Genomic DNA, 224404 nt, shown 5'->3' with positions numbered 1-224404 from the left:
ACAATTCCGACCGCAAACCCGCACAGCTGAACTTCTGGCGGGTTTTTTGCTACATGGCAGTCGGGCCCACAAGGCTGTACCGATTCCGGTGCCAAAGTGGTGGGTGCGTCACAAACGAAGGACTTCTCTTATGGACATTTTGCTGCAGCAGATCATCAACGGTCTGGTTCTCGGCAGCATGTACGCCTTGATAGCCTTGGGCTACACCATGGTGTACGGCATTATTCAGCTGATCAATTTTGCCCACGGCGAGGTGCTCATGATCGGCGCTCTCACCAGTTGGAGCTGCATAGGAATGATGCAGGCCGCCATGCCCGGCACTCCCGGCTGGATCATCCTGCTGCTGGCCACCGTCATTGCCTGCGTGGTGGCCGCCGCCCTCAACTTCACCATCGAGAAGGTCGCCTACCGGCCGCTGCGCAGCAGCCCGCGCCTGGCCCCCCTGATCACCGCCATCGGCATGTCCATCCTGCTGCAGACGCTGGCGATGATCATCTGGAAGCCCAACTACAAGCCCTATCCCACCCTGCTGCCCAGCTCGCCCTTCCAGGTGGGCGGCGCTTACATCACGCCCACGCAGATCCTGATCCTGGGCGTGACCGCGGTGGCCCTGGCCTCGCTGGTGTACCTGGTCAACCATACCAGCCTGGGCCGCGCCATGCGCGCCACGGCCGAAAATCCCCGCGTGGCCTCGCTCATGGGCGTGAAGCCGGACATGGTCATCTCGGCCACCTTCATCATCGGCGCCGTCCTGGCCGCCATCGCCGGCATCATGTACGCGTCCAACTACGGCACGGCGCAGCACACCATGGGCTTCCTGCCCGGTCTCAAGGCCTTTACGGCCGCGGTGTTCGGCGGCATCGGCAACCTGGCCGGAGCGGTGGTGGGGGGCATCCTGCTGGGCCTCATCGAAGCCATCGGCTCGGGCTACATCGGCACGCTCACGGGCGGCCTGCTGGGCAGCCACTACACCGACATCTTTGCATTCATCGTGCTGATCATCATCCTGACGCTGCGCCCCTCCGGCCTGCTGGGTGAGCGCGTGGCCGATCGCGCCTGAGGAAGCTCCACACCATGAAGAACACCAAAACCAACTGGATCATCGGCGCCGTGGCGCTGCTGGTGCTGCCGCTGATCCTGCAATCCTTTGGCAATGCCTGGGTACGCATCGCCGACCTGGCCCTGCTGTACGTGATGCTCGCCCTGGGCCTGAACATCGTGGTGGGCTACGCCGGGCTGCTGGACCTGGGCTACGTGGCGTTCTACGCCGTGGGCGCCTACCTGTTCGGCCTGATGGCGTCGCCCCACCTGGCGGACAACTTCGCTGCATTTGCCGCCATGTTCCCGAATGGGCTGCACACCTCGCTGTGGCTGGTGATTCCACTGGCGGCGCTGTTGGCCGCGTTGTGCGGGGCGCTCCTGGGGGCGCCCACGCTCAAGCTGCGGGGGGACTACCTGGCCATCGTGACGCTGGGCTTTGGCGAAATCATCCGCATCTTCCTGAACAACCTGGACCACCCCGTCAACCTGACCAACGGCCCCAAGGGCATCGGGCAGATCGACTCGGTCAAGATCTTCGGGTTGGACCTGGGCAAGCGCCTGGAGCTGTTCGGCTTCGACATCAACTCCGTCACGCTGTACTACTACCTGTTCCTCATCCTGGTGGTGCTGACCGTCATCATCTGCTACCGCCTGCAGGATTCCCGCATCGGCCGCGCCTGGATGGCCATCCGCGAGGATGAAATCGCCGCCAAGGCCATGGGCATCAATACCCGCAACCTGAAGCTGCTGGCCTTCGGCATGGGGGCGTCGTTTGGCGGCGTCTCCGGCGCCATGTTCGGGGCCTTCCAGGGCTTCGTGTCGCCCGAGTCGTTCAGCCTGATGGAGTCGGTCATGATCGTCGCCATGGTGGTGCTGGGCGGTATCGGCCACATTCCTGGCGTGATCCTGGGGGCCGTGCTGCTGTCGGCCCTGCCGGAGGTGCTGCGCTACGTGGCCGGCCCGCTGCAGGCCATGACGGATGGGCGCCTCGACTCCGCCATCCTGCGCCAGCTGCTCATCGCCCTGGCCATGATCATCATCATGCTGCTGCGTCCGCGCGGCCTGTGGCCATCGCCCGAACATGGCAAGAGCCTGACGCAGAAGACCTGACGAGAACACCACCGAAAGTTAGCAATGACAGAGAAATCCAACGAAGTGGTGCTGAAGGTTGCCGGTATTTCCAAGCGCTTCGGCGGCCTGCAGGCGTTGTCCGACGTGGGCATCACCATCCAGCGTGGTCAGGTCTATGGCCTGATCGGCCCCAACGGCGCCGGCAAGACCACGTTCTTCAACGTGATCACCGGCCTCTACACTCCCGACAGCGGCACCTTTGAGCTCGCCGGAAAGCCGTACGAGCCCACCGCCGTGCACGAAGTGGCCAAGGCCGGTATAGCGCGCACCTTCCAGAACATCCGCCTGTTTGCGGAAATGACGGCCCTGGAGAACGTGATGGTGGGGCGCCACATCCGCACCCACTCCGGCCTGCTGGGCGCCATCTTCCGCTCCAAGAGCTTCAAGGACGAAGAGGCCGCCATCGCCAAGCGCGCGCAGGAACTGCTGGACTACGTGGGCATCGGCAAGTTTGCCGACTACAAGGCCCGCACGCTCAGCTACGGCGACCAGCGCCGCCTGGAGATTGCCCGGGCCCTGGCCACCGACCCGCAGCTCATCGCCCTGGACGAACCCGCGGCCGGCATGAATGCCACCGAGAAGGTGCAGCTGCGCGAACTGATCGACCGCATCCGCAACGACAACCGCACCATCCTGCTCATTGAACACGATGTGAAGCTGGTGATGGGCCTGTGTGACCGCGTGACGGTGCTGGACTACGGCAAGCAGATTGCCGAGGGCCATCCGGCCGAAGTGCAGAAGAACGAAAAAGTGATTGAGGCCTATCTGGGCACCGGAGGACATTGAGAATGGCCGAAAAATCCAACAAGGTACTGCTGCAGGTCAAAGGCCTGAAGGTGGCCTACGGCGGCATTCAGGCCGTCAAGGGCGTGGACTTCGAAGTGCGCGAGGGCGAGCTTGTGTCCTTGATCGGCTCCAACGGTGCGGGCAAGACCACCACCATGAAGGCCATCACCGGCACGCTGGCGATGAACGATGGCGACATCGAGTACCTGGGCCGGAGCATCAAGGGCAAGGGGGCATGGGACCTGGTCAAGGAAGGTCTGGTCATGGTGCCCGAAGGCCGCGGCGTGTTTGCGCGCATGACCATCACCGAAAACCTGCAGATGGGCGCGTACATCCGCAAGGACAAGGCGGGCATCCTGGCCGACATCGAGAAGATGTTCACCATCTTCCCGCGCCTGCGCGAGCGCAAGGACCAGCTGGCCGGCACCATGTCCGGCGGCGAGCAGCAGATGCTTGCCATGGGCCGCGCGCTGATGAGCCAGCCCAAGGTGCTGCTGCTGGACGAACCCTCCATGGGCCTGTCGCCCATCATGGTGGACAAGATCTTTGAAGTGGTGCGCGACGTGTACGCGCTGGGCGTGACCATCGTGCTGGTGGAGCAGAACGCCAGCCGCGCACTGGCGCTGGCCGACCGCGGCTATGTGATGGAATCCGGCCTGATCACCATGACGGGCCCTGGCCAGCAACTGCTGAACGACCCGAAGGTGCGCGCCGCCTACCTGGGCGAATAGGCCCCCGCCGCTGCCGCGTGCACGCGCCCGGCAGCAGATCCCCGCCAGAAAAGGGTGCGACGTGGATGCGTCGCACCCTTTTTTCTTTGGACGGATGAAACGCCGTGCCCGCGGGCCGCTGCGCAGGTCGTACTGCGAGCGCCCGCCGCTGATGCCGAGATAGCCGTCCCGCGTATAGGGCAGCACCGACATGCGGTCGGAGCGGCCGGCGGCTGGGGTGCCTGCGCCGCCGCTGGACGAGGCGTATGGCGCGCGGGTGCCCGGCAGCTCCCGGGGACTGTGGGGCGTCTCGGCGGTGTGAATGCTACATATTTAATAGCAGCTCGCGCTGCAGTGGAAAGCGTGAGGCCGGTATTTTGTATAACATGCCGGTCCTTTTGTGCTTGCGAACCCAGCCATGAACGCCCTCCAGTCCCTGCCCGTCTCCCTGCAAACCGTGCTGCTGCTCATTGCCAGCAACGTCTTCATGACCTTCGCCTGGTACGGGCACCTGAAGAACCTGGCCTCGTCCCCCTGGTACACGGCGGCGCTGGTCAGCTGGGGCATTGCGCTGTTCGAGTACCTGCTGCAGGTGCCTGCCAACCGCATCGGCTTCACGCAGTTCAACGTGGGGCAGCTCAAGATCATGCAGGAGGTGATCACCTTGGGGGTGTTCGTCCCCTTTGCGGTGTTCTACATGGGGCAGCCGCTCAAATGGGACTACCTGTGGGCCGGCCTGTGCCTGGTGGGGGCGGTGTATTTCATCTTCCGCGGTGCCTGAGCCACGGCGGTTGGCGCCAAGGGCGGGGAGGGCGCCCGGTTAAACTCGCTGGTTGTCAGAAAGTCATGCAAGTGACATGGCAGTGTCATCTTTATAAAACCGGTCCCGATCCGTTCCAGGAGTCTCCCCCATGCTGTTTGCCAAGCTGTTGCCGCGCGAAGGCAATTTTTTCGACATGTTCAACCAGCACGCGGAGCGCATCGTGGAGGCGGCGCGCGCCTTTTCGCAGCTGGTGGCAAATTACGGCGACCCCCACCTGCGGGACAAGTACAACCAGGACGTGGACAACGCCGAGCGTGCGGCTGATCGCGTGACGCATGACGTGAACAAGGCGATCCACAAGACCTTCATCACCCCCATCGACCGCGAGCAGATCCATGCGCTGATCAACACCATGGACGACGTGGCCGACCTGATCCAGGACTCGGCCGAAACCATGGCGCTGTACGACGTGCACCACATGACGGAAGAGATCACGCGCCTCACCGACCTGAGCCTCAAGTGCTGCGAGCGCTTGCGCGACGCCGTCAAGCTGCTGGACAAGATTGCCGATCCGGCCGTGGCCGAAGCCGCCCTCAAGACCTGCGAGGAGATCGACAAGCTCGAATCCGACGCCGACCGCGTGATGCGCAGCGCCATGAGCAAGCTGTTCCGTGAAGAGCCCGATGTGCGCGAAGTCATCAAGCTCAAGGCCATCTACGAGCTGCTGGAAACCATCACCGACAAGTGCGAGGACGTGGCCAATTGCATCGAGGGCATCGTCCTCGAAAACTCCTGATTCCCGCGGGCTGAACCAGTATGGAAACCGTACAAACGGCCCTGTGGGTTGTGGTGCTCCTCGTGGCCCTGGCCATCCTGTTCGACTTCATGAACGGGTTCCATGACGCGGCCAATTCCATCGCCACGGTGGTGTCCACCGGCGTGCTCAAGCCCACGCAGGCGGTGCTGTTTGCCGCCTTCTTCAATTTCGTCGCCATCTTCATCTTCCACCTGAGCGTGGCCGCGACGGTGGGCAAGGGGATCGTGCAGCCCGGCGTGGTCGATACGCATGTGGTGTTCGGCGCCCTGGTGGGAGCCATCACCTGGAACGTCATCACCTGGTACTACGGCATTCCCAGCAGCTCCTCGCACGCGCTCATCGGGGGCATCGTGGGCGCGGTGATCGCCAAGGCCGGCGCCAGCGCGCTGATTTCGGCAGGCATCCTGAAGACGGTGGCGTTCATCTTCGTCTCCCCGCTGCTGGGGTTCGCGCTGGGTTCGCTGATGATGGTCGCCGTGGCCTGGGTCTTCCGGCGCACGCGCCCGAGCAAGGTGGACAAGTGGTTCCGGCGCCTGCAGCTGCTGTCCGCCGGGGCCTACAGCCTGGGCCATGGCGGCAACGACGCGCAGAAGACCATCGGCATCATCTGGCTGCTGTTGATCGCCACCGGCTACTCGTCAGCCTCGGACACCTCGCCGCCCGCCTGGAGCATCGTGAGCTGCTACATGGCCATCGGCCTGGGCACCATGTTTGGCGGCTGGCGCATCGTGAAGACCATGGGCCAAAAGATCACCAAGCTCAAGCCCGTGGGCGGCTTCTGTGCCGAGACGGGTGGCGCACTCACCCTGTTCCTGGCCACCGCGCTGGGCATTCCGGTGTCCACCACCCACACCATCACCGGCGCCATCGTCGGCGTCGGGTCCACCCAGCGCGCCAGCGCGGTGCGCTGGGGCGTGGCCGGCAACATTGTCTGGGCCTGGATTCTCACCATTCCCGCCAGCGCCTTCGTCGCTGCGGTGGCGTACTGGATCAGCCTGCAGATGTTCTGAAATACCCGCGGCGCGGCCTGCCAGGCAATGGGCGGGCCGCACAGCGCAAACGCCCCGCCGGCAGGCCGCCAGCGGGGCGTCTTTTCTGGCGGCGCCGCTTCACTGGGATATCTTGCGGGCTTCCTCGATCTGGTACTCGAAATACCGCTGGAAGCTGAACGCGATGCTGGCCATGAGGACCGCGGTGCCCACCATCAGCGCCACCACGATCGCGCCGACCGTGATCCACTGCGTTTGCCCCGGCGCTGCATCGGGCGCTGCGCCGGGGTTGTAGCGGGCATTCCAGGCCTCGGGGGTCTTCAGTGCGAACAGGATGGCCTGCAGGGCGCAGCCGGCAATCGTGAACCCCAGCAGCGGAATCAGGACCCAGCTGAAGTGGTCGTCCTGGCCCAGCTGCTGCACGCGCTCGATGCCATACACGCCCAGCGCCGTGGGGATCGGGAGCAGCCAGCCCAGCAGGTCGGACACTCCGTGCAGGTAAAAGCGGTGCAGGCCCAGCGGCCCGCCCAGAAAGGCCAGCCAGGCCGCGACGGTCTTGTTCTTCATGCTGCGGTGTCCGCTCATTCCGGCGACGTGGTATCGCCTTCGCCCAGGGTTTTTTCCATCAGCACGATGTCGCGCCAGGCGCCGAACTTCCAGCCGACGGATTTCATGACGCCTACGTCGGTAAAGCCCAGTGCGCGATGCACGCCAATCGAGCCTGCGTTGGCCGAATCCCCGATCACCGCCAGCAGCTTGCGCACGCCGGCGGCTTCGGCCTGCGCGGCCAGTGCGGCAAGGAGCTTGCGGCCCACGCCCATGCCGCGGGCGCTGTCGGCCACGTAGATCGAGTCCTCGGCCGAGAAACGGTAGGCGGGGCGCGGCTTGAACCAGTTGGCATAGGCGTAGCCCAGCACCTGGCCGTCCTTCTCGGCCACGAGCCAGGGCAGCCCCTTGCCCAGCACGTCGGCGCGGCGGGCAGCCATGTCGGCCTCGGTCGGGGGATCGATCTCGAACGTGCCGGTGCCGTGCAGCACGTGGTGCCGGTAGATGGCGGTGATCTGGGGGATGTCGCTGTCGGTGCTGGGGCGGATCATGGGGGCTGGAAAAGAAAGGGCTATAATTGCAGGCTTTGCAGCGTGTCGCTGGCCGGGTGGCCATGTCGCGTGTCTCAAACGTTGCGAAACTGTGCGAACACTGTGGCTTGCGCCGGAAAATCTGGCGAAGTTCACCACCCGAAGGATAAATCATGGTCGTCATTCGACTCTCCCGCGGCGGCTCCAAGGGCCGTCCTTTCTTCAACATCGTCGTTGCTGACAAGCGCGTGCGCCGCGATGGCCGTTTCATCGAGCGCATCGGCTTCTACAACCCCACCGCCAAGGAAACCGAAGAAGGCCTGCGCATTGCGCAAGACCGCCTGACGTACTGGAAGAGCGTGGGCGCCCAGTCCTCCCCCACGGTGGACCGCCTGATCAAGCAAGCTGCCAAGAAGGCTGCTTAAAGCTCCCCGAAAAGGGCGGGTTTCGTCGGTGCGCTGACGGGACCCGCCCTTTTCCCGTTTCTGGAATCACCCTTCGCCATGGCCACCACCTCTCCCCTGACGCTCGAGCCCACCGAGCTGCCCGCCGACGCTGTCGAGGTGGGCCGCATTGCCGACGCCTGGGGCATCAAGGGCTGGTTCAAGGTGCTGCCTCACAGCGGTAACCCCGAGGCGCTGTTTTCCTCCAAGCGCTGGTACCTGCAGCCCTCCGAGCGGGGGGGCAAGACCTTCTCCGGCACGGTGCTGCTGCCCATCCGCCAGGCCAAGGACCATTCCGACACGGTGGTGGCCTGGGCGCAGGGCGTGGACGACCGCAATGCCGCGGAGGCGCTGCGTGGCGCGCGCATATTTGTGCCGCGGTCGAGTTTTCCCTCCACGGCCGAGGACGAGTACTACTGGGTGGACCTGATCGGCCTGGAAGTCGCCAACCGCGAAGGCGTGGCGCTGGGCCAGGTGCGCGAGCTGATGTCCACCGGCCCGCAGACGGTGCTGGTGCTGGCGTACGAGCAGGACGGCAAGGCGCAGGAGCGCCTGATTCCCTTTGTCTCTGCTTTTGTCGACAAGGTGGACCTGCCGGGCAAGCGCATCACCGTCGACTGGCAGCCCGACTACTGAGCGGCCCCGCAGGCTGCGCCGCGCACCATGCGCTTTGACATCATCACGCTGTTTCCCGAGCTGTTCGGGCCGTTCCTCGCCAGCGGCGTGACCCGGCGCGCCTACGCCAGCGGACAGGTCTCGGTCCACCTGTGGAACCCGCGCGACCATGCGGATGGCAACTACCGCCGCGTGGACGACCGCCCCTTTGGCGGCGGCCCTGGCATGGTGATGATGGCCGAGCCGCTGGCGCGGTGCCTGGCCGCCATCCGCGCGGAGCGTGGCGAGCCGGCCTCCACCCAGGTGCCGCTGGTGCTGTTTTCCCCCATCGGCGAGCCGCTTCGCCATGCCGCCGTACAGCACTGGTCGGCCAGCGCCGGCGCCATTTTGCTGTGCGGCCGGTATGAGGGGATCGACCAGCGTTTCATCGACGCTCATGTCGACCTGCAGATCAGCCTGGGCGATTTTGTGCTCTCGGGCGGCGAGATCGCCGCCATGGCCCTGCTGGACGCTGTGGCCCGCCTGCAGCCCGGCGTGCTCAACGACGAGGGCAGCCACCAGCTGGACAGCTTCAACCCCGCGCTGGACGGCTTGCTGGACTGCCCGCACTACACCCGGCCCGAGGAATGGGCGGGCCAGGCAGTGCCTGCCGCGCTGCTGTCCGGCCACCATGCGCAGATCGAGCGCTGGCGGCGCGACCAGCGCCTGGAGCTGACCGCCCGCCACCGCCCCGACCTGATCGCTGCGGCGCGGCAGGCCGGCCGGCTGGCGCCCGCCGACGAGGCGGTACTGGCCAAGCTGGGCTGACTTGCTATAATCAAAGGCTTTTCGATCCTCTGGCCGGCCGTTTTGACAGGGAGTTCTCCCGCAAAACACTGAACCGTCAATCCCGACGCAGCCACTTTTGGCGCGGTCAAGATCGTTGGATGTGACCATGAACCTGATCCAGACCCTGGAAGCGGAAGAAATCGCCCGCCTCAACAAGACCATCCCCGAATTCGCCCCTGGCGACACGGTCATCGTGAACGTGAACGTGGTGGAAGGTAACCGCAAGCGCGTGCAGGCCTACGAAGGCGTGGTGATTGCCAAGCGCAATCGCGGCCTGAACAGCGGCTTCACCGTGCGCAAGATCTCCAGCGGCGAAGGCGTGGAACGTACGTTCCAGACCTACAGCCCGCTGATCGCCAGCATCGAAGTCAAGCGCCGCGGTGACGTGCGCCGTGCCAAGCTGTACTACCTGCGCGAGCGCAGCGGCAAGTCGGCACGTATCAAGGAAAAGCTGCCCTCGCGCGTCAAGGCTGCAGCCACTGCCGCATAAGGCAAGGGCCTTGGTCCTGGCAAGCCGCTACAGCATTCGCCTGTAGCGGCTTTTTGTTTTCTGCTTCCATCCCTGTCCTCCTGTTGCCTTGGTGAACCGCTCCGCCGTTCCTGCTGCTCCCGTGTCGAGCCTGCCCGACTTCGATCCCCGCCGGGTGCCGGTGGTGGGCGTGGACGTGCACCTGCCCGCCGTGCCTGCCGGGGCGCAGACGGCGCAGGCCCTGCGCGCGCGGTTTGCCTGCCCCCCGCAGTGGGAGCCCGAAGTGCTGCTGGAGAAGCGGTTCATGAACCGCGAGCCTGCGCATGCGTCGGTGCTGGTGCCGGTGGTGCAGCGCGAGCGGCCCACGGTGCTGCTGACCGAGCGCACGGCCCACCTGTCCACCCACTCCGGGCAGGTGGCGTTCCCGGGCGGCCGGGCCGACCCGGGGGATGCCAGCCCTGCCGACACGGCGCTGCGCGAAGCGCAGGAGGAGGTCGGGCTGGACCGGGGCTACGTGGAAGTGCTGGGCACGTTGCCGACCTACGTGACCGGATCTTCCTTCATCATCACGCCCGTGGTGGCACTGGTGCAGCCCGACTGCGTGCTGCAGCCGAACCCGTACGAGGTGGCCGATCTCTTCGAAGTGCCGCTCGACTTCCTGCTCGACCCGGCCCACCATCGCCGGCATGTGTTCGCCCAGGACGGCGTGCACCGCGAGTGGTTTTCCATGCCCTACCAGGACGGCGAGAAGACCCGCTTCATCTGGGGCGCGACCGCGGGCATGCTGCGCAACTTTTACCGTTTCATGATCGCGTGATCCGGACGTGACCGGAGCATGAGCCGGGCGTGACACCGAGAGGCCGCAGGCGCATGGGCCCCGGTATCATTCGCCCCCATGAGTTTCTTCGCCATCCTGTTCGCTCTGCTGATCGAGCAGGCCCGCCCGCTGGCTCGCAGCAACCCCATCCATGCCGGCCTGCGCGCCTGGGCCTTGTCGGTGAGCCGCAATTTCGACGCGGGCAAGCCCCACCATGGCTGGGTGGCCTGGAGCCTGGCGGTACTGGTGCCGTCGCTGGTGACGCTGGCCATCCACTGGCTTTTGCTCTGGGGGCTGGGGTGGCCGTTTGCCGTGCTCTGGAGCGTGGCGGTGCTGTACGTCACCCTGGGGTTCCGCCAGTTCAGCCACCACTTCACGGGCATCCGCGACGCGCTGGAAGAGGGCGATGAAGAGGCCGCGCGCCAGCGCCTGGCCCACTGGCAGCAGGTGGATGTGGGCGCGCTTCCGCGCAGCGAGATCGTGCGCCACGTGATCGAGTATTCCGTCCTGGCCGCGCACCGCCACGTGTTTGGCGTGCTGGCCTGGTTCTCGGTGCTCGCCGCGCTGGGGCTGGGCCCCACGGGCGCCGTCCTGTACCGGCTGGCGGAGTTCGTCTCCCGCTACTGGCACTACAAGCAGCGCGCCGGCGCCCAGCCCGCCAGCGCGGCCCTGCAGCGCGCGTCCGCACAGGCCTGGACGGTCATCGACTGGCTTCCCGCCCGGCTCACGGCGCTGAGCTTTGCGGTGGTGGGCAGCTTTGAGGAGGCCATCGAGGGCTGGCGGTTCCATGCCCAGCGTTTTCCCAACGACAACGACGGCGTGATCCTGGCGGCAACGGCCGGGGCGATCAACGTGCGCCTGGGCGGCGAGGCCCTGAAGGCCCGCAGCGACCTGCAAGCGCCGCAGGGCCTGGAGATTGATGCCGACCTGGGCGACAGCGACTCCACCCCCGGCCGCGAGCCCGAGGTGGGCCACCTGCGCAGCGTGGTGGGGCTGGTGTGGCGCTCGGTGGTGGTGTGGATGCTGCTGCTGGCCTTGCTCACGCTGGCGCGTCTGCTGGGCTAGTTCTTGGGCCCTCGCCCTTGGGGGGGCGCTGCCGGCGGTGGGCTTTGTCGGGCGGCCCCGCAGCGCTGCGGGGCCGGCCATCAATACCGCGTGTGGCTCAATTCTTCAAACAGATCGCTATAAATTTTATAGCGGCTTGCGCTTATTCCACCTGCCTCAGGGCCATTTTTTACCGCATCCAGCACGCCGCAACCCGGCTCGTGCAGGTGCGAGCAGTTGTAGAAGCGGCACTGCGTGGCGTGTTCCGCGATGTCCGGCATGCAGGCCGCCAGCTGCATGGGCGCGATGTGGTGGAGCCCGAATTCCTGGAAGCCGGGGGAGTCGATCAAGGCCGTGGTGCGTGCGGCATCCACCCAGTACCAGTGGGTGCTGGTGGTGGTGTGCTTGCCCGAGTTCAGCGCCTGGGAGATTTCCCCCGTCTGCACGGCCGCTCCCGGCACCAGCAGGTTGATCAGCGTGCTCTTGCCTGAGCCCGAGGGACCCAGCACCAGGGTGGTCTTGCCCAGCAGGTGCTGCATGAGCAGGGCGCGGTCCACGTCGCTGGACAGTGCCAGCGACAGCGGCAGCACGCCATAGTGCGTGCCTGCGCCCATGTGGCGGTAGGGCAGCAGCCGCTCCCACGCGTGGGCGAACGGCTCCACCAGGTCGCTCTTGTTCAGGCCGATCAAGGGGGTGATGCCGGCGGCCTCGGCGGCAATCAGGGCGCGGGCCAGCTGGCTTTCCGAGAACACGGGTTCGGCCGCGATCAGGATCAGCACCTGGTCCAGGTTGGCGGCGAACGACTTGGTGCGGATCTCGTCCTGGCGGTAGAACAGGTTGCGCCGCTCCTGCACCTTCTCGATGGTGCCTTCCTCGCCCTGGCCGGCCGGCGGGGCTTGCCACAGAACGCGGTCGCCCACCACCGCCTGGTTCTTCTTGCCGCGCGGGTGGCAGATGCGGCGGGCGCCATCGGGCGTTTCCACCACGCAGTGGCGGCCGTGGCTTGCCACCACCAGCCCTTCTTGCAGCCCGCTGCGCTCAGCCATGGCGGTCCATCGTGCTCAGCGGCGCCATGGCGTCATGCCACCAGCGCGTCGAACTGCGCCGCACACTCGAAGTCCGTGGAGGACAGGCCGTGCACATCGTGCGTGTTCAGCCGCACCACGCAGCGGTTGTAGTGCACGGAGAGGTCGGGGTGGTGGTCCTGCGCATTGGCGATGAAGGCCACCGCGTTCACGAACGAGATGGTCTCGTAGTAGTTGGCGAAGCGGTAGGTCTTCTCGATCGCCACGTCGGCGCCGTCGCCCGTCAGGCTCCAGCCGTCGAGCTGGGCCAGCTGGGAAACCACCTCGGTGGCGGTCAGTGCGCGCCGCGTGAGGGCGGACCAGTCTTTTTTCTTCAGCATGGAGGTCATGGCAGGGCAGGGGATTGCATCCGGGCCAGGCGTTCGGTGGCCGGCGGGTGCGAGTAGTAGAACTTCACGTACACGGGGTCGGGAGTGAGCGTGGAGGCATTGTCTTCGTACAGCTTGAGCAGCGCCGACGACAAGTCCGCGCCGCTGGCCTGGGCCATGGCATAAGCGTCGGCCTGGAACTCGTGGCGCCGCGACTGCTGCGAGAACAGCGGCGATACGAAGAACATGAACACCGGCACCACCAGCATGAACAGCAGCAGGGCCAGCGCATCGTTGGGCGCCGCGGCCAGGGACGGGTCAATCGACAGGCTGGGCCGCACGCCCAGGCCGGTGTAGAACCACACCTGGTTGGAGAGCCAGCCCAGCAGCGCGAAGCCCGCCAGGCTCAGTGCAAAGAGAACCACCATGCGCTGGACGATGTGGCGGTGCTTGAAATGCCCCAGCTCGTGGGCCAGCACCGCCTCCACCTCGCCCGGGGAAAGCTGGCGCAGCAGCGTGTCGTAGAACACCACGCGCTTGGCTGCGCCAAAGCCGGTGAAGTACGCGTTGGCATGGGCGCTGCGGCGGCTGCCGTCCATCACGAACAGCCCCTTGGCGGCAAACCCGCAACGCTGCATGAGTGCGGTCACGCGGGCCTTGAGGGACTCGTCCTCCAGCGGCTGGAACTTGTTGAACAGCGGCGCGATGAAGGTCGGGTAGACCACCATCAGCAGCAGGTTGAAGCCCATCCACAGGCCCCAGGCCCACAGCCACCACAGGGGCCCGGCGGCGCCCATGGTCCAGAGGATGAGCGCCGCGATGGGCAGGCCGATGAGCGCGCCGACCAGCAGGCCCTTCAGCGCATCCGCCAGCCACAGCCGCCAGGTCAGCTTGTTGAAGCCAAAGCGCTCTTCGACCACGAAGGTCTGGTACAGCGACAGCGGCAGGTCGATCAGTCCGCTGATCGCCGCAAAGGCTGCGAGCAGCGCCAGCTGCTGCACCAGCCCGCCGCCCAGCCAGCCCAGCAGTGCCTGGTTCAGCGCGTCCAGGCCACCCAGCAGCGTCCAGCCCAGCAGCACCGCCGCACCCAGCGCCGTGTCCAGCAGGCCCAGGCGCAGCTTGGCGATGGTGTAGTCGGCCGCCTTGCGGTGCGCCGCCAGGGTGATGCGTTCGGCGAACGGCGCGGGCACCGCGCCGCGGTGCCGCGCCACATGCCGGATCTGCCGCGAGGCCAGCCAGAATTTCAGGGCAAGCCCCAGGCAGAGGGCCGCGGCAAAGGCCAGTGTCAGCGCGGTGGCGAGGGAAGCGGGGGCGTCAGAAATGGGCATGAGCGGCGAGTTTAGGCCATCGGTGACAATGCGCGCCATGCCAGAAGCCAACAACCCCACCCCTCCAACGCTTGCCAAATCGGACCAGAACCTGGTCTGGCTCGACTGTGAAATGACAGGCCTGGAGCCCGATACCGACCGCCTGCTGGAGATCGCGGTGGTCGTGACCGGGCCGAGCCTGGAGCCCCGCATCGAAGGGCCCGTGTTTGCCATCCACCAACCCGACGAGCTGCTCGACCGCATGGACGCCTGGAACAAGAGCACCCACGGGCGCAGCGGCCTGATCGACAAGGTCAAGGCGTCCACCGTGACCGAGGCCGAGGCGGAGCAGCAGATCCTCGCCTTCCTGAGCCAGTACGTGCCCAAGGGCACGGCGCCCATGTGCGGCAACAGCATCGGCCAGGACCGGCGCTTCCTGGTGCGCTACATGCCCAAGCTGGAGAAATTCTTCCACTACCGCAACGTCGATGTCAGCACCCTCAAGGAACTGGCCAAGCGCTGGAAGCCCGAGGCCTACACCAGCTTCAAGAAGGCGCAAAGGCACACCGCCCTGGCGGACGTGCACGAATCCATTGACGAGCTGGCCCACTACCGCCAGCACCTGCTTTCCGTCTGACGGCTTCCCCGCCCTTTTACTGGGGGGTTGCGGGGAAACCCTAGTTCGTGCCATAATCGCAGGCTGCGCTGGAAAACCGCCGCGCAGTTTGTGCATCTCCCTTCACTCACCGGGCTTGCCCGCCTGGATGGTTCTCCCACCGTCCAGCGCTTGCGAATAACGCCCATCCCGTACCGGCCCGGTCGCTACCGACCCAGGCCAGCGCAGGTTTCGTTTGATGGTTGATGTTTTTTAACCATTTGACGAAGCCTATCGCGGGCCACGCCCGCGACGCTTTCGTGAGAGAAAATTCATGACCGACACCTCTTTGGTGCAGGGCGAATTCGCGCCTGCCGATACCTCTTTTGCCGCGGACATTTCCGCACAACCTTCCTCGCTGGACCTGTCTTCCGACGCAGCCGCCGATGCCGGCGTGACCGCCGAGCCCAACGGCTTCGTGGAACTGGGCCTGGCTTCCGAGCTGGTGCGCGCCGTGGCCGACCTGGGCTACACCCAGCCCACCGCCGTACAGTGCAAGGCCATTCCGCTGGCCATGGACAACGGCCAGGGCGCCCACGGTTTCATCGACCTCATGGTCTCCAGCCAGACCGGCAGCGGCAAGACCGCCGCCTTCCTGCTGCCCGTGCTGCACACGCTGATCCAGCAGCAGGCACAGGCCCAGGCCGAGGAGCGCGAAGCCTATGAGCGCGCCGTGGCCGAAGCGGCCGCCCGGGGCGAACCCGCGCCCAAGCGCACCAAGCGCAAGGACCCCACCAACCCCCGCAACTTCAAGGCTGCCACGCCTGGCGCCCTGATCCTGTGCCCCACGCGGGAACTGGCGCAGCAAGTCGCGCACGACGCCATCGACCTCGTCAAGCACTGCCGCGGCCTGCGCGTGGCCAACGTGGTGGGCGGCATGCCGTACCAGCTGCAGATTGCGCGCCTGCAGAACGCCGACCTGGTCGTGGCCACCCCGGGCCGCCTGCTGGACCTGCAACGCTCCATGCAGATCAAGCTCGACAAGGTGCAGTTCCTGGTGGTGGACGAGGCCGACCGCATGCTGGACCTGGGCTTCTCGGACGATCTGGCCGAGATCAACCAGCTCACCAGCCAGCGCAAGCAGACCATGATGTTCAGCGCCACCTTTGCGCCGCGCATCCAGCAGCTGGCGCTGCGCGTGATGCACGACGGCGGCGCCTCGGTGCAGAAGGTGACCATCGACACCCCGCAGGCCAAGCACGCCAACATCAAGCAGGTGCTGTTCTGGGCCGACAACGCCCAGCACAAGCGCAAGCTGCTGGACCACTGGCTGCGCGACACGACGATCAACCAGGCCATCGTGTTTGCCAGCACGCAGGTGGAGTGCGACGGCCTGGCCAACGACCTGCAGCAGGACGGCTTCTCGGCCGTGGCCCTGCACGGCGCCCTGAGCCAGGGCTTGCGCAACCGCCGATTGATGGCGCTGCGCAACGGCCAGGTGCAGATCCTGGTGGCCACCGATGTGGCGGCGCGTGGCATCGACGTGCCCACCATCACCCACGTGTTCAACTTCGGCCTGCCCATGAAGGCCGAGGACTACACCCACCGCATCGGCCGTACCGGCCGGGCGGGCCGCGATGGCCTGGCCATCACGTTTGCCGAGTTCCGTGACCGCCGCAAGATCTACGACATTGAGTCGTACAGCCGGCAGCAGTTCAAGGCCGAAGTGGTGCCGGGCATGGAGCCCACGCAGCGGGCGCCGCAAGCCCCGCGGGGCGGCGATTTTGGTGGCCGTGGCCGCTCTGGCGGTGGCTACGACCGCGACAGCCGTGACCGCCGGTTCGGCGGCCCTGCACGTGGTGGCAACGACCGTGGCGGCTTTGGCGGCGGCTTCGGCACCCGTGGTGACGACCGCGGTTTCGGCCCGCGCCGTGACAGCGAAGGCTATGGCCGCAAGTCGGGCTTTGGTGACGCCGGCCGCGCCGGCTTCGCACCCCGGGGCGACGCCGCGGGTGCGCCGCGCGGTGACTTCGCCCCGCGCAAGCCCGGCTTTGCCAAGCCCGCGGGCGGCGGCAAGCCCTTTGCGCCCCACGATGCGCGCAAGCGGCCTGCGCGGCCCGCGCGTTGATGCGGCTGCCCTGCCGGGGCAGTGACGGGAAGGCTGGTGCCGCAAGGCGCCGGCCTTTTTTTATGCCCGTTGGCACCCGGCGCACGGGGCGGGCTCGACAATAATGTCCCCCGGAGGTATCTCGAGTGTCGTCTTCGTTGTCGTCGGGTGCAGACTTTGAGCACATGTTCGAATTGGCGCCGGTGTCCCTCTGGCTGGAGGACTACAGCGCGCTGAAACAGCTCTTTGACAGCTGGCGCGCTGCTGGCGTGACCGATCTGCGCGCCCATCTCGCCCAGGACCCGGCGCGGCTGCGCCAGTGCAGCGCGGCCCTCAAGGTGCTGCGGGTCAACCGCCGCACGCTGGAACTGTTTGCCGCGCCGGACCAGCAGACGCTGGAGGCCAACCTGGACAAGGTGTTCCGCGACGACATGCACCATGCCGTCCACCACGAGCTGGAAGCCCTGTGGGCCGGGCGGCTGGAGTTTGCCAACCGCAGCGTCAACTACGCCCTGGACGGACGCCGGCTGGACGTGCAGATCCGTGCCCGCGTGCTGCCGGGGGCCGAGGCCGACTGGAGCCGGGTGCTGCTGTCGCTGGAAGACGTGACGGCCGAGGTGCGGGGCGCGCAGCAGCTGCGGCGCAGCGAGCAGTACGCGCGCGACCTGTTCGAGCACTCGCCCGTCTCGCTGTGGGTGGAGGACTTCAGCGCCGTCAAGAACCTGCTGGATGGCGTGCGCGCGCAGGGCATCGACGATTTCAAGACCTTCCTCACCGTCCATCCCGAGTTCGTCACACGGTGCATGCAGGAGATCCGCGTCATCGACGTGAACCAGCAGACCCTGCGGATGTTTGGTGCCGCCAGCAAGGACATGCTGCTCAACAACATCGGGCGCGTGTTCCGCGGCGAGATGCACGAGTCGTTCGCCGACCAGCTGCTGGACCTGTGGGAAGGCAAGACCTTCCAGCAGCGGGAGGTCGTGAACTACGCGCTCTCGGGCGATGCGGTGTACATCCACATGCAGTTCTCCGTGCTGGCCGACCACCTGGCCGACTGGGGGCTGGTGCTGCTGTCGCTGGTGGACATCACGGCCCGCAAGAAGGCGGAGGCTTACCTGGAGTACCTGGGCAAGCACGACGTGCTGACGCAGCTGCGCAACCGCGCCTTCTACGCCGAGGAACTCAACCGCATCACGCGCAAGGGGCCGTGGCCGCTGTCCGTGATCGCGATCGACCTCAACGGGCTCAAGGCCCTGAACGATGAACAGGGCCACGCCGCCGGCGATGCCCTGTTGCGCCGGGTGGGCGAGGTGCTGGCCAAGGCCGTGGACGCGCCCGCCTGCGCGGCCCGCATCGGCGGGGATGAGTTTTCCGTGCTGCTGCCCGGGGTGGACGAGCGCGGGGCCGCGGCGTTGCAGGAGCGCATCTTGTCCATGCTGGACTTGAACAACCAGTTCTACCCCGGCCAGCCGATCAGCCTGGCGATGGGCGTGGCCTGCTGCCGTTCCGGCGACGCGGTGGAGGCGGCGATCCACCGCGCGGACCAGGCGATGTACGCCGAGAAGATCCGCTACTACCAGGACAAGGGCATCGACCGCCGGCAGGCCGGCTGAGCCGGGTTTCTTTTCCTTGCTCGGTTCCCGTCCGCCCGGCCTAGGCCCGTGCTGCGTGGCGGCCCACGTCCGGCCAGCGGTGGTGCAGGTAGATCCAGGCCACCAGCCCGACGCTCATCATGGCCAGCGAGGCCAGGGCCAGCAGGACGGTGGAGTGCATGACCAGCGGGGCAATCACGCCCGCGACCAGCCCGTTGGCCGTGGAGCCCACGAAGGCCTGCAGCGATGACGCCATGCCGCGCCGTTCGGGGTGCAGGTCCAGTACCAGCAGCGTCACCACCGGCACCATCAAGGCCCAGCCGAACGCAAACAGGGCGATGGGCAGGAGCGCCCACGCGGGGCGGGCCTCAAAGAGCAGGTTGGCCCCCAGGTTCACGACCGCGACCGAGGCCATGATGACAAAGCCGTGCCGGATCTGGCGCTTGGGCGCGATGTTCCCCGCCAGCCTGCCGCTGAGCCAGGCCCCGCCCATGATGCCGGCAATGGTCAGCAGGAAGAACCAGAAGAACTGGGTGGGCGCGAGGGCCAGGTGCTCGCCCAGGAAGGCCGGCGCCGCCAGCACATACAGGAACATGCCATTGAACGGCACGCCGCTGGCCAGGGCCAGCAGCAGGAAGCGCGGGCTGGAGCCCAGCTGCCAGTAGCCCCGCAGCAGGTGGGGCACGTTGAACGGCTGGCGCAGCTCCGCATGCAGCGTCTCGGGCAGCAACCGGAAGTTCGCCACCCACAGCACCACGCCAATGGCGGTGAGAAACCAGAAGATGCTGTGCCAGCCGGCGTGCACGAACAGCCATCCGCCGATGATGGGCGCGATGGCCGGCGCCACGCCGAAGTAGATCGTCACCTGGCTCATCACCTGCTGGGCGCGGGCCGGCGGGAACATGTCGCGGATGACCGCGCGGGACACCACGATGCCGGCGCCGGTGGACAGGCCCTGCAGCGCCCGGAAGGCGATGAGCTGGCCGATGTTCTGCGCCAGCGCGCACCCGGCCGACGCCAGCGTGAACATGGCGATGCCGCACAGCACCACCGGGCGCCGCCCAAAGCTGTCTGCCAGCGCGCCGTGAAAAAGGTTCATGAAGGCGAAACCGAACAGATAGGCCGACAGGGTTTGCTGCATTTCCACCGGCGTGGCACCCAGGGCCTGGGCGATGCCCGTGAAGGCGGGAATGTAGGTGTCGATGGAAAAGGGCCCCAGCATGCCCAGCAGCGCCAGCAGGACGGCCAGCGCCCATTGGGGTGCGCGCCAGAGCGTGTGAGCATTGGGATTCATGGGCGTGGTGCGAGAAGAAGGTGGACGTTGCGGTGCGCCGAGGCTACCGCAGAGCCGCCTCGCGTGCCGGACGCGGCGCGGATGCACCGGCACGCTGCAGGGCTGGCCCAAAACAAAAAAGCCGGCGCTACGTGAGTAACACCGGCTTTCTGCGCCTTGCGGCTTGTGTTTGGTGGGTCCTGAGTGACTCGAACACTCGACCTACGGATTAAGAGTCCGCTGCTCTACCAACTGAGCTAAGAACCCAAACTTTTTTTTTTCTACATCGCTGCAGAGCCTCGAATTATGCACTAATTTTTGTGGGGGATGCAAGCAGTGCCAAAAAAATTATTGCATCGCGTTGCGGCTGGCCAGTTCCACGAACAGGCCGCTGTGGTCGAGCTCGCCCAGGCCGTGGTCCACCCCCTCGGCATAGAGCCTCTCGAAGAGGGCGGTAATGGGCGCGTCAAAGCCGATCTCGCCGGCGGTGGCCAGGGCGTTGCGCATGTCCTTGAGCTGCACGGCCATGCGGCCACGCGGTGCGAAGTCGCGTTCGACCATGCGCTGGCCGTGCAATTGCAGGATGCGGCTGTCGGCAAAGCCGCCCTGGATGGCCTCGCGCACCTTGGCCATGTCGGCGCCGCCCTTGGCGGCAAAGAGCAGGGCCTCGGCCACCGCGCCGATGGTGATGCCCACGATCATCTGGTTGGCCAGCTTGGTGAGTTGGCCGGCGCCGTGCGGGCCCACATGGGTGGCGCGCCCGCAGGCGGCAAACACCGGCTGTGCCCGCGCAAAGTCCTCGGGCCGTCCGCCCACCAGAATGGCCAGGGTTCCGTTTTCTGCGCCCACGGTCCCGCCGGACACCGGGGCGTCCAGGTGGGCCAGCCCCATCTCGTCCAGCCGCGCGGCGTGGTCGCGTGCCTCGCGGGGCTGGATGGATGCCATGTCGATGAACAGCGCGCCCTTGCGCATGGCCTGCGCGGTGCCTGCGTCCAGCAGCACCTGTCCGACCACGGGGCCGTTTTCGAGCAGGCTGACGACCACGTCCGCACCCCGCACCGCGGCGGTCGGGGTGTCGTGGACGGTGATGCCCGCGGCCTCCAGCGGCGCGGCCTTGGCGCGGGTGCGGTTCCAGGCATGCACCTCGTGGCCGGCGCCGCGGAGGCGGCGGGCGATGGGGGCGCCCATCATTCCGGTGCCCAGGACTGCAATGCGAAGGGGAAGAGAGGTCATGGCGTTCGTCCTGGCGTGAAGGTCTGGTTGCTCGTGCCGTGCCATCATGGGCATTTTTGGTGCACCACCCTGTCAGGGAGCTTGCAGCCCGGCGGGATTGGACTGATGATGCCGCAGATACGGGAAGGAAGGAGACTGTACCCATGAGCCTGCCGCTGCACGACCCCGCCTGGCTGGAGCGCATGTACAACAACCGCGCGCTGGTGCCGGACCACATGGAATACCTGCAGCGCTGGGCCCGCGAATCGGCCGCCGTGCGTGCCAGCCAGCCTTGCGTGCTGGATGAGGCCTACGGCGGCGGTACGGGGGAAACGCTGGACATCTTCCCGGCCGGGCGCACGGCCCCCACCGGGGTGCCGGTGCTGGTGTTCATCCACGGCGGCTACTGGCGGTCGCTGGACAAGGCAGACCATTCCTTCATCGCGCCGGCCTTCACCCAGGCCGGCTTTTGCGTGGTGGTGGTCAACTATGCGCTGTGCCCCGGCACGCCCGAGGCGCCGGTCACCGTGCCGCACATCCTGCGCCAGATGGAGCGGGCGCTGGGCTGGGTCTGGCAGCACATTGCCCAGCATGGCGGCGATCCGCGCCGCATCACCGTGGCGGGGCACTCGGCCGGCGGGCACCTGGCCGCGATGCTGCTGACCAGCGTCTGGCCCCTGCTCGGTGCCGGCTGGCCGGACGGGCTGGTGCGCAACGCGCTGTCGATTTCTGGCGTGCACGACCTGGAGCCGCTCAGGCACACCCCGTTCCTGCAGGAGGCTTTGCACCTGACCGAGCAGCAGGTGCTCCAGTGCAGCCCCGCGCGCCTGCTGGCGCCGGAGCGCGGCCTGCTGTATTGCGCGGTGGGGGGCGATGAAAGCGACGAATTCCACCGCCAGAACGGGCTGGTGCAGCAGGCCTGGGGGGCGCACTTCGTGCCGCGCTGCCAGGTGCTGCCGGGGCTGCACCACTTCAGCATCCTGGACGCGCTGGCCCAGCCCGGACAGGACCTGCACCACATGGCGCAGAACCTGCTGCGCATGTAGCGCGGGGGCCGGGGCGGCGGGCTTGCGGCGCGATGCGGTGCCGCGCGCCGGAGCGGCGCGCTTACATCAGCAGGTGCTCGCCCGCGTTGTCGCCGCCCAGGATCACGTAGTTCACCTTGCGCACGTCCATGAGCTTGGTGCCGCCGGCGTAGCTGATGGAGCTTTGCACGTCCTGCTCCATCTCGGTCAGCGTGTCGGCCAGCTTGCCCTTGATGGGCTCCAGGATGCGCTTGCCTTCGACGTGCTTGTACTCGCCCTTGTTGAAGTCGCTGGCCGAGCCGTAGTACTCCTTGAACAGTTCGCCGTCCACTTCCACGGTCTTGCCGGGCGATTCCTCGTGGCCTGCGAACAGCGAGCCGATCATCACCATGGTGGCGCCGAAACGGATGCTCTTGGCAATGTCGCCGTGGCTGCGGATGCCGCCGTCGGCGATGATGGGCTTGGTGGCCACCCGGGCGCACCACTTGAGCGCCGACAGCTGCCAGCCGCCCGTGCCGAAGCCGGTCTTGAGCTTGGTGATGCACACCTTGCCCGGGCCCACGCCCACCTTGGTGGCGTCGGCGCCCCAGTTCTCCAGGTCGATCACGGCCTCGGGCGTGGCCACGTTGCCGGCAATCACGAACGATGCGGGCAGGTGCTGCTTGAGGTAGGCGATCATGTTCTTCACGCTGTCGGCATGGCCGTGGGCGATGTCGATGGTGATGTACTCGGGCACCAGGCCCTCGGCCTTGAGGCGGTCCACCGTGGCGTAGTCGGGCTGCTTCACGCCCAGCGAGATGGACGCGTAGCAGCCCTTGGCGTGCATGTCGCGCACGAACTGCACGTTGTCCAGGTCAAACCGGTGCATCACGTAGAAGTAGCCGTTTTGCGCCATCCAAACGCAGATTTTTTCGTCCACCACAGTCTTCATGTTGGCGGGCACGACGGGGATGCGAAAGGCGCGCCCGCCCAGCTCCACGCTGGCGTCGCATTCCGATCGGCTCTCCACGCGGCACTTGCGCGGCAGCAGAAGAATGTTGTCGTAGTCGAAGATTTCCATGAGATTCCAAGCTCCTTGAAAAGGTCGCCACCGAAGGATTTCGCTGGCGTGGGCGCTTGGCTTGGGTCCGGCTTTGTGGGCACTGGCGCAGCGGCCAGCTCCGATCCCGCAGTTGCGCGGGCACAAAAAACCGGGCGTCAAGAAACTTGGGCCCGGTGATTGATTCTACCCGCCCCGGTGGCGGGGCCTATAACCGCACTGGTATGGGCGGTATCAGCGGCAGGCGGATTGCGCGGCGCCCAGCACGCGCCCCTGGGCGTCCTGCACCCAGCCCACGACCCGCAGCCGTTCGGGCCTCGCACCGTCCGGGATGCGCATGGGGCGTTGCTCCATCCAGGTTGATTGCTCCTTTTTTGATAGCTGCTCGCGCTTGTTCCATGTGCCCTGGAGCATGTTTCTGACCAAATTCCTCGCCACGGGCGTGCCGTCGGTGCCGGCGGGCACGGCCTCCACCAGCAACAGGACGAAGTCCACTGCGCCAGCCGGCCGGCGTGCTCCGCCCGCCGCTGCGCGCCACGTGATGCCCGTGCCCAGGTAGTCGTTGAACGCCATGCCTTGTGCCACCCGGATCCGCGCGGGCGCTGCGGCGGCCTGCACCGCCGCAATGTGAACGTCGGTCGCGGCGGGGGCGCTGCGGCCCAGCGATTCCAGGCGCGCCAGAGCGTCGCGGGTGGCGGCGGCGGACAGGGCGGCGTCCTCGCCCGCCGAGGTGGGGACGATCCAGTCCAGCACCAGCGCGGAGGAACCTGCCGGGGGCGCCGCCGTGGCGGCATCGGACCAGCAGGCCTCGCAGTCCGCGCTCAGGAAGCGCTCGAACAAGGCGGTGGGCGCGGCCGTCCCATCGCTGCTGCAGACGGACTGCGCCGCCAGCTGCGGTGCGTGCCATGCCGCGGCGGCGGCCAAGACCAGGGCAAAGGGTTTCATGCGGGCCAGGGGGTGGTGGGCTTTCTACAATGGCGCATGTTCCCACAAGACCCGTTTGCGGGTGCGCCGGAGACCCCGGTGCCCCCAGCCGCAGCATCGGCGGCCGCATCGCCCCTGCTGGCCAACCTCAACCCTGAACAGCTCGCGGCGGTCACGCTGCCGTCCGGCCATGCGCTGATCCTGGCCGGCGCGGGCTCGGGCAAGACCCGGGTGCTCACCACGCGCATTGCCTGGCTGCTGCAAAACGGCTATGCCACGCCCGGCGGCATCCTGGCCGTGACCTTTACCAACAAGGCCGCCAAGGAGATGGTGGCGCGCCTGACGGCCATGCTGCCGGTGAACGTGCGCGGCATGTGGATCGGCACCTTCCACGGCCTGTGCAACCGCCTCTTGCGCGCGCACCACAAGGCCGCGGGGCTGCCGCAGGCGTTCCAGATCCTGGACACGCAAGACCAGCTCTCGGCCATCAAGCGGCTGTGCAAGCAGTTCAATGTGGACGAGGAGCGCTTTCCGCCCAAGCAGCTGGCGTACTTCATTGCCGGCTGCAAGGAAGAGGGTATGCGCCCCGGCGACGTGCCCGGGCACGACGCCGACAGCCGCAAGAAGATCGAGATCTACCAGCTCTACGAAGAGCAATGCCAGCGCGAGGGCGTGGTTGATTTTGGCGAGCTGATGCTGCGCAGCTACGAGCTGCTGCGCGACAACGATCCCATCCGCGAGCACTACCAGCGGCGCTTCCGGCACATCCTGGTGGACGAGTTTCAGGACACCAACCGCCTGCAGTACCTGTGGCTCAAGCAGATGGCCGGCGACGAGGTAGCGGGCCACCTGCAGACGCACGGCTGCGTGATGGCGGTGGGCGACGACGACCAGAGCATCTACGCCTTTCGCGGCGCGCGCGTGGGCAACATGGCCGACTTCGTGCGCGAGTTCGACGTGCAGCACCAGATCAAGCTGGAGCAGAACTACCGCAGTTACAGCAACATCCTCGACTCCGCCAACCACCTCATCAGCCACAACAGCCGCCGCCTGGGCAAGAACCTGCGCACCACGCAGGGTGCAGGCGAGCCCGTGCGCGTGTACGAGGCCACCACCGACCTGGCCGAGGCGCAGTGGATGGTGGACGAGATCAAGCAGCTGGTGAGGAGCGACGGCTTTGAGCGCAAGGAGATCGCGGTGCTCTACCGCAGCAACGCGCAAAGCCGGGTGATTGAATCGGCACTGTTCAATGCCAGCGTGCCCTACCGGGTGTACGGCGGCCTGCGGTTTTTCGAGCGCGCCGAAATCAAGCACGCGCTGGCCTACCTGCGCCTGCTGGAGAACCCGAACGACGACACGAGCTTTTTGCGCGTGGTCAACTTCCCGCCGCGCGGCATCGGGGCGCGCAGCATTGAAGTGCTGCAGGACGCCGCCCGCGCCGCAGGCTGCTCGCTGCACGACGCCGTGAGCGCCGTTCCGGGCAAGGCCGGTACCAACTTCAAGGCCTTCGTGGCCATGATCGACGTGCTGCGCGAGCAGACCGAGGGCCTGACGCTGCGCGGCATCATCGAGCAGATGCTCGAATCCAGCGGCCTGGTGGAGCACTTCCGCACCGAGAAGGAAGGCGCGGACCGCATCGAGAACCTGGAAGAACTGGTCAACGCTGCCGAAAGCTTCGTCACGCAGGAAGGCTTTGGCCGCGACGCCGTGGCCCTGCCGCTGGACGAGCACGGCCAACCGCTGGGCCAGAGCGCCGTCAGCCAGGGGCTGGACCCGAATGCGCCGCTGCTGGACGAGCCGCTCAAGCCCGCGGGCGCGGCGGGCATCATCGACGCCGACACGGGCGAAACCCTCTCGCCGCTGGTGGCCTTCCTCACCCACGCGGCGCTGGAGGCCGGCGACAACCAGGCCCAGGCCGGGCAGGACGCCGTGCAGCTCATGACCGTGCACGCCAGCAAGGGGCTGGAGTTCGACGCCGTGTTCATCGGCGGCATGGAAGAGGGCCTGTTCCCGCACGACAATTCCTCCAGCGACCGCGACGGGCTGGAGGAAGAGCGCCGCCTGATGTACGTCGCCATCACCCGTGCCCGCAAGCGCCTGTACCTGAGCCATTCGCAAACGCGCATGCTCCACGGCCAGACGCGCTACAACATCAAGAGCCGCTTCTTTGACGAGCTGCCCGAGGGCGCGCTCAAGTGGATCACGCCCAAGCAGCAGGGGTTTGGCTCATTTGCTCCTCAATCAGGAGCTGCCAGCGCTTATGGGGCGAGCGCTAGAGGCCAATTTGGCTTCAAAACCGAAACCTTTGCCAGCCCGCCCGTGCCTGTACAAAAGGCTGCGCCATCGCACGGCTTGCGCGCCGGGATAGCGGTGTTCCACACCAAGTTCGGCGAAGGCAAGGTGCTGGCCATCGAGGGCACGGGCGACGATGCCCGTGCCCAGGTGAATTTTCCGCGCCACGGCACCAAGTGGCTGGCGCTGTCGGTGGCCAAGCTGACGGTGGTGGACTGACGCGGCGCGAGGCATTGCGCAGAAGCGCTGCGAGATAGTAAACACGCTCTTAGGCCGGCAGGCACTGCACCGTGGTGTCCGGCAACGCCAGCTTTTCGGCGAAGAGCCCGTTGCGCTCGGGCGAGATCAGTGCGCCCAGGCCCTGCATCACCGTGACCTCGGCCCCGGGCTGCCGGTCGCGGTAGCACTTGCCCAGCAGATCCAGGGTCTGGACCAGTGCCTGGGCCTGCGGAGGTGAAGTTTTCTCCAGCGACTGGGCGTGCTGGCGCAGCCAGCCTTCGTACGCCTCCAGGCTGGCCTGTGGCAGCTTGGCCCGCTCCGCCTCGGGGATCATGCCGGCGAACAGGCCTTGCAGGCTCTGTGTGCCCGGTTGCCCCATCACCAGCACCGCGTCGTAGCGCGCCTCGTAGGCCCCCTGACGGTAGATGACCTGGTGGACCTGGTAGCGCAGCCGGCCCTTGTCTCCGCCCAGCGTGCGCACCAGTTCGCGGGCCGCCGCACTGTGCGGGTCTGCGGCGAACTGCGCCTCCAGCGCCGCCGAGATCTGCGCATCCGAGGGGAAGGACGGCGCCGCCTGGGGATTGCAGGCCGCCAGGCCCGCGCCGGCCGCCAAATACAAAAAGCCACGCAAGATAATAAATTTCATATTGATGACAACGCTGGGGAAAATACAGCGGAATTATCAATGTCTGAATGTTCCTCCAGGTATCAGAGGGATTTGAAGTGTGAAAACTTGTGTTGATTTCGGCCGTCTTCCGGCGGGCGGCCGGCCGGCTGCGCGTGTGGGAATGTTTCCTGCCGCAGAGTCGTTGCTTGTCCTACAAGGCGCCCAACGCCGGCTTTGCCCAAGGGATGGTGCCGGGCGGCGGCTGTGGATAAGTCAGGCCAGCAGGCCCATTTGCGCAGTCTACATTTGTTAACGGTCGCGTTGCAGGCCCCCTCCAAGAATTCGCCCGCAGGCCGCACAAGGCTGCCCGTCGATTAATTTCAACCCTTGGAAGGATTATTGAAATGCGTACCTTTGCCATTACCGCCGCCGCTGCCCTGGCCCTGTCCTGCGGCGCTGCATTTGCCCAGAGCGGCAACGTCACCATCCCCGGCCTGCTGTCTGGCAAGGGCTCCGCGGGCTCGGAAGTCACCAACAGCAAGATCTCCGTGACCGGCAACAAGGCCACCAATGTCATCGCGGGCGGCGGCAAGGCCGGCATCAAGGTGGCCGAGGTGTCCATGGAAGGGGTGGCCAACGTCAACAGCATCAACATCACGGGTTCCAAGATCCGCAACTCGGAAATCACCGTCAGCGGCAACGAAGCCACCGACATCAAGGCCATTGGCGGCACCGCCAACGTCAACAGCGTCAACATCAACTGACACCGCGCCGCGCGGTGGGGGCCGGCGGGTGCCGGCCAGCCGCCGCCGGCCGTTGCCCTGGCGCAACGCCACGGCAACCAACACGACCACCACCACAACAACAAGGGGCTCTGAGTGTCCACACCGCGCAAGACGCACCGGCGAGAAGCTGCCGCCGCGCTAGGGTTGCTGGGATTTTCCCTGGCGCTGGCCTGCGGGCGTGCTGGCGCGCAGGAATCCATGCTGGCCGGCCTGGGGTGGCACAAGAACAGCGCCGGCACGCAGGTGGACGCCAACAGCCAGATCCAGGTGCTGGACAACCGGTCTACCGGGCCGGTGGTCTCCACCGGCGGCAAGGGCTCGGCCCTGGCCAACGCCGGGATGCGCGTGGACCTGGCCGGAACCGCGCAGGCCAACGGCGTGGGCCTGGCCGCCATGGACGTGCGGCAGTCCCAGGTGCAGGTGCTGGGCAACCGGGTGACGGGCTTCATCCATGCGCTGGGCGGCGCCGCCACGGCCAACATGGTGCTGGCCGCCAGCGCGGAAGGCACCAAGCAGCTCACCGCCAGCCGGCTGCTGGTGCAGGGCAACCGCGCCGCAGAGGTGGCCGCCTTCGGCGCCAAGACCGAGGTGCTGCTGGGCACTGGCTCCCTGCAGATGCCGGGGCGCGCCAGCGCCAACAGCGTGCTGCTGGACGCCACGGACGTGAGCAACTCCGAGCTGGCCGTGGTGGGCAATGACGCACGGCGCGTCACCTCCATCGGCGGCTCGGCGCTGGCCAATGCCCTCACGGCAGCCCGGTCCACGCTGGTGGACACACGAATCTTGCAGACCGCCAACCGCGCCGAGGATGTGCGCGCCGGCGGGGGCGGCGGCGGGGTGGGGCGCGGCACCATCGCGCAGGTCAACCTGACCGGCGTGGCCGCGGCCAACGCTGTCATGCTGGCCTCCAGCCAGTTGCGGGGGGCACAGCTGGTGCTGTCCCGCAACGAGGCCACCCAGGTCATCGCCACGGGCGGCAGCGCCCTGGCCAACAGCATCAGCCTGACCGACCACCAGCTGGGCGGCTCTGCCGGCTACCAGGCGGGCGTGACCGGCAACACCGCGCGCAACGTGCAGGCCTGGGGCGGCGAAGGTTCCATCCTGGGCGGTGCGCTGGCCGACGTGCGCCTGGCCGCCACCGCGCTGGCCAACACCATTTCGGTCACCCGCGGCGAACTGGCCGAGAGGCCGGTGCACCAGCTCGCGGCCAACGAGGCCCGCGATGTGGTGGCGACCGGCGGCGGCGCGGCGGGCAACAGCCTGTGGCTGGACAACGCCACCGTGCGCGGCGGCAGCGTGCTGCTGGTGGGCAACACTGCCGACAAGGTGCGCACGGCCGGGGGCAGCGGCAGCATCGGCGGTGGGGCCGTGGGCGCGCTGGAGCGCAACGGCCGTGCGCTCGCCAACACCGTGGTGGCCGACCACCAGTCCACGCTGGAGCGCGCCGCCATCACCGTCACAGGCAATCGGGGCGCGTCGGTGACCGGCGCGGGCGGGCTGGCGGCGGCCAACAGCGTGATGGTGACGGAGGGGCGCGTGCAGAACACGGCCGTCACGCTGGCGGGCAACCGCGCCGACAGCGTGCAGTCCACCGGCTACGCGGCGCAGGCGGGCGGCGGGCTGCTGTTCTCGGCCAGCCAGCAGTCGGCCGCGCTGGCCAACACGCTGTCGGTCAGGGGCTCGCAGCTGGATGCGGCCACGCTGACGGTGGCCGGCAACACGGCGTCGCGCCTGTCTGCACGGGGCGGCGCGCTGCAGGCCAACAGCATCGCGATCGAGAACGGCGCGGGCGCGCCCTCGCGGCTGTCGGCCGACGGTGCGTTGAGCGGCAACACCGCCAGCGACATGAGTACCACCGCCGATTCCGTGTCCGGCACCGGGGGGTTGGCCAGCCGCGAAAGCCGCGCACGCGCAGCCGCCAACGCGCTGGTGCTGCACGATGGCGCGCAGGTGGATGCGTCGTCGCCGTGGCTGGTGGCCGGCAATTCCGCACGTGGCGTGCACGCCACCGGCGGCACGGCGCTGGTCAATGCGCTGGCGGCCTACCGCAGCGCCGCCGTGCAGGGCACCCCGGTCGTCATCGCGGGCAACACCGGCCAGGACATCCGCGCCGCGGGCAGCGGTGCGCAGGCGCTGGGGGTGGGCAGCAAATCCAACGGCGTACTGGCGGCCAACGGCCTCTACATGGATGGATCGGGCGCAACGGCGCTGGCCCAAAGCAGCCTGCTGGTGGCGGGCAACACCGCCCGGCAACTGAACGCCGACGGCGGCCGCATCAATGCCAATGCGCTGTCGCTCAATGTTCAGGGCCGGGTGCAGGGCAGCAGCATCACCGTGGCCGCCAACACGGCCGCCGACGTGCGCAGCGAGGGCCGCGAAGGCACCGTGGCCGGCTTTGCAGCGTTCGGCAAGGGCATCGGCCAGGCCAATGCCAATGCCGTGCAGGTGCTGGGCGAGATGCGCGCCGCCAGCCTGCAGCTCATCGCCAACCAGGCGGGGCGCGTGGTGGCCACCGAGGGGCTGGCCGCCGCCAACAGCTTCTCGCAGGGCGCAGGTGGCCGGGTGGAAGGGGTCCAGGCCCTGGTGGCGGCCAACACGGCCGTGTCCACGCAGGCCGAGCAGGGCAGCACGGCCCTGGCCAACAGCGTGCAGGCCGACGGCACGCTGCAGGGCAGCACGGTGCAGGTGATGGCCAACCAGGGCAGCGCCCGCGCGGCCGCCCGCGACGGGCTGGCCAACAGCGTGCGGGCGCAAAGCCGTGGCCGCATCGCAGGCTCCAATGTCACGGTGACGGCCAACCAGGGCTCGGGCCAGGAGGGCGTGGCGAACAGCGTGGACGTGGCGGGCACGCTGCAGGGCGGCAGCATCACCATTCTGGGCAATCAGGGCTCGGCACGCGACGGCGGCGCCATCAACAGCGTGGCGGGCAGCGGCCGCATCACGGGCAGCCAGATCACCGTCATCGGCAACGCGGGGTCGGCCAGCGGCGGCCTAGCCAACAGCGTGCGCGCGGACGGCAGCATCACCGCGTCCAGCATCACCATCCTGGGCAACCAGGCGAGCGCGCAGGGCAGCGGCAGCAAGGTCAACAGCGTTACGGGCGCGGGCTCCATGAAGGGCAGCCAGGTCCTGATCGCGGGCAACACCGGCCGCGCCAGCGGGGGCGGCCTGGTCAACGGCCTGCACAACCGGGGGAGCATGAGCGGGGCGCAGGTGGTCATCACGGGCAACCAGGGCGATGCCACTGGCGGCGGCACGGTGAACAGCGTGGACAACCGCGGCCAGTTGTCGGGCCGCGTGATCATCGCGGGCAACCGGGGCAGCACCACGCTGGGCGGCACGGTCAACTCGCTGGTGAACCGCGGCGTGGTCACGGGCACCGTGGTGATTGCGGGCAACCAGGGCCGCGCCGCCGTGGGTGGCGTGTCCAACTCGGTCATCAACCAGGGCCTCATCACCGGCGTGGTCACCGTCGTGGGCAACAACACCGCGGCGGGCGTGGGCATGACCTCGGGCAGTGTGCGCAACCTGGGCGGGGCCATTACCGGCGCGGTGGGCGTGGCGGGCAACGCGGCGTTTGCGGCCAACCCGGGCTACACCTACACCCTCCCGTCCATGGGAGTGGTGAACCAGTCGGTCACGGTGCTGCCGGCGTTCAACGTTCTGAACATGTAGCCGCAGGCCGTTGCGGTGTGAAGACGGCCTTGGCGTTTCCCATTTGAAATGGACGAAGGAGTGGTGATGACAACACGAAACCCCGATCTCCCAGCGCGCGCACGGCGGGCGCTGGGCCTGTGCTGCGGTGCAGGGGCACTGGCCCTGCTGGGCACCGGCGCGCAGGCGCAGCTGGTGAACTACGGCGAGCAGCTTGGCGCCTACAAGGACATGGCCAGCAGCGGCGTGCGGCTCAATGACGGCGTGTACCCGTCGGTGAGTGCCAAGGCCCGCGTGAACCGGGCCATCTCGCAGAACACGCTGGTGGACCAGAGCGCGCTGGTGCAGCCCGACGGCACCCTCAAGCTGCCCGAAGGGCAAAAGAACATCGTGATCCGCTCCACCTATTCCGACGTGCAGCGGGGCGCGGACGGCACGCTGCGCATTGCGAGCCCCGTCATCCAGGGCAATGTCACCGGCAACGTGACGCTGTATGTCGAAGGCAAGGGGGTGGAAAACATCACTGTCTTCAATTCAGGCCGCTGACGCACCGCAGCCCAGGCCGAGGGCCTCGGCCGCAAGGTCCCGAGAGAGCGGGGCCGTGGATACCCACTACACCAAGAAGACCACCATGATCCAAAGAACCCTGCGATGGAGCGCCCTGGCGCTGGCCGTCGCTGCCCTGGCCGGATGCGCCTCCACCGAAAACGCGCTCAAGGACGCCAAGACCCTGATGGAAGAGCGCGAGGCCGACAAGCTGCTGCCCGTGACCAACCTCAGCCCCTATGCGCTGGCCCTCGGCCGCTTCGGGCGCATGCTGGACATCTACAAGGAAGGCGACCCCGTCATCTATCTGCAGACCCGCAGCATCCTGGACGCCACCAACCTCTCCAGTCCCCTGGTGGGGGCCGAGATCCCGGGCGACATCACGGAAATGGTGCGCACCGCCGTGAACCGCATTGGCGCCCGCGTGGTGTATGTGCCCTACCACCCGGACTACCTGGTGTCCCAGGCCCAGCTGGGGGCCAAGTTCGGGGTGACCATGCCCGACTTCCTCATCACCGGCGCGCTCACGGAATTCGACCGCGCCATCGCGGGGGCGGGGCGGGTGAACTCCGCGGGCATCGAGTTCGGCAAGGGGGACGGCAAGGTTACGCTGGGCGGGGACGTCAAGCGCACGGCCATCTACTCCGCACTGGCGCTGGACCTCAACCTGGTGAGCTTTTCCACCCAGCAGATGGTGCCGCAGATCCAGGCCTCCAACGTGGTGAAGGTGCTCAACTTCAGCTCCGAGGACAACGCCAGCCTGGGCTTTTACGGCGATGCCTTCGGCTTCAAGCTGGAGGGCAAATACCTGCAGGGCCGCCACTCGGCCATCCGCACCCTGGTGGACCTGAGCGTGCTGGAGCTGGTGGGCAAGGCCACCAACACCCCGTATTGGCGCTGCATTCCCAATGGCAAGCCCGACCCGGTGGTGGTCGAGAACATGCGCGCCGCCTACAACGCGCTGTCGCCCGAACTCAAGCTCGGCCTGATCCAGGTGACCCTGCGCAAGTACGGCGAGCCCGTGCAGGTCACGCAGAAGTACGACGCCGAAACCCAGCAGGCCCTGGAAAAGGTGTATGCCGAGCGGTACGCCGCGCTGGGGCCGGTGGACGTGATGACCTGGCAGGGCTTTGAGCCCCTGTTCTTTGGCGTGCCCATGGCCTGGGAGACGGCGGCCACGGCGCCCACGGCCGGCGCCGCCGCGCCCGCGGCTGCTGCGAAGGCGGGCACATGATGCCGGGCATGCGCAGCACCCCGTTGCGGCCCGCGTTGCGGGGGCTGGTGTGTGGGATTGTGTGTGGAGCGGGCTTGGTCGGGCCGGTTCTGGCGCAACAAGCCCCTGCGCAGGCCGTGCCGCCTGCCGGGGCGCAGGCCCCCGCCCAGCCGGCCACGCCCCCCGCTGCCGCCACGGCGGGGGCGCGGTTTCTGGAGGCCTGCAACGAGGCGCTGGAGCGCGGCGTGGCCGAGCTCGGGTGTCAGGGGCCGATCTACCGCAACGAGCTGGAGCGCCTGCAGCGCGAAGCCCTGGCCACGCAGAACCCCCAGCTGCTCTCGTTTGTGGGTGATGCCTACCGCAACCCGCGCGCCGGCATCGGCGACATGGGGCAGGCCTACCGCTGGTACCTGCTGGCGGCCGTGCGCGGCGACCCCCGGGCCATGCAGCGCCTGGCCGAGATGAACCGCAAAGGCCAGGGCGTGCCCCGCGACAACGTGAAGGCGCTGGGCTATGCGCGGCTGCTGGAGCGCCTGGCGCAGCCTGATACCGGCACCCAGCGCAACGTGCTGTCCCTCATCAACGAGCTGGGTGCCGAGATGGCCGTAGAAGAGGTCGCGCTGGCCGAGCGGTTTGCGTCCGAACTGGAGGCCCGCATCCAGCGCCAGGCCACGGCGGACGCCAGCGGCAGGCCGGTGGACGCGCCGCCGGCCCCGGCCGGCGCGGTGCGGCCGGGCTCGGGGCTTCCCGGCATGTCGGCCGTGCCGCGCTCGCTGCCGGTGCCGGCGGCCGCCGCGCCCCAGCCCGGCAGCACACTGCCCGGAACCCCTGGCAAGGCGCCGCCTTGACGGCCGGGAATGCAAAGAAGGTGACCGCCATGGAATGCTGCCCTCCCGCCCCCCAACGTCCGGTGCGTCCGGCGCGCCCGCAGGCGCCCGCCCGGGCATGGCTGCTGGCGCTGCTGTTGCCCTGCGCCGCAACGGCGGGACCCGTGGGGCCGCAGGGGCCCATTGGCCCCACCGGGCCGCTGGGCCCCGCCGCCGCCAACCGGCCCGTGGTGCCGCAGCGCAGCACGGCCCCCGCCCCTGCGGCACCCGCGTCTTCGGTGCAGCCAGCGGCTGCGGCCGGGGCGGGCAACCGCATCGAGGTGTCGGGCAACACCGCATCGGGCACCCGCTGCGCGGGCGAGGGCCACGCCTCCGTCAACAGTGTCGACGTGTCCGGCGCGCGCCTGGAAGGCCGCACGGTCATCGTCCAGGGCCGCAATGCCAACCAGGTGCGCACCGAGGACTGTCCGCAGGCGCCGGCGCGTCCGCGGCAGGAGCAGACCAACAGCATCCGCATCCGCTGAGCCGCGCAGTGCAGTGAAGCGCTTTTCTACCGAACCCATGACCTACCCAGCACCCGACCCCCGTTCCTTCCCACCCGCTCCCTGGCCGCGCGCGGCCGCCGCCGCGATGGCTGCCGCTGCCCTGCTGCTGGCCGCGTGCAAGGAGCCGGCCGCGCCGCAGCCCAAGGTGTCTGCCGCCGCAGAGCCCGCCCCGGCGGCCGTGGCCGCGCCACCCAGCGCCGCGCCCTCCACAGCGGCTCCTGCCGCGCAGGCCGCGCCCCCTGCGGCGGCCGCCCCGCGCAAGCAGACCCTGGCCATCCAGGGAGTGGCTCCGGCCGGCGTCACGGTGCGCGTGAAGGCCGTGGAAATGGGGGCCGACGCCACGGTGCTCGACGTGAGCATCTCGTTTGCCAACCGCATCACCGACACCACCATGCTGGCGCTGGCAGACACCTACCTGCAGGACGAAAGCGGCGCCCGCCTGCACATCAAGCGGCCCGACAACAACCGCGACATCACCGTCCGCGAGGGCGAAACCCTGGACGGGCAGCTGGTGTTCCTGGGGGCGGTGGCGCCCTCGGCCCGCAAGCTCAAGCTGGTGTTCAACGACGGCAATCAGGGCGACAACATCGTGGCGCCGGGGCTGGTCATCGACCTGCCGCTGCAGGGCGGCTGATGCGCGCCGGATGGAGGGCCGCGGGCATGCGCGGGCTGGGCGCCCTGGTTCCCGCGGGAATGGCGGCGGTGCTGGCCCTGGCTGCTGCGCCGGCGCGGGCATGGGAGGTGGTGCGCAGCCAGCGTGCGCTGGCCGATGTGCCGACGCGGCTGGCGCCTGCTTCCGAGGCGCCCGCCACGGTGCTGCGCCCGCAGCAGCCCGCGGGTGCGCTGGCGGCCCGCACGCAGGAGTCCACCTTGCAGCGCAGTGCCGGGCCGCAGACGGTGTTGCGCGAGGCCGAGGTCCCGCGCGAGCGCCTGGCGCAGACGCGCGCGCTGTGGGCCGAGCTCAAGGCGCACCCCACGCCGGAGCAGGCCATTTCCATTGACCTGCCGGCCGATGTGCTGTTCGACTTCGACAAGGCGGACCTGCGGCCGGACGCGGCCCCGTCGCTGGACAAGGCGGCCGAACTCATCAAGAGCTACGCGGCGGCGCCCCTGACTGTGCGCGGCCATACCGATGGCAAGGGCACCGACGCGTACAACGACAGCCTGTCGCTGCGCCGTGCCGGGACGGTCTCGGCCGCGTTGCAGCAGCGCACCGGCCGCCCCGCGCGGGTGGAGGGGCTGGGCAAGCGCGAGCCCGTGGCGCCCAACACCACGCCGGACGGCCGCGACGACCCGCAGGGGCGCCAGCTCAACCGGCGGGTGCAGATCCTCATCGGCGTGCCCGGCACGCAGCCCAAGGAAGGCAGGTAGAGCAGCATGGCCCTGGTGCGTTGCCCGGAATGCGGGCGTGAAGTGTCATCGCATGCGCCGGCCTGCCCCGGCTGCGGCTACCCGCTGCAGGCCCGGGGCGCCCCCGCGCCCGAGCCCCAGGGCGCGCTGCAGTCGCAGCATGTGTGGGGCCGCGTCGCCATGGTGCTGGGCGCCTGGCTGGTCACGCCCTGGATCGCCCGGCTCATCGTGGCGCTGGCGGTGTGCGTGCTGGCGTACTTCATGTTCACCGGCGGACGCTGACGCTCGCGGCGAGCGGCGCTTTGTCCGCGCTTGCGGTGGCGGGCGTGGTGCAAAAAAACGGGACCCAGGGGCCCCGTTCCTGTGGCCGGCCGCAGAATGTGCCGGCAGGTGCGGTGGTGCTGCCGCCGCTCAGCGCTGGCGCAGCGCGGGCTGCTTGGCGGTACCGGTGAGGTAGCCCACGCCAGCACCCGCCTTGTTCTTGTAGTTGGCGTTGATGAGGGGATCCAGCGTGCCCTTCACCACGCTGTGGATGCCGCCCCAGTCGCCGGGGTGCTGGAAGTTGCTCATGATGTAGGTCCAGCCGTTGATCTCGTCCACGGCGTGCAGGCCGGTGGATTCGCCGCCCGCGGGGATCGACATGAGGCGCGACAGCTCCTTGGTGTCCACGTTGTAGGCCCACAGGAAGTTGTTCACGTGCTGGCCACTGTCCTCGCCGATGAACAGGGTGCGCATCTTTTCCGAGAACTTGAGGTTGTCGGGGTTGCAGATCTTGTTGGGGTTGCCGGTGTTGCCCAGGGCGTCGGCAGCAATGTCCTCGCCTGCCAGCAGCGCCTTGGTGTCCACGGGCATCCACTCGCTGTTGATGGCGCCGCCGGCGGTGTCCTTCTGGCCGCCGCGCAGGTTCAGGGCCATCACCACGCCCGCCTTCAGGGTCTTGGGGATGGAGATGCCATTGCCCGGCACGTTGGCGGCGTCGCCGGCCACCATCGATTTTTCGCAGTTCTGCAGGGCCGAGTACGCGATCTTGTCCTTGGCGTTGACGGTGGTGCCTTCCATCTTGGTGAAGCCCAGGCTCGCGCCCTTGAAGGCTGCGTAGCGGTGGGTTTCGAGGAAGGCCGCGGCCTTTTCCATGCCCGGGTTGATCTTGATCCACTCGGTCTTGCCGTTGGCCACGATCTTGGTGTAGCTGGCGTCGCCAGGGTCCTTGCTGGCCACGCTCATGATGTCGGCGGGCTTGAGCGTGTTGGCCAGCTGCTCGATTTCGGCGCTGGTGGCCGAGCCCAGCTTGATCCAGGTGAGGGGCGCGCCGCTGGCGGCTGCGGGTTCGATGGAGAAGCCGGCGCCCACCTTGGCGGCGTACAGCGTGCCCGAAGACAGGTCCTTTTCCTTGTCGGCCACGAACACGAAGTACGCGCTGTTGGTGGCGTCGTCACCCATCAGCGCGGTGCGCTGGTCGGGCATCACCTGCACCAGCTCGTGCGAGATGCGGCCCATGCAGAAGTGCTTCTTGATGGACGCGGTGCCGTCGGGGTTCACCGTCACTTCGGGCATGTGGCCGTAGTGGTAGGGGTTGGCCTTGGTCTCGTCGCCAAACAGGTTCTTGCTGTAGGCCTTGAGCTGGGCGTTGCCGCTGTTGAAGGCGTCGGGCTCGTACTCTTCGCTGGACAGGTGCGTGCCCCAGGGCGACAGGCTGGCGCCGCAGGTGATCCACAGGCCGTGCACCTTGGAGGTGTCCACGTTGTGGTACTTCACCAGGCCGAGCTTGCCCGTGTTGGGGTCCTGGTCCAGCGTGAGCACGGCGATGGGGGAGGGAAGCTTGCCGTACATGTCGCTCTTGCCGTCTTGTGCCCAGGTGGTGTATTCAAACTGCACCACCGCGAACACGGGGTTGCCCTTGACGCCGTCCACCTTGGCGTTGGGCACGGTGAGCAGCGAGGTGCCGTCGGGCGAGTCCGAGAAGAACTGGCGTTCCGCGCCGGGCACGGAGGTGTCGATGATGGGCTTGTTGTTGATGTCGTAGTAGCCGCCGGCCAGCACCTTGCCGCCCTTGCCGTCCGGCACCAGGTCGCCGGTGATGAAGAAGGGCTGATAGGCCAGGGCATACGACTGCGTGCTGCCGTCGCTGAGCTTCACGTTCAGCGAGGAACCCACCGCGGTGGTGGCCATGGCGGCGGCGTTGGCCAGCGTGGGGGCGGCCATCGACGTGAACGATGCGGACGCAAAAGTCGCCTCATCGCTGCCGCCGCCGCACCCGGTGGCCAGCAGCGAAGCGGCCGCCGAGGTACCGATGGGCAGCATGGGAATGCCGGCCAGAAGTTGCAGGGCCTTGCGGCGGGTAGGCGTGGTCGTGTGGGACATGGTGGATCGTTGTGGATAGAGGAGAACAAAGAGGCAGGGACCGCCGCGCAGGCCGGGGCCGGAGCAAGCGGGCTGTCCGGCTGCGGATGCTAAGAACGCTGTGTGACAGTGGCGTGAATGCCGGCAGGCACCCGCCACGCCGGCGGTCGGCGCCCATGCCCGGGCGCACCCTTGCAGGCGCACCGGCACGCTGGCCGCACGCAGTCCGTGTGCGGCCTCGCGGGGCTTGGTCTCGCTACTGGGGCGGTCGCGGCGCGGCGGTGCCGCTCAGGCCGCGGGGGCTGGCGGCTGGGCCGCGTCGGCAGCGTCGCTGCCGGGGGCGTCAAAGCAGTCGCGGAACGTGAACACCACCGAGGTGAAGAACATGGCCGCCAGCATCATGGCCGCGCCCACCATGATGCCCCCTGCGGCCGTGTTGGCCAGGCCGGCGAGTGCCAAAAGGGTGGCGACGGTGGCCACCACCAGCCCGCCCAGCAGGAACACGCCCATCCAGCCCAGGCCGTAGACCAGAAACGCCCCGAAATTCCGTGCGCAGGCCACGATGCTGAAGAACAGCGCCTTCACTGGCGGCACCCCATGCCAGTGCACGAGCCCGGGGGCATGCCAGAACAGCAGCGACAACGGGAGGTACAGCACCATGGAAAGCCACATGGCGCGCTGGAAGGCCGGGTCTTCGGCGATCTCCTGCGTCATCTTGGCGCCGCCCAGATAGACGCTGGCGAACTGTCCGCCGTCCAGCAGGGCGGACAGCCCCATCACGCCCAGGAAGCACGCCGCGTACAGCGCCCCCAGCACCATCATGTCGCGCAGGCGCTGCTGGCCGGTGCGAAACGCCACCAGCAGCAATGCCGGCGTGGGAAAGCGCCCCTGCGATGCCTGGGCCGCGGCCACCATCATCACCAGCGTGGAGGTGGGCAGCAGCATCAGCGCAACGGCCGGGCCGATCAGCGGGATCAGTGTGGCCAGCGACATGATCGCCATGGTCATGAAGAACAGCGCCGCCAGCGCCATGGGCTGCCGCCAGAACGTCCGGATGCCAAGCGTGACCCAGTCCAGGCCCGTGCGGGCGGAGACGATGCGGAGTTTCATTGCGTTAGGGCAGAAGAGAAGGGGGCGACGGCAGCCTGTGCCAGGAATTTACTCCAGCCGCCCAAACCGCAGCGCCGGGCAGGGGATCGCGGCAGGCCGTCCGGCCGCGGGCGGCACTGCCGTTGCCGTTCAGGCATGCACCGGCTGCGCGATGCGGCTGCGCAGCACGCGTTCGAAGTGTGTGGGGTCGTGGGGCTTGAGCATCGAGGCCTCGCGGGGCAGGTAGAAATCCCACAGGCGCGAAATCCAGAAGCGCAGGGCCCCGGCGCGCAGCATGGCCGGCAGCAGCTCACGCTCCGGCGCGGTGAGCGGGCGCACGGCCTGATAGGCGTCCAGCATGCGCGAGGCACGCTCGGCATCGTGTGCGCCGGTGGACAGGTCGATGCACCAGTCGTTCAGGCACACGGCCAGGTCGAACAGCCAGGTGTCCACGCCCGCGAAGTAGAAGTCGAAGAACCCGGTCAGCTCCTCGCCCTCGAACATCACGTTGTCGCGGAACAGGTCGGCGTGCACCGGGCCCCGGGGCAGGGCTGCGTAGGCGGCGCCGGCGGCCACGTGGTTCTGGTACGCCAGTTCCGAGCGCAGCAGCGCCGAGGCGGCTTCGCCGATGTGCGGCAGCACCACGGGCACGGTTTCGTTCCACCACGGCAGGCCGCGCAGGTTGGGCTGCTGGCGGTCAAAGCTGCGGCCCGCCAGGTGCATGCGCGCCAGCATGCCGCCCACGGCGGCGCAGTGCGCGCCCTGCGGAGCGAGCTGGCTTTTGCCGCGCAGCTTGTTCACCACGGCGGCGGGCTTGCCGCCCACGGTGTGCAGGATGTCGCCGTTCTTGTCGGCGCGCGGGTCGGGCACGGGAATGCCGCCGTGCGCCAGGTGCTTCATCAGGAACAAGTAGAAGGGCAGCTGCTCGGCGGTGAGGCGCTCGAACAGCGTGAGCACGAACTCGCCCTGGTCGCTGGTGAGGAAGTAGTTGGTGTTCTCGATGCCCCCTTCGATGCCGCGCAGCGCCACCAGCTCGCCCAGTTGCAAACGGCGCAGCAGTTCGCGCGCCTCATCATTGGAGACTTCGGTAAAGACGGCCATCGCTCAGGACAGGGGGAGAAAAACGACTGGTGAAAGCACAAGCGTGCGGAAGGCAGGGCGGTGCCCCGCGCGGGGTACCCGGGGCCGGGGCCCGCGGGAGCGCCCGGGTTCAGAACTTCATGACGTTCCAGACGCGCGGGGCGGTTGTGGTTTCGGCGCCGTTGTGGCTGCCGGCGCGGCTGCGGGCGCCGTCGGGGGATTGCACCATGTAGCCGGGCAGGTTGCCGGTCTTGGGTTGCACCGAAATGCTCTGGGTCTGCCCGCCCACGCGCAGCTCGTCCACGCGGCTGCCGGCATCCTCAACGTGGATGCGCTCCGTGCGCTGGTTGGCACGGCCCGTCAGTTGCTCTGGATTTGAGAGCGCCTCGCGCTGATCTGGCGCGCCTTGGGGGGCATTTTGGGTAGGATTTTGGGCCAGGGCGGTGCCGCAGGCCACGCCCAGCAGCAAAAATAGGTGAACAGCGCGCATGCTTGCATTGTAGAGGGCGCATCCGCGCGCGCCGCCAGCGCCCGGCAGCCGTGCACAATCCGTGCATGAACGACGAATCCCTGCCCCCCAACGCCGCCCCCGTCTCCGTGGGGGAACCGCCCTCCGCGCCGCCGCAGCCGGGCGGCAAAAAGACCCTGGTGCTGGTGGATGGATCCAGCTACCTGTACCGCGCCTTCCATGCCATGCCCGACCTGCGGGCGGTGCCGGGCGACCGCACCAGCCCGGCCACCGGCGCCATCCGGGGCATGATCAACATGATGCAGGCCCTGCGCAAGGAAGTGCGGGCGGACTACGCCGCCTGCGTGTTCGACGCCTCGGGCCCCACCTTCCGCGACGCGCTGTACCCCGAGTACAAGGCCCAGCGCGCGCCCATGCCCGACGACCTGCGCACGCAGATCGACCCCATCCACGAGGTGGTGCGCCTGCTGGGCTGGACGGTGCTGGCCATCCCCGGGGTGGAAGCCGACGACGTCATCGGCACGCTGGCCGTCACCGCCGCGGCCCAGGGCATCGAGGTGGTGGTCTCCAGCGGCGACAAGGACCTGAGCCAGCTGGTCAACGAGCACATCACCATCATCGACACCATGAGCGGCAAGAAGCGCGACATTGCCGGCGTGACGTCCGAGTTTGGCGTGCCCCCGCACCTGATGGTGGACTACCAGACCCTGGTGGGCGACGCCGTGGACAACGTGCCCGGCGTGCCCAAGGTGGGCCCCAAGACGGCCGCCAAGTGGCTGCAGGAATACGGATCGCTGGACGCCCTGCTGGCCCGCGCGGGCGAGATCAAGGGCGTGGCCGGCGAGAACCTGCGCAACGCGCTGGGCTGGCTGCCCACCGGGCGGCAGCTGGTCACCATCAAGACCGACTGCGACCTGGCCGAGCACGTGCTGGGCCTGCCCGCGCTGGACTCCGTGGCCCTGGGCGAACCCCAGACCGAGCCGCTGCGCGCCTTCTACGAGAAATATGGCTTCAAGGGCCTCGCCCGCGCGCTGGGCGGGGGTGATGCGGCCGCAGCCGGCGCGGCGCCGCCGGTGGCCATGCCCGGCCAGAGCGGCGATCTGTTTGCCGACCATTCCGCCAGCAACGTGGCCGAACAGGCCCAGCACCGCACGGTGGTGTACGACACCATCCTCAACTGGACCGACTTCGACCAGTGGCTGGAGCGCCTGCAAAAGGCCCCGCTGGTGGCGCTGGACACCGAGACCGATTCGCTGGACGAGATGCGCGCGCAGATCGTGGGCGTCTCTTTCAGCGTGCAGCCTGGCGAGGCCGCCTACGTCCCGCTGGCGCATGTGGGCCCCGATGCACCCGCGCAGCTGCCGCGCGACGAGGTGCTCGCGCGCCTCAAGCCCTGGCTGCAGGAGGCCCGGCACGCCAAGCTGGGCCAGCACATCAAGTACGACCGCCACGTGTTTGCCAACCACGGCATCGAGGTGCAGGGCTACGTGCACGACACCATGCTGCAAAGCTACGTGCTCGAAGTGCACAAGCCCCATGGCCTGGCCAGCCTGGCCGAGCGCCACACCGGCCGCAAAGGCATCAGCTACGAAGACCTGTGCGGCAAGGGCGCGCACCAGATCCCCTTTGCCCAGGTGCCCGTGGACAAGGCCGCCGCCTACTCGTGCGAAGACTCCGACCAGACGCTGGACGTGCACCAGGCCCTGTGGCCGCTGCTGGAGGCCGACGAGAAACTGCGCTTCATCTACGAACTGGAGATCGCCAGCAGCGAGGCGCTGTACCGCATCGAACGCAACGGCGTGCTCATCGACGCCGCCACGCTGGCCGCCCAGAGTCACGAGCTGGGCCAGCGCATCCTGCAGCTGGAAACCGAGGCCTACGAAATCGCCGGCCAGCCCTTCAACCTGAGCAGCCCCAAGCAGTTGGGCGAAATCTTCTTCGACAAGCTGGGCATGCCCGTGGTGAAGAAAACCGCCACCGGCGCGCGCAGCACCGACGAAGAAGTGCTGGAAAAACTGGCCGAGGACTACCCCCTGCCCGCCAAGCTGCTGGAGCACCGGTCCTTGAGCAAACTCAAGGGCACCTACACCGACAAGCTCGCGCAATTGGCCCTGCCGCGCACCGGCCGCGTGCACACCCACTATGCGCAGGCCGTGGCCGTCACCGGGCGCCTGTCCAGCAACGACCCCAACCTGCAGAACATCCCCATCCGCACCCCTGAAGGCCGCCGCGTGCGCGAGGCCTTCATCGCGCCGCCCGGCCGCGTCATCGCCAGCGCCGACTACTCGCAGATCGAGCTGCGCATCATGGCCCACCTGAGCGGCGACCACTCGCTGCTGCACGCCTTCCACGCCGGCCTGGACGTGCACCGCGCCACCGCCGCCGAAGTGTTTGGCGTGGAGGTCGACCAGGTGACGAGCGAGCAGCGCCGCTATGCCAAGGTCATCAACTTCGGCCTCATCTACGGCATGAGCAGCTTCGGCCTGGCCAAGAACCTGGGCATTGAAACGAAGGCCGCCGCCGCCTACATCGACCGCTACTTCCAGCGCTACCCCGGCGTGAAGCAGTACATGGACGACACCAAGGCATCCGCCAAGTCCATGGGCTACGTCGAGACCGTGTTCGGCCGCCGCCTGTACCTGCCCGAGATCAACTCTCCCAACGGCCCCCGCCGCGCCGGTGCCGAACGCGCCGCCATCAACGCGCCCATGCAGGGCACCGCCGCCGACCTCATCAAGATGGCCATGGTGGCCGTGCAGAAGGAGCTGGACGCGCACAAGCCCGACATCAAGATGGTGCTGCAGGTGCACGATGAACTGGTGTTCGAGCTGCCCGAGGGCGAGGTGGACTGGCTCAAGACCCACATCCCGCGGCTGATGGCGGAGGTGGCGGCGCTGAAGGTGCCGCTATTGGCCGAGGTGGGGGTGGGGCCGAACTGGGACAAGGCGCATTGAGGCTGCAATAGCAGCAAGCGGAAACGGCCCTCAACGCGAGTGTTTTTAGCCCGAGATGCTTGTCTTTCAAGCGCTGGCAGCTATCCCATCAATGGGGTTGGCCTGCGTTGCAGTTCCTATTCTTGTCTGAGCAAGCTGTGTCGGCGGCCTGGGCCTGCCTCGCTATGCGCAAAGGTCCGCCCTGAATTCTCCAAGCGTGGACTTTGGCCCAGGGGCCCGGTACTTGGCCGGAGACAAGCCTGCCTGCAGGGCATTCGCTCCAACCCAGCGGCGAATCAGGTCCGTCGCTAGACTCATTCGGTCACCGCCAGCGATCCCGCTTGCTTTCACCAACAATTTGCTTGGAGCCCGCATGTCTGATCTGACCCCCTACACCCCCCCCGCCATCTGGCAATGGAACAAAGAAAACGGCGGCCGGTTCGCCAGCATCAACCGGCCCATTGCCGGGGCCACGCATGACAAGGAACTGCCCGTGGGCCGACACCCGCTGCAGCTGTATTCGCTGGGAACGCCCAACGGCGTGAAGGTGACGGTGATGCTGGAGGAACTGCTGGCGCTGGGCCACAGCGGGGCGGAGTACGACGCGTGGCTGATCCGCATCAACGAGGGCGAGCAGTTCGGCAGCGGGTTTGTGGCGGTGAACCCCAACTCCAAGATTCCCGCGCTGCTGGACCGCACGGACCCGGCGCACCCGGTGCGGGTGTTTGAGTCCGGCGCCATCCTGATGTACCTGGCCGAGAAGTTTGGCGGGGCCTTCTTGCCCCAGGACGGCGCGGCGCGGGCCGAGTGCCTGTCGTGGCTGTTCTGGCAGATGGGCAGTGCGCCGTTCGTGGGCGGCGGGTTTGGGCATTTCTATGCGTATGCGCCGGTCAAGATCGAGTACGCGATTGACCGCTACGCCATGGAGGCCAAGCGCCAGCTCGATGTGCTGAACCGGCGCCTGGCCGAGCACGAGTACGTGGCGGGCAGCGAGTACACGGTGGCGGACATTGCCATCTGGCCCTGGTATGGCTTGCTGGTGAAGGGCCAGGCGTATGACGCGGGCGAGTTCCTGCAGGTGCAGGAATACACCCACGTGCTGCGGTGGGCCGAGCAGGTGGCCCAGCGCCCCGCGGTGCAGCGCGGGCGCAAGGTGAACCGTGTGACGGGCGACCCGGCCAACCAGCTGCGCGAGCGGCACGACGCCAGCGACTTTGACACCAAGACGCAGGACAAGATCGAAGCGGCAGCAGCGGCTTCCTCTGCGCCCGCACCGTGAGCCTTTTGAAGGAGGCCGCCATGATCACCCTCTACGACTGTGCCACTGCGCCCAGCCCGCGCCGCGCGCGCATCCTGCTCGCTGAAAAAGGCGTGGCCCATGACACCGTGCAGGTGGACCTGAAGAGCGGCGAGCAGCTGGGCGAGGCCTACCGCCGCATCAACCCGCAATGCACCGTGCCTGCGCTGCGCACCGAAGAAGGCCTGCTGCTGGCGGACAACGCGGCGATCACGGCGTATGTGGAGGCGCGCTACCCGGAGCCGCCGCTGCTGGGCGCGACACCGGCCGAGAAGGCCGAGATCGCCAGCTGGAACTGGCGCGTGGAGTTCGAGGGCCTGCTGGCCATTGCCGAGGCGCTGCGCAACAGCTCGCCCGCCATGGCCAACCGGGCGCTGCCCGGCGCGGTGGACTACCCGCAGATTCCGGCCCTGGCCGAGCGGGGGCTGGCGCGGGTGGCGAATTTCTTCGCATTGCTCAACGAGCGCCTGGCGGACCGCGACTACATCGCCGCCGGCCGCTTCAGCGTGGCCGACATCACGGCGGTGGTGGCCGTGGACTTTGCGCGCGTGGTCAAGCAAAAGCCGGGCGATCAGCATCCGCACCTGCTGCGCTGGCGTGCGGCCATGGCGCAGCGGCCGTCCATGGCGCTGTAGCCGGCGGCTGGCCGCATTGGGGGATTCAAGGATTGCCGGCCCGGCGCGTTCCTTGCATCGTGGCCCCATGCGCCTGCGCCATATCGAAGTATTCAACGCCGTCATGCTCACCGGCAGCGTGAGCGCGGCGGCCCGCCTCATCAACGTCACGCAGCCTGCGGTCAGCCGCATCCTGGCCCATGCGGAGCTGCAGCTCGGGTTCCCGCTGTTCCACCGGCTCAAGGGCAAGCTCGTGCCCACCAGCGAGGCGCAGACCCTGTACCCGCACATCGAGCGCCTGTTCAACCAGCTGGACGACGTGCAGCGCCTGGCCAATAGCCTCAAGGGCGACCAGCGCGAGGGGGAGCTGCACATCCTGAGCGTGCTGGCGCTCAGCTATGAGGTGCTGCCGCGCGCGCTGCGGTTCTTTCGCCAGAAGCACCCGGATGTGAAAGTCACCATCGATGCGCTGCACTCGCCGCAGATCGTGTCGGCTCTGGTGCTGCAAGAGGCCGACGTGGGCTTTGTCTTCAGCGCGGTGGCGCACCCGGCGCTTGCGCAAGAGCACCTGGCCGACGGCCGCATGGTGTGCGTGGCGCCCAAGGGCATGCTCGATGCCGCCCTGGTCGCCTCCGGCGTGGTGCACCTGGCGGACCTGTCGGGCATCCCGGTGGTGCGGCTGGATGTGCGCGACCCGATCGGCACCCTTGTCAGCCATGCCTGCCGCGAGGCCGGGGTGGGGCTGCAGACCGCGATTACCGTGCAGACCTACCACGCCGCGCTGGCCCTGGCGCACCATGGCCATGCCGTCGCGGTGGTGGATTTGTGCACGGCGGCTTCCGCCGACGACCGCAAGGTGGACGTGCTGGCGCTGGCGCCCCACATTGCCGTGCCGATCAAGTCGCTGCGCACGGTCAACCGCCCCAGCTCGCTGCTGGCCAGCGCCATGACCCAGTGCATGCGCCGGGCGGTGGCCGAAACGCTGGAATCCGTGGGCCTGCGGGAGACGTAGATTCCGGCGGAGGCTATCCGCCTGCGCCGGCGACCGCCGGGCCTGCCGCAGGCGCCAGCAGTTCGGCCACCTGCGCCGCCGTGCCAAAGGCCAGCGTAAAGCCCAGCGCGCCGTGGCCCGTGTTCAGCAGCAGGTTGTGCGGCGCCTGGGGGTGCCGCCCCGCCAGGGGCACGCCGGTGGGTGTGGCGGGCCGCAGGCCGGTCCAGGGGTGCAGGTCGCGGGAGTCGCTGCAGCCGGGGAACAGGGCAGCGGCGGCTTCGCGCAAGCTTTGGATGCGGCCGGGCGGGATGCGGTCGTCGTGCCCCACCAGCTCGGCCATGCCGGCCACACGCAGGCGGTGGCCGATGCGGGCGAACACCACCTTGCGCGCCGCGTCGGTCACGTTGACGCGGGGTGCCGCACCCGGGGCGTGCGCGGTGCCCAGCGTGATGCTGTAGCCCTTGAGCGGGTAGACGGGCAGGCGCATGCCCAGCCCCTGCGCCACCCGGTGGCTGGCGCTGCCCAGGGCCAGCACGAACTGCTGCGCCTCGACGGTGCCGCCGTCCGTCCGGACGGCGGCGATGCGCCCGGCAGCGTGCACGAAGCCCTGCACCCGCGCCCCCAGCACAAAGCGCACGCCGCGCGCGCTCAGCACCCGGTGCAGGCCGCGGCAGACCGCCAGGCAGTCGGCCGCGCATTCGCTGGGGGTGTAGATGGCGCCGGCGATGTGGCGCTGGTAGTGCGCCAGCGTGGGTTCGATCTCCACGCACTGCCGTGCCGACACGGCCTCCTGCGGGCTGCCCCAGGGGCGCTGCAGCTCCATCTGGCGGCGGGCCGCCGTCAGGCCCGCGGGGCTGTCGTACAGCACCAGCTTGCCGGTGCGCGAGAAGTCGCAGTCCAGCTGTTCGGCCTGCAGCATCGCTTCAAAGCCCTGGCGGCTGAGGGCGGCCAGGGCCAGCAGGTGCTGCGTGCTGCGCGCGGAGGTGCTGCGGTTGCAGGCGCGCAAAAATTCCACGCACCAGCGCCATTGCTCGCGGTCCCATTGCGGGCGCAGCTTGAGGGGCGAGCGCGGCGACAGCAGCAGCTGGGGCAGCTGGCGCCAGATGCCGGCATCGGCCAGGGGCTGGACGTAGCTGTAGCTCAGTTGCGCGCCGTTGCCGCCGCTGGCTCCGGAACCGGGCTGGTCCTGGTCGATCACGGTCACCTGCAGCCCGCGCTGGTGGAGTTCATACGCGGTGGCCAGGCCCACGATGCCCGCGCCGAGGACACATACGTGCATCTTGCGTGTTCCGGGAACGTGCACACGTTCTCAGGGGTGGTTGATGGAAAAGCCAATGTAGGCGCGCAGCGGCGCGCTGACCAATGCCAATGCCATGCGGGCCCATGCCGGGAAGTTATGTGGCGCACCCGGGCGGGCACGGGCCTGCAGGAGGCACTGGAGTGGTGCGGCGGCGCGCACCACGGGGCGGCATAACTTTTGATCATGGCCCACCTGCGCAAAGGAATTGTTCAACCGCGCCGCGGCTTCTTACAGTGCAGCTGCGTTCCGCTTTTTGTCCATCCACCTGTCTGGCTTTTTCTTTTGATGCAAAGGGATTCCATGAAGCTCTCCGCCGTTACCACCTCTGTGGCCCTTGCGGCCGCCGCCCTGCTGGCCGGCCCGCCGGCCAGTGCCGACACGCTCAAGAAGATTGCCGAGTCGGGCAAGATGACGCTGGCCTACCGGGAATCGTCGGTGCCGTTCAGCTACCTGTCGGGCCCGGGTGCGCCGGTGGGCTTTGCGGTGGACATCTCCAACGCCGTGGCCGAGGCCGTGAAGAAGCAGGTGAACAACCCGGCGCTCAAGGTGGAGCTGCAGGCCGTCACGTCGCAGAACCGCATTCCGTTGCTGACCAACGGGACCATCGACCTGGAATGCGGGTCCACCACCAACAACACGGTGCGGGGCAAGGATGTGCAGTTCGCGGTCAACTATTTCTACACAGGCACGCGCCTGCTGACCAAGAAGACCTCGGGCGTCAGGAACTATGCCGACCTGGCCCGCAAGAAGGTGGCCAGCACCTCGGGCACCACCAACGCGCAGGTGATCCGCAAGTACAGCCGCGACAACAACCTGGACCTGGACATCGTGCTGGGCAAAGACCACGACGACTCCATGCTGCTGGTGGACACCGGGCGGGCCGAGGCGTTCGCCATGGACGACATCCTGCTGTTCGGGCTGATGGGCAACGCGCGCAACCCTGCCGAGTGGACGGTGGTGGGCGATTCGCTGCAGGTGGAGCCCTACGCCTGCATGCTGCGCAAGGACGACCCGCAGTTCCAGGCGCTGGTGAACGGGGTGATCGTCTCGCTGATGAAGTCCGGCGAGTTTGAGAAGCTCTACACCAAGTGGTTCATGTCTCCCGTGCCGCCGCGCGGCCAGAACCTGAACCTGCCCATGAGCAAGGAGCTGCGCGAAAACCTGGTGGCGCAGAGCGACAAGCCCGCCCAATAGCCGGCTGCCGTGCGCATGTCTTCTGCCGTGTTGTCCGCAAGCCCCGCCCACGCTCCGCAGGTGGTGGGAATCCTGGGCGGGATGGGGCCCGCGGCCGGCGCCGATTTTGTGCGGCTGTTCGTGCAGGCCTGCACGGCGCGCATGGAGGCGCTGGGCATTCCGGTACAGGACCAGGCGTACCCGGAGCACTGGCTGGCGCAGGTGCCGATTCCGGACCGCACGGCGGCACTGCACGACCGGCGCCCGGGCGCGCACCAGCCCGAGGATCCCTTGCTGCAGGCCACGGGGCGGCTGGCCGCGCTGGGTGCGCGGGTGGTGGCGATTGCGTGCAACACCGCCCACGCATGGCACGGTGTCCTGCAGCAGCGGTTTCCGCACTTGGTGGTGCTGCATGGCGTGCGGGAGGTGGCGGCCGAGCTGTCTGCGCGCGGGGTGCCGGGCGTGGGCCTGCTGGCCACGCGCGGCGCCTACGACGCCGGGCTGTACCAGGACGCGCTGGCGCGCGCGGGCATTGCGTGCCACCTGCCCGACGAGGCGCAGCGCGAGCAGCTGATGCAGGGCATCTACAGCGGCGTGAAGGCCGGCAACTATGCGCTGGCGCGCGAGCGGTTCGAGGCGGTGTCCCTGGCGCTGCAGCAGCGCCATGGCGTCTCCACGTTGGTCATGGGGTGCACCGAGATTCCGCTGGCCCTGTCAGAGCACCCCGGGCTGCCCGGCATGGCCCTGGTGAACCCTTCGGGGGTGCTTGCGGCCGCCCTGGCCCGGCATGCCTATGGCTGCGCCGGCGAAGCCGCAGCGCCGCCGGGCGGCCATGGGCCTCACTGCCAGGCCGCGGCCACCAGCTGCCGGTAGTGCACCCCCGGGCGGCCCAGCAACTGTTCGAACACCGCAGGGTTGCCCACGTTGTCGCTGCCCAGCATCTGCAGGGTTTCGGTGCACCAGGGCGCGCTGGGCACGGCGTCGCCCAGGCGTGCGCTGAGCTGCGTCAGCGCGTCGGGCAGGCGCAGCAGGCGGGCAGGGCGGCGGCCCTGCTGCTGGCGCAGGCTGGCCACCAGGCCGGCCAGGGTCAGGGCTTCGGGGCCTGCACATTCCACGATGCCCTCGGTCTGCCCGGCATGCCCCAGCAGGGCGGCGACCACCTGGGCCACCTCGTGCACGGCCACGGGCTGCACCCGGGCGGTGAACAGGGGGCCCGGCAGCAGCGCCACCGGCAGCCGCGCCAGGTTCATGAACAGGCTGCTGCTGTCCCCGCCGCGGCCAAACACGATGCTGGGCCGCAGGATGGCGGCACGCAGCCGACCCTGGGCGGCCAGCCCCAGCAGGTGCGCGTCGGCGGCGCGCTTGGTGCGGGCGTAGCGGGTGCCACTGGCCTCGATGCCCAGCGCCGAAATGTGCACGACGCGCTGGACGCCCGCTTCCGCGCACGCATCGAACAAGGCCGCGGGCGCCAGGTGGTGGACGGCATCGATGGGACGGGCAGGCGTGTCGCGCAGCACGCCCACGGCGTTGACCACTGCGTCGATGCCTGCCAGCCGCGGCAGCCACGCGGCGGGAGCGGTGTCGCGGGCGAAATCCATGGGGACGTCCAGCGCCCCCTCGGCGGGGCGCCGACCCGAGACGCCGCCGTGCACCGTGTGCCCCGCGCGGATGAGGGCAGCGGCCACGCTGCGGCCGATGAACCCGGTGGAGCCGGTCAGCAGGATGTGCATTCGCTGTGCTTCAAGAAATCAAGAAAGAAAGGGGAAAGCAGGGAAGACGAGGGAAGCGCCCGCGGCGCGCTCATGGGGGCGCCGCCGCCGCGGATGCCTGGGCAACGGGCCCGGGGTCGAAGGTCTCCATGCGGTTGCGTCCGCCGTACTTGGCGCGGTACAGCGCGGCATCGGCTGCCTGCACCAGTGTGTCAGAGCTGGCGTCGGCGTGCGGCACCACGCTGGCAATGCCCACGCTGAAGGTGATGACGGGCGCGGTGGGCGAGCGCGGGTGGGGCAGGGCGGCGTTGCGCAGGCTGTCCATGCAGCGCTGCGCCACCGTCACGGCCGCGGGCAGCGGCGTGTCGGGCAGCAGCAGCACGAACTCCTCGCCGCCGTAGCGCGCCGTCACCTCGTCCGCACGGCGGATGGTGGCCTGCAGCAGCTGGGCCACGCGCCGCAGGCATTCGTCGCCGGCCAGGTGCCCGTAGTGGTCGTTGTAGAGCTTGAAGTGGTCGATGTCGATCAGCACCACGGCCAGCGGCAGCCGCTGGCGGCCGCAGCGCAGCCATTCCACCGCCAGCCGTTCGTCAAACCGGCGCCGGTTGCCGATGCCGGTGACACCGTCGGTGGTGGACAGCAGGGCCAGCTTGGCGTTGGCGGCGGCCAGCTCCTGCTCCTTGCGCACCAGCTGGGTCACGTCGGTGCGCACGCCGGCAATGCCGCCCTGGGGCGTGCGCCGCTCGTCGGCCTGCACCCAGCGGCCTTCGGGCAGGCGCTGCAGCACCGTGTGCCGGGCGGCCCGGTGGTCGGCCACGCACCGCGCCAGCCAGGCCTCCACCTGGCCGGCGGCGTCGGGGTACTGGCCGCGCTCCGCGCCGTAGCGCGCGATCTGCTCGAAGGTGTTGCCCGGCACGATCATCGGGGCGGAAATGGGGTACAGGCGGCGGTACTGCGCATTGCACACCACCAGCCGGTCTTCGGCATCGAAGAGCGCAAACCCCTCGGGCAGCGATTCCACTGCGTCGCGCAACAGCTGCTGCGCCGCCTGGGCTGCCTCCTGGGCGGCCTCCAGGGCCTGGCGCTGCTCGATCAGGTTGGTGATGTCCAGGCGCACGGCCACCACGTAGTTTTCGGGCGTGCGGGTTTCGTAGACGTTGATCCAGCGGCCGTCGGCCAGCCGCTGCACCAGGTTGGAGGCGCGGCTGCCGTGCTCGGACAGCCGCTCGGCGATCCAGGCTTCCTCGCGCCCCTGGGCGGAGGGAATCTTCTCGGTCTCCACCGAGTGGCGCAGGATGTCGGCAAAGCTCCTGCCCAGGTACTGCGCGTAGTTCATGTGCGGGTACATGCGCGAGAGCTGCTGGTTGAAGAGCACCAGCCGGTCCTGCTCGTCGAAGATCTCGATGCTCACGGGCAGGGCTTCCACGGCGCGCTCCAGCAGCTGCCGCGTGCGCTGGCTTTCCTGGCGGGCGGCTTCCGCCTTGTGCCGCTGCTCGATGAGGTCGGTGATGTCCAGGCTCACGCACACCGTCATGCCCGAGGGCGTGCGGCACTCGTGCCGGTGCACCCAGGCGCCTCCGGGGCAGCGGCGCACCTCGGGCCCCTGGCGGTGGCCGCGCAGGGCCAGTTCGTGCGCCAGCCACAGCTCTTCCTGGCCGCTGGCCTCCTCGGGCACGCCCTGGCGCAGGCCCTCGCGCAGCAGGTCCTCGTAGGTCTTGCCCAGGGAGGTGTGCACCGGCAGCTGCGGGCGCAGCCGCTCCATGTGCTCGTTGCACAGCACCAGCCGGTCCTGCGCGTCATAGATCTCCAGCCCGGCGGGCATCGCGTCCACCGCCTCGCGCAGGCTGCGCTGCGCGTTCTCGGCATCCTGCAGGGCCTGCTGCAGCGCGCGCTCCTTGTGCACGGTGTCGGTGATGTCGGTGCGCAGCACCACCACGCCGCCATCGTCCAGGCGGCGCTCCGACAGCTGCATCCACCGGTCCCCGCACACTTCCTGCACCGCCGGGTCGCTGAAGGTGCGGTGCGAGGCCAGGCGCTGCGCGAGCCAGGGGTCGACATCCTCGGGCCGCAGCCCGGTCAGTTCGCCGGAGGCGGCAATGCGGCGCAGCACCTCTTCAAACCGCAGGCCGTACTCCAGCGGCAGCGTGACGCCCGGCGCCACCGCGCGGTAGCTGGCGTTGCACAGCACCAGGCGGTCGTCGGCGTCGTAGATGGCCAGGCCGTCGGGCAGGATGTCGAGCGTGGCGGCCAGCTGGGCGCGGGCCTGCTGGGCGGCCTGCCGGGCCGCTTGCGCCTCGCCGGCCCATTGCCGGGCACGGCGGGCCAGCCGCCAGTGCAGCCCGGCCACGGCCAGCAGCGCAAGCCCGGCTGCCAGCAGGGCGGGGGCTGCCCGCTCCGCATGCCACCAGGCCGCCGCCAGGCCCAGGGCGCCCAGGCCTGCCGCGCCGCAGGCGGCCGCCACCAGCAGGGCCAGGGGGTCTTCGCGCGGTGGGGCGGGCGGCATCGTGGGGAGGGGGCGGGTTCGCGGAAAGTCTAGCAGCGCTGTTCTGTTTGCGATAGCACGCAAGGCAAGCCCGGCGCCCCCGGGCTGCGGGCTTCCCAGGGCGCCGGCCGTATCGCTGCGGCTTGCTCCGCGTTGCCCTAGACTGCGGGTCCGTCCGTCCCGTTGTCCTTGTCCGTCCCTCTCTTTTCTATTCAGGAGAAACCGATGTTCACTGAAGACCTCGATTCCGATGCCCGGGCCCTGCTGCCGGGCCGCGCCACCGGTGCCGGCACCACGCGCCGCACGGCGCTGCAGGCGGCGCTGGGCCTGGGCTACGCGGCCGCTGCCGCACCCGTCATGGCCCAGACGGCCATTGCCACGCCCAGCGACGGCCTGACCACCGGGGAAGTGGCCTTCACGGTCAATGGCTTCAAGGTGCCGGCCTACCGCGCCGCGCCGGCGGGCAAGACCGGGCTGCCGGTGGTGCTGGTGGTGCAGGAGATCTTCGGCGTGCACGAGTACATCGCCGACACCTGCCGCCGCTTTGCCAAGGCCGGCTACCTGGCCATTGCGCCGCAGCTGTATGCGCGGCAGGGCGATCCGTCGCAGTACACCGAGATCGCCAAGCTCATGGCCGAGGTGGTGGCCAAGGTGCCCGATGCGCAGGTGATGGCCGACCTGGACGGAGCCGTGCAGTGGGCCGCGGCCAACGGCGGCGACGCCGCGCGCGTGGGCATCACCGGCTTTTGCTGGGGCGGGCGCATCACCTGGCTCTACGCGGCCCATGGGCCCGTCAAGGCCGGCGTGGCCTGGTACGGCCGCCTGGTGGGCCAGGCCAGCGACCTCACGCCCAAGCACCCGGTGGACCTGGCCCCGGTGCTCAAGGCGCCCGTGCTGGGGCTGTATGGCGAAAAAGATACCGGCATCCCCCTTGACACGATTGATAAGATGAAAACCGCCCTGGCCGCCGGCTCGCCGCAGGCCAAGGCATCGGAATTTGTGGTGTACCCCGATGCGCCCCATGCCTTCCACGCCGACTACCGCGCCAGCTACCGCAAGGAAGCGGCCGAGGACGGCTGGAAGCGGGCCCTGGCCTGGTTCAAGGCCCACGGGGTGGTGTGAGGCCTGGGCCCACACCGCGATTCCGCCCGCAGCCGCCCCCCGCCGGGGGCGGCTTTTTTCATGCCGCGGGAGCTGCTGTTTGGTATAAAAACGGCCTCTCGGGCTTATCTGGCAAGCGCAAGAAGCTATGAATTTGGTAGCAATCATATTGGCCACTCTGGCCGCGGGCATCGGCAGCGTGTGGGTGGCGGCCCTGCTGATGCGGGCCGGGCTGGGCGGGCGTGCCGAGGGGGTGGGGCCGCAGCACCTGCTCAGCCTGGCGGCGGGCGCCCTGCTGGCCACGGCGTTCATGCACCTGCTGCCAGAGGCGTTTGAAAGCCAGGCGGGTGCGCACGACCTGTTTGCCACCCTGCTGGTCGGCGTGGTGTTCTTCTTCCTGCTGGACAAGGCCGAGCTGTGGCACCACGGGCACGAGCACAGCCATCCCGAGGCGGCGCATGCCGGCCACGCGCAGGCACATGGCGACCTCCACCATCATCACCACCACCACCACGAACCCCGTGCCGGAGGCTGGGCCGTGCTGACCGGCGACAGCGTGCATTGCTTTGGCGACGGCATCCTGATCGCATCGGCCTTCATGGCGGACATGCGGCTGGGCGTGATCGCGGCGCTGTCGGTGCTGGCCCACGAGGTGCCTCACCACATGGGCGACCTGGTCGTGCTGCGCCAGACCAGCCCCAACCGGCGCATGGCGCTGGTCAAGGTGTCGCTGGCCGGCGCCGTGACGGCCCTGGGGGGCGTGGTGGGCTATTTCCTGGTGGGGCAGCTGCACGACTTCCTGCCGTACTTCCTGGCGGTGGCCTCCAGTAGCTTTGTGTATGTGGCGCTGGCGGACCTCATTCCCCAGCTGCAAAAGCGCCTGACCGCGCGCGAAACCATTGCGCAGATCGCCTGGCTGATCGCGGGCATGGTGGTCGTGACGCTGGTGAGCGGGGCGGCGCACAGCCATTGAGGCTGCCCCCACGGCGCCCGCGCCGGTCAGCGCGAACGCCGCCGCGCACGCAGGCCCATGGCACCCAGCAGTGCGCTCAGCAACGCCAAGCCCCAGTGGTCCAGCGCAGGCACCGGTGTGGCTGCGCCACCATTGCCAGGGCCACCATTGCCGGGGCCTGTGGGCACTGCAAAGCACTGCGAGAACTCGGACGTTTCCAGGGAATCTTCGGCGTCATTGAAATCGCGTGTGGCCGTCATCGTCAGGTGGCTGCCTGCTGGCACGGCTGGTAGCAGGACATCGCCCGTGTACATGACCCCTCCGGTCACGATGTCTGCGCTGCCAAGGAAGGTCTGCCCCTCGCCGTAGGAAGAAGGGTCGCAGGCTGCATTGGAAAAAACTTCGATCCGGTAGTGCCCATTGGGGGCGCCGGAAAACCCGTAGCTCACCAACGTACCGGCAGCGCTGCTGGTGGCCCCGGTGATGACCGGGTAGCGCTGGCCGCCATTGACGGTGGGTGGGGCAGCATCCCCGGGTTGGGTGCCCTGGCCGGTAGCGGTGTCGATCAGTTCAATGCCCAGGCCGCCATTGCCATGGATGCTATTGCCCAGGATGCCGTGGTAGCGCGGCTGCGTCCCCGTGGTGGTGCTGCGTTCAATGCGCACGCCGTTGCCGCCCCAGTTGGCGATGGTGTTGCCCTCGCCGATGCTGGTTCCGCCGATCTGGTTGTTCCTCAGCATGTTCGTGTCGATGCTGTGGATGTGGATGCCGTGACTGGACGTGGCATCTGCGATGGAAATGCCCGTAGTGCCCACGCCAATCAGGTTGCCTTGCATGACCAGGCCGACGCCACCGCCATGGATGGATATGCCTGTTTCTATGGCGCCGACGACGTTGCTGGAGATGACGGTATAGGGACCCGCGATCTCCACGCCGACCAGAGTATTGCGGCGGCTGCTGCCACTGCGATTGGTGCCGATGTAGTTGTTGCGGATCTGGGTGTTGTATACGCCGTCGACGCTGATGCCTGCGCCGCTGCTGCTCGCAACGATCAGATTGCGATCTGCCGGAGTCAAGCCGCCCACCACGTTGTCGTGAGCGTAGTCCCGAATGTGTATGCCGCTCATTCCGTTTACCAACAACCCGCTGGTGTCGTCGCCCGTGCCTGACCCGTCCGTGCCGATGAAGTTGCCTGCGATGGTTACATTCTTGGGGCTATCGCCTGCGGGGCCTGGATGCCCTAAAAGAAACACACCGTGTGCGTTGAACCCTGTGATGGCGACGCCACGCAGCGCCGAGTTGGACGAGCCTGGATAGAAAGCAAGCCCGCTGGCACCCACGCCGATATTTTTCCCATCGATGCGGACGTTGATGACAGCGTTGTTGCCCACTGCGGCGGTGTTGACGCTGGAGCCTGGCTGGGTATAGCCGTCGATGGTGATGGGCGTGCGGACCGCAGGGAGCGGAGCGGTAGGCGCAATGAGGGCCGCAACACCTGGGCCGCCTGTGGCAATGGCGAAGTGAATGGTGTGAGCACCTCCCAGCGCATTGGCCTCCTGGATGGCTGCGCGCAGCGAGCATGCGGCACCGCTGTGGGCGCACAGGCCGTCGCCGGGCACAAGGTCCGGGGCGTCTCCCGCGTCGGTAACGGCCAAGGTGGCGGTCCATGAGGTGCCAGACAGTAGCAGCCCGGCCAGCGCCAGGGCGCCGGGGCGCAGCCGTGCGTGAAGGAAATGCGGGACGTGCCTCATGGTATTTGCGTTTGTTCTTCTTTTTTTTGGCTCCAGCGCTTGGAGATGTGGCGCTGGATGCTTCATTTTTTATAGCATCTGCAGGGCCGCTCGACGGATTGGGGTGGCGACATTCGGCAAAGCCGGCTGTGTTCTTGCGGCCTCCGCTTCAGTCTCCGCGCCGCTCACGCAGGCCCACGGCGCCCAGCAGCGCGCTCAGCAGGATCAGGCCCAGATGTCCCAGGGTGGGTACGGCGGTGACGGAGCCACCTCCGCCGGGGCCTGCCGCCACCGTGATGCACGGCGAGAACTCTGAACTTTCTTGGGTTCCGAAGCTGTCTGCGTAGTCCCGCGACGCGGTCATGGTGACGCGGCTGCCCGCCGGTACGGCGGGCATGGCGGTGGTTCCGGTGTAGGTGCCGCCACCATCCGTGGTTATTTCCGCGGCACCTAAGTAGGTCTCACCTTCACCGAAGTTGCTCGCGTCGCAGGCGGTGTTGGCAAAAAACTCCATGCGATAGGACGCACTGCTTGCCCCCGCGAATTCAAAGTTCACCAGGGTCCCCGCAGCGTTGCCTGTGGCGCCAAGGATCAGCGGGTACCTTGGGCTGGCGTTCACCGTGGTGGGGGCGGCGGCCATCGGCCCGCCGCCCACACCGGTGGCCGTGTCGATCAACTCAATGCCCAGGCCGCCGTTGCTGTGGATGTTGTTGCCTGCCCACTGGTGGTAGCGCAGATCGGGCGCAGCGGCAGCGTTGCGTTCCACACGGATGCCGTCACCACCCCAGTAAGCGATGAGGTTGCCCTCTGCAGGGTCGGAGCCTCCCACCTTGACGCGCTGAGGGCTGGCTGTGCCAGCGTTGATGATGTAGACGCCGTGTTGGCTGCCCGGCGCAGTGATGGCGGCGCCGTTGGTGCCTACGCCAATGCGGTTGCTTTGCAGAAGGCTGTAGCTGGTGGCGCCCGAATCGCCCGTGATGAAGACGCCCAGATTGCTGGCTCCAACAATGTTGCTATCGACCGTGGTGGTGCTGGAATGGAGGCTGACGCCGACAGCCGTGGCGCGTCGGCTGTCGCCCGCTCTGTTGGTGCCGATGTAGTTGTTGCGAATCTGGTTCTGGGGGGCGTTGAAAAGGGCAACCCCGGTCTGGGTGCCATGGGCAACGATGAGATTGCGCTCTGCAGGCGAGTCGCCGCCGACCATCGCATTGCGGGCCAGGTCATTGATGAAGATGCCGCTGCCTGCGTTGGCAAGCAGACCATTGGCATCATCGCCCATGCCTGTTCCATCGGTGCCAATGAAATTGCCCGCCACGGATACTTCGATGAGATTGTTGGCCAAGCCCTGGCCGGAGATGATGACGCCATGCGATCCAAAACGCGTGATGGCCAGGCCGCGCAACACCGAGCTGGAGGCACCGCCCAAAAAGACCAGCCCGGGAATGTTGGGCCCCGCGTTCTGACCATCGATACGGATATCGATGAAGGCGTTATGGCCCACGGCCAGCGTGTTGGGGCTGCCTGCGCCCAGGGCGTACCCGTCGATGGTTACCGGGTTGACGATGGCAGGTAGTGCCGAGAATGGCGAAATCGTGACCGGCGCACCGCTGAAATCGAACTGAATGGTGTCGGCGTCCACATTGGCATTGGCGGCTTCGATCGCGGCACGCAGCGTGCAGGGGTTGGGTACGCCGGTGCACATGGCGCCGCCCAGGGGGGCATCGCCAGAATCATTGACCACAAAAGTGGCTGCCCAGGAGGCGCTGGACAGCAGCAGCCCGGCGAGGGCCATGACAAGGGGGCGTAGCGGTGCTGGGGAGAACGACGGGTTGTGCGGCATGGTGGCTGTTTGAAGTTTTTGGTGTTTTTGGGCTCTGGCGCTTATGGGTAATGCGCTAGGGATCCTCTTCACGAATCGTCGCGCCGTGTACATCTGCGGTCTCGGGTGATCTGCTGCGCAAGCAAAGCCTCGCAATAGCTGCGGCTATTGCTGCGTTTTGCGCCTTGCGGCCCCTCCCGAATCACAGCGCACACTTTCCGCTCGAATCGTGCTGAGCATCCCTGGCAGCTCCATTTTTGATAGCAAATGGCGGCTTTGCCGCGAATGCGGCGCGCAGAGTGCCCTCCGGCTGTGATTCTTGGGAAAGCCCCCGCTGTTGTCTTGACGCTGGGCGCCATCGCCTTGACCCCACGCGACCTCCGGGTTCTGCGACACTGCCGGCCAAGAGGAACGAGGAGGTGTCGTACATGGAAGGACCCCCACTGCCCAAACCCTCCGGCGAAGAGGCCGCGCCCCGGGCGTCGTTGCGCCTGGACGCCTTGCCCGGCGACAGCGCGTTGCAGAGCATGCGCGAGTACCTGGCCGGGGTGATGCGGGTGGACCTGGCGCCGCTGCACGCGCAGCAGCCGCTGACCTACCGGGCTTCACTGCGCAGCGTGGAGGGCGCGCGCTGGGGCAGCTCCTGGGCCGCCCCGGTGCGCACCACGCGCACGGCCGCGCTGTGCCGGGACGGGCAGGATGACCTCATCCTGGTCACCTCCACGGCGCCCATGACCATCGAGCTGCCGGGCCGGGAGGCGCTGCGCATCCGGCCTGGCGATGCGGCGCTCGTCTCGCAGGCCCTGCCGCAGTCGCTGGTGCTGGAGCAGCCCGGCCACTCATGGGTGCTGCGGGTGCCCCACCGCGACATGGCGTCCATGGTTGCGCGCCTGGGCAGCGCCCCGGCGCTGGCGCTGCGCCAGGGTACGCCGATGCTGGACCTGCTGGTGCGCTTTGGCCGCCTGCTCGAGGCCGAGCCGCTGCACGGCGATGCCGCCCAGCAACTGGCCGCGCGCCAGTTGCAGGAGATGCTGGCCGTGGTGGTCGGGCAGTCCCCGGATTTTGCGGCGTGGGCCGAGCAGCACAGCCTGGCGGCCGCGCGCATGCAGGCGGTGCAGGCCGACATTGCGGCCCACCTGGACTCGGCCTCGCTCAGCCTGGAATGGCTGGCCGCGCGCCAGGGCATTTCGGCGCGCCATCTGCAGCGCCTGCTGGCCGCGCAGGGCACCCGCTACCAGGACGCCGTGCGCCAGGCGCGCCTGCACGCAGCGCGCTCCATGCTGCTGGCACCACGCAACGCGGCGCTGAGCATCTCGGCCATTGCGCATGCATGCGGGTTTTCGGAAGCCTCGGCATTAAGCCGGGCCTTCCGCCAGCAGTTCGGAACCACCCCGGCCCAGGCGCGCCTCGACGCGGGTGTGGCGGTCGAGGCCGGTGCCGGGGCGGCACGGCGCGGGTCTCGCCCAGGCTGACGCCGGGTGCGGGGTCGGCAGGCTTGACCTGGCTCAAGCCGTCGCCCGTCGGTTGTGCCATGCTGGAGGGCATGCCTGCTATTCCTTCCGTTCCCCTGGGCCTGCTGGCCCACCCCACGCGCTTTCTGTTTTTCACCGGCAAGGGCGGGGTGGGAAAGACCTCGCTGTCCACTGCCTGCGCCATTGCCCTGGCCGACGCGGGGCGCCAGGTGCTGCTGGTCAGCACCGATGCGGCGTCCAACCTCGATGAAATGCTGGGCGTGCCCCTGTCCAACCAGCCGGTGGCGGTGCCGGGCGTGCCCGGGCTGCAGTTGCTCAACATCGACCCCGACAACGCCGCGCAGGCCTACCGCCAGCGGGTGCTGGACCAGATGGCGCCCACGGCCACGGCCCAGGAGCGGGCCACTGTGCAGGAGCAGCTGTCGGGTGCCTGCACCACCGAGATTGCTGCGTTTGACGAGTTTGCCGCCCTGCTGGCCGGTGCCGGGCCTGCGGGCGGCCGGGCCTTCGATCACGTGGTGTTCGACACCGCGCCCACCGGCCACACCCTGCGGCTGCTGAGCCTGCCCAAGGCCTGGACCGGCTTTCTGGCGGGCAACGACCGGGGCGCCTCCTGCCTGGGGCCGCACTCGGGGCTCAAGATGCAGGAGGCGCGTTTCAATGCCGCCCTGGCCGCGCTCAGCGACCCGGACCAGACCACGGTGGTCCTGGTCACGCGGCCCGATCCGGGCCCGGTGATGGAAGCGGCCCGCACGGCGCAGGAGCTGCGGCTGCTGGGCCTGGCCCACCAGCGCCTGGTCGTCAACGGCGTGTTCCACGCCCAGCAGCCCGGCCGCGACGCCGTGGCCGACGCGGTCGAGGCCCTGGGCCGCGATGCGCTGGGGCACCTGCCCGATGCCCTGGCGCAGCTGCCGCGCGACGAGGTGCCGCTGCGCGCCTTCGACACCGTGGGCCTGCCGGCGCTGCGCGCGCTGCTGGGCGTGGCGGCGGACGGCCCCGTGCCCGCGCCGCCGCCGCAGGCCGCCGGCGCCACCCTGCAGGCGGAGCCCCTGGCCGCCCTGGCGGACGCGCTGGCCGCCCAGGGGCGCGGCCTGGTCATGGTGATGGGCAAGGGCGGCGTGGGCAAGACCACCATTGCCGCCGCGCTGGCCGTGGGCCTGGTGCAGCGGGGGCACAGCGTGCACCTCACCACCACCGACCCCGCGGCCCATGTGCAAGGCCAACTGGACGGCAGCCTGCCGGGGCTGAAGGTGGGGCGCATCGACCCGCGGGCCGAGACGCAGGCCTACATCGACAAGATCATGGCCACGCGCGGCAAGGGGCTGGACGACGCGGGCCGCGCGCTGCTGCTGGAGGACCTGCAGTCGCCCTGCACCGAAGAAGTGGCCGTGTTCCATGCCTTCAGCCGCGTGGTGAACGAGGCGCGCAGCGCCTTCGTGGTGCTGGACACCGCGCCCACCGGCCACAGCCTGCTGCTGATGGACGCCACCGGCGCCTACCACCGGCAGATGACGCAGCAGTACGAAGGCAGCGCGAATGCTAAACACATCATCACGCCGCTGATGCGCCTGCAGGACGCTAGCATGACGCACGTGGTCCTCGTCACGCTGCCCGAGGTCACGCCCGTGAGCCAGGCCGCCGCGCTGCAGGAGGACCTGCGCCGCGCCGGCATCGAGCCCTGGGCCTGGGTGCTCAACAAGAGCATGGCCGCCACCGGAACGCGCGACCCCTTGCTGCAGGCCCGCCTGGCGGGAGAACGCCAGCAGGCGGCGCGCATTGCCGGCGGGCTGGCGCAGCGCACCTATGTGCTGCCCTGGCTGATCCGGCCGCCGGTAGGGGTGGAGGCCCTGGCGCAGCTGGTCACCGCGGCGCCCGCCGGCGAGGCCGGAGCGCCCGGCTGATGGCTATGAATTGAAGAGCTACCAGCACTTGCTGGTAAAGGTCTACAGCCCCAAATGGCCTGATTAGCGACCTACCTCAGACGCGTTCTCTTCCCCACCCGTTCGGGCTGAGCCTGTCGAAGCCTTGCACGCGCGCTGCAAGCCCTGGCTTCGACGGGTTGAGCCCGAACGGATGGAGTGGTATCTGAGACAAGTAACTAATCAGGAAAAAATGGCTGGAAACTGCGCCCGGAATCACCGGGCCAGTTCTTCGCGCACGGCCGCCATCTGCCGGCGCGAGACGGCCAGCAGTTCGGTGGAGCCCTGCAGCCGCACGGCCCAGCCTTCGCCCTCTTCGGGGTCGTAGTGCTTTTCCAGCGCACGCACTGCGCGGCGCGCCACCAGGGCGTTGCGGTGGATGCGCAGGAAGCGCGGCGCGTACTTGGCCTCCAGCTCGCTCAGCGCGCCGTCCATGACGTAGCTGCGCGTGGTGGTGCGCACCGTCACGTACTTCTGCTCGGCCTTGAAGTACAGCACTTCAGCCAGCGGCACACGCTCGGTGCGGCCGCGGTCCTGGATCAGCAGGGTTTCGCCCTCGGGCATGCCGGGCGGCGGCGCGGGCAGGGTGGCGCGGGTGCTGTTGCGCTGCACCTTGGTCAGCGCCTGCTGCAGCCGCTCGCGCCGCACCGGCTTGGTAAGGTAGTCCACCGCGTCCAGCTCGAATGCGCTTACCGCGTGGTCGGCGTGGGCCGTCACGAACACCACGGCGGGCGGGTGCGGCAGGGTCTGCAGCGTGTGCGCCAGCGACAGCCCGTCCTGGCCGGGCATGTGGATGTCCAGCAGCACCAGGTCGAACGCGCGGCCCCCGGTGGGGCCCAGCTGCGCCAGCGTCTCGGTGGCGCTGGCCGCCTCGGCCACCAGCATGCGCTGGCCGGGCTGGGCTTGCGCGCAGTCCGCCAGCAGGGTGCGCAGGCGGCTGCGGGCCAGCGTCTCGTCGTCAACGATCAGGATGTTCATGGGGCGTCCGTGAAACGGTGGTGTTTGTCGTCGTGTGCGGGGCTGGCGGCGCCGCCGGCGTCGCCCGCCATGCGGCGCGGCGCACCGGCGCCGCGGCCACCCCGGCGGGCAGAGGCCAGGGAGCGCCGGCTACGGCCGCGCACCCCGGCATCGGGGGCGGGCAGGGTGATGCGCACCTGGTACAGCCCGTCCTGGACGCCCGCGGTGAACTCGCCCTGCACATCGTGCAGCAGCGCCAGGCGGGCGCGTACGTTGGCCAGGGCAATGCCGTGGCCGCGCGCAGGTTCGTCGCCCGCGCCGCCGCGGCCCTCCTTGGGCGGCAGGGTGTTGGTGATGCGCACCACCACCCGGCTGCCGCGCAGCTCGGTCAGCACGCGCAGGCGTCCGCCGCGCGCGCTGGGCTCCACGCCGTGCTTCACGGCGTTTTCCACCAGGGGTTGCAGCAGCAGCGGGGGCAGCCGGGCGCCGTCGGTGCGCGGGTCCAGGCTCCACTGCACCTGCAGGCGCGGGCCGAACCGCACCTGCTCGATGCCCAGGTAGCGCCGGGCCAGCGTGATCTCCTCGGCCAGCGTGGTCGACTCCCCTTGCTCGACCAGCGCAACGCGGAACAGGTCCGACAGGTCTTCCAGCAGCGACTCGGCCTTGGCGGGCTCCTCGCGCACCAGTGCAATGGCGCTGTTGAGCGTGTTGAACAGGAAGTGCGGGCGGATGCGCGACTGCAGCTCCGTGAGCCGCGCCGTGGTGGCCGCGGGCGTGCGGCCGCGCGCGCGCAGCACCAGCGCCGACACCAGCATGGCCGCCAGCAGCGCCCCCGTGGCCGCGCTGGCCAGCCACGGTGGCGCGGCGGTGCGCGGCACCACCAGCGTCAGCATGCCGCAGGCATACGCCCCGGCCAGCGCACCCAGCAGCACGCCGGCGGCATATTGCTGCACGGTGCTCAGCCGCTGCAGCACGGTCTTGAGGCTGCAGGCCGTGATCAGCCACACCAGTGTGGCCGGCAGTGCGCCGCCCGTCAGCAGGGCCAACGTGGCCAGCCATTCGGCCGGCGAGGCCGCGCCGTACATGGCGCCCACGCCCATCACCGTCTCGACAAACAGCACCGCGCGCAGCACCACGCCCACCTGGCAGGCATCGAACACCAACGCCCGCCGCGGAGGCGGCAAGCCGCGCCGTGCAGGGGCCCTGGGCAGGGCCGAATCGGACGGCAGGGGCGGGGTCGATAAAATTTGCGTGTCTTGCATTGCGGCATCCGGGCAGTCCGGGTGTCTGAACCACCGGATTATTGCCCTCCCATGTCCAAAGCCCAAGCCACCGGCGCTGCGCCGTCCGCGCCATCCCACAACCAGCTCGACACCAAGGCCCAGGCCTGGTCGGCCCTGTTCTCCGAGCCGATGAGCGACCTGGTCAAGCGCTACACCTCCAGCGTGTTCTTCGACAAGCGCCTGTGGCAGGCCGACATCGCGGGCAGCCTGGCCCACGCCGAGATGCTGGCCGCCCAGGGCGTGATCAGCGCCGAAGACCACGCCTCCATCCAGAAGGGCATGGCGCAGATCACGTCCGAAATCGAGTCCGGCGCCTTTGAATGGAAGCTGGACCTGGAAGACGTGCACCTGAACATCGAGGCGCGCCTGACCCAGCTGGTGGGCGACGCCGGCAAGCGCCTGCACACCGGCCGCAGCCGCAACGACCAGGTGGCTACCGACGTGCGCCTGTGGCTGCGCGGCGAGATCGACCTGATCGGCGACCTGCTCAAGGAGCTGCAGGTGTCGCTGGTCGACGTGGCCGAGCAGAACGTGGAGGTGATCCTGCCCGGCTTCACCCACCTGCAGGTGGCCCAGCCGGTGAGCTTTGCGCACCACATGCTGGCCTATGTGGAAATGTTCAAGCGCGACGCCGAGCGCATGCAGGACGTGCGCCGCCGCACCAACGTGCTGCCGCTGGGCAGCGCCGCGCTGGCCGGCACCACCTACCCGCTGGACCGCGAGCGCGTCGCCAAGACCTTGGGCATGGAGGGCGTCTGCCAGAACAGCCTGGACGCCGTGAGCGACCGCGACTTCGCCATCGAGTTCACCGCCGCCGCCAGCCTGTGCATGGTGCACGTGAGCCGCCTCAGCGAAGAACTCATCCTCTGGATGAGCCAGAACTTCGGCTTCATCAAGATCGCCGACCGCTTCACCACCGGCAGTTCGATCATGCCGCAGAAGAAGAACCCCGACGTGCCCGAACTGGCGCGCGGCAAGACCGGCCGCGTGGTGGGCCACCTGATGGGCCTGATCACGCTGATGAAGGGCCAGCCCCTGGCCTACAACAAGGACAACCAGGAAGACAAGGAGCCGCTGTTCGACACCGTGGACACGCTCAAGGACACGCTGCGCATCTTTGCCGAGATGGTGGGCGGCCAGCTGAACCCCGCCACGGGCAAGAAGGAAGGCGGCATCACCGTCAACCCGCAGGCCATGGAGCAGGCCGCGCTCAAGGGCTACGCCACCGCCACCGACCTGGCCGACTACCTGGTGAAGAAGGGCCTGCCCTTCCGCGATGCGCACGAAACCGTGGCCCACGCCGTGAAGGCCGCCACCACGCATGCGTGCGACCTGTCGGAGCTGCCGCTGGCGGTGCTGCAGGGCTTCCATCCGCAGATCGACAAGGACGTGTACGAAGTGCTGAGCCTGCGCGGCTCGCTCAACGCCCGCAACACGCTGGGGGGCACGGCGCCTGCGCAGGTGAAAGCCCAGCTGGAACGCCACCGCGCGCGCCTGGCCTGAGCCGCGCCGCGCAGCCCCCACCCATCCTTATTCCGGAGCCTGAACATGTCTAACTCCCTGCACCGCCGCAGCCTGTTGTCCCGCGCTGTGCGCACCGCCGCCGCGCTGGCGGCCACGCTCACCCTGGGCCTGGCCTCGGCCCAGTCCGACAAGCCCATCCGCCTGCTGGTGGGCTTCCCGCCCGGCGGCGGGTCGGACGCGATTGCCCGCCTGCTGTCGGAAAAGCTCAAGGACGCGCTGGGCATGCCCGTGGTGGTGGAAAACCGCCCCGGCGCCGGCGGCCAGATCGCGGCGCAGACCCTCAAGGCCGCCCCGGCCGACGGGCACACGCTGTTCCTGTCGCACGACCACACCATCTCCATCCTGCCGCAGGTCATCAAGAACCCCGGCTTTGACCCCGTGCACGACTTCGTGCCCGTGGGTGGTTTTGCCACGTTCGTGAACGCCTTCGCGGTCTCGGGCGGCAATCCGGCCAAGTCGTTCAACGACTACGTTGCCTGGGTCAAGGCCCAAGGCCACGGCAAGGGCGCGGTGGGCATTCCCGCGCCCGCGTCCACGCCGGAGTTCCTGGTGAAGCTGGTGGGCCAGAAGTACCAGCTGGACCTGGTGGCCGCACCCTACCGCGGCAGCGCCCCCATGATGGCCGACATGCTGGGCAACCAGATTGCGGCGGGTGTGGGCTCCATTCCCGATTTCATCGAGAACCACAAGGCCGGCAAGGTGCGCGTGGTGGCCGTGCTGGGCACCAAGCGCCAGGCCGCCATGCCTGACGTGCCCACGTTCGACGAGCTGGGGCTCAAGGGCTTTGAGGACCTGCCGTACTACGGCATCTACGCACCCGCTGGAACGCCGGCGAAATTCATCGCCGACTTCTCGACCGCCCTGGCCAAGGTGGTGGAGCAGCCCGAGGTGAAGGGTCCGCTCACGGCCATGGGCCTCACCGTGGGCTACATGACGCCCCAGCAGCTGGCGGCGCGCCAGCAGGCCTACACGGCAGCCTGGACGCGGATCATCCAGAACACCGGGTTTGTAGCGCAGTAGGCGCGCCCTCCGCGTCCGCCCGGTCGGAGCGGGCAGCGATTCGCCCCAAGACCTTGCCGCGCCGGGAGCACCCACGCGGCAAGGTCTTTTTTTGTGCTTCGCCCTAGGGATGCTCTGCACAAATCATCGCGCCGTGTGCCTCTGCGGTCTCGGGCGGTCTGCTGCGTTGCAAAGCCTCGCAATAGCTGCGGCTATTGCTGCGTTTTGCGCCTTGCAGCCCATCCCGATCCGCAGTGCACACTTTCCGCTCGATTCGTGCAGAACATCCCTGGGCCCGCGCGCCGGTTGCGCGGCCGGGGTCTCAGAGCATGGATTCGCGCTGCTGCTCCGCGCGCGAGGCGCCGATGGCGGACTCCACGTTCTTCACCTCCTCGGGCGGCGGCAGCACCGCGGGCATGCCCAGCGCCTCGATGGCCAGCTCGCGGCACCAGCCCTTGGTGTGGTAGAGGTGGTGGTCCTCGTCCTTCTCCACGGCCTGGTGTGCGGCCTTCAGCGCCTGGCCCACGTCGCCGGTGGCCGCCTGGGCCACCTTGCCCAGCAGCTCCCAGTTGGCGTGGTCCTTCGTCTCGGCGTGCACCACGCACTCGCAGGCCACCAGCTGCGCGGCCTGCGGGTTGCCGCCCTGGCGCGCCAGCTCGATCGCCTTTACGAGCGACTCGCCGATGTGCCGGACCACCCGGCGGGTGGGCGACTGCTGTTCGGGGTCCAGGCCCAGCGCGTCGCACAGGCTGCGCACAACGTTCTGGTGGGTGAGCGTTTCCTCCAGGTACTCCTCCCATTCCTTTTTCAGGTCGGGGTTCACGGCGCAGGCCAGCGCAGCGCGGTACACCTGCTCGCCGCCCAGTTCGGTTTCCATCATCTGCAGCACCAGGTCGTCCAGCTGGTGGCTGTCGTATTGCACTTTGGGCATGGGTTCTCCTAAGGTGGGGTGGGAAGGGAGGACACCGGCGGCCGGGGGTGGGCCGGCGTGTGCGGGCTCGCAACCCGCATCGTTGGGCAGCCACGCCGCCTCACGGGTAGGACGCCGCCCCCTGTGGGCGTCATCGGCAGGCGGGATAGGCCTGCGCCGCAGGGTGAGGGGCTACGAGTTGTTACTTCCGGGCGCCGGGCGGGCTGCGGGTGCTGCGGCCCAGATCGGCTACCCTCGCAGGCGCGTTGGACGGAGGGATAGCAACATGGGTTTCTTTTTCAGAGGGTGGGCTGTGGCGGCGGGGGCCATGGTGTCGCTGGGCGCGCACGCCTTGCAGGTCACCAGTTTTTCGCCCCAGGGCGAGGTGGCGCGGGTGCGCCAGGTGGTGGCCAAGTTCGATGCTGCTGCCGTCAACTTCGGCGACCCCAAGGCGCCCGCGCCCTTCACGCTCAGCTGCAGCGACGCCAATGCCACCAAGGGCACGGGCCGCTGGACGGGCGAGCGCGAGTGGGTGTTCGACTTCGAGCGCGACCTGCCCCCGGGAGTGCGCTGCACGGCCGCCGCAAAGCCGGGGTTCAAATCGGCCTCTGGCGCAGAGTTGACGGGCGCTAAAGGCTATCAATTCAATAGCGGCGGGCCGTTTGTGCAGTCGGTGTACCCCAATTCCTACGAGCCCATCGACGAAGAGCAGTTCTTCGTGCTGCAGCTCAGCGGCCCTGCCACCCTGGCCAGCGTGCAGGCCTATGTGTGGTGCACGTCCGATGGCGTGGGGGAGCGGATTCCGGTCCGCATGGTGGAAGGCGCGCAGCGCACGGACATCCTCAAGACCCTGGGCCTGGACAAGAGCGCCGTGCGCGAGCCCCTGCAGTACGCCACGCTGGCCTGCAACCGGCGCCTGACCCCGGGCGTGCGCATGCAGCTGGTGTTCGGCCAGGGCGTGGCCACGCCCAGCGGCATTGCCAACGCAGTGGAAAAGCGGTTTGAGTTCCGGGTGCGCGAGGCGTTTGCGGCCGAGTTCACCTGCGAGCGCGAGAACGCGCAGGCCGCGTGCCTGCCCATCCGGCCCATGCAGCTGTCGTTCAACGCGCCCGTGCCGCGCAAGCTGGCCGAGGCCATCCGCCTCAAGTCCGGCAAGGAAACCCTCAAGCCCCAGGCCGGCGAGACGGGCGAGGGCCAGCAGGGCGACGCGCTGGTGAACAGCGTGCAGTTCGCCGCGCCGCTGCCCGAGAACACCGCGTTCACGATCGAGCTGCCCAAGGATTTCAAGGACGCCTCCGGCCGCGCGCTGCGCAATGCCGACAACTTTCCGCTGAAGGTGGCCACCGGGGGCCTGCCGCCCCTGGCCAAGTTCGCGGCAGCGCCGTTCGGCATCGTCGAACGCTTTGCCGAAGGCCCCGCGGCCGACAAGCCGCCGGCCCTGCTGCCCGTGACGCTGCGCAACGTGGAGGCCGAGCTGCGCGTGCAGGGCCTGCAGGCGGGCGCCGACACCAGCAAGGCGCCCCCGGGCAAGGTCAGCACGCTCAAGCCCCGCACCGACGCCGAGATCATTGCCTGGTTCAGGAAGGTCCACCGCTACGACAGCTACCTGGTGGATCGCAAGCAGGCCCGCCAGGACGTGGCCGGCCCGCTGCCCAAGGTTCTGGCGGATGAGGACAAGGGCTCCGTGCAGTCGCGCATGGTGTCGCTGCTGGCGGGCAAGAGCGGCGTGAAGACGCTGGACCTGCCCAAGCCCGCCAGCAACGACCCCCGCCCGTTCGAGGTGGTGGGCATTCCGCTGGCGCCGGGCTTCCATGTGGTGGAGATCGCCTCGCAGAAGCTGGGCGCCTCGCTGCTGGACGAGCGCCATGGCGCCGCTCGCACCATGTACGTGCGCACCTCCGCCCTGGTCACCAACCTGGGCGTGCACTTCAAGCTGGGCCGCGAGAACGCGCTGGCCTGGGTGACCACGCTGGGCAAGGGCCAGCCCGTGCAGGGCGCCACGGTGCGCGTGTCGGACTGCCGCGGCAACGAACTGGCCAACGCCGTCACCGATGCCCAGGGCATTGCCCGCATCGAAGGGCTGTCGTCCGACCCCAGCAACTGCAGCGACGGGGGCTACTACGGCGAAGGCAGCAATGCCTACTTCGTGAGCGCTCGCCACAGCGGCTCCGATGGCGTGGAGGACATGGCCTTCACCTGGAGCGACTGGCAGCGCGGCATCGAACCCTGGCGTTTCAACGTGCCCACGAGCAGCGACCCGCAGCCTGACGAGCGCGCCCACACCCTCTTTGACCGCACGCTGTTCCGCGCGGGCGAAACGGTGTCCATGAAGCACCTGGTGCGCACCGAAACCCGCCAGGGCTTCGGGCTGCCGCAGTCCCTGCCGGACACCCTGGTCATCACCCACGTGGGCAGCGGCCAGCAGTTCACGCAGCCGCTGGCCTGGCGCGGCACGGCCACGGGCGGGCAGAGCGCGCAGAGCAGCTTCGCCATTCCGCCCGCCGCCAAGCTGGGCGTGTACCAGGTGGAGCTGCACAGCGACGGCGAGCGCGGCCGCAGCTTCAGCTCGGGCACGTTCCGGGTAGAGGAGTTCCGCCTGCCGGTCCTGGAAGGGCGCATTGCCCCGGCGGACAAGAAGGCCCTGGTGCGCGTGCGCTCGGTGCCGACCGGCGTGCAGATCAACTACGTGGCCGGCGGCGGCGCCGCCAACCTGCCGGTGCGCGTGTCGGCCCTGGTGCGCGGCAAGACTCTGCAGTTCAGCGACTACGACAGCTTCAGCTTCAACCCGCCCCGCAAGGGCGACCAGGGCAATGCCAGCAGCGACGACGAGGAGTCCACGGCCAGCCAGGACGCCCGCGTGATCGCCGACAAGCTGCCGCTGACGCTGGACCGCAACGGTGCGGGCAAGGTCACCATCGACAACGTGCCCCAGTCGCGCCAGCCGCAGGAGCTGCTGCTGGAAGCCACCTATGCCGACCCCAATGGCGAGGTGCAGACGATTCGCAGCACGCAAAACCTGTGGCCTGCCGGGGTGGTGGCGGGCATCAAGACCGAGGGCTGGGTGTCCGCCCGCCAGAAGATCCGCTTCCAGGCGCTGGCGCTGCGCCACGACGGCAAGCCGGCGGCCGACACCTCGCTGCAGGTGCAGGCCGTGGCGCGCATCACCACAACCACGCGCAAGCGCATGGTGGGCGGCTTCTACAGCTACGACAACCAGACCGAGACCAAGGACCTGGGCACCGTGTGCACAGGCAAGAGCGATGCGCGCGGGCTGCTGCTGTGCGAATCCAAGCTGGACGAGGCGGGCGAGGTGGAACTGGTGGTCACCGCCACCGACAAGGACGGCAACACCAGCGTGGCCGCGTCGTCCGTGTGGGTCACGCGCCAGGGCGAGCTGTGGTTCGGCGGCGAGGACCACGACCGCATCGACCTGCTGCCCGAGAAGAAAAGCTACCAGCCCGGCGAGGTAGCCAAGTTCCAGGTGCGCATGCCGTTCCGCTTTGCCACCGCCCTGGTGGCGGTGGAGCGCGAGGGCATCATCGACACGCAGGTGGTGCAGCTCAACGGGCAGGACCCCACGGTGAGCCTGAAGGTGCAGCCCGACTGGGGGCCCAACGTGTACGTGAGCGTGCTGGCCCTGCGCGGCCGCCTGCGCGAGGTGCCGTGGTACAGCTTCTTCACCTGGGGCTTCAAGTCGCCGCGCGAATGGTGGACGTCCTTCTGGTACGAGGGCCGCGAGTACCAGGCGCCCACGGCGCTGGTCGATTTGTCCAAGCCCGCGTTTCGCCTGGGCCTGGCCGAGATCCGCGTGGGCACCCAGGCCCACCAGATCGACGTGAAGGTGGCCGCCGACAAGGAAAGCTACCCCGTGCGCGGCAAGGCGCAGGTCACCATCACGGCCCTGCTGCCGGGCGGCAAGCCCGCGGCCAACGCCGAGGTGGCCGTGGCTGCCGTGGACCAGGCGCTGCTGGAGCTGATGCCCAACACCAGCTGGAACCTGCTCGAAGCCATGCTGCAGCGGCGCAGCTGGGGTGTGGGCACCTCCACCGCGCAGATGGAGATCATCGGCCGCCGCCACTACGGCAAGAAGGCCGTGCCAGCGGGTGGCGGTGGCGGGCGGGCGCAAACGCGCGAGCTGCTCGACACGCTGCTGCTGTGGGAGCCGGCGGTCAAGCTCGACGCCAACGGCCAGGCCAAGGTGACGGTGCCGCTGAACGACGCACTCACCACCTTCAAGATCGTGGCCGTGGCCGATGCGTCCACGGGCCTGTTCGGCACCGGCAGCACCAGCATCCGTAGCACGCAGGACCTGCAGATCATCAGCGGCCTGCCGCCCCTGGTGCGCGAGGACGACCAGTTCCGCGCCCAGCTCACGCTGCGCAACACCACCAAGGCGGCGATGAAGGTCGAGGTGGCGCCGCGTGCCACCCTGCTGGAGCTGAAACCCCAGACCGTGGACATCCCCGCAGGCGAATCGCGCGAGGTGGCCTGGAACGTCACCGCGCCCACCCAACTGGCGCAGACCCGCGCCCAGGCCATCCTGTGGGAGATCGAGGCCAAGGACACCGCCAGCGGCGCGCGCGATGCGCTCAAGGCGAGCCAGAAGCTGATCCCGGCCGTGCCGCTCACGGTGCAGCAGGCCACGCTGGTGCAGGTGGACGGCAGCTTCAGCCTGGACGTGAACCCGCCGGCGGACGCCATTCCGGGCCGCGGCGGCCTCAAGATGTCGCTGCAGCCCAAGCTGGCCGAAGGCCTGCCCGGCGTGCGCGACTGGTGGGCGAACTACCCCTTTGCCTGCCTGGAGCAGAAGACCAGCAAGGCCGTGGGCCTGCGCGACGGCGCGCTGTGGCAGACCGTGGTGGCGCAGCTGCCCACCTACCTGGACAGCGACGGCCTGGCCAACTACTTCCCGCCACGGGACGGCGACGCCAACCGGGGCAGCGACACGCTCACGGCCTACGTGCTGGCGGCTACGCACGAGGCGGCCAGCATCAACCCCGCATTCGCCCTGCCCGACGAGGCCCGCGCGCCCATGGAGCGCGGCCTGATCGCGTTTGTGGAAGGCCGCATCCAGCGCGACTTCTGGAGCCCGCGCAAGGACCTGGATATGCGCAAGCTCGCCGCCCTGGAGGCGCTGTCGCGCTATGGCAAGGCCCAGGGCCGCATGGTCAGCAGCATCACCATTGCGCCCAACCAGTGGCCCACGCACGCGGTGATCGACTGGGTGAACATCTTGAAGCGCGTGGCCGACGTGCCCGAGCGCGACAAGCGCCTGGCCGAGGCCATGCAAATCCTGCGCGCGCGCCTGTCGTTCCAGGGCACCAAGCTCATCTTCAGCACCGAGCAGGACGACTACTGGTGGTGGCTGATGCAGAACGGCGACGTGAACACCGCGCGCCTGATGCTGGCCGTGATGGACGACCCGGCCTGGAAGGACGACATGGGCCGCCTGGCCAACGGCTTCATCGGCCGCCAGCAGGCCGGTGCCTGGCACACCACCACCGCCAACCTGTGGGGCGCCCTGGCGCTGGAGAAATTCAGCGCCAAGTTCGAGGCCACGCCGGTGGCCGGCACCACCAAGGCCACGATGTCGGGCAACACCGCGAGCGTGGACTGGAGCAAGGTGGAGCGGGTGAAGGCCAGCGACACCGCCGGCGCCCCGCACCAGACCACCTGGTTCGGCACCCCGGCAGCGCCTGGCAACCTGAAGAACAACGGCATGTTCCTGCCCTGGGGCAAGTCGGGCGGCAAGGAGAACCTGGCCGTCACACAGCAGGGCACGGGCAAGCCCTGGCTCACGCTGCAGTCGGTGGCGGCAGTGCAGCTGAAGGCGCCGTTTGCGGCGGGCTATCGCCTGACCAAGACGGTGACCCCGGTGGAACAGGCCAACAAGTCGCTGCCCGCCGGGCAGTACACCCGCGGCGACGTGCTGCGCGTGAAGCTGGAGGTGAATGCCAGCGCCGACATGACCTGGGTGGCCATCACCGACCCGATCCCGGGCGGCGCCACCATCCTGGGCAGCGGCCTGGGGCGCGACTCCGCCATCGCCACGCAGGGCGAGAAGCCCGCGGGCGGCGCCGGTTGGCCTGCGTTCGAGGAGCGCAGCTTCGAGTCCTTCCGCAGCTACTACCAGTTCCTGCCCAAGGGCACGATCACCGTGGAATACACGGTGCGGCTGAACAATGCGGGCGACTTTGCGCTGCCCCCGAGCCGCGTGGAGGCCATGTATGCGCCCGAGATGTTCGGCGAGACGCCGAACCCACGGGTGAAGGTGGAGGCCCCGGCGCGCTAGCCGCGCGCGCTGCGCGAGCCCGGCGATCCTTGTGAACTGCCCGCCCATTCCCGTGATGTCCTGCAGGCAGCCCCCCGCGCCAGGCCCCGCAGCGCGGGCCGGGCGTGCAATGTGCCGCAGCCGCGGCGCCGCGGTGAACCGACCGCGCGCCGCGCACTCTCATGCACCATGAGCCTGAGCGTTTTTGTGGAACTGCGGTTCTGGGTGCTGGTGGTGTTTTCGCTGGTCTTGCCGGCGGCCATCTACGCGGTGCTGCTGGCGTCGCGGTCCATTTCGCGCGCGGCGGTGCTGGGCTTTGGCGTGGCGCTGGTGCTGATCGCGGGCGTGGACGGGTACCTGCTGCAGTCGCTGGCCAACCTGGCCAAGATCTCGCCGTCGCTGGCGGATGACGCGGTGTTCCTTTCCGAGCTGTCCATCGGCCTGTACGTGCTGCCCCTGGTGTGCGGAGGCATCGGCGTGAACCTGATCTCGCACGTGCTGTTGCGCCACCTGGGCGAGGCCGAAGCCCGGTTTGAAAAGGAGCACCCCGGTGGCGGATGACCGGCCGCCGTGCGAGGCCCGTGGGGCCTGCAGCGGGCGGAGCCAGGGCAGGGCCTGGGCTACTCTCTTTTTGATAGCTGCTTGCGCCCTGCCAGCGCGCGCCATACCGGCTTTTGATGAGGTCCGCCAGGACTTCCGCCCGTCCGAGACCCAGATCCTCTCGCGCGAAGGCGAGGTGCTGCAGCGCCTGCGCACCGACACCTCCGTGCGGCGCGGGCAGTGGGTGCCGCTGGCCGACGTGTCGCCCGCGCTGCGCACGGCGCTGGTGCTGAGCGAGGACAAGCGCTTTTACGAGCACAGCGGCGTGGACTGGCGTGCCGCGTCGGCCGCTGCCTGGGGCAACCTGTGGAACCAGCGCACGCGCGGTGCCAGCACGCTCACCATGCAGCTGGCGGGCCTGCTCGACGGCGACTGGCGCCAGGGCCCCGGCGGGCGCACCGTGGTGCAAAAGATCGGCCAGACGGTGGCCGCGCAGGTGCTGGACCGGCGCTGGCGCAAGGACCAGATCCTGGAGGCCTACCTGAACCTGGTGCCGTTCCGTGGCGAGCTGGTGGGCATCGACGCCCTGAGCCGCACCCTGTTCGGCAAGGCCGCCCACGGGCTGGACGATCGCGAGGCGGCGGTGGCGGCAGCCCTGGTGCGTGCGCCCAATGCCCGCCCGGCGCTGGTGGCGCAGCGGGCCTGCGGCGTGCTGCGCGAGATGGCGGCGGCCACGGCCGCGCCCCGGGGCGCGGCGCGTCCGGGCGGGGCGGCGGCACCTTCCGCCGCCGCACGCTCGGGCGTGGACTGCGACGCCATGGACCTGTTCACCACCGCGGCGCTGCAGCGCCGGGCGTTTGACGCCAGCGAAGGCGTGGCCCCGCACTTTGCGCGCTACCTGCTGCACCAGCGCTTTGGCCTGGGTGTGCCGGTGCCCGAGCGGGTGGCCACCACGCTGCGCGCGCCGCTGCAGCGCTTTGCAGTGCAGAGCCTGCAGCAGCACCTGCGCGAGCTGCGCGGGCGCAACGTGGAAGACGGCGCCGTGCTGGTGCTGGACAACGCCACCGGCGCCGTGCTGGCCTGGGTGGGCTCGTCCGGCCAGCTCAGCCAGGCCGGCGAGGTGGACGGCGTGCTCGCGCTGCGCCAGCCGGGCTCCACGCTCAAGCCTTTCCTGTATGGGCAGGCGATTGCCGAGCGCCGCCTCACGGCCGCATCGCTGGTGGAGGATTCGCCGGCGCAGATCACCACCGCCGGCGGCCTGTACATCCCGCAGAACTACGACCGGCAGTTCAAGGGCTGGGTGTCGGTGCGCACTGCGCTGGCGGCGTCGCTCAACGTGCCGGCCGTGCGCACGCTGGTCATGGTCACGCCCGATGCGTTCCACCGCCAGCTGGGCGCGGTGGGCCTGCCGCTGCGCGAGAGCGGGGACTACTTCGGCTACAGCCTGGCCCTGGGCAGCCCCGAGGTGCCGCTTTTGCACCTGACCAATGCTTACCGAACGCTCGCCAACGGCGGGCGGGCGAGCCCCGTGGCCCTGGCCGGCACGCCGCAGCCGCCGCGCTTCACGCAGGGCCTGGACGCCAGGGCGGCGTACATCGTGGGCGACATCCTGGCGGACGGCAATGCGCGCGCGCGCACGTTCGGCACCGACAGCGTGCTGGCCACGCGGTTCTGGTCGGCCGTCAAGACAGGCACCAGCAAGGACATGCGCGACAACTGGGCCGTGGGCTGGTCCGGGCGCTACACCGTGGGCGTGTGGGTGGGCAACGCCAGCGGCGCGGCCATGCACGACGTGAGCGGCACCAGCGGCGCCGCGCCCGTCTGGGCGGCCGTGATGGGCTTCCTGCATGCGCGCGAGCCCAGCCGTGCGCCGCGGCCGCCGCAGGGCCTGGTGCAGGCGGCCGTGCGGTTCGGCCCCTCCGCCAGCGGCCCGGCAGGCGCGGGCGCGGCGATGCCGCTGGAGGCGGCGCGGCAGGAGTGGTTCCTGGCAGGCACGCAGCAGCCCCTGTTTGCGGTGGATTCGTTTGCTACTGATTCCATAGCTGCCAGCGCTTTGCAGAAGGGCGCTGGGGGCAAAAAAGACCCGCGTTCTCCACGCCCGGCCCCGCGCTCCGCTCCCGCCGGGGAGGCCGCAGAGCCCGTAGCAGCGCGCATCACGGCGCCCGCAGCCGGCACCATCGTGGCGCTGGACCCGGACATTCCCCCCGCCCGCCAGCGCCTGCACTTCAAAGCCACGGGTGACGGCGTGGTCTGGCGCATGGATGGCAAGCTCCTGGGCCGCGGGGCCCATGTGGCCTGGCTGCCCTGGCCCGGCCGGCACCGCGTGGAGCTGACCGACGCCCGGGGCCGCGTGCTGGACGAGATCCGGCTGGAAGTGCGTGGCGCGGGCGCCACCGGGCCCGCGCCGTCGTCGTCGCGGTAGGCCGCCCGCCCTTTCGGGGCCCTCTGTCGGCGCCCCCCGCCTCCCCGCCCAAGGGGGTTGGGGGGCGCTCCCTAGGCCTGGCCAGCACAGTCTGGCGCCTGCGGCATTAAAATCGTTACAAGATATTTCAATTTTGCCCGTGCGCCAATTTTTCTCCCACCGCCTGTTCTGGCTGGCCTTGCTGGTCTCCCTGGGCATTGGCGCCCTGTTTGCCCGCTCGATCTGGACCATTCGCAACGACGAGTGGAACTACGCGGCGCAGTCCAATACCCAGCTGGTGCGCTCCCTGGACCAGGGGCTGGGCTGGATGCTGGACACGCTGGACAAATCGCTGGAGGGGGTGGCGCGCGAGGTCGGCCGGCCCGAAGTCTGGGGCCTGCCTCCCGAATTGCGGGCGCGGGTGGTGTTCGACAACTCCTTCCAGGCGCGCGGGGCGGGCGACGTGCTCGTCCTGGACAGCCAGGGCGACGTGGTCCTGGACTCCGGCGCGATGGAGCCGCGCAAGCTGAACCTGGGCGACCGGGACTATTTCGTGGCGTTCCAGTCGGGCGGCCACCAGGGGCTGTTCGTTGGCCAGCCCGTGCCCTCTCGGGCGACCGGCCTCAACATCCTGCCGCTGGCGCGGGGCTACTACCACCCGGACGGCTCTTTTGCGGGCGTGGTGGTGGCGGCCATCCGGCTGAGCTACTTCAACGAAATCTTCGGGGCGCTGGACCTGGGGCCCTACAACGGCATCAACCTGCTGCGCAGCGACGGCGTGGTGATCAGCCGGTTCCCCTATGGCGATCTGGACGTGGGGCGCAGCCTGGCGGACTCGCCCAACATACGCCGCTTCCAGCAGGAAGGCTCCGGCATGTTCGTCGCCAACGCCGCCGTCGACGGCGTGGAGCGGCTGTACACCTTCCGGCACGTGGGCAACTACCCGCTCATCCTCAACGTGTCGCAGTCCACGGACAGCATCCTGGCCCGCTGGTACCGCAGCGCCTGGGGGCTGGGCGGGTTTGCGCTGCTGCTCATGATCAGCTGCGTGGGGCTGGCGGCGCTGTTCGTGCGCGAGCTGACCTTGCGCCAGCAGGTCTCGGCCCGCCTGCGCGAGGCCGAGCACAACACGCGCACCATCCTGGACAACATGCCCTCCATGATCGGCTACTGGGACGACGGGCTGCGCAACCGCTTCGCCAACAAGGCGTATTTCGAGTGGTTCGGCGTGCAGGCCGAGAAGATGCCCGGCATGCACCTGAGCGACCTGCTGGGCGCCGACCTGTTTGCCCACAACAAGCCCTTTCTGGACCGCGCGCTGCAAGGCGAGCCCCAGGTCTTCGAATGCACCTTTTCCGACGTCCACGGCGTGGCGCGCCATGCCATGGCGTCGTACCTGCCGGACCCGGACGAAACCGGCAAGGTCCGGGGCGTGTTCGTGCAGGTGACGGACATCTCGGAGCGCAAGCGGCTGGAGGACGAGCAGTTCAACGAAAAGGAGCGCATGCGCCTGACGCTGCAATCCATCGGCGACGCGGTGGTCAGCGCCGACGCGCGTGGGCGGGTCACCTACCTGAACCCCGTGGCCGAGCGGCTGACGGGCTGGCAGGCGTTCGACGCCGCCGGCCACGACGTGGACGAGGTCGTGCACCTGCGCAGCCCCGACGACGCGGCCCGCCACATCAGCCCGTTGCGCCAGACCATGGAGCAGGGCGAGGCCGTGGAAGCGGTGCGCGGCGTGGTCGTGCACCGCACCAGCGGGCAGCGGTTCCTGGTGGAGGAGACCTCCAGCCCCATCAACGACCGCCACGGCGCGGTGACCGGCGCCGTGGCCGTGCTGCGCGACGTGACCGAATCGGTGGCCATGGCCGAGCGCATGGCGCACCTGGCGCAGTACGACGCGCTGACCGACCTGCCCAACCGCGTGCTGCTGCAGGACCGCGCGCAGCTGGCGATCGCGCAGGCCCGCCGCGACGGCAAAAGCCTGGCCGTCATGTACCTGGACCTGGACGGCTTCAAGGCCGTCAACGATAGCCTGGGGCATGACGTGGGCGATCAGCTGCTGGCCCAGTTCGCCCAGCGCCTGAAGGCCGCCGTGCGCGCCACCGACACGGTGTGCCGCCAGGGCGGCGACGAGTTCGTGGTGCTGCTGCCAGGACTGGACGGGGCCGTGCCCGCCTGCAACGTGGCCCGCAAGATCCTTGCGGCCTGCGATGCGCCGTTCGAGCTGGCGGGCGAGTGGGTGCGCGTGGGGCTGAGCGGCGGCATCGCCCTCTACCCCGAGCACGGCGACACGCTGGACGCCCTCTCGCGCCACGCTGACAGCGCCATGTACGCCGCCAAGCACAGCGGGCGCCGGCGCTTCATGCTGTATGCGGGGGAGGGGGTGGAGCCGGTTCCGGTGCTGCCGGATGCGGCCACGGAGCCCGGTGTCGAGGTTGCTATATAAAGAATAGCTGCTCGCGCTTGCTGCGTAAGCGCTGGAGGCATTTTTTCCTGATTGGCGACCTACCTCAGACGCTTTCTCTTCCCCACCCGTTCGGGCTGAGCCTGTCGAAGCCTTGCACGCGCTCTGCTAGCCCTGGCTTCGACGGGCTCAGCCCGAACGGATGGAGTGGTATCTGAGGCAAGTAACTAATCAGGCATTTTTTATTCAGATCCACCGGCGGATGCATCCGCTGCCTGTGTCTGCGTGGAAGTGCGCCGCCCCGGGGGCTGGAAATTTGTTGCAGGCCTGCAAAATTTTTTTGATGGCCGGCGCCCGCGCTTGCCCCTACCATGCAGCGCTGTTGTTCTTTGTGATCCCCCGAGCCTGGAGCCTGCGCGTGCCCGACCTTTCCAAAATCACCTGCATTGAAGACCTGCGTGTCATTGCCAAGCGGCGCGTGCCGCGCATGTTCTACGACTACGCCGATTCGGGCTCGTACACCGAGGGGACCTACCGCGCCAACACGCAGGACTTCCAGTCCATCAAGCTGCGCCAGCGCGTGGCCGTGAACATGGAAGGCCGCAGCACCCGCACCACCCTGGTGGGCCAGGAAGTGGCCATGCCCGTGGCCATTGCGCCCACGGGGCTCACCGGCATGCAGCATGCCGACGGCGAAATCCTGGGCGCGCGGGCGGCCAAGGCCTTCGGCATCCCGTTCACCCTCTCCACCATGAGCATCTGCTCCCTGGAGGACGTGGCCGAGCACACCGGCCGCCACCCGTTCTGGTTCCAGCTGTACGTGATGCGCGACCGCGACTTCATCGAACGCCTGATCGACCGCGCCAAGGCCGCCAACTGCTCGGCCCTGCAGCTCACGCTGGACCTGCAGATCCTGGGGCAGCGGCACAAGGACATCAAGAACGGCCTGTCCACCCCGCCCAAGCCCACGCTGGCCAACCTCATCAACCTGGCCACCAAGCCCCACTGGTGCCTGGGCATGCTCGGCACGAAGCGCCGCACCTTCGGCAACATCGTGGGCCACGCCAAGGGCGTGGGCGACCTGTCGTCGCTGTCGTCGTGGACGGCCGAGCAGTTCGACCCGCAGCTCAACTGGGGCGACGTGGAGTGGATCAAGAAGCGCTGGGGCGGCAAGCTGATCTTGAAGGGCATCATGGACGCCGAGGACGCGCGGCTGGCCGTGAACAGCGGTGCGGACGCCCTCATCGTCAGCAACCACGGCGGGCGCCAGCTGGACGGCGCGCCATCCTCCATTGCCGCGCTGCCCGCCATTGCCGAGGCGGTGGGCCGGGATATCGAGGTCTGGATGGACGGCGGCATCCGCAGCGGTCAGGACGTGCTCAAGGCCCGCGCCCTGGGGGCGCGCGGCACCCTCATCGGCCGCAGCTTCCTCTACGGCCTGGGCGCCTTCGGCGAGGCGGGCGTGGCCCGCGCGCTGCAGATCATCCAGAAAGAGCTGGACATCACCATGGCCTTCTGCGGCCACACCCACATCGACAACGTGGACCGGTCCATCCTCCTGCCCGGCACCTACCCGACCTGATCCTGATCGGCCGGATCGCCTGACCGACCCGGCCGCCGTGCGGCCGCGTCAGCCCGGCAGCTTCAGGCCGCCGGGGCCCGACAGCGCGGGGCTTGCGCTGCTGGTGCGGCCGTTGCCGCTGCCGCCCAGGCCGCTGGCGGGCGCGGACTGGCTGAGCTTGGCGGTGGCCGCGGCGCTGTTCAGGAACAGGTACAGCGCCTGCGCATCCACATCGCTGAGCTGGCCCAGCGACTCGAACGGCATGACCTGGATGGGGGTGCCGTCCGGCCGCTTGCCCGTGCGCAGCATGGCCACGAAGCTGGCCGCCGTGGGGTAGCGGGCCAGGGCGCTGGCGCCGCCGGGGCGGATGTCCGCGGCGGCCGGCCAGTCGGGCGGGCCGCCGGGGATCTTGCCGCCCGACAGGTCGGCCCCGTGGCAGCCGATGCACATGTTGGCCACGTACTGGCCGTTGGCCACGCTCACCTCCGCCGGCACGGGGCGCGACGGCGCCAGCTGGTGGTCGATGCGCGATGCCGCATCCGGAATCGCCCCCAGCCCGTACAGCACCCAGGCCGGGTGCGGCAGCTCGACGACAGCCTCGCTTCCGGCCTTGGGGGGCAGCTGGCGGATGTACGACACCAGCGCGTTGAGGTCGTCGTTGGTGAAGCGGTTGTAGTCCTCGCTGGGCATCACCAGCACTGGCCGGCCGTTGGGCTTGACGCCATGGCGGATCACGCTGTTCCAGTCCTCGGGCTGGTAGCGCGCCACCACCCCGGCGGGCGTGATGTTGGGGCCCACGATGCGCGTGCCCTTGCCGTCGTTGACGAACTCGCGTCCCGTGCCCTGTGCGCCGTGGCAGTCCGTGCAGCCGCGCGACGTGTACAGGTAGCGCCCGCGCTCGACGGTCTGCGCGTCGGTGGTGTAGGCCACGGGCCGGGGCTTGATCTCGATGGTGCGGTTGCGCTTCTGTTCGGCCAGGTACAGGCCGCTGGCGGCCGTGGCGGCAACGATCACGCCCAGCAGCAGCGTGCCGCCTGCGGTCCATTTGATCCAGCGATTCATGGTGGGTCCCTCTTCTTCGGTGGTGTTCCAGTGCGGCGAATTCTGGGTTCGAAGAGGGGCTTCGCGGCACCCTGCCGCAGCAGGGTGTCGCGGCGCCGGTGACATTTGTCACAAACGGCCCGCCGGCGTGGCGCCAGGCGCCGGGCTCAGCGCTCGATGGTCTTGTTCCAGCGCGCGTTCCAGGCCGGGCGGTTGGCGTTCACGCTGTCCCAGTCCAGGGTCACGGCGTTTTTCATCCACTGCGTGATCTGCGCGACCTGTGCAGCGCCTTCGCCCACGGCCGGCGCCTTCGGGTTGGTGGGGATCTGCGCGCCAAACTGCAGCACGTTGGCCTGGGCCAGCGGGCTCAGCAGGAACTCAGCGAGCTTCTGCGCCAGCTCGGGCTCGCTGTTCTTGGCGATGACGCACTGGCCGGTCATGAGCACCACCGAACCTTCCTTGGGCTGGGCGTATTCCACCGGAATGCCCTTGGCCTTGAGCGCGGCCACGGCCGTGGGCGTGAGCGGGAAGATCGCGGCCTCGCCGGTCTGCACCATCTCGGAGATCTTGGCCGAGCTCGGGATGTACTCGAGCACGTTGGGGCCGATGGTCTTGGCCCAGTTGTTGAAGCCCGGCTCCACGTTCTTGTCGTTGCCGCCCTGGATGCGGTTGAACATCAGGAAGCCATGCAGCCCGAACGACGACGAGGGCATCGACTGGAACACCACCTTGCCCTTGAACTTGGGGTCGGCAAAGTCCATCCACGAGGTGGGCGGAGCCCAGCCCTTCTCGGCAAACATCTTGGTGTTGTAGGCAATGCCCGTCATGCCCAGGCTCACGCCGCTGGCCAGGTCGTCCTTGAAGCGGGCGGCGGGGTACAGGTCGTTCAGGTGCGGGTTGGGGCGCTGCTTCTCGCACAGGCCCATGCCCATGGCGCGCACCATGATGCCGTCGTCCAGGAACATCACGTGCATCTGCGGCTTGTCCTTGTTGGCCTGGGCCTTGGCCAGGATGTCCGACGAGGTGCCGGGCACCACCACCACCTTCACGCCGTGCAGCTTCTCGAACGCCGGGAACACGTACTGCGTGTACGCCTTCTCCATGGTGCCGCCGTTCATGCCGATGTACAGCGTCTTGGTTTGCGCCAAGGCGCCGCTGCTGGCGGCCGCCAGGGCCGTGGCGGCCGCCGCAGCCAGCAGGCCGCGGCGCAGGGAGACATTCGTGCGGAAAGCGAAGTTCATGGTGATTGCCTTTCGGTGGGTCAGGGAGGTGAAGAATCGGCGGCTCAATGGGCCTGCGCTGTGGTTGTCGGGGTGGTGCCGGCGGCGGGCTCCGGCGGTGCGTCAAAGCGCGCGATGGAAAACGCGTCGATCGGCGTGCTGGTGCGGCCGTCGCGCGCCAGCTCGGCCAGCACCTCGCCCACGGCGGGGCCGATCTGGAAACCCGCGCCCGCAAAGCCGAAGCCGTGGACCAGGCCCGGCGTGGTGCGGCTGTTGCACAGCACGGGCTGGCGGTCGGGCAGGTAGCCCTCGGTGCCGCTCCAGGTGCGGATGAAATGCGCGTGCCGCAGCGCCGGCAGCAGCTCGATGGCCTGCTGCGTGAGCGATGCGATGGCGCCGCGTTCCGAGCGTGCGCGCACGTCGTCGATCCAGAATCCCGAGCCGCCGCCCAGCACCAGGTTGCCGCGCTCTACCTGGCGGCAGTAGATGCCGCCGCCTTCCACCCCCAGGCTCCAGCGCATGAAGTAGGGCAGGGGCTCGGTGACCATCATGGCCGGGTGGCCGGAATGCAACGGCACGGCCTCGCCAAACTGCGCGGCCAGCGCACCGGCCCAGGCGCCCGCGCAGTTGAGCACCACCGGCGCCCGCACCTGCAGCGCGGTGCCCGACTGCAAGGTGAACTGCCCGCCGCTGTGCTCGATGTGCGTGAGTGGCGAGCGCTCGAAGATCTGCGCCCCGGCGCGCCGCGCCGCCAGTGCGAACGCGGGCGACACGAGGCGCGGGTTGGCCTGGCCATCGTCCACGCACAGCGAGCCGCCCACGGCCTTGCCGCCCAGCCAGGGGCATTCGGTGCGCAGGCGCCCGCCGCTGATCAGCTGGATGCCCAGCTCGAAGTCGCGGCTGATGTCGGCATAGTGCTCCAGCGAGGCCATGTCCGCCTCGCTGCGCGCGATCTTGAAATGCCCCGTGCGCGCGTACTCGCCATCGGTGCCGATCAACTCGGGCAGCCGCGCCCAGATCTGGTGGGCGCGCTGCGCCAGCGGCAGCTGGCTCAGCGGCCGGCCCTGGCGGCGCACGCCGCCGTAGTTCACGCCGCTGGAACGCGAGCCGCACAGGTCGCGTTCCAGCAGCACCACGTCCACGCCCTGGCGGCGCAGCGCCAGCGCGGCCGATGCGCCCACGATGCCGCCGCCCACAATGGCCACGTCGGTTTGAAGGGTGCGGGTGGGGTGGCGGCTCATGCGCTGGCTCCCGCATCGGCGCTCTGTCGCACTTGCCGTGCCTGCTGGTGGATCGGTACCGGCTTGATGGGTGCCTGCCCACGCAGGCGGCCCACCAGCTCCACGGGCTGGCCCGTCGCCTGCGCCAGGATCTCGGCCGCCGCCACGCCGCAGCTGCGGCCCTGGCAGCGGCCCATGCCCACGCGGGTGAGGGCTTTCAGCCGGTTCATCTCGTCGGCGCCGGTGTCGCGCACGCAGGCGCGCAGCTCGCCGGCCGTGACGTTCTCGCAGCGGCACACTACCAGCGCGTCGGGTGCGTGCGCCGCCCAGTCGGTGGGGAAGGGAAATGCGCGCTCCAGCCCCCGGCGGAAGGTCATCAGGTGCGCGAGCCGTCCCTGCAGCGCCTGCATGCGCGCCGCATCGACGGCGACACCGTGGTCGTGCAACAGCGCCAGCGCAGCCAGTTCGCCGGCCCACTCGGCCGCGTCGGCACCCTGGATGCCCGCGCCATCACCGGCCAGGTACACGCCCGGCACGCTGCTGCGGCCGGCGGCATCGCGCTCGGGCAGGTGGGCGCGGTGCAGAGGGGCCCAGGCAAAGCGGCAGCCCAGCAGGTCGGCCAGCTGTGTTTCGGACCGCAGGGCATAGCCCAAGCCCACGGCGTCGCAATCGAGCGTGTGCTCGCGCCCCGCGCCATCGGCCCACACCACGCCCGCCACGCGGCCCTCGCCCAGCACGCGCACGGGGCGAATGCCGTTGTGCACGGGCACGCCGTGCGCGCGCAGCCAGGCCACGTAGTACACGCCCTTGGCGAAGACCGCAGGCTGCGTGAGCATGGCGGGCACGGCCGCCAGCTGGTCGGAGAAACGCGCGGTGTCGAGCACCGTAGCAACCATGGCGCCGGCCTTGGCGTACTGGTAGGCCACCAGGTACAGCAGCGGGCCCGTGCCCATCAGCACCACGCGGCGGCCGATGGCGCAGCCCTGGAACTTGAGCGCCACCTGGGCGCCGCCCAGCGTGTACACGCCCGGCAGCGTCCAGCCCGGCACGGGCAGCACCCGGTCGGTGGCGCCGCTGGCCACGATGAGCTGGCGGTAGGGCACCGTGCGCGTGGCCTGCGTGGGGCCGTGCAGCACGTCCAGCAGGCCGCCCTGCGCGTTCCACACCAGGCTGTCGTTCTGGTAGTCGATCTGTGCGTGCAGCGCATCCAGCGTGCCGTGCAGCGCCGTGGCGCGTGCGGCCTCGGTGCCGTACAGCGTGGCTGCGGAGCGGGTGAAGTGCGCGGGCGGGCGCCGGTAGATCTGCCCGCCGCCGCGCGCGGCTTCGTCGATCAGCACGGGGCGTGCGCCATGGGCCGCCAGCGTCTGCGCTGCGCGGATGCCCGCGGGGCCGGCGCCCACGATCACGGGCTGCAAGGGAGCGGTGTGGGTCATGCCGGGCCTCCGGAGGCGAAGTTCGCCGCGTCCGTCGGCTCGGTGCGCAGCGCCATGCCGGGGGTCACGAAGGTGCTGCAGGCGCGCAGGCGCTCGCCGCTGTCCGTCATCACCCAGCAGTCCTGGCAGGCGCCCATCAGGCAAAAGCCCGCGCGCGGCTCGTGGCTGAACTCGTTGCGGCGCAGCTGCGCATGCTGGGTGAGGATGGCGGTCAGCACCGTGTCGCCCTGCAGCGCGGCGGCGGGCTGGCCGTTGAGGGTGAAGTGCACGGGCGCTCGGCTCTTTTCGGCCACGCGGTGCAGCAATGCTGGGCTGGAACTCATCATCTCGGCCATCCTCTACTTGCGGCCGACCAGGACGCGGTCCAGTCCGTACACACGGTCCAGCAGCACCATGGCGCAGGCCGTCAGGGCCACCATCAGCGCCGACACGGCGGCCATCAGCGGGTCGATGGACTCGGTGGCGTACATGTACATGCGCACCGGCAGCGTCACCGTGCTGGGCGAGGTGACGAAGATGGACATGGTCACTTCGTCAAAGCTGTTGATGAAGGCCAGCATCCACCCGCCCGTCACGCCCGGCAGGATCATCGGCAGCGTGACGCGCGTGAACACCGTGGCCTGGCTTGCGCCCAGCGACAATGCCGCATGCTCCGCACTGCGGTCGAACCCCACCAGTGCCGCCACCACCAGGCGCAGCGTGTAGGGCGTGACGATGAGCGCGTGCGCCGCTACCAGCCAGCCGAAGCTGCCCGTGCCGCCGATCAGTGCAAACAGGCGCAGCAGGGCCACGCCCAGCACCAGGTGCGGAATGATCAGCGGCGACAGGAACAGGCCGTTCAAAAAGCCGCGTCCCGGAAACTCATGGCGCGTGATGGCAATGCCCGCGGGCACGGCCAGCACCGTGGCCAGCGTGGCGGATGCCAGGGCCAGCCACAGGCTGTTCCAGAACGACTGCACGAAGTCCGGGTGCTCGAACACCGCCCGGAACCAGCGCAGCGAGAACTCGGTGGTGGGCAGCGTGAGCGTGTTGTGCGGCGTGAAGGCCACGATGCACACCACCAGCAGCGGGGCGAGCATGAAGGTGATGACCAGCGCGTTGAACGCGAGGGCGAGGGGACCGTTCTTCTGCATCGTGCTCACCCGAGAGACTTCTTGTAGCGGCCCTCAACCAGCCGGTTGTAGCTCAGCATCACCACCAGGTTGGCCACCAGCAGCGTCAGCGCAATCGCCGCGCCCAGGGGCCAGTTCAGCTCGTGCAGGTACTCGTCGTACACCACCGTGGCCACCATCTTCAGGCGCCGCCCGCCCAGCAGGCCGGGGATGGCGAACGAGCTGGCCGCCAGGCCGAACACGATCAGGCTGCCCGAGAGGATGCCGGGCAGCACCTGCGGCAGCACGATGCGCCGCAGCGTGGTGAAGGGCGAGGCCTGCAGCGACAGGGCGGCGTTTTCCACGCCCGGGTCCAGCTTCTGCAGCGACGTCCACACGGGGATCACCATGAAGGGCAGCATCACGTGCACCAGGGCCACCACCACCGCGATCTCGGTGTAGAGCATCTTCACCGGCCCGATGCCCACCAGGCCCAGGGCCGCGTTCACCAGCCCTTCGGGGCCGAGCAGCATGCTCCAGCCAAACGCCCGCACCACCACCGACACCAGCAGGGGGGCCAGCACCACCAGCAGCAGGATGGAGCGCCACGGGTTGCGCATGCGGCTGAGCACATACGCCTCGGGTGCGCCGATGGCCACGCAGATCAGCGTGACCAGCCCGGCGATCCAGAACGTGCGCCAGAAGATCGCGTGGTAGTACCCGTCGGTGAACACATGGCCGTAGTGCTCCAGCGTGAACTCGCCCGCCTTCACGCCCGTGGCCGGGTCAAAGGCGTTGAACGACAGCACCGCCGTGAGGCCCAGGGGCACCAGCAGCAGCACGGTGAACAGCAGCAGCGCGGGGCCGGACAGCCACCAGGGCAGCGCCCGCCGCAGCAGCGGTGTGGAAGACGGGTTCATGGCGTGACCTCGGCGCTGGCTTCCCCGGCCTCCAGTTCGGCCAGTGCAGTCTCGTCGGCGGGCAGCAGGCGCATGCAGTGGTCCGGCCAGTCCACGCCCGTGCGCTCGCCTTCCTCCAGTGCGCCGCGGCCGTCGTTGGGCGTGAGCACCAGCAGGTCGCCCAAGGCGGTGTGCACGCGGTACAGCCACTGGCTGCCCAGGAAGAAGCGCTCGCGCACCTCGCCGTCGAGGCGGCCTTGCACGGCAGGCACCAGTTGCAGCTTCTCGGGACGCACGCTCAGCAGCACCGCGGCGCCGGGGCGCCATTGCGGGCCTTCCACCCGCACTTCGATGGACCCGGCGTTCACATGGGTGTGCGTGCCGCTGGCCGCCGTCACCGTGCCGGGCACCAGGTTGGCCTTGCCGACGAAGGTGGAGATGAAGCGCGTGCGCGGGTGCTCGTACACGCGGTGCGGGTGGTCGATCTGCGTGGCGCGGCCGGCTTCCATCACCACCACGCGGTCGCTGATGGACATGGCCTCGCTCTGGTCGTGCGTGACCATCACCGTGGTGGTGCCCACCTTGCGCTGGATCTGGCGCAGCTCGAACTGCATCTCCTCGCGCAGTTTGGCGTCCAGGTTGGACAAGGGCTCGTCCAGCAGCAGCACGGGTGGCTCGATCACCAGCGCGCGGGCCAGCGCCACGCGCTGGCGCTGGCCGCCCGAGAGTTCGCGCGGGTAGCGCGTGGCGTGTTTCTCCAGATGCACCAGGGCTAGGGCCTGGGCCACGCGCTCGCGGCGCTCCGCCTTGGGCACCTTGCGCATTTCCAGGCCAAAGCTCACGTTGTCGGCCACCGTCATGTGCGGAAAGAGCGCATAGCTCTGGAACACGATGCCCAGCCCGCGCGTGTTGGCCTTGGCGTGCGTGATGTCGCGTCCGGCCAGCGCGATGCGGCCGCTGCTCACCGGCTCGAACCCCGCCACCATCTGCAGCGTCGTGGTCTTGCCGCAGCCCGAAGGGCCGAGCAGGGAGACGAATTCGCCTTTTTCCACCGACAGGTTCATGGACTGCACCGCGCAGGTGCTGCCGTAGAACTTGGTCACATCCGTGAGCTGGAGGAAGGACATGCGGGGCCTTTCTGGCGGTCTAACGGTTCTTCAGGAGGGGCCGCCTTCCCGCGCGGGGCGCAAGGAAGGCGGGCGGATCTTGGAACGCCGGGTGGTTTGCATTCCAGTGCGCGAGGGCCGCTGCACCGCCGTGGTGCGCCTGCACGCCTGGAAATGGATCAATCCGGCCGTCTTGATTCACTCTATTGCAATAACCGAACCATGCCGACTCGGGTATTCCATTAAACAGAATTTTTCTGGTATTTATTCCGTTGAATGGAATATGCTGGCTAGAATACGATCCATTGATTCCACAGGAGCGACGCATGGAAGCAGCATCCGCCGGCACGGGCGGCGTACCCCGGGTCTTCGCGCTGATCCGGGCCCTGGTTGCCGTGCAGGCCGAGGGAGGGCGCGTCACCCAATTGGCGCGTTCCATCGGCCTCACGCAGGGCACGACGCACCGTTTGCTGCAGTCCCTGGTGGCCGAGGGCATGGTTGAGCAGGACGAGCGCAGCAAGCTCTACCGCCTGAGCATGAATTTCTTTGCGCTGGCTGCCCAGGCCGGCAATTCCGGCGATCTGCGCAGCCTGTGCCGCCCTGCGCTGCTGCGCCTGTGCGGCAGTCTGGGCGACAGCATCTTTCTGTTGGCGCGCAGCGGCTTCGACGCGATCTGCCTGGACCGCAGCGAGGGGCCGTTCCCCATCCGGTCGTTCACCGGCGACATCGGCGGCCGTGTGGCGCTGGGAGTAGGGCAGGGAGCACTGGCCATCCTGGCCTTCCTGCCCGAGGCCGAGCGCGAGGAGGTCATCCGCTTCAACCTTTCGCGGGTGCGCGAGTACGGCGTGTACGACGAGGTGTACCTGCGCACCGAGATCGAGCGCGTGCGCCAGCAGGGCTACGCCGGCCGCAACACCGGGCTGCTGGAAGGCATGGCCGGGGTGGCCGTGCCCATCCTCGACCGCGAAGGCCGCGCCGTGGCGGCCCTGAGCGTGGGCACCATTGCCGACCGCCTCAACGCCGACCGCATGCCCACGGTGGTGGAGCTGCTCAAGCGTGAGGCGGCGGCCATCGGTCCCCGGATCAACCCGTTTGACGCCACGCTGCGGCGGCCCGCGCAGAGCCTGGCGGGCGCGCCCCCCGAGCCTCGCCTGGGGCCGGGAGCCGAGGCTGTGGTCCGGTAAGGTGCGCGCGGTGGGGCGCGGCGGTGCGCGGCAGAGGCTGCGAGGGCTCCTTTCCCGGGCCCTGCGCCCCGCACCCGTGCAGAATGCCAGGACGGTGGTGCCTGCGCGGGTTGCCAGGCTGCTGCAGGCAGGCGCTGCCCCACGACCGAATTCCTGGTGCCGGCGCGTTTTGCCGACCCCGTCTCGTCCCCTCTGATCGCAGGTGCCCCATGACCGTTGCCGTGCCCGCCAATCCTTCGTTCCCCGCCGGGTTTGTGCCCCTGGCCGGCTCGCGCCATGACTGCGAAGCCTGCGGCAATGCCGAGCGCGTGGGCTTTGCGTTTGACTTTGCCTACCAGCCCATCGTGAACGTGGAGACACGCGCCGTGTTTGCCCACGAAGCGCTGGTGCGCGGCCCCGCGGGTGAGAGCGCGCACAGCGTGCTCTCGCAGGTCAACGAGCACAACCGCTACCGCTTCGACCAGGCCTGCCGCGTGAAGGCGCTCAAGCGTGCGCGCGAGCTGGGCATCGGCGGCAGCATCTCGATCAACTTCCTGCCCAACGCCATCTACAAGCCCGAGCTGTGCATCCGCACCACGCTCGAGGCGGCGCGGGTGCACGGCTTTCCGCTGGACCAGATCATCTTCGAGGTGACCGAGGGCGAGCGCGTGGAAGACGGCCCCTGGTTTGCCCAGATCCTGCGCGAGTACCAGCGCTGCGGCTTCCGCACTGCCATTGACGACTTTGGCGCCGGCTTCGCGGGCTTGAAGCTGCTGTCGGACTTTCAGCCCGACATCATCAAGATCGACATGGACCTGGTGCGCGGCATCGACACCAGCCGCCCGCGCCAGGCCATCGTGCGCAACCTGGCGCGCCTGTGCGAAGACATGGGCATCACCCTGGTTGCCGAAGGCATCGAGACGGCGGCCGAGCGCGACTTTGTGCACGGCTGCGGCATCCGGCTGATGCAGGGCTATCTTTTCGCCCGGCCCGCGTTCAAGGCGGCGGCGCGGGTGGATGCGGGGGCGTTTCCTGCATCTGCGGAGTAACACCCAGAGCGGGCCAGGGCACTACCCCGGCCGCGGCCCCGCACACTCCCCCACCACCCAGTCCCGGAACGCCTTCACCAGCGGCGTCTGCGCCCGCGCCTCCGGGTAGACCAGGTAGTACGCATCGGTGCTGGTCAGCACCTGGTCGGACAGCTCCACCAGGCTGCCGGCCGCCAGCTCCTGCTCGATCAGGAAGCGCGGCAGCAGCGCCGCACCCAGGTGCGACACAGCGGCCTGGGCGATCATGGCGAAGTGCTCGGACTGCGGGCCGCGCAGCGCCAGCGCCGTGGGGGCGCCCACCCGCTCGAACCATTCGGCCCATTGGGTGGGGCGGGTGCTTTGCTGCAGCAGCACCGCGCGCGCCAGGTCCTGCGGGGTGCGGATGCCGTGGCGGTCGCGGTAGGCGGGGCTGCACACGGGCACGGTCTCCTCGTGCATGAGGTATTCGCACACGGCGCCGGCCCAGTGCGGCGCGCCGAAGTGGATGGCGGCGTCGAACGGCGTGCCGGTGAAGTCAAACGGCTCGGTGCGCGACGACAGGTTCACCATCACGTGCGGGTGCAGCGCCATGAAGCGGCCCAGGCGCGGGATGAGCCAGCGCGTGCCCAGCGTGGGCAGCACGGCCAGGTTGAGCAGGCCGTCGGTGCTGGCAAAAGCCATGGCCTTTTGCGTGCAGGCCGACAGCTGCTGCAGCACGGCCTGCACGTCGGCGGCGTAGACGCGGCCGGCATCGGTGAGCACCACGCGCTGGCGCACGCGGTGGAAGAGGGCGGTGCCCAGCTGCTCCTCCAGCTGGCGGATCTGGCGCGACACGGCGCTTTGCGTGAGGTGCAGCTCGCCCGCCGCGCGCGAGATGCTCTGGTGGCGCGCTGCCGCCTCGAAGGCGAGCAGGTCGGTGGTGGACGGCAGGAAGGCGCGGCGCAGCAGGGTCATGCCAGGTCATGCGGTGGGGGAATGATGGCGGCGTAGAGGTTTGGGCTCTTTTAGGCTGCTAGAGCTTTTGGAGCAAGCGCTGGCTGCTATGCCATTGTGCCGCTGGTTCATTCCAATTTGCGATCAAGTCGTTCCGTTTTTTTGCTATGCAGGGCGGGGCGGATTCACCGATAGTGGCGTTTTGCCGGGGTGCGTCCCGGCCCTGCTCCTCCATTTTCTCGTCGTCTCTTCTTCACGGGTTCCCGCCATGTCCGCCACCTCCACCACTCCCACCGCCGCCGCCCCTGCCGCCTCTTTGGCGAGCGAAGTCGATCAATTGCTGCAACGCCTGGGCGTGCCCCGCGCGGCCTACACGGGCGGCAGCCTGCCGGTGCGCTCGCCCATCACGGGCGAGGCGATCGGGGCGGTGGCGCAGGCATCGCCCGCCGATGCCACGGCCGCCATCGGCCGTGCGCACGCGGCCTTCCAGGCCTGGCGCAATGTGCCCGCGCCGCGCCGCGGCGAGCTGGTGCGCCTGCTGGGCGAAGAGCTGCGCGCCGCCAAGGCCGACCTGGGCCGCCTGGTGACGCTGGAGGCGGGCAAGATCCCGTCCGAAGGCCTGGGCGAGGTGCAGGAGATGATCGACATCTGCGACTTCGCCGTGGGCCTGTCGCGCCAGCTCTACGGCCTGACGATTGCCACCGAGCGCCCCGGCCACCGCATGATGGAAACCTGGCACCCGCTGGGCGTGTGCGGCGTCATCTCCGCCTTCAACTTCCCCGTGGCCGTGTGGTCGTGGAACGCGGCGCTGGCGCTGGTGTGCGGGGACCCCGTGGTGTGGAAGCCGTCCGAGAAGACCCCGCTCACCGCCCTGGCCACGCACGCCATTGCCCAGCGCGCCATCGCCCGGTTTGGTGCCGACGCGCCCGAAGGCCTGCTGGAGCTGGTCGTGGGCCAGCGCGACATTGGCGAGGTGCTGGTGGATGACGCCCGCGTGCCCGTGCTGTCGGCCACAGGCTCCACCGCCATGGGCCGAGCCGTGGGCCCGCGCCTGGCGGCGCGTTTTGCGCGCGGCATCCTGGAGCTGGGCGGCAACAACGCGGCCATCGTGGCGCCTTCGGCCGATCTGGACCTGGCCCTGCGCGGCATCGCGTTTGCGGCCATGGGCACGGCGGGCCAGCGCTGCACCACGCTGCGCCGCCTGTTCGTGCACGAAAGCGTGTATGACCAGCTCGTGCCCCAGCTCATCAAGGTGTACGGCAACGTGCAGGTGGGCGACCCGCGCACCGAGGGCACGCTGGTGGGCCCGCTGATCGACCGCATGGCGTTCGATGGCATGCAACAAGCCCTGGAGCAAAGCCGCGCCCTGGGTGCCACGGTGCATGGCGGCGCGCGTGTGGAGGGCCTGGGCGGCCCGGACGCCTATTACGTGCGCCCCGCGCTGGTGGAGTTGCAAAAGCACGAAGGCCCGGCACTGCACGAAACCTTTGCGCCCATCCTGTATGTGGTGCGTTACCGCTCCATTGAGGAAGCGATCGCCATGAACAACGCCGTGGGCGCGGGGCTGTCGTCGTCCATCTTCACGCTCAATGTGCGCGAGGCCGAATTGTTCATGTCCGCAGCGGGCTCGGACTGCGGCATTGCCAACGTGAACATCGGCCCCAGCGGCGCGGAGATTGGCGGCGCGTTTGGCGGCGAGAAGGAAACCGGCGGCGGGCGCGAAGCGGGCTCGGACAGCTGGAAGGCCTACATGCGCCGCGCGACCAACACCATCAACTATTCGACTGCGCTGCCGCTGGCGCAGGGCGTGAAGTTCGATGTGTGAGCGGGCCGGGCAGCGGATAGTGCACGCCCTGGCTTCGACAGGCTCAGCCCGAACGGTTTTGGGGGTGTAGTTCCACGCATCCCCCACCCGTTCACCCTGAGCTTGTCGAAGGGCTGCTGAGCGCGCGAGTGACCTTTCCTTTCTTTTGTATGACCTCTGATTCCCAACAGCCCATCGTCATCATCGGCGGCGGCGTCATTGGCAGCGCGATTGCGTACTTCCTCACGCTGCAGCAGCCGGGCTGCGAGGTCGTGGTGGTCGAGCGCGATCCGACCTACGCGCGTGCCTCGTCGGCGCTGTCGGCCAGCTCCATACGCCAGCAGTTTTCTACCGACATCAACATCCAGATCTCGGCTTTTGGCATCGGTTTTTTGCGCGATGCGGGTACGCTGCTGGCCTGCCACGGCGATGCGCCCGACATCGGCCTGCACGAAGGCGGCTACCTGTACCTGGCCACGCAGGCCGGCGAGGCCACGCTGCGCGAGAACCATGCGCTGCAAAGGCAGCACGGCGCCGATGTGGCGCTGCTGAGCCCACAACAGCTTGCCGAGCGCCTTCCATGGCTGGCGCTGCAGGGCGTGGTGCTGGGCTCGCTCGGCCTGTCGGGCGAAGGCTGGTTTGATGGCTACCTGCTGCTCACGGCCCTGCGCAAGAAGGCGCAGAGCCAGGGCGTGCGCTATCTGGCGGACGAGGCCGTGGGGCTGGACACCGCGGCCAGCGATGGTGTGCTGCATGTGAACGCGGTGCGCCTGCGCAGCGGCACCGTGCTGCCGTGCCGCTATGCCGTGAACGCGGGCGGCCCTTGGGCTGCGGCTATTGCAGGCTGGGCGGGCATTGATCTGCCCGTGGTCGGCAAGCGCCGCACGGTGTTCCACCTGGCCAGCCCGGCCGCGCTGCCCGGTTGCCCGCTGCTCATCGACCCCAGCGGCATCTGGCTGCGGCCCGAGGGCAAAGGCTTCATCTGCGGCTTTGCGCCCGACGCGGACAACGACGCCGACTTTGCCCCGCTGGAGCCCGAGTACGCCGCGTTCGAAGAGCGCATCTGGCCCACGCTTGCCGAGCGCATTCCCGGCTTCGAGGCGCTGCGCATGCAGGGCGCCTGGGCGGGCTACTACGAGATGAACACCTTTGACCACAACGCGCTGGTGGGCCTGCACACCGCCTGCGACAACCTGGTGTTTGCCAATGGCTTTTCGGGCCACGGCCTGCAGCAGTGCCCGGCCGTAGGGCGCGGCTTGGCCGAATGGATGCTCACGGGCCGCTACCAGAGCCTGGACCTGTCGCCGCTGTCCGTCGAACGCATTGCGCGCAACGCGCCGCTGCTCGAAAAGAACGTGATTTGAGCCTCGCCTTTTTTCAACCTGCCAACGACAAAACACAAGGAGACAACGACATGGCAATTTCCCGCAAGACCTTTACCGCGCTGGCCGCAAGCCTGGCTCTGGCCTGCATGGCCACGGCCCCCGCGCGGGCGCAGACGGTCCCCCAGCCCACGCTGGAGAAGATCAAGGCCAGCGGCAAGGTGGTGCTGGGCGTGCGCGAAACCTCGCCGCCCATGGCCTATGCGCTGGGCGCGAACGAGAAATACGTGGGCTACCACGTGGAGCTGTGCGAGCGGGTGCTCAAGGAGATCGCGCCCGACGCCAAGCTCGAATACATGGCCGTGACCGCGCAGAACACGCTGCCGCTGGTGCAGAACGGCACGCTGGACATCGGCTGCGGCCCCACCACCAACAACACTGCACGCCAGCAGCAGGTGGCCTTTGCCGTGACCACCTACGTGAGCGAAGTGCGCATGGCGGTGCGCAAGGATTCGGATCTGAAGTCCATCAGCCAGCTGGGCAACCGAACCATTGCGGCGTCCACCGGCACCACCGCCGTGCAGCTGCTGCGCAAGCAGGAGCGCGCGCTGGGCACGCCCATCAAGACGGTTTTGGGCAAGGACCACCACGAGAGCTTCATGCTGCTCGAATCGGGCCGCGCCGATGCCTTCGTGCTCGACGACAACCTGCTCGCCGGGATGATCGCCAACTCCAAGGAACCCTCGGCCTACCGCATCGTGGGCGAGCCGCTGGGTGCCGAGCCCATTGCACTGCTGTTCCGCAAGGACGACCCCGCCTTCAAGGCGGCGGTAGACGGCGTGCTGATCAAGCTCATGCAAACCGGCGAGATGGAAAAGATCTACACCAAGTGGTTTGTGAACCCCATCCCGCCCAAGAACGTGAGCCTGAACCTGCCGCTGGGTACCACGCTGCGCCAGCTGTTCGCCGCCCCCAACGACAAGCCCCTGGAGACCTACCAGCAATGAACGCTCCCATTCCCGCCACGGCCTTCCGCGCGGCCGACCGCCTGGGCGCCATCGGCGTCTCCGAAATCGTGCGCCTGACGCAAGAGGCCAACCAGCTCAAGCGCCAGGGCCAGCCCGTGATCGTGCTGGGCCTGGGCGAGCCCGACTTCGACACGCCCGCCCACATCCTGGAGGCCGCGCAAAAAGCCATGGCGCGGGGGGAGACGCATTACACGGTGCTGGATGGCACGGCGGAGCTGAAGGCCGCCATCCAGCACAAGTTCAAGCACGACAACGGGCTGGACTTTGCGCAGGGCGAAATCACCGCGGGGGCTGGCGCCAAGCAGATCCTCTACAACGCGCTGATGGCCTCGGTGAACCCTGGTGACGAAGTGATCCTGCCCGCGCCGTACTGGACCTCGTACGCCGACATGGTGCTGATCGCGGGCGGCGTGCCGGTGGTGGTGCCCTGCACCGAGGCCAACGGCTTTCGCATAACGCCCGAGCAGCTGGAGGCGGCCATCACGCCGCGCACGCGCTGGGTGTTCATCAACTCGCCCTCCAACCCCAGCGGCGCGGCCTACAGCGCCGAGCAGCTGCGCCCAGTGCTGGAGGTGGTGGAGCGCCACCCGCAGGTGTGGCTGCTGGCGGACGACATCTACGAGCACATCCTGTACGACGGCCGGGCCTTTGCCACGCCCGCCGCCGTGCTGCCCGCGCTGCGCGACCGCACGCTGACGGTGAACGGCGTCTCCAAGGCCTATGCCATGACCGGCTGGCGCATCGGTTACGGCGCAGGGCCCAAGGCGCTGATTGCCGCCATGGCCGTGGTGCAGAGCCAGGCCACGTCCTGCCCCTCGTCCATCAGCCAGGCGGCGGCCGTGGCGGCGCTGACGGGGCCGCAAGACGTGGTGGCCGAGCGCTGCCGCGCCTTCCAGGACCGGCGCGATCTGGTCGTGGCCGCGCTCAACGCCTCCCCCGGCCTGCGCTGCCGCGTGCCCGAGGGCGCGTTCTACACCTTTGCCAGCTGCGAAGGCGTGCTGGGCCGCACCACGCCCGGCGGCATGCTGCTGCGCACGGATGCCGACTTTTGCGCCTACCTGCTGCGCGAGCACCATGTCGCCGTGGTGCCCGGCGGGGTACTGGGGCTGGCGCCATACTTTCGCATCTCGTACGCAGCCTCCACCGCCGATTTGCAAGAGGCCTGCGCACGCATCCAGCGCGCCTGCCAGGCCCTGTCCTGATTTCCATTGTTATCCGCCCCTGCCGACATGAACACGACATCCCTCACCCCCCGCACCGGCGGCCAGATCCTGGTGCAGCAGCTCATCACCCACGGCGTGAAGCAGCTCTTTTGCGTACCGGGCGAAAGCTACCTGGCCGTGCTCGACGCCTTGCACGACGCCCAGATCGCCGTCACCGTGTGCCGCCAGGAGGGCGGGGCGGCCATGATGGCCGAGGCACAGGGCAAGCTCACCGGCCAGCCCGGCATCTGCTTTGTGACACGCGGGCCTGGCGCCACCAACGCGTCGGCGGGGATTCACATCGCGCACCAGGATTCGACCCCCATGCTCCTGTTCGTGGGCCAGGTGGCCCGCAACGCCAAGGGGCGCGAGGCCTTCCAGGAGCTGGACTACCGTGCCGTGTTCGGCACCATGGCCAAATGGGTGGTGGAGATTGACGACCCTGCGCGCGTGCCGGAGCTGATCTCGCGCGCCTTCCATGTCGCCACCTCGGGCCGCCCTGGCCCGGTGGTCATTGCCCTACCGGAAGACATGCTGACCGAGGCCGCCACCGTGGCCGACGCGCAGCCCTACCAGGTGACGGAAACGTACCCCGGTGCCGCGCAACTGGCCGAGCTGGCGCAGCGCCTGCAGGCTGCCCAGAGCCCCGTGGCCATCGTGGGCGGCAGCCGCTGGTCCGAGCAGGCGGTGCGCGATTTCACGGCGTTTGCCGAAGCGTGGTCCCTTCCTGTGTACTGCTCGTTCCGCCGCCAGATGCTGTTCCCGGCCACGCACCGCTGCTACGGCGGCGACCTGGGCCTGGGCGTCAACCCCAAGCTGCTGGCGCGCATCCGGGCGTCCGACCTGGTGCTGGTGGTGGGCGGACGGCTGTCCGAAGTGCCGTCGCAGGGCTATGAACTCTTCGACATCCCCACGCCTGCGCAACCCTTGGTGCATGTGCATGCCGATGCGGACGAGCTGGGCAAGCTCTACCGCCCCGCGCAGGCCATCCACGCCACGCCGCAGGCATTTGCGGCCGCGCTGGGCAGCGTGCGCCCCACGGCCGCGGTGCCATGGGCAGCGCACGCCGAGGCGGCCCATGCCGAATACCTGGCGTGGAGCGACACCGCGCCCATCCGCATCCCCGGTGATCTGCAAATGGGCCAGGTGATGCAGCACCTCAAGGAGGTGATGCCCGCCGACACCATCTTCTGCAACGGCGCGGGCAACTTCGCCACCTGGATCCACCGCTTCTGGCCCTTCACCACCTACGCCAGCCAGCTCGCACCCACCAGCGGATCGATGGGCTACGGCCTGCCTGCAGGCGTGGGCGGCAAGCGCCTGTGGCCGCAGCGCGAGGTGGTGGTCTTTGCGGGTGACGGCGACTTCCTGATGCACGGCCAGGAGTTCGCGACTGCCGTGCAGTACGGCCTGCCCATCATCGTGGTGGTGCTGGACAACGGCATGTACGGCACCATCCGCATGCACCAGGAGCGCGAGTACCCCGGCCGCATCAGCGCCACGCAGCTCAAGAACCCCGACTTCAAAGCCTACGCGCTGGCCTTTGGCGGCCATGGCGAGCGCGTGGAGCGCACCGAAGACTTCGGCCTGGCGCTCGCCCGCGCCCGTGCCAGCGGGCTGCCCAGCGTGCTGCACTGTTTGATCGACCCGGAGGCGATCACGCCCACGGGCACGCTGCAGGGCATCCGCAGCGCGGCACTGGCGAAGCGCTGAATTTACTCATAAAAATTGTTTTTTGCGACTAAAACAAACATGTATGAATAACGGAGGGGCGCTGCCTAGTTCAAGGCGTGAACGCTGCCGACATCGAGTTGCTGCGCGCCAGCGGCAGGCCTTTAGATAAGGGGCGCTCTGCCGGGCACGGCATCTGGCAGCAGCCTGTCACGCCCCCGCGCACAATACCGGGCGTGACCGTATCCCCGCCCGAGCACTCTGCTGAAAACCCCGCTGTGCAGGAGCGCCGCCTGCGCCGCATTGCGCACCTGGACATGGATGCCTTCTTCGCGTCCGTGGAGCTGCTGCGCTACCCGCAGCTCAAGGGCCTGCCGGTGGTGATCGGCGGCGGACGGCGCAAGGTGGACGAGCTGCTGCTGCAAGGGCCCGACGGCACGGGCGAGCGCGAGCGGCGCTTCATCCCGGTGGAGGACTTCCCGCGCCTGAAGGACTACGTGGGCCGGGGCGTCATCACCACGGCCACCTACCCGGCGCGGCAGTTTGGCGTGGGCTCGGCCATGGGCATGATGAAGGCCGCCAAGCTGTGCCCCGAGGCCATCGTGCTGCCGGTGGACTTTGACGAGGTGCGCCGCTATTCGCGCACCTTCAAGGCCGCCATCCTGGAGATCGCGCCCGTGATGCAGGACCGGGGCGTGGACGAGGTGTACATCGACTTCACCGACGTGCCCGGCGGCCAGCGCGAGGGCGGGCGCGTGCTGGCGCGGCTCATCCAGAAAAGCATCTTCGAGAAGACGGGCCTGACCTGCTCCATCGGCGTGGCGCCCAACCGGCTGCTGGCCAAGATGGCCAGCGAGTTCAACAAGCCCAACGGCATTTCCATCGTCTACGAGGAAGACCTGCAGACCAGGATCTGGCCGCTGAACGTGCGCAAGATCAACGGCATCGGGCCCAAGGCGGGGGAGAAGCTGGCGCGGCTGGGCATCGAGACCATCGGCCAGCTGGCCGCGCAGGACGAGCAGTGGCTCATCGGCCACTTCGGCAAGTCCACCGGCGCCTGGATGCACCGCGTGGCCTGGGGCCGCGACGACAGCCCCGTGGTGACCGAGAGCGAGCCTGTGAGCATGAGCCGCGAGACGACCTTCGACCGCGACCTGCATGCCGTGCGCGACCGGACCGAGCTGTCGCGCATCTTCACGGACCTGTGCCTGCGCGTGGCCGAGGATTTGCAGCGCAAGGGCTACGTGGCGCGCACTGTCGGCATCAAGCTGCGCTACGACGACTTCAAGATCGCCACGCGCGACCACAGCGTGGACTTCTACACGGCCGACGGCCCCACCATCCGCAAGCTGGCGGGGCAGTGCCTCAAGCGCGTGCCGCTGGACAAGCGCCTGCGCCTGCTGGGCGTGCGGGCCAGCGGCCTGGCGCGGGTGGACGAGGTGGCGGCCATGCAGCCCCTGGCGCGCAACGCAAGGGGCACCGGCCGGGAGCCTTCCGAAACCCTTGGCACCACGGCGCCGCTGTTCTGAACGCGCCGACCGCGCCGCAATGCGTACTTTATTGCGCTGTCCTTATACTTGATCAACATTAAAGCGGTGAAAAAAAGCCGCAGCGCCTGCCCTGTTGTGTTTCGCGGGCGCATCAGGAGGGCTTTATGCGCATCAACCTGCCGGTGACCCAGCAGAACTACGACTTTCCCGGCGATGAACTGCTGGTTTCCAGCACCAACACCCGTGGCGAGATCACCCATTGCAACCCCGCGTTCGTCCGTGTCAGCGGGTACCGCTACGAAGAACTCATCGGCCAGCCGCACAACCTGATCCGGCACCCCGACATGCCGGCGGAAGCGTATCGCGACCTGTGGCGCACCATTGGCCGCGGGGAGCCGTGGACGGGGCTGGTCAAGAACCGCCGCAAGAACGGCGACCACTACTGGGTGCGCGCCAATGTCACGCCCATCCTGGAAGGCGGCAAGCCGCGCGGCTACATGTCGGTGCGCACCAAGCCCGCCGCGGACGAGGTGGCGGCCGCCGAGGCCCTCTATGCCCGCATGCGCAGTGAGGCACAGGCGGGCCGGCCCAGCTTTGCGCTGGAAAGGGGGCTGGTGCGCTACCGGGGCGCCAAGGGCGTCTGGCAGGGAATTGCGCAGTGGCCGCTGCAGGTGCGCATGGCGCTGATGATGGCGTTGCTGGTGGCCCTGGCCCTGGTGCCCGACCTGCTGGGCTGGCAGGGGCTGCAGGCGGCGGCGCTGCGGCTGGTGCTGGTGGCGCTGGGCGCGGCGGGCGTGCTGTGGCGGTTCCACGCCTGCATCCTGCGGGGGGTGCGGGATGCGGCGCAGTTTGCGTCGGACATCTCTGCCTGCAACCTCACCACGGCGGTGCGCACGGACTACCCGCAGCCGCTGGGCGGCCTGATGCAGCGCCTGCGGCAGACCCAGGTCAACCTGCGTGCCGTGGTGGGCGACGTGCGCACCGAGGTGCAGCATTTCACCCAGGCCGCCACCGAGATCTCGCGCGGCAGCATCGACCTGTCGGGGCGCACCGAATCCCAGGCCAGCAGCCTGCAGGAAACCGCCGCCTCCATGGAAGAGCTGGCAAGCACGGTGCTCCACACGGCGGAGACGGCCGCCAAGGTGTCGCAGGAGAGCGCGCACAGCAGCGACATTGCCACGCGCGGCGGCCAGGCTGTTGAGGAGGTGGGCCAGGCCATGAAGGAGATGCGGCAGTCGTCCACGCGCATCAGCGAGATCGTGGGGGTGATCGAAGGCATCGCCTTCCAGACCAACCTGCTGGCGTTGAACGCGGCGGTGGAAGCCGCCCGCGCCGGCGAGCAGGGCCGCGGGTTTGCCGTGGTGGCGGGCGAGGTGCGGGCGCTCGCGCAGCGCACGGCCAGTTCGGCCAAGGAAATCAGCGGCCTGATCGGCGTGACGGTGGACCAGATTGCCGATGGCGCGCAGAAGATGGACCATGCCGGCGCCACCATCCAGGGCATGGTCGACGCCGTGGGGCGCGTGGGCTCCCTGGTGCAGCAGATCAGCCATGCCACCACCGAGCAATCGCAGGGCATCGCCCAGGTGAACGCCGCAGTGAACCAGCTGGACTCCGTGACCCAGCAGAACGTGGCGCTGGCCGAGGAGTCCGCCGCCGCCGCCCAGGACCTGCGGGAAAGCGCTGAGTCGCTGGGCCGGTCGGTGGACGTGTTCCGCCTGGACTGACGGGCGTCCCGCCCCGGGGCGGAACCGAGCCCCCGCATTCTTGACGCCTGCTTACGCGGAGCTTACAGTGGATTTTCCCCTCGCTCCGGGAGATCCCCCATGACGGTCAACGAACTGCAGCGCATCCGGCAGTGGCACGTCGAGCACAGGGTGGAGCACCCCCTGGAGTACCACGCCTGGGACCTGGCCCTGACGGTCTGGGTCCTGGGGTGGGTCAGCTGGTTTCCCCTGTGCGCCTTTGGGCCGGCCTGGACAGCGCCGGTCAGCCTGCTGGGCATCCGTGCGCCCGGCCTGTATGTGGCCTGGCGGCGCCGCGCCCACCGCAGCCGCACCCTGCGGTGCGACTGGCTGGATGCGGGGCGCGACAGCGCCGCCTCTGCCGGCCCGCGGCCCCGGTAAATCCCCCTTTTTCCGCTGCTTGCCGGCACTGGGCAAACGCCGCTGTGCCGGGCACTGTTGCGCGCGCGCCGCGCGTGGCCCCTGGTACAGCGGGTTGGTTGATGCAACGCAAATGAGGCTGGGAATGAGAACCGTTAATGATGTATCCTTGGTGATTCTATTGTTGCACTTGGTAACAGGCCTCGCCACAAGCCCGACCTTTCCATGAGAACCAACCTCCCCGTCACCCAGCGCGAGTACCACTTTCCCGAGACCACCCTGCTGGTGTCCACCACGGATGCACAAGGCCGCATCACCCACTGCAACACGGCGTTTGCCGAGGTCAGCGGCTACACCTACGACGAACTCATGGGGCAGCCGCACAACCTCATCCGGCACCCGGACATGCCGCCCGAAGCCTTTGCCGACATGTGGTCCACCATTGGCCGCGGCCGGCCCTGGACCGGGGTGGTGAAGAACCGCCGGGCCAACGGGGACCACTATTGGGTGGAGGCCAATGTCACGCCCATCCTGGACCAGGGCAAGCCGGTGGGCTACATGTCGGTGCGCTTTCGCCCCACGCGCGAGCAGGTGGCCGCCGCCGAGGCGCTGTACGCGCGCGTGGCCGAGCAGCGCGCCAGCGGGCGCCACACCTTCAAGCTGCACGCGGGGCATGTGCGCTACGTGGGCTGGCGCGACGCGCTGGGCAAGCTGCACCGCATCACCCTGACCCAGCGGCTCGCGCTGGGCCTGGCGCTGTTGGGCGGCGCCTCACTCGTGCCCCCCTTGCTGGGCTTGTCGGCGCAGGCGGCGTGGTGGCTGCAGGTGGCCGTCTGGGTGCTGGGCGGCGGGGCCGTGCTGGGCGCCTTTCACTGGGGCGTGGCGCGGGTGCTCGACGAGGTGGACGAATTCGCGGGCGCGCTGGCGGCCTGCAACCTCAAGTCGGGCATGCTGCGGCGCCACCCGCATGTGCTGGGCTCGCTGATCCGCCGCATCTGGCAGGTGCAGGTGAACCTGCGTGCGGTGATCGGCGACGTGCGCGCCGAAGCCGGCGTGTTTGCCCAGGCCACGTCCGCCATCGCGGACAGCGCGTCCCACCTGTCGGAGCGCACCGAGGACCAGGCGGCGAGCCTGGAGGAAACGGCGGCCTCGATGGAGCAACTGGCAAGCACCGTGCGCCAGACCGCCGACGCGGCCCAGCAGATTGCCGAGCAAAGCCGCCAGAGCAGCGCCATCGCGCAGGAGGGCAGCGCGTCCGTGGGCCACGCGAACGGGGCCATGCAGGCCATCGAGGCGTCTTCGCGGCAGATGGCGGACATCATCACGATGATCGAAGGCATTGCCTTCCAGACCAACATCCTGGCGCTCAATGCGGCGGTGGAAGCCGCCCGTGCGGGCGAGCAGGGCCGCGGCTTTGCCGTGGTGGCGTCCGAAGTGCGCAGCCTGGCGGGGCGCAGCGCCGAGGCTGCCCGCGAGATCCGCGCGCTGATCGGCGCATCCGCCCAGGAAGTGAGCGCGGGCGCGGACTACGCCGCGCAGGCCCAGGCCACCATCGCCAGCGTGGAGCGGTCGGTGCAGCAGGTCACATCGCTCATGGCGCAGATCACCAGCGCCACCAGCGAGCAGTCCACCGGCATTTCGCAGGTGAACGAGGCCGTGAGTCGCCTCGACACGGTCACCCAGCAGAACAAGACCATGGTGGAGCAGACGGCCACGTCGGTGACGGTGCTGCGCGAGCGCACCAAGACGCTGTCGCGTGCGGTGCAGGTGTTCCACATGCACGGCGACGACTGACGCTGCCGGCCAGCGCTGCGCCGGCGGGTGCCCCGGGGCGCCGGGCGGCAGCGGGAGACCTGGCTACTGCCGGGCGGTGCGCACGTTGCGCGGCAGCCCCTGGGGGTGGCTGGTGCGCAGCGGGTTGATGTCCAGCCCGCCGCGGCGGGTGTAGCGCGCGTACACGGTGAGCTTGATGGGTTTGCAGCGGGTCCACACGTCCATGAAGATGCGCTCCACGCACTGCTCGTGGAATTCGTTGTGGTTGCGAAAGCTCACCAGGTACTGCAGCAGCCCGGCCTGCTCGATCTGCGGGCCGCTGTAGGTGATCTGCACGCTGCCCCAGTCGGGCTGGCCGGTGACGAGGCAGTTGCTCTTGAGCAGGTTGCTGGTGAGTGTTTCGGTCACCGGCGCCTCGTTGAACTCGGCCGTCAGCAGCTCGGGCGCAGGCTGGTAGCGGGTGCATTCCACGTCCAGCCGGTCCAGGCTCAGGCCGTCCAGCTCGTGCACGGGCTCCTGGTCGAACAGCTCGGGACTGATGAGTTTCACGCCCACCGTGGCCGGATGCTCCGCGCCGCGCCACACCGCTTCGCTGATGTCGGCGCGGATGCGGGCCTGCACCTCGGCGGCGTCGGCAAAGCGGGTGTTGTTGAAGCTGTTGAGGTAGAGCTTGAACGACTTGCTTTCCACGATGTTGGGCGTCTCGCACGGCACGGTGATGTGCGCCAGCGCCACCTGCGGCTTGCCGCGCAGGTTCAGCCACGACAGCTCGAACGCTGTCCACAGGTCGGCGCCAAAGAAGGGCGGGGCGGCGGTGATGCCGATCTCGGCGCGCTTGCCCGCGCGGGGGATCGGGAACAGCAGCGATGCGTCGTACTGGTCCACATAGGCGGACGCCTTGCCGAGCTGGGATTGTTCTGGGGTGTTCATTTGCTATTAAATATATAGCTGCTTGCGCTTGCTGCATAAGCGCCAGAGCCTGTTTTTACTTGAATTCTCGTTCGCGCAGCCATTTGGTGGCGATCCACTTTTCGCCGGCGATCACCGGGGCGCCGCCGTGCAGGGTGCGCGTGGAGGGGTGCGGGCGTTCGTAGCTGAAGAACACCGCGTTGCCGCGCTGGGGCGCCACCTCCAGGTGCACGTCGGGAAAGGTGGTGCCGCCGCCTTTTTCCGGCGTGTTCAGGTACATCACCAGCGTGCCCACGCGCTGCCCGCCGCGCTGGACGATGGTGGGCGTGCCGGGCTCGGCCGGGTCGAAGTAGTCATAGTGCGGCTTGTACTCGGCGCCGGGCCGGTAGTGCAGCACCTGCACGCCCTCCCCGTTCTCCACCGGCCAGTTCAGCAAGCGGGCAATGCGCGCCTCGATGCGCTGGATCACGGGGCTCTCGCCGCGCTGGAAGAACATGCCGTCGCTGGTGCGGTCGTCATTGACCTCCTCGCCGCCGGTCTTGGTGGCCACCGTGAGCGAGCGGGCCATGCGCGGGCGTGCCGCGGCAATGAGCGCGTCGCATTCCTCGTCCGACAGCAGGTTGCCGAACACCACAATGCGCGGCCGTGCCAGCGTCAGCAGCACGTTCACGGTGCGGTCGCCGCAGTCCACCCGCGCGGGGGCATCGTCCAGATGCGGCTCAGGCACCGGCACCGCCAGAGGCTGGCCCTGCTGCAGGGCCACGGCATTGAGGTGGTCTTGCAGCGTGATCTCCATCGCCTCGGCGGCCACGTCCTCGTCCCAGCCCGCGTCGCGCATCGACTGCAGGACCACCGGGGCGGCGTAGCCCGCCTGGGCCTGTTCGATGATCCAGCGGCGCAGTTCGGGCGTGACGGCCTGCCGTGCGGCGCCGTTGCGCTGCGCTGCGGTGGCGGAGGCCAAGTCGTGGTCGGGTTGCGATGCCATGGCGGTCCTCGGACGTGAACAAAAGGGTTGCAAGCCTACGCTGTCGCGGCGGCCTTGCGCCGGAATACCAGGCGCTCGGGGCTGGATGATGCCGGGGCCAGGGCATAGCCGTCCAGGTCAAACCCCTCAAGCTGGCGGGGCGTGGCGACGCGGCGGGTGATGGCGTAGCGCGCCATCAGGCCGCGCGCACGCTTGGCGTAGAAGCTGATGATCTTGTAGCTGCCGCCCTTCCAGTCCTCGAACACGCAGTCGACCACGCGGGCCTGGAGGGCGCGGCGGTCCACCGCCTTGAAGTATTCCTGCGAGGCGAGATTCACCACCACGGGCGTCTTGTCGGCGCGCAGGCGGGCGTTGAGGTGCTCCGCAATCTGGCTGCCCCAGTACTCGTACAGGTTGCTGCCGCCCGGCGTGGCCAGGCGCGTGCCCATTTCCAGCCGGTACGGCTGCATCCGGTCCAGGGGGCGCAGCACGCCGTAGAGGCCGCTGAGGATGAGCACGTGGCCTTGCGCCCACTCCAGGTCGGGCGCCTGCAGCGTGCGGGCGTCCAGCCCTTCGTACACGTCGCCGTTGAAGGCCAGGACGGCCTGGCGCGAGTTGCTGGCGGTGAAGCGGGGGCGCCAGGCCTGGTAGCGCGCCACGTTGAGCGCCGCGAGCTTGTCGCTGAGCTCCATCAGCGACGCAATCTGCTGGGGCGACTGGGCGCGCAGCACGTCGATGAGCGCGGCCGATTGCGGTATGAACTGCGGCGTGGTGTGCGGCAGGCCTTCGGGCACGGGCGTGTCGTAGTCAAGCGATTTGGCGGGGGACAGCAGGAACAGCATGGGCAGGCAGGCTGGAAGACGAAAGAAAGCACGGTGCGGCACAGGCGCCGGCCGGGGGCGCCGGCGCGCGCGCAAGGATACCGGCATCGCGGGTGCAGCGCCGGGGCGCGGCGGGATGGCCGGGCGCGCACCTGTGCGTGCTGAATGCAAAAGGGTGGCGCTGGGCCACCCTTGGGTCATGTGCCACGCGTTGCCGGGGCAGGCTGGCGCCGGCCCCGGCCTGCGGCGTCAGGCGGAAGGCTGCTCAAACGGCAGCTTCATCGCAGCGAGGTCGCGGCGGGTTTCCACCAGCACCAGCGGGCCTTCGTCCACCACCACCACCGGCGGCCGCTCGCGCGGCACGCGCACGGGCGCGGGTTCTGCAGCGATCGCGGCCTGCACGGAAGCCACCTTGTCGGCATCGGAGTTCACCCACTGCAGGCCCGACGCCGTGGCCACCTGGTGCAGGTCGTCCACCGGCAGGGTGAACGGCTGGACGCGGGGCAGGCCGGGCGCCGCAGCGGTTGCCGCAGCCGCAGGGGCGGGCGCGACGGGGGCGGCGGCGGGCACTGGGGCCACTGCCACTGCCGCGGGCGCTGCCGCAGCGGGCTCCGCCGGGGCGGCGTGCGCAGGCGCGGCTTCGCTGGCGGCCTGGGGCCGGCTGTCGTCGGCGGCCGGGGCGCTGAAGTAGCTGCGGCGCACCGGTTCTTGGGTCTCCTGGGCGGTGGCGGGCGCGACCTGCGTGACGTCGAAGTCCAGCATGGCCGGTGCGGCGGCGTCTGCACCGCCTTCGCGGGCACCCCGCTCGCCACGTTCGCGGCGGTCACGGCCGTAGCGGTCGCGCGAGCGGCGCTCGCGGCGCTGCTCGTCGGCTGCGGGCGCGCCGTTGCCGTTGCCGGCGGGCGCGTCGTTGCCGGTCAGGTCCAGGTCGGGCAGCGAGGCCAGGGGGGCCGTATCAGCAAAGTCGCCGCCGGCGGACGCGGGCGCCGCAACCGGCGCTGCTGCTGCCATGCCCTCTGCGCCTTCGGTGGCGCGCTGCGGACGCTCTGCGCGCTCGCCGCGGTTGCCGCGCTCGCGGCGCGGGCCGCGTTCGCCCCGGGCCTGGGCGGCTGGTGCGCCGTCGGCCGTGGTGCTGCCGTCTGCTGCGGAGGGGGCGGCGTCACCGTTCAAGCCGGTGTTTTGCTGGCGCGCCTCGGCTTCGCGGCGGCCTCGGCCGCCGCCCTCCCGGCCTGGGCGGGGCTCGCGGCCTTCGCCTTCGGTGCGGCGTTCGCCGTCGCGTGGGGTGCGGTTGTCACCGTCGCGGGGTGCACGGCCTTCTGCGGAGCGTTCGCCGCGGCGGTTGCGGCCTTCTGCCGCGCCCTCGCGCGGGGCGCCGTCGCGCTGCTGGCCTTCGCGGTTGCCATCACGGCCACCGCGGCGGCCGCGGCCTTCGCCATTGCGGCCTTCACGGCGGGGTTCTGCGCGGCCGGCGGCTTCCGCCGGGGCTGCTGCAGGGGCCGGAGATGCCGCGGGGGTTGCGGCCGCCGGGGCGCCGCCGAAGCCGAACAGGCTCTTGAGCCAGGCAAAGAAGCCCTGTTCCTGCGCAGCCGCTGCCGGCGCAGCGGCTGCCGGGGCCGGTGCGGGCACGGCAGCCGGGGCGGCGGCGCCGCGCTGCGGCTGGCCCGTGCGCTGGGGGCGGGGCGCGCCCTCGGGCCGGGGCTCGGCCACCGGTGCGGGTGCGTCGGGCAGCACGCCCTTGATCACCGGCGTCTGTTTGTTGGTGGGCTCTTGCGAGCGGCGCGTCACGGCCGTGGGGTCTTCCACTTCTTCGGCAAGCTTGTAGCTGGCCTCGATGTGGTCCAGGCGCGGGTCGTCGTGCTTGAGGCGTTCCAGGCGGTAGTTGGGGGTTTCCAGCGTCTTGTTGGGCACCATCAGCACGGCCACGCGCTGCTTGAGTTCGATCTTGGCGATCTCGGTGCGCTTTTCGTTCAGCAGGAACGAGGCCACTTCCACCGGCACCTGGCAGTGCACGGCGGCGGTGTTGTCCTTCATCGATTCTTCTTGAATGATGCGCAGGATCTGCAGCGCCGACGATTCGGTGTCGCGGATGTGGCCGGAGCCGCCGCAGCGGGGGCAGGGGATGGACGAGCCTTCGGACAGCGCGGGCTTCAGGCGCTGGCGGCTCATTTCCATGAGGCCGAATTTGCTGATAGTGCCGAACTGCACGCGGGCGCGGTCCTGGCGCAGGGCGTCGCGCAGGCGGTTTTCCACTTCGCGGCGGTTCTTCGACTCTTCCATGTCGATGAAGTCGATCACGATCAGGCCGCCCAGGTCGCGCAGGCGCATCTGGCGGGCCACTTCGTCGGCGGCTTCCAGGTTGGTGCGGGTGGCGGTTTCCTCGATGTCGCCGCCCTTGATGGCGCGGGCCGAGTTCACGTCCACGCTGACCAGCGCCTCGGTGTGGTCGATCACGATGGCGCCGCCCGAGGGCAGCTGCACGGTGCGGGCATAGGCCGACTCGATCTGGTGCTCGATCTGGAAGCGGCTGAACAGGGCGGCGTCGTCGCGGTAGCGCTTCACGCGGGCGGCATGCTCGGGCATGACGTGCGCCATGAACTGCTGCGCCTGTTCGTAGATGTCGTCGGTATCGATGAGGATGTCACCGATGTCGTTGTTGAAATAGTCGCGGATCGCGCGGATGACGAGCGACGATTCCTGGTAGATCAGGAAGGCGCCCTTGCCGCCCTTGGCGGCGCCGTCGATGGCGTTCCACAGCTTGAGCAGGTAGTTCAGGTCCCACTGCAGCTCGGGGGCGCTGCGGCCGATGCCGGCCGTGCGGGCGATGATGCTCATCCCGTTGGGGTATTCGAGCTGGTCCATCGCCTCCTTGAGCTCGGCGCGGTCCTCGCCCTCGATGCGGCGCGACACGCCGCCGCCACGGGGGTTGTTGGGCATCAGCACCACATAGCGGCCGGCCAGGCTGATGAAGGTGGTCAGGGCCGCGCCCTTGTTGCCGCGCTCTTCCTTCTCGACCTGGACGAGCAGCTCCTGGCCTTCCTTGATGACTTCGTTGATGCGCGCCTGGCTGGGCGAGACGCCGGGGGCGAAGTACTGGCGCGAGATTTCCTTGAACGGCAGGAAGCCGTGGCGGTCTTCGCCGTAGTCGACGAAGCAGGCTTCCAGCGAGGGCTCGACGCGCGTGACCACGGCCTTGTAGATGTTGCCCTTGCGCTGCTCGCGTCCTTCGATCTCGATTTCGTAGTCGAGGAGCTTTTGTCCGTCGACGATGGCCAGGCGCCGCTCTTCGGGCTGCGTGGCGTTGATGAGCATCCGCTTCATGATGCGATTCCTTCGATCAGTGTGTCGCGGGCCAGCAGCTGCGCCACCCGGTGAAACCGGGGAGCGCGGGCCGCAGTGCCCGCTGTTTCCAAACCCATACAACAAGCTCTACAGGAGCTGTGAATGCCTGGACTGACGCATCGAAACGAAGGGAATTGCCGGGGATGCCTGGGATTTGCCGCGCTCTAGCGCAGCAATGGAAGGCAGGGGCGCGTGGATGGGGGCGAGTGGTAGGAGCGCAGTTTTGCTAGCAAAAGAGTAGCTGGTTGCGCTTGCTGGCTGGGCGTTGCAGGCGGATTGGAGCATGCAGCCGCGGGCAGCAGCCCTCGCCACAAGGTCATCATCCATGCCATCAACAACCACATGCTCGCTTTGATCCGCTGGCAGGCGGCATCCGGGTAGGGTGCCTCTGCCAGCTTGGAGGATTCCGTATCAGTGTTTCAATCTGTCAGCCCGCCGAACGGCGCACGGGCCACTGCAGGCATCTGGCCTGCAATCTGCGCGCGCGACGCCCGCTGGCATCGACCTGCCTGCGCGAGATGTCGGGCCGTGTGGACTAAACTCCAGACAAATCAACCACTTACATAACAACGCACAGGTGAAACACATTATAGGGGCCAAACCGCCATCTGCCCTTACTGCGGCGGCAAGCCCTGCGGCAGCCCGCACCGTGGAGGTCGACGCCGATTCTGCAGGCCAGCGGCTCGATAACTTTTTGATACGCCACCTCAAAGGTGTGCCAAAAACGCACGTCTACCGCATCATCCGCAGCGGCGAAGTGCGCATCAACAAGGGACGCGCCAGCGCCGACACGCGGGTGGAGGCGGGCGACCAAGTGCGCCTGCCGCCCGTGCGCATTTCTGAAAAGGTGGCCGAAAAGGCCGAGCGGCCGGCTCCCGCGCGGGAGTTTCCGATCCTGCGGGAGGACGAGCACCTCATCGCCCTGGACAAGCCGGCCGGCACGGCCGTGCACGGCGGCAGCGGCGTGAGCTTTGGCGTGATCGAGCAACTGCGCCAGGCGCGGCCTGCCGCGAAGTTCCTGGAGCTGGTGCACCGCCTGGACCGCGAGACCTCCGGCATCCTGCTGGTGGCCAAGAAGCGCTCGGCGCTCACCCACCTGCAGGACCAGTTCCGCGAGCGGGAGACCGGCAAAACGTACCTGGCGCTGGTCACCGGCACCTGGCCCGCCAGCAAGAAGGTCATCGACCTGCCCCTGCACAAGTACCTGCAGGCCGACGGTGAGCGCCGCGTGCGCGTGACCACCGCCGACGACCCGGACGGCATGCGCTCCATCACCTTGGTCAAGGTGCGCAGCACGGTGGCGGCGCGGCCGCAGCAGGGCCTGCCCGCGATGACGCTGCTGGAGGTGACCATCAAGACCGGCCGCACCCACCAGATCCGCGTGCACCTGGCCAGCCAGGGCCATCCCATCGTGGGGGACGACAAGTACGGCGACTTCGACCTCAACAAACGCCTGCAGAAGCTGGGGATGAAGCGCATGTTTCTGCACGCCTGGCGGTTACAGTTCAACCACCCCGCGTCGGGCGACCGGATCGAGCTGCGTGCCGAACTGCCGCCCGAACTGGCCGATTTCGTGACACCGCCGCCCGACAGGGCGTGATTGCTTCCATGCCCGCCTCCAGCTTCCGTCCCCGCCGCTTCGATCTCATCGCCTTTGACTGGGACGGCACCTTGTTCGACTCCACCGCCATCATCGTGCGCTGCATCCAGGCGGCCGTGCGCGACGTGGGCGGCACCGTGCCCACCGACAAGGAGGCGGCCTACGTGATCGGCATGGGCCTCATGCAGGCCCTGGCGCACGCCGCACCCGACGTTTCGCCTGAAAAGTACCCTGAACTGGGCCAGCGCTACCGCTTTCACTACCTGCAGCACCAGGACGACCTGAGCCTGTTTGACGGCGTGCTGCCCTTGCTGGCCGATCTGCGCGAGCGCGGCCACCTGCTCGCCGTGGCCACGGGCAAAAGCCGCCGCGGCCTGGACGAGGCGCTGCACTCGGTGCAGCTCAAGGGGGTGTTTGACGGATCGCGCACGGCCGACCAGACGGCGGGCAAGCCGCATCCCCTCATGCTGCAGGAACTGATGGCCGAATTTGACGTGCCGCCCGAGCGGCTGCTGATGGTGGGCGACACCACGCACGACCTGCAGATGGCCCTCAACGCAGGCTGTGCCAGCGTGGCGGTGAGCTACGGTGCGCACGAGCCCGAGGTCTTCCACGCGCTGCAGCCGCTGTATGTCGCCCATTCGGTGCAGGCACTGCACGACTGGCTGGCGCAGCATGGCTGAGGCAGCTTTCCTTGGCATGGCGGCCCCGGAGCACCCCCGCACATGACCGCCGCCTCTCCCGCGCAGGCCATTGCACTGTGCGCCAGCCAGGATCTGATCGACGGCGGGCTGGCCGTCGGGTTCGACGTGGTGTATGCCGGCCAGCACTGCAGGGCCTTTGCCATCCGCTACCAGGGCGTGGCCCATGCCTACCTGAACCGCTGCACCCATGTCCCGATGGAGATGGATTACCAGCCGGGCCGCATCTTTGATGATTCCGGCCGCTGGCTGTTGTGCGCAACGCATGGGGCGGCCTACCAGCCCAGCACGGGCCAGTGTGCGGGCGGGCCCTGCCGGGGTGGACTGGTGAAAATTGCGTTGTCGGAAAGCGACGGCGTAGTGCACTGGCATACTGCCGACAACCTGCACCCCGTAGAGTTTTGAGAATTTCGATGAACGACCTGCATGTCCCGTCGCCCCGGCGCCCCGTGTTGCGCCCCGCCGCACGGTCCCATGCCGCGCCAGGACGCATGCCATGACCGATCCGCAATCGCCCGGCTCTCCGGGCAATGACCCGAAAACCGACGCAACGCCCGATCTGTGGGCGCAAGCAGCTACAAATTCAGGAGCATCTGTGAACGAACCCCTGCGTGAACCCGGCTGGGAACGCGCCACGCTGGAACGGCTGGCTTTTTCCGCCCTCAACGAACAGCGCAGCGCCCGCCGCTGGAAGATATTTTTCCGTCTGGCCTGGCTGGTGCTGATCGCCGCCATTGCCTTTGCCGCCCTGCGCCAGGCGTCGCCCAGCACCAGCACCAGCACGCCCCACACGGCGGTGGTGGACATCAAGGGCGAGATCGCCAGCGGCGCCGAGGCGAGCGCCGAGTTCGTGGTGGCCGCCATGCGCAGCGCGCTGGAGGACGAGGGCTCCCAGGCCTTGGTGCTGCTCATCAATTCGCCCGGCGGCAGCCCTGTGCAGGCCGGCATCATCAACGACGAGATCGTGCGCCTGAAGGCCAAGCACAACAAGCCCATCTACGCCGTCGTGGAGGAAACCTGCGCCTCGGCCGCGTACTACATCGCGGCGGCGGCCGACGACATCTATGTGGACAAGGCCAGCATCGTGGGCAGCATCGGCGTGCTGATGGACGGTTTTGGCTTCACGGGCACCATGGAAAAGCTCGGTGTGGAGCGCCGATTGCTCACGGCGGGCGAAAACAAGGGCTTTCTTGACCCCTTCAGCCCCCAGACCGAAAAGCAGCGCGCCTATGCGCAGACCATGCTCGACCAGATCCACCAGCAATTCATCGCCGTGGTGAAGGCCGGCCGGGGCGACCGCCTCAAGCCCACCGCCGAGACCTTCAGCGGCCTGTTCTGGACCGGCCAGCAGGCCGTGGAGATGGGCCTGGCCGACAAGCTGGGCAGCCTGGACTATGTTGCGCGCGAAGTGGTCAAGGCCGAGGACATCATCGACTACACCCGCCGCGACAACGTGGCCGAGCGCCTGGTCAAGCGCTTCGGCGCGGCCATCGGCGTGGGCGCCGTCAAGTCGATCTCGCTGGCCGGACCCCAGCTGCGCTGAGCGCTGCGCACAGGAGGTGCGTCAGCGGCCCAGGGCAAACACCACGGGCGTGCGGTTGTCCGGTGCGCTCGGCTGCTGGCGCCACTGGCTTACCGTCCGGCTCTGGATGCGTGCGGTGGGCAGGGTCAGCCCGCTGGCGAGCGCCAGCCGTGTGGCGGGCTGCAGCGTCTGCACCAGGGCCTGCCACAGGGCTGCGTTGCGGTAGGGCGTCTCGATGAAAAGCTGGGTCTGGCCCGACCTCAATGCCAGCGCTTCCAGCTCCCGGATGCGCTGGCTGCGCTCCGTACCGTCCTGCGGCAGATAGCCGGTGAACGCAAAGTTTTGCCCGTTCATTCCGCTGGCGGCCAGCGCCAGCAGCAACGACACCGGCCCCACCAGGGGCGCCACCGCAATCCCCAGGTCGTGGGCCGCGCGCACCACGGAAGAGCCGGGATCGGCCACCGCCGGCATGCCCGCTTCGCTGACCAGCCCCACGTCCTGGCCCGCCAGGGCGGCGGCCAGCAAGGGCTTGGCGTCAAACGGCGCCGCCCCCTTGCCGCCGTGGTCCCCCTTCTTGTGGACCTCCCGGGGGAGTTCGGTGATCTGCTGTTGCTGCAGTGGTACGGCCAGCGGGTAGAGGGCGTCCACGCGCTTGAGGTAGGCGCGGGTGCTCTTGGCGTTCTCGCAAATCCAGTGCGTGAGCCGGGCTGCCGCTTGCAGGGTGCCGGCCGGCAATGCGTCCTGCAAGGGCGCCTGGACGTCGCAGCCGAAGTCCAGCGGAGCGGGCACCAGGTACAGCGTGCCGGGCTGCGGCGCGCTCATGGCAGCACCAACCCTGCAGCGCGCAGCATGCGGCAGGTGCGGATCAGCGGCAGGCCGATGAGGGCCGTCGGGTCGTCGCTGTGGATGGCGTCCAGCAGCGCAATGCCCAGGCCCTCGCTCTTGGCGCTGCCTGCACAGTCGTAAGGCTGCTCGGCGCGCAGGTAGCGTTCGATCTCGCCGTCATCCAGGGCGCGAAAGCGCACTTCCACCGGCGACAGATCGACCTGCTCGAAGCCTGTGGCGCTGCACACCACGGCCACGGCCGTCTGGAAGACCACCGTCCGGCCGCGCATCTGCTGCAACTGCTGCACGGCGCGTGCATGGTGGCCCGGCTTGCCCAGGGGGGCGCCGTCCAGGTCGGCCACCTGGTCGGAACCGATCACGATGGAATCCGGATGCTGCTCGGCCACCGCGCGCGCCTTGGCCAGGGCCAGGCGCAGGGCGAGTACGCGGGGCGCCTCGCCAGGCTGCGGCGTTTCGTCCACCGCGGGGGCGGCCACTTCGAACGGAAGGTTCAATCGCTGGAGCAATTCGCGCCGGTAACGGGAGGTGGAGCCCAATACCACAGGGCGTTGCGGGGAAGGGGATTGAAGCATCCGCCGATTCTCTTACACTGCCGCCATGACCAAGGAATTCTCCCCGCAGCGCCTGGACGTGAAAGCCTTCGCACAGGCGGGCGGTCGGCTGTCGGGCCACGACTCGCTGCTCAAGTATGAGCGGCTGGCCCAGGAGGCGAAGGGACTGCACCCCGACTTGATGGTGGACTGGGAGGCGGTGGGCGAGGTGCGCACTGTGCTGGGTGGCATGGGGCAGGTGTGGCTGCACCTCAAGGTGCGGGCCAGCTTCCCGATGGAGTGCCAGCGGTGCCTGACGCCCGTCGATGTCCCGCTGGAAGTGGACCGCGGGTTCCGCTTCGTGGCCGACGAGGCCACGGCCGAGGCCCTGGACGATGAAAGCGAAGAAGACCTGCTGGCCATGAGCCGCGAATTCGATCTGCGCGAGCTGATCGAGGACGAACTGCTGATGGCCTTGCCCGTGGTGCCCAAGCACGACGAGTGTCCGACCACGGTTGCGCTGTCGTCGTCGGACGAGGATTTCGAGGAAGCCAGCGCCCAGAAGCCCAACCCTTTCGCGGCGCTGGCAGCCTTGCAAAAGGGCGGCAAGCCCTCGTGAACAGGGATATAGAAGCCCTGCAAAGCGTTTAGGCTATAATCGAGGGCTTCGCGCGAATCCCCCTCGTGTCTTTAATGGGCTGATCGCGTTTTTACCAACCTATTCAAGACCAGGAGCCATCATGGCCGTTCAGCAAAACAAAAAGTCTCCCTCCAAGCGCGGCATGCACCGCTCGCACAATGCCCTGACGGTGCCGGGCATTGCCGTGGAACCCACCACGGGTGAAACCCACCTGCGCCACCACATCAGCCCCAACGGCTTCTACCGTGGCCGTCAAGTGCTGAAGAACAAGTCCGAAGCCTGACCTTCCCGCCACCCGCAGGCCCGCTGCTACTGAAACCGTAGCGCGGGCCTTTGTTTTGGTTATTGCATTTGACCCTCCGGCCGCCAAGGCCGGCCAGACTAGTCGCCCATGATCACACTGGCTGTTGACTGCATGGGGGGCGACCATGGCCCCCGCGTCACGCTCGCGGCGTGCCGCCAGTTCCTTGAGAACCACCCCGATGCCCGGCTGCTGCTGGTTGGCCTGGCTGACAGCCTGCAGTCCTTTGCGCACGAGCGCGCCACGGTCGTCCCTGCCTCGGAAGTCGTGGCCATGGACGATCCCGTGGAAGTCGCCCTGCGCAAGAAAAAGGACTCCTCCATGCGGGTGGCCATCCAGCAGGTCAAGGATGGCGCCGCCCTGGCGGCGGTGTCGGCAGGCAACACGGGCGCGCTGATGGCCATCGCCCGCTACCTGCTCAAGACCCTGGATGGGATCGACCGTCCGGCCATCGCCACGCAGATGCCCAACGCCGTCGGCGGCGCCACCACGGTGCTGGACCTGGGGGCCAACGTCGATTGCTCGGCAGAGCACCTGCTGCAGTTTGCGGTGATGGGCTCCGCCCTGGTGTCGGCGCTGCAGAACGGCGGCGAGCCCACGGTAGGCTTGCTGAACATTGGCGAGGAAGTCATCAAGGGCAGCGAAGTCATCAAGAAGGCGGGTGAACTCCTGCGATCTGCTGGCAACGCGGGTGATCTGAACTTCTTCGGCAACGTCGAGGGCAACGACATCTTCAAGGGCACCGTGGACATCGTCGTCTGTGACGGCTTTGTGGGCAACGTGGCATTGAAGGCCAGCGAAGGGGTGGCTTCGATGATCATCGGCGCGCTTAAAACGGAGTTTTCGCGCAACATCTTGACAAAAACCGCTGCCATCGTCGCGTATCCGATCCTAAAGGCCCTGATGAAGCGCATGGACTACCGGCGCTACAACGGCGCGGCCCTGCTGGGGCTGCGCGGGCTGGTGTTCAAGAGCCATGGCTCGGCCGACGCGCTGGCATTCGAGCAGGCGTTGAACCGGGCGTATGATGCAGCCCGCAACAACCTGCTCGACCGCGTCCGGAGCCGGATTGCGCACGCGGCGCCGCTTCTGGCGCCCTCCGATGCCCAGTCCCGGTCCGCGTAGCGGCGACGATCACACATTGATGAGACGCTACTCCCGCATTACCGGCACTGGCAGCTACCTGCCACCGCGCCGGTTGACCAACGCTGATCTGGTAGATGAACTGGGCCAGCGCGGCATTGAAACCTCGGACGAGTGGATTGTGGAGCGCACCGGCATCCGTGCGCGCCACTTCGCGGCCCCTGACGTCGCTTGCAGCGACCTGGGCGTGGAGGCTGCCCGCAATGCCCTGCAGGCAGCGGGGCTCGCACCGACCGATATCGACCTGATCATCGTGGCGACCTCGACGCCCGACATGGTGTTTCCTTCGGCGGCCTGCATCCTGCAGAACAAGCTGGGGGCCAACGGCTGCCCGGCGTTCGATGTCCAGGCCGTGTGCAGCGGCTTCATTTATGCCCTGACGGTGGCCGATGCCATGATCCAGTCGGGCGCGGCACGGCGCGCACTGGTCGTGGGCTCCGAGGTGTTCAGCCGGATTCTGGATTTCAACGACCGCACCACCTGCGTGCTGTTCGGCGACGGCGCGGGCGCTGTGGTGCTCGAGGCCTCGGACACGCCCGGCATTCTCTCCAGCGACCTGCATGCCGATGGCAAGCACGTCGACATCCTGTGCGTCCCTGGCAGTGTCTCTGGCGGCCAGGTGCTGGGCGACCCCTTGCTCAAGATGGACGGCCAGGCGGTCTTCAAGCTGGCGGTCGGGGTGCTGGAAAAGGCCGCCCATGCGGTGCTGGAAAAGGCCGGGCTGAAAGAGTCCGACATCGACTGGCTCATCCCGCACCAGGCCAACATCCGCATCATGCAAGGCACCGCGCGCAAGCTCAAGCTGCCCATGGACAAGGTGGTGGTGACGGTGGACCAGCATGGCAACACGTCTGCCGCCTCGATTCCGCTGGCGCTGGACCATGCGGTGCGCACAGGCCAGGTCCAGCCGGGCCAGACCTTGCTGCTCGAAGGCGTGGGCGGCGGGTTCACCTGGGGCGCCGTGCTCCTGAAGTTGTAGCTGGCTGCGCTTGCTGGGCAAGCGCTGGAGCCAGTTTTTAATCTCGTTTTCGGATTCTCATGAAATCGTTCGCATTTGTCTTTCCAGGGCAAGGCTCGCAGTCGGTCGGCATGCTCGACGGATGGGGAGATCACCCTGTCGTGCTCCAGACCCTGCAGGAGGCCTCCGATGCCCTGGGCGAAAACGTGGGCCTGCTGATCAAGGAAGGCCCCAAGGAGGCGCTGGCGCTGACCACCAACACCCAGCCCGTCATGCTGGTGGCCGGCGTGGCTGCCTGGCGCGTCTGGCGTGCAGAGGGCGGTGCCGTGCCGGCAGCCGTCGCGGGCCATTCGCTGGGCGAGTATTCGGCGCTGGTCGCCGCCGGCGTGCTGACCCTGGCCCAGGCGGCGCCGCTGGTGCGCCTGCGTGCCGCAGCTATGCAGGAAGCGGTGCCCGTCGGTGCCGGGGCCATGGCGGCCATCCTGGGCATGGAGGCTTCCAAGGTCATCGCCGGTTGTGCCGAGGCCGTGGCGTCGTTCGGGCCGGGCACGGCCGAAGTGGTGGAGGCGGTCAATTTCAACGACCCGGTGCAGACGGTAATCGCCGGCACCAAGGCGGGTGTGGAGAAAGCCTGCGAAGTGCTCAAGGCTTCCGGGGCCAAGCGGGCGTTGCCCCTGCCCGTGTCCGCACCCTTCCATTCAAGCCTGATGAAGCCTGCCGCCGAGAAGCTGCGTGCGGCGCTGGCGGAGACTGCCCTGGCTGTCCCCCAGATTCCCGTGGTGAACAATGTGGACGTGGCGGTGCGCGAAGACGCGCAGGCCATCCGCGATGCGCTCTACCGGCAGGCGTTCGGGCCGGTGCGGTGGGTGGAATGCGTGCAGGCGCTCAAGGCGCGCGGCGTCTCCCATCTTGTTGAATGCGGCCCCGGCAAGGTGCTGGCCGGCATGACCAAGCGCATCGACCCCGAACTGGTGGGGGCTGCACTGTACGATCCGGCCACGCTGGCCGAAACCCGGGAGCTTCTGGCATGACGCAAACCACCTCCGCAGCGCAGGTCGCGCTGGTCACCGGCGCATCGCGCGGCATCGGGGCGGCCATCGCCCTGGAACTGGCGCTTCGCGGCTACCAGGTCGTAGGCACGGCCACGACGGACGAGGGCGCCGCCCGCATCAGCCAGGCCTTGTCGACCTATCCGGGCTGCCGTGGCGCCAACCTCAACGTGAACGATGCGGCCGCCGTGGAAGCCCTGCTGGACGCCATCGTCAAGCAGCAAGGCGGGCTGCACGTGCTCGTCAACAACGCGGGCATCACGCGTGACACCCTGGCCATGCGCATGAAGGACGAGGACTGGGATGCGGTGCTGGACACCAATCTCAAGGCCGTGTTCCGCGTGAGCCGGGCCGCCATCCGGCCCATGATGAAGCAGCGCTTCGGCCGCATCATCAGCATCACCAGCGTGGTGGGTGCTTCGGGCAACCCGGGGCAGGCCAACTACGCCGCCGCCAAGGCGGGTGTCGCAGGCATGACGCGCGCGCTGGCCCGCGAACTGGGCAGCCGGGGCATCACGGTCAACTGCGTGGCGCCAGGATTCATCGAAACCGACATGACTTCCGTGCTGCCCGAAGACCAGCAAAAGGCCCTCAATGCCCAGATTCCCCTGGGCCACATGGGCAAGCCGCAGGACATCGCGCACGCGGTGGCCTACTTGGCCTCCGCGCAGGCGGGCTATGTGACGGGGCAGGAATTGCACGTCAATGGCGGCATGTACATGTAATTGTTGAAAGTTAACGCCGGTTCATCCGGACGGCGGGCCGCCACGGGGCTTTTCCTTAAGCGGCTAGAATCGCGGATTCATTCACAACCCCCAGAGGGAAACCATGAGCGATATCGAAGCACGCGTCAAAAAAATCATTGCCGAACAACTCGGCGTGGAAGAGTCCCAGGTCACCAACGAAAAGGCTTTCGTGGCCGACCTCGGTGCCGACTCGCTTGACACGGTGGAGCTGGTGATGGCGCTGGAAGACGAATTCGGCATCGAGATTCCGGACGAAGACGCCGAGAAGATCACCACGGTGCAAAACGCCATCGACTACGCCAACACCCACCAGAAGGCCTGAGCGGGCCAAGCGCCTGACTCTAGCGATCAGCAGAAGGTTTTTTACGCATGAGCCGTCGTCGCGTTGTCGTGACCGGCCTGGGTTGCATCAGCCCCGTGGGCAACACGGTGGCCGACGCCTGGGCCAATCTCCTTGCCGGCCAGTCCGGCATTGGCCTCATCACCAAGTTCGACGCGTCGAACTTCGCCTGCAAGATTGCGGGCGAGGTCAAGGGTTTTGACCTGGAGTCGTACATCAGTGCCAAGGACGCGCGCGCGATGGACAGCTTCATCCACTTCGGCATTGCGGCCGCCGCGCAAGCGGTGCAGGACGCAGGACTGCCCACGGGTGAGGCGCTCAGCGAGGAACTTGCCACGCGCATTGCGTGTGTGATCGGGTCGGGCATCGGCGGCTTGCCGCTGATCGAAAACACGCATGGGGAACTGGCCAGCCGCGGCCCCCGGCGCATCACGCCCTTCTTTGTGCCTGCGTCCATCATCAACATGGTGGCTGGCCACGTGTCGATGCGCTTTGGCTTCAAGGGACCGAACCTGTCGGTCGTGACCGCTTGCACCACGGGCCTGCATTGCATTGGTGAAGCGGGCCGGATGATCGAGTACGGCGACGCCGATGTGGTGGTTGCCGGTGGCACGGAGTCCACGGTCTCGCCGCTGGGCATCGGCGGTTTTGCCGCCATGCGCGCGCTGTCCACCCGCAACGACGATCCGGCCACCGCGTCCCGCCCCTGGGACAAGGACCGTGACGGCTTCGTGCTCGGCGAAGGCGCCGGGGTCATGGTGCTCGAGGAGTACGAGCACGCCAAGGCGCGCGGCGCCAAGATCTACGCAGAACTTGCAGGTTTTGGCATGAGTGCCGATGCCGGGCACATGACGGCGCCCAACATGGACGGCCCCCGCCGCGCCATGCTGAATGCTCTGCGCAATGCCAGGGTGAATGCCGACGAGATCGGCTATCTCAACGCCCATGGCACCTCGACTCCCCTGGGGGACCTCAATGAGACTAATGCCATCAAGGCAGCGCTGGGCGACCATGCCCACAAGGTGGTCGTGAGCTCCACCAAGTCCATGACGGGGCACCTGCTGGGTGGTGCGGGAGGGATCGAGAGCATCTTCACGGTGCTGGCCTTGCATGAGCAGAAGATTCCGCCCACGATCAACCTGTTCAACCAGGATCCGGAATGCGATCTTGACTACTGCGCCAACACTGCGCGCGACGTGAAGATGGACGTGGCGGTCAAAAACAACTTTGGTTTTGGTGGCACGAACGGGACGCTGGTCTTCAAGCGCGCCTGATGCCCCCGAGGGGGCCTTGTCCGAACCGCCGCATCGCGCCGTGCCCTGGCGGATTCGCGCAGCCTGCCGGCGTGTTGCCGCTGTTCGCGCAGCCGCCAGTCCGGTCGGCGCCTTGCGCTCTGAGCCATGCCCTTTCCTTTCACCCCGGCGCCGCGGTGTTGTTGGCCGCGGGGGCGTTGCCATCGCCGTTCGGCCGGAGGTTGAGCAGGCCCGGGCAGGGCGGCTGTGATGGGCGTGAATTCACGGCGGCACCCGCCTGCGGTGCAGTATCCCGTGCGGCGCAGCCATGCACTGGCCTGGTTGCTGGCACTCCTTCTGGTTGGCGCCGCGGCCGGGGTGGCCGGGTGGCTGCTCCACGCGGGACGCCAGGCCCCGGCGGGATTTGTGCTCACCGCCGCAGGCTGCTGGCTTCTGGCCGCAGCCAGTTCCGTGCATTACTGGTGGCGCCAGCCCGCTGCAGTCCTGCGCTGGGATGGCCAGTTCTGGACGCTGGAGACGGCTTCCCGCCCGCCTCGGTCTGCGGGCCCTCCGGCCACCGTCGGTGCGCCGGCGGTGCTGTTGGACCTCCAGGCCCATCTGTGGGTGCATGTGCAAGCCGAGGGGCGTGCGCGCACGTGGCTCTGGCTCGAGCGTTCGGCCTGTCCGGAGCGTTGGTTGGACTTGCGCCGTGCGGTATATTCGCGCCCCAAACCGGGCGCTGGCAACGCTGACGTAACCGCCCTGGCCCGCAGCCATGGGCGTGAATCCTGAGTATCCATGACTGTAATTCCGCCTTCCCCTTCCGAAGACAGCGATCTCCAACTGGTGGAGCGCACGGTCGCGGGCGATCAGCGTGCCTATGAGTTACTGGTCATCAAATACCAGCGCCGCATCGAGCGCCTCATTGGGCGCATGGTCCGCGATACCGACTTGATCCAGGACATCGCCCAGGAGACCTTCATCCGGGCCTACCGCGCCTTGCACCAGTTCCGTGGCGAAGCGCAGTTCTATACCTGGCTCTACCGCATTGCCGTCAATACCGCCAAAAAGGCGCTGATGGACATGAAGCGCAACCCCGTCATTTCCGAGAACGCGCTGCGCGGTGGGGACGATGAAGATGAAACTTCCAGCCTGGGGCATGAACTAACCAGCGACGAAACCCCCGAAACCGTGCTGGCTGCCCAGGAAATTGCGCAAGCCGTCAATGCCGCGATGGAGGCATTGCCCGAGGACTTGCGCCAAGCGGTGACTCTGCGGGAGATCGAGGGGTTGAGCTACGAAGAGATCGCAACGGTGATGGAGTGCCCCATCGGTACCGTTCGGTCGAGGATTTTCAGGGCGCGCGAGGCCATATCGGCCCGGGTGCGCCCTTTGCTGGAAAACCAGTCGGGCAAACGGTGGTGAGCGAGGTGATGCAATGAGCAAGGCGATGATGGCGGGTGGGCTGGCCGACAGTGCCGCTGCGGACGAACTGCGGCGGGAGCAATTGTCGGCATTGATGGATGGCGAGCTGGACGGCGGGGCCTGGGACGGCACGCTGAACTACGCCACGGCGGAGGAAGGGCAGGCCTGCTGGCAGCTCTACCACCTGGTGGGCGATGTGTTGCGTTCTCCGGAACTGGCGCAGGCTCCCAGCCCGGCGTTCATGGCGCGCCTGCGCGATGAATTGGCCAAGGAAGCCCCTCCGGCAGCGGCGGGGCTGCGGGCCGCGGAAGCCCATCCCGTGGTGGTGGCGCCTGCCTTGGCTGAAGCAGCCAACGCGTCCGTTTTCCGCTGGAAGATGGTGGCCGGCGTCGCATCGCTCGCCGCGGTGGCTGCCATTGGCTGGACCTCGCTGGAGGCGCTGCAGGGTCCAGGGCCGGGCGCCCAGATGGCGTTGTCGAGCGGTACCTCAGGGGGCGCCGCAGGCGCGCCCGTGGTCGCCGTGGCGGATGCCGAGAGCCAGCAGGTCATGCTTCGCGACCCACGCCTGGACGAACTGCTGGCTGCGCACAAGCAGTTTGGCAGCACATCGGCCTTGCAGATGCCTGCGGGCTTCCTGCGCAACGCGACGTTTGAGACGTCCGGTCGCTGAGGGCGCGTGGGCGGCGTTTCAGGGGGCGGTGGCAGTGCCCGCTTCGGCCCGGGGGGCGGGCCGGCGCGCTTGCGCTGAGCTTCTGAGCGCAGAAGGTTCCCGTATCAAGAATTTGCAATGAGCCATCCAGGGGTTTTTGGCATCGGGGCGGGGGCACCGCTCCGCCGTGTCACGGCAGGGCTGCTGTGGGCGCTGTGCTGCGCCAGCTTTTCGGCGGCGGCAGGCCCACAGGCTGCGGACCGGGCGTCGTCGGCTTCCGCCGCTGCATCCGGTGTGGACAGCGCCGTAGCGCCGGCCGAGCGTGGCATCGTGCAGTGGATCGAGCGCATGCACGGTGCGCCGTGTGTGCGGCCTTACGCGGGTACGTTCGTGGTCTGGGCAGCTTCGGGCGCCATGGCCAGTTCGCGCATCTGGCATGCGTGCGACGGCCAGCAGCAGGTCGAGCGCATCGAGGCGTTGACGGGCACGCCCCGCACCATCTTTCGCCGCAACGATGAGGTGCGGACGTTTTTTCCACAGTCCCAGACGGTCCGGCTCGACCGCCGGGAGTCGCCGGGGCTGTTCCCCCGCGTCCCGGTGGTGGACGGAACCTCCGTGGCCCAGTTTTACGCGTCCCGTGCCGAAGGACAGGAGCGTGTGGCCGGGTTCATGGCCGATGTGGTGCGGTTCAAGCCGGTGGACAGCCTGCGCTTCGGGTACAAACTGTGGAGCGAGCGCGAAACCGGGCTGGTGGTGAAGCTGCAAACGCTCGGGCCGGATGGCCGCGTGCTGGAGCAGGCCGCTTTTTCGGAGCTGGACCTGAATGCCTCCCTCGGGACGGAGCAGCTGCTGCGCATGATGGAGGCCACTTTAGGCTACAAGCGTATCGAACCGACGGTCGTCAAGACCACCGTGGCCGCCGAAGGGTGGGGGCTGCGGCAGCCGGTGGCCGGCTTCGTGCCCGTCAGCTGCCACCGGCGCTCGGTCGCAGCGGCCGGCAACAGCCAGGCGAGCGTGCTGCAGTGCTTGTATTCGGACGGGCTCGCCTCCGTGTCGCTGTTCCTGGAGCCTTTCAATGCCGAGCGCCATCCCGCTCAGCCGCAGGTGGCCACGGCGGGGGCCACCCAGGTGCTGGGGCAGCGCATTCTGCCTGACGTCTGGCTCACGGTGGTGGGAGAGGTGCCGCTGCAGACATTGCGGCTGTTCGCGGGCCAGCTGGAACGCTTGCGCTAGCCGGGCACACCTGCTGGGGGTGTGCGCGCGGCAACTTCTGCCGGTCAAGTGCCCGGGTGCAGTGCGCGGACCGAAAAGGCTTGCGGCGGGCGCATGGCATGTCGTGCCTGAGGGAACCATTTGCAGCGGGATTTTTCACAGTGAGACACGGTTGTATGTCTCTGCTTGCCACGTTTACGAAAGGTTGAAGATGCGGAATTTCAATGGGAGTGCGCTGCGTTCGATTGCATTGGCCTGCGCGTTTGCTGCCGTGGGCAGCGGCGCAGTCTTGCCGGAGCGCGTGCTGGCACAGCCCGCTGCAGCGGCACGCGGGCTGCCGGACTTTACCGATCTGGTGGACCAGGTGGGGCCGTCGGTGGTAAACATCCGCACCGTGGAAAAGGCGTCCAGCCGCGCCAACGCGAATGGCATGGACGAGGAGATGCTGGAGTTTTTCCGCCGCTTCGGCGTGCCCATTCCCAACATGCCGCGGCAGCAGCGCCCGCAGCGTCCCCAGGACGATGAACCGCAACCCCGTGGGCTGGGTTCCGGCTTCATCCTGACCGGCGATGGCTATGTCATGACCAATGCCCATGTGGTGGAGGGGGCCGACGAAGTGATCGTGACCCTGACCGACAAGCGCGAGTTCAAGGCCAAGATCATCGGTGCCGACAAGCGCACGGACGTCGCGGTCGTGAAAATCGAGGCTACGGGCCTGCCGGCGGTGAAGGTGGGGGACGTGGGGCGACTGCGCGTGGGTGAATGGGTCATGGCCATCGGTTCGCCCTTCGGGCTGGAAAACACGGTGACTGCAGGCATCGTCAGCGCCAAGCAGCGCGACACGGGCGACTACCTGCCCTTCATCCAGACCGACGTGGCCATCAACCCCGGGAATTCCGGCGGTCCCCTGATCAACATGCGCGGCGAAGTGGTCGGCATCAACAGCCAGATCTACTCGCGCTCGGGCGGCTTCATGGGCATCTCGTTTGCCATTCCCATGGACGAAGCCATCCGCGTCAGCGACCAACTGCGTGCCTCGGGCCGCGTCACGCGGGGCCGCATCGGCGTGCAGATCGGCCAGGTCACCAAGGACGTTGCGGAATCGATCGGCCTGGGCAAACCGCAAGGGGCGCTCGTTTCCGGCGTGGAGGCTGGCTCGCCTGCCGAGAAGGCGGGCGTGGAAGCCGGGGACATCATCACGCGCTTTGACGGAAAGGCCATCGAAAAAGTGGCCGACCTGCCGCGCCTGGTGGGCAACACCAAGCCAGGTACGAAGAGCACCCTGACAGTGTTCCGGCGGGGCGCATCGCGGGACCTGCCGATCACCGTGGCCGAAGTGGAGCCGGACAAGCCGGCTGCCAAGTCGGTGGAACGCGAGGAGAAGCCCAAGGCATCTCCGGCCGCGCAGCAACTGGGCTTGGCGGTGACCGAGCTCTCGGAGGCGCAGAAGAAGGAGCTCAAGATCAAGGGCGGCGTGCTGGTGGCCTCGGCCACCGATGCTGCGGCACGCGCCGGCCTGCGCGAGGGGGACGTGATCCTGGCCGTGGCAAACACCGAGGTCGCTGGCGTGAAGGAGTTCGAAGCGGTGCTGGCCAAGGCCGACAAGGGCAAGGCTATCAACGTGCTGTACCGCCGCGGAGAGTGGACGCAGTACGTGCTGATCCGTCCTTCCCGTTAAGACGCCTGGCGTGCGCCGGTGGCCACGGCCACGCAAGCAGGGGCAATGCCCCTGCTCTCGCTAGGTCTTTGTGCCCGCTGGTTCGCCCAATTTTTTGACCCGGTGGTCCAGGCGTTGAAAGTTAGCCTGGGCTCACTTTGGTGCCGAGCTATTCACCGAATTCGATAGAATAGCGGCGGCTTTCAACTCTTATTTGTATATTGGTGCCTGCTGCGCCCACGATGCGGGATGTGGCGGTGCAATACACAGCCGCTCCACAGCTCACCCACAAGTTGTTCAGTGATGGTGCGGGGTTGCTTGTGAATAAGTTGTTGATAAAATTCTTGTTGCACCCTGGCAACTTCCCCTGGATGGAGTCGGGCGGGCTTCCCGGTACGGGCTTTTTGCCTACAATGAAGATCCAACTATCGCAGTTGCCAATGATTGTTGGTTCAGGGCGCGTCGCCATTCGACGCGCCCTTTTTTCTTGTGTGCTCCGTTTCAATTCAATCACTTGACGCTTTCCGTTGATGAACCACATCAGAAATTTCTCCATCATTGCGCACATCGACCATGGCAAGTCCACGCTCGCTGACCGCTTGATCCAGCGCTGTGGTGGCCTTGCGGAACGGGAGATGGAGGCCCAGGTCCTGGACTCGATGGACATCGAAAAGGAGCGTGGGATAACCATCAAGGCGCAGACCGCGGCGCTGCAGTACAAGGCCCAGGATGGCCAGGTCTACAACCTCAATCTGATCGACACGCCCGGCCACGTGGACTTCTCGTACGAGGTCTCGCGTTCGCTGTCGGCCTGCGAGGGCGCATTGCTGGTGGTGGATGCATCGCAGGGCGTGGAAGCCCAGACGGTGGCGAACTGCTACACCGCATTGGAGCTGGGGGTCGAGGTCCTGCCGGTGCTCAACAAGATGGACTTGCCCAACGCGGACCCCGACAACGCGAAGGCCGAGATCGAGGACGTCATCGGCATCGATGCCACCGATGCCATTCCCTGTTCTGCCAAGACCGGTTTGGGCATTGACGAAATCCTGGAGGCCATCGTCGCCAAGGTGCCCGCTCCGCAGGGGCAGGCCGACGGGCCGCTGCGCGCCATGATCATCGACAGCTGGTTCGACAGCTATGTCGGCGTGGTGATGCTGGTGCGTGTGGTGGACGGCCGCCTGCTCAAGGGCGAGCGCATCAAGATGATGGCCACGGGCGCTGCGTATGAGGCGGGCAGCCTGGGCGTGTTCACGCCGGCCAACCAGCCGCGCGACAAGCTTGAAGCCGGCGAGGTGGGCTACATCATTGCCGGCATCAAGGAGCTGCAGGCCGCCAAGGTGGGCGACACCATCACGCTGGAAAAGAAGCTCCCCAACAACGCCGGTCCTGCGTCCGAGGCGCTGCCGGGCTTCAAGGAAATCCAGCCACAGGTCTTTGCGGGGCTGTACCCCACCGAGGCCAGCGAATACGACTCGCTGCGCGACGCGCTGGAAAAGCTCAAGCTCAACGATGCCTCGCTGCACTACGAGCCCGAGGTGAGCCAGGCGCTGGGCTTTGGCTTCCGCTGCGGCTTTCTGGGGCTGCTGCACATGGAGATCGTGCAGGAGCGCCTGGAGCGTGAGTTCGACCAAGACCTCATCACCACCGCGCCCAGCGTGGTGTACCAGGTGGTCAAGGCCGACGGCGAGATTATCATGGTGGAGAACCCGTCCAAGATGCCGGACCAGGGGCGGCTGGAAGAGATCCGCGAGCCCATCGTGACGGTGCACCTCTACATGCCGCAGGATTACGTCGGCCCGGTGATGACCCTGGCCAACCAGAAGCGGGGCGTGCAGATCAACATGGCCTACCACGGCCGCCAGGTGATGCTGACCTACGAGATGCCGCTGGGCGAGATCGTGCTCGACTTCTTCGACAAGCTCAAGTCGGTGTCGCGCGGGTATGCGTCGATGGACTACGAGTTCAAGGAATACCGGGCGTCCGACGTGGTGAAGGTCGACATCCTGCTCAACGGCGACAAGGTGGACGCCCTGTCCATCATCGTGCACCGCTCGCAGGCCCAGTTCCGTGGCCGTGCCGTGGTGGGCAAGATGCGCGAGATCATCAGCCGCCAGATGTACGACGTGGCGATCCAGGCGGCCATTGGCGCCAACATCATCGCGCGCGAAACCATCAAGGCGCTGCGCAAGAACGTGCTGGCAAAATGCTATGGGGGTGACATCACCCGCAAGCGCAAGCTCCTAGAAAAACAGAAAGCAGGGAAGAAACGCATGAAACAGATCGGATCGGTCGAGGTGCCGCAAGAGGCATTCCTGGCCATTTTGCAGGTGGAAGACTGATGCAGCAGTTCATGCAGATCTTTACCGCCTTGGTGCTGGCCGCGTTTGGCGGCTACATCGGCGCTTGGTATTTCGGCGCCATCGAGGGCAACTTCGCCCTGCTGCTGTTCTTGGCCACCGTGGTGACCGGGGCCTACTGGCTGGCGGAGCGGCTGTACTTCCTGCCCCGGCGGCGCCGTGCCGCGCAGGCCATCGAGGATGCCGCTGTGCAACGCCGCGCCGAGTTGGACCGCATGGGCATCCAGAAGGTGGACGTGGATGTGCAGGAAGCCAAGGGCAGCCTGCTCATGCAGCCCTGGTGGCTGGACTGGACCGCCGGGCTCTTCCCGGTGATCGCTGCAGTGTTCCTGCTGCGCTCGTTTCTCTTCGAGCCGTTCAAGATCCCATCGGGCTCCATGATTCCCACGCTGCTCGTGGGCGACCTGATCCTGGTGAACAAGTTCACCTACGGCATCCGCCTGCCGGTCATCCACACCAAGATCACCGAAGGGACCAAGCCTGCGCGTGGCGACGTGCTGGTGTTCCGCTACCCGCCCCAGCCCAGCCTGGACTACATCAAGCGCGTGGTGGGGGTGCCGGGCGACGAGGTGGCCTACTTCAACAAGCGCCTCACGGTGAACGGCAAGCCGATCGATACCAAAGCGCTGCCGGATTTCTTCGACGAAGACTCGATGCGCTACTTCAAGCAGTTCGAAGAGCAACTGGGGGGGCAGCCCCACCGCCTGCTGAACAACCCGGATGTGCCCGCCTTTGTGCAGGGCGCCAGCAATTTTGCCTACCGCCAGAACTGCCGCTACAGTGTGGAAGGCGTGGTGTGCAAGGTGCCGGAAGGCCACTATTTCATGATGGGCGACAACCGCGACAATTCGCTGGATTCGCGCTACTGGGGCTTCGTGCCTGAGGGCAACATCGTCGGCAAGGCCTTCTTCATCTGGATGAATTTCGGCAATCTCAAGCGCATCGGCTCGTTCCATTGAACGGCGCCTGTCACTGTCCATAACTACCGAGGGGGAAACACATGTTGTCGTCTACACACCGCTGCAGCCGCCGGTCCCGCCAACGCGGACTGTCGTTCATTGGCGTGGTCTTCATCGGGGTGCTTGCCGTGGCCGCGTTCGCGGTGGGCGGGCAGTCCATCCCGATCTTCCTGGAGTACCAGTCCATCAGCAAGGCTGCCAAGAAGGCCGCGAACGAAGGCTCGACCGTGGCGGACATCCGCGCGATTTTCGACCGCGCGGCCGCCATTGACGACATCAGTTCCGTGCAAGGCAAGGACCTGGAGATTGGCAAGCGCGGCGACAAGGTCGTGGTGTCCTTCAAGTATTCCCGCGAGATTGCGCTGGCGGGCCCGGCCTACCTCGTGTACCGCTTCGAAGGACAGACCAACTAGTGCCTCCCAGTCTCCAAGCGCTGCAGGCGCGCCTGCAGCACGCCTTTGCCGACCCCGGCCTTCTCCAACGCGCCATCACGCACCGCAGTTTCTCGGCCGACCACAACGAGCGGCTGGAGTTTCTGGGCGATTCGGTGCTCAACCTTGCGGTCGCGAGCCTGCTGTACCAGCGGCTTGCGGACCTGCCCGAAGGCGACCTGTCCCGGGTGCGGGCCAACCTTGTCAAGCAGGACACCCTGCACCAGCTGGCGCTGGGCCTGAAGCTGCCCGACGTGCTGCGGCTGGGCGAGGGCGAATCCAAGTCCGGCGGCCAGCAGCGCCCCTCCATCCTGGCCGATGCGCTGGAGGCCGTGATCGGCGCCGTGTACCTGGACGCGGGCTATGCCAGCGCCGAGGCCCTGGTGCACCGGTTGTTTCACCGGGTGGAGATCAACCCGCAGATGCAGGCGGCGTCCAAGGACGCGAAGACCGCGTTGCAGGAGTGGCTGCAGGGCCGCAAAATGAAGCTGCCGCAGTACAAGGTGGTGGGGACCGTCGGGGCCGCCCACCGCCAGACGTTCGACGTCGAGTGCGACATTCCCGAGCTGGGGCTTACCGAACGTGGCATCGGCGGCTCCCGGCGAGCGGGCGAGCAGGCCGCCGCCGCTGCCATGCTGGCCACATTGAAAGCAAAGAAGCTATGAACAATGCTACGAAAGATGTAGCTGGTGGCGCTTACGTGCCGGGCCCTGGCGTCCAGAATGATCTGGACGCCATGCTGGCTGCGGCCGGTGCCTCCGGGGCTGCGTCCGCAGCGATGTCCGGCCAGCGCTGCGGTGTGATCGCCATCGTGGGCAAGCCCAACGTGGGCAAGTCCACGCTGCTCAATGCGCTGGTGGGGCAGAAGATCAGCATCACCTCGCGCAAGGCGCAGACCACGCGCCACCGCATCACCGGCATTCGCACGCGGGGCGCCACGCAGTTCATCTTTGTGGACACGCCTGGCTTCCAGACGCGCCACGCCACCGCGCTCAACAAGTCGCTGAACAAGACCGTGATGGGCGCGATCGGCGACGTGGACCTGATCCTGTTCGTGGTGGAGGCGGGCAACTTCACGCTGGCCGACGCCAAGGTGCTGTCGCTGTTCAAGCCCGGGATCCCCACGCTGCTGGTGGCCAACAAGCTCGACACGGTGCACCGCCGTGCCGAGATCGCCCCCTGGCTCAAGAGCATGCAGGAGCGCCACCCGTTTGCCGAATTCGTGCCCATGTCGGCCAAGAACAAGGGCGACATCGAGCGTCTGTTCGGCATTTGCGAGAAATACCTGCCCGAGCAGGGCTGGTGGTACGGCGAGGACGAGCTGACCGACCGCAGCGAGAAATTCCTCGCGTCCGAGACGGTGCGCGAGAAGCTGTTCCGCTTCACCGGGGACGAGCTGCCCTACACCTCCACGGTGGTCATCGACAAGTTCGACGAAGAGCCCAGCAAGACGCACAAGCGCTTTGTGCGGGTGGCCGCCACCATCGTGGTGGAGCGCGACAGCCACAAGGCGATGGTGATCGGCGAAAAGGGCGAGCGCCTGAAGCGCATCAGCACCGACGCCCGCATGGAGCTGGAAAAGCTGCTGGATGCCAAGGTCTTCCTGGAAGTCTGGGTGAAGGTGCGCTCCGGCTGGGCGGACGACGAGGCCCGGGTGCGGTCGTTTGGCTATGAGTGAAGGCCGGCTGGCGCACGCGCTGCGAGGCTCCGCCCGGGTGGAGCCGGCACGGGGTGTGCCCTGCGGTGATTCTTTTGAACCCAATAGGCCTTGAGCGCTTGCCAGATCAGCGCGGGCAGCTCCTGAAAAGATAGCGACATGGCTGTGCGCCGCGTCACCGACGAACCCGCTTTCGTGCTGCACAGCTACGACTGGAGCGAGTCCAGCCTGATCCTGGAGGTGTTCTGCCGCCGCCAGGGGCGCGTGGCCCTGGTGGCCAAGGGCGCGAAAAAGCCCACCTCCAACTTCCGGCCCGTGCTGCTGCCGCTGCAGCCCCTGGCCGTGAGCTACAGCCTGGCGGGTGAAGGGGGCGACGGCGCCGCCGACATCCACACCCTCAAGGGCGCGGAATGGGTGGGCGGGCATGTCATGCCCACGGGCGACGCGCTGCTGTCGGGCCTGTACCTCAACGAACTGCTGTTGCGCCTGCTGGCCCGGGCCGACCCGCACACCGCGCTGTTCGATGCCTACGCCGGCGTGGTGCGCGTGCTGGCCAGCGAGCACGGCGACGCCCTGGAGCCGGTGCTGCGCACCTTCGAGCTGCTGCTGCTGCGCGAGATCGGCCTGCTGCCCGCGCTGGACGCGCAAACCTTGACCCTGGCGCCCCTGCAGTCTGATGCCCGCTACGCTCTGGTAGCCGAAGGCGGCCTGCGCGGCACGGCGCCCGGCGACCGCGCCGCGCTGCCGGGGCACCAGTGGCAGGCGCTGCAGCGCGGGCTGGACGACGATGGCGCCCGCTTCACCGCCACGCTGCGCGCCTGCGCGCCCGTGGCCGCCGAACTCAAGCCCCAGCTGCGCGCGCTGCTGCAATACCATTGCGGCAGCCCCACGCTGCGCACCCGCCAGCTCATGATCGACCTGCAATCCCTATGACCTCTGCCTCCCCCCACCGCACCGCGCTGTCCGTCAACGTCAACAAGGTGGCCCTGGTGCGCAACACGCGCCACCTGGGCATTCCCAGTGTCACGCGCGCGGCCGAGCTGTGCCTGCAGGCCGGTGCGCAGGGCATCACGGTGCATCCCCGGCCCGACGAGCGCCACATCCGCGCGCAGGACGTGTTGGAGCTGGCCGAGCTCATGAAGGCCTGGCCCGGCCGCGAATACAACATCGAAGGCAACCCCTCGCAGAACCTGATGGACTTCATCCGCCAGGTGCGCCCGCACCAAGCCACCTTCGTGCCCGACAGCGAGGACCAGTTCACCAGCGACCACGGCTGGAGCTTTCCGCAGGACGCTGAGCGCCTGGCCCCCCTGGTGGCCGAATGCAAGGCCCTGGGCGTGCGGGTGAGCCTGTTCATGGACCCGGTGCCCGCGCAGATGGCCGCCGCCCGCGCCGTGGACGCCGACCGCGTGGAGCTGTACACCGAGCCCTACGCCGCAGCCTGGGGCACGCCCGGCCAGGCTGCCCAGCTGCAGCAGTACGCCGCGGCCGCGCAGGCGGCGCTGGACGCCGGCCTGGGCGTGAACGCCGGGCACGACCTCAACCGCGACAACCTCGCCGCCTTCGTGCGCCAGGTGCCCGGCGTGGCGGAAGTCTCCATCGGCCATGCGCTGATCGCCGATGCCCTGGAGCTGGGCTATGCGCAGACCGTGCGGGCGTACCTGGCCTGCCTGGCGTGACGCAAGAAAAGCGCCTTCGCAGCTGCTGTGTTGCCGTGCCGGAAGGAAGAAAACTCCTGTTTTGATAGCTGCTAGCACTTGCAGCACAAGGGCTAGAGGCACTTTTTATTTGAGATCCTTCTCATGATCTACGGCATCGGCACCGACATCTGCGACGTGCGGCGCATCCAGGCAAGCCTGGCGCGGCATGGCGAGCGCTTTGCGCACAAGGTGCTGGCCGAGGGCGAGCTGCGCACCTGGCGCGAGCGCAGCGCCCGCTGGCCCGACCGCGGCCTGCGCTACCTGGCCACCCGCTTTTCCGCCAAGGAGGCGTTCAGCAAGGCCATCGGCCTGGGCATGCGCATGCCCATGACCTGGCGCGACTGCGAGGTGGCCAAGCTGGCCAGCGGACAGCCCGTGATCGTGCTGCACGGCGCGCTCAAGGAATGGTTTGAAGCCCGGGGCCTGACCGCGCACCTGAGCGTGACGGATGAAAGCGACTACGCCGCCAGCTTCTGCGTGGTGGAGCGGCTGGAAGAAAAATCGCCCTCCAGCGCTTGATAGGCAAGCGCAAGAAGCTATATTTTTCATAGCATATCTGTTGGATGAGTACACACCCCATGATCGAACACGCCCCCCTGATCCTGGACGTCGCCGGCACCACGCTGACCGGCGCGGACCGCCGCCGCCTGGCCCACCCGCTGACTGGCGGCGTGATCCTGTTTGCCCGCAACTGGGAGCACCGCGCGCAGCTGCTGGAGCTGACGGCCGCCATCAAGGCCGTGCGGGACGACCTGCTCATCTGCGTGGACCACGAAGGCGGCCGCGTGCAGCGCTTTCGCACCGACGGCTTCACCCACCTGCCGCCCATGCGCGCCTTTGGCGAGCTGTGGATGGACGATGGCCGGGGCACCCAGGCCGTACCCGGCAGCGGCGCCCTGCGCGCCACCAATGCGGCCACGGCAGCGGGCTACGTGCTGGGCACCGAGCTGCGCGCCTGCGGCGTGGATTTTTCCTTCACGCCCGTGCTGGACCTCGATTGGGGTGAGAGCGGCGTGATCGGCGATCGGTCTTTCCACCGCGACCCGCGCGTGGTGGCGCTGCTGGCCAAGAGCCTCATGCACGGCCTGCTGCAGGCAGGCATGGCCAACTGCGGCAAGCACTTTCCCGGCCACGGCTTTGTGAAGGCCGACTCGCACACCGATGTGCCGGTGGACCGGCGCAGCCTCAAAGCCATCCTGGCCGACGATGCGGCGCCTTACCCCTGGCTCAGCACCACGCTCACCAGCGTGATGCCCGCCCACGTGATCTACCCCAAGGTGGACAGCCGCCCGGCAGGCTTTTCGCAGCGCTGGCTGCAGGACATCCTGCGCCGCCAGATGCGCTTTGACGGCGCCATCTTCAGCGACGACCTGAGCATGGAAGGCGCTCGCCGCCTGGACGGCCAGGTGATCAGCTACACCGACGCCGCCCTCGCAGCGCTGCAGGCCGGCTGCGACCTGGTGCTGCTGTGCAACCAGAGCCTGGGCGACGGCCGGGCGGTGGACGAGCTGATCGACGGCCTGGAAAACGCCCGGGCGCAGGGCCGCTGGCAGCCCAGTGTGGACAGCGAGTCCCGCCGCCTGGCGCTGCTGCCCGAAACCCTGCCCCAGCCGTGGGATGAGCTGATGCTGCAGCCCGCCTACATGCACGCGCTGGATTTGCTGCCCTGACCGGCACCGGGCGGGCCACGGCCTCGCTGGCCGCCGGCCTTCGCGGCGGCGCTCCGCACCGCCCCGCCCGCCAGCGTCAGGGCGTGTTGAACGGGCCCGGCAGCTGCGGCGCGGGGGCGGCCGGGGTGGCTGGCGTGGTATTAGCCGACGCAGCGGGTTGTGGGGGCGGCGGGGGCACGCCCTGGAAGCGCCGGACCACCCGCTGGAACACCAGCGCGTTCGGAATCTGCAGCCAGGCGTTACCGCCTTGCGCGGCCGCCGCGTGGTCTTCCAGCGTGGTGTAGAGCAGGTTGATGTCCACCACGCGGCCCTTGGCGCCCGGCTTTTCGGCGGTGTCCAGCACTTCGATGTAGTCCCCGATGCGGTAGGGCCGCACCGTCAGGATCAGCAGCGCGCAGAACAGGTTCGACAGCACGCTCCAGGCCGCGAAGAACGCCACCGCGCCCACCGTGGCGAAGCCGGTGAAGGCCGTCCACAGCACCGTGGCGGAAACGCCCAGGCGCTCCAACACCAGCAGCACCGCGCCACCGATGGTCAGCCAGCGCAGAAGCCCGTTGACGGGCACCAGCAGCTCGTCGGGCAGCTGGTAGCGGGCCGCGGCACGGCGCATCAGCCGCCGCAGGGTGCGCTGCAGGATCCAGGCGGCCAGCACGATCAGCAGGATCTGCACCGCCGGGACGATGACCTCCAGCCAGTCCCGCACCCAGTCGGGCAACTGGGCGGTCAGCGTCTGGAGTTTGGAGTTGACGGCCATGGTGGGCAGGGGTAGAGGAGGGTTCGGCAGGCCGTCGGACGAACCTCCCGCCGCCGTGCCGGCAGGCGACAGGCGGCAGGCGGAGGGTGGACGGAGAAGCTGCGCTCAGGACTCCCGGCGCAGCGCGGGGAACAGGATCACGTCGCGGATGCTGGGGCTGTCGGTCAGCAGCATCATCAGGCGGTCGATGCCGATGCCGCAGCCGCCGGTGGGGGGCATGCCGTATTCCAGCGCGCGCACGAAGTCGTGGTCAAAGAACATGGCCTCGTCGTCGCCGCTGTCCTTGGCCGCCACCTGGGCATGGAAGCGCGCGGCCTGGTCCTCGGCGTCGTTCAGCTCGCTGAACCCATTGCCGAACTCGCGGCCGGTGATGTACAGCTCGAAGCGCTCGGTCACCTCGGGCCGCGCATCGTTGGCGCGCGCCAGCGGCGAGATCTCGGTGGGGTGCTCCATGATGAAGGTGGGCTGCCACAGCTTGTCTTCCACCGTCTCTTCAAAGTACAGCACCTGCAGGCTGGCCAGCGAACGGGCGGAGAGCTTGTCTTTCTCTTCCGTCATGCCCAGCTTCTTGAGCGCGCTGATGAGCCAGGCGGCGTCGTCCACGTGCGCACCCGCCTCGGTGTGCTGGAAGATGGCCTCGCGGATGGTCAGGCGTGCAAAGGGCTGCGACAGGTCCACCGGGCGGCCCTGGTAGGTCATCTGCAGGCTGCCCGTGGCCTTGAGCGCCACCTCGCGGATCAGCGTCTCGGTGAAGTCCATCAGGTCCAGGTAGTTCCAGTACGCCGCGTAGAACTCCATCATGGTGAACTCGGGGTTGTGGCGCACCGAGATGCCTTCGTTGCGGTAGCTGCGGTTGATCTCGAACACGCGCTCGAAGCCGCCCACGATCAGGCGCTTGAGGTACAGCTCGGGCGCAATGCGCAGGAACATCTCCTGCTCCAGCGCGTTGTGGTGCGTGATGAACGGCTTGGCGTTGGCACCGCCGGGAATGGGGTGCAGCATGGGCGTCTCCACTTCCAGGAAGCCGTGGCTTACCATGAACTCGCGCAGGCCGCTCACGGCCTTGCTGCGGGCCACGAAGCGCTTGCGGGCGTGCTCGTCGGTGATCAGGTCCACATAGCGCTGGCGGTACTTCTGCTCCTGGTCGGCCATGCCGTGGAACTTGTCGGGCAGCGGGCGCAGGCTCTTGGTGAGCAGGCGCAGGCTGGTCACCTTGACAGAAAGTTCGCCGGTCTTGGTCTTCATCAGCGTGCCCTCGGCGCCCAGGATGTCGCCCAGGTCCCAGTGCTTGAAGGCGGCGTACAGGTCTTCGCCCACGGCGTCGCGCGTCACGTAGAGCTGGATGCGCCCGCCCATTTCGCCCAGCGAACCGTCCTGCAGGGTGGCGAAGCTCGCCTTGCCCATCACGCGCTTGAGCATCATGCGGCCGGCCACGCTCACGGTGACGGGCGCGGCCTCCAGCGCCTCGGCGGCTGTGCCGCCATGGTCCACATGCAGCTGCGCGGCGCGGTGGGCCGGCTTGAAGTTGTTCGGGAAGGCCACGCTGCCGCCCTGGGCCTGCACTTCGCGCAGCGCGCGGAGTTTTTCACGGCGCTCGGCGATGAGCTGGTTGTCATCCTGGGGGGCGGGGGCGTGGGTGTGTTCGGACATAGGGGGCCGTCGTTGCGGTGCTCAAAGGTGCGCGCCCGGGGGCGCTCACGGTCAGAAAGGGGGGGGGGGGAAGGGCTGCGCGCAGCCAAACCTGTGATTTTAGGGCTTCTCACCCGGCGCCGGTCCGCGAAAGACGGCCGCGGCGGTGCGGGCGATGATGCGCAGGTCCAGCCACAGCGAATGGGTGCCGGCATATTCGCAGGCGTAGCGCAGCTTGGCGGGCAGGATTTCGTGCACGTAGGTGTGTTCGGGGTCGCTGCTTTGCGCCAGCAGGGCGCTTTCGTCGCGGAACGCCAGCGATGCCAGGTCGGTGATGCCGGGCCGCACGCTGAACACCTGCCGTGCCGCCTCCGGCGGGTACAGGGCCACGTAGTGCGGCACCTCGGGCCGGGGGCCCACCACGCTCATGTCGCCCACCAGCACGTTGGCAAACTGGGGCAGTTCGTCGAGCTTGGTGCGGCGCAGGAAGTGGCCGGCCCGGGTGATGCGGGCGTCTGCCCCCACCGTGATGGCGGGGCCCGCCTGATCGGCGCCCACGCGCATGGTACGGAACTTGGCAATGCGGAAATGCCGCCCCCCGCGCCCCACCCGGGTCTGCCGGTACAGCACCGGGCCGGGCGAGTCCAGCCGCACCCACAGCGCCAGCACCGCCAGCAGCGGCGCCAGCGCCAGCAGTATGCTGGCGGCAAAGAGGATGTCGAACAGCCGCTTGAACATGGGGGCGGACGGGACCTTCAGCCGCCCAGCAGCTCGTGCAGCGCGGCGATGACCCGGTCCTGGTCCGCATCGCTCATGGCGGTGAACAGCGGCAGGCTCACCATGGCCTGGTAGGCGGCATCGGCGTGCGGGAACTGCTCGGGCGTGAGCTGGTAGCGGTCGCGCCAGTAGGGATGGCGGTGCAGGGGCAGGTAGTGCACGCTGGTGCCGATGCCGCGGTCCGCCAGGCCCTGGACCAGTGCGTCGCGGCCGATGCGGGCCCCGGGCGCCAGGCGCACCACGTACAGGTGCCAGGCGTGCTGCTCGCCTGCGGGCGCCGTTGCGGGCAGCACCAGCGGCAAGGCGGCCAGCGCGGCGTGGTAGCGCCGGGCCAGGTGCTCGCGCCGCTGCACGAACTGCGGCAGGCGCACCAGCTGCTCCACGCCCAGCGCAGCGGCCACGTCCGTCATGTTGTACTTGAAACCGGGCGCCACCACCTCGTAGTACCAGGCCGGGGTCTTGGAGGTGAACCGGTCGAACGCGTCGCGGTTCATGCCGTGCAGCCGCATCACGCGCATGCGCTGGGCCAGCGCCTCGTCGCGCGTCACGGCCATGCCGCCTTCGCCGGTGGTGATGGTCTTGTTGGCATAGAAGCTGAACACCGTCACGTCCGACGCCAGCTGCCCCACCAGCGTGCCGCGCCAGGTGGTGGGCAGCGCGTGCGCGGCGTCTTCCACCACCTTCAGGCCGTGTTCCCGGGCGATGGCGAGGAGGGCATCCATGTCGCACGCCAGGCCGCCGTAGTGCACCGGAACGATGGCCTTCGTGCGCGGCGTGATGGCGGCGCGCACGCGGGCCGGGTCCATGTTCAGCGTGACTGGGTCCACGTCCACCAGCACCGCGTCGGCGCCCAGGTAGCGCGTCACCTCCACCGTGGCCGTGAAGGTGAGCGTGGGGGCGATGACCTCGTCGCCCGGGCCGATGCCCAGCGCCTCCAGCGCCAGGTGCAGGCCCGCCGTGGCCGAGTTGACGGACACGCTGTGCAGGCCGCCACCCAGGTAGTCGGTAAAAGCGGCCTCGAACTTGCGGGCCATGGGGCCGGTGCTCACCCAGCCCGAGCGCAATGCGGCGGTGACGGCGGCGATCTCCGCGTCGCCGATGTCAGGGCGGGCGAAGGGCAGGAAGGGCTGGTCGGCAGTCGAGGTAGCGGAGAGCGGCATGGGAGCGGGAGAGGTTTAACGGGGTTTGACGGCCCAGCTGAGGCGGTGCGTGCGCAGTGGCCAGAGCAGGGCGGACGCGGGGGCGATCCACGGCGCCGGCAGGCGCCGCGCCACCGGCGGGGCCAGCGTGAGGCGGCACGAGTGTATCTGCGCGCCGGGAAACAGGTGGCCCAGCTCGCGCAGCGGGATGCCGCGCACATCCGGGTTGGCGGGGTTGTTCACCACGAAGTCGTACACCAGCACGCCGCCGCCGGGCGCCACCCACCGCCACAGCTGCTGCGCCATGTGGCGGCGGTAGTCCCCGTCCAGCAGCGAGCTGAAGAGCGTGAACGCGAGCACGGCGTCCTGGCTGGCCGGCAGCACGGGTGCCCGCGCTGCGTCGCCCTCCACCAGCGCGACGGTGGCCGGCAGGGTGGCGCGCGCGGCGCCGGCGCGCTCGGGCAGCAGTTCCAGCCCGGTCAGGCAGGCCGGCGTGGCGCCCAGCCGCACCAGGTCGTGCAGGTTGCCGCCACTGCCGCAGCCCACTTCCGCCATGGGCCGCTGCTCCAGGCTGGTCCAGCCGTGGGCGCGCCAGATCCGCGCCATGGCCCGCAGCCGCTCTTGCTGGGCCTGTAGCGCCGCGGCGTTGGCGTACAGGCTGTAGCGGGCGGCGTCGGTCGCGGCGTCGCGCCGCGCATAGCGGGCCTGGACGGCCTGCGGCTCGTGTTCCGTCATCGGGTAATGCGTGCAAAGTGGCTCGAGGGCCCGCGTGCGCGGGCCATGTCCCACAGGCCGCGCCAGGTGCCCAGGCCGTAGCCGGCGTGGAAGGCCGCGATCGCGGCGGGCAGGCGCGGCAGCAGGCTCCAGCGGCCGGCGGCCCGGGCCGCCGCGCAGGAAGCCAGCAGCAGATAGCTGCCGTACGCCAGCGCCAGTGCGGCCAGGGGCGCGGCGGACCAGGGCAGGGCCAGGGTGCTGGCGCCGGCTGCAGCTACGAACACCGCAGGCACCAGCTGCCGCAGCGAGCCGGGCTGCCCGTGCTTGCGCATGACGAAGGGGCGCCAGTAGCCGTATTGCCGCTGTTGCGCGAACAGGTGGGCCAGCGAATCCCGCGGGGTGTAGACGGACCGGATGCACCGGCTTTGCCAGATGCGTGCGCCGCCCAGCCGCAGGCGCAGGTTGTGCTCGTCGTCCTGGTTGCGCACCAGGGCTTCATCAAACCCGCCGAAGCGCTCGAACACGCTGCGCCGCCAGCAGCCCAGGTACACCGTGTCCACCTCGCCTTCGTAACCGGTGTCGCGCGAACGTGCGCCGCCCACCACCCAGCGGCATTGGAACGCGGCGGCAATCGCCGCGCCCGTGGGCCCGGCGCCCTGCGCCACCCAGGGGCCGCCCACGTTGTCGGCGCCTGTGCGCTCCAGCGCCTGCAGGCACTGCGCCAGGTAGTCGGGGGCGAACTGGCTGTGCACGTCCATGCGCGCGATGACCTGGCCCTGCGCACGGGCGATGCAGGCGTTGAGCCCGGTGGAGACGATGCGGCCGGGGTTGTCCACCAGCACCAGCCGGGCATCGTGCGCGCAGCGCTGCAGCAGGTGCTCCCGCGTGCCGTCGTCGCTTTCGCCGTCGGCAATGAGCACCTCCATGCGCCAGCCCGGCGGGAGCTGCTGGGCCAGGGCCGAGTCGCAGAACGCGTCGATGTGGCTGCGCTCGTTGCGGCACGGCACGATCACGCTGATGAGCGAGGGTGTTTCGATGGGGTGTGGCATAGGCTTCAACGGGCGCGCAGCAGTTGCTGGTAGAGCGTGTGCATGCGGTCCATCTGGACTGCGCGGTCGCCGTCCCGCGCGATGCGCTCGGTGTTCTGCCGGCCGCGAGCCTGCGCCAGGGCGTCGTCCTCCACCAGGGCGCCCAGCTGCTCGGAGAGGGCCCGCGCATCGCCGGCCGGCACCAGGCACTGCGGCGCGAGCCACTGCCGGTTGGCGGGCAGGTCGCTGGCGACCACCGCCAGGCCGCAGGCCATGCTCTCGAGCATCGCCACCGACGTGGCATCGCTTTCGGGCACGGTGATGGCGATCTTCGCGGCGCCCAGCACGCGGGCCATGCCGGCATCGTCCAGCCGGCCGTGGAAGTGCACGGCGCCCTCCAGCCCGGCCTGCTGCACCTGCTGGCGCAGGCGCGCTTCCAGGCTTCCGCCGCCCAGCAGGTGCAGCGCCAGGCCGGCCTGGGGCTGGCGGGCGCGCAGCAGCGCGAACGCCTCCACGATGGTGTCGATGCGGTAGTTGGGCTCCCAGGCGCGCGCACTCACCAGCTGGTGGCCGGGTTTGTCCTCCCACGGCACGGGTTGAAAGCGCTGCAGTTCCACACCCCAGTGGATTTCCTGCGCGGGGCGGCGCGGGCGGAAGGCGGCCGCCGCGGCCACCAGGCTGGCCGAGTCGCCGGTGATGAGGTCGGCCTGCCGCAGCGTCCAGCCGGTCAGCCAGCGCATCCACGGGCTCTTGCGGGGTGTCACCAGCAGGTCGGTGCCCCAGGCGGTCATGACCAGGGGCCGCCGCCCGCAGCGCGCAGCCAGGTACCCGTAGGACGTGATGTAGTGCGCGTGCACGATGTCGGGGGCCAGTTCGGCCACGTGGCGCCGGGCCTCGCGCGCGCGCAGCAGCCAGTCGGCGGAGCGGCGCACCGGCCGCAGCGTGCGCACTTCCACGCCGTCCACCGGGGCCGGGCGCGCCGTGACCAGCGACACGCGGTAGCCGCGCTGGCGCATCTCCCGCGCCCAGCGCTGGACATGGGGGCTGGTGGCGTCGCCCAGCAGGCACAGATGGGTTGGCTGCATGGCGTCAGGCGGCAGGGTGGCGGGGGGTGGGCGATGGTGCGCCGCCGGCCCACGCGGCATAGTGGGCGCGCAATTCCGGGTGCTCGGCGAGCAGCCGCTCGTCGCGCTCGCGCACGTCACCTACCTGCCGCGCCGGCGCGCCGGCGACGATGGCGAAATCGGGCACCTCGCCGCGCACCTGCGAATACGCGCACACGACCACGCCCTTGCCAATGCGCGCGCCCGCCTCGATCAGGCTGTGGGGGCCGATGAAGGTGTAGGGGCCGATCTCCACGGGCGCGCTGAGGTAGCCCGGTCGCGGGCCGTCGTGCAGCGCGTACTGGTCCCCCAGCAGGCGGATGGCCCGGTGCGAGCTGTGCGTCACGATGCTGACGAAGTTGGTGATCTGCACCCCGCGGCCGATGTGCAGGCCCGCGGCGGCGTCCAGGAAGTTGAAATGGCCGATGAAGACGTGGTCCGCAAGCCGCAGCCCTTCGGCGCCCTCGATGCAGGTGCTGGGGGCGATGCGGGTGTGGGGCAGGCGGCGGCCCTGGTGGTCGCTCTCGCCGAACACCATGCGGTAGAACAGCGCCTGCCAGAGGCGGCGGCGCCAGCGGTTAAGCACGGCTCTCATGCGGCATGTCCTCCCAGTTCGCCAATGCCCAGAAATAATAGGCAAAGTAGGCCAGCATGCTGGCCGACACGCCCCACCCCGCGCCGACGAGCCCGCCCAGATGCAGCCCCGTGGCAAGCCCGGCAAAGAACAGACATTGTCCAACCAGCGCCAGGCGCAACGCCCAGCCCTGCGCGCCCCAGGCCATGGTGACCACGGCCAGGGGCGATGCCACGAAATGCAGTGCGATGTAGGGCGCGATGGCCCGGGCCAGCTGCCCGGCTTCGGCCCACTGCGCGCCAAAGGCCCAGGCGAAAAGGCCCGGCCCCCACACCAGCAGCACGGCCGCCAGCGGGCAGGCCACGGCGGCCAGCCCCAGTTGGGCCTGGCGCACCCGCCGGCGCGCATCTGCAGGGCTGGCGGCCTTCAGCAGATTGGGGTACAGGGCCTGCGCTAGCGCGCCGCCCACCAGCGTGGCGGGCGCCTTGAGGTAGCGCAGCGCCAGGGCCCACAGCCCGGCAGCGGCATCGCCCGTCCACGCGGCCAGCAGCACCAGGGTCAGCGTGTCTTGCAAGGCCCCCAGAAAGGCGTGGGGCGTGTTGAGCAGGGGGAAGTCCTTGTGCTGCGCCGCCAGGGTGCGCAACCCCGCCCAGGGGGCGCGCCACAGGCCGGCCCACCCGCCCGCCGGCGCCGGCCGGGCCAGCAGCCAGGCGGCGCCCAGGCCGCCGGCCGTGGCGCCCAGCACCAGGCCCAGGGGGCCCATCTTCAGCAGGCCCAGCAGCAGCTGGAGCACGGCGCCCCCACCCTGCTGCACCAGCCGCGCGGCCGACAGCAGCGCGAAACGCTGCGACCGCGTGGCCCACAGGCTGAGCCATTGGGTGGCCCCGCCGGCCAGCACCGCCAGCGGCAGGGTCCAGGCTAGCGGCAGCCCGCGCACGGCGGCCAGCACGGCTGCCACGGCGACGGACGCGGCGGTCACGGCCAGCAGCACCCGCGCGCATAGCGCCATCAGCTGGGCGGCGCGCGGCTCGGTGGTTTCCAGGGGCAGGGCGAATTCGTAGCGCGCGCAGCCCACCACGGCCAGGTTGGTGGCCACCGCCCACAGCAGGGAGAACTGGCCGAAGGCCTCGGGGCTGTAGGTGCGCGTGAGCGCGGGCCCCAGCACGAGCGGGATGGCGTGGGCCGCGACGCTGCCCGTGAGCAGGGTCAGCGTGGCGCGCAGGAGTCCCCCGGTCATGGCAACGCCTGCGGCCTCTCGCGGTGGTAGCCGGGCACCAGCTGGTGCAGCAGGCGGGCCATGGCGGCGGCATCCCCCCCACGCGCCGCCTGGTGCAGCGCGTGCAGCAGGCCCTGCAGCTCGTCCCAGGGGCGGTATTCCTCGCGGGCCCGCAGGATGCGCGGGTGGTCCGTGGGCAGCGGGTTGTCGGCGATGAGCAGTTCTTCGTACAGCTTTTCGCCCGGCCGCAGGCCGGTGAAGACGATCTCGATGTCGCCCTCGGGGTGGCGAGCGTCGCGCACGGTCAGCCCCGAGAGCGTGACCATGCGCTGCGCCAGGTCCAGGATCTGGATGGGGTCGCCCATGTCCAGCAGGAACACGTCGCCGCCCTCGGCCATGGCACCTGCCTGCAGCACCAGCTGCGCGGCCTCCGCGATGGTCATGAAGTAGCGCGTCACGTCGGGGTGCGTCACGGTCACCGGCCCCCCGGCAGCAATCTGCTCGCGGAACAACGGAATCACGCTGCCGCTGGAGCCCAGCACGTTGCCAAACCGGACCATGGACAGGCGGGTCGGGCAGATCCAAGGCCCTGCGGGCGCATCGCCGGACGGGCCGAAGGGCGGGCGCGGCGACGCCGCCACGGCCTGCAGCACCATCTCGGCCACCCGCTTGGTGGCGCCCATCACGTTGGTCGGGCGCACGGCCTTGTCTGTGGACACCAGCACGAAGTGACTGGCACCGTGCGCCAGCGCCACGCGCACCATGTTCAGCGTGCCGAACACGTTGTTCAGCACGCCTTCTCCCGCATTGGCCTCCACCATGGGGACGTGCTTGTAGGCCGCGGCGTGGTAGATGGAGCCGGGCCGGTAGTGCCGGCAGATGTCGGCCATGCGCTCCGGGTCGGTGATGCTGGCCAGCAGCGGCACCAGGGCGTCGGGTGCGCTGCCGTGCGGCACGAGTGCCCGGAGTTCGTGGTGGATCGCATACAGCGCGTATTCGCTGTGGTCCACCAGCAGCAGCTGGCGCGGGCCTTCGCGCAGGATCTGGCGGCACAGCTCGCTGCCGATGCTGCCGCCGGCGCCCGTGACCAGCACCACGGTACCCGCCAGGTTGCGGCCCAGCAGCCCGGGGTCGGGCGCCACGGGTTCGCGGCCCAGCAGGTCTTCGATTTCCAGGTCCTGGAAGTCGGTCACCGTGACGCGCCCGCTGGCCAGGTCGGACAGGCCGGGAAGCGTGCGGATGCGCACCGGCAGCTCGTGCAGGCTCTCGATGATCTGGCGCCGCCGCTCGCGCGTGGTGCTGGGCAGCGCCAGCAGCACGTCCGTGATGCCCTGGCGGCGCACCACCTCGGGCAGGTCCCACGGTGCATGCACGCGCACGCCGTTGATGCTGCGCCCCACCTTGGCCGGATCGTCGTCCACGAAACCCTGCAGCAGGTACTGCCGGGTGTTGCCCAGCCCGGCGGCCGTCTGCGCACCTGCGCTGCCGGCGCCGTAGATCAGCAGCCGGTAGGGCGCGTGGCGGCTGCGGCCGGCCAGGGCCAGCCAGCCCAGCGCGCGGCTGGCTCCGACCAGCAGCATGAACAGCAGCGGCTGCAGAATGCCCACGCTGCGGGGCACCCCTTCCCACTGGGCCACCAGCAGGCAGCCCAGCAGCAGCGCTCCGTACAAGGCCACGGCCTTGCCGGTGGTGATGAGCGCATTGATGCCCGTGTAGCGGAAGATGGCGCGGTACAGCCCCAGCTTGGCAAAGACCGGAAACGCCAGCGCGGGGGCCAGCGCGTAGGCCAGCCACTGCAGGCCTTCGGGCCAGTGGGGCGTCTCCAGCCGCAGGGTGAAGGCCAGCCACATGGCCATGAGGCCCAGGCAGACGTCCAGGCCTACCACCACCAGGCGCTTGGCGGCGCGCGACCAGCCCAGGATGCGGTTCAGCATGGGCGGGCGCAGGAGCACAACGATGGCGTGAAGGCGCTGCGGATCATGGCGGGGGCGCGATCCCCGTGCGCTCCAGCACGTCGCCCACCAGCTCCAGCCGCACCAGTGGGTTGTCCAGCTCCATGAGGCGCTGCTTGAGTTCCAGCGGCACGGGCAGCAGCTCGCACCAGCGGTTGGCCACCCAGCCGCAATCGTCGAGCTGTGCCGGCGTGGGCACGACGGCCGTGGCGGTGGCGTCCGGGTCCCGCTGCCGCAGCGTGTGCAGCACCTGGGCCAGGGCCGTGGCGGTGTTCTTCAGGTCCGCAGGCACCGGCACCGCCAGGTCTGCGTCGAGGTGGTGCACGTCGGCAATCCACAGGCCGTGAGGCAGCAGGCTGCGCTGGGTGACGCGAAAGCGCTGTCCGCCCCGGCACTGCAGGGTGATGAGGCCCGGCTGCGGCGCCTCCAGCAGCTCGATGGTGGCCAGCGTGCCGATTTCGGCGAACTGCTCTTCCGGGGCGCCCGCCTGGCGCACCTCGCGGCCTTGCGTGAGCGCCACGACGCCAAATGGCGCACCGGCCTGGTGGCATTTGCGCACCATGTCCAGGTAGCGCACCTCGAACACGCGCAGGGCCAGCAGGCCGTCCGGGAACAGCACGGAGTTCAGGGGAAACAGCGGCAGGGATGACAGGGTGAGGGGCTGTGTCATGAAGGGGCATCGCCTTGGCCCGCTATCATCCCATGGCGCAGCCCTGTTTCGCCGCGCGCCTTTGTTTTTGTCCTGCTGTCCATGCTCTACCAGATCGCCTCTTTCCTGCTCGACGTCGTGGGTGGCCTGCTCACGGGGGCGTGCCTGCTGCGCCTGTACATGCAGTGGCAGCGCGTTCCGTTTTCCAACCCTGTGGGAGGACTGGTCTTTGCGCTGACCGACTGGCTCATCCTGCCGCTGCGCCGCGTCATTCCACCCACCGGGCGCTGGGACGTTTCCAGTCTGGTGGCGGCCGTGCTGATTCAGGTGGTGCAGTACCTGCTGCTCACCCTGCTGCTGGGCGCGGTCTCGGCATGGGCCTGGCTGCCATGGCTGGCGCTGTTCGGGCTGGCGCGGGTGGCCGTGTCGGGCCTTATCGGGCTGCTCATCGTCTATGCCGTGATGTCGTGGGTGCAGGCGCGCTCGCCGCTGGCAGATGTCCTGGCCCGGCTGTGCGAGCCCATCCTGCGGCCGGTGCGCCGCATCCTTCCGCTGGTGGGGGGGATCGACCTCTCGCCCCTGGTGGTGCTGGTGCTGCTGCAGGTGGTGATGATCGTGCTCGGGCACCTGCAGGCAGGGGTCATGCGCTAGCCCCCAGCCTCGCCCTCGGCGCCCCGCCCGAGGCGGCGGCTCTTCGGGCAGGTCCAACGCCTGCGCGCGCTGCTGGGGCAGTTCTTGATCAAATATGTTGCCAGCGCTTGTCTGATAAGCGCTGGCAGCTATAAAAATCGCAGCATTTCACTCGCGGGCCAACTTGGCAGAGCCGCGGCCTCTGCGAGATCGTGCGTAGGCTCTTTACATCACCGCGTCGGCCGGCAGGCGCTGCAGCATGGCCAGGCTGCTGGCCACGGTGTTGCGCAGTTCGCGGCGGTCGCAGATGAGGTCAACGGCGCCCTTGGACTGGAGGAATTCCGCGCGCTGGAAGCCCTCGGGCAGGGTCACGCGCACGGTGGATTCGATCACGCGGGGGCCGGCAAAGCCGATCAGCGCCTTGGGCTCGGCAATCACGATGTCGCCCACAAAGGCAAAGCCGGCGCTCACGCCGCCCATGGTGGGGTCGGTGAGCACGCTGATGTAGGGCAGGCCTTTCTTGGCCAGGCGGGTGAGGGCCGCGTTGGTCTTTGCCATTTGCATCAGCGACAGCAGGCCTTCCTGCATACGCGCGCCGCCGGTGGCGGTGAAGCAGATGAAGGGCACCTTCTGCTCGATGGCGGTTTCCACGCCGCGCACGAAGCGCTCGCCCACCACGGAGCCCATGGAGCCGCCCATGAAGTCGAACTCGAAGCAGGCCGCCACCACGTTGATGCTCTTGACCGCGCCGCCCATGACGATGAGGGCATCGGTCTCGCCGGTGTTCTCCAGGGCTTCCTTCAGGCGCTCGGGGTACTTGCGGCTGTCCTTGAACTTGAGGGCGTCCACGGGCAGGACTTCCTGGCCGATTTCATAGCGCCCTTCGGCGTCCAGGAAGGCATCCAGGCGCGCACGGGCGCCGATGCGGTGGTGGTGGCTGCACTGGGGGCAGACGTTCTGGTTGTGCTCCAGATCGGCCTTGTAGAGCACCGTCTCGCAGCTCGGGCACTTGATCCACAGGCCCTCGGGCACCTGGCGGCGCTCGGTGGGATCGGTTTGCTGGATCTTGGAGGGCAGAAGTTTTTCGAGCCAGGACATGGTTTTCCTCGGTATGAATGGGCCGTTGGCGGCACGGCCTTTAAAACGGGCGCGGCCCCAAGGATCAGGGCTCCCGCGCAAGGGCCGCCCCGCCGCGCTGGGAGCGTCCCCCTTCCCGCGCAAAGCGCGAGAGAAGGGGGAAGCGGCAACGCCGCTCAGGGGGATGAACTCTATTCTACGTATCCAGGGCCTTGCGGATGCCGCGCAGGAAGTCGATGGTCAGGGGCACCACCTTGGCGTGCTCCTGTTCTTCGATGAGCTGGATGATGCGGGTGCCGATGACCACGGCGTCCGCCACCCGGCCGATGGCCTGTGCCGTGGCCGCGTCGCGGATGCCGAAGCCCACGCCCACCGGAATCTGCACGTGCTGGCGGATGCGGGGCAGCATCTGCTCCACCGCCGAGGTGTCCAGCGCGCCCGAGCCGGTCACGCCCTTGAGCGACACGTAGTACACATAGCCGCTGGCCACGCGCGCCACCTGGGCCATGCGCTCGTCGGTCGAGGTGGGGGCCAGCAGGAAGATCAGGTCCATGCCGTGCGCGCGCAGGCTGGCGGCAAAGGCCTCGCACTCCTCGGGCGGGTAGTCCACGATGAGCACGCCGTCCACGCCGGCTGCCGCGCTGTCCTTCACGAAGGCACCCTCGCCATGGACCTGGTCGTAACGCTCCACGGGGTTGGCGTAGCCCATCAGCACCACCGGTGTGGTGGTGTTGCGCTTGCGGAATTCGCGCACGTGGTCCAGCACCTGCGCCATGCCCACGCCCAGGCTCAGCGCCTTTTCGCCGGCCTTCTGGATGACGGGGCCGTCGGCCATGGGGTCGGAGAAGGGCACGCCCAGCTCGATCACGTCGGCTCCGGCCTCCACCATGCCGTGCATCAGCGCGGGCGTGATATCGGCAAACGGGAAGCCGGCCGTGACGTAGGGGATCAGCGCCTTGCGGCCCTGGGCTTTCAGTTGTGCGAATGTGGTCTCAATGCGGCTCATGGCTTGGCCTCTGCGGGCGCGCCCTTGACAGTCAGACCGCGCATGGAAGGGCGGTCGTAGAAATCCTCGCCCGACAGGTCGGCCACGGTGCCGATGTCCTTGTCGCCCCGGCCCGAAAGGTTGACCAGGATGGACTGGTCCGGGCGCATGGTCTTGGCCAGCTTCAGGGCATACGCAAAGGCGTGGCTGGATTCGAGTGCGGGAATGATGCCTTCGGTGCGGCACAGGTGGTGGAAGGCGGCCAGCGCCTCCTGGTCGGTGATGCCCACATACTCGGCCCGGCCGATCTCCTGCAGCCAGGCGTGCTCGGGGCCCACGCCGGGGTAGTCCAGGCCCGCGCTGATGCTGTGCGTCTCGGTGATCTGGCCGTTGGCATCCTGCAGGATGAAGGTGCGGTTGCCGTGCAGCACGCCGCTGCTGCCGCGTTGCAGGCTGGCGGAATGCTTGCCGCTGTCCAGGCCCTCGCCCGCGGCCTCCACGCCGATCAGGCGCGTCTTCTCGAACGGAATGTAGGGGTGGAAGATGCCCATGGCATTGCTGCCGCCGCCCACGCAGGCCACCACGGCATCGGGCTGCTGGGCCGCAATCTTCTGGTCCGCCAGCATGCTGGGCATCTGCTCGATGGCTTCCTTGCCGATCACGCTCTGGAAGTCGCGCACCATCATCGGGTAGGGGTGTGGGCCGGCCACGGTGCCGATGATGTAGAAGGTGTTGTCCACATTGGCCACCCAGTCGCGCATGGCCTCGTTCAGCGCGTCCTTGAGCGTCTTGCTGCCCGACTCGACGGGCACCACGGTGGCGCCCAGCAGCTTCATGCGGAAAACGTTGGGGCTTTGGCGCTTGACGTCCTCGCTGCCCATGTAGACCACGCACTCCAGGCCGTAGCGCGCGCAGATGGTGGCCGTGGCCACGCCGTGCTGGCCGGCGCCGGTCTCGGCGATCACGCGGGGCTTGCCCATGCGCTTGGCCAGCATGGCCTGCCCGATCACGTTGTTGATCTTGTGGGCGCCGGTGTGGTTGAGGTCTTCACGCTTGAGGTAGATCTGGGCGCCGCCCAGCTCGCGGCTGGTGCGGGCCGCGTGGTACACCGGCGAGGGGCGGCCCACGAAGTGCTTGAGCTCGTACTCGAATTCGGCCAGGAACTCGGGGTCGTTCTGGTAGCGGGCGTAGGCCTCGCGCAGCTCGGCAATCGCGTGGGTGAGGGTTTCGCTGACGAAACTGCCGCCGTAGGGGCCGAAGTGGCCCGAAGCATCAGGTTGCTGATAGGAATTCATGGGGATTCTTTGCAAGTTGGGCATCGGCCGCACGCACGGCGGCGATGAACCGGTGGATCTTTTCGGCGTCCTTGACGCCCCGGACGGGTTTGCCGTCGGGGCCATCGGCTTCGACGCCGGAACTCACATCAACCGCCAGCGTGGTGCAACGCGGGCGGACTTGCAAAATGCCATCGGTCACGTTTGCAGGCGTGAGTCCACCAGACAAAACGAGGTGAGAGCTGACGCTTGGTGGAAGGAGTGACCAATTGAATGCCTTGCCGCCGCCGCCGTATCCCTCGACATGGGCGTCGAGCAGGATGGCCTGGGCGTGGGAGTAATCGTGGGTGTATTTTACGAGGTCGAAGCGGGCCGCACCGTCGCCCAGGGGAATCCGCGCCGCGCGCAGGAACGGCCGCGCGCCCTGGCCGGTGGCCGCCAGGCATTCCTCGGGGGATTCATCTCCATGAAATTGGGCGATAGCGCCCGGTACACGGGCGCAAGCTGCTATCACTTTTGATGGTTCTTCGTTGACGAAGAGCAGCACGGGCATCACAAAGGGCGGCAGGCGCCGGGCCAGTTGCGCCGCGCGTTCGGGCGCCACGGCCCGCGGGCTGGCGGCGTAGAGCACAAACCCCACGGCGTCGGCGCCCGCCGCCACCGCGGCGTCCACATCCTGCTCGCGCGTCAGGCCGCAGATCTTGATGCGGGTGCGGGCGGCGGGGCGGGCCGTTCCCGGGGTGGCTGGGCGCGTAGCGGCGGGGGTGGGCGGCGTCGTCATGGCAGCCAATCATACGCAGCCGTGCGTTGGGGCAGGCCCCAGGCGGCGTCGTACACCGGCCCCAGAAAATACAAGCCGTCCGGCGAAAACGTGGGCGCCGCCGCATCCCGCGACCGCGCCTGCAGCACCTGCTGCATCCAGCCCGGCGCCTGGCGGCCCTGGCCCACGGTGACCAGGCAGCCCATGAGGTTACGGATCATGTGGTGCAGGAAGGCGTTGGCCTCGAACTCGAAGCGCCAGTAGCAGGGACTCCAGCCCAGCTCGGGGTGCGGCGCGCCCACGCCGCGCTGCACGATGTCGATGCGGTGCATCGTCTTGACAGGCGTGTGCGCCTGGCACGCGGCTGCGCGGAACGAGGTGAAATCGTGCTCGCCCAGCAGGTGGGCTGCGGCCTCGCGCATGGCTGCGCCATCGAGCGGCTGGAACACCCAGCCCACCCGGCCCGACTCCACGCTGGGGCGCACGGGCGACTGCAGCAGCACATAGGCATACCGCCGCGCCACGGCGCTGGCGCGTGCGTGAAAGTTGTTCGGCACCGGCTGGGCCCACTGCACCGCGATGTCCGGGGGCAGGAAGGTGTTGGTGCCGCGCACCCACGAGGCGGCGGGGCGGTTCAGCGGCGTGTCGAAGTGCACCACCTGCATCAGGCCGTGCACTCCGGCGTCCGTGCGGCCCGCGCACAGGGTGCTGACCTCCTGCGTGCAAAAGCGGCCCAGGGCCGCTTCGAGGTGGTCTTGAACGGTGTTGCCGCCCGGCTGGCTTTGCCAGCCGTTGTAGGCCTGCCCGTTGTAGCTGACGCCCAGGGCCACCCGTGTCATGGGGCCGCCTGGGGGTGTGGAGAATGCGCCGCGTCCGGCAGGGTGTGCATCAACCCAGTTCGGCCAGCATGCGCTGGGCGCGGGTCTTCAGGGCGCCGCTGGATTCCGCGACCACTTCCTCGATCAGCGTGCGGGCACCGTCGGTGTCGCCAATCGCGTTGAACTCTTCGGCCAGCGCGAGCTTGGTGGCCAGCGGATCGTCCTGGCCGGCGCCCAGGCCGTCGTCGGAAAGCTCGGGCAGCGGCGCGGGAGCCTCAGCCACGGGTGCTGCCATGGGCTTGGACGGTGCGTTCAGGTCCAGGGACAGGTCGCCCAGGTCGAACTCCATCGCGCCCGAATCCTTGGCCTCCGGCGCCAGGGGCACGGGGCCGGAGGGGGCCATGCTCAGCTCGTTTGCGCTGGGGAATTCCAGGTCGGCCATGGGGGCCGGCGCGTCGGCGGGGCTGGCCGCGCCGTAGCCGCCAGCGGTTGCCGGGGCCGACGGCAGCTCGGGCAGGTCCAGCTCAGGGCGCAACGTGGGCGGCTCGCTGTCGGCCAAGTGGTCTGCAGCAAGGGCAGCTGCGCCACCTGCGGCCGTGGCGGCTGCAGCCGCTGCCGCAAACCCGCCGGGAGCCGCGGGCGCCACCGAGGGCGCCTCGGTCAGCGCGTCGCCGGGCAGATCCAGGTCCAGGTCCAGATCCAGGTCGGGTGGCAGGGCGGCCGTGGGGGCCGCGATGGCGCTGCCGCCGGCGGAGAACGTGCTGGGGAAGCCGCCCGGGGGCAGCGAAGGATTCTCGTCCTCGGCCATGCCGGGGCGTCCGCCGGGCTGGTAGAGGCGGTTTTCGGGGTCCAGCTCGCGGCCCAGCTCGGCAATGCGGTTCCAGTCGGGGCCTTCGCCTTGCGTCAGCTTGAACACGTCACCGGCCACGGCCTCCAGGGCCTTGCGGTCCTGGCGCTTGGCGTAGATTTCGCCCAGCTTCACATGCACGGAAATCCGGGCCGGGTTGTGGCGGGCTGCTTCCTTGAGGATTTCCTCTGCCTGCAGGTCACGGCCATAGGCCAGGTAGACGTCGGCTTCCGCCACCGGGTCCACGTCGCCGCCGGCATCAAGCTGGCTGGGCGAGTAGGCCATGGAGGAACCCGTGGTCATCTCGCTGTTGGCCGTGTCCACGCGCTGGCCGCCGCTGGCACCGAAGAACGAGTCGGGCTGGATGCGGCTTTCCAGGAACGAGCTGTCCACACCGCTGTTCTGCCGGCGGCGCTGCACCACGCGGTATGCGCCGTAGCCGAGCAGCAGGGCCAGCAGGCCGCCACCTGCCAGGGGCAGGAGCGGGTCGTCCATGAGGCCCGACAGGAAACCGGGCTCTTCCACGGGGGCTGCGGGCGGCGGGGCAATGCGCCGGGCGGGCGCGGAGGCTGCCGAGGCCGGCGCAGCGGGTGCCGGCGCGGGGGCCGAGGCGGCCTCGGCAGGCACCGCGGCCGTTTCGGCAGCAGTGCTGGCGGCCGGGGCCGGTGCAGAGGCCGGGGTCTCGGGGGTGGCCGGTGCGGTGGGCGTTGCCGGCACTGCGGGCGCCTGCACGGCCACCGTGGCGGGAGCGCTGGCGGCGCTGGCTGCGGCCGCAGGCGCACTGCCGGCGGGCGCCGATGCCGCGCTGATCTTGTTCAGGTCGGTGATGTTCTTCGACAGCTCGGCCATGCGCGAAGCGGCTTCGCTGGCCTGCTTGTCCTTGGCGAGCTGGTCTTCGGCAGCCTTCTGGCCCTTGACCGAGCCCTTGGACAGGGTCAGCTTGTCGGGGGCCGAGGTGGCGGGCTTCTTGTCCTCCACGCGGGCCTGCACGGAGCCGGATGCCGAGCGCTCGGCCGCCGCCACCGGCGCGGTGGGGGCGGCGCCGGCCAGCTTGCGCCGGAATTCGTTGAAGTCGCGGGCCTGCGCCGCAAGGATCTGGCGGGCCTCTGGGGCGGAAGTGGCTTGTGCCGCCGCTTCGTCGGGCATCTGCAGCACCGCGCCGGCCTTCAGCCGGTTGACGTTGCCTTGCACGAACGCGTCGGGGTTGGCGCGCATCATCGCCACCAGCATCTGGTCGAGCGACACGCCCGCCGGGCGGTGGGCGCTGGCAATGCGGCCTGCCGTGTCGCCGGATTGCACCTTCACGCCATCGGTGGGTGCGGGAGCGGGGCGGGGCGCCGGGGCGGGCCGGGGCGCGGCCGGTGCGGCAGCCTGCGTTTCGGGGGCCGGACGCGGCGCTGCGGGCGTGCGCACGGCAGGGGCCGGCGGCGCGGCGGGCGCGGTGATCTGGGGCGACGCGGTCACGGCCGGCGCCGGACGGCGCAGCGACGGCGGATCGAACAGCATGGTGTAGCTGCGCACGATGCGGCCCGAGCCCCAGTTGGCGTCCAGCACCAGGTCCAGGAAGGGATCGTTGACGGGGCGGTCGCTGGACAGGCGCAGTACCGCCGTGCCGTCGGGGCGGCGCTGCAGCTGGATCTGCAGGCCATTCATCGCGGGCGAGTACTCCATGCCCTGCGAGCGGAACACTTCCGGGCTGGCGGTGGTGGCACGCAGGCTCTCGGCCTCTGCCGGCGTGATCTGGGGCAGGTCGATTTCAGCGCGCAGGGGCTCTCCCAGGGCCGATTGCACAGTGATACGGCCCAGCGCCAGGGCGGACGCATCCCCCGCATAAAAGCCCGCCGACGCCACGGCCGCAGCGGCCAGGACAGAGAATTTCCAACGATGCATGTTTGCCAACAGCTGAATAGGTTTTTGTGCGGCTCGGTCGAGCGGTGCCTTTTTTTTCATGATGTGATCCCCGCCCCGGCGCGTGAAAATATGTAAAAAGCACCATAGCATCAATGTTTTGCACTGACAAGCTGAGGTGCCGTCCAAGCTTTGGCCTGCGTGCTGCCGCCCCAAAATGGTGCAAACTAATGTTGCCAATTGCCAACGTGACGTAACCGAGTGTGTCGGCTGGCAGGGCGCAAAAAAGCGCGCGCAGCCGGGCTGCGCGCGCTGGGCGGGGAGGCTGGCGTCAAGCGTCCAGCAGGATGCGCAGCATGCGGCGCAGCGGCTCGGCGGCCCCCCACAGCAGCTGGTCGCCAATGGTGAAGGCGCCCAGGTATTCCGGCCCCATGGCCAGCTTGCGGATGCGGCCCACAGGGATGGACATGGTGCCCGTCACGGCCACCGGCGTCAGGTCCTGGACGGTGGCTTCGCGGGTATTGGGCACCACCTTCACCCATTCATTGTCGGCGGCGATCATGGCCTCGATGTCGGCCACGGGCACATCCTTCTTGAGCTTGAAGGTCAGCGCCTGGCTGTGGCAGCGCATGGCGCCCACGCGCACGCAGAAGCCGTCCACCGGCACGGCGGCGGTGTTGAAGCCTTCGCCCTGGCCCAGGATCTTGTTGGTCTCGGCCATGCCCTTCCACTCTTCCCGGGACATGCCGTTGCCCAGGTCCTTGTCGATCCAGGGGATGAGGCTGCCGCCCAGCGGCACGCCGAAGTTGGCGGTCTCCGCAGCGGTCAGGGCACGCTGCTTGGCGATCACCTTGCGGTCGATTTCCAGGATGGCGCTCTTGGGATCATGGAGCAGGTCCGCCACCTCGGCGTTCAGCGTGCCGTACTGCGTGAGCAGTTCGCGCATGTGCTGGGCGCCGCCGCCCGAGGCCGCCTGGTAGGTCTGGGTGCTCATCCACTCGACCAGGCCCGCCTTGTACAGCGCGCCCACGCCCATCAGCATGCAGCTGACGGTGCAGTTGCCGCCGATCCAGTCCTTGCCGCCGTTGGCCAGGGCGTTCTTGATGACCGGCATGTTCACCGGGTCGAGCACGATGACGGCGTTCTTCTCCATGCGCAGGGAAGACGCGGCGTCGATCCAGTGTCCGTTCCAGCCCGCAGCGCGCAGCTTGGGGTACACCTCGTTGGTGTAGTCGCCGCCCTGGGCGGTGAGGATGATCTCGCAGCGCGCCAGCTGCTCGATGTTGAAGGCGTCCTGCAGCGTGGTCTCGTTCTTCGCCTGGGCAGGGGCCTTGCCGCCCGCATTCGATGTGGAGAAGAACATGGGCTCGATCAGGTCGAAGTCCTTCTCTTGTTCCATGCGGTCCATCAGGACCGAGCCGACCATGCCGCGCCAGCCGACCAACCCTACCAACTTGCTCATTTCAACGCCCCTTTCATAGTTACAAACAGTGCCTGACCGGCCTGTCTGCCCCGGCTCGTCTGGGCCAGGGAGGGCGCACGACGATACCGGAGCTGGATCAGCCCTTAATAATGGTCGTGGTTTTGGTGGTGATTGCGCGCACGGCCACGCCTGCCAGGGCGGCAGCAGCGGTGTTCAGGGTGAACGGGCGGGCGGCAAACATGGGCGGGATTGTAGCGGATTGCCTTTGAATGCAGCCTGTTTCATGCCGAAACGCCTGATTCCAAGGGCATGCGATGCTTTCTGGAGACAGGTGGACGATGGACACCCATAAAAAAGCGCCGCAACGCGGCGCTTCCCAGATGCCTGCGGGCCCACGGAAGGGGCCCGTGTGCATCACTGCGCAGACAGCGCCTTCACCACGGCGTCGCCCATCTGCGCCGTGCCCACCTTGGTGGTGCCATCGCTGTAGATGTCGGGCGTGCGCAGGCCTTGCTCCAGCACCTTTTGCACGGCGGCTTCGATGCGCTTGGCGGCTTCGTCCTGGTTCAGGCTGAAGCGCAGCATCATCGCGGCGCTCAGGATGGTGGCCAGCGGGTTGGCCACGCCCTTGCCGGCGATGTCGGGGGCGCTGCCGTGGCTGGGTTCATACAGGCCCTGGTTGCTGCTGTTCAGGCTGGCCGAGGGCAGCATGCCGATGGAGCCGGTGAGCATGGAGGCTTCGTCCGAGAGGATGTCGCCGAACATGTTGCCCGTCACGATCACGTCGAAGGCCTTGGGCTTCTTCACGAGCTGCATGGCGGCGTTGTCCACGTACATGTGCTCCAGCTCCACGTCCTGGTAGTCCTTGTGCACGTCGATGACCACGTCCTTCCAGAACTGGAAGGTCTCCAGCACGTTGGCCTTGTCCACGCTGGTGACCTTCTTGCCGCGCTTGCGGGCTGCCTCGAAGGCCACGCGGGCGATGCGCTCGACCTCGGGGCGCGAGTAGCGCATGGTGTCGAAGGCTTCGTCGGCGCCGGGGAAGTGGCCGTCCACGGCCGTGCGGCGGCCCCGGGGCTGGCCAAAGTAGATGTCGCCCGTCAGCTCGCGGATGATGAGGATATCGAGGCCCGCGATCAGCTCGGGCTTGAGGCTCGAGGCGCCCACCAGCTGCTCGTAGCAGATGGCAGGGCGGAAGTTGGCGAACAGGCCCAGGTTCTTGCGCAGGCCCAGGATGGCTTGCTCGGGGCGCAGGGGGCGGTCGAGCTTGTCGTACTTCCAGTCGCCCACGGCGCCGAACAGGATGGCGTCGGCTTCCTTGGCGAGCTTGAGGGTGGACTCGGGCAGCGGGTGGCCATGGGCTTCGTAGGCGGCGCCGCCGACCAGGGCGGATTCCATCTCGAACTTCAGGTCCAGCGCTTCAAGGACCTTGACGGCCTCGGCGACGATTTCGGTGCCAATGCCGTCACCCGGCAGAACTGCGATTTTCATGGGTTGCTTTGCTTCAATAGTGATAGCTTCCAGCGCTTGCCTGTCAAGCGCTGGAGGCCAATTTGGCTTGAAAAACGGAGGCTCAGGCCGCCATGGTGTGCGCCAGCCAGGGCTTGGTGGCCAGGCGCTCGGCCTCGAAGGCGCGGATCTTGTCAGACTGGCGCAGGGTCAGGCCGATGTCGTCAAAGCCGTTGAGCAGGCAGTACTTGCGAAAGGCGATCACGTCGAACGGGATCTCCTCACCTTGCGGGCGCACGATGACCTGGCGCTCCAGGTCGATGGTGAGCTGGTAGCCGGGGAAGGCATGCACCTCGTCGAACAGCTGGGCCACGGTGGCTTCGGGCAGCACGATGGGCAGGAGGCCGTTCTTGAAGCAGTTGTTGAAGAAGATGTCGGCGAAGCTCGGCGCAATGATGGCGCGAAAGCCGTACTGGTCCAGCGCCCAGGGGGCGTGCTCGCGGCTGGAGCCGCAGCCGAAGTTCTTGCGGGCCAGCAGGATGCTGGCGCCTTGGTAGCGCGGCTGGTTCAGCACGAAGTCGGGGTTGGGCTTGCGCTGGCTTTCGGGGATGCCGGGTTCGCCCTTGTCCAGGTAGCGCCACTCGTCGAACAGGTTGGGGCCGAAGCCCGTCTTCTTGATCGACTTGAGGAACTGCTTGGGAATGATGGCGTCGGTGTCGACGTTCTCGCGGTCCATGGGAGCCACGAGGCCTTTGTGGAGGGTGAATTTCTGCATATCAGATGGCCTTATTTGGCTGCGCGCTCGATGGCCGATCCGGCCTTGCCGATGTCCTGGCCCACACCCTTGACGGTGTTGCAGCCGGCCAGCAGGAACGTGAGGGTCAAGGCGATGAGGGTCGCGGTGGTTTTCATGGCAAAGCTCCTTCAGGCAAATTGGCGGATGTCCACGAAGTGGCCGTGCACGGCGGCAGCGGCAGCCATCGCGGGGCTGACGAGATGGGTACGGCCACCGGCGCCCTGGCGGCCTTCGAAGTTGCGGTTGCTGGTGCTGGCGCAGCGCTCGCCGGGCTCCAGGCGGTCGGCGTTCATGGCCAGGCACATGCTGCAGCCGGGTTCGCGCCATTCAAAACCCGCGGCCTTGAAGATCTGGTCCAGGCCCTCGCGCTCGGCCTGCTCCTTGACGAGGCCGGAGCCTGGCACCACCATGGCCAGCTTCACGTTGCTGGCCACCTTGCGGCCCAGTTTCTTCACCACGGCGGCGGCTTCGCGCATGTCTTCGATGCGGCTGTTGGTGCAGCTGCCGATGAACACCTTGTCGATGGTGATGTCGTTGATCGGCTTGCCGGGTTGCAGGCCCATGTAGGTCAGCGCACGCTCGATGGCGCCGCGCTTGTTGGCGTCCTTTTCCTTGTCGGGGTCGGGCACGCGGGCGTCCACGCCCAGCACCATTTCGGGGCTGGTGCCCCAGGTGACCTGCGGCACGATCTCGGAAGCGTCCAGCTTGACCACGGCGTCGAACCTGGCGTCGGGGTCGGAGTGCAGCGTCTTCCAGTACGCCACGGCCTGGTCCCATTCCACGCCCGTGGGCGACAGGGGGCGGCCCTTGACGTACTCGATGGTCTTGTCGTCCACGGCCACGAGGCCCGCGCGGGCGCCGCCTTCGATGGCCATGTTGCACACGGTCATGCGGCCTTCCATGCTCATGGCGCGGAAGACGGAGCCGGCAAATTCGATGGTGTAGCCCGTGCCGCCGGCGGTGCCGATCTTGCCGATGATGGCCAGCACCACGTCCTTGGGCGTCACGCCCTTGGCCAGCGTGCCGTCCACCTGCACCAGCATGTTCTTGGCCTTCTTGGCCAGCAGGGTCTGCGTGGCCATCACGTGCTCGACCTCGCTGGTGCCGATGCCGTGGGCCAGCGCGCCGAAGGCGCCGTGGGTGCTGGTGTGGCTGTCGCCGCACACCACGGTCATGCCCGGCAGCGTGGCGCCGTTTTCGGGGCCGATCACGTGCACGATGCCCTGGCGCTTGTGCATGAAGGGGAAGAAGGCCGCAGGCTGGATCTGCGCCATGTTGTCGTTCAGCGTGGTGATCTGCTCCTTGCTGATCGGGTCGGTGATGCCGTCGTAGCCCTGCTCCCAGCCGGTGGTGGGCGTGTTGTGGTCGGCCGTGCCCACGATGGAACTCATGCGCCACACCTTGCGGCCGGCTTCGCGCAGGCCCTCGAACGCCTGCGGGCTGGTCACTTCGTGCACCAGGTGGCGGTCGATGTAGAGGATGGACGTGCCGTCCTCCTCGGTGTGGACGACGTGCTCGTCCCAGATCTTGTCGTAGAGGGTGCGTCCCATGGCGTGTCTTCTTTCAGGTGGGTCAATGATTTTAGTGTTGCGGTGCGGGTTCCGGCGTGCCGGCCCCTGCGGGCTGCGCCGGGGCGAGGCGGGGCGCCGTCAGGTGCTCCACCAGCAGGCGCGAGGTGATGGGCAGGGCTTCGAAGTCGCGCGCCACCACGCGCAGTTCGCGGTGCGCCCAGGCGTCGGTCAGCGGCACGGCGGTGAGGCGGCCCACGCTGCGCATCAGCGCGAAGGCCCGGTCGGGCAGCAGGCCCACGCCCAGGCCGTTGTCGATCATGCGGCACATGGCGTCCAGCCCCGTGACCTGGATGCGCTGGCGCAGGGGGCGCCCGGCCGCGGCCGCCGCGGCGCGCATGGCCAGGCTGATGCTGCTGTTGGCGTGCAGGCCGACGATGTCCCAGTCCAAAACCGCCTCGAAATCAATGGCGTCCAGCGCAGCCAGTTCATGCCCTGCGGGCACCACGAGCACCAGGCGGTCGCAGCGGTACGGGCGGCTGGACAGCTCCGGCGCGCCGCCGCCGCCCATGCCCACGTTGCAGATGCCCAGGTCGGCCGCGCCTTCCTGCACGGCGTGCAGCACGGCGCTGGAGAGGTGCTCCTGCAGGTCGATCTTGATCTGGCTGTGCTGGCGCGCAAACGCGCCCAGGTCTTCGGGCAGGAACTGGAAGATGGCCGAGATGTTGGCGTGCACGCGCACATGCCCGCGCACGCCTTCGGCGTATTCGCTCAGCTCGCCCTGCATGCGCTCCAGCCCGAACAGCACGGTGCGTGCGTGGTGCAGCAGGCTTTCGCCGGCCGGCGTCAGGGTGACGCCGCGGCTGTGGCGGTAGAGCAGGGCGGTGTCCACGGCCGCTTCCAGGTCGGACAGGCGCTTGCTCACGGCCGATGCGGCGATGAACTCCCGCTCCGCCGCGCGGCCGATGCTGCCCAGCTCGCACACCGCCACAAACAGCTGCAGCGAGGTGAGGTCAATGCGGCGCGCAAAGCTGCGCTCGGAGCTTTTCATCGGTAAGCCTGGAGGGACGAGAAGTCTTCTGATTTGGAGAAGACTGGCTATTTTCTTCCCATTATCAGGTGTTTGTCATCGTGAAACGCGATGACAAACATCTTCGGAGGGCTTTCAAAAAAGAGAGCAGCTCGCGCTTGCTCCACAAGGATTTCAGAATGAAAACATTCTGAAATCCTCAGCTGGCAAGCGCGAGCTGCTCTCTTTTTTGAAGATGCCACCGGCGCCGGCTGTGGCACTGGCGCCGGCGGGGCGGCGCCCTACAGCGTGACCGTGCTGCCGTGTTCCGGCACCTGGGCGGACCAGCGCAGTTCGTGGGCAATGCGCTGGCGCAGGGTGTCGGCCGCACCCATCTCGCCGTGCACCACGAACACCTGGTCGGGTGCGCTGCCCATGCTGCGCAGCCACGCCATGAGCTGGTTGCCGTCCGCGTGGGCGGAGGCGGAGTTGAGCTTCACCACCTCGGCCCGCACCGCCACGTCCTGTCCATGGATGCGGATGGATTTTTCGCCGTCCGCCAGCCGGGCTCCCCGGGTGCCGGGCGCCTGGTGGCCGGTGAGGATGATCATGTTGCGGTGGTCTCCGGCGTGCAGCGCCAGGTGGTGCAGCACGCGCCCGCCCGTGGCCATGCCGCTGGCTGCCAGGATCACCATCGGGCCGTGCAGCCGCGCCAGGCCCTTGGACTGCTCGGGCGTCTGCACCATGGTGGCGCCGTGCTCCAGCGCGTTCACCTGCCGCGCATCGAGGCGGTGTTCGCCCAGGTGGTGCCGGTACAGCCCCGTGGTGCTGACCGCCATCGGGCTGTCCAGGAACACCTTGAGGTTGGCGGGGATGACGCCCTGGGCCTTGAGCAGCCCGATGGCGTGCAGCACCACCTGGGCGCGCCCCACCGCAAACACCGGCACCACGGCCACGCCGCCGCGCGCGGCCAGGCGCTGCAGGGCCGGGCCCAGTTCACTGAGCAGGTCCTCCGCCGGGTGCTCCCGGTCGCCGTAGGTGGATTCGATGAGCACCGTGTCGGCCTTCGGCGGGGCATCGGGCGGGTTCATCAGCATGTCGTCGGGCCGCCCCAGGTCGCCCGAGAACAGGATGCGCCGCCCGCCCACCTCCAGCAGCACGCTGGCCGCGCCCAGGATGTGGCCCGCATTGGAAAACGTGGCGTGCCAGCCGGGCAGGGGATCGAAACGGCTGTGCAGCGGGTGCACCTTGAACTGCTTGAGGCTGTGCAGCGCGTCCAGCCGCGTGTACAGCGGCAGCGCCGGCGAGTGGCTGCTGAGCTGGTGCCGGTTCAGGAAGGCGGCGTCCTCCTCCTGGAGGTGCCCGCTGTCGGGCAGCAGGATGGCGCACAGGTCGCGCGTGCCAGGGGTGGTGTGGATGTCGCGGCGGTAGCCGTCGCGCGTGAGCAGCGGCAGGTAGCCGCTGTGGTCCAGGTGGGCGTGCGTGAGCAGCACGGCGTCGATCTGGCCGGGGGGCAGCGGCAGGGGGTGCCAGTTGCGCAGGCGCAGCTGCTTGTAGCCCTGGAACAGGCCGCAGTCGATCAGCAGGCTCTTGCCGTTGTGGCGGACCAGGTATTTGGAGCCGGTGACCGTGCCGGTGCCGCCCAGGAAGGTGATGCTCACATCCATGCGATTCTCCTGCGTGTGGAACAGCAGCCATGGTATGCGCTGCGCCGCGCGCCGTCCCCCGCCACCGGGCCGGGCGCTGACCTGGCTTGATGTGTATCAAGCATTTCGGCGACGCCGGGCCGCTGTTCTGGCACAGACAGGTCCGCGCCGGGGCCAAAAAAACCGCCAGGCCCGGGGAGGCGCTGGCGGTGGTCGTGGTGGCAAAGGCTTGCAGGGTCAGCTGAAGAAGTTCTTCAGCCGGTCCGTCCAGCTCTCGCCGCTGGGCGAGTGGCGCGAGCCGCCCTTCTTGAGCGATTCGTCCAGCTCGCGCAGCAGCTTGCGCTGGTGCTCGGTGAGCTTGACCGGCGTCTCCACCACGATGTGGCAGTACAGGTCGCCGGGGTAGCTGGCGCGCACGCCCTTGATGCCCTTGCCGCGCAGGCGGAACTGCTTGCCGGCCTGCGTGCCCTCGGGGATGTCGATGGCCGCCTTGCCTTGCAGCGTGGGCACCTCGATCTCGCCGCCCAGCGCGGCGGTGATGAAGCTCACCGGCACCTGGCAGTGCAGGTCGTCGCCATCGCGCTCGAAGATGTCGTGCTTCTTCAGGCGGATCTCGATGTACAGGTCGCCCGGCGGGCCGCCGTTGGTGCCCGGCTCGCCATTGCCCGTGCTGCGGATGCGCATGCCGTCGTCGATGCCGGCGGGGATCTTCACTTCGAGCGTCTTTTGCTTCTTGATCTTGCCCTGACCGTGGCACGAGGTGCACGGCTCGGGAATGATCTTGCCCGTGCCGCGGCAGTGCGGGCAGGTCTGCTGCACGCTGAAGAAGCCCTGGCGCATCTGCACCGTGCCCGAACCCTGGCAGGTGCCGCAGGTCTTGGCGCTGGTGCCCGGCTTGGCGCCGCTGCCGTGGCAGGTGTCGCAGGTATCCCACGAGGGGATGCGGATCTGCGCGTCCTTGCCGCGGGCGGCTTCTTCCAGCGTGATCTCCATCGCGTAGCTCAGGTCGCTGCCGCGGTAGACCTGCCGCCCGCCGCGCCCGCGCTGCTGGCCGAACATGTCGCCGAAGATGTCGCCAAACGCCTCGGCGAAGCCGCCGAAGCCTTCCGCGCCCGGGCCGCCCGGCCCGCGCATGTTGGGGTCCACCCCGGCGTGGCCGTACTGGTCGTAGGCCGCGCGCTTTTGCGCGTCAGAGAGCATCTCGTAGGCCTCCTTGGCCTCCTTGAACTTCTCTTCCGCTGGCTTGGCGGCATCCCCCTGGTTGCGGTCAGGGTGGTGCTTCATCGCCAGCTTGCGGTACGCCTTCTTGATCTCGTCCTCGGACGCGTTCTTGGGAACGCCGAGAACTTCGTAATAGTCTCTTTTCGACATGGTGATTCTCAGGCCCGGATGGAACAGGAACGCCGCGCAAGCACCGTCAACGGCACCGCGCGGCGGCTGGGGTCAACGGGAAGGCGCTCAGCCCTTCTTGACTTCCTTCACCTCGGCGTCCACGACGTTGTCGTCGTCCGCAGGCTTGCTGGCTGATGCCGACGACGCTGCGCCAGCGGCTTCCGCGCCGCCGGCGGCTTGCGCAGCCTGGGCGGCCTGGGATTCGGCGTACATCTTCTCGCCCAGCTTCTGGCTGGCGGCCATCAGCGCCGTGGTCTTCTCGTCGATGGCGGCCTTGTCCTCACCCTTGAGGGCCTCTTCCAGGGCCTTCACGGCGGCGGTGATCGCGTCCTTCTCGCCGGCTTCCAGCTTGTCGCCGTGCTCGGCCAGGCTCTTGTTCACGCTGTGCACGGCGGCTTCGCCCTGGTTCTTGGCCTGCACCAGTTCCAGCTTCTTCTTGTCGTCGGCGGCATTGAGCTCGGCGTCCTTCACCATCTTCTGGATTTCCTCCTCGGACAGACCCGAGTTGGCCTTGATGGTGATCTTGTTTTCCTTGCCCGTACCCTTGTCCTTGGCGCCCACGTGCAGGATGCCGTTGGCGTCGATGTCGAACGACACCTCGATCTGCGGAACGCCGCGGGCTGCGGGCGGGATGCCTTCGAGGTTGAACTCGCCCAGCAGCTTGTTGCCGCTGGCCATCTCGCGCTCACCCTGGTAGACCTTGATGGTCACGGCCGGCTGGTTGTCGTCGGCGGTGGAGAAGGTCTGCGCGAACTTCGTCGGGATGGTCGTGTTCTTGGTGATCATCTTGGTCATCACGCCGCCCAGGGTCTCGATGCCCAGGGACAGGGGCGTCACGTCCAGCAGCAGCACGTCCTTGCGGTCGCCCGACAGCACCTGGCCCTGGATGGCGGCACCCACGGCCACGGCTTCGTCAGGGTTCACGTCCTTGCGGGGGTCCTTGCCGAAGAATTCCTTCACCTTCTCCTGCACCTTGGGCATGCGGGTCATGCCGCCGACCAGGATCACGTCATGGATGTCGGAAACGGACACGCCGGCGTCCTTGATGGCCATGCGGCAGGGGGCAATGGTGCGCTCGATCAGCTCGTCCACCAGGCTTTCCAGCTTGGCGCGGGTGAGCTTGATGTTCAGGTGCTTCGGACCCGAGGCATCGGCCGTGATGTAGGGCAGGTTGATGTCGGTGGAGGCCGAGTTCGACAGCTCGATCTTGGCCTTCTCAGCGGCTTCCTTCAGGCGTTGCAGGGCTAGGACGTCCTTGGACAGATCCACGCCTTGCTCTTTCTTGAACTCGCTGATGATGTAGTCGATGATGCGCTGGTCGAAGTCTTCGCCACCCAGGAAGGTGTCGCCGTTGGTCGACAGCACTTCGAACTGCTTTTCGCCGTCCACGTCCGCGATTTCGATGATGGACACGTCGAACGTGCCGCCGCCCAGGTCATACACGGCGATCTTGCGGTCGCCCTTTTCCTGCTTGTCCAGGCCGAAGGCCAGGGCCGCGGCCGTGGGTTCGTTGATGATGCGCTTGACGTCCAGGCCGGCAATGCGGCCGGCGTCCTTGGTGGCCTGGCGCTGCGCGTCGTTGAAGTACGCGGGCACGGTGATCACGGCCTCGGTCACGGGCTCGCCCAGGTAGTCCTCGGCGGTCTTCTTCATCTTGCGCAGGATGTCGGCAGACACCTGCTGGGCCGACAGCTTCTTGCCGCGCACTTCCACCCAGGCGTCGCCGTTGTCCGCAGCCACGATGGAATAGGGCATCAGGTCGATGTCCTTTTGCACTTCTTTTTCGGTGAACTTGCGGCCGATCAGGCGCTTGATGGCGAACAGCGTGTTCTTGGGGTTGGTCACGGCCTGGCGCTTGGCCGAGGCGCCGACGAGGATCTCGCCGTCTTCCTGGTAGGCCACGATGGAGGGCGTGGTGCGCGCGCCTTCGCTGTTCTCGATCACGCGCGTGGTGTTGCCTTCCATGACGGACACGCAGCTGTTGGTGGTGCCCAGGTCAATGCCAATGATTTTTCCCATGGTTTTTCTCCGAAATGCTGGAATGGTTTAGATGGCTAGTAACTTGTGGATAACTTGCGTCGCTTCAAGTCGTCCCTCTCGATTTATTTAATGGCTGGCCGCAATCACTTCGGCGCCGTCACGGTGACCAGCGCGGGGCGCAGCACCCGCTCGGCGATCACATAGCCCTTTTGCAGCACGGCCACCACGGTGTTGGGCTCCTGCTCGGCCGGCACCACACTGATGGCCTGGTGCTGGTGGGGGTCGAACTTGGCGCCCGCCTCGGGGGCGATGGCCAGGACCTTGTTGCGCTCCAGGGCCGAGGTGAGCTGGCGCAGGGTTGCGTCGGCGCCTTCGCGCAGCTGCTGCGGGGTGGCTTCCTTGATGGCCAGGGCGGCGTCCAGGCTGTCGCACACCGGCAGCAGGCTCTCGGCAAAACTCTCGATGCCGAACTTGCGGGCCTTGGACACTTCTTCCTCGGCGCGGCGGCGGGCGTTCTCGGCTTCTGCCTTGGCGCGCAGGAACTGGTCCGCCAGTTCGGCGCTCTTGGCCTTCAGCTCGGCCAGTTCGCCCTGCAGGCGGGCCAGCTCGTCAGAGGCGTGGGCAGCCATGGCGGCTTCGACTTCTTCGGGGGCGGGTGCGCTCTGAGCGGGGGTGGGGGAGCTGTTTTCGGACATGTCTTGTCTTGGGGTCTGAAGGAAATGGAACAAGGGGCCGCGGGGCCCGGATCGGCGGGTACGCGCGGCACTTGGGGGCAAGCGGGCGCAAATCAAGGCCTGCCCGGGACGCGCCCTTGCGGCGGGCGCAGGGGCGGATGCAGCGCGCATTGTCCGTCATTGGCATGTCGGCCCGCGGCCCGGTTTTGCAAGGGGCCGGTGCATGCCAGCCTGCCGGAAGGCCGGTGCAGGCAGCCCGGGCGGCGGCCAGTGTACAAGCGCCGGCCGCCGGGCTATAATCGCAGGCTTTCCCTTGCCACACCACTTCACGACGCGGTGGGTGGCTTCATCCAGAAGGAGTCTGCATGCGTCATTACGAAATCATTTTGTTGATCCACCCGGATCAAAGCGAACAAGTTCCAGCCATGCTGGAGCGCTACAAGGGCATGATCACCCAGGGCGGCGGCAAGATCCACCGCGTGGAAGACTGGGGCCGCCGTCAACTGGCGTACCTGATCAACAAGCTGGCCAAGGCCCACTACTTGTGCGTGAACATCGAAGCCGACCAGGCTGTGATGGCCGAGCTGGAGCACGCCTTCAAGTTCAACGACGCCGTGCTGCGCCACCTGACGGTTCAGAAGAAGAAGGCCGAGACCGGTCCTTCCTCCATGATGAAGACCGTGGAGCGCGAAGAAGCCCGCAAGGCCAGCCAGGCCGAGTACGCAGCAGCCGGCGGCGAGCGCTGATCCTTTTCCGTCGGAGTGGAGAACCGCGTCGTATTGACTGCCTGTATCGCAGAGGCTGAGTCGCTGCGCTACACGCCCGCCGGATTGCCTGCCATCACGCTGCGGCTCGAACATGAGTCCCGGCAGACCGAAGCAGGCCATCCCCGCGAAGTCAAGGCGGCCATCAAGGCAGTCGCGTTCGGCGCGATGGCCGAGCGCCTGGCCCGCCAGAACATCGGAAGTCTCTGGACTTTCTCCGGTTTCCTGGCCAACCCACGCAACGGCAAGACCCCGGTGCTCCATATCCAGGATATTCAACAAAATTAATTTTCAAGAGGTCCGCAATGGCCACGTTCAAGAAGTTCAACAAAGACAAGCGCCCGAAGCGCAACACCCAGTCCCTGCTGTTCAAGCGCAAGCGTTTCTGCCGCTTCACGGTGACGGGCGTTGAAGAGATCGACTACAAGGATGTCGATACGCTGCGCGACTTTATCGCCGAAAACGGCAAGATCATCCCCGCACGCCTGACCGGCACGCGCGCCATCTACCAGCGTCAGCTGAACACCGCCATCAAGCGCGCCCGCTTCCTGGCCCTGGTGCCTTACAGCGACCAGCACAAGATCTAAGGAGCACAACCCATGCAAATCATTCTGCTCGACAAGGTTGTGAACCTCGGCAACCTGGGTGAAATCGTCAAGGTCAAGGACGGTTATGCCCGCAACTTCCTGATCCCTTCGGGCCGCGCCCGCCGCGCCACCGAAGCCGCCAAGGCTGAGTTCGAAGCCAAGCGCGCCGAGCTGGAAAAGGCTGCTGCCGCCAAGCTGGCAGAAGCCCAGGCCCAAGGCGAAAAGCTGGCCGGCACCACCGTCAAGCTGACGCAAAAGGCTGGCGTGGACGGCCGCCTGTTCGGTTCCGTGACGAACCACGACATCGCCGAAGAGCTGAACAAGCAAGGCTACAAGATCGCCAAGTCGCAGATCCGCCTGCCCAACGGCCCCATCAAGACGGTGAGCGACTCCACGGTGAGCGTGGCCCTGCACACCGACGTGGTCGTCGAAGTCAACGTGTCGGTCTACGGCGAAACCGCCTGATCGGCCCTTGCGCTGCCGCAACAGCCGCCTCCGGGCGGCTTTTGCATTTGGGCCGCCGGTTCTTATACAGGCTTGCCCACGGGCTGTCCCGTCCTTTTCCACAGACTTATCCCCTGCCGGCCTGCGCGGGGTGAGGGTCCGGAGTCCCATCCGCCACCGTCTTTGTCCGGAGAACCGCCATGTCTGCAGTGTTTCCCCCCCTGGAGGACAGCGGCTTCGCGCCGCATGTGCCGCCGGCGTCGCCCGACCGCGAGGTAGCCCAGCTGCGGGTGCCACCGCACTCCATTGAAGCCGAATCCAGCGTGCTGGGCGGCCTGCTGCTGGACAACAACGCCTGGGACCGCGTGGGCGACCTGCTGGTGGAAAGCCATTTCTACCGCCATGAACACCAGCTGGTCTACACCGCCATCGGCGCGCTCATCAATGCCAGCAAGCCGGCCGATGTGATCACGGTCTTCGAGCACCTGCAGAACCTGGGCAAGGCGCAGGAGGTGGGTGGGCTGGCCTACCTCAACAACCTGGCGCAGTACGTGCCGAGCGCCAGCAACATCCGGCGCTATGCGGAAATCGTGCGCGAGCGGGCCATCCTGCGCAAGCTCGTCACGGCCAGCGACGAGATCTCCACCAACGCCTTCAACCCCCAGGGCAAGACCGTGGAGCGCATCCTGGACGAGGCCGAAGCCAAGATCTTCGCCATTGGCGAAGAAGGCTCGCGCACCAAGCAGGGCTTCCAGTCGCTCGATTCGCTGGTGATCGACCTGCTCGACCGCGTGCAGGAAATGGCGGACAACCCGGTGGACGTGACGGGCGTGCCCACCGGCTTTGCCGACCTGGACCGCATGACCTCCGGCCTGCAGGCAGGCGACCTGGTGGTGCTGGCGGCCCGGCCGTCCATGGGCAAGACCTCGTTTGCCGTGAACATTGCCGAGCACGTGGCGCTCAACGAGGGCCTGCCCGTGGCCATCTTCTCGATGGAAATGGGGGCCGCGCAGCTGGCCGTGCGTATCGTGGGCTCCATCGGGCGGGTGAACCAGGGCAACCTGCGCACCGGCAAGCTCACGGACGACGAGTGGCCGCGCCTGACGGAGGCCATTGAAAAGCTGCGCACGGTTTCGCTGCACATCGACGAGACGCCGGGCCTGACCCCGGGCGAGCTGCGTGCCAACGCCCGCCGGCTGGCGCGCCAGTGCGGCAAGCTGGGGCTGATCGTGGTCGACTACCTGCAGCTCATGAGCGGATCCGGCGCCGCCAGCGCCGACAACCGTGCTACGGAGCTGGGCGAAATCTCCCGGGGGCTCAAGATGCTGGCCAAGGAGCTGCAGTGCCCGCTGATCGCGCTGTCGCAGCTCAACCGCTCGGTGGAGCAGCGCACCGACAAGCGCCCCATGATGTCCGATCTGCGTGAATCCGGCGCCATCGAGCAGGATGCGGACATCATCATGTTCATCTACCGCGACGACTACTACAACAAGGACTCCAAGGAGCCCAACGTGGCCGAGGTCATCATCGGCAAGCAGCGTAACGGCCCCACCGGCACGGTGAAGCTGTTCTTCCAGAAGAACCAGACGCGTTTCGAGAACCTGGCGATGGGTGGCGGGGACGACTATTAATAAAATTGGCCGCTAGCGCTTATGGATAAAGCGCAAGCAGCTATAAAAATGGTAGCAACCTGGTAGCGTGCCGCCTTGCACGTGCTAGCGGGTGAGCACCCAGGCCAGCAGGCCCGCGCAGACGCAGCCCAGCGCGGCGGCGGCCAGCGCCAGCCGCCGGTAGCGCTGGCGCAGGTCGTCCACCGCCTGGACCACCTGGGCGTTTTGCTGGGCCAGCGACTGGATCAGCGCGGCGCTGTCCATCTGCTCCTGCTCCAGCTGCGCCACCCGCTCCCGCAGGCGCTGCAGCTGCGCCGGGGTGGGCAGGCTGGACTCGGCCGGATCCGGCAAGCCGCTGGCGCTGGCCGCGGCCTCGGCGCTACCCTTGCGCACTGTACCCAGCAGTTTTTTGGCGGCTTGCAGGATCTGCGGCGTCGCCTCGATGACGTCGCCCCAGGGCACCAGCTTGAGCGCGGCGACCCAGCCCGCCATCGTCAGAGCACCTCGCTGGCAAAGTCCGCCAGGCGCGAGCGTTCGCCGCGCGCCAGGGTGATGTGGCCGCTGTGCGGCCAGCCCTTGAAGCGGTCCACCGCGTAGGTCAGGCCCGAGGAGCCTTCGGTCAGGTAGGGCGTGTCGATCTGCGCCAGGTTGCCCATGCAGATGATCTTGGTGCCGGGGCCTGCGCGGGTGATCAGCGTCTTCATCTGCTTGGGCGTCAGGTTCTGCGCCTCGTCGATGATCACGTACTTGTTCAGGAAGGTGCGGCCGCGCATGAAGTTCATGCTCTTGATCTTGATGCGGCTGCGGATGAGCTCGTTGGTGGCGGCGCGGCCCCATTCGCCCGCGTTGCCGCCGTCGCCCTTGGCCAGGAACTCCAGGTTGTCGTCCAGCGCGCCCATCCAGGGGCCCATCTTTTCTTCCTCGGTGCCGGGCAGGAAGCCGATGTCCTCGCCCACGCTCACCGTGGCGCGGGTCATGATGATCTCGGTGTAGCGGCGGTCGTCCAGCACCTGCGTCAGGCCCGCGGCCAGGGCCAGCAGGGTCTTGCCGGTGCCGGCCGTGCCGGTGAGGGTGACAAAGTCAACCTCGGGGTCCATGAGCAGGTTCATGGCGAAGTTCTGCTCGCGGTTGCGCGTGGTCACGCCCCAGACGGCGTTCTTGGTGGAGCCATAGTCCTTGAGGGTCTGCAGCACCGCCGTCTTCTCGCGGATCTCGCTCACCCGGGCGAACAGGCTGGGCTCGCCGGGGGCCTCGAAGTACACGAACTGGTTGATCATCAGCTGCGGCACGATGGGCCCGCCGATGCGGTAGTAGGTGTGGGAGCCGCTTTGCCAGCTTTCCACGTTCTTGCCGCTCTTGGTCCAGAAGTCGGGCGGCAGGGCCATCACGCCGGCGTACAGCAGGTCGCCGTCTTCCAGCGTCTTGTCGTTCTGGTAGTCCTCGGCATTCAGGCCCAGGGCGCGCGCCTTGACGCGCATGTTGATGTCCTTGGACACCAGCACCACCTCGCGCGGCGCATGCAGCTTGCGCAGCGCCTCCACCACGCCCAGGATCTGGTTGTCCGCCTTGCCCGGGGGCAGGCTGGTGGGCAGGCTGTAGTCGAGCGGCGCCGTCTGGAAGTACAGGCAGCCGCCGGCGGCACGCTGGCCGGTGGAGTCCAGCTTCAGGCCACGGGCGATGTCGGCACCCTGCACGCCCGCCAGCGCGTCCAGCGTCCGGCTGGTCTGGCGGCCGTTGCGGGCGACTTCCGTCATGCCCTTCTTGTGCGCATCCAGCTCTTCCAGCACGATCATCGGCAGGAAGATGTCATGCTCCTCAAAGCGGAACAGGCTGGTCGGGTCGTGCAGCAGCACGTTGGTGTCCAGCACGAACAGCTTGGTGGGGCCCGACGCGGGTGCGCGCTTGCTCCGCGCGGGCGCTTCGGAAGCCTTCTTCGGCGCAGCGGTGGCGGTGGTGGCGCGCCGCGTGGCGCTGCCGCTGCGTGCGGAAGGCGCGGCGGGCGTTGCGGGTTCCGGTGCCAGGGCGCGGGGGGCGCTGGCACCCGCGGCCATGGGCTCGCTTGCCGCTGCGCTGGCTGTGGCCGCTGGCAGCGCCTTGCCCCGGGCCTTGGTGCCGGACGTGCTGCGCGCGGCAGCGGGCGCGAGGGCGGCGGGCTCGGCCACCTCGGTGACTACGGCGGCGCGGGGCCGGGCGGGGATGTCAAAGGCTTCGGGTGCGAGCAGGGCGGCGCGCCGTGTGGGGGCGGGGGGCAGGGGCATGGTGACAGGCCTCGGGAAGAGAGTGTTCAGAAAGCAAAAAGCCGCCTGGAGGCCAAGGCGGCTTTGTCGGAAGACGGGAGGGTGTGCGTTGCGGCAACCAGGTGCATCGACCCATTATGCCTAGCCCGGGTGTCGCCCCGGCGAGGGCAGGGTCCGTGTGTGGTTTTGGCGCTGCAGGCTCCGTCTCCGGGGGTCAGGCGGCTTTCTTGAGCGCCTTGATGGACTTCACGGCCTTGAGCACTTCGTCCACGTGGCCGGGCACCTTCAGGCCGCGCCATTCTTGCACCAGCACGCCGTCGGGGCCGATGAGGAAGGTGCTGCGCTCGATGCCCTTGACCTTCTTGCCGTACATGATCTTGTTCTTGACCACGCCGAACATGTGGCACATTTTCTCTTCGGTGTCGGCGATGAGCTCGAACGGCAGTTCCAGCTTCTCCTTGAAGTCGTCGTGCGACTTCATGTTGTCGCGCGACACGCCGAACACGGCGGCGCCGGCCTTCACGAAGTCCTTGTACTTGTCGCGGAACTGCATGGCCTCGGTGGTGCAGCCAGGGGTGTTGTCCTTGGGATAGAAGTACAGCACCATCACCTGACCCAGGTGGGAGGTGTTGGAGACCTTGATACCACCGGTCGCGTTGGCTTCAAATTCAGGGAGGGGTTTGTTGACAACGATCGCCATAGCACTTCAATCTCTCAGGATGTAGTCGTTGAAAAGCCGGGGACGGATGTGTGCTTGCTCTTGGTGGCGCCCCCGACCGCAACCTTAAATTTTACTCTTAAAACCCCAGGCGACCAAATGTAAGACAGTGTGTCTTGCCCTGGAGCCGGGGCCGTTTTCGGTGGCGCGCGCCCGCGCTCCACCGGGCGGCCGACGGGCCGGTCAAGCCGCTTCCAGCACCAGCGCAGCCACCACGTTGCGGCCTTCGGCGGCCAGGATGTTGAAGGTGCGGCAGGCGGCTGCGGTGTCCATGGTCTCCAGCCCCAGGCGCCGCGCCATCAGGGGCGCCAGCCAGGCCGCGGGCGGGAACCGGTTGCGGTTGCCGCTGCCGAAGATGATGAGTTCGGCGTCCAGTTCGGCCAGCTGCGCGAAATGCGCGGCGGTGAGGTCCTCGAAGCGCGCGCAGGGCCAGGCTTCCCGCAGCCCGCTGGAGCCCACGATCACGCTGTGGGTGACCTTGTCGGCGTCGATGCCGATCCAGCCCGGCCCATAGCCGCTGATGGTTTGCGTGGTCGAGCGCTCGGGCTGGAATTTCATGGGCAGGGAGGAGGGTGCGGGCGCAAAAGCAGCCGGATCGCGGCGGGGTGCCGGGCCCGGTGCCGGGGCTGATCTGTGGTCAAATTATAGGTTTCGCCCGGGCGCTCGCGCCCCGCGACGCCCTCCGACCCTACTGCCCTGTCGTCCGCGCATGAAAACCGTCCAGAAATCCGCCAAGCTCGCCAACGTCTGCTATGACATCCGGGGGCCCATCATGGACGCGGCCAAGCAAATGGAGGAAGAGGGCCACAAGATCATCAAGCTCAACATCGGCAACCTCGCGGTGTTTGGCTTTGACGCGCCGGAAGAGATCCAGCAGGACATGATCCGCAACCTGCCGAACTCGGCGGGCTATTCGGACAGCAAGGGCATTTTTGCGGCCCGCAAGGCCGTGATGCACGAGACCCAGAAGCAGGGCATCAAGGGGGTGACGCTGGACGACATCTACCTGGGCAACGGCGCCAGCGAGCTGATCGTCATGGCCACCAACGCGCTGCTGGACAACGGGGACGAGCTCCTCCTGCCCTCGCCCGACTACCCGCTGTGGACGGCGGCGACCAGCCTCTCCGGCGGCACGCCCGTGCACTACCTGTGCGACGAATCCAATGGCTGGATGCCGGACCTGGCCGACATCCGCGCGAAGATCACGCCGCGCACCAAGGGCATCGTGGTCATCAACCCCAACAACCCCACCGGCGCGCTGTATTCCGACGAGCTGCTCAAGGGCATTGTCGCCATCGCGCGCGAACACGGCCTGGTGATCTTCGCGGACGAGGTGTATGACAAGGTGCTGTACGACGGCGCCAAGCACACGGCCATCGGCTCGCTGAGCGAAGACGTGCTCACGCTCACCTTCAACTCGCTGTCCAAGAGCTACCGCTCGTGCGGGTACCGCGCCGGCTGGCTGGTGGTGTCGGGCGACAAGAAGGCCGCCAAGGACTACATCGAGGGGCTGAACATGCTCTCGAACATGCGCCTGTGCGCCAACGTGCCGGGCCAGTGGGCCGTGCAGACGGCGCTGGGCGGCTACCAGAGCATCAACGAGCTGGTGTGCGAAGGCGGGCGCCTGCGCAAGCAGCGCGACCTGGCCTATGAGCTCATCACGGCGATTCCGGGCGTCACCTGCGTGAAGCCCCAGGCGGCGCTGTACATGTTCCCGCGCCTGGACCCGGCGGTCTATCCCATCCAGGACGACCAGCAGTTCTTCCTGCAGCTGCTGCAGGAAACCAAGGTCATGCTGGTGCAGGGCACCGGGTTCAACTGGCCTGCGCCTGACCATTTCCGCATCGTGTTCCTGCCCCACGAGGACGACCTGCGGGACGCCATCGGCCGCGTGGCCAAGTTCCTGGAGCAGTACCGCAAGCGCATGCAGACGGCTGCGGCCTGACGCCGCGGGCGCTGACCTTTCTTGTTGAGCACCATGCGCTGCCGCCTGCCCGTCCACCGAGCTCTGTCCTGGCGGGCGCCCGTGCGGGTGGCCGCATGGGCATCGGTGGCGTGGGCCGCAGCGGCTGCGCACGCCGGCGGCACGCCGCCGGTCAGCTTTGCGCACAAGGACTGGGCCCTGCAGTGCGACAACACCCGCACCTGCCGCGCGGTGGGCTACCAGTCCGAGAGTGGTGATTCCGAGCCCGTCTCCCTGCGGCTGACGCGCGAGGCGGGCCCCGGCACGCCGGTGCAGGTCGACTTGCAGGTGTCCACCGAAAGGGCGAGCCCCGCGGCGCTGCACCTGAAGGTGGGCAGCCTGTCCCTGCCCGGCCTGCAGGGCGACACCCCGCGCATTCCGGCGCAGCACGTGCCGCGCCTGGTGCAGGAGTTGCTCAAGAACGACGAAGCCACCGTGGCGGCCGGCAAGGACCAGTGGGTGCTGTCGCTGGCCGGCGCCAGTGCCGTGCTGCTGAAGATGGACGAGGCCCAGGGGCGTGTCGGCACGCCGGGCGCGCTGGTGCGCCGGGGCACGCGGGCGGAGTCGTCCGTGCTGCCGCCCCTGCCCGCGCCGCTGGTGAAGACGGCCGTGCCGGCAGCCCAGCGCAAGGCAGACGCCGCGCTGGCCAAGCCGCTGCTGGCGGCGCTGGACCGCGCCAGCGTGGAAGGCCAGTGCAACGGGGACGACCCGCTTCGCCCCGACCAGGTGCAGGTGTACCGGCTGACGGAGCGCAAAGTGCTGCTCTCCGTGCCCTGCTCCATGGGCGCCTACAACTTCAGCCAGCTGCTGTGGCTGGCCAACGACCGCCCGCCCTACCAGCCGGTGCTGCTGGATGACGTGGACGGCGATTTCGACCCCGCCACCGGTACCGTGCACTCGGCCATGAAGGGCCGCGGCATTGGCGACTGCTGGTATGTGCGCGAGTGGTCGTTTGACGGCAAGGGTTTCGTGCTGGCCCGCGAGAGCGGCGACTCCCTGTGCCGCGGTTTCGCGGGCGGGGCGTGGCAGCTTCCCGTCTACGTCAGCCGCTAGGCCGCCACCGTGTTTTCGCAAGAATTTGACTGCAATAGATCCATGACCATGAAACCCATTCAAGTAGGCCTGCTGGGCATTGGCACCGTCGGCAGCGGTGTGTTCAACGTGCTCCGGCGCAACCAGGACGAGATCAGCCGCCGTGCGGGCCGGGGCATTGCCATCACCATGGTGGCCGACCTGGACGTGGAGCGGGCCAAGGGCGTGGTGGGGGAGGGCGTGCAGGTGGTCAACGACGCCCGCGCCATCATCGCCAACCCCGACATCGACATCGTCATCGAGCTGATCGGCGGCTACGGCGTGGCCAGGGCGCTGGTGCTGGAGGCCATCGCGGCCGGCAAGCATGTGGTCACGGCCAACAAGGCGCTGCTGGCCGTGCACGGCACCGAGATCTTCGCGGCCGCGTCGGCCAAGGGCGTGATGGTGGCGTTCGAGGCGGCCGTGGCCGGCGGCATCCCCATCATCAAGGCGCTGCGCGAGGGCCTCACGGCCAACCGCATCCAGTGGATCGCCGGCATCATCAACGGCACCACCAACTTCATCCTGTCCGAGATGCGCGACAAGGGCCTGGACTTCGACGTGGTGCTCAAGGAAGCGCAGCGGCTGGGCTATGCCGAGGCCGACCCCACCTTCGACATCGAAGGCGTGGACGCCGCGCACAAGGCCACGCTGATGAGCGCCATCGCCTTCGGCATCCCGGTGCAGTTCGACAAGGCCTATGTGGAGGGCATCACCAAGCTGTCTGCGGCCGACATCCGGTACGCCGAACAGCTGGGCTACCGCATCAAGCTGCTGGGCATCACCAAGCGCGCCGAAAAGGGCATCGAGCTGCGCGTGCACCCCAGCCTGGTGCCCACCAAGCGCCTGATCGCCAACGTGGAGGGCGCCATGAACGCCGTGGTGGTGCAGGGCGATGCTGTGGGCACCACGCTGTACTACGGCAAGGGCGCTGGCAGCGAGCCCACCGCCAGCGCCGTGATTGCCGACCTGGTGGACATCGCCCGCCTGCACACGGCCGACCCGGAGCACCGCGTGCCGCACCTGGCCTTCCAGCCGCACACGCTGACCGATGCCATGGGCCAGCTGCCCGTGCTGCCCATGAGCGAAGTGGTCACCAGCTACTACCTGCGCCTGCGCGTGGCCGACCAGGCCGGCGTGCTGGCCAAGGTCACGGGCCTGCTGGCCGAGGCCGGCGTGAGCATCGACGCCGTGCTGCAGCGCGAAGCCGACGAGGTGGGCGGCGAAGGTTCCACGCAGACCGACCTCATCATCCTGACCCACGACACGCGCGAGGGCACCATGGACGCCGTCATCGCCCAGATGCAGGCCCTGCCCACGGTGCTGGCACCCATCACGCGCATCCGCAAGGAGGAACTGAACTGATGCGTTACCTCTCTACGCGCGGCCACGCAGACCGCAAGCAGTTCTGCGACATCCTGCTCGAAGGCCTGGCGCCCGACGGCGGCCTGTACCTGCCCGAGCACTACCCGCAGATCGACGACGCCGCGCTGACGAAACTCCGCAAGGCGTACCACGAGCAGGGCTACGCCGAGCTGGCGTTCCAGATCCTGTCGCTGTACATCGACGACATTCCGGCGGCCGACCTCAAGGCCCTGTGCGCCAAGACGTACACCGCCGAGGTGTTCGGCACCGGCGAGATCGTGCCCCTGCGCCACCTGGAAGACGGCCTGTGGCTCGAAGCCCTGTCCAACGGCCCCACGCTGGCCTTCAAGGACATGGCCATGCAGCTCTTGGGCAACCTGTTCGAGTACGAGCTGGGCCGCCGCGGCGCCGAGCTGAACATCCTGGGCGCCACCAGCGGCGACACCGGCAGCGCGGCCGAATACGCCATGCGCGGCAAGCAGGGCATCCGCGTGTTCATGACCAGCCCGCACGGCCGCATGAGCCCCTTCCAGCAGGCGCAGATGTTCAGCCTGCAGGACGCGAACATCCACAACATCGCCATCGAAGGCGTGTTCGACGACTGCCAGGACATCGTCAAGGCCGTCTCCAACGACCTGGAGTTCAAGCGCAAGTACAAGATCGGCACCGTCAACTCCATCAACTGGGCGCGCCTCCTGGCGCAGGTGGTGTACTACTTTGCGGGCTACATCCAGGCCACCGAGACCAACGACCAGAAGGTCAGCTTCACCGTGCCCAGCGGCAACTTCGGCAACGTCTGCGCGGGCCATGTGGCGCGCATGATGGGCCTGCCGATTGCCAAGCTGGTGGTGGCGACCAATGAGAACGACGTGCTCGACGAATTCTTCCGCACCGGCGTGTACCGGGTGCGCGGCAGTGCCGACACGCACGAAACGTCCAGCCCCTCCATGGACATCAGCAAGGCCAGCAACTTCGAGCGCTTCGTGTTCGACCTGCTGGGCCGCGACGGCGCCAAGACGAAGGCCCTGTTTGGCGACGCGCTGTCGCAAACGGGCCAGTTCGACCTGAGCCAGGACCCGCGCTTTGCCGACGCCGCCGCCAAGTACGGCTTTGAAAGCGGCAAGAGCACCCACGCCGACCGCCTGGCCACCATCCGGGACAACTACCAGCGCCACGGCGTCACCATCGACACCCACACCGCCGACGGCGTGAAGGTGGCGCTGGAGCACCACCGCGATGCGAACGTGCCGATGATCGTGCTGGAGACGGCGCTGCCCATCAAGTTTGCCGCCACCATCGAGGAAGCCCTGGGCCATGCGCCCGAGCGGCCGGCCAAGTTCGAAGGCATCGAAGCCCTGCCCAAGCGCGTGCAGGTGATGCCGGCGGATGTGGCGCTGGTCAAGGCCTACATCGAACGCCACTGTGCGCCCGCCGTGCTGGGCTGACCGGCAACGGCACACGGCGCTTGTTTTTGAACTAAAAATGCCCCTGGCGCTTGTCTGGTAAGCGCAAGCAGCTATAAATAGCGTAGCAATACGAGGAGCATTGGATGAAGGTTGTTGGCTTCGCCGGGTTCTCTGGCAGCGGCAAGACCACGCTGGTGGAGCAAGTGATTCCCGAGCTGCGCCTGCGCGGCCTGCGGGTGTCGGTGGTCAAGCATGCCCACCACAGCTTTGACATCGACCACCCGGGCAAGGACACCTACCGCCACCGGGAGGCCGGGGCGTTTGAAGTGGTGGCCGCGTCGGACAAGCGCCTGATGCTCGTGCGCGAGTTCGAGCGCCCCGCCACGCTCACCGTGCACCACCTGCTGGCCGAGCTGTACCAGGGCGTGGACTGGGTGCTGGTCGAGGGTTTCAAGGACAGCGACCTGCTCAAGATCGAAGTGTGGCGCGCGCCCGAGGCCGGGCAGCAGCCCAAGCCCGTGCGCTACCCCGAGGACGACTTCGTGGTGGCCGTGGCCACGGATGCGCCGGCCCAGCTGCCCGTGCCCACGCAACTGCCGCTGCTGGACCTGAACCAGCCCGCGCAGGTGGTGAACTGGCTGCTCGAATACGCCCACCGCTTTGAGTACAACTGGGAGCTGCACGGCGGCCTGCTGCCGTCCGCATGAGCCTGATGATGAAGAAGTCACCCCTCAAGCCCCTGGACGAAGCCCTGGCCGAGTTGCTGGCCCATGCCGCGCCGCTGGCGGGCACCGACACCGTGGCCACCTTCGATGCCGATGGCCGCGTGCTGGCGCAGGACTGCATCTCGGCCCTGCACGTGCCCCCGCAGGACAACAGCTCCATGGACGGCTACGCCGTGCGCTGCGCCGACGTGGCCGCGCCGGGCACCGTGCTGCCCGTGTCGCAGCGCATTGCCGCGGGCAGCGCGGGCGAGCCGCTGGCCGCCGGCACGGCCGCGCGCATCTTCACCGGCGCGCCCGTGCCACCGGGCGCCGATGCGATCCTGATGCAGGAGGACTGCGAAGCGGTCGAGCCGGGTAGCGTGCGCCTGAACGCCGTGCCCCAGCCGGGCCAGTGGATCCGCCGCGCGGGCGAGGACATCACCCGCGGCGCCGTGGTGCTGGCCGCCGGCACCCGCCTGTCGCCCGCCGAGCTGGGCCTGGCCGCCAGCATCGGCCTGCACCAGCTGCCGGTGGCGCGCCGCCCGCGCGTGGCACTGTTCTCCACGGGCGACGAGCTGGTGATGCCCGGCGAAGTGCCGCCCGAACAGATGCGCCCGGGTGCCATCTACAACAGCAACCGCTTCTTCCTGCGTGCCATGCTGCTGCGCCTGGGCTGCGAGGTCACGGACTTCGGCATCGTGCCCGACCGGCGCGACGCGACCATTGCAGCGCTGCGCGACGCCAGCGCCGCGCACGACCTGATCCTGACCAGCGGCGGCGTGAGCGTGGGCGAGGAAGACCACATCAAGCCCGCCGTGGAGTCGCTGGGCCGCCTGGACCTGTGGCAGATCGCCATGAAGCCGGGCAAGCCCTTTGCCTATGGCACGGTGGGCAGCGCGCATTTCATGGGGCTGCCGGGCAACCCGGTGTCCAGCTTCCTCACCTTTGCGCTGCTGGTGCGGCCCTTCCTGCTGCGACTGCAAGGCGTGCAGGATGTTGCTCCCAAATCAATAGCTGCCAGCGCCCGGTTTGATTGGCCAAAGGCCGATAAACGCCGGGAATTCTTGCGGGTGCGCCGCCACCCCGAGGGCGGGCTGGAGCTGTTTTCCAACCAGAGCTCGGGCGTGCTCACGTCCGCCGCCTGGGGCGACGGCGTGGTGGACAACCCGGCCGGCCAGACCATCGCGGCAGGGGACACCGTGCAGTACATCGCCTTCTCGGAGCTTCTGGCATGAAGATATCGGTCCGCTACTTCGCCTCCATCCGCGAGGCCATCGGCCAGGGCAGCGAGGCGGTGGAAACCGCCGCCGCCACCCTGGGTGCGCTGCGCGATGAACTCATCGCCCGCGGCGGCGCCCATGCCACCAGCCTGGCGCGCGGCAAGGCAGTGCGCATGGCGCTCAACCAGACCTTGAGCGATGAAACCGCCCCCCTGGCCGACGGGGCCGAGGTGGCGTTCTTCCCGCCGGTTACGGGCGGCTGAGGTCCGCCACCACCTGCGGGTGCTGCAGGCGTTGCAGGCGTTCCATCAGCCCCTGCGAGGCCGGCATCATCGGCGCCCTCAGTTCATTGCGCATCCAGCCCGCCTGCGCCAGCACGGCCTTCAGCGGCGCCGGGTTGGGCTCGGCAAAACACAGCTCCACCCAGGGCTGCAGGGCCTGCCACCGCTGGCGCGCCGCCGCCAGGTCGCCCGCGCGCAGCAGCGCCACCAGCTCCACGAACTGCGGCGCCTGCCAGTGCGCGCTGGCCGCGATGGCGCCGGTGCCGCCCAGGGCCAGGGTGGTGAACATCTGCGCGTCTTCGCCCGCCAGCACCGCCAGGCGGCCATCGGCAATCAGTGCCTGCGTCTTGGCCGGGTTGCCGCCGCAGTCCTTGATGGCGCGGATGCGCGGGTGCACGGCCAGCGCCAGCAGCGTCTCGGTGGCCAGCGTGGCGCCCGTGCGGTAGGGGATGTCGTAGATGACCAGCGGCACATGGCTCGCATCGGCCAGCGTGCGGAACCAGTGCAGCAGGCCGTCCTGCCCCGGGCGGATGTAATGCGGCGCGGGCACCAGCAGCCCGGCCAGCGGGTAGCGCGCCAGCGTCTGCACCCACGCCACCGTCTGCCCCAGGTGGTAGCCCGACAGGCCCATCACCACCGGCAGCCCCTGCGCGGCGCCCAGCACCGTTTCCAGCACGGCCAATTGCTCGGCCTTGTCCAGCGCCGCGGCCTCGCCGGTGGAGCCGCAGGCCACCAAGCCCGACACGCCGGACTGAGCAAGCGTGGCGGTCATGGCGGCCAGGGCCGGGTGGTCGACGGCCCCGTCACGGAACGGGGTGACAAGGGGAATCCAGAGGCCACTGAAGACGGCATCCGCGGCGGGGCTGGTGGGCTGCGAAAGAGAAGAAGGCATGCGAAAGACTCCAGGGAGTGTTCGACCGAGAGGAAGAACCGCCACCAGGGTGCGCGCGGAATGCCAGGAATCAAAAAAGGGAGTTTTGTGCCAAGGGTTCCGTCGCTCATCCGGGACGGAACCACGCAGCTCCGGTCAGATGAGCTGGGGTTTTTTGGCTTTGGCGATGGCCACGCACGGCAATGCCACCGACGCCGTCGCTGCGGCGGTCAGGGCAAAAGGGGTGTGCGTGGGCATGCGGGGCAGTATAGCCAAGCGGCGGCCCCTGCGCCTCAAGAACCCTCCGGGGGCTGTGGCGTGGGCGCCACCAGCGCAGGGCAGGGCCAGTTCAGCAGCTCGGCCAGGCGGGTCGTGATCCAGGTGGCCTCGGGCACCGGTACGCCCGACTCGGCCGCGCACAGGCCGGCGTGGATGCGCCGCAGGATCTCGGCTTCGGACGGCGCCTGCACGTGGTACAGCGTCTGCGCCTGCTCCACCAGGTGGCCGGCCAGGTCTTCGCACAGCTCGTAGCGGGTGCGCACCTCGTTCGCGCTGGCGGTGAGCCGGCCGCGGGCGTCGGAATACACCGCCATGAAGGAAGGCGGCACGTGGATCTGGTTGTCGTCGTACATAAAGTCCTGCAAGGTGTCAGTGGCCCGCGGCCTGCCGCGTGCTGCGGCTGGCCGCCTGGGCGGCTTCGGCAAACCAGCCCAGCAGGTGCTGCAGCCAGTGGCGCAGCTCGGCCTCGAAGCGGGGCGTCAGCGCCACCAGCCCGCGCCGCGCGTCCTGGGTGAGCAGGCCCGCGGCCGTGGCGTCGTTGACCAGGTTGCGCACGTGCGAGTGCGAAAACCCCAGCCGCTCGGCCAGTTCCTGCGCGCGCAGCGGAAACAGGGGCGCCGGGCCGCCGCCCAGCCCGGCTGCGGTGGTGCGGCAGTGCTCGCGCAGCAGCAGCATGGCCACGCGGCCGCCGCCCTCGCGTTGGTCAAACCAGTCCCACCCGCCAAATTGGCCGCGGTGCGCGGCCAGGCGGTCCAGGATGGTGTCGGCGCGGCACAGAAAGGACTCGAAATAGTCCGCATCGGCCTGCAGCCGCGCGGCGTGGCCGCCCGCGAGCACGCCCAGCGCCTCGGCGCACTGCAGGTGGTGCACCACCCACGTGCGCAGTCCGTCCAGCAGCCGCGGGCCGGGCACCAGGTAGCGCACGCGGCGGTCCGCCGTGTCGGGCTCGGCGTGGACCATGCCGGCCAGGCGCAGCACGGCAAAGAACGTTGCCAGCGTGCGCCCGCCGCTGCCCGCCTGGCGCTGCAGCAGGGCCAGCGTGGGGCGGGGCGCGCCTTCGCGCTGCCACTGGAAATGCTGCACCACCAGCCGTCCTGCGGCGTGCGATTGCAGTGCGCGGCCGAAGATCTTGTTGATGAGCCGCTCGTTCCAGTGCAGCCGGAGGATGCCGTGGCAGTAGGCCTCCACGGCCTCGGTGTAGGCGTCGGGGGCCTGCGATTGCAGCGGGTGAAAGGACTCCTGGAAATCCATGGACCGGTGCGGCGGGGGCGGCTCAATCCGGGGTGAACAGGCGCTCAAAACGCGCTTGGTCCGCCGGCAGCTCGAACGTCACCACCTGGCCCATCTTCATGTCGGACAGCCGGCAGGCGGCAAACAGCGTGGTTTGGCCCGCCAGGTCCATCGCGTCCAGATCGATGAGGGCGTAGGGGTAGGGCACGAACACCTGGTGCGCAAACACGTCCTTGGTGGCGTTGCGCGGCGAGGGGTAGAGCTTGTACAGCGCGGTCTGGATCGTCTGGGTGGCCATGGGCGGGTGTCGAGAAAAGGGGCGCTGCGCGGTACGAAGCGGGTACAGTGCGGCCGGATGGGATCGCATCGTACAGACAAAGCTTTCCCCCCTGTCTTCCGTTTTTTCCTCGTTCTACCGTTTCTCCGTTCTATGGCGCGCAGCAGCAACATCAAAAGCAAGAGTGAATGGCCGGCCAAGGTGCTGGCGCTGGTGCGGGGCGGCAACATCCCGGCGGCCGTGGCGCAGATCAAGGTGGCGCCCACGGTGGGGGACATCACCCGCCTGCAGACGCTGCTGGCCCAGCTGCCGTCCACGCCGGCGCTGGTGCAGCTGAACAAGGTGGTGGAAGAAGAACGTGCCCTGCTGGCCGCGCCGCGCCTGCACCGTGCGCCCTGATCGTTCCCTGTCCAGCTTGCCTTCGCTCCTGCCATGACCTTGCCCCGCGTTTCCATCCAGACCGAAGACTTTGACCTGTCCGCCGAAGTGGCCGCCCTGCGCCGCGAGAACAAGGGCGTGGGCGCCGTGTGCAGCTTTGTCGGGACTGTCCGCGATCGCAATGAAGGCGATGCCGTGTCCTCGATGGAACTGGAGCACTACCCCGGCATGACGGAAAAGTCCATCGAGGCCATGGTGGACGCGGCGTTCGAGCGTTTCGACATCTTCGGCGCGCGCGTGATCCACCGCGTGGGGCTGCTGCAGCCGCTCGACCAGATCGTGCTGGTGGCGGTGACCAGCGCGCACCGCGGGCAGAGCTTTCAGGCCTGCGAGTTCTTGATGGACTACCTCAAGACCCAGGCCCCGTTCTGGAAGAAAGAGCAGACCGCCCAGGGCGCCCGCTGGGTGGATGCGCGGGTGAGCGATGACGCGGCGCTGGCGCGCTGGGGCATCGTGGCAAACAACGCTTGAGCTGCCTGAGGGCCTGAGAGGTTGCCGGGCTGCCGGGCGCGCAGCCTGGCCGTTGTTAGGCGCCGCAGCGTCGGCCCCATTCGGCGCGTGCGCATTGCGCCGTGTCGGGATCAATGCAATCTTTGGACTTGCGCCGGTCCAGCCTCTTTTTGAGAATCGCCTGCTGTCCTGCTGGCGCCCTTTGGCTGCCCGGCCAAGGGCGCACAGGGAGGACCATCTCATGGAGTTTCAACGGCGAGCGCGGCGCGCCTTGCGCAAGGGGCTGATGGCCCTGGGGCTGATGCTTGCGGTGGCGGGTGCAGCCCACGCCGATGTCAGGTTTGTTGCGCCCACCAGTCTGGCTGTGGGGGGGCACCTGGGTGAGATGGCGGTGGGTGATTTCAACGAAGACGGCCGGCCAGACCTGGCGCTGGTGGACGAACTGGGCAGCACGGTTCGCATCCTGCTGAGCGAAGGCAGCGCGGCGGGCTTTGCCGAAAGTGGGGCGTTTGGAGTGGGATCGGCCCCCTCGGGTGTGGTGGTTGGCGACTTCAACGGCGACGGGCACCTGGATGTGGCGGTGAGCAGTTTCAACGAGGGGACCGTTTCGGTGCGGCTGGGCGACGGTCGGGGCGGGATGTCGGCGGCCGCCACCTTTGCCGCCGGGCCCAACCCCTACGGCCTGACCGTGGCGGACTTTGACGGCGACGGTCGGCTCGACTTGGCCGTGGCGGTTTTTTCGGGTTCGGACAAGGGGGTTGCCGTGCTGTGGGGCGATGGGGCGGGGCGGTTTGACGGCCGCCCACGCACCGCGCTCGGTCTGGGCTTGTCGTCGATGCGCGTTGTCTCGGGCGACTGGAACGAAGACGGCCACCCCGACATCGTGGCGGGCACGGGCTCCGGCGTGTTTCTGTGGCTGGGCGATGGTGCGGGGGGCTTTGCCGCCGCCAGGCGCCTGACGGGTGATGAGTACATGCCGTATGTGGCCGTGGGCGATGCGGACGGCGATGGCCATCTGGACATTCTGGCGCTGGTGCAGAACACCTCTGCCAGCCCGGTGCTGTTGACCGGCGACGGCACAGGGCAGTTCGGGCGCCGCAGCGTGGGCCTTTCCGGGTGGTATGCCGGCGCCAGCATTGCCGACGCCACCGGCGACGGGCGGCCCGATCTGGTGGTCTCCCGGTCTGGCGGCAGCATGGTGGTCTGGCCGGGCTTGGGGGGCGGCAATTTTGGCTTCTTCGATGGAGCCGGCCAGGAGTACGCACTTGGCGACGGCCCCAGCACGGTGGCCGTGGCCGACTTCAGCGGCGACGGCCACCCTGACATCGCGGCGGCCAACGGCAGCGGCGGTCGGCTGGTCCAGCTGCGCGGCGATGGCGCCGGTCGTTTTGTGGCAGCGCGCAGCTACGGGTTCTGGGGCCTGGAAGCCCGCGCGGTGACCGTTGCCGATTTCAACGGGGACGGACACAAGGATCTGGCGGCGGTCTACGCGGGCGATTCGAGCGTCGTCCTCCTACAGGGCGATGGCCAGGGCGGCTTTTCGCAGTGGACGCGCCTGAATTTGCCCGCCGAGGCGCGTGATGTGGCCGCTGGCGACTTCAATGGCGATGGCCGCGCGGACCTGGCGGTGGTGGGTGAAGCGCAGCAGACGGTGTGGATGTACCTGGGCAACGGGTGGGGCGGATTCACGCTGGCCGGCGAGGGGTCTTTTACCGGCCTGATCCCGCGCGCGGTCATCGCGGGGGCCTTCGAAGGCCCCGGCCTGCCCGACCTGGCCGCCGTGTGGGCGCCGGAGGTCGCCACCTCTCTGGAGGGGATCGGGCTGTTTCGTGTCACGCCCCCAGCCTCCGTCGGGCTGCAATACGTGGCCACATGGAGCGGAGTGCGGGGATACACCGCCGTGGATCTCAACCGGGACGGGCGCGTTGACCTGGTGTCCGCGACCTCGGCGGGCACCGTGGGCACGGCCCTGTCCACGGAGGCCCAGCCCAATGATCCGGTCTATGCGCCGGTTTCGGCGGACCCGCTGAACGCGATTGCCGGGTGGAGTGTGGCGGGAGGGGCTGGCGTGTTCACGGCCGCAGGAGGGCAGATCGCGTCCCTCGTAGCGTCTTGGCCGCCTCCTGCGCCCCCCGGGCAGCCTCTGGCGGTGCTGGGCCAATACAGTGCCGGGCTGGTGGCCACCAAGCTCGCGGCAGCCGACTTTGACGGGGACGGCTTGCCAGACGTCGTGGGCATCGACGGTGCCTCCGGCGACATCGCCATTCTGCGCGGGCAGGGCGGCGTGGGCGGGCTGGGCGCTCCCGCCAAGCGGTTCGTCGGCGGCATGGGCGTGCAGATGGTCGTGGCCGACTTCAATGGCGACGGCAAGCCGGACATCGCGATCGCCAGCGGCACCGCGGGGGTCACGGTGCTGATGAACGCATCCACTTCGGCCAACGCAGCGCTGGCGTCGCTCACGGTGTCCCCGGGGGGGCTCAGCCCCGCTTTCCAGTCCGACGTGACGTCCTACACCGTGGCGGTTTCCAACACCGTGGCGGCGGTATCGCTCACGCCGGGCGCGGCCGATGCCGGCGCGTCCATCACGGTGAACGGCGCCCCGGCCGCCAGTGGATCACCCACGCCGCCCCTGGCGCTGGTGCCGGGCCCCAATGCCATCACGGTCGAGGTGCTGGCTTCCGACGGCGTGGCCCGCCGCTCGTACCTGGTCACCGTGGTGCGCGACCCGACGGTCCTGCACCCCGTGGCGGCCCAGGCGGACGCGGGCGGCAGCATCAGCCCGGCCGGGACGGTCCAGGTAGCCCAGGGGCAGGCGCAAGCCTTCACCGTGACGCCCGACGCGGGCTACCGCATCGCGTCCGTCACGGGCTGTGGCGGCACCCTGGCCGGCAGCACCTACACCACGGCACCGGTTTCGGGGGCTTGCTCGGTGCAGGCGCGCTTCGAGACCCTGCCCGTGCCCACCAGCACGGGGTCCGGCCCCGTCAGCGTGGCCGTGGTGGCGGCCAGCCCCGGCTGCCGGCTGGACCTGGCCGCCACCGGCCCCGTGGCGGCGCCTGCGCCGTACCCGGGCGCTGGCGTGCTGCCGCACGGGGCCTTCCGCCTGCGGCTCATCCACTGCCAGCCGGGCGAGACGGTACGCGTGGCGGTGACCTTCCCGGACCTGGCCGGCCTCACGGTCAAGAAGTACGGCCCCACGCCCGACAGCCCCTCGGCCAGCCGCTACTACGACCCTGCGAACTTGCAGATCAGCGGCAACACCGCCACCTACGACGTGACCGACGCTGGGCTGGGCGACGACACCTTTGGCGTGCAGGACGGGACCATCAACGACCCGGTGGTGCCCGTGCCCGTGCCGCTGGCCGCGGCGGTGGCCGTTCCCACGCTGTCGGGCGCGGGGCTGGCCGGGATGTCGCTGATGCTGGCAGGGCTGGCGGCGTGGCAGCACCGGCGCCGCACGCAGGCCAAATTTTGAGATAAATTGGGCTTCAGCGCTTTACCAGCAAGCGCTTGCAGCTATCAAAATGATAGTTTTTGAAGCCAGATGGCGGGTCTGGGAACGTTCTCAGGGCCTGTGGATAAGTTGATCTGCCACCGCTTGAAAACCGCCGCCCCCTCCTCACATGAGACGCAATCGGAGGACATTGACCCATGCGTCTCGACAAATTCACCACCAAATTCCAGGAAGCCCTGAGCGACGCCCAGAGCCTGGCCCTGGCCCACGACAACGCCTACATCGAGCCTGTGCACGTGCTGCTGGCCATGCTGAAGCAGGAAGACGGCCCCAAGGCGCTGCTGCAGCGCGCGGGCGCCAACGTGCCCGGCCTGACCAGCGCGGCCGAAGCCGCCATCAAGCGCCTGCCGCAAGTGCAGGGGCACGACCAGGTGCAGGGCGGCCCCGAGCTGGGCCGCGTGCTGCAGGCCACCGAGAAGGAAGCGCTCAAGCGTGGCGACCAGTTCATCGCCAGCGAGCTCTTCTTGCTGGCGCTCACCGACAGCAAGGGCGACGCCGCCCAGATCGCCAAAGACAACGGCCTCACGCGCAAGAGCCTGGAGGCTGCCATCAACGCCGTGCGCGGCGGCCAGAAGGTGGACAGCGCCGAGGCCGAGGGCCAGCGCGGCGCGCTGCAAAAATACTGTCTGGACCTGACCGAGCGCGCCCGCGCGGGCAAGCTGGACCCCGTGATCGGTCGCGACGACGAGATCCGCCGCGCTATCCAGGTGCTGCAGCGCCGCAGCAAGAACAACCCCGTGCTGATTGGCGAGCCCGGCGTGGGCAAGACCGCCATCGTGGAGGGCCTGGCCCAGCGCATCGTGGCGGGCGAGGTGCCCGAGTCGCTCAAGAACAAGCGCGTGCTCTCGCTCGACATGGCGGCCCTGCTCGCGGGCGCCAAGTACCGCGGCGAGTTTGAAGAGCGCCTGAAAGCCGTGCTCAATGAGCTGGCCAAGGACGAAGGCCAGACCATCGTCTTCATCGACGAGCTGCACACCATGGTGGGCGCCGGCAAGGCCGAGGGCGCCATGGACGCAGGCAACATGCTGAAACCCGCCCTGGCGCGCGGCGAACTGCACTGCGTGGGCGCCACGACGCTGGACGAATACCGCAAGTACATCGAGAAGGACGCAGCGCTGGAGCGGCGCTTCCAGAAGATCCTGGTGGGCGAGCCCAGCGTGGAGGCCACCATCGCCATCCTGCGCGGCCTGCAGGAGCGCTATGAGCTGCACCACGGCGTGGACATCACCGACCCGGCCATCGTGGCAGCGGCCGAGCTCAGTAACCGCTACATCACCGACCGCTTCCTGCCCGACAAGGCCATCGACCTGATCGACGAGGCCGCGGCCAAGATCAAGATCGAGATCGACTCCAAGCCCGAGGCCATCGACAAGCTCGACCGCCGGCTGATCCAGCTGCAGATTGAGCGCGAGGCCGTGAAGAAGGAAAAGGACGAGGCCTCGCAGAAGCGCCTCACGCTGCTGGAGGAGGAAATCGCCCGCTTGCAAAAAGAGATTGCCGACCTGGAAGACATCTGGACCGCCGAAAAGGCGCAGGCCCAGGGCAGCCAGCAGGTGCGCGAGCAGGTCGAGAAGGTCAAGCTGCAGATCGAGGAACTCAAGCGCAAGGGCGACTTCAACAAGGTCGCCGAGCTGCAATACGGCAAGCTGCCCGACCTGGAGCGCCAGCTGAAGGAAGCGCAGGCCAAGGAGGAGGGCAAGGACGGTGCCTCCACGCCCAACCGCCTGCTGCGTACCCAGGTGGGCGCCGAAGAGATCGCCGAAGTGGTGAGCCGCGCCACGGGCATCCCCGTGGCCAAGATGATGCAGGGCGAAAAGGACAAGCTGCTGCAGATGGAAGCCAAGCTGCACGAGCGTGTGGTGGGCCAGGACGAGGCCATTGCGGCCGTGGCCAACGCCATCCGCCGCTCGCGTTCGGGCCTGTCGGACCCGAACCGGCCCACCGGCTCGTTCCTGTTCCTCGGCCCCACGGGCGTGGGCAAGACCGAGCTGTGCAAGGCGCTGGCGGGCTTTTTGTTCGACAGCGAAGACCACCTGGTGCGCATCGACATGAGCGAGTTCATGGAGAAGCACTCCGTGGCCCGCTTGATCGGCGCTCCGCCCGGCTACGTGGGCTATGAAGAGGGCGGCTACCTGACGGAAGCCGTGCGCCGCAAGCCCTACAGCGTGCTGCTGCTCGACGAGGTGGAAAAGGCCCACCCGGATGTGTTCAACGTGCTACTGCAGGTGCTGGACGATGGCCGCCTGACGGATGGCCAGGGCCGCACCGTGGACTTCAAGAACACGGTGATCGTGATGACCAGCAACATCGGCTCGCACCTGATCCAGGCCATGGTCGGCCAGGACTACGAGGACGTGAAGGACGCGGTGTGGGGCGAGCTGAAGAACCACTTCCGGCCGGAGTTCCTGAACCGCATCGACGAGACGGTGGTGTTCCACGGCCTGGACGCGCAGCACATTGCCGCCATCGCCAAGATCCAGCTGGCGCAGCTGCAAAACCGCCTGGCGCGGATGGATTTGGAGCTGCAGGTGTCCGACGCAGCCTTGGCAGAATTGGCCAAGGTGGGGTTCGACCCGGTGTTCGGTGCGCGGCCGCTCAAGCGGGCGATCCAGCAGCGCATCGAGAACCCGCTGTCGAAATTGCTGCTCGAAGGGCGCTTCCCGCCCAAGAGCGTGATTTCGGTCTCGGTGAACCCGGTACTGGAGCCTGGCGTGTTCCAGTTCAGTGCCGGCACTGCGGCCGCCGACGCCTGAATCGCGGCGCGGCGGCCCGCCACGGACTGAAGGAGAGGTAGCGTTTGAACGATTTCGTTGCGGCGGTATTGCGCTGGGCCCTGCGCGTGCTGGTGGTGGCCATGGGGCTGGTGGTGTTCCTGAGCCTGCTGGTGGCCGTGCTGGTTCTGGGCGCCGTGTGGGCCCTGCGGGCGGCGTGGGCGCGGCTCACCGGCCGGCCTGCGGCGCCGTGGGTGATGCGGGTGGACCCGCGCACGGGCTTTCGCACCGTGTTCGCGACCAGCCAGCGCTGGTCGTCGGCGGCAGAGCGCCCCGCCTCCTCGGCGGCGGCCTCGCCGCGCCGCGGCGGCGTGCTGCCCGGTGCGGCCGAGGTGACCGACGTGGAAGCCCGCGACGTGCGGTAAAAGAACGCAACACCGGGGCCGGATCCCTTCTTCGGTGCGGCCGCGGCGCATGCGTCTTCTATGATGCCCTCCATGACGCCTGCCGAGATCCACGCTCTTTTTGATCTGCAACACCGCGCCAGCCGCGAGCATGTGGAGGTGCCGCTGCTGGTGCGCCGCGAGCGGCTCTTGCGCATGCGCAAGCTGCTGGACGAGCACGGGCCGGTGCTGGCGGCCGCGGTGCAGGCCGACTTCGGCATGCGCTCGCCGCGCCTGACCGAGGTGGCGGACTTCTTCGTGCTGCGCACCCTGCTGTCGCACACGCTCAAGCACCTGGCGGGCTGGATGAAGCCGCGCCGGGTGCGCACCCCCATTTTTCTGCAGCCGGCCAGCGGCTTCATCCACCGCCAGCCGCTGGGCGTGGTGGGCGTGATATCGCCCTGGAACTACCCCGTGCAGCTGGCGCTGGCACCGGCCATCACGGCGCTGGCGGCGGGCAACCGCGTGATGCTCAAGCCCAGCGAACTCACGCCCCACACCTCGGCCCAGCTGGCGCTGCTGGTTGCGCAGTTCTTTGCACCCGACGAGTTCAGCGTGGTGCAGGGCGACGCCAACCTGTCCGCGTTGTTTGCCTCGCTGCCGTTCGACCACCTGGTGTTCACCGGCTCCACCGCCGTGGGCCGCAAGGTGGCGCAGGCGGCGGCGCAGAACCTCACGCCCACCACGCTGGAGCTGGGCGGCAAGTCGCCGTGCATCATCGACGGCCAGTGCGACATGCAGGACGCGGCGCTCAAGATCGCCCACGGCAAGCTGCTCAACGCCGGGCAGACCTGCATCGCCCCCGACTACGTGCTGCTGCCCCGCGGCCGCGAGGGCGAGTTTGCCCAGGCCTACCGCGCGGCGGTGCAGCGGCTGTTCCCCACCATCGAGGGCAACGCCGACTACGCCTCCATCATCACGCCGCGCCACCATGCGCGCCTGCGCACCATGCTGCAGCAGGCCCAGACCCAGGGCGCGGAGGTGGTCACCATCGACCCCACCGAGGGCAGGCCCGCGCCGCCCACCGTAGGCACGCTGGGCGACGGGGCCAGCCGGCAGATGGTGCCCACGCTGGTGTTTGGCGCCACCTCGCAGATGCAGCTCATGCAGGAGGAGATCTTCGGCCCCATCCTGCCGGTGATCTCGTACGAGCGGCTGGACGATGCGATTGCCCACATCAACAGCGGCCCCCGCCCGCTGGCCTTGTACTGGTTTGGCCAGAGCGAGGCCGTGCAGGGCGACGTGCTGCGCCGCACCGTGAGCGGCGGGGTGACGGTGAACGACACGCTCATGCACATTGCCCACGACAACCTGCCTTTTGGTGGCGTGGGCGACAGTGGCTGGGGCGCCTACCACGGGGAGCAGGGCTTCCTGCGCTTTTGCCACCAGAAGTCCGTGCTGGTGCAGTCGCGCTGGGCCCTGGGCTCGATGTTCTACCCGCCCTACGGGGCGCGGTTCGACCAGGTCATGGGGCTGCTGCGCCGCTGGCTGTAGGCGCGGCGGGAGCGGCAGCGTCTTCGTCGCCCGCCGCCCGGGGCTGAAGGACCAGCTGGACCATGGCACTGTGCAGCTGGCTGGTGGACACCGGCTTGTGCAGCAGCAGGGCCGAGGTGGACTGGGCGTCGCGCAGCCGCTGGGGGGACGTGTCCCCCGTCATGATGATGGCGGGCACGGGCGCGCCCAGGTAGGCGCGCAGGGCCTGCAGCACCTGCTTGCCGGTTTCCTCGTGGCGCAGGCGGAAGTCGGTGATGATGAGATCGGGCGTGAGGTCTTCCAGGCAGTCCAGCGCCTGGGCGCCCGATTCGGCCGTGATGCACTGGCAGCCCCAGCTTTGCAGCAGTGACCGCATGCCCATGCGCACCGCCTCGTCGTCATCGATGGCCAGCACCCTCAGGCCGACGAGGCTGCGCGCATCGGGCGCCGGCGCCGCATCGTCCTCCAGGGCCCCCTGCCAGCGGTCCAGCCAGAGCCGGAAGACCGAGCCGCGGCCCGGCTGCGACAGCACCTGCACGGAGGTGTGCATCTCGCGTGCCAGGCGCTGCACGATGGCCAGGCCCAGGCCCAGGCCCTTGCGCCGGTCGCGCTCGGGGTTTCCGAGCTGGTGGAACTCCTTGAAGATGTTGTCCCACTCGCTGCGCGGGATGCCCGGGCCCGTGTCCCACACTTCCAGTGCCAGCCGCTTGCCGCGGGTGCGGCAGGCAATCAGCACGCCTCCCTCGGTGGTGTAGCGCAGCGCGTTGGAGATGAAGTTGTGCATGACCAGCCCCACCAGCGAGCGGTCGGCGTACGCGGCGGCCGAGGTCTCGCGGGTGCGGTACACCAGGCCCGCCGTGTCGGCCTGCGCGCCGAACTCCTGCTCCAGCGCGGTCAGCAGGGGCTGCACGGCGAAGGCGTCCGGCCGCACCTTCACCACGCCCGCTTCCAGCCGCGAATAGTCCAGCAGCGTGGTCAGCATCTCGGCGGCCGCGCCCGAGGCCGCGTGCGCGTGTCCCAGCACGGTGCGCTGGTGATCGTTCAGCGGGCTGCGCTGCAGCGATTCCAGAAACAGCCCCAGCGCGTGCAACGGCTGGCGCAGGTCGTGGCTGGCAGCGGCCAGGAAGCGGGACTTGTCCCGGTCCGCCTGCTCGGCAGCCTCCTGCGCGGCCAGGGCGCGTTGCGACTCGGCCCGCAATTCGTTCACGAGCCGGTCGTTCTCCAGCTTGATGGCGATGCTGCGCCGGGTGGCGCGGTCGGCGGTGCGGGCCTGCATGCAGGTGAGGGCGTAGTACACGCCGGTCAGGAACAGCGCGGGCCACAGGACGGGCCCGCCGGCCAGCGCCACGGCCACCATGACGCCCCCGACCGCACACGTGAGGTAGGCCACATAGGCGCGGTACAGCGGCGCGCCGAGCCCCAGCGCGCCGGAGGACACCGTGCTGATGATGCCGATGGAGTAAATCACGCTGTCGAGCGTGCCCCAGTGGAGCACCACGAAGCCCAGGCTGCCCCAGCTCAGCCCCATGGCGGCCATGCAGGCGCTGAGCTTGCGCGCAGCCGCCCGTGCGGGGTCGGTGTCGGGCGCGATGCTGCGCAGCGTCAGGTAGACGCACGCCACCACCACGGCATGCGAAGCCAGCCAGACGGTGACGGCCTGGAACTCGGCCACGCGGGCCATGACCCACAGGGTGCCCAGCGCCGTGATCAGCGAGGCCAGCAGCGTCATGGGGAAGTTGTGGCGCAGCAGGGCCACCTGCTCGCGCAGCACTTCGTCGTTGTGCTCCCACACCGGCCAGCCCCAGCGCGTGGCGGGCTGCGGGGCTGTGTGCGCCGCTGCCGGCAGGGCGTCAGTGGGGCGTGCCATGGAGCTGGGGCGTGGCCAGCCCCAGGCGCTGGGCTGCCAGCAGGGCCGCGCTGCGGCTGTTGACACCCAGCTGGGCAAAGATGGCGGCCACGTGCACGCGCACCGTGTTCTCGCTCAGGCCCAGGTCGCGCGCGATCACCTTGTTGGGCTTGCCCGTGCACAGCAGGGCCAGCACGTCGAGCTGCCGCGCGGTGAGGCTGGGCGCATCGGGCCCGCGCGCAGCCGCGGTGTTGCCGCTGTGGGCGGGAAAGCAGGGCTGGCCCGACAGGGCGAGGCTGATGGCCTCCAGGATGTCCTCGGCGCTGGCGGATTTGGGCAGAAAGCCGTCGGCCCCCCGCAGGCGCGCTTCGTGCACGGCGTCGGGCGCCACGCTGGCGGACACCAGCACGATGCGCGCCCTGGGGCAGGCGTGGCGCAGCAGGCGCAAGCCGTCCAGGCCGCTCAGGCCGGGCAGCTGGATGTCCAGCAGCACCAGGTCGGTGTCCACCGGCTTCAGGGCGCAGGCCTCGGCGATGGAGCCCGCCTCGGCAATCGTTCCCACGCTCGGGTGGTCCTGCACGATCAGCCGCAGCCCGGTGCGGAAGAGGTTGTGGTCGTCCACGAGCAGAAGGCGGGCAGTCATGCAGCGAGTATTGCGCACAACACCCTGTGGCGGCCTAGTCTTTTTGTGGGATGGACGCACGCTAGAGCGCTTTTTAGACTTTCCGTCAAGCAATGAAAAGCAGGTGCCGCGGGCGCCGGTGCGCTGCCTGCAGATCCCTCCATCCCCTTCTTCCTCGTTACTTTCTTCAAAGGTATTCCATGACTGCCAATGCTCTCCGCCCGGGTTCCCCGTCTTCCGAAGTGCCATGCCGCCAGGGCGGCGACGGGGCCGGCGACGGCGGCACGGGCCTGGGCGGCAACACGCTGGCGCGCATTGTGGAAGAGAACTGCCCCGGCATGCTGGCCTTTGCGGGGCTGGTCATCGAGCAGCTGGACGCACAGGCCGGCACCTGGCAGTTCTCCACCGACGAAGGCCAGACCTGGCGGGCCATCCGCACGGACCTGATCAACCGCCCGGGCAACATGGGCCTGGCGCTGGACCGGGATGCACGCTTGCGCGTGCTGCCCTTTGCGGGGCACCGGGTGTCGGGTGCGCGGGTGGCCTTTCACACCGTGCAGCGCGCCCACGGCCCGGGCAACGGCAGCTACCGGGCCTATGCCAGCGACGACCGCGAGGACGGCTCACGCACGGTGACGCTGGTGCTGGGGCTCTCGGCCATCAACGGCGCGCCGCCCGTGGTGCATGTGCCCCGCCCGCGCAACAAGCGTGCGCTGGTGCGCCGCAGCGCCGCGGCGGGCGCCACGCCGCTCACCGGCTCGCTGGCCCTGGCCTGACCTTTGCCGCTCCGGTCTGCAGGGCTGGCGAGGTGGAGCCTTCCGCAGGCGCGGCAGGGGCGCTAAAAAGGGGGTTGGGGAAGGGGCGCACAGGGGAGAAAAACCGTTTGCGGCGACAATGCTGGGTTTCCGATTTTTTATTCCCTGTTTTCGTTCGGTTTTTCCATGTCCAGTATCCAGGTTCGTCCCGCCACGCTTCGCGATGCAAAAGCCATCGCCCAGGTCCACACAGCCTCTGCCCAGGAGGCCTACAAAGGGCTGGTGCCAGACGAGCAATTGAAAGCCATGTCTTCGGTCGAGAAGCGCCAGGCCTATTGGCGCGAGGCCATCGAATATTGCGAGCCCCAGGTCCAGGTGGCGGTGGACGGCGAGAAAATCGTCGGCTTTGTCGGCTACGACCGCTCGCGTGATGAGAAGTCCCGTCCCACCACGGGCGAGATCTGGGCCATCTACGCGGCGCCCACCCATTGGAACCAAGGCGTGGGCCTGGCGCTGTGGGACGCCGCCCGCGACGGCCTGCAGGAAGAGGGCTGCACCAACGTCACCGCCTGGGTGCCGCTGCGCAACGAGCGCGCGCTGCGCTTCCATGAACTCGCAGGCTTCAAGCGCGAGCTGTCCACGGCCAAGACGGCGGTGATCGGCGGCGTGAAGATCGAGGAAGTGCGCCTGAAGCGGCCCATCAACGCCTAGCATGCAGCGCAACCCCCTGAGCGACTGCGCCGCCTCCCCCGCCGCTCGTGCTGCGCACGGGAAGGGGGACGCCGCCAGCGCGGCGGGGCGGCCTTTGCGCGGCGGCCCGGGTATGGGCCGCGCCGGTTTCATAGGCAGCCCTTGATTTGGGGCGATGCGCCCGTTCGATGTTGACACCCACTTCCCCGATCCAATGGACCCACCAGGGTCAGCCCCAGCATGCACGGTGGCGCTCCGAGAGCGGCGCCCCTGCGCCGCGTCGGGTCGTGGCCGCCGACGACACCTTGGCGGCCGATGCGGCCTACTGCATGGCGTGCGAGGGCACGGGGCTGCTGTGGCAGGGGGATTTCCAGAATGCCCGCCACCTGCTGCAGGCCCTGATGCGCCGGGCCGACCGCAGGCCGCGCAAGGCGGTGGCGCGGTCGGCGCAGAAGGCGGCTGCTGTGACGCCGGCCGAGGCCTTTCATCTGCACCGCCAGGCGCAGGCGCAGCGGGCGCGGGTGCTGGCGGCGGTGTTGATTCCGCTGGAGGGGGACTACAGCATCGCCCTGCGCCGCGCGCCGGACTGGCGCGAGGCCTGCACGCAGGCATGGGGCCCGGCCACGGGCGAGCGCAGCGTGGCCACGCTGCGCGAGCTGCTGGGCCTGGTGGGGGCGTACGAGTGGCGCAAGAAAGGCGTGGAGGTGCCCGCGCTGGGCGCGCCGCCCCACAACCGCATCCACCCGCACTACGGCGTGTTTTCGCCCGTGCGCGGCGAGTACGTGGACCTGGTTGCCAGCGCGCCGCTGCCTGGCGGCAACCCGGCGCTGGCCTTTGATATCGGTGTGGGCACGGGCGTGCTGTCTGCAGTGCTGGTGCGCCGCGGTGTGCGGCAGGTGGTGGCCACCGACCAGGATCCGCGCGCGCTGGAGTGCGCACGCGACAACCTGCAGCGCCTGGGCGTCCTCGCGTCCGTGGAGCTGCTGCAGGCCGACCTGTTCCCGCCCGGCCGCGCGCCGCTGGTGCTGTGCAATCCGCCGTGGGTGCCCGCGCGGGCCAGCTCGCCCATCGAGCGTGCGGTGTATGACGAAGGCAGCAGCATGTTGCGCGGCTTCCTGGCGGGCCTGGCAGCGCATCTGGAGCCCGGCGGGGAGGGGTGGCTCATCCTGTCCGATCTGGCCGAGCACCTGGGCCTGCGCCCGCGTGCGCAGTTGCTGGAGTGGATCGCCGCGGCGGGGCTGAAGGTGCTGGGCCGGCACGATGTCCGGCCCCGCCATGCCAAGGCCGCGGACGCGGCCGACGCGCTGCACGCGGCGCGTGCCGCCGAGGTCACGTCCCTCTGGCGGCTGGGCGTGGCCTGAACGCGCTGGCGGGCTGCGGCATCAGCGGGCCGCAAGCGCCGCGGGCTGCGTGGCCCCGGCGGTGGTGGCCGTGGATGGGGCCGTGGACGCTGCAGCGGCGCGGGGCGCCGAGGCCAGCGGCAGGAGCAGCTCAAACTTTTCGCGCAGGCTGGCGGCCCGGTCGTCCCCTGCGGTCAGCGCCACTTCCTCGAACAGGGCTTCGCCAGCGTCCAGCATGCTGTCACGGTCCTTGGCGGCGCGCAGCGCCTCGCGGAAGTGCTGGGCCAGCACCGGGTCGCGGCGGGCAAAAAGCCGCTCGCAGGTGTCAAAAAGGTACATGCGGGCACCCGCCAGCGAGCGCAGGGACTCGCCGGGTTCGGGGCGCTGGATGGAGGGCTTGTCGCGGGGCGGGGCGGCGTCGGCCGCCGATGCTTGCGCGGGGCCGGTCAGGTAGCCCTGGCGCATGAGGTTGTCGACGATCTGTGCGCCGATGCCGTTGTACATGGCCTGCAGGTCCGACAGCGGCTTGCCGTCGGCCAGCAGCAGCAGCGATCGCTCGCGCAGGCTCAGGGTGCGGACGCCGGGCAAGAGTTCCAGGCGGGCTTTTTCGGTCTTCTGCAGCAGCATGGGGTTCTCCGTCACGGTGAATGGCGGCGATTGCAGCAAACCGCCGTGACGCAGTGATGACCCCGGTGCCGCACAATGGCGTCCGCATGGCCTACGCACCCCGCTGGATTGGGTGTGTTTGCTATATTTTTAATAGCTGTTTGCGCTTGTCCCATAAGCGCTAGCGGCCAATTTTATTGCTATCTTTGTGCCACCCGCATGGCGGAGCCTCGGTGGCGTTTCGGGTCATGACCTTGCTGCTCGCCCCCATGGAGGGGCTTCTTGATTTTGTCTTGCGCGACGTGCTGACCCGGGTGGGCGGGGTGGACCGCTGCGTGTCCGAGTTCATCCGCATCACCGGCACGCTGCTGCCGGACAAGGTGTTCCTGCGCTATGTGCCCGAGCTGCGCAACGGCGGGCGCACGCTCAGCGGCGTGCCGGTGCGCGCGCAGCTGCTGGGCTCCGACCCGGTCAGCATGGCCGAGAACGCAGCGCGCCTCGCCGCCCTGGGGCCCGAGGGGATCGACCTGAACTTCGGTTGCCCTGCCAAGGTGGTCAACCGCCATGGCGGCGGCGCCGCGCTGCTGCAGGAGCCCGAGCGCATCGCCGCCGTGGTGGCCGCCGTGCGCCGGGCCGTGCCGGCCCATCTGCCCGTGTCGGCCAAGATGCGCCTGGGGTTCAACGACACGGCCTTGATGCGCGAATGTGCGCAGGCCATGCAGGACGGTGGCGCGGCCGAGCTGGTGGTGCACGCCCGCACCAAGGCCGACGGCTACCGCCCGCCGGCGTATTGGGAGCACATTCCCGCCATCCGCGCGGCGGTGCGGATTCCTGTGGTGGCCAACGGCGAGATCTGGACGGTGGCCGACGCGCAGCGCTGCCGCGCGGTGTCCGGCTGCGACGCCCTGATGCTGGGGCGCGGCATGGTGGCCGACCCTGGCTTGGCCCGCGCCATCCGGGCGGCGGACCGTGGCCTGCCGGGCTCGGACACCGTGGCCTGGCCCGACCTGCTCCCGCACCTGGCCGCCTTCTGGCACCTGGTGTGCGAAGACCTGGAGCCGCGCCAGCGGGCCGGCCGCCTCAAGCAGTGGTTCAACCTGCTGCGCCGGCGCTTTGCCGAAGCGGAAGCGGCCTACCAGCACGTGCGCACCATGACGGATCAACGGGCGATCAGCCGGTGGATTGCGTCGCTGCAGGAAGAGGGCGGCGTTCCGGGCGCTTCTCCGCTGGCCGACCCGGCAGGCCGGCACTGATCAGCGGTGCGCTGAACGCCGGCGCAGCGGCGGGCGGCCGACTTGTGGGGCGGGCTGCGCTCGCCGGTTCATGGCTGGCGCCCCCGGCCTTCCGGCAGCAATTGGTAGCCGCTGAGTGACATTTGCGTGTCTGCTTCCACAAAAACCCGGATTTCCAGGTCGTCCACGTCCTCGGGAAGGTGGAGCTGCGCTTCGAGCAAGCGGTGGGACGACTCCGGCTGTGCGGGCAGCGGGAACCGCGCGTACGTGGCCGAACCCTTATCCCCCACGACATCCATCCATGCGCTACCGGCATGGTCCACCTCGCCGAAAATGCTCAGCACATAATTTCCGGAACGCATTGGCGCATAAGGGCCAAAATGCAGAAATCCGGATTTTTTTGTGGTCACCAGCTTTCCGCCCACAATATTGCCGACCTGGGTCGGCGCATTCTGGGTGAATTGTGTTGATCTCAGGCAATCTGGAACGATGCAGTACTTCTCATGAGCCTCTTGGACAATTTGGCGGGCCTTGGCCGGTGCCAGATACTCGGGTTTCAATCGGACCACGGCATAATAGGCTTCGTCCGTAATATGAAAATATCCGGAATTTTCCAGTTCCTTCCGGGCCGGGGCAAGGACATCGCGCTCGGTCGCCGGGTAAGGCCATTGATGAGCGGCCGCCAACATGTCGATGTAGGGCAATACCACCGCATCGGCGTCCCTCTGCGCCAAGAGCCGAATGATGCGCGCTGAAAGGTCCGGGGGCGCGCTGCCCATGGGCAGGTCTTTCAACACTGCGGGCCAATAGACCCGGGCGTCACTGTTGTTCTTGTCGCCTCCTATGTTGTAGGCAATGATCCCCAGCTTGGCTGCAAGGTAGTTGACGAGAAAATCATTTCTCCAAGGAATGAATGCAACGTGCTCCCCTGCCTTTAGGGATTTTTCCATGCCGCCGAGAAGATCCTGGTCAATGGCCATGAATTGCAGGCGATTGGAATGGTATTCGTTGAATTTCTGCTCCAGGTCTGGAATGTTCAATACCGTGATGGCCGCCAATCCGGCGGCTGCCCAGGCCGTTGGCTTCTTGCGGCCGCTGGCCAGTGCCAAAACGACAAGCGCCCAGGCACCCAGGCATCCCAACGCGCTCCAGCGGTAGCTGGCCCGCATGTTCTTGAATCCGGGAATTCTCTCTGACAAGACGCCCGTACCCGTGGGCGCGATGGCGTACTGTTCTTCCATCATTTGAGAAGCCTCCGATTCGGGCTTGAGGGAGTAAAACTTGAGAGACGGTCCCAGGGCCATATAAAACCCCACGAGAGTTATCAAGGCAAACGGGTATTTGTATTGGCTCTTGGAAAATATCCAGAAAATGGACGCTCCCGCTACCAGGGGCAGGCTAAAGGTCGTGATCCATACGGAGGCATCGCCAAAGAAATCTTCGGGAGACCTGGGCACGCTCCAGCCTAGCAGGTCCGGAATCCAGTGCACTCCTTCTGTAGGGGTCAGAAAGAAGCTGACATCGGCCCCCCAGCCGCGGAAGAAATCGAGATCGGCGGGCTCATATTGGCTCTTTCCGATATAGAGCGTAAAGATGGCATAGGCTGCGGCAAAGCACGCGCCGTGAAGCAGAAGGCGGCGGGGCGTCACCGTCTTCCGGACTGCAAGAAAACACCCCAGCAGGGAGGAGCCTGTGGCGAACATCATGAAGGTGTAGCCATCCATGAAAATGGCAACAACGCAAGCTACCCCATAGGCGGCCAAGCTTGGCAGCAACCGCTGCGGTGTCTGGGTGAAGAACTGGAGGGCCACCCAGAAATAGCAGGGCAGCAATGCAATGCCCACCGACAGAAGCGAATAGCCCGCATGGTTCCATACCACCGGCATCGTTCCCCACGCCAGCGCCGCCAATGCCGATGAAAGAGGCGACGCAGCCATAAACCGCGCCAGACCATAGGCTCCCCAAAAGGCGACGGTCAGCCAGCATGCGATCATCAGGGCATACGCATCGGCGGCGTGGAGCCCCATCTTGATGAAAATTGCGGCAATCCATGCGCCGGGCAAACCAAATGCCATGGCTGCGGGATGTGGGGCCCCAAAATTGTGAGCGTAAAACCCGATAAAAGGCTGGTTGGCAAACGACTGGGAAAACCCGGTCACCCAAACCGCCTGCCCCAATGTGGGAAGACCGAAAAACGGCAGGGCACCGTTAACCACCAGGACCGCCAGCCAGGCGAGAAGTAGCGCGCCCGCGGCTCTCCAATGGGTGGGCGATTGATCTCTCTTGGAGAATGCGGAGGTGGAAATGGGGCCGGAAGCCATTTTTTAGCGGAGGTGGCGCTTTCTTTGGACGCAAGCGCAAAAAAACAATAAATCACCGCACACCGTGACGATGCGTCCCATCACAACGGCAATCAACAAATGGCTGGGTTGCACGGACGTGCCCAGCATAAAGAGCAACGCTGCCTCCCGGACCCCGACACCCGCCGGGGCGCCCGGCGTGGCCAGGCCCAGCAGCCACGACAGCACGTACGCCCCGCAGATGCTCGCCAATGGCAGTGGCCCGTGGCCGGAAACCATCGTCAGGATCAGCCAGAAAACGAGACCCGAAAGCGCCAGAAACAGCAGCTGGAAACCCCAGGCCGCAGCCAGGTGGCGCGATACATGCCGACGCAGGACCTGAGCGATTGCAGCGATGCAAGCGCAGAAAACCAGGAAAGCAGCCCATTCGGGCACCAGGGCCGTCCACAGCGGGAGGGCGAGGATGCCGAAAAATGCCCCTGCGGCTGCCAGCATGCCCAGTTCATAAGCGGTGGACCGGAGCAGCGGCCCCGCGGCCAGCCCTGCGGCGAGGCCTATCGCCTGCCGGCCGGCAAACTGAAATATATTGCCAGGCACATATTTCGCCAGCTGAGAAAGGCCATAAGCGTTGACTGCCCAGTTGCGTTCCGCAGGCAACTGCAGAAATGCAAGAGTTTTCAACCATGCCATGGCCAGCAGCACATTAGCGCCACCATTAATAAAAGCCAGCAGGGCGATAAAAAACCATTCAACCGGTGAAAAGCGATCCGCTGCGATCTGGCCAGCATATTGATGAAGGCGCACGGCCACAAACAATACACCTGCCGCTCCGAGGCCTCCGCCGACGATGTGGAGTATTTTTTTGAAATGTGGCTTCACGTAATGCACGAAAGCCCGTCAGTATTTTTTGCACAGCAACATGGTCCAGGGCAGCGGTTTTCGGATTTCCTGCACTTCGAAGTACTTCTGCACCAGATCGACAAATGCCCGGCTGGACCAGTGTTGTATGTGGCCGGGGGTATTTCCCAGGCTTGACCAATATTTGCCTCGCGCCAGGTTCAGGGCGCACCAGAGGGGCTCGCGAGGCACGCTCAGGATGATGTTCCGTGTGGCAACACGCCGCAGGGCCGCCAGGCCGGCTTCAGGATCGTCCAGGTGCTCCAGCACTTCGCAGCAGACGATGAGGTCTGCACTGTCGTCGCCCTGCGCAAGCTCATAGATACTCCGGCGCGAGAAAAGGGTGGGGGGAAGCCCTCGCTCCGCTGCGTTTTCCTGAGCGAGCGCAATCACTTGCTCCGAAAAATCACTGCCTTTGACCTGCATTCCTTGCTGATGCCAGGCCAGGGTCCAGTACCCCTCTCCGCAACCGACCTCATGGATGGTCTCGGGCGCTGCCTTCGAAACCAGGGCCGACAGGGATTCGGAGAAGCCCCGCATCAGCCGGCGCGCTATCGGGTTTTGGGTGGAGTACTTGTTGTAATTGTTGCCAACGACAATGCCACCTTCGCGCAATCCTTCGGATATTTTCATGGGTTGCTGTATCGAGAGATTTCGTGATTCATGGGTTTCAAAGTCCTTTGCGCGATTTCAGCTCCAACCGCATATCCTCCGCCAGCTTTCTGTTTGCCGCCAGCAGGTCTGCAAGAAATGCCACCATGAAGGTCTGAAAACCCATTCCCAACAAGACGCTTGAAAGAATCAGGGACTGCACGTGTCCCGAGCCGTCGCCACTGAAATATTTCCAAAGGAACCGCAAGCCAATCAAAAATCCAAGTCCGAACAGCACGGAGCCAATGGATATGAAAAAACGAAAAGGCTGGTAAACGATAAAAATACGTAAAATGGTGATGATGCTGCGCTTGACATAGGACGGAATGCTCTTGACCAAGCGAGACGGACGCAAATCTCCATTCACCCGTATCGGGACCCAGGTAATGGCCATGTTTCTCTGCCCTGCCTGGATAATGGTCTCCAGGGTATAGGTATAGTCATTGAAAACCATCAAGCGCTGGGCCGCCGCCCGGTTGATTGCGCGAAAACCGCTGGGTGCGTCGGGAATATCGGTATTGCTGGCAACGCGGACGACCCAGCTGCCTAGTTTTTGAAGCATCTTTTTGATGGGCGAGAAATGCTCAATGGCCTCGATCGGCCGCGCACCCACGACGATGTCGGCGGTACCGGCGACAATAGGTGCGGTGAGCGCGGGAATATCCTGCGCGTTGTACTGATTATCGGCATCTGTATTGACGATGACGTCGGCGCCCAGCTTCAGGCACGCATCGAGGCCGGTCATGAAGCCGCGCGCCAATCCTTGGTTTCGCGTATGCCGAACCACATGGTCCACACCATTTTCCAGCGCGACCCGCACGGTGTCGTCGGTGCTTCCATCGTCAATGATCAGCCACTCTACGGTGTCAAACCCTGCGACGCTGCGGGGCAAGTCTTTCAATGCAATGGCAAGGGTCGCTGCCTCGTTGAGGCAGGGAATTTGGATGATCAGCTTCACTAAGTCCGTTCCTCTCGCACCAGCCGGGGGCAAATGCACTACCCGGATGAGCGTTTCTGCATGCGCACGCAGGCCGGCCGGGTTGCCAAGCGCACGGTGCACGTTGTCTGGGGCGGCGGTGCGATCCCCAGGCCCCTGTGCGAAGTGCGCAGGGCTCGGCGGGGGCGGTGTTGCAATGTTCTGCCGCGCGTGGCGTGGACTGTGCCGGACAGTGCGCGAGGGACCAAGCCCCCAAGGAGTTAACGGTTATTCACAATGGCTGGGCGGCGTCGACAGCGGCGTTTGCGCCTTGCTGCCTCTCCCGGTCCGCAGCGCACACTTTCCGCGCGATTCGTGCAGGGCATTCCTAGAGCAGATGGTCCGGCGCCAGCGGGCCCAGCAGCTGGAGCATCATGCGCAGCGGGAGGCTGGCGTCAGGCTCCGTGGTGGCGTCGGGCAGGCCGCTGCCGGCGGGTGCGCGCCATACCAGTGCGCCGCCGTCCTGCAGCTGTACCTGCCAGGCCACTTCGCGCAGCGCCGCTTCGATCTGTGCGGTCGCGCGGCGTGACAGGCTGGTGCTGCGGATGAGCAGGGCGATCTCGGTGTTCTGCCGTTGCGAGCGGATATCCAGGTTCATGGACCCGACGACCAGCAGGCGGCCGTCCAGGATCAGGAGCTTGGAGTGCAGCATCGCCCGCGAACTCCCTGGCGCCCCCGAGGAGGTGCCGCCTTCCGCACGGCCGCCCGTGCTGCCGGTGGAGCCCAGGGCGCCCCGCAGCCCGCTGGGCAGCTCGCTGCGCATCTCGTACAGCTCCACGCCCATGGCCAGCAGATCGGGGCGGTGCCGCGCGTAGCCGGCGTGGGCGATGGGGGCGTCGTTGGAGGCCAGGGAGTTGGTGAGCACCCGCACCCGCACGCCACGGGCCCGGGCGGCGGCGAACGCCTGTTTCATGTCGGGGCCGGGTACGAAATAGGGCGAGATGATGAGCAGGTCCCGCCGGGCCTGGCCCATGAGCTGCAGCAGCCCGTCCACCACGGTATCGGTCTGCGCGTCCGAGGCGGTGGACGGGGTGCCAGCATTGACGGGCGATGCCGCAGGGGCCGGGGCTGCGGGACCCGGCGCCGTGATCGCCCGGGGCGAGGCCTTGGCAGGCGGAGTCTCGGGGAGGCGGGCCTCGGGCCCACTACCGTCGGGCGGTATCTTCGCTGGCCGATCCACCAGCACGGCTGCCGGAGCCCAGGTGAAGGGCACCCGGGCCAGGTCCATGGGCTGCTGGTCCCACACCCGCGCGCGCTGTTCTGCAAGGGGGGGCGCTGCCGGGCTTGGCTGTTGGCCGTCCGGTGCAAAGGCGCCGCCCTGGCCGGCGATGCGCTCGCGCCGTGTCGCGTCGGCTGCGCGCGCCTGTTGGCTCAGGGCTTCCAGCTCCTCGCGCGTCACCAGCGACGGCACGGGGTAGGCGCGCTCGTTGTTCCAGTAGCTGTCAAAGCTGCGTGACAGCTCCTGCACCACTGGCCCGGCCGCCAGCACGTCCAGGTCCACGAAATTGCCGGAGTCTGCATGGCCGAAGTAGGCATCGCCCAGATTGCGCCCGCCGGTCACTCCGAGGGCGTTGTCTGCAATGAAGAGCTTGTTGTGCATGCGCTGCTGCACGCGGGAGAAGTCCCCCAGCGCGCTGAACATGCGCCCCAGCGGCGACCCGCGCGCCCCGGTCAGCGGGTTGAACATGCGCATTTCAATGTTGGGCACGAACGCGAGCCGCATCACCTGGGCATTGCGGCCTGCGCTGTGGAAGTCGTCCAGCAGGATGCGCACGCGCACGCCCCGCTGTGCCGCCGCAATCACCCCCATCAGCAGGCGTTCGCTGCTGGCGTCGGCGTGGATGGCGTAGTACTGCAGGTCCAGTGTTTTCTGGGCCGCATCCACCAGGGCCAGCCGGCTGCCATAGGCCGCCTGGGGCCCGCTCAGCAGCAAAAACCCGGAGGGGTGGCGGGCTCCGGCCGCCGCGCGGCGCTCTTCCACCAGCCGGCCCAGGGCCGTGGTGGCGGGCGCGGCCAGCGCGGTGGACACAGGGCGCTCCACCTGCTTGGGCAGCCCGCTGGCGCAGCCGCCGAGCGCGCCTGCAACCAGCACGGCGGCCAGTGCGAGCCAGCCGTACCGGGCGCTGGCCTGAAGCGCGGCCGGAAAGTCCATGACAGAAGCACTGGGTGAAAAGCGCATGGCGCCATTGTGGCGCTGCCGCTGCAGGCCCGTGTGTCGGACGCCGCGCCAACGCGACAGCAAGGCCGGCCTCGCCTCGCTTGCCGGGCAGGACGTTGTGCCTGCGTTGAACGGCGTGACGCGCTGCCCGGCTTACCAGCTGGCGTCGCGGTCTGGTGTCGCGCTGATCTTGTGGATGGACAGGTCGGCGCCGTCGAACTCTTCTTCCTGCGTGAGGCGCAGGCCGACCACCCGCTTGATGACACCGTAGACGACAAAGCCGCCCGCCAGCGCCCAGACCACGCCCATGCCCGTGCCGATCAGCTGCGCCGAGAAGCTCACGCCCCCCAGGCCACCCAGCGACTTGCTGCCAAACAGCCCGGCTGCCAGGCCCCCCCAGGTGCCGCACAGGCCGTGCAGGGGCCACACGCCGAGCACGTCGTCGATCTTCCAGCGGTTCTGCGTCAGCGTGAACATCACCACGAAGATCGCGCCCGCCACGCCCCCGACCACCAGCGCGCCCAGGGGATGCATCAGGTCCGAGCCCGCACACACGGCCACCAGCCCCGCCAGCGGGCCGTTATGCACGAAGCCGGGGTCGTTCTTGCCCAGCAGCAGGGCTGCCAGGGTTCCGCCAACCATCGCCATCAGCGAATTGACGGCCACCAGGCCGGAGAGCTTGTCCACGGTCTGCGCGCTCATGACGTTGAAGCCGAACCAGCCCACCACCAGCACCCACGCGCCCAGCGCCAGGAAGGGGATGTTCGAGGGCGGGTGCGCGGAGATCGCCCCGTCCTTGCGGTAGCGGTTGGCACGCGAGCCCAGCAGCACCACGGCCGGCAGGGCAATCCATCCGCCCATGGCGTGCACCACGACGGAGCCGGCGAAGTCATGGAACTCCTCGCCCGTCAGCGCCTTGAGCCAGGCCTGCACGCCGAAATGCTGGTTCCAGGCAATGCCTTCAAAAAAGGGGTAGACAAACCCCACGATCACGGCCGTGGCCATCAGCTGCGGCCAGAACCGGGCCCGCTCCGCAATGCCGCCCGAGACAATCGCCGGGATGGCGGCGGCAAAGGTGAGCAGGAAAAAGAACTTGACCAGTGCGTAGCCGTTTTGCTGAACCAGCGACTCCGCGCCCACAAAAAAATGGGTGCCGTAGGCCACGCCGTAGCCCACCGCAAAGTACACCACGGTGGACACGGAAAAATCCACCAGGATCTTGACCAGTGCGTTCACCTGGTTTTTCTTGCGCACGGTGCCCAGCTCCAGAAACGCGAATCCCGCGTGCATGGCCAGCACCATGATGGCCCCCAGAAGAATGAACAGGGCATCCGCGCCCTGTTTGAGTGCTTCCATAACGTCCTCGTGCGATTGAATGATCTGATTTGGTGCGTCGGTGGCTTGGATACCGAGTGCGCACCAAATTGAAGCAAAAATCGCGCCAAAGTGGATTCGGGGAGTGCACCCTTTGGGGGCGGGTGCCTGCGGCGTGGGCTAGAACCGGCCGCGCCCCGCCACGCGGGCCACGATGCGCAGGTCCGGCCCGATAGAGTCCGTTGAGAGGAACTCGAGCGCCAGCCCATCGGCAAGCACCGTCAGCGGGCCGAAATCCGCCATGCCATGCCCTGGGCCCAGCAGCCGGGGCGCCAGGTACAGCAGCAGTTCATCGACCAGGCCTTCGCGCACCAGCGAGCCATTGAGCTTGTGGCCCGCCTCGACATGCAGCTCGTTGATGCCGCGCCTGCCCAGGTCTTGCAGCATGGCCTGCAGATCCACCTTGCCGCGGCTGTCGGGGAGGTGCACCACCGTGGCGCCGCGCTCCCGCAGTGCGGCTTCTTTTTGAGGATCCGAAGGGGCCGCGGTGTAGATGTAGTAAGCGCGGCCAGCTATGAAAATGCGAGCATCCAAGGGGATCTGCAGGCGGCTGTCCACGATGACCACATGTGGCTGGCGAGGGGTGAATACCTCGCGCACATCGAGCCGCGGGTTGTCGTCCAGCAGGGTGCCGATGCCCGTGAGCACCGCACAGGCCCGTGCACGCCAGGCGTGGCCGTCCGCCCGTGCGGCCGGCGACGTGATCCACTGGCTGGCACCGTTGGACAGGGCCGTGGTTCCATCGAGCGAGGCGGCTGCCTTCATCCGCACCCAGGGTGAACCCCGCACCATGCGGCTGAAGAACCCGATATTGAGCTCCCGCGAGGCCTGCGCGCCCGGCCCCACCACCACCTCCACCCCCGCAGCGCGCAGGCGCTCAAAGCCGTGGCCAGCCACCAGGGGGTTGGGATCGGTGAGCGAGGCAACCACCTTGGAAACGCCCGCCTGGATCAGCGCGTCACAACACGGCCCGGTGCGGCCGTGGTGGGAACAGGGCTCGAGGGTGACGTAGGCGGTGGCGTTCCGGGTGCTCTGCCCCCGGGCCGCCGCGTCCCGCAGCGCCATGACCTCTGCGTGCGGCCCCCCGGCCTGCTGCGTGAAGCCCCGGCCGATCACCGCCCCATCCGGGCCCACCAGCACGCAGCCTACGCGCGGATTGGGGTTGGAAAGAAAAAGCGCCTGGGCGGCGAGCCCAAGCGCTTCATCGATGGGGTGGGGCGCTGCGGTGGTCATGCGCCCTGGATGGTAGCGCAGACGCTATTTGTTCCAGCAGTCGGCGGCCGTTGCGCCGGCAGAAAGGTTATTTGCTCCCCGCGTACCCGTATTGGTCAGGGTGAAATCCCCGCACTTGTCCGTAGCTTGGGCGGTTCCTGCCTTGCGGGTGGCCACCAAGGTGAAGGCGGCGTTGGTGTTCCCGGCTGCGAATCCAATGGTGTAGCGTTTGCTGGGATCGCCCGCCCACGTCAGGTTGCTAGGCAACGCTGTCGGGTATACGCCGGTCGCGGTGGACGCACGTTCCAGCCACTGCTGCGCCTGGAGCAGCCCTGCCCGCGCATCCGCTCGGTGACCGCGCCGGACGTATTCCGCATAGCTGGGGTAGGCGATGGCCGTTAGGATGCCAACAATGGCCACGACGATCATCAGTTCGATGAGCGTGAAGCCTCGTTGCCCTTTCCGCAGATGTCCAATCATGGTGCTTGTTCTCATTTCAGTTGGCGCCAGCTTGGGCGCATGGATTGTTCGGGCATGCGGTTCAGCGTGTCCCGTGCGCCACCGCCCCCGGTGAGATCCTGAATGCGATCTCGCTTCGTGATCAGAACCGGCGTACCCGTCTTTACAGGAGCCCGAGCAACTTTCTTGTCGTCGGTGTTGTAGATGCCGTTGTTGTCATAGTCCACCAACTGCACCGACGGGAGTTTGCCATCCATGATATTGATCAGGGTACGGAACTGGCTGCCGGCGCTGGTGTCCACTTTCACCGGCACGCAACTCTCGTTGATGTTGTCGCTCTCGCTGTTCTTAGTGCCAGAGGGCGATTCACTGTAGACCGCGAGAATATTGCTGCCATCAAAAAACTGCATGGGCTTGAGCAGCCGCTCGCCGGCAAATGGCAGGTCCACGTACCAGCCCTTGTAATCCTTCCAGGTTGCCTTTTTGAGTTCCTGCGTGGCATTGATGGTGGCGAAATCACCATCTACTGTCGTGATAGTTTGCTTGGCGAGGGGTTTACCGTCGTTGGCCATTGTGCCCACGGGGGCAGGGGTGGGCACACAGGTGTCGGGCGCGGTGTCGCAGTCACCTGCACCGGGATGGACTTCCAGCGCAGTTTTGTCAGTGTTCATGCGGTAGCGTGTGTTGTCCAAAACGGAGTACAACGTCTGCACGTTCTGCGTAATGTCGGTCCTCCGGTCGTTCGCGGTGAGGTTGCGGCCCGTGCCGAAGGCGACCATCATGCCCCCAATGGCAACGGTCTTGGCGCTTGCACCGGAGCCCACTGTCATGGTGCGATCGTTTGCGCGCACGATCGGCGGGGCGGTGATCGGCTGGATCTGTCCTCGCGTGGTGTCGGTCAGTTTCACAGGGCCGCGCGCGGTGAACAGTGGCTTGTTGTCACCAAAAGCCACCTTCCATTTTGTGTCGTCCGTGCTGGTGAGATCAAACTTCCAGAGATTGCCCAGGTTATCGCCTGCATAGACCACGTCGGTCTTGCCGTCGCCATTGAGGTCAACCAGCGCGGGCGATGCCAAGCCGTTGTCGTTGGCATTGCCGGTGCCCGTCGCAACGGTAGTGGCCTGGATGCGCAGCAATTTCTTGTCGGTGCCATCGAGGTACTGCACCAGCAGCACGGGGCGCTGATTGGCGCTGTTGTAGCCGTTGCCCATCACCACAGCCCATCGGCCGTTGTTCATGCGTGTGATCTGGGTGGACTCTTGCAAGTTGGCAGGGTTGCGGCCCGGCTGGGCAACAATGTTGCCGATGTCTTTGTCTTCTTCTACGGCTGTGAGGCAGTCGGTTTTCGCCGAGCCCGAAAGCACCGAACAATCAGGCGCGGCCTCACCCTTAGCGCGGGTACGGTCCATCACTACCAGATCGGCCACAGGGGTGCTGCCGAAGCTGGAGGGGTTGGTGACATTCAGCACAAAGTAGCCCTTGCCACCGGCGCCCAGCGCCCCCACCAGCAGGGTCTTCCAATTGGTTCCGTCCTTGATGTCTCCCGTCATTGGAGAACCATCGACGTAGTAGCGGTGCTGATAATCCTTGTCGGTCAAGTCTTTCAGCCCGCTCACAACGCCACGCGGCACATAGGCGATCAGCTCTTTTCCGTCGGTCGCAGAGAAGCCGTGCAGCATGCCGTCGTTGCCACCCACATACAAAACCGGCGTGCGGTTCTTCTGCGCCGTTACAAAGCTGGAATACCCCATGCCGTAGTTGCTGATCGGCCGGCCGGTGTACCAGATTTCAGAGTTGACGATGTCACCCTGGCGGCTGAAGCGCTCGCGCAGCGGCTTTGCCGATGTAGTGCCTTCCAGCGAGCGGTCGCCCCGGATGTAGTTGACGATATTGATGCCCTGGGTCTTGAGCGGGTCGGTTGTGGTATCACCCGAGGTAACGCCCAGCAGGGCCAGTTTTTGGGCTGTGCTGTAGCCGATCGAGGTACCCGATGTCCATTTGAACGGGATGCCTTTCTTCGTATCGTCACTCCAACTGAGTACCAGCCGGTTTTCGATGTCTGCAGAAGTCAGCTCGTCCAGCCGGTCTGCGGTGGACTTGCCTTGCCAGCCGGCAACGACATCCGGGAAGCGGATGCACTTGAGGCCTGGGTCCTCCTTCGTCGGACAGGCATATTCCTCGGGTTCGATGGCACGCGTCGCGGTGATGGAGCCGCTCCATGCCCTCTTGGGGCTGTAGATCGACGCAAAAATGCCGGCGTTGCTTTGCGAAACGTTGTAGCCGCTCGTGCTGCCCCCGCCCGCGATTTCATCGGGCAGAGGGGCACTTTCCTCGTTAATCTTGCCAATGATCTCGGTAAAAGCCTTTGCCAAGTCCTCGGCCTCAGATACCGAATAAAACCGGCCGCGACCGTTAATGGAGGCATGCCACAAATCAAGCGCACGCTTGTCCTCTGCATCCATGGCCGGCCAGGTTTGAAAGCCGGTTACCAAGTCGATGAAGCTGTTGTCATAACCAAAAGGAACTTTGGCGGTCGGTCCGATGATATTGTCGGCGCCAGGCCAGGTTGTGGCATCATCGCTGAATCCAATTGTGTACGTTACCATATGTGGCCACGTTGCTGGGTTGTATTTTGGGTTCCAATATTTTTGCAAATTTACCGATTTTGTCTCAGTGCCGTCTGGCACTCTGCAGTTATCGGTCGTGCCACCTAGCCATTCTCCGGACATACTCAGACAGGCGGCTTTTCTCTTGCTGGTGGTGTTGCCGGTAGCTGTTACGATTTTAAATTTATTTCTAGTTGCAGAAAATAGTTCCGTCGCCGGGGCTTCGTCATAAATTTTGGAGGGTTTAAGCTTGTCTGAATCCTTGAGGTTTGCAGCAGGTTGCAAGGGATCCATCCAGCTTTTGAACGCCCAATCGGAAATGGTGTCGGTATAGTTGTCGTGATAGATTTTGGTCTGGTCGGATGTGGTGCTGAACGCCTGCCGGTCGCCCAGCACGGGCCAGTTTTGCCCATCTTGATCGCCCCCTGATACGGCCCCGTTCCAGCGGCCGTCAGTCATCAGAATGTGGTAGTTCCGGCGGCACCCAAGATACTCGGTGGATTTGCTCCCGGTTCCGCCCGGATCAGTGGCCCAAGGGCTTGTATTGTTAAGGGGGCGTCGCATATACGCATCTGCTTGGCTGGGAAGCCGATGCAATGGGGTGCCACTACCCGGCGCCAAGCCGTTGACGAAAGCAAGGAAATTGTCGCGGTGTACTTTGTTGGTGCCGACGACCGCGTCAATTGGGCGCATGGACTGGGTGACCATGCCGGCCGCATTGACATTTTTCTGGGTGCCGTTGTTCATGGATTGCCAGGCAATCCGCAGCTTGTTCTCTGGTATGAGTTCCTTGTCCTTGAAAACCTTGTTCAAGGCATATTGCAGAACTTTGACTCGCCTGGCGTCATCTTTCCATTTTCCGTTGATATCAGGTTCGGTATAGCCTGGGCCTGTAGCTGTCGAGCCGTCGCTGCCCGTTTTGACGCCGAAATTCATACTGCCAGAATCATCGACCGAGATAATCACGTTTGGCGCTACAAAAGCCGATTTGGACGTCGGCAACGGGGGCTCTTGTACCAGCTCTAAAGCCCATGCAGGGGTTAGCGCGGCGCCAACGGCGATGGCCAGCAGGTTCTTCTGGAAGGGGATGCTCTTGGTGCGGGGCATGGTCTGCTCCTTCAGGGTAAATCAGAATATATTTAAACAGGCTTGAAACGCTTATGTGGAAAGCGCTTGCAGCTATTGATTCAATAGCAATCGGTGCGGAGCTTCAATCCTTCGTCCGTTGGCGCGCATAGGTTTCTTGCAGTACCACGGTGGTGCCCGGTTTGTGCCCTAAGGCCAAGGCCGTAATGCGAAAAACGACATACACGTCGAGGTTCAGTGGCAGTTCGCTGGTGGAGGAGTCCACGATCAGATGGGCGCTTTTAGCTTTGTCGCTGTAGCGCAAGACCTCAATCCAGTACCAGCCACCTCGCCCATCCTCAGTTTCGGTCAGGATGGGGTTGAGTGGGCCAGCGTTCGTGGTGTTTGCCGCGCCGGTGTATTGGCCATAGCGAGCGCCTACAGCCATCAGTTCAGACAGCGGCACTTCCCCAAGGGCCGCATTGGCTGCGGGTTTGATGGGAGTCGTTGCGGTGGCGTAGTTCCAAAAGTCTTGCCGCCCCACGCGCCGTGCACACAAGGCATCCTTGCAGCGTGTGGGCTCGGCTTCGAGCGCTGTAATCAGCGGATTGATTTCGTTGGTGTCACCCGGAAACTGCAGCTTGCTGGTGTACGCGCGGCACGGAGATGCCGCACACAAGGTGCCATCGGCCATCTCGCCTCGAATGTCGAGCTCGGCGTCTTGCAGCAAGGCCTGGGCGGCTTCATAGGCGCGCTGGTAGTTGGCGTCGTTGCCCACGACCATTTCATTGAACAGCGAGGTGCGCGACGCCCACAGCGCCAGCAGCATTGACAGCATGACAAAGACGATGACGACAAACAGGGCCACACCCTGCTGGCGGGTGGCAGCGACGGGGGGGCTTATGCCACTGTTGGCGGGTCGGCGGGAGCAGGCGAGGTGCGAGTGGTATGGCATGGCGATGGATTCGTGTGTCCTGAGGAGACCGATTGCGGCGATCAGGACTCGTTGGTCAGCAGGCCCTGGCTGCGCAATTGGAAGGTGCTTGTAAAGAGCATGTGCATGCGATTCCTGCGCGCGCCTGCCAGCGCAGTCATGTCCACTTCATCGCCCTTGCAGTCGGTGTATTTACTGCCAGCGGGCATGTCGATTTGCTCGCTGCCATAGAGCACAACGCAGATTTGCATGCCTTGCACGCGGCGCCATGTGGGGTCGATGGCCGATGTGGGCATATCGCTTCCCTTGATGTATTGCAACTTGCTCCCGGCGCCATCGGTGGTTTGCACCATATAGGTAACGTAAAACTGTGCGATGTTCTGCGCGAGGGGCTGCGGAATCACGACATCGTTGCCTTGGCACCGGAGGGTGTCATTGGCAAATGTGAAAATGCTTTCTACCCGCTGATCGGTGCTGGCGTTGCCTGGCGCCCCCACGCAGTTACGCGCTAGATAATCGGTACCGATATCGTCGTCGGTAGCGTTGTCGGCAAAGAAAACGTTTTCTTGGTATCGCCTGAAGCCGGTTGTCACGGTGTTTTCGCTGCCAACCAGCGTGTCTTCTTGAGCAAAGCTGTTTCCACTGATTGCATTTGCCTTGATCTCAAACACAACGGCGCTCAGTACGTCTGTGCTGGCGGTTCCCGATGGGTCAGGGTTCAGGTACAGCGATCCGGTTTGGCGCAATTGCTGGCCGATCACTCGCATGATGTAGGCGCCCTGTTGCTGTATGCCACTGGCGTCGCTGACGGTGCCTGAAATACCGCGGGAGACCATCAGTGCGCCCATGGCCACAGCGACGACCAGCAGACCGATGACAATGCCGACCATCAACTCAATCAGCGTTACGCCGCGTTGCCGGAGGGGGGGGTGGAAAGTTTTCATGTTCGTGGGGCTCGCCAGATCGGTGTCAACTGCGATGGAATTTAGGCGCTGTGCCGCTCGCCATTACGAGCAATAAAACACCTTCGTGCCGCTGCCGTTGTCATAGGGCGCGCAGCGGGCGGCGACCGGGAGGTACTGCAAGTGGCAGGTTTTGTCGGCCGGGCAGGCGTTGGCAGCGTCGGTTCCGGCACTAAGAAGGCCGGCGGTGCCGTCGCTGGTGGTTGCGCGGAGCTTGGTCGCGTCAATATCGTCTTTGTATGTGGCTGCCGTGTCGCGCTCGTTCTCGCGCCAAGCGATCACGACGCCCAATTGGCGGCGGTTGGCGTCCACAGTCTCGCCCGGCGCGAGAAAGATGCTGGCCTGTCCTGCTGGAAGGGTCTTCTCCACCGTTGTCTTCCATTGCTTCAGGTCGTAGCCCGCCTGCTCTTCGGGAGTGCAGGGCGTGCCGCTGCTGCAGTCGGTGGCGGTCAGAGAGCTTCCCTTTTCGCCATAGCCAGATTCGTAGTTTTTGAGGCCCAGCAGCGCGTTGGGGTTTACTTTCATGCGCTCGCTCAAGTCCTCTATCAGGCGAATGGCTTGTGCGCGGCGCACGGTGGTTTGGGTGTCTGTCAGCGTACGCATTTGCACACCCAAGATGCCCAGAATGCCCAAGGCGGCAATGACAACGGCCACCAGGGACTCGATCAGCGTGATGCCGCGTTGGTTTTTTCGTTGTGTGGTGGTCATGATCGTCATGGGGTGCAGGGGACGGCTTCTTGGGGGATGATGCGGACGCTGCCAGCGGAACTCATGCAGACACCGCGTGTGCCCATATGCGAGGCGCTCTTGTTCAGGGGGATCAATGTGAAGCCGGCATAAGTACCGGAGACGAGGCCCCAGCGGTTTAGCTTGATGCGGGCCCCGCCGTTGTTGCGGTTAACGTGCACCTTGGCAGACGTCTCAAAGCGCTGCAGCACAGGGTCGGCAGCGGTGCAGGTCCCACTGCCATTGGTGTCGTGGCAGACGATCCAGCCACAGTCCCATGCATCGGTTTCCGTGGCGCTGGAGCAGCCGTTGGTGTTGTTGGGAATCTTTTGTATCACCACCTGCCCGCCTCGCTTGATTGCTTCGGAGCGCGCGTGGTACAGGGTGGCTTGGAGCTGTTCTGCCGATTCGCGCACGCGCCAGTTCTCGATCAGCAGTGTGAAGCTGGGGCTGGCCAAGGCGGCCAGGATGGCCACGATGGAAACCACCACCATCAACTCAATGGCGGTAAATCCGGTCGCAAAGCGCCGGGCCTGTGCCGATGGGTTGAGGGGTATTCGCATAGGGATGTTGGCCTTTACGGCTCAGGTACAGGCAGCGCCTTGTTTCTTTTGCTCTATGCGTCCCCCGCTCACAATGCACAGCCGGATGGCGCTGATATCGGTCGTGCTTTTGCCGGTGGGGTGGAGCAAGATGTTCATTCCGAGGGCGGGGGCGCCGCCGCTGGTCTCAGAGAGCATGCCCCACCGATCTATATACAGCATATTCACGCCGCCGCTCTGGACCAGTGTGAGGTTGCTGGGGGCTGTACTGACCTGCAAATCCGTCGTGACGCCGCCCTGGGTGTGGGTGACCTTCCAACCCTGATTCCACCCTCCGGAGGCGTCAATTGCGACGCCGCCACCGCGCTTGATGGCTTCCGAGCGAGCGAAGTACAAGGTGGATGTCAGTTCCTCGGCAGCGCTGCGTACGCGCCAGCGTTCAATGAGGGGCCGGAAACTGGGCGCTGCCAGGGCGGCCAGAACGGCAACGATGGCGACTACGACCATCAGTTCAATCGCGGTAAAGCCGCGTTGGGCTGGTTGGTCAGGGCATCTTGGCAATGGGCGCAGGGCGTGCATGGCCGCGATCGTAAGAAGTCTCTGATCGCTTCCATCCAGTACCCGCGACAAGTGGTGCCGTCGCCGTGACGAATGGCGTTATTTGCGCGTGTACCCCCTGCAGGCGCCTGCGTTGTGCAGCCCCTTGCATTCGCGGTACATCCGGCGGTCGTGCTCTGCCGACGTTTCCTCGGAGCTGCTGCGTTGGTAGGTCACCTTGCTGACGCCTTTCCTTTTTGCCGCTGGAGCGGAGTCAGCCGGTGTTGGGTGGGCGCCTTTCGTTCTCGCGGACGCGGACGCAGCGCCAGACAGTGTGCCTGCTACGAGGAGGCAGGCCGCTGCAAAGGGAATCCATCGCTGCGTCGTGAGAGGTGAAGGGCCAGTTGGCAAGGAGGCGGTGGTGTGGTGTTTCATGGGCACGTTTCCCTCGGATGGTCGTGCCAGTATGGCCGGGCGCGCAGGCTTGGTAACGGGCCAAATGTCAATCAGAGTTATAATCCCTGGGTTTTGCACGGTGCAAGACGCACGCCCGCAGCCTTTCCAGCCGCTGGCGCAAGTAAAAACCCAGGGTCCGCACGCTGTTCGGGCCTGTCTCCAAGGAAAAACCAATGATCGCATCTTCCATCAAGGCTGAGGTCGTCAAGGCCAACGCTCGTTCTGCCAACGATACGGGCAGCCCAGAAGTCCAGGTGGCTCTGCTGACCGCCCGCATCAACGAGCTGACGCCCCACTTCAAGACCCACGCAAAGGATCACCACGGTCGCCGTGGCCTGCTGCGCATGGTGAGCCGCCGCCGCAAGCTGCTGGACTACTTGAAGGCCAAGGACGCTGACCGTTACACCGCGCTGATCGCCAAGCTGGGTCTGCGCAAGTAATCTTTGCAGCATGCAAAAACGCCTGGGTTAGTCCGCTAGCTCAGGCGTTTTTTACTTCGGAGCCGCAAAACAGAGCGAAGCTGTGTCATTCCAATGGGGCGCGCCAGCCGATGGCCGCCGCGCCCCACTGGAATGGCATCGTGTTCTGAATTGCCCTCCATCCCAATCTGGCAGCGCGCTGCCAGCTATTAAAACAGGAGCTGAACATGAGCATTTTCAACAAGGTCACCAAGACATTCCAATGGGGCGACAAGACCGTCGTCATGGAAACCGGGGAGATTGCCCGCCAGGCCTCCGGCGCTGTGCTGGTGAACATCGACGACACCGTGGTGCTGGCCACCGTGGTGGGTTCCAAGATCGCCAAGGCCGGCCAGGACTTCTTCCCCCTGACGGTGGACTACATCGAAAAGACCTACGCCGCCGGCAAGATCCCCGGCAGTTTCTTCAAGCGCGAGGCGAAGCCCAGCGAGCTTGAGACGCTGACCAGCCGCCTGATCGACCGTCCCATCCGTCCGCTGTTCCCTGAAGGCTTCTACAACGACGTGCATGTGGTCATCCACACCATCTCGCTGAACCCCGAAGTGGACGCCGACATTGCCGCCATGATCGCCACCAGCGCCGCGCTGTCGATCTCGGGCATCCCGTTCAATGGCCCTATCGGCGCTGCGCGCGTGGGCTACATCAACGGCGAATACGTGCTGAACCCGGGCCAGACCGCCCGCAAGAATTCGCAGATGGACCTGGTCGTCGCCGGCACCGAAGCCGCCGTGCTGATGGTCGAGTCCGAAGCGCAGCAGCTGTCTGAAGACGTCATGCTGGGCGCCGTGGTGTTCGGCCACGAGCAAGGCAAGATCGCCATCAATGCCATCCATGAACTGGTGCGCGACGCCGGCAAGCCCGTGTGGGACTGGCAGGCGCCCGCCAAGGACGAGCCCTTCATCGCCAAGGTCACGGGCCTGGCCGAGGAAAAGCTGCGCGCCGCCTACCAGATCCGCAGCAAGCAGGCCCGCACGCACGCGCTGCGCGAAGCCACGGCTTCGGTGCTTGCGTCGCTCAAGGCCGAAGGCGTGGAATTTGATTCCGTGAAGGTCGAAGGCCTGCTGTTCGAGATCGAAGCCAAGATCGTGCGCAGCCAGATCCTGGCGGGCGAGCCCCGTATCGACGGCCGCGACACGCGCACCGTGCGCCCCATCGAGATCCGCAACAGCGTGCTGCCCCGCACGCACGGCTCCGCGCTGTTCACGCGCGGTGAAACGCAGGCGCTGGTGGTCTCCACGCTGGGCACCGAGCGCGACGCGCAGCGCATCGACGCGCTGGCTGGCGAGTTCGAAGACCGCTTCATGTTCCACTACAACATGCCTCCCTTTGCCACCGGCGAAGTGGGCCGCATGGGCAGCACCAAGCGCCGCGAAATCGGCCACGGCCGCCTGGCCAAGCGCGCCCTGGTGGCGGTGCTGCCGACGAAGGAAGAGTTCCCCTACACGATGCGCGTGGTGTCGGAAATCACCGAATCCAACGGCTCCTCCTCGATGGCTTCCGTGTGCGGCGGCTGCCTGTCGCTGATGGATGCGGGCGTGCCCATGAAGGCGCACGTGGCCGGCATCGCCATGGGCCTGATCAAGGAAGACAACCGCTTCGCCGTGCTGACCGACATCCTGGGGGATGAGGACCATCTGGGCGACATGGACTTCAAGGTGGCTGGTACCACCAACGGCATTACCGCCCTGCAGATGGATATCAAGATCCAGGGCATCACCAAGGAAATCATGCAGGTGGCGCTGGCCCAGGCCAAGGAAGCGCGCATGCACATCCTGGGCAAGATGCAAGACGCCATGGGCGAGGCCAAGACCGAAGTGTCCAGCTTCGCGCCCAAGCTCTACACCATGAAGATCAACCCCGAGAAGATCCGCGACGTGATCGGCAAGGGCGGTGCGGTGATCCGCGCCCTGACGGAAGAGACGGGCTGCCAGATCAACATCGAAGAAGACGGCACGATCACCATCGCCGCCACCGATGCCGCCAAGGCCGACGAGGCCAAGCGCCGCATCGAGCAGATCACGGCCGAAGTCGAGATCGGCAAGGTGTACGAAGGTCCCGTGACCAAGATCCTGGACTTCGGCGCGCTGATCAACCTGCTGCCTGGCAAGGATGGGCTGCTGCACATCAGCCAGATCGCCCATGAGCGGGTGGAAAAAGTGTCCGACTACCTCACCGAAGGCCAGATCGTGAAGGTCAAGGTCCTGGAAACGGACGAAAAGGGCCGCGTCAAGCTGTCGATGAAGGCCCTGGCCGACCGTCCTGCTGGCAGCGACCGCCCGGCGCCTGCCGAGCGCGGTGACCGCGAACCGCGCCGCGACCATGCTCGCGACAACAACCGCCAGCCGGCGGAGCAGCAGCAACAGCAGCAGCAGGCCGTGCCGTCGTCCGACGGTGCTGGCCAGATGGCTGGCTGATCGATATTTGCTATTGTTTTTGTAGCTTCTTGCGCTGACTGGATAAGCGAAAGAGGCCAAAAACACTTCAAATAACCGACTGTTCGAGGAGTCCGACATGCAAGCTGTCGAGATCACGTCCTTCGGGGCGCCGGAGGTGCTGCGCCTGGGTGAACGCCCTGTGCCGCAGCCCGGCGCTGGCGAGGTGCTGATCCGTGTTGCTGCCAGTGGCATCAACCGGCCAGACGTGCTCCAGCGCAAGGGGCACTATGCCCCGCCGCCCGGGGCTTCCGACCTGCCGGGCCTGGAGGTTGCCGGGGTGGTGGAGTCCGGCGACGCCGCTGCGATGGCCGAGGCGGGCCTGAAGGTGGGCGACCGAGTTTGCGCGCTGTTGGCGGGCGGCGGGTATGCGCAGTGGTGCGTCGCACCGGTCGCGCAGTGCCTTCCGGTGCCTCTGGGCTTCAGCGACGTCGAGGCGGCCTCGCTGCCCGAGACCTTCTTCACCGTGTGGAGCAACGTCTTCGACCGCGGGCGCCTGCAGGCGGGCGAGAGCCTGTTGGTGCAGGGTGGTACCAGCGGCATTGGTGTCACGGCCGTGCAATTGGCGCGGGCAATGGGCGCCACGGTTCTGGCCACGGCAGGCAGCGACGCCAAGTGCGCCGCCTGCCTGCAGCTGGGGGCGCACCACGCCATCAACTACCAGACCCAGGACTTCGTGGCCGAAGCCCAGCGCATCACGCAGGGGCGGGGCGTGGACGTGGTGCTGGACATGGTTGCCGGCGACTATGTGGCGCGCGAGGTGGAGAGCCTGGCCGAAGACGGCCGGCTCGTCATCATTGCGGTGCAAGGCGGGGTGAAGAGCGACTTCAATGCGGGGCTGGTGCTGCGGCGCCGGCTCACCATCACGGGCTCGACCTTGCGTCCGCGTCCGGTGGCATTCAAGGGTGCCATTGCCCGCGCCCTGCGCGAGCAGGTGTGGCCCTTGCTGGAAGCGGGGAAAGTGCGCCCCGTGATCCACAGCACCTTTGCCGCGGCGGAGGCCGCCCAGGCCCATGCCTTGATGGAGTCGAACCAGCACATCGGCAAGATTGTTTTGACGTGGTGACCATGAAAAGCAAGAAAAAACTCATCGCTGGCAACTGGAAGATGAATGGCAGCCTGGCTGCCAACGACGCGTTGCTCAAAGGCCTGGTCGCAGGCCTGGCCGAGGCGGCCTGCGACGTCGCGGTGGCCGTGCCTGCTCCGTATCTGGCGCAGGTCCAGGCGGCCGTCTTCGGGTCGGTCATTGCGGTGGCTGCACAAGACGTTTCGCAGCACGACGCTGGCGCCTACACCGGCGAGGTGTCCGCGGCCATGCTCAAGGACTTCGGCGTGCGCTACGCCCTGGTGGGGCACTCGGAGCGCCGTCAATACCATGGCGAGACGGATGCCGTGGTGGCCGAGAAGGCGCAGCGCGCGCTGGCTGCAGGGATTACGCCCATCGTCTGCGTGGGCGAGACGCTGCAAGAGCGCGAGTCCGGCCAAACCGAGGCCGTGGTCAAGCGCCAGCTGGCCGCGGTGATCCACTTGAACGGGCATTGCATCAGCGAGGTGGTGGTGGCGTACGAGCCGGTCTGGGCGATCGGCACCGGCCGCACGGCGTCGCCGGAACAGGCGCAGGCCGTGCATGCCGTGCTGCGCGCGCAGCTGGCGGCCGCCAGCGAGCACGCCGACCGCATCCGCCTGCTGTACGGTGGCAGCATGAATGCGGCCAATGCAGCCCAGCTGCTGGCCCAGCCGGACATCGACGGCGGCCTGGTGGGGGGCGCATCCCTCAAGGCCGCGGACTTCCTGCAAATCATTGGGGCCGCCCGCTGAGGCGCCCTGCAACTATTCAATCCGGAGTGAACAAAGAATGAACGTGATCGTGAACTTGGTCCTGGCTGTGCAGATGATCGCAGCCCTGGGGATGATTGGCCTGGTGCTCGTCCAGCACGGCAAGGGTGCTGACATGGGGGCGGCATTCGGCAGCGGCAGTTCCGGCAGCCTGTTTGGCGCCAGCGGCAGTGCCAACTTCCTGTCGCGCACCACCGCGGTGCTGGCGGCAGTGTTCTTTGCTGCGACGCTGGCCCTGGCCTACTTTGGCAACGCCCGCCCCGCCAGTTCGGGCAGCGTGCTGGAAGCGCCTGCCGCCGCACCGGCCGCCGCCGCGTCGGACGCCGCTGTGGCGCCTGCCGTGCCGGCCTCCGGCGCTGCGCAGATCCCGACCAAATAATCTGCTCGAAATTGGACCCTGTAAGCAGAAGCAGGGTTTTTCCGAGGTAGAATTCTGGATTGTCTGGAAAGCCAACGCCGCAAGGCTCCTCATGCCATCCAGACACATGCAAAATCAGCCGTCGTGGTGAAATTGGTAGACACGCTATCTTGAGGGGGTAGTGGCGAAAGCTGTGCGAGTTCGAGTCTCGCCGACGGCACCAAAACAAGGCCTGCCTGTGTGACCCGGCTGGGGTCCTGACAAGCAAGGCATCAGCGGTGAGCACCTCCTCAAGATGAACCTCGATCAGTACCTCCCCGTCCTTTTGTTCATCTTGGTCGGCATTGCCGTCGGGGTGGTCCCTCTGGCGCTGGGTTACATCCTGGGTCCCAACCGCCCGGATGC

At 67.8% G+C, this 224404-nt stretch carries 199 protein-coding genes and 2 tRNA genes (1 of these 201 running past the window's edge); 110 read left to right on the top strand and 91 right to left on the bottom strand.

What is annotated here, in order from left to right; genetic code table 11:
• Positions 1-130: 130 nt before the first annotated feature.
• The 7 genes from ACOYR3_RS17565 to ACOYR3_RS17535 all read left to right on the top strand — a co-directional run bounded on the left by ACOYR3_RS17565 (position 131) and on the right by ACOYR3_RS17535 (position 6258).
• Entirely contained in the window at positions 131-1060 is a 930-nt protein-coding gene (locus tag ACOYR3_RS17565) for a branched-chain amino acid ABC transporter permease (protein WP_422843604.1), read from the top strand.
• A 14-nt stretch (positions 1061-1074) separates the two neighbouring features.
• Complete coding sequence (locus ACOYR3_RS17560; RefSeq protein ID WP_422843603.1) at positions 1075-2151, top strand: ABC transporter permease subunit; 1077 nt, start codon at positions 1075-1077, stop codon at positions 2149-2151.
• Positions 2152-2175: 24 nt separating this feature from the next.
• Positions 2176-2958 (top strand): ABC transporter ATP-binding protein, encoded by a 783-nt coding sequence (locus ACOYR3_RS17555; RefSeq protein WP_422843602.1) that lies wholly within the window; start codon positions 2176-2178, stop codon positions 2956-2958.
• A gap of 2 nt (positions 2959-2960) precedes the next feature.
• Positions 2961-3689 carry an ABC transporter ATP-binding protein gene (locus ACOYR3_RS17550; RefSeq protein WP_422843601.1) on the top strand — a complete coding sequence of 243 codons (729 nt, stop codon included), beginning with the start codon at positions 2961-2963 and terminating at the stop codon, positions 3687-3689.
• Positions 3690-4086: 397 nt separating this feature from the next.
• On the top strand, positions 4087-4449 hold the full coding sequence (locus ACOYR3_RS17545) for a DMT family protein (RefSeq protein WP_422843600.1): 363 nt from the start codon (positions 4087-4089) through the stop codon (positions 4447-4449).
• A gap of 130 nt (positions 4450-4579) precedes the next feature.
• Positions 4580-5227, top strand: coding sequence for a DUF47 domain-containing protein (locus tag ACOYR3_RS17540; RefSeq protein ID WP_422843599.1), 648 nt, complete (start codon positions 4580-4582; stop codon positions 5225-5227).
• A 20-nt stretch (positions 5228-5247) separates the two neighbouring features.
• The gene (locus ACOYR3_RS17535) at positions 5248-6258 is read left to right on the top strand and encodes an inorganic phosphate transporter (protein WP_422843598.1); all 1011 of its coding nucleotides are present in this window, start codon (positions 5248-5250) and stop codon (positions 6256-6258) included.
• A 99-nt stretch (positions 6259-6357) separates the two neighbouring features.
• Here the strand turns inward: ACOYR3_RS17535 and ACOYR3_RS17530 are convergent, their stop codons facing one another.
• Both ACOYR3_RS17530 and ACOYR3_RS17525 read right to left on the bottom strand, forming a co-directional pair.
• On the bottom strand, positions 6358-6804 hold the full coding sequence (locus ACOYR3_RS17530) for a hypothetical protein (RefSeq protein WP_422843597.1): 447 nt from the start codon (positions 6802-6804) through the stop codon (positions 6358-6360).
• A 14-nt stretch (positions 6805-6818) separates the two neighbouring features.
• Positions 6819-7334 carry a GNAT family N-acetyltransferase gene (locus ACOYR3_RS17525; RefSeq protein ID WP_422843596.1) on the bottom strand — a complete coding sequence of 172 codons (516 nt, stop codon included), beginning with the start codon at positions 7332-7334 and terminating at the stop codon, positions 6819-6821.
• Positions 7335-7486: 152 nt separating this feature from the next.
• Between ACOYR3_RS17525 and rpsP the strand changes: the two genes are divergently transcribed.
• The 6 genes from rpsP to ACOYR3_RS17495 all read left to right on the top strand — a co-directional run bounded on the left by rpsP (position 7487) and on the right by ACOYR3_RS17495 (position 11550).
• On the top strand, positions 7487-7738 hold the full coding sequence (gene rpsP / locus ACOYR3_RS17520) for a 30S ribosomal protein S16 (RefSeq protein WP_422843595.1): 252 nt from the start codon (positions 7487-7489) through the stop codon (positions 7736-7738).
• 78 nt (positions 7739-7816) lie between these two features.
• A complete protein-coding gene (gene rimM / locus ACOYR3_RS17515) occupies positions 7817-8392 on the top strand; it encodes a ribosome maturation factor RimM (RefSeq protein WP_422843594.1) in 576 nt (191 codons plus the stop codon).
• 27 nt (positions 8393-8419) lie between these two features.
• A complete protein-coding gene (gene trmD, locus ACOYR3_RS17510) occupies positions 8420-9178 on the top strand; it encodes a tRNA (guanosine(37)-N1)-methyltransferase TrmD (protein WP_422843593.1) in 759 nt (252 codons plus the stop codon).
• A 127-nt stretch (positions 9179-9305) separates the two neighbouring features.
• Positions 9306-9689, top strand: a complete 384-nt coding sequence (rplS, locus tag ACOYR3_RS17505; RefSeq protein WP_291486716.1) for a 50S ribosomal protein L19 — start codon at positions 9306-9308, stop codon at positions 9687-9689.
• A 91-nt stretch (positions 9690-9780) separates the two neighbouring features.
• The gene (locus ACOYR3_RS17500; RefSeq protein WP_422846614.1) at positions 9781-10485 is read left to right on the top strand and encodes a CoA pyrophosphatase; all 705 of its coding nucleotides are present in this window, start codon (positions 9781-9783) and stop codon (positions 10483-10485) included.
• A 78-nt stretch (positions 10486-10563) separates the two neighbouring features.
• Complete coding sequence (locus tag ACOYR3_RS17495) at positions 10564-11550, top strand: CobD/CbiB family protein (RefSeq protein ID WP_422843592.1); 987 nt, start codon at positions 10564-10566, stop codon at positions 11548-11550.
• Between the two features lie 80 nt (positions 11551-11630).
• Here the strand turns inward: ACOYR3_RS17495 and rsgA are convergent, their stop codons facing one another.
• From rsgA to ACOYR3_RS17480, 3 genes are read right to left on the bottom strand one after another with little or no spacing between them, the layout of a single operon-like run.
• Positions 11631-12575, bottom strand: coding sequence for a ribosome small subunit-dependent GTPase A (rsgA, locus tag ACOYR3_RS17490; protein ID WP_422843591.1), 945 nt, complete (start codon positions 12573-12575; stop codon positions 11631-11633).
• Positions 12576-12607: 32 nt separating this feature from the next.
• A complete protein-coding gene (locus ACOYR3_RS17485; protein ID WP_422843590.1) occupies positions 12608-12943 on the bottom strand; it encodes a 4a-hydroxytetrahydrobiopterin dehydratase in 336 nt (111 codons plus the stop codon).
• A complete protein-coding gene (locus ACOYR3_RS17480; RefSeq protein ID WP_422843589.1) occupies positions 12940-14250 on the bottom strand; it encodes a M48 family metallopeptidase in 1311 nt (436 codons plus the stop codon). Before ACOYR3_RS17480 ends, ACOYR3_RS17485 begins: the two co-directional genes overlap by 4 nt.
• Before the next feature lie 37 nt (positions 14251-14287).
• On the opposite strand from ACOYR3_RS17480, the gene orn reads away from it, so the two are divergent.
• The 3 genes from orn to ACOYR3_RS17465 all read left to right on the top strand — a co-directional run bounded on the left by orn (position 14288) and on the right by ACOYR3_RS17465 (position 18544).
• Positions 14288-14866, top strand: a complete 579-nt coding sequence (orn, locus tag ACOYR3_RS17475) for an oligoribonuclease (RefSeq protein WP_422843588.1) — start codon at positions 14288-14290, stop codon at positions 14864-14866.
• A gap of 292 nt (positions 14867-15158) precedes the next feature.
• Positions 15159-16952 carry a DEAD/DEAH box helicase gene (locus ACOYR3_RS17470; protein WP_422843587.1) on the top strand — a complete coding sequence of 598 codons (1794 nt, stop codon included), beginning with the start codon at positions 15159-15161 and terminating at the stop codon, positions 16950-16952.
• Between the two features lie 125 nt (positions 16953-17077).
• Entirely contained in the window at positions 17078-18544 is a 1467-nt protein-coding gene (locus ACOYR3_RS17465) for a sensor domain-containing diguanylate cyclase (RefSeq protein ID WP_422843586.1), read from the top strand.
• Positions 18545-18584: 40 nt separating this feature from the next.
• On the opposite strand, the gene ACOYR3_RS17460 is transcribed toward ACOYR3_RS17465, so the two are convergent.
• From ACOYR3_RS17460 to ACOYR3_RS17450, 3 genes are all read right to left on the bottom strand, one after another.
• A complete protein-coding gene (locus ACOYR3_RS17460) occupies positions 18585-19817 on the bottom strand; it encodes a multidrug effflux MFS transporter (RefSeq protein ID WP_422843585.1) in 1233 nt (410 codons plus the stop codon).
• A gap of 170 nt (positions 19818-19987) precedes the next feature.
• Positions 19988-20063: transfer RNA gene (locus tag ACOYR3_RS17455), tRNA-Lys, on the bottom strand.
• A gap of 81 nt (positions 20064-20144) precedes the next feature.
• Positions 20145-21029: an NAD(P)-dependent oxidoreductase gene (locus ACOYR3_RS17450; RefSeq protein WP_422843584.1), complete on the bottom strand. Its 885-nt coding sequence runs from the start codon at positions 21027-21029 to the stop codon at positions 20145-20147.
• A gap of 143 nt (positions 21030-21172) precedes the next feature.
• On the opposite strand from ACOYR3_RS17450, the gene ACOYR3_RS17445 reads away from it, so the two are divergent.
• Entirely contained in the window at positions 21173-22054 is an 882-nt protein-coding gene (locus tag ACOYR3_RS17445) for an alpha/beta hydrolase (RefSeq protein WP_422843583.1), read from the top strand.
• 61 nt (positions 22055-22115) lie between these two features.
• Here ACOYR3_RS17445 and ACOYR3_RS17440 read toward each other — a convergent pair whose 3' ends face one another.
• Positions 22116-23093 (bottom strand): GMP reductase, encoded by a 978-nt coding sequence (locus ACOYR3_RS17440; protein WP_422843582.1) that lies wholly within the window; start codon positions 23091-23093, stop codon positions 22116-22118.
• A gap of 213 nt (positions 23094-23306) precedes the next feature.
• Complete coding sequence (locus tag ACOYR3_RS17435) at positions 23307-24017, bottom strand: hypothetical protein (RefSeq protein ID WP_422843581.1); 711 nt, start codon at positions 24015-24017, stop codon at positions 23307-23309.
• A gap of 36 nt (positions 24018-24053) precedes the next feature.
• Here ACOYR3_RS17435 and ACOYR3_RS17430 point away from each other — a divergent pair, with 36 nt between their 5' ends.
• Positions 24054-26507 carry a UvrD-helicase domain-containing protein gene (locus ACOYR3_RS17430; protein ID WP_422843580.1) on the top strand — a complete coding sequence of 818 codons (2454 nt, stop codon included), beginning with the start codon at positions 24054-24056 and terminating at the stop codon, positions 26505-26507.
• Positions 26508-26556: 49 nt separating this feature from the next.
• On the opposite strand, the gene ACOYR3_RS17425 is transcribed toward ACOYR3_RS17430, so the two are convergent.
• The gene (locus ACOYR3_RS17425; RefSeq protein ID WP_422843579.1) at positions 26557-27153 is read right to left on the bottom strand and encodes a hypothetical protein; all 597 of its coding nucleotides are present in this window, start codon (positions 27151-27153) and stop codon (positions 26557-26559) included.
• Positions 27154-27518: 365 nt separating this feature from the next.
• Here ACOYR3_RS17425 and ACOYR3_RS17420 point away from each other — a divergent pair, with 365 nt between their 5' ends.
• From ACOYR3_RS17420 to ACOYR3_RS17380, 9 genes are all read left to right on the top strand, one after another.
• Positions 27519-27878 (top strand): hypothetical protein, encoded by a 360-nt coding sequence (locus ACOYR3_RS17420; protein ID WP_422843578.1) that lies wholly within the window; start codon positions 27519-27521, stop codon positions 27876-27878.
• A 114-nt stretch (positions 27879-27992) separates the two neighbouring features.
• Complete coding sequence (locus ACOYR3_RS17415; RefSeq protein WP_422843577.1) at positions 27993-31574, top strand: beta strand repeat-containing protein; 3582 nt, start codon at positions 27993-27995, stop codon at positions 31572-31574.
• A 66-nt stretch (positions 31575-31640) separates the two neighbouring features.
• Complete coding sequence (locus ACOYR3_RS17410; protein WP_422843576.1) at positions 31641-32099, top strand: hypothetical protein; 459 nt, start codon at positions 31641-31643, stop codon at positions 32097-32099.
• Positions 32100-32184: 85 nt separating this feature from the next.
• On the top strand, positions 32185-33333 hold the full coding sequence (locus ACOYR3_RS17405; protein ID WP_422843575.1) for a hypothetical protein: 1149 nt from the start codon (positions 32185-32187) through the stop codon (positions 33331-33333).
• A 74-nt stretch (positions 33334-33407) separates the two neighbouring features.
• Positions 33408-34160: a sel1 repeat family protein gene (locus tag ACOYR3_RS17400; protein WP_422843574.1), complete on the top strand. Its 753-nt coding sequence runs from the start codon at positions 33408-33410 to the stop codon at positions 34158-34160.
• Positions 34161-34189: 29 nt separating this feature from the next.
• Positions 34190-34663, top strand: coding sequence for a hypothetical protein (locus tag ACOYR3_RS17395; protein WP_422843573.1), 474 nt, complete (start codon positions 34190-34192; stop codon positions 34661-34663).
• A 37-nt stretch (positions 34664-34700) separates the two neighbouring features.
• Complete coding sequence (locus tag ACOYR3_RS17390; protein WP_422843572.1) at positions 34701-35318, top strand: hypothetical protein; 618 nt, start codon at positions 34701-34703, stop codon at positions 35316-35318.
• Positions 35318-36055 (top strand): OmpA family protein, encoded by a 738-nt coding sequence (locus ACOYR3_RS17385; protein WP_422843571.1) that lies wholly within the window; start codon positions 35318-35320, stop codon positions 36053-36055. Before ACOYR3_RS17390 ends, ACOYR3_RS17385 begins: the two co-directional genes overlap by 1 nt.
• 6 nt (positions 36056-36061) lie before the next feature.
• On the top strand, positions 36062-36316 hold the full coding sequence (locus ACOYR3_RS17380; RefSeq protein WP_422843570.1) for a zinc ribbon domain-containing protein: 255 nt from the start codon (positions 36062-36064) through the stop codon (positions 36314-36316).
• A gap of 129 nt (positions 36317-36445) precedes the next feature.
• Here the strand turns inward: ACOYR3_RS17380 and ACOYR3_RS17375 are convergent, their stop codons facing one another.
• The 4 genes from ACOYR3_RS17375 to ACOYR3_RS17360 all read right to left on the bottom strand — a co-directional run bounded on the left by ACOYR3_RS17375 (position 36446) and on the right by ACOYR3_RS17360 (position 41033).
• Positions 36446-38395, bottom strand: a complete 1950-nt coding sequence (locus tag ACOYR3_RS17375; protein WP_422843569.1) for a PhoX family protein — start codon at positions 38393-38395, stop codon at positions 36446-36448.
• A gap of 267 nt (positions 38396-38662) precedes the next feature.
• On the bottom strand, positions 38663-39484 hold the full coding sequence (locus tag ACOYR3_RS17370; protein WP_422843568.1) for a BPSS1780 family membrane protein: 822 nt from the start codon (positions 39482-39484) through the stop codon (positions 38663-38665).
• A 129-nt stretch (positions 39485-39613) separates the two neighbouring features.
• Complete coding sequence (locus tag ACOYR3_RS17365) at positions 39614-40564, bottom strand: homoserine kinase (RefSeq protein WP_422843567.1); 951 nt, start codon at positions 40562-40564, stop codon at positions 39614-39616.
• Between the two features lie 109 nt (positions 40565-40673).
• On the bottom strand, positions 40674-41033 hold the full coding sequence (locus ACOYR3_RS17360; RefSeq protein ID WP_422843566.1) for a hypothetical protein: 360 nt from the start codon (positions 41031-41033) through the stop codon (positions 40674-40676).
• Between the two features lie 65 nt (positions 41034-41098).
• Here ACOYR3_RS17360 and polA point away from each other — a divergent pair, with 65 nt between their 5' ends.
• The 4 genes from polA to ACOYR3_RS17340 all read left to right on the top strand — a co-directional run bounded on the left by polA (position 41099) and on the right by ACOYR3_RS17340 (position 46868).
• Positions 41099-43966 carry a DNA polymerase I gene (gene polA, locus ACOYR3_RS17355; protein WP_422843565.1) on the top strand — a complete coding sequence of 956 codons (2868 nt, stop codon included), beginning with the start codon at positions 41099-41101 and terminating at the stop codon, positions 43964-43966.
• 352 nt (positions 43967-44318) lie between these two features.
• A complete protein-coding gene (gene yghU / locus ACOYR3_RS17350) occupies positions 44319-45224 on the top strand; it encodes a glutathione-dependent disulfide-bond oxidoreductase (RefSeq protein ID WP_422843564.1) in 906 nt (301 codons plus the stop codon).
• A gap of 20 nt (positions 45225-45244) precedes the next feature.
• Positions 45245-45877 (top strand): glutathione S-transferase family protein, encoded by a 633-nt coding sequence (locus ACOYR3_RS17345; protein ID WP_422843563.1) that lies wholly within the window; start codon positions 45245-45247, stop codon positions 45875-45877.
• A 67-nt stretch (positions 45878-45944) separates the two neighbouring features.
• On the top strand, positions 45945-46868 hold the full coding sequence (locus tag ACOYR3_RS17340) for a LysR family transcriptional regulator (RefSeq protein WP_422843562.1): 924 nt from the start codon (positions 45945-45947) through the stop codon (positions 46866-46868).
• A gap of 13 nt (positions 46869-46881) precedes the next feature.
• On the opposite strand, the gene ACOYR3_RS17335 is transcribed toward ACOYR3_RS17340, so the two are convergent.
• Positions 46882-48126 carry a D-amino acid dehydrogenase gene (locus ACOYR3_RS17335; RefSeq protein ID WP_422843561.1) on the bottom strand — a complete coding sequence of 415 codons (1245 nt, stop codon included), beginning with the start codon at positions 48124-48126 and terminating at the stop codon, positions 46882-46884.
• A gap of 321 nt (positions 48127-48447) precedes the next feature.
• Between ACOYR3_RS17335 and ACOYR3_RS17330 the strand changes: the two genes are divergently transcribed.
• Together ACOYR3_RS17330 and ACOYR3_RS17325 are read left to right on the top strand one after the other, a co-directional pair.
• Positions 48448-49341: an amino acid ABC transporter substrate-binding protein gene (locus tag ACOYR3_RS17330; RefSeq protein ID WP_422843560.1), complete on the top strand. Its 894-nt coding sequence runs from the start codon at positions 48448-48450 to the stop codon at positions 49339-49341.
• A 15-nt stretch (positions 49342-49356) separates the two neighbouring features.
• Positions 49357-50193 carry an aspartate/glutamate racemase family protein gene (locus ACOYR3_RS17325; RefSeq protein ID WP_422843559.1) on the top strand — a complete coding sequence of 279 codons (837 nt, stop codon included), beginning with the start codon at positions 49357-49359 and terminating at the stop codon, positions 50191-50193.
• Here ACOYR3_RS17325 and ACOYR3_RS17320 read toward each other — a convergent pair.
• The gene (locus ACOYR3_RS17320; RefSeq protein ID WP_422843558.1) at positions 50160-51050 is read right to left on the bottom strand and encodes an NAD-dependent epimerase/dehydratase family protein; all 891 of its coding nucleotides are present in this window, start codon (positions 51048-51050) and stop codon (positions 50160-50162) included. The genes ACOYR3_RS17325 and ACOYR3_RS17320 overlap by 34 nt on opposite strands.
• Positions 51051-51120: 70 nt before the next feature.
• Entirely contained in the window at positions 51121-53532 is a 2412-nt protein-coding gene (locus ACOYR3_RS17315; protein ID WP_422843557.1) for a PAS-domain containing protein, read from the bottom strand.
• Positions 53533-53736: 204 nt separating this feature from the next.
• Between ACOYR3_RS17315 and ACOYR3_RS17310 the strand changes: the two genes are divergently transcribed.
• Both ACOYR3_RS17310 and ACOYR3_RS17305 read left to right on the top strand, forming a co-directional pair.
• Complete coding sequence (locus ACOYR3_RS17310) at positions 53737-54633, top strand: dienelactone hydrolase family protein (RefSeq protein ID WP_422843556.1); 897 nt, start codon at positions 53737-53739, stop codon at positions 54631-54633.
• Positions 54634-54760: 127 nt separating this feature from the next.
• Entirely contained in the window at positions 54761-55585 is an 825-nt protein-coding gene (locus tag ACOYR3_RS17305; RefSeq protein ID WP_422843555.1) for a ZIP family metal transporter, read from the top strand.
• A 26-nt stretch (positions 55586-55611) separates the two neighbouring features.
• Here ACOYR3_RS17305 and ACOYR3_RS17300 read toward each other — a convergent pair whose 3' ends face one another.
• Both ACOYR3_RS17300 and ACOYR3_RS17295 read right to left on the bottom strand, forming a co-directional pair.
• Positions 55612-57219, bottom strand: a complete 1608-nt coding sequence (locus ACOYR3_RS17300) for an IPTL-CTERM sorting domain-containing protein (protein ID WP_422843554.1) — start codon at positions 57217-57219, stop codon at positions 55612-55614.
• 244 nt (positions 57220-57463) lie between these two features.
• Entirely contained in the window at positions 57464-59134 is a 1671-nt protein-coding gene (locus tag ACOYR3_RS17295) for an IPTL-CTERM sorting domain-containing protein (protein ID WP_422843553.1), read from the bottom strand.
• Positions 59135-59541: 407 nt separating this feature from the next.
• Between ACOYR3_RS17295 and ACOYR3_RS17290 the strand changes: the two genes are divergently transcribed.
• Entirely contained in the window at positions 59542-60585 is a 1044-nt protein-coding gene (locus tag ACOYR3_RS17290; RefSeq protein ID WP_422843552.1) for an AraC family transcriptional regulator, read from the top strand.
• 71 nt (positions 60586-60656) lie between these two features.
• Entirely contained in the window at positions 60657-62486 is a 1830-nt protein-coding gene (arsA, locus tag ACOYR3_RS17285; protein WP_422843551.1) for an arsenical pump-driving ATPase, read from the top strand.
• 234 nt (positions 62487-62720) lie between these two features.
• Here the strand turns inward: arsA and ACOYR3_RS17280 are convergent, their stop codons facing one another.
• Both ACOYR3_RS17280 and ACOYR3_RS17275 read right to left on the bottom strand, forming a co-directional pair.
• On the bottom strand, positions 62721-63482 hold the full coding sequence (locus ACOYR3_RS17280) for a LytR/AlgR family response regulator transcription factor (RefSeq protein ID WP_422843550.1): 762 nt from the start codon (positions 63480-63482) through the stop codon (positions 62721-62723).
• Positions 63479-64723 carry a sensor histidine kinase gene (locus ACOYR3_RS17275; RefSeq protein WP_422843549.1) on the bottom strand — a complete coding sequence of 415 codons (1245 nt, stop codon included), beginning with the start codon at positions 64721-64723 and terminating at the stop codon, positions 63479-63481. The genes ACOYR3_RS17280 and ACOYR3_RS17275 overlap by 4 nt, the downstream gene beginning before the upstream one ends.
• Before the next feature lie 51 nt (positions 64724-64774).
• Between ACOYR3_RS17275 and argH the strand changes: the two genes are divergently transcribed.
• Both argH and ACOYR3_RS17265 read left to right on the top strand, forming a co-directional pair.
• Complete coding sequence (gene argH, locus ACOYR3_RS17270) at positions 64775-66247, top strand: argininosuccinate lyase (protein ID WP_422843548.1); 1473 nt, start codon at positions 64775-64777, stop codon at positions 66245-66247.
• A 45-nt stretch (positions 66248-66292) separates the two neighbouring features.
• A complete protein-coding gene (locus ACOYR3_RS17265) occupies positions 66293-67288 on the top strand; it encodes a Bug family tripartite tricarboxylate transporter substrate binding protein (protein ID WP_422843547.1) in 996 nt (331 codons plus the stop codon).
• A gap of 301 nt (positions 67289-67589) precedes the next feature.
• Here the strand turns inward: ACOYR3_RS17265 and ACOYR3_RS17260 are convergent, their stop codons facing one another.
• Positions 67590-68198: a hypothetical protein gene (locus tag ACOYR3_RS17260; RefSeq protein WP_422843546.1), complete on the bottom strand. Its 609-nt coding sequence runs from the start codon at positions 68196-68198 to the stop codon at positions 67590-67592.
• A 265-nt stretch (positions 68199-68463) separates the two neighbouring features.
• Here ACOYR3_RS17260 and ACOYR3_RS17255 point away from each other — a divergent pair, with 265 nt between their 5' ends.
• The 5 genes from ACOYR3_RS17255 to ACOYR3_RS17235 all read left to right on the top strand — a co-directional run bounded on the left by ACOYR3_RS17255 (position 68464) and on the right by ACOYR3_RS17235 (position 81378).
• Complete coding sequence (locus ACOYR3_RS17255; protein ID WP_422843545.1) at positions 68464-74469, top strand: alpha-2-macroglobulin family protein; 6006 nt, start codon at positions 68464-68466, stop codon at positions 74467-74469.
• Positions 74470-74637: 168 nt separating this feature from the next.
• Positions 74638-75009 carry a hypothetical protein gene (locus ACOYR3_RS17250; protein ID WP_422843544.1) on the top strand — a complete coding sequence of 124 codons (372 nt, stop codon included), beginning with the start codon at positions 74638-74640 and terminating at the stop codon, positions 75007-75009.
• Between the two features lie 70 nt (positions 75010-75079).
• Positions 75080-77410, top strand: coding sequence for a penicillin-binding protein 1C (gene pbpC, locus ACOYR3_RS17245; protein ID WP_422843543.1), 2331 nt, complete (start codon positions 75080-75082; stop codon positions 77408-77410).
• Between the two features lie 139 nt (positions 77411-77549).
• Positions 77550-79838 (top strand): diguanylate cyclase domain-containing protein, encoded by a 2289-nt coding sequence (locus ACOYR3_RS17240; RefSeq protein WP_422843542.1) that lies wholly within the window; start codon positions 77550-77552, stop codon positions 79836-79838.
• Between the two features lie 376 nt (positions 79839-80214).
• Entirely contained in the window at positions 80215-81378 is a 1164-nt protein-coding gene (locus ACOYR3_RS17235) for an alpha-hydroxy acid oxidase (RefSeq protein WP_422843541.1), read from the top strand.
• Between the two features lie 48 nt (positions 81379-81426).
• Here the strand turns inward: ACOYR3_RS17235 and ACOYR3_RS17230 are convergent, their stop codons facing one another.
• From ACOYR3_RS17230 to ACOYR3_RS17195, 8 genes are all read right to left on the bottom strand, one after another.
• Positions 81427-82419, bottom strand: a complete 993-nt coding sequence (locus ACOYR3_RS17230) for a c-type cytochrome (RefSeq protein ID WP_422843540.1) — start codon at positions 82417-82419, stop codon at positions 81427-81429.
• 146 nt (positions 82420-82565) lie between these two features.
• Positions 82566-83639: an ABC transporter substrate-binding protein gene (locus tag ACOYR3_RS17225; protein ID WP_422843539.1), complete on the bottom strand. Its 1074-nt coding sequence runs from the start codon at positions 83637-83639 to the stop codon at positions 82566-82568.
• A 44-nt stretch (positions 83640-83683) separates the two neighbouring features.
• The gene (locus tag ACOYR3_RS17220) at positions 83684-84859 is read right to left on the bottom strand and encodes an NAD(P)/FAD-dependent oxidoreductase (protein ID WP_422843538.1); all 1176 of its coding nucleotides are present in this window, start codon (positions 84857-84859) and stop codon (positions 83684-83686) included.
• On the bottom strand, positions 84856-86271 hold the full coding sequence (locus tag ACOYR3_RS17215) for an FAD-dependent oxidoreductase (protein WP_422843537.1): 1416 nt from the start codon (positions 86269-86271) through the stop codon (positions 84856-84858). The genes ACOYR3_RS17220 and ACOYR3_RS17215 overlap by 4 nt, the downstream gene beginning before the upstream one ends.
• Entirely contained in the window at positions 86268-86594 is a 327-nt protein-coding gene (locus ACOYR3_RS17210) for a (2Fe-2S)-binding protein (RefSeq protein ID WP_422843536.1), read from the bottom strand. The genes ACOYR3_RS17215 and ACOYR3_RS17210 overlap by 4 nt, the downstream gene beginning before the upstream one ends.
• 15 nt (positions 86595-86609) lie before the next feature.
• Positions 86610-87404, bottom strand: a complete 795-nt coding sequence (locus ACOYR3_RS17205) for an ABC transporter permease (protein WP_422846613.1) — start codon at positions 87402-87404, stop codon at positions 86610-86612.
• Between the two features lie 5 nt (positions 87405-87409).
• Positions 87410-88282: an ABC transporter permease gene (locus ACOYR3_RS17200; protein ID WP_422843535.1), complete on the bottom strand. Its 873-nt coding sequence runs from the start codon at positions 88280-88282 to the stop codon at positions 87410-87412.
• On the bottom strand, positions 88279-89388 hold the full coding sequence (locus tag ACOYR3_RS17195; RefSeq protein WP_422843534.1) for an ABC transporter ATP-binding protein: 1110 nt from the start codon (positions 89386-89388) through the stop codon (positions 88279-88281). Before ACOYR3_RS17195 ends, ACOYR3_RS17200 begins: the two co-directional genes overlap by 4 nt.
• A 305-nt stretch (positions 89389-89693) precedes the next feature.
• On the opposite strand from ACOYR3_RS17195, the gene ACOYR3_RS17190 reads away from it, so the two are divergent.
• Complete coding sequence (locus tag ACOYR3_RS17190; RefSeq protein ID WP_422843533.1) at positions 89694-90551, top strand: IclR family transcriptional regulator; 858 nt, start codon at positions 89694-89696, stop codon at positions 90549-90551.
• 209 nt (positions 90552-90760) lie between these two features.
• On the top strand, positions 90761-91579 hold the full coding sequence (locus ACOYR3_RS17185) for an EAL domain-containing protein (protein WP_422843532.1): 819 nt from the start codon (positions 90761-90763) through the stop codon (positions 91577-91579).
• 21 nt (positions 91580-91600) lie between these two features.
• Here ACOYR3_RS17185 and ACOYR3_RS17180 read toward each other — a convergent pair whose 3' ends face one another.
• Positions 91601-92512 (bottom strand): LysR family transcriptional regulator, encoded by a 912-nt coding sequence (locus tag ACOYR3_RS17180; RefSeq protein ID WP_422843531.1) that lies wholly within the window; start codon positions 92510-92512, stop codon positions 91601-91603.
• A 247-nt stretch (positions 92513-92759) separates the two neighbouring features.
• On the opposite strand from ACOYR3_RS17180, the gene ACOYR3_RS17175 reads away from it, so the two are divergent.
• The 9 genes from ACOYR3_RS17175 to ACOYR3_RS17135 all read left to right on the top strand — a co-directional run bounded on the left by ACOYR3_RS17175 (position 92760) and on the right by ACOYR3_RS17135 (position 104904).
• Entirely contained in the window at positions 92760-94316 is a 1557-nt protein-coding gene (locus ACOYR3_RS17175; RefSeq protein WP_422843530.1) for an aldehyde dehydrogenase family protein, read from the top strand.
• A 149-nt stretch (positions 94317-94465) separates the two neighbouring features.
• Positions 94466-95659, top strand: a complete 1194-nt coding sequence (locus tag ACOYR3_RS17170) for an NAD(P)/FAD-dependent oxidoreductase (protein WP_422843529.1) — start codon at positions 94466-94468, stop codon at positions 95657-95659.
• 50 nt (positions 95660-95709) lie between these two features.
• Positions 95710-96624: an amino acid ABC transporter substrate-binding protein gene (locus ACOYR3_RS17165; RefSeq protein WP_422843528.1), complete on the top strand. Its 915-nt coding sequence runs from the start codon at positions 95710-95712 to the stop codon at positions 96622-96624.
• On the top strand, positions 96621-97847 hold the full coding sequence (locus tag ACOYR3_RS17160; RefSeq protein ID WP_422843527.1) for a pyridoxal phosphate-dependent aminotransferase: 1227 nt from the start codon (positions 96621-96623) through the stop codon (positions 97845-97847). The genes ACOYR3_RS17165 and ACOYR3_RS17160 overlap by 4 nt, the downstream gene beginning before the upstream one ends.
• A gap of 27 nt (positions 97848-97874) precedes the next feature.
• Entirely contained in the window at positions 97875-99560 is a 1686-nt protein-coding gene (locus ACOYR3_RS17155; RefSeq protein WP_422843526.1) for a thiamine pyrophosphate-binding protein, read from the top strand.
• A 275-nt stretch (positions 99561-99835) separates the two neighbouring features.
• Complete coding sequence (locus ACOYR3_RS17150) at positions 99836-101047, top strand: Y-family DNA polymerase (protein ID WP_422846612.1); 1212 nt, start codon at positions 99836-99838, stop codon at positions 101045-101047.
• Positions 101048-101172: 125 nt separating this feature from the next.
• Positions 101173-102732 (top strand): methyl-accepting chemotaxis protein, encoded by a 1560-nt coding sequence (locus ACOYR3_RS17145; RefSeq protein WP_422843525.1) that lies wholly within the window; start codon positions 101173-101175, stop codon positions 102730-102732.
• A gap of 99 nt (positions 102733-102831) precedes the next feature.
• Entirely contained in the window at positions 102832-103131 is a 300-nt protein-coding gene (locus tag ACOYR3_RS17140; RefSeq protein ID WP_422843524.1) for a hypothetical protein, read from the top strand.
• A gap of 204 nt (positions 103132-103335) precedes the next feature.
• On the top strand, positions 103336-104904 hold the full coding sequence (locus ACOYR3_RS17135) for a methyl-accepting chemotaxis protein (RefSeq protein ID WP_422843523.1): 1569 nt from the start codon (positions 103336-103338) through the stop codon (positions 104902-104904).
• Between the two features lie 63 nt (positions 104905-104967).
• Here the strand turns inward: ACOYR3_RS17135 and queF are convergent, their stop codons facing one another.
• From queF to ACOYR3_RS17115, 4 genes are all read right to left on the bottom strand, one after another.
• Positions 104968-105813 carry an NADPH-dependent 7-cyano-7-deazaguanine reductase QueF gene (queF, locus tag ACOYR3_RS17130; RefSeq protein WP_422843522.1) on the bottom strand — a complete coding sequence of 282 codons (846 nt, stop codon included), beginning with the start codon at positions 105811-105813 and terminating at the stop codon, positions 104968-104970.
• Between the two features lie 55 nt (positions 105814-105868).
• Complete coding sequence (locus ACOYR3_RS17125; protein ID WP_422843521.1) at positions 105869-106777, bottom strand: 2OG-Fe(II) oxygenase; 909 nt, start codon at positions 106775-106777, stop codon at positions 105869-105871.
• A gap of 35 nt (positions 106778-106812) precedes the next feature.
• A complete protein-coding gene (yaaA, locus tag ACOYR3_RS17120) occupies positions 106813-107598 on the bottom strand; it encodes a peroxide stress protein YaaA (RefSeq protein WP_422843520.1) in 786 nt (261 codons plus the stop codon).
• A gap of 228 nt (positions 107599-107826) precedes the next feature.
• Positions 107827-110895, bottom strand: coding sequence for an Rne/Rng family ribonuclease (locus ACOYR3_RS17115; RefSeq protein WP_422843519.1), 3069 nt, complete (start codon positions 110893-110895; stop codon positions 107827-107829).
• A 598-nt stretch (positions 110896-111493) separates the two neighbouring features.
• Here ACOYR3_RS17115 and ACOYR3_RS17110 point away from each other — a divergent pair.
• The 4 genes from ACOYR3_RS17110 to ACOYR3_RS17095 all read left to right on the top strand — a co-directional run bounded on the left by ACOYR3_RS17110 (position 111494) and on the right by ACOYR3_RS17095 (position 114760).
• Positions 111494-112516, top strand: coding sequence for an RluA family pseudouridine synthase (locus ACOYR3_RS17110; RefSeq protein WP_422843518.1), 1023 nt, complete (start codon positions 111494-111496; stop codon positions 112514-112516).
• Positions 112517-112524: 8 nt separating this feature from the next.
• Positions 112525-113199 carry an HAD family hydrolase gene (locus ACOYR3_RS17105; protein ID WP_422843517.1) on the top strand — a complete coding sequence of 225 codons (675 nt, stop codon included), beginning with the start codon at positions 112525-112527 and terminating at the stop codon, positions 113197-113199.
• Positions 113200-113241: 42 nt separating this feature from the next.
• Positions 113242-113622 (top strand): Rieske (2Fe-2S) protein, encoded by a 381-nt coding sequence (locus ACOYR3_RS17100; RefSeq protein WP_422843516.1) that lies wholly within the window; start codon positions 113242-113244, stop codon positions 113620-113622.
• Between the two features lie 91 nt (positions 113623-113713).
• Positions 113714-114760, top strand: coding sequence for a S49 family peptidase (locus ACOYR3_RS17095; RefSeq protein ID WP_422843515.1), 1047 nt, complete (start codon positions 113714-113716; stop codon positions 114758-114760).
• 21 nt (positions 114761-114781) lie between these two features.
• Here the strand turns inward: ACOYR3_RS17095 and ACOYR3_RS17090 are convergent, their stop codons facing one another.
• Positions 114782-115561: an SAM-dependent methyltransferase gene (locus tag ACOYR3_RS17090; protein WP_422843514.1), complete on the bottom strand. Its 780-nt coding sequence runs from the start codon at positions 115559-115561 to the stop codon at positions 114782-114784.
• Complete coding sequence (locus tag ACOYR3_RS17085; RefSeq protein WP_422843513.1) at positions 115558-116157, bottom strand: Maf family nucleotide pyrophosphatase; 600 nt, start codon at positions 116155-116157, stop codon at positions 115558-115560. The genes ACOYR3_RS17090 and ACOYR3_RS17085 overlap by 4 nt, the downstream gene beginning before the upstream one ends.
• A gap of 25 nt (positions 116158-116182) precedes the next feature.
• Here ACOYR3_RS17085 and ACOYR3_RS17080 point away from each other — a divergent pair, with 25 nt between their 5' ends.
• The 12 genes from ACOYR3_RS17080 (at position 116183) to ACOYR3_RS17025 (ending at position 127488) form a co-directional block, all read left to right on the top strand.
• On the top strand, positions 116183-116734 hold the full coding sequence (locus ACOYR3_RS17080) for a YceD family protein (RefSeq protein WP_422843512.1): 552 nt from the start codon (positions 116183-116185) through the stop codon (positions 116732-116734).
• Between the two features lie 121 nt (positions 116735-116855).
• Positions 116856-117038 (top strand): 50S ribosomal protein L32, encoded by a 183-nt coding sequence (gene rpmF / locus ACOYR3_RS17075; protein ID WP_011794326.1) that lies wholly within the window; start codon positions 116856-116858, stop codon positions 117036-117038.
• Positions 117039-117146: 108 nt separating this feature from the next.
• Positions 117147-118181 (top strand): phosphate acyltransferase PlsX, encoded by a 1035-nt coding sequence (plsX, locus tag ACOYR3_RS17070; RefSeq protein WP_422843511.1) that lies wholly within the window; start codon positions 117147-117149, stop codon positions 118179-118181.
• A gap of 19 nt (positions 118182-118200) precedes the next feature.
• Entirely contained in the window at positions 118201-119178 is a 978-nt protein-coding gene (locus ACOYR3_RS17065; protein ID WP_422843510.1) for a beta-ketoacyl-ACP synthase III, read from the top strand.
• 59 nt (positions 119179-119237) lie between these two features.
• A complete protein-coding gene (fabD, locus tag ACOYR3_RS17060; protein WP_422843509.1) occupies positions 119238-120188 on the top strand; it encodes an ACP S-malonyltransferase in 951 nt (316 codons plus the stop codon).
• Positions 120185-120931 carry a 3-oxoacyl-ACP reductase FabG gene (gene fabG, locus ACOYR3_RS17055; protein ID WP_422843508.1) on the top strand — a complete coding sequence of 249 codons (747 nt, stop codon included), beginning with the start codon at positions 120185-120187 and terminating at the stop codon, positions 120929-120931. Before fabD ends, fabG begins: the two co-directional genes overlap by 4 nt.
• 103 nt (positions 120932-121034) lie before the next feature.
• Complete coding sequence (acpP, locus tag ACOYR3_RS17050; RefSeq protein WP_003058049.1) at positions 121035-121274, top strand: acyl carrier protein; 240 nt, start codon at positions 121035-121037, stop codon at positions 121272-121274.
• A 47-nt stretch (positions 121275-121321) separates the two neighbouring features.
• Positions 121322-122566 carry a beta-ketoacyl-ACP synthase II gene (fabF, locus tag ACOYR3_RS17045; RefSeq protein WP_422843507.1) on the top strand — a complete coding sequence of 415 codons (1245 nt, stop codon included), beginning with the start codon at positions 121322-121324 and terminating at the stop codon, positions 122564-122566.
• Positions 122567-123322: 756 nt separating this feature from the next.
• The gene (gene rpoE / locus ACOYR3_RS17040) at positions 123323-123949 is read left to right on the top strand and encodes an RNA polymerase sigma factor RpoE (protein ID WP_422843506.1); all 627 of its coding nucleotides are present in this window, start codon (positions 123323-123325) and stop codon (positions 123947-123949) included.
• 13 nt (positions 123950-123962) lie between these two features.
• The gene (locus tag ACOYR3_RS17035; RefSeq protein WP_422843505.1) at positions 123963-124619 is read left to right on the top strand and encodes a sigma-E factor negative regulatory protein; all 657 of its coding nucleotides are present in this window, start codon (positions 123963-123965) and stop codon (positions 124617-124619) included.
• Between the two features lie 117 nt (positions 124620-124736).
• A complete protein-coding gene (locus ACOYR3_RS17030) occupies positions 124737-125831 on the top strand; it encodes a MucB/RseB C-terminal domain-containing protein (protein WP_422843504.1) in 1095 nt (364 codons plus the stop codon).
• A 190-nt stretch (positions 125832-126021) separates the two neighbouring features.
• Positions 126022-127488, top strand: a complete 1467-nt coding sequence (locus ACOYR3_RS17025) for a DegQ family serine endoprotease (RefSeq protein WP_422843503.1) — start codon at positions 126022-126024, stop codon at positions 127486-127488.
• Between the two features lie 148 nt (positions 127489-127636).
• Here ACOYR3_RS17025 and ACOYR3_RS17020 read toward each other — a convergent pair whose 3' ends face one another.
• Positions 127637-128008: a hypothetical protein gene (locus tag ACOYR3_RS17020; RefSeq protein ID WP_422843502.1), complete on the bottom strand. Its 372-nt coding sequence runs from the start codon at positions 128006-128008 to the stop codon at positions 127637-127639.
• On the opposite strand from ACOYR3_RS17020, the gene lepA reads away from it, so the two are divergent.
• From lepA to nagZ, 9 genes are all read left to right on the top strand, one after another.
• On the top strand, positions 127998-129806 hold the full coding sequence (gene lepA / locus ACOYR3_RS17015) for a translation elongation factor 4 (RefSeq protein ID WP_422843501.1): 1809 nt from the start codon (positions 127998-128000) through the stop codon (positions 129804-129806). The genes ACOYR3_RS17020 and lepA overlap by 11 nt on opposite strands.
• The gene (gene lepB / locus ACOYR3_RS17010) at positions 129806-130783 is read left to right on the top strand and encodes a signal peptidase I (protein ID WP_422843500.1); all 978 of its coding nucleotides are present in this window, start codon (positions 129806-129808) and stop codon (positions 130781-130783) included. The genes lepA and lepB overlap by 1 nt, the downstream gene beginning before the upstream one ends.
• 41 nt (positions 130784-130824) lie before the next feature.
• Positions 130825-131196 (top strand): DUF4845 domain-containing protein, encoded by a 372-nt coding sequence (locus tag ACOYR3_RS17005; RefSeq protein ID WP_422843499.1) that lies wholly within the window; start codon positions 130825-130827, stop codon positions 131194-131196.
• Positions 131196-131879, top strand: a complete 684-nt coding sequence (rnc, locus tag ACOYR3_RS17000; protein ID WP_422843498.1) for a ribonuclease III — start codon at positions 131196-131198, stop codon at positions 131877-131879. Before ACOYR3_RS17005 ends, rnc begins: the two co-directional genes overlap by 1 nt.
• Positions 131876-132892, top strand: coding sequence for a GTPase Era (gene era / locus ACOYR3_RS16995; RefSeq protein ID WP_422843497.1), 1017 nt, complete (start codon positions 131876-131878; stop codon positions 132890-132892). The genes rnc and era overlap by 4 nt, the downstream gene beginning before the upstream one ends.
• Positions 132893-133030: 138 nt before the next feature.
• Complete coding sequence (gene recO / locus ACOYR3_RS16990) at positions 133031-133804, top strand: DNA repair protein RecO (protein ID WP_422843496.1); 774 nt, start codon at positions 133031-133033, stop codon at positions 133802-133804.
• Positions 133801-134550 (top strand): pyridoxine 5'-phosphate synthase, encoded by a 750-nt coding sequence (locus ACOYR3_RS16985; RefSeq protein WP_422843495.1) that lies wholly within the window; start codon positions 133801-133803, stop codon positions 134548-134550. Before recO ends, ACOYR3_RS16985 begins: the two co-directional genes overlap by 4 nt.
• 123 nt (positions 134551-134673) lie before the next feature.
• On the top strand, positions 134674-135090 hold the full coding sequence (gene acpS / locus ACOYR3_RS16980; protein ID WP_422843494.1) for a holo-ACP synthase: 417 nt from the start codon (positions 134674-134676) through the stop codon (positions 135088-135090).
• 59 nt (positions 135091-135149) lie between these two features.
• A complete protein-coding gene (gene nagZ, locus ACOYR3_RS16975; RefSeq protein WP_422843493.1) occupies positions 135150-136241 on the top strand; it encodes a beta-N-acetylhexosaminidase in 1092 nt (363 codons plus the stop codon).
• A 76-nt stretch (positions 136242-136317) separates the two neighbouring features.
• Here the strand turns inward: nagZ and ACOYR3_RS16970 are convergent, their stop codons facing one another.
• The 11 genes from ACOYR3_RS16970 to ACOYR3_RS16920 all read right to left on the bottom strand — a co-directional run bounded on the left by ACOYR3_RS16970 (position 136318) and on the right by ACOYR3_RS16920 (position 147797).
• On the bottom strand, positions 136318-136995 hold the full coding sequence (locus ACOYR3_RS16970; RefSeq protein ID WP_422843492.1) for a mechanosensitive ion channel family protein: 678 nt from the start codon (positions 136993-136995) through the stop codon (positions 136318-136320).
• 105 nt (positions 136996-137100) lie between these two features.
• A complete protein-coding gene (lysS, locus tag ACOYR3_RS16965; protein ID WP_422843491.1) occupies positions 137101-138645 on the bottom strand; it encodes a lysine--tRNA ligase in 1545 nt (514 codons plus the stop codon).
• 99 nt (positions 138646-138744) lie between these two features.
• A complete protein-coding gene (locus tag ACOYR3_RS16960) occupies positions 138745-139362 on the bottom strand; it encodes a sugar transferase (RefSeq protein WP_422843490.1) in 618 nt (205 codons plus the stop codon).
• Between the two features lie 17 nt (positions 139363-139379).
• Positions 139380-140561, bottom strand: a complete 1182-nt coding sequence (locus ACOYR3_RS16955) for a DegT/DnrJ/EryC1/StrS family aminotransferase (RefSeq protein ID WP_422843489.1) — start codon at positions 140559-140561, stop codon at positions 139380-139382.
• Between the two features lie 15 nt (positions 140562-140576).
• Entirely contained in the window at positions 140577-141275 is a 699-nt protein-coding gene (locus ACOYR3_RS16950) for a class I SAM-dependent methyltransferase (RefSeq protein ID WP_422843488.1), read from the bottom strand.
• A complete protein-coding gene (locus ACOYR3_RS16945) occupies positions 141272-142303 on the bottom strand; it encodes a glycosyltransferase family 2 protein (protein WP_422843487.1) in 1032 nt (343 codons plus the stop codon). The genes ACOYR3_RS16950 and ACOYR3_RS16945 overlap by 4 nt, the downstream gene beginning before the upstream one ends.
• A 5-nt stretch (positions 142304-142308) precedes the next feature.
• The gene (locus tag ACOYR3_RS16940; RefSeq protein ID WP_422843486.1) at positions 142309-143367 is read right to left on the bottom strand and encodes a glycosyltransferase; all 1059 of its coding nucleotides are present in this window, start codon (positions 143365-143367) and stop codon (positions 142309-142311) included.
• Between the two features lie 4 nt (positions 143368-143371).
• Complete coding sequence (locus ACOYR3_RS16935) at positions 143372-143980, bottom strand: acyltransferase (protein WP_422843485.1); 609 nt, start codon at positions 143978-143980, stop codon at positions 143372-143374.
• Positions 143964-145196: a lipopolysaccharide biosynthesis protein gene (locus tag ACOYR3_RS16930; RefSeq protein ID WP_422843484.1), complete on the bottom strand. Its 1233-nt coding sequence runs from the start codon at positions 145194-145196 to the stop codon at positions 143964-143966. The genes ACOYR3_RS16935 and ACOYR3_RS16930 overlap by 17 nt, the downstream gene beginning before the upstream one ends.
• Positions 145193-147109, bottom strand: coding sequence for a polysaccharide biosynthesis protein (locus ACOYR3_RS16925; RefSeq protein WP_422843483.1), 1917 nt, complete (start codon positions 147107-147109; stop codon positions 145193-145195). Before ACOYR3_RS16925 ends, ACOYR3_RS16930 begins: the two co-directional genes overlap by 4 nt.
• Before the next feature lie 43 nt (positions 147110-147152).
• Positions 147153-147797, bottom strand: a complete 645-nt coding sequence (locus tag ACOYR3_RS16920; RefSeq protein WP_422843482.1) for an LON peptidase substrate-binding domain-containing protein — start codon at positions 147795-147797, stop codon at positions 147153-147155.
• Positions 147798-147878: 81 nt separating this feature from the next.
• On the opposite strand from ACOYR3_RS16920, the gene ACOYR3_RS16915 reads away from it, so the two are divergent.
• Complete coding sequence (locus ACOYR3_RS16915; protein WP_422843481.1) at positions 147879-148427, top strand: YggT family protein; 549 nt, start codon at positions 147879-147881, stop codon at positions 148425-148427.
• A gap of 204 nt (positions 148428-148631) precedes the next feature.
• Here the strand turns inward: ACOYR3_RS16915 and accD are convergent, their stop codons facing one another.
• The 16 genes from accD to grpE all read right to left on the bottom strand — a co-directional run bounded on the left by accD (position 148632) and on the right by grpE (position 167913).
• Positions 148632-149504, bottom strand: a complete 873-nt coding sequence (gene accD / locus ACOYR3_RS16910) for an acetyl-CoA carboxylase, carboxyltransferase subunit beta (RefSeq protein ID WP_422843480.1) — start codon at positions 149502-149504, stop codon at positions 148632-148634.
• A gap of 175 nt (positions 149505-149679) precedes the next feature.
• Complete coding sequence (trpA, locus tag ACOYR3_RS16905) at positions 149680-150489, bottom strand: tryptophan synthase subunit alpha (protein ID WP_422843479.1); 810 nt, start codon at positions 150487-150489, stop codon at positions 149680-149682.
• Positions 150486-151763 carry a tryptophan synthase subunit beta gene (trpB, locus tag ACOYR3_RS16900; protein WP_422843478.1) on the bottom strand — a complete coding sequence of 426 codons (1278 nt, stop codon included), beginning with the start codon at positions 151761-151763 and terminating at the stop codon, positions 150486-150488. The genes trpA and trpB overlap by 4 nt, the downstream gene beginning before the upstream one ends.
• Positions 151741-152523, bottom strand: a complete 783-nt coding sequence (locus tag ACOYR3_RS16895; RefSeq protein ID WP_422843477.1) for a phosphoribosylanthranilate isomerase — start codon at positions 152521-152523, stop codon at positions 151741-151743. Before ACOYR3_RS16895 ends, trpB begins: the two co-directional genes overlap by 23 nt.
• A complete protein-coding gene (truA, locus tag ACOYR3_RS16890; RefSeq protein ID WP_422843476.1) occupies positions 152520-153341 on the bottom strand; it encodes a tRNA pseudouridine(38-40) synthase TruA in 822 nt (273 codons plus the stop codon). The genes ACOYR3_RS16895 and truA overlap by 4 nt, the downstream gene beginning before the upstream one ends.
• Before the next feature lie 49 nt (positions 153342-153390).
• Positions 153391-156057: a FimV/HubP family polar landmark protein gene (locus tag ACOYR3_RS16885; RefSeq protein ID WP_422843475.1), complete on the bottom strand. Its 2667-nt coding sequence runs from the start codon at positions 156055-156057 to the stop codon at positions 153391-153393.
• Between the two features lie 289 nt (positions 156058-156346).
• Positions 156347-157477 (bottom strand): aspartate-semialdehyde dehydrogenase, encoded by a 1131-nt coding sequence (asd, locus tag ACOYR3_RS16880; RefSeq protein ID WP_422843474.1) that lies wholly within the window; start codon positions 157475-157477, stop codon positions 156347-156349.
• Positions 157478-157852: 375 nt separating this feature from the next.
• Positions 157853-158929 (bottom strand): 3-isopropylmalate dehydrogenase, encoded by a 1077-nt coding sequence (leuB, locus tag ACOYR3_RS16875; RefSeq protein WP_422843473.1) that lies wholly within the window; start codon positions 158927-158929, stop codon positions 157853-157855.
• An 82-nt stretch (positions 158930-159011) separates the two neighbouring features.
• The gene (leuD, locus tag ACOYR3_RS16870; protein ID WP_422843472.1) at positions 159012-159662 is read right to left on the bottom strand and encodes a 3-isopropylmalate dehydratase small subunit; all 651 of its coding nucleotides are present in this window, start codon (positions 159660-159662) and stop codon (positions 159012-159014) included.
• An 11-nt stretch (positions 159663-159673) separates the two neighbouring features.
• Entirely contained in the window at positions 159674-159799 is a 126-nt protein-coding gene (locus ACOYR3_RS16865; protein WP_015013238.1) for an entericidin A/B family lipoprotein, read from the bottom strand.
• 12 nt (positions 159800-159811) lie between these two features.
• Complete coding sequence (leuC, locus tag ACOYR3_RS16860) at positions 159812-161233, bottom strand: 3-isopropylmalate dehydratase large subunit (protein WP_422843471.1); 1422 nt, start codon at positions 161231-161233, stop codon at positions 159812-159814.
• A gap of 31 nt (positions 161234-161264) precedes the next feature.
• Positions 161265-162242: a LysR family transcriptional regulator gene (locus tag ACOYR3_RS16855; RefSeq protein WP_422843470.1), complete on the bottom strand. Its 978-nt coding sequence runs from the start codon at positions 162240-162242 to the stop codon at positions 161265-161267.
• Positions 162243-162502: 260 nt separating this feature from the next.
• Entirely contained in the window at positions 162503-163867 is a 1365-nt protein-coding gene (locus ACOYR3_RS16850) for an MBL fold metallo-hydrolase (RefSeq protein ID WP_422843469.1), read from the bottom strand.
• Positions 163868-164083: 216 nt separating this feature from the next.
• Complete coding sequence (gene dnaJ, locus ACOYR3_RS16845) at positions 164084-165217, bottom strand: molecular chaperone DnaJ (protein ID WP_422843468.1); 1134 nt, start codon at positions 165215-165217, stop codon at positions 164084-164086.
• Between the two features lie 87 nt (positions 165218-165304).
• The gene (gene dnaK, locus ACOYR3_RS16840; protein WP_422843467.1) at positions 165305-167257 is read right to left on the bottom strand and encodes a molecular chaperone DnaK; all 1953 of its coding nucleotides are present in this window, start codon (positions 167255-167257) and stop codon (positions 165305-165307) included.
• Between the two features lie 104 nt (positions 167258-167361).
• The gene (gene grpE, locus ACOYR3_RS16835) at positions 167362-167913 is read right to left on the bottom strand and encodes a nucleotide exchange factor GrpE (protein ID WP_422843466.1); all 552 of its coding nucleotides are present in this window, start codon (positions 167911-167913) and stop codon (positions 167362-167364) included.
• Positions 167914-168257: 344 nt separating this feature from the next.
• Between grpE and rpsF the strand changes: the two genes are divergently transcribed.
• The 5 genes from rpsF to dnaB all read left to right on the top strand — a co-directional run bounded on the left by rpsF (position 168258) and on the right by dnaB (position 171318).
• On the top strand, positions 168258-168638 hold the full coding sequence (rpsF, locus tag ACOYR3_RS16830) for a 30S ribosomal protein S6 (RefSeq protein ID WP_291486329.1): 381 nt from the start codon (positions 168258-168260) through the stop codon (positions 168636-168638).
• Between the two features lie 15 nt (positions 168639-168653).
• Positions 168654-168944: a primosomal replication protein N gene (gene priB / locus ACOYR3_RS16825; RefSeq protein WP_422843465.1), complete on the top strand. Its 291-nt coding sequence runs from the start codon at positions 168654-168656 to the stop codon at positions 168942-168944.
• 17 nt (positions 168945-168961) lie between these two features.
• A complete protein-coding gene (gene rpsR, locus ACOYR3_RS16820; protein ID WP_044397946.1) occupies positions 168962-169243 on the top strand; it encodes a 30S ribosomal protein S18 in 282 nt (93 codons plus the stop codon).
• Between the two features lie 12 nt (positions 169244-169255).
• On the top strand, positions 169256-169708 hold the full coding sequence (gene rplI, locus ACOYR3_RS16815; protein WP_422843464.1) for a 50S ribosomal protein L9: 453 nt from the start codon (positions 169256-169258) through the stop codon (positions 169706-169708).
• A 179-nt stretch (positions 169709-169887) separates the two neighbouring features.
• On the top strand, positions 169888-171318 hold the full coding sequence (dnaB, locus tag ACOYR3_RS16810) for a replicative DNA helicase (RefSeq protein WP_422843463.1): 1431 nt from the start codon (positions 169888-169890) through the stop codon (positions 171316-171318).
• An 84-nt stretch (positions 171319-171402) separates the two neighbouring features.
• On the opposite strand, the gene ACOYR3_RS16805 is transcribed toward dnaB, so the two are convergent.
• The 4 genes from ACOYR3_RS16805 to ACOYR3_RS16790 all read right to left on the bottom strand — a co-directional run bounded on the left by ACOYR3_RS16805 (position 171403) and on the right by ACOYR3_RS16790 (position 174810).
• Entirely contained in the window at positions 171403-171789 is a 387-nt protein-coding gene (locus tag ACOYR3_RS16805; protein ID WP_422843462.1) for a hypothetical protein, read from the bottom strand.
• A gap of 2 nt (positions 171790-171791) precedes the next feature.
• On the bottom strand, positions 171792-173555 hold the full coding sequence (locus ACOYR3_RS16800; RefSeq protein WP_422843461.1) for a PhoH family protein: 1764 nt from the start codon (positions 173553-173555) through the stop codon (positions 171792-171794).
• A 193-nt stretch (positions 173556-173748) separates the two neighbouring features.
• A complete protein-coding gene (locus ACOYR3_RS16795; protein ID WP_291486308.1) occupies positions 173749-174234 on the bottom strand; it encodes a peroxiredoxin in 486 nt (161 codons plus the stop codon).
• Between the two features lie 201 nt (positions 174235-174435).
• Entirely contained in the window at positions 174436-174810 is a 375-nt protein-coding gene (locus ACOYR3_RS16790) for an Mth938-like domain-containing protein (RefSeq protein ID WP_422843460.1), read from the bottom strand.
• Between the two features lie 151 nt (positions 174811-174961).
• Here ACOYR3_RS16790 and ACOYR3_RS16785 point away from each other — a divergent pair, with 151 nt between their 5' ends.
• From ACOYR3_RS16785 to moaD, 7 genes are all read left to right on the top strand, one after another.
• A complete protein-coding gene (locus ACOYR3_RS16785; RefSeq protein ID WP_422843459.1) occupies positions 174962-176197 on the top strand; it encodes a pyridoxal phosphate-dependent aminotransferase in 1236 nt (411 codons plus the stop codon).
• Positions 176198-176230: 33 nt separating this feature from the next.
• The gene (locus ACOYR3_RS16780; protein ID WP_422843458.1) at positions 176231-177268 is read left to right on the top strand and encodes a DUF1176 domain-containing protein; all 1038 of its coding nucleotides are present in this window, start codon (positions 176231-176233) and stop codon (positions 177266-177268) included.
• Between the two features lie 48 nt (positions 177269-177316).
• On the top strand, positions 177317-178651 hold the full coding sequence (locus ACOYR3_RS16775) for a homoserine dehydrogenase (RefSeq protein ID WP_422846611.1): 1335 nt from the start codon (positions 177317-177319) through the stop codon (positions 178649-178651).
• Positions 178651-180096 (top strand): threonine synthase, encoded by a 1446-nt coding sequence (gene thrC, locus ACOYR3_RS16770; protein ID WP_422843457.1) that lies wholly within the window; start codon positions 178651-178653, stop codon positions 180094-180096. Before ACOYR3_RS16775 ends, thrC begins: the two co-directional genes overlap by 1 nt.
• A 104-nt stretch (positions 180097-180200) precedes the next feature.
• Positions 180201-180764, top strand: a complete 564-nt coding sequence (gene mobB / locus ACOYR3_RS16765; RefSeq protein WP_422843456.1) for a molybdopterin-guanine dinucleotide biosynthesis protein B — start codon at positions 180201-180203, stop codon at positions 180762-180764.
• A gap of 5 nt (positions 180765-180769) precedes the next feature.
• A complete protein-coding gene (gene glp, locus ACOYR3_RS16760) occupies positions 180770-181996 on the top strand; it encodes a gephyrin-like molybdotransferase Glp (RefSeq protein WP_422846610.1) in 1227 nt (408 codons plus the stop codon).
• Entirely contained in the window at positions 181993-182244 is a 252-nt protein-coding gene (gene moaD, locus ACOYR3_RS16755) for a molybdopterin converting factor subunit 1 (RefSeq protein WP_422843455.1), read from the top strand. Before glp ends, moaD begins: the two co-directional genes overlap by 4 nt.
• On the opposite strand, the gene dapA is transcribed toward moaD, so the two are convergent.
• The 4 genes from dapA to ACOYR3_RS16735 all read right to left on the bottom strand — a co-directional run bounded on the left by dapA (position 182231) and on the right by ACOYR3_RS16735 (position 184940).
• Positions 182231-183154: a 4-hydroxy-tetrahydrodipicolinate synthase gene (gene dapA / locus ACOYR3_RS16750; RefSeq protein ID WP_422843454.1), complete on the bottom strand. Its 924-nt coding sequence runs from the start codon at positions 183152-183154 to the stop codon at positions 182231-182233. The two genes, moaD and dapA, sit on opposite strands and share 14 nt — an antisense overlap.
• Before the next feature lie 272 nt (positions 183155-183426).
• Positions 183427-183765: a hypothetical protein gene (locus ACOYR3_RS16745; protein ID WP_422843453.1), complete on the bottom strand. Its 339-nt coding sequence runs from the start codon at positions 183763-183765 to the stop codon at positions 183427-183429.
• Between the two features lie 16 nt (positions 183766-183781).
• Complete coding sequence (locus ACOYR3_RS16740; protein WP_422843452.1) at positions 183782-184663, bottom strand: hypothetical protein; 882 nt, start codon at positions 184661-184663, stop codon at positions 183782-183784.
• A 22-nt stretch (positions 184664-184685) separates the two neighbouring features.
• Positions 184686-184940, bottom strand: coding sequence for a hypothetical protein (locus tag ACOYR3_RS16735; RefSeq protein WP_422843451.1), 255 nt, complete (start codon positions 184938-184940; stop codon positions 184686-184688).
• A gap of 132 nt (positions 184941-185072) precedes the next feature.
• Between ACOYR3_RS16735 and ACOYR3_RS16730 the strand changes: the two genes are divergently transcribed.
• The 6 genes from ACOYR3_RS16730 (at position 185073) to ACOYR3_RS16705 (ending at position 193969) form a co-directional block, all read left to right on the top strand.
• On the top strand, positions 185073-185318 hold the full coding sequence (locus tag ACOYR3_RS16730) for a hypothetical protein (protein WP_422843450.1): 246 nt from the start codon (positions 185073-185075) through the stop codon (positions 185316-185318).
• Positions 185319-185351: 33 nt separating this feature from the next.
• On the top strand, positions 185352-185828 hold the full coding sequence (locus tag ACOYR3_RS16725) for a molybdenum cofactor biosynthesis protein MoaE (protein WP_422843449.1): 477 nt from the start codon (positions 185352-185354) through the stop codon (positions 185826-185828).
• A 220-nt stretch (positions 185829-186048) separates the two neighbouring features.
• Positions 186049-189282, top strand: a complete 3234-nt coding sequence (locus ACOYR3_RS16720; RefSeq protein ID WP_422843448.1) for an IPTL-CTERM sorting domain-containing protein — start codon at positions 186049-186051, stop codon at positions 189280-189282.
• Positions 189283-189458: 176 nt separating this feature from the next.
• Complete coding sequence (gene clpB / locus ACOYR3_RS16715; RefSeq protein WP_422843447.1) at positions 189459-192074, top strand: ATP-dependent chaperone ClpB; 2616 nt, start codon at positions 189459-189461, stop codon at positions 192072-192074.
• 44 nt (positions 192075-192118) lie between these two features.
• Positions 192119-192457 carry a hypothetical protein gene (locus ACOYR3_RS16710; protein WP_291486280.1) on the top strand — a complete coding sequence of 113 codons (339 nt, stop codon included), beginning with the start codon at positions 192119-192121 and terminating at the stop codon, positions 192455-192457.
• Between the two features lie 72 nt (positions 192458-192529).
• Positions 192530-193969 carry a coniferyl aldehyde dehydrogenase gene (locus ACOYR3_RS16705; RefSeq protein WP_422843446.1) on the top strand — a complete coding sequence of 480 codons (1440 nt, stop codon included), beginning with the start codon at positions 192530-192532 and terminating at the stop codon, positions 193967-193969.
• Here the strand turns inward: ACOYR3_RS16705 and ACOYR3_RS16700 are convergent.
• Positions 193941-195815 carry a hybrid sensor histidine kinase/response regulator gene (locus ACOYR3_RS16700; protein ID WP_422843445.1) on the bottom strand — a complete coding sequence of 625 codons (1875 nt, stop codon included), beginning with the start codon at positions 195813-195815 and terminating at the stop codon, positions 193941-193943. The genes ACOYR3_RS16705 and ACOYR3_RS16700 overlap by 29 nt on opposite strands.
• Positions 195799-196437: a response regulator gene (locus tag ACOYR3_RS16695; RefSeq protein ID WP_422843444.1), complete on the bottom strand. Its 639-nt coding sequence runs from the start codon at positions 196435-196437 to the stop codon at positions 195799-195801. Before ACOYR3_RS16695 ends, ACOYR3_RS16700 begins: the two co-directional genes overlap by 17 nt.
• Before the next feature lie 179 nt (positions 196438-196616).
• Between ACOYR3_RS16695 and ACOYR3_RS16690 the strand changes: the two genes are divergently transcribed.
• The 3 genes from ACOYR3_RS16690 (at position 196617) to ACOYR3_RS16680 (ending at position 199222) form a co-directional block, all read left to right on the top strand.
• A complete protein-coding gene (locus ACOYR3_RS16690; protein ID WP_422843443.1) occupies positions 196617-197192 on the top strand; it encodes a hypothetical protein in 576 nt (191 codons plus the stop codon).
• 165 nt (positions 197193-197357) lie between these two features.
• Positions 197358-197882, top strand: a complete 525-nt coding sequence (locus tag ACOYR3_RS16685; protein WP_422843442.1) for a GNAT family N-acetyltransferase — start codon at positions 197358-197360, stop codon at positions 197880-197882.
• 167 nt (positions 197883-198049) lie between these two features.
• On the top strand, positions 198050-199222 hold the full coding sequence (locus ACOYR3_RS16680; RefSeq protein WP_422843441.1) for a methyltransferase: 1173 nt from the start codon (positions 198050-198052) through the stop codon (positions 199220-199222).
• A gap of 21 nt (positions 199223-199243) precedes the next feature.
• On the opposite strand, the gene ACOYR3_RS16675 is transcribed toward ACOYR3_RS16680, so the two are convergent.
• Positions 199244-199828 (bottom strand): hypothetical protein, encoded by a 585-nt coding sequence (locus ACOYR3_RS16675; protein WP_422843440.1) that lies wholly within the window; start codon positions 199826-199828, stop codon positions 199244-199246.
• Positions 199829-200055: 227 nt separating this feature from the next.
• On the opposite strand from ACOYR3_RS16675, the gene ACOYR3_RS16670 reads away from it, so the two are divergent.
• On the top strand, positions 200056-201060 hold the full coding sequence (locus tag ACOYR3_RS16670; RefSeq protein WP_422843439.1) for a tRNA-dihydrouridine synthase: 1005 nt from the start codon (positions 200056-200058) through the stop codon (positions 201058-201060).
• A 68-nt stretch (positions 201061-201128) separates the two neighbouring features.
• Here the strand turns inward: ACOYR3_RS16670 and ACOYR3_RS16665 are convergent, their stop codons facing one another.
• From ACOYR3_RS16665 to ACOYR3_RS16600, 14 genes are all read right to left on the bottom strand, one after another.
• Positions 201129-203360, bottom strand: a complete 2232-nt coding sequence (locus ACOYR3_RS16665) for a hypothetical protein (RefSeq protein WP_422843438.1) — start codon at positions 203358-203360, stop codon at positions 201129-201131.
• A gap of 3 nt (positions 203361-203363) precedes the next feature.
• Positions 203364-204227, bottom strand: coding sequence for a hypothetical protein (locus ACOYR3_RS16660; RefSeq protein WP_422843437.1), 864 nt, complete (start codon positions 204225-204227; stop codon positions 203364-203366).
• Between the two features lie 9 nt (positions 204228-204236).
• On the bottom strand, positions 204237-204869 hold the full coding sequence (locus ACOYR3_RS16655; protein WP_422843436.1) for a class I SAM-dependent methyltransferase: 633 nt from the start codon (positions 204867-204869) through the stop codon (positions 204237-204239).
• 37 nt (positions 204870-204906) lie between these two features.
• Positions 204907-205845, bottom strand: coding sequence for a glycosyltransferase family 2 protein (locus tag ACOYR3_RS16650; RefSeq protein WP_422843435.1), 939 nt, complete (start codon positions 205843-205845; stop codon positions 204907-204909).
• Positions 205846-206191: 346 nt separating this feature from the next.
• A complete protein-coding gene (locus ACOYR3_RS16645) occupies positions 206192-208015 on the bottom strand; it encodes a phospholipase D family protein (protein WP_422846609.1) in 1824 nt (607 codons plus the stop codon).
• A 159-nt stretch (positions 208016-208174) separates the two neighbouring features.
• Positions 208175-209377 carry an ammonium transporter gene (locus ACOYR3_RS16640; RefSeq protein WP_422843434.1) on the bottom strand — a complete coding sequence of 401 codons (1203 nt, stop codon included), beginning with the start codon at positions 209375-209377 and terminating at the stop codon, positions 208175-208177.
• A 138-nt stretch (positions 209378-209515) separates the two neighbouring features.
• Positions 209516-210628 carry a bifunctional diaminohydroxyphosphoribosylaminopyrimidine deaminase/5-amino-6-(5-phosphoribosylamino)uracil reductase RibD gene (ribD, locus tag ACOYR3_RS16635; protein WP_422843433.1) on the bottom strand — a complete coding sequence of 371 codons (1113 nt, stop codon included), beginning with the start codon at positions 210626-210628 and terminating at the stop codon, positions 209516-209518.
• Between the two features lie 24 nt (positions 210629-210652).
• On the bottom strand, positions 210653-211087 hold the full coding sequence (locus ACOYR3_RS16630) for a type IV pilin protein (RefSeq protein WP_422843432.1): 435 nt from the start codon (positions 211085-211087) through the stop codon (positions 210653-210655).
• Positions 211088-211098: 11 nt separating this feature from the next.
• On the bottom strand, positions 211099-214779 hold the full coding sequence (locus ACOYR3_RS16625) for a PilC/PilY family type IV pilus protein (protein ID WP_422843431.1): 3681 nt from the start codon (positions 214777-214779) through the stop codon (positions 211099-211101).
• 103 nt (positions 214780-214882) lie between these two features.
• Positions 214883-215692, bottom strand: a complete 810-nt coding sequence (locus ACOYR3_RS16620; RefSeq protein ID WP_422843430.1) for a pilus assembly PilX family protein — start codon at positions 215690-215692, stop codon at positions 214883-214885.
• A 41-nt stretch (positions 215693-215733) separates the two neighbouring features.
• Positions 215734-216615: a PilW family protein gene (locus ACOYR3_RS16615; RefSeq protein WP_422843429.1), complete on the bottom strand. Its 882-nt coding sequence runs from the start codon at positions 216613-216615 to the stop codon at positions 215734-215736.
• A gap of 63 nt (positions 216616-216678) precedes the next feature.
• Positions 216679-217350 (bottom strand): type IV pilus modification protein PilV, encoded by a 672-nt coding sequence (gene pilV / locus ACOYR3_RS16610; protein WP_422843428.1) that lies wholly within the window; start codon positions 217348-217350, stop codon positions 216679-216681.
• Complete coding sequence (locus ACOYR3_RS16605) at positions 217347-217922, bottom strand: GspH/FimT family pseudopilin (protein WP_422843427.1); 576 nt, start codon at positions 217920-217922, stop codon at positions 217347-217349. The genes pilV and ACOYR3_RS16605 overlap by 4 nt, the downstream gene beginning before the upstream one ends.
• Before the next feature lie 21 nt (positions 217923-217943).
• Entirely contained in the window at positions 217944-218480 is a 537-nt protein-coding gene (locus ACOYR3_RS16600) for a GspH/FimT family pseudopilin (protein WP_422843426.1), read from the bottom strand.
• A gap of 587 nt (positions 218481-219067) precedes the next feature.
• On the opposite strand from ACOYR3_RS16600, the gene rpsO reads away from it, so the two are divergent.
• The 7 genes from rpsO to ACOYR3_RS16565 all read left to right on the top strand — a co-directional run.
• A complete protein-coding gene (gene rpsO, locus ACOYR3_RS16595) occupies positions 219068-219334 on the top strand; it encodes a 30S ribosomal protein S15 (protein ID WP_291486243.1) in 267 nt (88 codons plus the stop codon).
• Between the two features lie 206 nt (positions 219335-219540).
• Positions 219541-221787 (top strand): polyribonucleotide nucleotidyltransferase, encoded by a 2247-nt coding sequence (pnp, locus tag ACOYR3_RS16590; RefSeq protein WP_422843425.1) that lies wholly within the window; start codon positions 219541-219543, stop codon positions 221785-221787.
• A 97-nt stretch (positions 221788-221884) separates the two neighbouring features.
• Entirely contained in the window at positions 221885-222871 is a 987-nt protein-coding gene (locus ACOYR3_RS16585; RefSeq protein WP_422843424.1) for an NAD(P)H-quinone oxidoreductase, read from the top strand.
• Between the two features lie 2 nt (positions 222872-222873).
• On the top strand, positions 222874-223623 hold the full coding sequence (gene tpiA, locus ACOYR3_RS16580) for a triose-phosphate isomerase (protein WP_422843423.1): 750 nt from the start codon (positions 222874-222876) through the stop codon (positions 223621-223623).
• A 37-nt stretch (positions 223624-223660) separates the two neighbouring features.
• Positions 223661-224020: a preprotein translocase subunit SecG gene (gene secG / locus ACOYR3_RS16575; RefSeq protein WP_422843422.1), complete on the top strand. Its 360-nt coding sequence runs from the start codon at positions 223661-223663 to the stop codon at positions 224018-224020.
• Positions 224021-224137: 117 nt separating this feature from the next.
• Positions 224138-224222, top strand: a tRNA-Leu gene (locus tag ACOYR3_RS16570).
• Between the two features lie 72 nt (positions 224223-224294).
• Positions 224295-224404, top strand: the beginning of a protein-coding gene (locus ACOYR3_RS16565) for an NADH-quinone oxidoreductase subunit A (protein WP_422843421.1). The gene runs 250 nt beyond the window's last position; 110 of the gene's 360 nt are visible here — the first part of the coding sequence; its start codon is at positions 224295-224297; the stop codon falls past the right edge of the window.

Source organism: Acidovorax sp. M2(2025) (genome assembly GCF_049330835.1).
GTDB lineage: Bacteria > Pseudomonadota > Gammaproteobacteria > Burkholderiales > Burkholderiaceae_C > Acidovorax.
This window is presented reverse-complemented; position numbering and strand designations above follow the sequence as displayed.

What these genes read in the sequence shown, in the direction of transcription:
- ACOYR3_RS17440 (WP_422843582.1), bottom strand. Translation starts at nt 23,093, where the DNA reads ATGGAAATCTTCGACTACGACAACATTCTTCTGCTGCCGCGCAAGTGC.
- ACOYR3_RS16620 (WP_422843430.1), bottom strand. Translation starts at nt 215,692, where the DNA reads ATGCCATACCACTCGCACCTCGCCTGCTCCCGCCGACCCGCCAACAGT.
- ACOYR3_RS17435 (WP_422843581.1), bottom strand. Translation starts at nt 24,017, where the DNA reads ATGAAACCCTTTGCCCTGGTCTTGGCCGCCGCCGCGGCATGGCACGCA.
- argH (WP_422843548.1), top strand. Translation starts at nt 64,775, where the DNA reads ATGTCCAAAGCCCAAGCCACCGGCGCTGCGCCGTCCGCGCCATCCCAC.
- asd (WP_422843474.1), bottom strand. Translation starts at nt 157,477, where the DNA reads ATGAGCAAGTTGGTAGGGTTGGTCGGCTGGCGCGGCATGGTCGGCTCG.
- rpmF (WP_011794326.1), top strand. Translation starts at nt 116,856, where the DNA reads ATGGCCGTTCAGCAAAACAAAAAGTCTCCCTCCAAGCGCGGCATGCAC.
- ACOYR3_RS17550 (WP_422843601.1), top strand. Translation starts at nt 2,961, where the DNA reads ATGGCCGAAAAATCCAACAAGGTACTGCTGCAGGTCAAAGGCCTGAAG.
- rplI (WP_422843464.1), top strand. Translation starts at nt 169,256, where the DNA reads ATGCAAATCATTCTGCTCGACAAGGTTGTGAACCTCGGCAACCTGGGT.
- ACOYR3_RS16805 (WP_422843462.1), bottom strand. Translation starts at nt 171,789, where the DNA reads ATGGCGGGCTGGGTCGCCGCGCTCAAGCTGGTGCCCTGGGGCGACGTC.
- leuC (WP_422843471.1), bottom strand. Translation starts at nt 161,233, where the DNA reads ATGGGACGCACCCTCTACGACAAGATCTGGGACGAGCACGTCGTCCAC.
- acpS (WP_422843494.1), top strand. Translation starts at nt 134,674, where the DNA reads ATGATCTACGGCATCGGCACCGACATCTGCGACGTGCGGCGCATCCAG.
- ACOYR3_RS17340 (WP_422843562.1), top strand. Translation starts at nt 45,945, where the DNA reads ATGCGCCTGCGCCATATCGAAGTATTCAACGCCGTCATGCTCACCGGC.
- ACOYR3_RS17220 (WP_422843538.1), bottom strand. Translation starts at nt 84,859, where the DNA reads ATGAGCCGCCACCCCACCCGCACCCTTCAAACCGACGTGGCCATTGTG.
- ACOYR3_RS17345 (WP_422843563.1), top strand. Translation starts at nt 45,245, where the DNA reads ATGATCACCCTCTACGACTGTGCCACTGCGCCCAGCCCGCGCCGCGCG.
- ACOYR3_RS17380 (WP_422843570.1), top strand. Translation starts at nt 36,062, where the DNA reads ATGGCCCTGGTGCGTTGCCCGGAATGCGGGCGTGAAGTGTCATCGCAT.
- ACOYR3_RS17200 (WP_422843535.1), bottom strand. Translation starts at nt 88,282, where the DNA reads ATGAACCCGTCTTCCACACCGCTGCTGCGGCGGGCGCTGCCCTGGTGG.
- ACOYR3_RS16930 (WP_422843484.1), bottom strand. Translation starts at nt 145,196, where the DNA reads ATGACCGGGGGACTCCTGCGCGCCACGCTGACCCTGCTCACGGGCAGC.
- ACOYR3_RS17230 (WP_422843540.1), bottom strand. Translation starts at nt 82,419, where the DNA reads ATGAATCGCTGGATCAAATGGACCGCAGGCGGCACGCTGCTGCTGGGC.
- yghU (WP_422843564.1), top strand. Translation starts at nt 44,319, where the DNA reads ATGTCTGATCTGACCCCCTACACCCCCCCCGCCATCTGGCAATGGAAC.
- leuB (WP_422843473.1), bottom strand. Translation starts at nt 158,929, where the DNA reads ATGAAAATCGCAGTTCTGCCGGGTGACGGCATTGGCACCGAAATCGTC.
- ACOYR3_RS17450 (WP_422843584.1), bottom strand. Translation starts at nt 21,029, where the DNA reads ATGACCTCTCTTCCCCTTCGCATTGCAGTCCTGGGCACCGGAATGATG.
- ACOYR3_RS16885 (WP_422843475.1), bottom strand. Translation starts at nt 156,057, where the DNA reads ATGCATCGTTGGAAATTCTCTGTCCTGGCCGCTGCGGCCGTGGCGTCG.
- trpB (WP_422843478.1), bottom strand. Translation starts at nt 151,763, where the DNA reads ATGAATTCCTATCAGCAACCTGATGCTTCGGGCCACTTCGGCCCCTAC.
- tpiA (WP_422843423.1), top strand. Translation starts at nt 222,874, where the DNA reads ATGAAAAGCAAGAAAAAACTCATCGCTGGCAACTGGAAGATGAATGGC.
- ACOYR3_RS16700 (WP_422843445.1), bottom strand. Translation starts at nt 195,815, where the DNA reads ATGGCACGCCCCACTGACGCCCTGCCGGCAGCGGCGCACACAGCCCCG.
- moaD (WP_422843455.1), top strand. Translation starts at nt 181,993, where the DNA reads ATGAAGATATCGGTCCGCTACTTCGCCTCCATCCGCGAGGCCATCGGC.
- ACOYR3_RS16785 (WP_422843459.1), top strand. Translation starts at nt 174,962, where the DNA reads ATGAAAACCGTCCAGAAATCCGCCAAGCTCGCCAACGTCTGCTATGAC.
- leuD (WP_422843472.1), bottom strand. Translation starts at nt 159,662, where the DNA reads ATGCAGAAATTCACCCTCCACAAAGGCCTCGTGGCTCCCATGGACCGC.
- ACOYR3_RS17560 (WP_422843603.1), top strand. Translation starts at nt 1,075, where the DNA reads ATGAAGAACACCAAAACCAACTGGATCATCGGCGCCGTGGCGCTGCTG.
- glp (WP_422846610.1), top strand. Translation starts at nt 180,770, where the DNA reads ATGATGAAGAAGTCACCCCTCAAGCCCCTGGACGAAGCCCTGGCCGAG.
- ribD (WP_422843433.1), bottom strand. Translation starts at nt 210,628, where the DNA reads ATGACCACCGCAGCGCCCCACCCCATCGATGAAGCGCTTGGGCTCGCC.
- ACOYR3_RS17080 (WP_422843512.1), top strand. Translation starts at nt 116,183, where the DNA reads ATGACCAAGGAATTCTCCCCGCAGCGCCTGGACGTGAAAGCCTTCGCA.
- ACOYR3_RS16935 (WP_422843485.1), bottom strand. Translation starts at nt 143,980, where the DNA reads ATGAGAGCCGTGCTTAACCGCTGGCGCCGCCGCCTCTGGCAGGCGCTG.
- ACOYR3_RS17480 (WP_422843589.1), bottom strand. Translation starts at nt 14,250, where the DNA reads ATGCCCATTTCTGACGCCCCCGCTTCCCTCGCCACCGCGCTGACACTG.
- ACOYR3_RS17135 (WP_422843523.1), top strand. Translation starts at nt 103,336, where the DNA reads ATGAGAACCAACCTCCCCGTCACCCAGCGCGAGTACCACTTTCCCGAG.
- ACOYR3_RS16985 (WP_422843495.1), top strand. Translation starts at nt 133,801, where the DNA reads ATGACCTCTGCCTCCCCCCACCGCACCGCGCTGTCCGTCAACGTCAAC.
- ACOYR3_RS16615 (WP_422843429.1), bottom strand. Translation starts at nt 216,615, where the DNA reads ATGAAAACTTTCCACCCCCCCCTCCGGCAACGCGGCGTAACGCTGATT.
- queF (WP_422843522.1), bottom strand. Translation starts at nt 105,813, where the DNA reads ATGAACACCCCAGAACAATCCCAGCTCGGCAAGGCGTCCGCCTATGTG.
- ACOYR3_RS16940 (WP_422843486.1), bottom strand. Translation starts at nt 143,367, where the DNA reads ATGCAGCCAACCCATCTGTGCCTGCTGGGCGACGCCACCAGCCCCCAT.
- ACOYR3_RS16790 (WP_422843460.1), bottom strand. Translation starts at nt 174,810, where the DNA reads ATGAAATTCCAGCCCGAGCGCTCGACCACGCAAACCATCAGCGGCTAT.
- ACOYR3_RS16630 (WP_422843432.1), bottom strand. Translation starts at nt 211,087, where the DNA reads ATGATTGGACATCTGCGGAAAGGGCAACGAGGCTTCACGCTCATCGAA.
- plsX (WP_422843511.1), top strand. Translation starts at nt 117,147, where the DNA reads ATGATCACACTGGCTGTTGACTGCATGGGGGGCGACCATGGCCCCCGC.
- ACOYR3_RS17425 (WP_422843579.1), bottom strand. Translation starts at nt 27,153, where the DNA reads ATGAAATTTATTATCTTGCGTGGCTTTTTGTATTTGGCGGCCGGCGCG.
- ACOYR3_RS16800 (WP_422843461.1), bottom strand. Translation starts at nt 173,555, where the DNA reads ATGCCCCTGCCCCCCGCCCCCACACGGCGCGCCGCCCTGCTCGCACCC.
- ACOYR3_RS16640 (WP_422843434.1), bottom strand. Translation starts at nt 209,377, where the DNA reads ATGGAAGCACTCAAACAGGGCGCGGATGCCCTGTTCATTCTTCTGGGG.
- ACOYR3_RS17225 (WP_422843539.1), bottom strand. Translation starts at nt 83,639, where the DNA reads ATGAACTTCGCTTTCCGCACGAATGTCTCCCTGCGCCGCGGCCTGCTG.
- yaaA (WP_422843520.1), bottom strand. Translation starts at nt 107,598, where the DNA reads ATGCTGTTCCTGCTGTCCCCCGCCAAATCGCTTGACTACGACACGCCC.
- ACOYR3_RS16680 (WP_422843441.1), top strand. Translation starts at nt 198,050, where the DNA reads ATGTTGACACCCACTTCCCCGATCCAATGGACCCACCAGGGTCAGCCC.
- ACOYR3_RS16600 (WP_422843426.1), bottom strand. Translation starts at nt 218,480, where the DNA reads ATGCACGCCCTGCGCCCATTGCCAAGATGCCCTGACCAACCAGCCCAA.
- acpP (WP_003058049.1), top strand. Translation starts at nt 121,035, where the DNA reads ATGAGCGATATCGAAGCACGCGTCAAAAAAATCATTGCCGAACAACTC.
- accD (WP_422843480.1), bottom strand. Translation starts at nt 149,504, where the DNA reads ATGTCCTGGCTCGAAAAACTTCTGCCCTCCAAGATCCAGCAAACCGAT.
- ACOYR3_RS17090 (WP_422843514.1), bottom strand. Translation starts at nt 115,561, where the DNA reads ATGAGCGCGCCGCAGCCCGGCACGCTGTACCTGGTGCCCGCTCCGCTG.
- ACOYR3_RS16945 (WP_422843487.1), bottom strand. Translation starts at nt 142,303, where the DNA reads ATGCCACACCCCATCGAAACACCCTCGCTCATCAGCGTGATCGTGCCG.
- ACOYR3_RS17370 (WP_422843568.1), bottom strand. Translation starts at nt 39,484, where the DNA reads ATGAAACTCCGCATCGTCTCCGCCCGCACGGGCCTGGACTGGGTCACG.
- ACOYR3_RS16850 (WP_422843469.1), bottom strand. Translation starts at nt 163,867, where the DNA reads ATGGATGTGAGCATCACCTTCCTGGGCGGCACCGGCACGGTCACCGGC.
- ACOYR3_RS16855 (WP_422843470.1), bottom strand. Translation starts at nt 162,242, where the DNA reads ATGAAAAGCTCCGAGCGCAGCTTTGCGCGCCGCATTGACCTCACCTCG.
- ACOYR3_RS16585 (WP_422843424.1), top strand. Translation starts at nt 221,885, where the DNA reads ATGCAAGCTGTCGAGATCACGTCCTTCGGGGCGCCGGAGGTGCTGCGC.
- ACOYR3_RS17445 (WP_422843583.1), top strand. Translation starts at nt 21,173, where the DNA reads ATGAGCCTGCCGCTGCACGACCCCGCCTGGCTGGAGCGCATGTACAAC.
- thrC (WP_422843457.1), top strand. Translation starts at nt 178,651, where the DNA reads ATGCGTTACCTCTCTACGCGCGGCCACGCAGACCGCAAGCAGTTCTGC.
- fabG (WP_422843508.1), top strand. Translation starts at nt 120,185, where the DNA reads ATGACGCAAACCACCTCCGCAGCGCAGGTCGCGCTGGTCACCGGCGCA.
- ACOYR3_RS16915 (WP_422843481.1), top strand. Translation starts at nt 147,879, where the DNA reads ATGCTCTACCAGATCGCCTCTTTCCTGCTCGACGTCGTGGGTGGCCTG.
- trmD (WP_422843593.1), top strand. Translation starts at nt 8,420, where the DNA reads ATGCGCTTTGACATCATCACGCTGTTTCCCGAGCTGTTCGGGCCGTTC.
- ACOYR3_RS17495 (WP_422843592.1), top strand. Translation starts at nt 10,564, where the DNA reads ATGAGTTTCTTCGCCATCCTGTTCGCTCTGCTGATCGAGCAGGCCCGC.
- rpsO (WP_291486243.1), top strand. Translation starts at nt 219,068, where the DNA reads ATGATCGCATCTTCCATCAAGGCTGAGGTCGTCAAGGCCAACGCTCGT.
- ACOYR3_RS16730 (WP_422843450.1), top strand. Translation starts at nt 185,073, where the DNA reads ATGGCGCGCAGCAGCAACATCAAAAGCAAGAGTGAATGGCCGGCCAAG.
- ACOYR3_RS16735 (WP_422843451.1), bottom strand. Translation starts at nt 184,940, where the DNA reads ATGGCCACCCAGACGATCCAGACCGCGCTGTACAAGCTCTACCCCTCG.
- ACOYR3_RS17190 (WP_422843533.1), top strand. Translation starts at nt 89,694, where the DNA reads ATGGAAGCAGCATCCGCCGGCACGGGCGGCGTACCCCGGGTCTTCGCG.
- lysS (WP_422843491.1), bottom strand. Translation starts at nt 138,645, where the DNA reads ATGTCCGAACACACCCACGCCCCCGCCCCCCAGGATGACAACCAGCTC.
- ACOYR3_RS16695 (WP_422843444.1), bottom strand. Translation starts at nt 196,437, where the DNA reads ATGACTGCCCGCCTTCTGCTCGTGGACGACCACAACCTCTTCCGCACC.
- ACOYR3_RS17255 (WP_422843545.1), top strand. Translation starts at nt 68,464, where the DNA reads ATGGGTTTCTTTTTCAGAGGGTGGGCTGTGGCGGCGGGGGCCATGGTG.
- recO (WP_422843496.1), top strand. Translation starts at nt 133,031, where the DNA reads ATGGCTGTGCGCCGCGTCACCGACGAACCCGCTTTCGTGCTGCACAGC.
- ACOYR3_RS17260 (WP_422843546.1), bottom strand. Translation starts at nt 68,198, where the DNA reads ATGCCCAAAGTGCAATACGACAGCCACCAGCTGGACGACCTGGTGCTG.
- ACOYR3_RS17290 (WP_422843552.1), top strand. Translation starts at nt 59,542, where the DNA reads ATGGAAGGACCCCCACTGCCCAAACCCTCCGGCGAAGAGGCCGCGCCC.
- ACOYR3_RS16775 (WP_422846611.1), top strand. Translation starts at nt 177,317, where the DNA reads ATGAAACCCATTCAAGTAGGCCTGCTGGGCATTGGCACCGTCGGCAGC.
- ACOYR3_RS17315 (WP_422843557.1), bottom strand. Translation starts at nt 53,532, where the DNA reads ATGCCGCCCGCCCCACCGCGCGAAGACCCCCTGGCCCTGCTGGTGGCG.
- ACOYR3_RS17405 (WP_422843575.1), top strand. Translation starts at nt 32,185, where the DNA reads ATGATCCAAAGAACCCTGCGATGGAGCGCCCTGGCGCTGGCCGTCGCT.
- ACOYR3_RS17095 (WP_422843515.1), top strand. Translation starts at nt 113,714, where the DNA reads ATGACCGATCCGCAATCGCCCGGCTCTCCGGGCAATGACCCGAAAACC.
- ACOYR3_RS17265 (WP_422843547.1), top strand. Translation starts at nt 66,293, where the DNA reads ATGTCTAACTCCCTGCACCGCCGCAGCCTGTTGTCCCGCGCTGTGCGC.
- rpsF (WP_291486329.1), top strand. Translation starts at nt 168,258, where the DNA reads ATGCGTCATTACGAAATCATTTTGTTGATCCACCCGGATCAAAGCGAA.
- ACOYR3_RS17280 (WP_422843550.1), bottom strand. Translation starts at nt 63,482, where the DNA reads ATGAACATCCTGATCGTTGACGACGAGACGCTGGCCCGCAGCCGCCTG.
- ACOYR3_RS16725 (WP_422843449.1), top strand. Translation starts at nt 185,352, where the DNA reads ATGACCTTGCCCCGCGTTTCCATCCAGACCGAAGACTTTGACCTGTCC.
- ACOYR3_RS17140 (WP_422843524.1), top strand. Translation starts at nt 102,832, where the DNA reads ATGACGGTCAACGAACTGCAGCGCATCCGGCAGTGGCACGTCGAGCAC.
- ACOYR3_RS17310 (WP_422843556.1), top strand. Translation starts at nt 53,737, where the DNA reads ATGTTCACTGAAGACCTCGATTCCGATGCCCGGGCCCTGCTGCCGGGC.
- ACOYR3_RS16625 (WP_422843431.1), bottom strand. Translation starts at nt 214,779, where the DNA reads ATGCCCCGCACCAAGAGCATCCCCTTCCAGAAGAACCTGCTGGCCATC.
- ACOYR3_RS17085 (WP_422843513.1), bottom strand. Translation starts at nt 116,157, where the DNA reads ATGCTTCAATCCCCTTCCCCGCAACGCCCTGTGGTATTGGGCTCCACC.
- ACOYR3_RS17535 (WP_422843598.1), top strand. Translation starts at nt 5,248, where the DNA reads ATGGAAACCGTACAAACGGCCCTGTGGGTTGTGGTGCTCCTCGTGGCC.
- ACOYR3_RS16970 (WP_422843492.1), bottom strand. Translation starts at nt 136,995, where the DNA reads ATGGCCGTCAACTCCAAACTCCAGACGCTGACCGCCCAGTTGCCCGAC.
- dnaK (WP_422843467.1), bottom strand. Translation starts at nt 167,257, where the DNA reads ATGGGAAAAATCATTGGCATTGACCTGGGCACCACCAACAGCTGCGTG.
- pilV (WP_422843428.1), bottom strand. Translation starts at nt 217,350, where the DNA reads ATGACGATCATGACCACCACACAACGAAAAAACCAACGCGGCATCACG.
- ACOYR3_RS17365 (WP_422843567.1), bottom strand. Translation starts at nt 40,564, where the DNA reads ATGGCCGTCTTTACCGAAGTCTCCAATGATGAGGCGCGCGAACTGCTG.
- ACOYR3_RS17275 (WP_422843549.1), bottom strand. Translation starts at nt 64,723, where the DNA reads ATGCAAGACACGCAAATTTTATCGACCCCGCCCCTGCCGTCCGATTCG.
- pnp (WP_422843425.1), top strand. Translation starts at nt 219,541, where the DNA reads ATGAGCATTTTCAACAAGGTCACCAAGACATTCCAATGGGGCGACAAG.
- ACOYR3_RS17185 (WP_422843532.1), top strand. Translation starts at nt 90,761, where the DNA reads ATGACCGTTGCCGTGCCCGCCAATCCTTCGTTCCCCGCCGGGTTTGTG.
- polA (WP_422843565.1), top strand. Translation starts at nt 41,099, where the DNA reads ATGAACGACGAATCCCTGCCCCCCAACGCCGCCCCCGTCTCCGTGGGG.
- ACOYR3_RS17005 (WP_422843499.1), top strand. Translation starts at nt 130,825, where the DNA reads ATGTTGTCGTCTACACACCGCTGCAGCCGCCGGTCCCGCCAACGCGGA.
- ACOYR3_RS17430 (WP_422843580.1), top strand. Translation starts at nt 24,054, where the DNA reads ATGTTCCCACAAGACCCGTTTGCGGGTGCGCCGGAGACCCCGGTGCCC.
- ACOYR3_RS17330 (WP_422843560.1), top strand. Translation starts at nt 48,448, where the DNA reads ATGAAGCTCTCCGCCGTTACCACCTCTGTGGCCCTTGCGGCCGCCGCC.
- rsgA (WP_422843591.1), bottom strand. Translation starts at nt 12,575, where the DNA reads ATGGCTGAGCGCAGCGGGCTGCAAGAAGGGCTGGTGGTGGCAAGCCAC.
- ACOYR3_RS17180 (WP_422843531.1), bottom strand. Translation starts at nt 92,512, where the DNA reads ATGACCCTGCTGCGCCGCGCCTTCCTGCCGTCCACCACCGACCTGCTC.
- ACOYR3_RS17555 (WP_422843602.1), top strand. Translation starts at nt 2,176, where the DNA reads ATGACAGAGAAATCCAACGAAGTGGTGCTGAAGGTTGCCGGTATTTCC.
- ACOYR3_RS17335 (WP_422843561.1), bottom strand. Translation starts at nt 48,126, where the DNA reads ATGCACGTATGTGTCCTCGGCGCGGGCATCGTGGGCCTGGCCACCGCG.
- ACOYR3_RS16925 (WP_422843483.1), bottom strand. Translation starts at nt 147,109, where the DNA reads ATGCTGAACCGCATCCTGGGCTGGTCGCGCGCCGCCAAGCGCCTGGTG.
- ACOYR3_RS17295 (WP_422843553.1), bottom strand. Translation starts at nt 59,134, where the DNA reads ATGCCGCACAACCCGTCGTTCTCCCCAGCACCGCTACGCCCCCTTGTC.
- ACOYR3_RS16655 (WP_422843436.1), bottom strand. Translation starts at nt 204,869, where the DNA reads ATGAAAATATCCGAAGGATTGCGCGAAGGTGGCATTGTCGTTGGCAAC.
- ACOYR3_RS17530 (WP_422843597.1), bottom strand. Translation starts at nt 6,804, where the DNA reads ATGAAGAACAAGACCGTCGCGGCCTGGCTGGCCTTTCTGGGCGGGCCG.
- ACOYR3_RS17420 (WP_422843578.1), top strand. Translation starts at nt 27,519, where the DNA reads ATGCGTACCTTTGCCATTACCGCCGCCGCTGCCCTGGCCCTGTCCTGC.
- ACOYR3_RS16895 (WP_422843477.1), bottom strand. Translation starts at nt 152,523, where the DNA reads ATGACGACGCCGCCCACCCCCGCCGCTACGCGCCCAGCCACCCCGGGA.
- ACOYR3_RS17155 (WP_422843526.1), top strand. Translation starts at nt 97,875, where the DNA reads ATGAACACGACATCCCTCACCCCCCGCACCGGCGGCCAGATCCTGGTG.
- lepA (WP_422843501.1), top strand. Translation starts at nt 127,998, where the DNA reads ATGAACCACATCAGAAATTTCTCCATCATTGCGCACATCGACCATGGC.
- nagZ (WP_422843493.1), top strand. Translation starts at nt 135,150, where the DNA reads ATGATCGAACACGCCCCCCTGATCCTGGACGTCGCCGGCACCACGCTG.
- ACOYR3_RS17160 (WP_422843527.1), top strand. Translation starts at nt 96,621, where the DNA reads ATGAACGCTCCCATTCCCGCCACGGCCTTCCGCGCGGCCGACCGCCTG.
- ACOYR3_RS17215 (WP_422843537.1), bottom strand. Translation starts at nt 86,271, where the DNA reads ATGACCCACACCGCTCCCTTGCAGCCCGTGATCGTGGGCGCCGGCCCC.
- rpoE (WP_422843506.1), top strand. Translation starts at nt 123,323, where the DNA reads ATGACTGTAATTCCGCCTTCCCCTTCCGAAGACAGCGATCTCCAACTG.
- ACOYR3_RS17150 (WP_422846612.1), top strand. Translation starts at nt 99,836, where the DNA reads ATGGATGCCTTCTTCGCGTCCGTGGAGCTGCTGCGCTACCCGCAGCTC.
- grpE (WP_422843466.1), bottom strand. Translation starts at nt 167,913, where the DNA reads ATGTCCGAAAACAGCTCCCCCACCCCCGCTCAGAGCGCACCCGCCCCC.
- ACOYR3_RS17170 (WP_422843529.1), top strand. Translation starts at nt 94,466, where the DNA reads ATGACCTCTGATTCCCAACAGCCCATCGTCATCATCGGCGGCGGCGTC.
- ACOYR3_RS17100 (WP_422843516.1), top strand. Translation starts at nt 113,242, where the DNA reads ATGACCGCCGCCTCTCCCGCGCAGGCCATTGCACTGTGCGCCAGCCAG.
- ACOYR3_RS17065 (WP_422843510.1), top strand. Translation starts at nt 118,201, where the DNA reads ATGAGACGCTACTCCCGCATTACCGGCACTGGCAGCTACCTGCCACCG.
- ACOYR3_RS17540 (WP_422843599.1), top strand. Translation starts at nt 4,580, where the DNA reads ATGCTGTTTGCCAAGCTGTTGCCGCGCGAAGGCAATTTTTTCGACATG.
- ACOYR3_RS16865 (WP_015013238.1), bottom strand. Translation starts at nt 159,799, where the DNA reads ATGAAAACCACCGCGACCCTCATCGCCTTGACCCTCACGTTCCTGCTG.
- ACOYR3_RS16675 (WP_422843440.1), bottom strand. Translation starts at nt 199,828, where the DNA reads ATGCTGCTGCAGAAGACCGAAAAAGCCCGCCTGGAACTCTTGCCCGGC.
- ACOYR3_RS17460 (WP_422843585.1), bottom strand. Translation starts at nt 19,817, where the DNA reads ATGAATCCCAATGCTCACACGCTCTGGCGCGCACCCCAATGGGCGCTG.
- ACOYR3_RS17375 (WP_422843569.1), bottom strand. Translation starts at nt 38,395, where the DNA reads ATGTCCCACACGACCACGCCTACCCGCCGCAAGGCCCTGCAACTTCTG.
- rplS (WP_291486716.1), top strand. Translation starts at nt 9,306, where the DNA reads ATGAACCTGATCCAGACCCTGGAAGCGGAAGAAATCGCCCGCCTCAAC.
- truA (WP_422843476.1), bottom strand. Translation starts at nt 153,341, where the DNA reads ATGACACGGGTGGCCCTGGGCGTCAGCTACAACGGGCAGGCCTACAAC.
- ACOYR3_RS17545 (WP_422843600.1), top strand. Translation starts at nt 4,087, where the DNA reads ATGAACGCCCTCCAGTCCCTGCCCGTCTCCCTGCAAACCGTGCTGCTG.
- ACOYR3_RS17035 (WP_422843505.1), top strand. Translation starts at nt 123,963, where the DNA reads ATGAGCAAGGCGATGATGGCGGGTGGGCTGGCCGACAGTGCCGCTGCG.
- ACOYR3_RS17115 (WP_422843519.1), bottom strand. Translation starts at nt 110,895, where the DNA reads ATGAAGCGGATGCTCATCAACGCCACGCAGCCCGAAGAGCGGCGCCTG.
- ACOYR3_RS17105 (WP_422843517.1), top strand. Translation starts at nt 112,525, where the DNA reads ATGCCCGCCTCCAGCTTCCGTCCCCGCCGCTTCGATCTCATCGCCTTT.
- ACOYR3_RS16955 (WP_422843489.1), bottom strand. Translation starts at nt 140,561, where the DNA reads ATGCCGCTCTCCGCTACCTCGACTGCCGACCAGCCCTTCCTGCCCTTC.
- ACOYR3_RS17205 (WP_422846613.1), bottom strand. Translation starts at nt 87,404, where the DNA reads ATGCAGAAGAACGGTCCCCTCGCCCTCGCGTTCAACGCGCTGGTCATC.
- ACOYR3_RS16665 (WP_422843438.1), bottom strand. Translation starts at nt 203,360, where the DNA reads ATGGCTTCCGGCCCCATTTCCACCTCCGCATTCTCCAAGAGAGATCAA.
- ACOYR3_RS16670 (WP_422843439.1), top strand. Translation starts at nt 200,056, where the DNA reads ATGACCTTGCTGCTCGCCCCCATGGAGGGGCTTCTTGATTTTGTCTTG.
- secG (WP_422843422.1), top strand. Translation starts at nt 223,661, where the DNA reads ATGAACGTGATCGTGAACTTGGTCCTGGCTGTGCAGATGATCGCAGCC.
- ACOYR3_RS16685 (WP_422843442.1), top strand. Translation starts at nt 197,358, where the DNA reads ATGTCCAGTATCCAGGTTCGTCCCGCCACGCTTCGCGATGCAAAAGCC.
- ACOYR3_RS17320 (WP_422843558.1), bottom strand. Translation starts at nt 51,050, where the DNA reads ATGCACATCCTGCTGACCGGCTCCACCGGGTTCATCGGCCGCAGCGTG.
- dnaJ (WP_422843468.1), bottom strand. Translation starts at nt 165,217, where the DNA reads ATGTCGAAAAGAGACTATTACGAAGTTCTCGGCGTTCCCAAGAACGCG.
- ACOYR3_RS16795 (WP_291486308.1), bottom strand. Translation starts at nt 174,234, where the DNA reads ATGGCGATCGTTGTCAACAAACCCCTCCCTGAATTTGAAGCCAACGCG.
- ACOYR3_RS16605 (WP_422843427.1), bottom strand. Translation starts at nt 217,922, where the DNA reads ATGCGAATACCCCTCAACCCATCGGCACAGGCCCGGCGCTTTGCGACC.
- ACOYR3_RS16720 (WP_422843448.1), top strand. Translation starts at nt 186,049, where the DNA reads ATGGAGTTTCAACGGCGAGCGCGGCGCGCCTTGCGCAAGGGGCTGATG.
- ACOYR3_RS17125 (WP_422843521.1), bottom strand. Translation starts at nt 106,777, where the DNA reads ATGGCATCGCAACCCGACCACGACTTGGCCTCCGCCACCGCAGCGCAG.
- rimM (WP_422843594.1), top strand. Translation starts at nt 7,817, where the DNA reads ATGGCCACCACCTCTCCCCTGACGCTCGAGCCCACCGAGCTGCCCGCC.
- ACOYR3_RS17030 (WP_422843504.1), top strand. Translation starts at nt 124,737, where the DNA reads ATGAGCCATCCAGGGGTTTTTGGCATCGGGGCGGGGGCACCGCTCCGC.
- ACOYR3_RS17565 (WP_422843604.1), top strand. Translation starts at nt 131, where the DNA reads ATGGACATTTTGCTGCAGCAGATCATCAACGGTCTGGTTCTCGGCAGC.
- ACOYR3_RS17165 (WP_422843528.1), top strand. Translation starts at nt 95,710, where the DNA reads ATGGCAATTTCCCGCAAGACCTTTACCGCGCTGGCCGCAAGCCTGGCT.
- ACOYR3_RS16740 (WP_422843452.1), bottom strand. Translation starts at nt 184,663, where the DNA reads ATGGATTTCCAGGAGTCCTTTCACCCGCTGCAATCGCAGGCCCCCGAC.
- rpsR (WP_044397946.1), top strand. Translation starts at nt 168,962, where the DNA reads ATGGCCACGTTCAAGAAGTTCAACAAAGACAAGCGCCCGAAGCGCAAC.
- era (WP_422843497.1), top strand. Translation starts at nt 131,876, where the DNA reads ATGAACAATGCTACGAAAGATGTAGCTGGTGGCGCTTACGTGCCGGGC.
- ACOYR3_RS16780 (WP_422843458.1), top strand. Translation starts at nt 176,231, where the DNA reads ATGCGCTGCCGCCTGCCCGTCCACCGAGCTCTGTCCTGGCGGGCGCCC.
- ACOYR3_RS17525 (WP_422843596.1), bottom strand. Translation starts at nt 7,334, where the DNA reads ATGATCCGCCCCAGCACCGACAGCGACATCCCCCAGATCACCGCCATC.
- rpsP (WP_422843595.1), top strand. Translation starts at nt 7,487, where the DNA reads ATGGTCGTCATTCGACTCTCCCGCGGCGGCTCCAAGGGCCGTCCTTTC.
- ACOYR3_RS16705 (WP_422843446.1), top strand. Translation starts at nt 192,530, where the DNA reads ATGACGCCTGCCGAGATCCACGCTCTTTTTGATCTGCAACACCGCGCC.
- clpB (WP_422843447.1), top strand. Translation starts at nt 189,459, where the DNA reads ATGCGTCTCGACAAATTCACCACCAAATTCCAGGAAGCCCTGAGCGAC.
- ACOYR3_RS17175 (WP_422843530.1), top strand. Translation starts at nt 92,760, where the DNA reads ATGTCCGCCACCTCCACCACTCCCACCGCCGCCGCCCCTGCCGCCTCT.
- dnaB (WP_422843463.1), top strand. Translation starts at nt 169,888, where the DNA reads ATGTCTGCAGTGTTTCCCCCCCTGGAGGACAGCGGCTTCGCGCCGCAT.
- ACOYR3_RS16745 (WP_422843453.1), bottom strand. Translation starts at nt 183,765, where the DNA reads ATGTACGACGACAACCAGATCCACGTGCCGCCTTCCTTCATGGCGGTG.
- fabF (WP_422843507.1), top strand. Translation starts at nt 121,322, where the DNA reads ATGAGCCGTCGTCGCGTTGTCGTGACCGGCCTGGGTTGCATCAGCCCC.
- ACOYR3_RS16960 (WP_422843490.1), bottom strand. Translation starts at nt 139,362, where the DNA reads ATGTTCAAGCGGCTGTTCGACATCCTCTTTGCCGCCAGCATACTGCTG.
- ACOYR3_RS17210 (WP_422843536.1), bottom strand. Translation starts at nt 86,594, where the DNA reads ATGAGTTCCAGCCCAGCATTGCTGCACCGCGTGGCCGAAAAGAGCCGA.
- ACOYR3_RS16690 (WP_422843443.1), top strand. Translation starts at nt 196,617, where the DNA reads ATGACTGCCAATGCTCTCCGCCCGGGTTCCCCGTCTTCCGAAGTGCCA.
- ACOYR3_RS17410 (WP_422843576.1), top strand. Translation starts at nt 31,641, where the DNA reads ATGACAACACGAAACCCCGATCTCCCAGCGCGCGCACGGCGGGCGCTG.
- ACOYR3_RS17145 (WP_422843525.1), top strand. Translation starts at nt 101,173, where the DNA reads ATGCGCATCAACCTGCCGGTGACCCAGCAGAACTACGACTTTCCCGGC.
- ACOYR3_RS17390 (WP_422843572.1), top strand. Translation starts at nt 34,701, where the DNA reads ATGACCTACCCAGCACCCGACCCCCGTTCCTTCCCACCCGCTCCCTGG.
- ACOYR3_RS16950 (WP_422843488.1), bottom strand. Translation starts at nt 141,275, where the DNA reads ATGACGGAACACGAGCCGCAGGCCGTCCAGGCCCGCTATGCGCGGCGC.
- ACOYR3_RS17325 (WP_422843559.1), top strand. Translation starts at nt 49,357, where the DNA reads ATGTCTTCTGCCGTGTTGTCCGCAAGCCCCGCCCACGCTCCGCAGGTG.
- ACOYR3_RS17485 (WP_422843590.1), bottom strand. Translation starts at nt 12,943, where the DNA reads ATGACCTCCATGCTGAAGAAAAAAGACTGGTCCGCCCTCACGCGGCGC.
- ACOYR3_RS17195 (WP_422843534.1), bottom strand. Translation starts at nt 89,388, where the DNA reads ATGTCCTTCCTCCAGCTCACGGATGTGACCAAGTTCTACGGCAGCACC.
- ACOYR3_RS17250 (WP_422843544.1), top strand. Translation starts at nt 74,638, where the DNA reads ATGAGCCTGAGCGTTTTTGTGGAACTGCGGTTCTGGGTGCTGGTGGTG.
- trpA (WP_422843479.1), bottom strand. Translation starts at nt 150,489, where the DNA reads ATGAGCCGCATTGAGACCACATTCGCACAACTGAAAGCCCAGGGCCGC.
- dapA (WP_422843454.1), bottom strand. Translation starts at nt 183,154, where the DNA reads ATGCCTTCTTCTCTTTCGCAGCCCACCAGCCCCGCCGCGGATGCCGTC.
- ACOYR3_RS17025 (WP_422843503.1), top strand. Translation starts at nt 126,022, where the DNA reads ATGCGGAATTTCAATGGGAGTGCGCTGCGTTCGATTGCATTGGCCTGC.
- lepB (WP_422843500.1), top strand. Translation starts at nt 129,806, where the DNA reads ATGCAGCAGTTCATGCAGATCTTTACCGCCTTGGTGCTGGCCGCGTTT.
- mobB (WP_422843456.1), top strand. Translation starts at nt 180,201, where the DNA reads ATGAAGGTTGTTGGCTTCGCCGGGTTCTCTGGCAGCGGCAAGACCACG.
- arsA (WP_422843551.1), top strand. Translation starts at nt 60,657, where the DNA reads ATGCCTGCTATTCCTTCCGTTCCCCTGGGCCTGCTGGCCCACCCCACG.
- ACOYR3_RS17360 (WP_422843566.1), bottom strand. Translation starts at nt 41,033, where the DNA reads ATGCGCGCTGTTCACCTATTTTTGCTGCTGGGCGTGGCCTGCGGCACC.
- ACOYR3_RS17470 (WP_422843587.1), top strand. Translation starts at nt 15,159, where the DNA reads ATGACCGACACCTCTTTGGTGCAGGGCGAATTCGCGCCTGCCGATACC.
- ACOYR3_RS17385 (WP_422843571.1), top strand. Translation starts at nt 35,318, where the DNA reads ATGCGCGCCGGATGGAGGGCCGCGGGCATGCGCGGGCTGGGCGCCCTG.
- ACOYR3_RS17020 (WP_422843502.1), bottom strand. Translation starts at nt 128,008, where the DNA reads ATGTGGTTCATCAACGGAAAGCGTCAAGTGATTGAATTGAAACGGAGC.
- ACOYR3_RS17395 (WP_422843573.1), top strand. Translation starts at nt 34,190, where the DNA reads ATGGAATGCTGCCCTCCCGCCCCCCAACGTCCGGTGCGTCCGGCGCGC.
- ACOYR3_RS16920 (WP_422843482.1), bottom strand. Translation starts at nt 147,797, where the DNA reads ATGACACAGCCCCTCACCCTGTCATCCCTGCCGCTGTTTCCCCTGAAC.
- ACOYR3_RS17305 (WP_422843555.1), top strand. Translation starts at nt 54,761, where the DNA reads ATGAATTTGGTAGCAATCATATTGGCCACTCTGGCCGCGGGCATCGGC.
- fabD (WP_422843509.1), top strand. Translation starts at nt 119,238, where the DNA reads ATGAAATCGTTCGCATTTGTCTTTCCAGGGCAAGGCTCGCAGTCGGTC.
- ACOYR3_RS16645 (WP_422846609.1), bottom strand. Translation starts at nt 208,015, where the DNA reads ATGGACTTTCCGGCCGCGCTTCAGGCCAGCGCCCGGTACGGCTGGCTC.
- orn (WP_422843588.1), top strand. Translation starts at nt 14,288, where the DNA reads ATGCCAGAAGCCAACAACCCCACCCCTCCAACGCTTGCCAAATCGGAC.